Source organism: Bradyrhizobium sp. 22 (genome assembly GCF_000482425.1).
In the GTDB taxonomy this organism is placed as follows: domain Bacteria; phylum Pseudomonadota; class Alphaproteobacteria; order Rhizobiales; family Xanthobacteraceae; genus Bradyrhizobium; species Bradyrhizobium japonicum_B.
The window spans coordinates 130,419-314,525 of sequence record NZ_KI519401.1; the positions used below are offsets into that span (position 1 = coordinate 130,419).

Genomic DNA, 184,107 nt, shown 5'->3' on the forward strand with positions numbered 1-184,107 from the left:
TTCGACGGACGCAGCTATCGGCTCAAAGAGGCCGCTGAAGCTCTTGCCCGCGAAACAATGTCAAACTAACAATCCACTTCTGTCCTGCCTTGGGGTGGAGGAGTTTGACTGACCGCACCCGGAGGAATTTGAAGTGACCCGCGGGGGTCTATCGATGTGTAAGCGTCGGGGCAGGGGCAGCGTCTGCCTTGGTGGCCTTACGCGAGAGTTTCTTGAGTGCGCCTGATACTTTAGACGCCGGGGCCCCGGGAGACCGCAGCCAGTCCTCGAACTGCGTAGCGGCCTCGGCCTGGCGGACACGCTTCATCAATAGCTCTCGCTCGAAGCCGGGGGGCAGTTGCTCTGCGGCGTCCCGAAATTTTGCAGCTTCTTCAAGGAGGCGCTCTTTGAAGGACTTGCTATGTTTGATGCGTCGCCGCTTCCCGACCATGCAAACTCCTTGCTGCAACGCATAATGGGGCATAGCCCGGCCTTCACTCCAGAACAGATATCATCGTGAATAGTTCCCCAAGCGGAACGAAGTAAGATGACGCTGTCCGACCGAGTAAAGTCGAACATCGAAGTTATTCTTGAGAAAGTTTGCCGGCAGCTGCCTAACGCGGCGACCACGAACTACGCAATCGGGTAGCTCAACAACTTCTTGACGCCGCCGAAGCGGGCAAGCACACCCTGACCGAATTACGGTCCGAAGGTCTGAAGGCCTTCGCAGCCAGCGTGAAATGGAAGGGCTCATAGACATCCGGCCAACGTTAGGCCAAAAGCTTAGCGCTAATAGGTTGCGGTAATCCGACCGGATGATCCTTCGGGGGATCCGGATGGCATCGGTACCGCTTGTAGAAGACGAATCCCTTATCCGGATGATGATCGCGGATATGTTGAGCGAACTCGGTCACCGTGGCCGGCGAAGCCAGCAATCTGGCGACCGGCCTGGAGCTCGCTTGCGCAGCCGGCATCGTGCTGCCATTCTAGATGTGAAACTCGGCAACGACAGTTCTGAAGCCATTGCTCAGGTACTAAGCGAGCATGGAGTGCCTTTTGCATTCGCTAGCGGGTACGGCGCGGAGGGTGTTCCGGAGGCCTTCAAGGATCACCTCTCCCTCCAAAAGCCGTCTCCGATCGATCAACTTGCTCATTGTTTATCGCGCCTTTTGGGCTAGCAAACACCTGTGGTCTTTTGCATTACCTGAGCAAGGTCATCTTGCGAAAAAGGTTTTCGCAGCAAAGGAAAGCCATCACGCCGTTTCTCACGTCCCGATAGCTGCAAGACCTTGAGAGCCGGACGCAGCCGCGTGGCCCCTTCTGCAAGCTCGTGTCCGTCCATTTCCGGCATGTTGATGTCGGTGATCGAAATTCGCTGAGTTCTGCGAAGCACATCCAGAGCTTCAGCGCCACTATGCGCACAAATGACTTCGCAGCCCAAGTCTTCCAACATGTCCGCCATTACGTCGAGGACAATTTGCATCATCATCTACAACTAAGACAGTATGTTGGGGCATTGGAGGACCTCTTTCAACAACCCACACAGTGATCGGCCGTTCCGATTCGACCATGGGCATCGCAGGGTGGAACTAGCGCAAGGCTTGGAGGTTGCCACACATCGCTGCTCTGCCGTTGGCTACTCTCGGCGGTAGGACGATGATCGCGCTCGGCCTATCCAGGAACGGAGCAGAGATGTCCGACTCCCGCAAAGAACGCCTGCTTGAAAGAAGCACGTCAACTCAGGGACAAGGCAAAGCTCCTGCCGTTTGGGCGCTTCGCCAGGCGGTACTAAAGCGCGCGCGCCAGGCAGAGATTGAAGCTCACATGAATGATGGTTGAGCTCCCCTGGATTGCAGCCGGATAGACGATATGCCGGCCCTAAACCGGGAATCCCCGATTCAGGTCGACTCCAACTAGATGCCGTAATGGGCCCGGCTCCGAGCAAGGGGTCATGATGGTGGCTGTCCCCCGATAGATGATGAAACGGGGTCAGGACTTGAGTCGGCCCCAAGCATCTGGAGACGGAGGACAGCCGTGGAAAATTATGCCGGAATCGACGTGTCATTGGAACTGTCGAGCGTGTGCGTTGTGGACGCCCAGGGCAAGGTCTTGAAGGAAGCGAAGGTCGCAAGCGAACCCGACGCCTTGGTTGAGTTTTTTGAGACGCTCGGCTTTGCAATGAAGCGTATTGGGCTCGAGGCTGGACCGCTGTCACAATGGCTGCATGCGGGCCTGAAAGGCGCAGGATTTGAGACGGTTCTGCTGGAAACGCGGCACGTGAAGGCCGCATTGTCTGCAATGACGGTCAAGACGGACCGCAAGGATGCGCGCGGGATCGCCCAGTTGATCCGGATGGGATGGTTTCGGCCGGTGCACGCAAAGTCGGTCGATGCGCAAGAAATCCGGGCACTCCTGATCGCACGCAAACAGCTTCTCGGGCGGCTGATCGATGTAGAATTAAGTATCCGAGGGATTTTGCGCGGCTTCGGTCTGAAGACTGGCCCGGTGACGAGAAGGAATTTCGAAGCGCGGATTCGAGAGTTGGTTGCGGGTCAGGCGACATTGGAGCGCATTGCCGGTGCGATGCTTTCGGCGCGGTCAGCCCTGAAGGCAGAATACGGAAGGCTACACAAGGCTGTGCTGGCAATTGTGCGCGACGATGCGGTCTGCCGCCGGCTTATGACAGTCCCAGGCGTTGGTCCCCTAGTTGCCATCACCTACAAATCGGCGATTGATGATCCTCATCGTATCGTAAAATCAAAGGCAGCAGGCGCGCTGTTCGGGCTCACGCCAAAGAAGTATCAATCGGGAGAAAAGGACGTCACGGGCGGAATCACGCTTGCTGGCGATGAGACGGTGCGGACGGTGTTGTATGAAGCCGCGAACGTTCTGCTATCGCGCATCACGCGGTTCTCAAAACTCAAGCGCTGGGGGATGGATGTCGCCAAGCGAAGAGGCTCGAAGCGCGCAAAAGTCGCCCTGGCGCGCAAGCTCGCTGTCGCGCGCCATGGAAAACTGCCCCCTCAGCGTCACAAGGGATTGCCCCCTCCTTGGATAGCTGAGGAGAGAGTGAATGAAGCGGGAACGAATCACTGAAGGCTCGCCGTGGAATGATCCACGGGGGCAGATGATGAAGACGCCGGATGACGTGGCGGAGATGATGCGCCTGAGGGCGTGCGGGTGGGGTGTGAAGCGGATTGCGCGGCAGCTGGGCTGCAGCCACCACACGGTGAAGGACTACTTGGCGGCGGGCGGGGTGAAGCCGTTCAAGTCGCCTGAGCGGCCGAAGCGTCTCGACGGCCTTGAGGGTTGGCTGCGCGAGAGGCTCATTCGGCATCGCGGCAATGCCGACGTGGTGCGACAGGACCTGCTGGCCGAGAAAGGCGTGGCCGTCAGCCGGCGGACACTGCAACGCGCCGTGCAGCCCTATCGCCAGGCGCTGAAAGCGGAGGCGCTGGCGACGACGCGGTTTGAGACGCCCCCGGGCCGGCAGCTGCAGATCGACTTCGGGGAGCGCCTGGTCGAGATCGGAGGGGCGAAAGTCAAGGCATTCGTGTTCGTGGCAACGCTTGGACACTCGCGAAGGCTCCATGTGCGTGCGTTCCGGGCCGAGAGGCAGGAGCATTGGTTCGCCGGGCTCGAGAGCACATTCACGACCTTCAGCGGTGTGCCGGAGGAAGTGCTGATGGACAATCCACGCGCGCTTGTCGTGCGGCACGACGCAGTGAGCCGGTCGGTTCAGTTCAACGACAAGCTGATAGCCTTCGCAAAACATTGGGGCTTTCGCCCTCGCGCCTGCGCGCCATATCGGGCGCGCACGAAGGGCAAGACGGAGAACGGCGTCGGCTACGTGAAGAAGAACGCGATCGCCGGTCATTCCTTCCCAAGTTGGGAAGCATTCGAGGCGCATCTCGACAGATGGGAGCGAGAGGTTGCGAACGTTCGGATCCACGGCACGACCGGCGAGACGCCGATCATCCGCTTCGCGCGTGACGAGATACATCGGTTGAAGCCGCTCGGCGGGCAGCCCTCGTTTGGATCCTTGCGTGAACTGTCCCGCGTCGTCGGCAATGATTGCGCCGTCGAGATCGACACGAACAGCTACTCGGTACCGTGGCGCCTGATTGGCGAGCGCGTGGCGGTAACGATCGCGGCCGGCGAAGTGCGGATCCGCCATGGATTGCACCAGGTCGCGGTCCACAAGCAATCGGAGGGTCGCCGGCTGCGGATTGTCGACTCCGCCCATCTCGATGGTGTTGCTGGTCGCAATGGCGCGGTCCGCCGGGCGGAGATCGCTGTGCCGGCGCCGTCCTCACCGCCGTCGTTGTTACGTCCTCTTGCCGAATACGAAGCCATGGTCGGAGGAAGCTTCTGATGGCGAGGGCAAAAAAGGCAATGGAAGCAACGAACGATCCGCTAGATGCCATGCTGGCGCGATTGCAGCTCTCCGGCATCCGCGATCAGCTCGACAGCCTGCTCGACGAAGCCGCGCGCGCGAACCTGTCGGCGCGTGAGACGCTGATCTTGCTGTGCGAGCGCGAGATCGCACGCAAGGATCATCGCCGCGTCGAGATGGCGCTGAAGCTCGCGCACTTCCCGGCTGTGAAGGAGCTTGCTGGCTTCGACTTCGAGGCGCAGCCGTCGATCGATCCAAAGCAGATCCGTGACCTTGCCGCGTCACGTTGGATCGCCAACGGCGAGAATGTGCTGTTGCTCGGGCCGCCGGGCGTCGGCAAGACGCACTTGTCGATCGCGCTGGGACGAGAGGCGATCCTGGCCGGATACACGGTGCAGTTCACCACGGCGACGACACTGGTCGCGGGCCTTGCCAAGGCGCACGGCGAGCGACGGCTGGACGAGAAACTGCTCGCCCTGTCGAAGCCAAAGCTGCTGATCGTCGACGAGCTCGGTTACCTGCCGCTGGAACCTGACGCGGCGCATCTGTTCTTCCAGTTGGTCAGCCGCCGCTACGAAACTGGCGCCATGCTGATCACCTCAAACCGCAGCGTTGCCGAATGGGGCACCGTGTTCGCGGATCCCGTGGTCGCCACCGCGATCCTCGATCGGCTCCTCCACCACAGTCACGTGCTGACGATCCGCGGCGACAGCTACCGGCTCCGCGCCAAGCGCAAGAGCGGCCTTATAAAGACGCCGACCGCCGGTGACGGCCCTCCAGTCGGCTCCGCCTCCCTCCGGCCCGTCACCGGCGGAAACAACCTTCAACCGAGATCATAATCCCGATGGTGGGGGCAGTTCTTCATGACGCAAAGGGGGCAGTTCCGGATGGCGTTTGACAAGCTCGCAGTGATCCTGCATCGGATCTGGGTCGATGGCACGACTTACCGATGGACCGAAGCGGGCCCGATCACAGCATAGAACACGTCGAGGAGATCAAGAACGCGACCGGGCTGAACTGAAGCCCGATGCCCGAAGTCCCGTCGCCGGGACGGTGGATCCGGTGAAGCCGTTACACGGCCCTCAGGTTCATGCGGTCGACGAGACCGGCAGGGTCGTCGCCCGTAAAAAGCTTCGCCGCTCCGAGGTGATCGAGTTCTTCGAGGCGTTGTCGCCCTGCTTGATCGGCATGGAGGCCTGCGGTAGCGCTCATCATTGGGGCCGGGAGCTGACCGCGCTCGGCCACGACGTTCGGCTGATGCCGGCAGGATATGTCAAACCCTACATCAAGCGGGGCAAGAACGACGCAGTCGACGCGGAGGCGATCTGCGAAGCGGTCGCTCGACCAATGGACTGAACGATCGTATGACCAGTTAAAGATCAGTGCGGAGATGTAATGCGATGGAGCGACATGCAGCGGGGCGTTCTTCGTTAAAAAAAGAAGAATGGATGGCGCAGTCAGAGTCTCCGTCCATCAGTCCCCAAGTTCGCAAATCGGCCGAAGAATCTCTTCCCGAAAAACCACCTTCCCAGGAGACGAAGCGTCCCCCTGCCCAAAAATCACGACTTCGCTCCCTGATGTTTGCTTTGCTCCCGCTCGCGCTTGTGATCGGGACGTATTACTACGTGACCGGCGGAGCGACCATGTCGACCGAGAACGCGTATGTGCAGGCCGACAAGGTGGGATTGTCGACCGATGTCGGCGGAATCGTCAGTGAAATTCTGGTGCATGACAACCAGACAGTCGCCAAGGGCGCCATTCTGTTCAAGCTCGATCCCCAGCAATTCCAGTTTGCTCTTGATCGGGCAGAAGCCCAAATTGGCAACACGAGAAACGATTTACTCGCGTTGCAGGCGAGTTACCGGAATATGCAGGCTCAAGTCGAGCAGGCCAAAAAGGATGTCGAATTCAACACGGTCAATTTCCAACGCCAGCAACAGCTCCTCGCCAGTCACTTCACGCCACAAGCGACCTTCGACGCGGCGCGCAATACATTGGAAGGGGCACAGCAAAAGCTGGCTTCATTGCAGGCGCAATTGGCTGGACTTGCCGCCAACCTGAATGGGAATCCCGATGCGCCAATCGAAGACCATCCGCGGTACAAAGATGCGATAGCCGCTCGCAACGAAGCCGCCCGCGAGCTGGCGCATGCGGTTGTAAGGGCGCCTTTCAACGGCATTGTCACCAATGTGCCATCGCTGCAGCCGGGACAATATCTCGCGGCTGCTGCAACTGGTTTCAACATCGTCTCAACCGATGATGTCTGGATTCAATCAGACCCGAAAGAGACCGAGCTTACGTACGTCAAGCCGGGCCAACACGCGGTTATCGAGGTCGACACATATCCTGGGGTCAAATGGTCGGTACGGTCGACAGTATTAGCCCCGCGTCGGCTTCGAGTTTTTCGCTTTTGCCGGCAGAAAACACCAGCGGCAACTGGGTGAAGGTCGTGCAACGCATTCCGATGCGCGTCTGGGTTAAAAACGATCCCGCAAAGCCGGCGCTCCGGGTGGGGATGAGCGTCGTGCTTAGCATTGATACAGGCCATCCGCGCGGATTTCCGAGCTTCCTGGTCGACTTGTTTGGATCATCGAGGACATCGAATGGCTAGCCCACAGTCGGGTGCACGTCCTGTCAATCGCCCAGCGATTACTGCCTGCGTCATTCTCTCGGTCATCATGCAGGCATTGGATACCACCATTGCGAACGTGGCGCTTCCGTACATCCAGGGCAGTGTGTCAGCCAGCGCGGACCAGATAAATTGGGTTCTCACCTCTTACATCGTCGCAGCGGCGATCATGACGCCTCCCTCGGGTTTCCTCGCCAGCAAGTTCGGGCGCCAACGCGTGCTGCTGGTGGCGATCGCCGGCTTCGTCGTCGCTTCGGTCCTGTGCGGCATCGCGCAATCCCTGTCTCAGATCGTTGCCTTTCGTCTGCTTCAGGGATTCTTCGGTGCCGCGCTGGTGCCGATCGCGCAGTCCATTCTCCTCGATGTTTACACGGCGAAGGAGCGGGGTTCCGCAATGGCGCTGTTCGGGGTCTCCGTCATGGTAGGGCCCGTTTTGGGACCCATCATCGGAGGCTATCTCACCGATCATTTTAGCTGGCGCTGGGTCTTCTACATCAATATTCCCATTGGGGCGCTGGCATTTGGCGGAATCTCTGCGTTTTTGCGGGAGAAGAAGGAACTGGGCAACACCAAGCTCGACTGGCTCGGCTTCGGGAGCTTAAGCGTTGCAATCGCTGCAATGCAGGTCTTCCTCGATCGGGGCGCGCAACTTGACTGGTTTTCCTCGCTGGAGATCCTGATCGAAGCGACCGTAGCAGTTTCGGCCTTCTACGTTTTTCTCGTCCACACCTTCACGGCGGCAGCAGGCAATTCGTTCGTCGATCCGCGGCTCTTCCTCGACCGCAATTTTGCGGTAGGCATGCTTTTCATCTTTATCGTTGGCATCACATATCTTGCCTCGCTCGCGTTGCTGACGCCGTTTCTGCAAACCTTGATGGGGTATCCGGTCGTGACGGCCGGAATCGTCATGGGGCCGCGCGGTATGGGAACGATGGTTTGCATGTTTCTGGTCGGTCGCCTGATCGGGCGTGTCGATACCCGATGGCTGCTGATGATCGGTCTGTTGCTGACTGCCTGGGCAATGTACGACATGACCGGCTGGAATCAAAACGTCTCGGAAGCAACTATTGCGCTGACCGGATTCATCCAAGGTGCAGGTCTGGGATTTCTCTTTGTACCTCTGACGACGGTGACCTTCTCAACCCTTCCTGAAAAGAAGCGCGGAGATGCGACGGGGCTGTACAACTTGTCGCGCAACGTGGGCTCGAGCGTTGGAATATCGATCGTATGCTATCTTTTGATCCGAAACGGACAGATCAATCATGCCACCATTTCGGCTCACGTCACGGCGACCAATCGCGCATTCGATAACTCCGCTGTCTTGCATGCATTGAGCCCATGGAGCCCGACGGGGCGAGCCGCACTCGATCAGCTTGTTCAAATGCAGGCTTCGATCATCAGCTATATTGATGATTTCAAACTGATGATGGTCCTATCCTTGGCGGCGATTCCGTTGGTTCTGCTTTTGCGGCGAGGTGGCAGCTCTTCGCCGAGTGATCATGCGATGGTCATGGAATAGTTTAGAAGCCACAGTCGCCTCAAAGGAGGTGAAACAGCGGAGGCAGCCTCCTTCCTCAACATGGGGCCTCTCCCGGAACTTACTTCGAAAGCAAGTGTTCATCATGTGGTGCAGAGGAGATTTGAATGACATGGGCTATGTTCGCTTCCGCCGCGCTTGGACAAGAGGGGAGTGCTGCGCAACGCGAGGCTTGCACACCAGACGCGCTACGTTTGTGTGGACAATACATTCCGGATGCGAACGCCATTGCCACCTGTTTGCGTCATTCCGGGCCTCGTCTCAGCCCGGAATGCCACGCCGTATTTTATCCCTCCCGAGCCGAACTTAGGAATGCACGGCGCGGTGACCTGCCGCCGGCCTCTGGTAGCGAGGACAGCGATAAGTAGGGCATATCCCACCCTCACGCAGCACATACCCCCGCCGCTTCAAGATACAAGCTTGCGATTGCCGGGGGTGCACGCTTTGTCGTCGGGCTCCTGCCGTGTGCCTTTGCGCGCTCTGCTTCATTATGGTTGGGGCTTTCTGCCGGGAAGGGATGTTCAATATGCTTCCCTCCGCAGACTGTGGCTGTAACGCCACGTATGTCCCGTAACGCGCGAGCATTGGCTGGATGGGTAGCGATGCCGGCCAACCGCGGGCACCGATTTGGCGAGCACCTGCGGGTGATCGACAGGCGTCTTTTGACGTCGCTTTTGGTGAGAAGTCGCAAAGAGGCTATTCCAAGAGAAGTGAGAACGAGTAGTATCCGCTGGAACGGTTTCGCTCGATAAAGACGAGAACATGATGGCAGGTATCGAACCTATCTCGTCGTCCGTGAAGTTCGGCTAAGCGACTGAGCCAGAATCGCATTTGTCTTTGTGGATGGTTTTGGGATTGCAGGGTTTTGATGGGTCGGGCATCGGAACCTTGCAATTTCATTTTCAGGATTCCGTCGAATCGCCAGTCATGATTCCTTCGTCGTATCGGAGGTGGCGATGCGACCGAAGAAGCACAGGACGACGGGATCGGGCGATCTGTTCCGGGCCAGGCTGGACCAGATCATCAACATGAAGCACGAGCTGGTTCAGCTCGCCGGCAAGATCGATTGGGACTGGCTCGACGGCGAGATCGCGCCGCTCTACAGCGAGAACGGTCGGCCGGGCATCGCGACCCGCTTCGTGATCGGGCTGCTGCTGCTCAAGCACATTTACGGCCTGTCCGATGAGGGGTGTGCGAGCGTTGGGTCCACGACCCGTATTTCCAGTACTTCACCGGCGAAGAGTTCTTCCAGCACGCGTTCCCGCACGAGCGCTCGGACCTGAGCCATTGGCGCAAGCGGCTCGGCGACAAGCTGGAGCTGTTGCTGGCCGAGAGCTTGCGGGTGGCGCACGAGGCCGGCGCGTTACGCAGCCAGGACCTCAAGCGTGTCACGGTCGATACCACCGTGCAGCCGAAGGCGATCACCTTCCCGACCGACGCCAAGCGTACGCATACGACGAAGGCCGCCAGATTGACGCACGCGCGTGGGCAAAGTGAGCTCTATGATCGGTTGGGTGAAGGTCAGGCGGCCTGCTGACCGGCAGGCTTATCGGCTTGGCGCAGGAGCTTCCATTCCCAGGGCAGCAGTTCGTGCAGCCGCGATGCAGGAAGATCGGCGATACGGGCCAGGACGTCGGCGAGCCAAGCCTTGGGATCGACGTCGTTGAGACGACAAGTAGTGATCATCGTCAGCATGATGGCGGCACGGTCGGCGCCACGTTGGCTGCCAGCGAAGGTCCAGTTGCGCCGCCCCAAGGCGATGCCTCTCAAAGCGCGTTCAGCGCAATTGTTGGTCAAGCAGATCCTGCCGTCGTCGAGGAAGCGGGCGAAGTCGTCCCAGCGTCTGAGCATGTAGTTCATGGGCTTCAGAACCTCGGCGGAGCGCGAGAGGGTTTCTCGCTCGCGCAGAAGCCAGGCGTGCATGTCTTCGAGCAGCGGCTTGCTCCGCTCCTGGCGCACGGCGCGCCGCTCGTCGGCACTGCAGCCGTTGATGGTGCGCTCGATCTCAAACAGGGCGTCAAGACGCCTGAGCGCCTCCAGCGCGATCGGGGAGACCGGTTTGCCCTTGCGGCCTTCCCTGGCCGTTTTCTCGATGTCGGCCAGTTCGAAGAATCCCCGCCGCGCATGGGCCAGGCAAAATGCCGGCGTGATCGGCATCGCTTTCCTTTTTGGGTCGAACAACGGCTCGAAGCCGCCATAGCAATCCGCCTGCAGGATGCCGGCGAAGGCGGCCAGATGCTTCTGGGGATGTTCGCCCCGTCGGTCGCCCGAGGCATAATAGACCGCCGCCGGCGGCGCAGGCCCGGCGAACGGCCGGTCATCCCGCACATAAGTCCAGATCCGGCCGGTCGTGCACTTGCCCTTCGCCAGGATGCGGATGGTGGTGTCGTCGCCATGAAGGCGCTCGGCCACGAGCACATGACGCTCGATCAGCTGGAACAGCGGCATGACGGCGAAGGTTCCGTGGCCGACCTGGTCGGCCAGCGTCGACAGCGGCAAATCGATCCGCTCGGCCTTGAAGCGCACGCTCTGACGGTTGAGCGGGATATGCATGCCGAACTTGTCGAACAGGATTGTCGCCAGCAATTGCGGACCGATGAAGCCGCGCGGTGTGGCATGGAACGGCGCGGGCGGCTGGCTGATCTTCTCGCAATCGCGGCAGGTGAACTTCTCACGTACTGTCTCGATCACCTTGAAGCGACGCGGAATCTCCTCCAGCGTCTTGGTCACATCCTCCCCGATCTTCGCCAGCCGAGATCCACCGCAGCAGGAGCAGCTCGTTGGAGCCTCAATGACGACACGCTCGTGTTCGATGCCGTCCGGCCATGGCTGACGAACTGGCCGCTTGCGCATGAAGGGGCGAACGCTCTGGGTTTTTGCCGCGGCAGCCTGCGCAACCAGCTTATCCTCGCTCGCCGTGGTGGCGAGTTCTTCGAGCTCCAATTCCAACTGTTCGATCAGCCGTGCCGTGCGCTCGGAGCGCTGCCCGTGCAGTTCACGTTTGAGCTTCTCAATCCGTAGCTCAAGATGAGCGATCAGCACCTCGCTGTCCGACAGCTCCGCCCGCGCGTTGGCGGCATCCGCGACTGCTACATCGCGTTCAGCCCGCAACTCCTCGCGCTCGGCCAGCAGCGCGAGGTAGGCGCTCGCAAGGTCCGATGGAAGATCGTCCGGCTTCGATGTCATGAAGCCATTGAATCAGATCAGGCCGCAAACTCAAACCCAAAACACCTATCCGACCCGCGTCGGCCGCTGGGTTTCTTGCGGATTGCGCCAATCGATCCCGGACAGCAGATAGCTCAACTGCGCCGGCGAGATCGTTACCGCTTCACCGGCAACCGATGGCCAGATAAACTTTCCTCTCTCGAGTTTTTTTGTGAACAAGCAGGCTCCCTGGCCATCGTGCCAGATCGCCTTCACGAGATCGCTGCGGCGACCCCGGAAGACGAACAGATGACCGCTGAGCGGATCCTTGCGCAGCACCTCCTGTACCTGGAGTGCCAAAGACGGAAAGCCTCGGCGCATATCCGTGTAGCCTGTCGCGAGCCACACCCGCACATTCCCCGGTATAGCAATCATCGGCGTCCAAGCACATCGAGAACCCGCGCCAACGCCTCCGGATCGACGTGCGCATCCACCCGGATGCACCGACGGTTGCCGAGATCGATCTCTATCAATCCAGTACGCGCGGCTGCCGCCGAGCGAACTCGGCCATCCACCGTAGGCAAAAGCTTCGCAGTTTCTTCAGCCGAGGCCGCTACGGCGGCGATCTGCACCGGCGTAAAAGATGGTACAACTTGTTCCGATGTCCGCGCTTGTCGACGCCAGGTAAACACCAGGCTGGTCGCTACTCCGTTGCGCCGCGCAACCTCCGTTACCTTCGCGCCCGGTGCCAGCGTCTCCTCGACAATGCGTGCCTTGTCGTCCTGCGACCAACGCCGCCGCCGCTCCAGCCCGCCCATAACCTCGACCCGCATCGCCTGATGACCTTAAAGTTAGACTTAAGGTCACACGCTTCGCGAATTGCCACCCCTCACGCAAGACGGCCCCCGTCGGAGGCGTACTGCCAAGCTGCTGCACGCAGCGATCAAGGGGCTCAACCGCCTGGCGAGGAAGCACGGGGTCAGGCTGCGGCAGTCCTATCTTCGCATTGCCAGGACCGCGGCCATGATGGCGGGGCGCTACGCCCATGCCAAGCAATTCAAGCGGCATCACCGGCAGTTGCGCATTCTGCGCAGCCGGCTGGGCCGGATCATCCGCGATATCCGCCGCAAAATCGAAGGTCAGGCTGCGCTCGAGAACGCGCTCGCCCTCCCGCTCAGCCGGGCTTCGCAGATCCGCTCGCAGCAGCAGCGCCAGCGCGGCTGGAAGCTCTATTCCTTTCACGCCCCGGAGGTGGAGTGCATCGGCAAGGGCAAAGCAGCCGCGCCTTACGAGTTCGGTGTCAAAGCCTCCATCGTCACCAACAACCGCCGTGCTCCCGGTGGCCTCTTCGTGCTGCACGCCAGGGCTCTGCCCGATAACCCGTACGACGGTCACACCTTGCGCGACGTCATCGACCGCACCGAGACGCTCACCGGCTGCGCGATCGAGCGGGCCTATGTCGACAAGGGATACCGCGGCCACGACGCGCAAAATCCCCGTCGCGTCTTCATTTCGGGTCAAAAACGCGGCGTCTTCGGTATCATCAAGCGCGAGCTGCGCCGCCGCTCCGCTATCGAACCCATCATCGGACACCTGAACACCGATGGTCACCTCGGCCGCTGCTACCTCAAAGGCCGCGCCGGCGATGCCGCCAACGTCATCCTCTCCGCCGTCGGCCACAACTTCCGCCGCATCCTCGCCTGGCTCAGGGCTCTTTGGTGCCTAATCCTGCGCGCCCTCATCGCTGCAATCAGCGACCGCTCATCGCTGCAATCGGCTTCTTAACGGACGACTATCTCGCACGGGACTTCCGCCGGCAATAAGAGAGCTAACCGCTGGAGATTGTCGCTACTTCTCGCGTTTGCCTTATTGCTGCTCTACTCGCAAAGAGCATTTTCTCATGCAATCGTCATACAGTCCTCCCCGGCGGTCGATGCCAGTGTCGCCGCTGGCGACGTGGCAATCCGCCTTCGTTTCAACAGCCGCATCGATCATGCTCGTTCGAAGCTGCGGCTCTATACAGCCGATGGCAAAGAGATCATCTTGAAAACTGATCCAGATTTACCACACAGCCTCGAAGCGGACGCCAGAATTCTTGCGATTGGCGCCTGGCACCTGCGTTGGCAAGTCTTGAGCGTGGACGGTCACATCACCCGCGGCGATATTCCCTTCAGCGTCCGCTAAAGCTCGCTGTGTCATCCTTCCCTGAGATCTTTGGCTTTCTTTCGGTGATTCTGCGCGGCTTATTTCTCATCGCGCAATCTCTCACGCTTGGCGGCATCGGTTTTACAGTTTTGCTTTGGCAGCCCTTGAGCTTACGACTTTCGACTGAAAGCTCCGAAATAGGAAGGCGATGCCGTATCATCCTTGCCAATAGTAGCATCGCTTTCGCCATCTTCACGCTCAGCACTCTGATAGTCAACGCGGCGGTGCTTGCCGGTACCTTGGATCTCCCCTGGCGAGATACGCTCGATGCTGATTTCGCTCGGGCCGATATCGCCATCGCTGGCCGCGCTTTGCATCGGCCTCTTAAGCTGTGGACGAGAAAGCGGGTGGCGAACGGCAGCGCTGATCAGCTTCGCGGTCGCGGCTTTGGCCGGACAGCTTTCCTTGACCCATGCGGTGAGCCGCCCAGGTTTGCGCTGGCCCTATCTACTCGCAGATGCGTTGCATATGACCGGCGCAGCCATCTGGATCGGCGGCCTCCCCTATTTTCTTCTCGCGTTGGGTCTCTCTCGGGACGGCACCGATTGCAGAGTTGTTGGGCGACGTTATTCGGCTATATCGCTTACCTCTGTCACAGTCATCATTGGCAGTGGGATGCTGATGGCCTTCGGTTACATCGGCGTGCCTGAGGCGATCTATGGCACGGCTTGCGGTGTCATGGTGACGACCAAGATTGCACTTCTCCTCATGTTGCTCGGGCTCGGCGGAGCGAATTACCTCATCGTGGAAAAGCTACAGCGCGATCCGTCCACCTCCATTCTTCGTTTGAAGCGTTTCGCGGAGGCCGAGATCGGCATTGGCCTAACTGTCTTGCTGGCTGCAGCCTCGCTTACGTCCTTGCCTCCGGCAATCGGCCTTGTGCAGGACAGGGTTACCTGGCCGGAAATTGTCGAGCGCTTCTCGCCGCAATGGCCGCGCCTCACCAGCCCCAGCTCGGACCAACTGACGATTAACCAGTTGCAGGCCCAAATCGCTGAAGCGGATGCGCGGCGAATCCCAGGGCCCCGGGCTTATGTGCCTGGAGAAGGCATTATATTGCCCCGCAATGCGGAAGACGTGGCCTGGTCCGAATACAACCACCATTGGGCTGGCATTTTCGTCATGCTGATCGGCGTTCTCGCGTTGATTCAGCACTCCAGATGGGGCAGATGGGCTCGGCACTGGCCGCTGCTCTTCATGGCTCTGGCAGCCTTTTTGTTTTTCCGCGCAGATGAAGAAGCGTGGCCAATCGGTCAGATCGGCTTTTTCGAATCGATGCGCGATGTGGAGGTGGCGCAGCATCGAATATTTGAGCTGCTTATCGTACTTTTTCGAATGGAGAGTGCAAACGAGTCCCAAAAAAGACCAAAGGGCGACCCTGGCCTTTCCGCTGCTGGTTGCCATCGGAGGCGCGATGCTGCTTGCACATTCCCATGCTTAGTCATATCCACCGCCACGATTGCGAGCGACGACCGAGATCGTGGGATGAGCCGCCAGCCAGGCTTGGGCGGTCGCGGGCTCACGATCCGGCAGCAAGGTAACTACCCGGCGCCTTTCCGGGTTGCAGATGATGCTGGCGTATCGGTGATTGCGCCGCCAAGCCCAATCATCATCGCAGTGGACGCCGTGATACGCCTTGCTCCAAGCATTCCGCTCGCTGATTGCCGACCTTTACGGGCAACTGCTCCTCGACCAGATAGGGGTTCTCCGGCAGCGGCAGCAGTTGCCGCTATTCCTGAGCCAGGGCCTGCCGAATGGTCATGGTCCGATCCTCGGGACAGGGCCGGTCGGCCGCCTGGCCGCGACACCAGTGCTCGGCCTGGGCGTTCAGGTCGGCCAGATCGGTAAAGCTGCGCGCGGCGAAGAAGGCGTCGCGAACGTGACGAATCGCGCGTTCAACCCGGCCCTTCTCGTTGCCGCGGGCAACCGCCACGGGCCGGGGTTCGAAGCGATAGTGGCCCGCGAATGCCAGGAGCGTCGGATGAAAACGGATTGCCTCCCCCTGGCGCTCGAGCACCGCGCTCTTCAAATTATCGTAGAGCAGGACTCTCGGCACGCCGCACCAGGTATTGAAGGCGCCGACGTGGCCGCGCAAAAAGTTCTCCATTCGCGCATCGAGGAAGAAGCGCAGGTGGATGTCGCGCGAGTACGAAAGCACCATCACAAAGGCCATCAGCGGCCGGCGGGCGCGACTGATCTGTATATGGCCAAAGTGAGCCCAGTCGACCTGGCCCTGCTCGCCAGACAGCGTGCGCAGCCGCAGGTAGGCCTCGGCTGCTGGCCTTGGCCGATACAAGCTGATCAGTGTGATCAGGGCCGCCTGGTATCCGCGTTCGCGCACCATGGCATGCAGCCGGCTGGCGGTGATGTCGGGAAATTTGGTCAAGGTCTGCCGGATGAACGGCAGATAAGGGTCGATCATGGCGGAGCGCAACTGCGGCCCATGCCGGGGCGGTCCAGCCTGCGCAGCACGCGACGCACGGTCGTGTGATGCAAGTGGAGCTGGCGCGCGATGGTGCCGCAGCGCCACTTCTCGACGTGATGCAGGCGCAGAATCCGGGCCTCCAGTTCACCGGGATAGTCACGAACACGCTCCGTGGTCAGTCGGGTGGATCGAGGGAGGGCCTGCGACGTCGCACGAAGTCGAGCCGCACGAACGGTGGCAGCCGGCTGCAGCAGCGACAGCATCGTGATGAACGCGAATCGCTGTCGCCGCTGGGCCTTCGAGACATGCCGGTTGTCCGCCGGCGACAGCGATCGAGGCCGGCGGCACTACATCATCCATGGCCGGACAGGGTGAACCCTGATGCGTCACGATTTTATTGCGGGCCCGGTAACGTCGGGCGCGAGCCGCATGCAGATGGCGGCCGCGACGGGTGCGTTGATAGCGCCGGCCGGCGTCGCGCACGCTCGCCCGTCGCATCGTCCTGGAGCACTCGGCAGTGCAATAGCGCTGGCCGCGATCGCAACGGCCACAGATCAGCACCTGGGCCCGGCAACGGGCACACAAGAACAAGCGGCCTGCGGCCTGCATCGGCGATCCCCGGCAAATGCCGAAGACGAGGCCGACGTGAGGCTCGACGGATGCGCGATGGCCGCTATACTGCGCGCCACGCAATCCGCGGTCTGCCGATCACGCAGACTGTTGGTGGATTGGGTACAGGCGCGGCTCCGCTTCACTTTGCAGGGTTACGACGGCGCCGCGCCTGTTGGTCTGTTCAGGGACCCGTTCCCTATCCGCCGAGGCGGGGCGCTGCGCAACCCGGGGACAGCTCCCCGCCTCGGCTACCAGCCCGTCGTGGGGAAACAACGTCTTCCGCCATCCGCAAGGAAATAGCTTCCCGCCCAATCTCGCCGCGCGCACGATGTCGCCAGATTTACGCGGTTCTCGAAAGCCATTGATAGTGCGTCGATGCCGCGCCGCTCGATCGCGCCGAAAATCTTGGCGTAGACATAGCCAGCATCGGCGGTGACCGTTTTGATGTCGATGCTCGCGAAATGTCCGTGGCGCTCAGCTCGAGCCTGGTTCTCTGTACCCGAGGGATCCGGAAAGTCGTCGGGCTGCATCGGCGACCACCTTGCCCAAGACTCCATCTGGGCTTGCGTCCACCCGATTTGCTCGGCCGAAGACTGTCAAGGCCATGCAAAGGCTGCCGGTCACATCGAACACCGGAGCGCTCACCGCCCCATACCCGTCGCCGCCTCCATCAGACATGCAGGCAAATCCACGCGCCCGGGTTTCCTGGATCGCTCGAGCCAAGATGGCGCCATCGTGCGGGACGTTCAGCCTTCCCGATCGCCGATTCTGTTCGAGTTCGCGCTCGATCACTGTATCGGTTCTGGCGGCATCTTCGAACGAACAGAACAGTAGCCCAGTTGCGGAATAGGTCATCGGGCAATGATGGGTGAGCGCAATCGTCGTAGCGAACTCGTGGCGGGCCTCGATGATGCGGATCATCGTAGGTCCTTTCTCCCCCCAAACTGCCAGCGCGGCAGTTTCGCCGACTTGGTCGACGATTTCGCGTAAGGTCGCCTCCGCGAACCGGAGCGGCTCGAATCTCGAGAACCCCTTTAGGCCCAACTGTAGTGCGATTGGGCCAAGGTCATAGCGCGCCGATACTCCGTCGCGGGTAGCAAGACCGATCCGGATCAGACTCACCAGGTAGCGATGTGCTTTGGCGGACGGCATCCCAGCGCGCTGCGCCAGTTCCGCCAGCTTCAAAGGTCCGTCGGCTTGGATCAAGGCGTTCAGGATGTCGCCGGCGACTTCAACCGACTGGATCCCGAGTTGAGGCGACTCCGAGGCGCTTCTCCTTGTTTGCGCGCGATTCTCTCTCAGCATGCGACCGGCCTGCCCAAACCGAAGGTAATTGTCAAAACCAAAAAAGCCTCTTGACGCGTTTCGAGAAGGAAATAAGAATTACAATATAAGAATTATGTTACACAATATAAAATCTAGCTTTCGAAATGGATCGCACTTTGGGAGGAACGTCATGGTTGGAGGAGCGGTCTCCAGGCTCTTGGAAGGAGACGTCGCTTTCGTCACAGGCGCAGCCCAAGGTAATGGAGCTGCGATAGCGCGAGGAATGGCCGCCAGCGGTGCAAGCGTGATCGTTTCCGATCTGAATGCAGCAGGAGTTGGGGCGGTGGCCGAGGCTATAGTGAGCGCTGGCGGGAGAGCTGTCGGCATCGGATTGAACGTGGCAGACCGAGAGGCCTGTCAGGCGGCGGCGGCTCGCGCGGCAGAATTTTTCGGCGACATTTCGATCCTTGTGAACAATGCCGGCATCACTAGACGGACACCTCCCGACGATCCTGCTTTTCTCGACCACTTGGACGAACAGATAGCCATAAACGTCCGGGGCTGCGCCACCATGGCGATCTCGCTGCTTCCCCAACTCTTTCGCACGAAGGGCCGGATCCTCAATATCGGCTCGATCGCATCATTCGTTGCCTACCAGAATTCAGCGGCCTACGCGGCTTCGAAGGGCGCGGTGAAGCAATTGACGACGGCCCTGGCGGTCGATCTCGCAGAGCACGGCATCAGGGTCAACGGGATCGCGCCGGGCGTCATCGCCACGCCGATGACCGAAACGACGCGCGCCAATCCCGATGCCATCAATCGCTTCCTCCGTCACACGCCCATGGGGCGAGTGGGCGAACCCGACGAGTTGGTAGGCCCGGCCATCTTTCTGACCTCGCGGCTCTCCTCCTACGTCACCGGCGTCATGCTCCCGGTCGACGGTGGATATCTGGCGAACTGAGCGCAGCGTCCCGATCAAGAGCACAACGTCGACAGCAGGGAAGTTCGATGCCCGAAAGTCTTCTGGAATACGATCTCCTCGTCGCCGGATCGGGCGCAAGCGGACTCACGGCGGCCGTAGTCGCGGCCAAACACGGACTGAAGGTCATCGTCGTCGAGAAAGAGGCAGTCTTCGGCGGAACGACAGCCCTCTCCGGTGGCTACCTGTGGATACCCAATAATCATCTGGATGCGGCCGAAGGCATCAAGGATTCCATGGATGCCGCGCGGGCATACATGCGTCACGAAGCTGGCAATCACTACGACGCGGAGCGGGTCGAAGCCTTCCTCGAAGCCGGGCCGAAAATGGTCTCCTTCATGCAAGACAAGACGGCCGTCCGTTTCGAGGCTTCCCCTCTTTTTTCGGACTATCACCCCGATGCCCCAGGCGGAACACCTGGTGGCCGGTCGATACTCACGAAACCGGTGGATGCTAAAATTCTGGGCGAAGACATCGAGCGATTGCGGCCTCCGCGCCCCGAACTCACTCTGTTTGGTCTCGCCATTGGATCCGGTAAAGAGCTTTGGCACTTCTACCGAGCTACCCAGCGTCTGGAATCCTTTGTCTATGTGGCGCGCCGCCTTACGAAGTACGGTTTCGATCGGCTCCTAAAGGGACGAAGCCAGCTTCTGACGAATGGTAATGCTCTGGCCGCCAGGCTTTTCCGCTCCGCGCGAGATCTCGGAGTCGAGTTGTGGCTGGACAGTCCGGTTAAGGCCCTTCTTCAGGACGAGAATGGGGCCGTGACGGGTGCCGAGGTTCAGACGCCGAAAGGCTCTCGTCATATCGTCGCTCGTCACGGTGTAGTCTTGGCTTGCGGCGGATTTCCTCTGGATATTGCTCGTCGGCAAACGCTCTACGGCCACCGCGCGGATCTCGACGAGCATTGGTCTGCAGCCAGCCCGGGCAATACGGGCGATGGCATTCGTCTCGGGGAGACCGTCGGCGGAAACGCGGTGAAAGGCTATCCGAATGCGGCGGCTTGGGCTCCGACGAGCTTGGTGCCGCGCGAAGACGGCACCAAAGGACCGTTCCCTCACTTCATTGATCGCGGCAAACCTGGAGTGATCGCCGTCACGCGCGCGGGACATCGTTTCGTTAACGAGTCGAACAGCTATCATGACTTCGTCCAAGGCATGAAACACGCATGTTCGTCGGACAAGCCCGTCGAGGCATTTCTGATCGCCGATCACAAGACCATCCGAAAATACGGGTTGGGCCATGTGAAGCCGGCGCCCCTGCCGCTTGGTCCGTCAATCCGTTCGGGATATCTCATCGTCGGCGAAACGCTTGCCGACCTCGCTAACAATGCCGGCATCGAGGTTGGCGAGTTCGAAAGGACCATCGCCAAATGGAACGCCGACGTTCCCACCGGAACGGATTCGGTCTTCGGAAAAGGATCGACAGCGTACAATCGCTTTCATGGAGATCCAAAAGTCAAGCCGAACCCGTGTATGGCGCCGATCGCGAACGGCCCCTTTTACGCGGTTCGCGTCGTTCCCGGTGACATCGGTACCTTCGCAGGCCTACGCACCGACGCTCACGCACGAGTCATCGACGCGAACGGACGTCCGATTCCCCGGCTCTACGCAGTCGGCAACGATATGGCGAGCGTGCTGGGAGGCAACTATTCCGGTGGTGGCATCACGCTGGGTCCCGGAATGACTTTCGGGTACATCGCGGCCCTGCATGCTGCGGGCGCAAGATCTTGAACCGGGATCAATCGATAAACAAGGGGGAAATACCATGGTGATACGCAGAGCGCTTCTTGCGGCAGGTCTCATCGCGACAGTGATCCTCCCGGCTAACGCCGAGGACAAGGAGATCCGGATCGGTGCCTTGATGGCGGCAAGCGGTCCTGCAGCGTTCCTCGGCGCTTCGCAGAAAAACGTGTTTGAGCTGCTCGTCGAACAGATCAATGCCCGCGGTGGTATGTCAGGTTATAAGGTCAAGCCCTTCTTCTATGACACTGAGGGCAACGGAACCCTCGCGGCACAGCAGTTCAGGCGCCTCGCAGATTCCGACAACGTCTCGGTCGTAATCGGTCCGTCGACCACGGGCGAAAGTCTCGCCATCCGGTCGGTTGCGAACGAGATGAAGGTGCCGCTGATTTCGATGGCCGGCGCCGAAACCGTTGTCGTGCCGCCTACACCGTTTGTGTTCAAGACGCCGCCCACCGATCGCATCGTCGCCGAGCATCTTCTGGATTTTATGAAGAGCAAGGGCATCCATTCCATCGGTCTGCTGTCTTCGAACGACGGATATGGTCAGGCGGGTGCCAGCGTGGTGAAGGAAGTCGCCAGCAAGACCGGAATGAAGATAGTCGCAGCCGAGGAATTCGGACCGCGCGATACGGACATGACACCGCAAGTTCTCAAGATTCGATCGAGCGGCGCCGACGCGCTTCTTATCTGGAGCGTGAACCCCGGCCCGACGATCATCCTCAAGAACGCCGCCGCCGTCGGCTTCAACAAACCAATCTATAATTCTTATGGAGCTGCAAGCCCTCAGTTGATCGAGCAGGCCGGTGCGGCCGCGGAGAACTCGTTCGTATCTTCCATGCGTCTCCTTGCACCGGAGAGCCTTCCCGCGGACGATCCCATGCGTGCCGTGGTCAGCAAGCTCGCGGAGGACTACAAAACCAAATACAAGTCGGACGCCACGACGTTCATCGGTCATCCAGCCGACGCGCTCAGGCTTGTAGAGGAGGCGGTGAAAAAGACCGGCAGCATTGATCGCGCGAAACTCGCCGAAGCGATGGCCGACGGCATTAGCTTCCCGGGGGCGAACGGCATATTTAAGTTCACGGCTGACAACCACAACGGCCTCGATGCGTCGTCTCAGTCAATGGTCATGCTCAAGATTCAGAACGGGAAGTTCGTCGTGGTGAAGTGATCGGCGCGGCCGACCGCACACGCGTCACCCGGCTACCCTCCGAAGGATTCGATGGATATGTTTCTCCAAGTGGTGGTCTCCGGCATCGTCGTAGGCTGCGTCTACGGCATGGCTGCGTTGGGCTTCACCATCGTCTACAATGCGACTAAAATCATCAATTTTGCCAACGGCGAATTTATGATGCTTGGTGGAGTGCTTCTGGCGGGACTCGTCGCCGCCGCGAAAGTGCCGATCCCGGTCGGAATCCTTGCCGCGATTGCCGGATGCGCGCTCGTCGGGTGGGTCCTGCAGCGCGGCGTGCTCGATGGGGCGCGAAACTCAGATCCCCTCACGCTCGTCATGTTGACGATCGGGTCGGCATTGGCATTGCGGGGCGCCGCTGCTCTCGCCTTCGGCAGGGATGTCAGCTTCGTGCCGGAATTCGGCGTGCTCCCGCTCGTGCTGCTCGGCAATGTCTACATCCCTAGCCAAGGGCTTTGGATCATTATGGTTCTCGTCGTCGTCAGCGCGGCGCTCTGGTACGTTTTTTCCCGGACGATGCTGGGAAAGGCCATGCGTGCCGCGAGCCAGGAACCTCGGGCGGCCGCGCTTTGCGGAATAGAACCCAGGCGGACGGCGGCTCTGGCCATGATCATGGCCGGCTCCATCGGGGGTCTCGCGGGGGCGATGCTCGCTCCGATGTCCGCGGCATTCTACGAAAACGGCATTTTTCTCGGACTGAAAGGCTTTGCGGCCGCTGTCGCCGGGGGATTAGGCAATCCGCTGGGCGCCGTCGTAGGTGGCCTGTTGATAGGCCTCGTCGAGAGCCTCACCTCGGGATTCGTGGCATCTGGCTTCAAGGATGCGGTAAGCTTTATGCTTCTCATACTCGTGTTGATCCTGCGGCCTCAGGGGCTCGTCGGAAAAGCCGTCGTGCGCAGGGTCTGACGATGACACTGCACAAGACTTCGAGGCTGCGTCGCGACTGGCAGATTTTGGCGTTGGTAGCCGCTTTACTCGCACTCGTCGAATTCTGCGTATCGAGCCAATTTCACCGTTCGGTCATCATCTTGTCGATGATTCATTCGGTTGCGGCCGTCGGGCTGACTTTGCTTGTCGGCTACGCCGGCCAAGTATCGCTCGGACACGGAGCCTTCGTTGGGATCGGTGCCTACACCGTAGCGTTCTGTCTACAGCGGCTGGGATTGCCTGTCGTGTTCGCGCTGGCCGCAGCGGTCGTACTACCCGGCATCCTCGGATTTTTGATCGCTCGTCCAATCCTGAGATTGTCGGGACATAACCTCGCTCTCGGTACGTTAGCGCTGGGTGCGGTCTTCTACGTGGTAGCAGCACAGGTGCGCGATGTGACCGGCGGGCTCGATCCGGGGATCGTCGATCTGCCGAGCATGGCCTTCGCGGGTCTCGCCCACGAGCGCGTGGTCTTCTGGCTGTCGATTTTCGCGCTCTGCCTTGCCGCAGCGATAGCAGCCAGTATCGTCGACGGTCGGTTCGGACGGGGATTGATGATCCTGCGATCGTCGGAGCTCGTCGCCGAATGCATAGGCATGAACACGGCGCGGGCGAAGTCCATGATTTTCGCCGTTTCCGCCTCGCTCGCTGGCTTGTCTGGAGGGCTCCTGGCGCTCTATCTCCGCTCGTTCAATGCTTCCGCCTTCGGCGTCGGTCTTTCCATTGAGCTTCTAATGATGGTGATCGTCGGCTCATTGTCCACGATCTGGGGAGCCATGTTCGGCTCCTTCGCTATCATAGTCCTGCCGAACCTCCTCGAAGGATTTGATCAAGCCAAGCAAGTGGTCTATGGGGTCGCGATGATCTTGATCATGTTGTTCGCGCCGAACGGCTTGGGCGAGACCTTATTCCGCGTTTTCACGTTCCGGCGGAAGTCGGCATGACGCTCCAAGCGACCCTTGAAATCGCTGGCGTTTCCAAAAGCTTCGGCGGTGTCCACGCCGTTGCAGACGTGTCGTTTTTCATGGCGCGCGGCGAGGTGACTGCCTTGATCGGTCCGAACGGGGCCGGAAAAACGACATTGATCAACCTCCTCACGGGTGTTCTCCCGGCCGACCGAGGAACGATACGCCTCGATGGACGCGATCTTGCGGGAACGCCCGCATATATGCGTGCTAGGGCCGGAATCGCCCGCACCTACCAAACGCCGCAGATGGCCCAGGGCATGAGCGTTCTGATGAACGTCATGGCGGGCGCCTATCGCTTCGGAAAGCATGGCCTGCTGGGTTCTCTACTCCGCCCATGGCTTGTCATGGCCGACAACGAAGAACTTGCCGAACGCGCCGGCACATGCCTCGCGCGGGTAGGGGTCTCCGAGGAATGGTGGGGGCGGCCTGCGGCCGATCTGCCGTACGGCCATCAGCGCCGGGTCGAAATCGCGCGCGCACTCGCGCAAGACCCGAAACTTCTGCTGCTCGACGAACCGGCAGCAGGGCTCAACCGGAGCGAGGCGGATGAACTCGCTTCACTCCTCGTGAGCATCGCCGCCGATGGCCGTGCCGTCCTGCTAGTGGAACACGATATGGGAATGGTGATGTCGATTTCGTCCCACATCGTCGTGCTGAACTTCGGGCGAAAGCTGGCCGAAGGAGCGCCAGAAACCATCAAGGCCGATAAGGATGTAATCGCGGCATATCTCGGGATAGTCGAGGAAGTCGCATGACGGCCCTCATGGAGGTCGACGGCCTGCGGGCGGGATATGGATCGGTCGAAGTATTGCACGGCGTTTCGCTCTCGGTGCGAGAAGGCGAAATCCTGGCGCTCGTCGGAGCGAACGGCGCAGGGAAATCGACGCTACTGAACACTATCTCCGGTTTCATCCGCCCCAGCGACGGCGACATTCTCTGCCGCGGACACTCTATTCTCGGTAGGGCGCCGGCAGTCATCGCTCGTGCCGGGATAAGACACGTGCCGGAGGGGAGAAGGATCTTCGCCGAACTCGCCGTCGAGGAAAACCTGATGCTCGGCGGGTACGGCCTAGACCGAGAGCGAGTGCTGGAGCGGATGAAATGGGTCTACGAGCTCTTTCCGAGGTTGATCGAACGACGCTCGCAGGCTGCGGGCACGATGTCGGGCGGTGAGCAGCAGATGCTCGCGATCGGTAGAGCCTTGATCGCAGATCCGAAGCTATTGATGCTGGACGAGCCCTCGATGGGCCTGGCTCCCATCGTCGTCGCGGAGATATTCAAGCTCATCGTTAAGCTGCGCGACGCCCACGGGCTAGGCATTCTTCTGGTTGAGCAGAATGCGCACGCGGCGTTACGCATTGCCGACCAGGCATGCGTTCTTTCCCTGGGTTGTGTCGTCAAGCAAGGCACGGGCGCGGCGCTGCTTTCGGATCAGACCTTCATCGAAGCGTTTCTGGGAGGACGATCGAGCGTCTGAATGTGCGTAGATTTCATAGTCGACGATGATCTGGTTTTCGGCTTCTTGCAGCTTGATCATCTTGCCGAACTCGTTGGGCTTGCCGGCCTTGCCCTTGCGGATGACCTCGGTCGACGGCTCGAACACGTTCAGAATCTTGCCCTCGACATGGGTGTCGCCATGGAAGAGGCGCGCCCGGGTCTGACGCATCACCTGCCGCACCAGCGGCACCATCTCCTCAAGCTCCGCGCGCAGGCCCTCCAGCGCGATTGCTGCAGAACATCCGCCGATCGCTTTACGCCTTGCGATATCTCCGCCGAGAACCGCTTCGCCTGTCCTGCGACCCGGCTCGTCGTATCGAGCAAGCGACGATACCGCCGCTGCAGCCGGTCCCGGTTGAGCGGGACCTTGGCGCGCGCTATTCGCGCGATCTCGAACAGACTGCAGCTTCACGCTCCGGCTGCGGTCATGCAGCTTGGTTCCGGCCGCGCCGACGATCCCCGTGATCTTCTTCATGGTCCGGGTTAACACCCCACACTCCGTCCCCCAGCAGCGTGCTGTCGGTCGGATAGTGGATGTTGGTCTCCACGACGATCGTGTCCACGCGCATCCGCCGTCTCGCGATGACGCCGTTCTCATGGGCAAGCTTCACGACCCGATCATGAACCTGCCTGAGCACTTGAGGGCCGACCGCCAGGCCCCATCGGCGCATGGTTGCGGATTCCAACGCAGCCGGCCATGCGTTCCAATTCGAAGCCGGCCAGGTATTCCGATCTGAAGCCGGCCACCCGTGGCGTCTTTTGCGCGGCGGCGATCAAGGTGAGACTTCGTATTGCCTCACCCAAGTTTGTTCCCGAGCCTATTTTCGTTTATTCCTGTCAAGTGAGGCGATGCCGCGCATCGCGCAATTGTCCTTTCCGGCATGGCAGCCCGATGGCGGCGCGCGCAGGCGCCGTCAAGGTTGGCCGTCGGATCGACCTGGAGGCTGGGGCCGAAGTCGACAGGCCACACCTTGACGGTGACGAGCACGACGCCACGCTCGGTCCATCCGGATGGACTTTAGGTTTGCAAACCTGCGGCTGATGTTGGCTCCGGACGCTGTGCGTCTGCGAGAGTAGCTTCGGAGGCTCCCAGATCTCGCCCGAACACGAGTTCATGTGCCATGGCGCTACGCCAGATCTTTAGGCGCCGTTGCACTGTGCGTACAAGCCCGTCCGGATATTCTCCGGGGTACTCGGCCTGCAATCGGTCGAGCAACTGACGACCGGACAAGGACGGATCGGCGTCGAACCAGGAATGCAGATCATTGGTCACCGCGACGAGAGGGTCGAGACGGCGCCGGCCGCGCTTTGCTTTCAGCTTCGGCTGAGATGTCGGACGAATCTCCCCACCTTGCCAGGCGGTGCGCAGCCCGGCGACGAAGCTGTCGAGCGGCACCGTCGGCTCCGACCTCGAGGCCGCGATCGACGCGTTGTCCGCCGCGTCCGCGAGCGGAGAAGTGCTCGTTGTGCGCTGCGTATCTCGGCCAATAGCCGGACCGGATCGAGATCGGCACGAAGCTCGGCGATGCGCTGGCGCGATACGGCGTCCACACGACCATCAGTCAGCAGTCGGTCGCACGGCGTCAGCGGCTTGTGATAGCGCTTCTTCACCTGGGCACCGTTGCGCGTCTTCTCAGCGAGCTTGAAGCACGGCTGGAAGGCATTCACGAACAGTCGAGCCGGCGCGTAGAGCTTCGCCAGTTGCTCGGCTGCCGCGACCCCTTCGTATCGGCGATATCCGACCATTCGCCGAACGATGTCGCCGTTCTTCTGCTCAACGTGCGCCTGATCGTTCTTACGATACGGCCGACATCGCGTGAACTCGATCTTCTCCGTCGCGCAGTAGTCACGTACTGTCTCGTTGATGAACACTGTATCGTTGTCGGTGTCGAAGCCCAGCAACGGGAATGGAAGCCTACGGCGGACCTCGCGAAGTACATCCACCAGCACGGTCTGCTCGCGAACCACGAGCGGCGCCAGCTCAGTCCAGCCCGATGCGATATCCGTGATCACCAGCGTCTGCACGAAAGACCCACGCGTCACCGGACCAGAATGTGCGAAAAGATCCGCTTCCACGTATCCAGGAGGTGGATCGCGCCAGTCCGAGAATGTGCGCACAGGGATCGAGCGGCGAATCGTTGAGATGGCACCCGCTCGCCTACGCTTTGGGCTGCACTGCTCGCGCTGGGGCCGCAGCCCTCGATCAATCGTGGCCGCGCTCATCCACAAGAGAGATGTACGTACTTCGGCGGTGAGCGCCAGATGGCCGTGGCGCTCCATCGCCTCGATCAGTGTCGGTATGATCGCCTTCAAGCGCTTGCCGCATACTCGGTCCGACGCCTCCCAAAGCACAATCAGCGCCCCGCGCTCGGCTTCTCCGTAGATACGCCGTGACGGCCGTGATGCCTACGCTTGCTTTGGGCCGGACCAGCACGCAATACGCGCATCGCGTGCTTCCGGTGATAACCTGCCGCAGCGGCAAACTCGTCGATGATCCTCTTCTTGTCAGGCCGACTGCTTCCTCTGTAGCGCTCGCTCACTGTCAGCAACTCGTCCACGGCCAAGGCGGGGTTCCCGAAAGCGAGTGCCTATCGGATCGAGGGCGACTCGCGCCTGCCATCGCAGAAGAAGACGCCGCGGGGCCGGCGCCGGTCCGATCCGCTCGCGCCTTATTGGGAGACCGAGATCGTCCCGATCCTGAAGGCTGCGCCCGGCATCCGCGTGATCGGCGTGCTGGACGAGCTGCGCCGACGGCATCCCGACCTAGCCCCCAACATCCGACGCACGCTGGAGCGGCGCATCAATGCCTGGCGGGGCTCAACGGCCCCGAACAGGACGTGATCTTCCGCCAGGAGCACGAGCCCGGCCGCCTGGGTTTGTCCGACTTCACCGGCACGAGCGCGCTCGGCATCACCATCGCGAGTGAGGCTTGGCTCTATCACTTCCGGCTGGCGTTGTCCGGCTTCGAGCATGCCCATGTCGTACTCGGCGGCGAAAGCTTCGTCGCCCTGGCCGAGGGCCTGCAGAACGCCCTGTGGGCGCTCGGCGGCGTGCCGCGGGAGCATCGCATCGACAGCCTGTCGGCGGCGTTCCGCAATCTGGCGGCCGATGCGCGGGAGGATCTGACACAGCGCTACGCCGGACTGATGGGCCATTACGGCGTGGCGCCAACGCGCAACAATGCAGGCATCTCATTTCAAGCTAGCCCTGGAGGATGCGCTGCTGCTGCGGGGCACGCGCGACTTCGCCAGTCTCGATGACTACCGGGCTTTTGTCGACGAGATTGTCGGCCGGCGCAACGCCAACCTCGCCACGCTCGTGGAGAAGACCCCTGATGCCGATCTCTTGCGCGAAATGATCGGCTTTGCCGCCCAGCGGCTGATGGAGCTGGAAGTCGAAGGCCAGGCCGGTGCAGCCTACGGCGAGAAGAACCCCGAGCGTCTGGCCCAGCGCAACGGCTACCCCGCGACCGGATCTGGGAAACCCGGGCCGGCACCGTCGAGCTTCGCATCCCCAAGCTGGGCAAGGGCTCCTACTTCCCGGGTTTCCTGGAGCCGCGCCGGATGGCAGAGAAGGCGCTCACCGCCGTGGTCCAGGAAGCCTATGTGCAAGGCGTTTCGACCCGCTCGGTCGACGATCTGGTGCAGGCGATGGGGATGAGTGGCATCTCCAAGAGCCAGGTAAGCCCGCTCTGTGCGAAGATCGACCACAAGGTGAAGGCGTTCCTCGCCCGTCCGATCGAGGGTGACTGGCCGTATCTGTGGATCGATGCTACCTACGTGAAGGTGCGCCAGAATGGCCGCATCGTGTCGGTCGCAGTCATCGTCGCGGTCGGCGTCAACAGCGACGGCCGGCGCGAAGTTCTCGGCATGGACATTGGCCCGTCCGAGGCCGAGACGTTCTGGACGGCGTTCCTGCGCAAGCTCGCCGCCGCGGCTTGAGTGGTGTCAAGTTGGTTGTCTCCGAAGCCCATGAGGGTATCAAGGCCACCGTCGCCAAGGTGCTCAATGCCAGTTGGCCAGCGGTGCCACGTCCACTTCATGCGCAACGCACTGGCCCATGCCGGCAAGAGCGGCCGGCGCGTCGTCTCCGCCTTCATCGCCACCGCGTTCGCCCAGGACGATGCCGAGGCCCGCTCGCATGCAGTGGCGCAAGGTCGCTGACCAGCTCCGTCCCAAGCTGCCCAAGCTTGCCGGCTTCCTGGACGAGGCCGAGACCGATGTGCTAGCCTACATGACCTTCCCGCTCGACCAATCCGATCGAACGCCTGAACGGCGAGATTAAGCGCCGGACCGAGGTCGTCGGCATCTTCCCCAATGAAGATGCCATCGTTCGCCTCATCGCGATCCTGCTCGAGCAAAACGATGAATGGGCCGTCCAGCGCGCCCGCTACATGACGCTGGAAACCATCGCGCCATTGAGCGATGATCCCACCGTCAGCCTTCCGGCGATCGCCAGCTGACCTGCCCCGGCTCTTGCCGGTGAACGCGGTCTCCCGCCGCCAGCTACACCACGCAACGGGGCACGATCTGTTGGAGCGGGTTGGAACCTAAAGACGTCTACCTGCGGGATTCAAGTCCCAGTGCGGGCAGATCGTTCGGGCGACTAATAATGGCCAACAAAGAAGAGCCAAAGCGAGGACATCGAGGAGCAGCGCAGACTGATCGAAAAGCTTCGACGCAAGAAAAGTTAAGGTGGCCCAAGTTGGCTGCGACCTGTTTCGGCCAGCCTCACCTTGCCGAGCAAGTCGCGAGGGTGTCCAGAAGGATGTATAAGTATGTGAGTTTACCTTTGAGGGGAGACTCACATGAGGACTGATTCGACGATCACTCCTGAACTGCTTGACCAGCTTCTGGCGAACTACAGCAAGCCAGAGGACCTGACTGGCGAGAACGGGCTGTTCAAACAGCTCAAGAAGGCCTTGATTGAGCGTGCGCTCGGCGCGGAGCTGACCGAGCAGGCAGCTTCGAGCCGCAGTTCGTCACCAAGGGGCAGACCCGGTTTGATGGCTTCGACGACAAGATCCTAAGCCTCTACGCCCGCGGCATGACGGTGCGGGAGATCCAAGGCCACCTGGCCGAGCTCTACGGCACCGAGGTCTCGCCCGATATGATCAGCCGGGTGACCGACGCCGTCCTCGATGAGGTTCGGGAATGGCAGAGCCGGCCGCTCGACGCGTCTACGCGATCGTGTTCTTCGATGCGATGCGGGTCAAAATTCGTGACTAGGGCCTGGTCAAGAACAAGGCAGTTACGCCGCGCTGGCCTACAACAGCGACGGCGAGAAGGACGTGCTCGGGCTCTGGATCGAGCAGACCGAAGGCGCCAAGTTCTGGTTGCGGGTCGTCAACGAACTCAAGACACGTGGCGTCAACGACATCCTGATCGCCGTGGTCGACGGGCTGAAGGGCTTTCCGGAAGCGATCACCTCGGTCTACCCGCAGACCCTGGTGCAGACTGCATCGTGCACCTGATCCGCAACAGCCTTGCCTTCGTCTCCTGGAAGGACCGTAAGGCGATCCTGCCCTCGATCAAGACGATCTATCGGGCCGAGAGCGCCGACGCGGCGGCGCTCAGGCTTGCGGAGTTCGAGGCCGAATGGGGCAAGCGCTATCCCGCAATCGGCCAGATCTGGCGCAATGCGTGGAGCATGTGGTGCCATTCTTCGCCTTCGCTCCAAGCATCCGCAAGATGATCTACACGACCAATGCGGTCGAGGCGCTGCATCGTTCGCTGCGCAAGATCATCAAGACCCCCGCCAGCTTCCCGACCCGACGAGGCGGCGCTCAAACTGATGTTCCTCGCCATCAGGAACGCCGGCGTTCATTGGCGGCGGCCGGTCGAGTGGACCGCCGCAATGGGCCAGTTCGCCATCCACTTTGGCGCTCGGTTTCCAGGAACCGCCCGCTGATGAGCACAATCGACATCACGGCGCCGACGATGATCGCTTGGTCCGAACCTTGGCCGTCAAGCTCCTGCGGCGCGCCGCTGCGCGGCTTGACCGCTCGGTCCGGCCAAGCAGAATTGTCCGCCATGCGGTTGATGCCAATCTTCAATGCCTTAAACACCAACTTCAACCTTCACAGAAATCGCTTACACAGAATTTCGGACATTCCCGGAGGACTTGCGCCGGCAACAATAGAGCCAACCGCTGGAGCTAGACTTGCCGGGATCGCAAGTTGTGCGAACCTGGCTCTTTCGATCCATATCCTGAGCGTGAGAGGGCTTACCGCACGCATTGGTGGGGCAACCCCGCGATATTTCCTCACCCGGCCGACAGTCTCTGAGTGTTGTCTTAGAAGACATTTGTCCTTCGCGCGGTCACTTTTCGTTAGGCTGGCCACCCCGCGACTTCAAAATCTTGGGCCTCCCGGCGCTGGCATTCTCTTTGCTAAAGGTAGGGTGGAATATCGAGCTAGAATGAGGATGGAATGAATAGACGTCGCATCTGTGTCCTGGTGACCAGTCTAGTCCTCTGTTTGGCATCGCCGGCGCACGCTCAGATTTCCGACGGTGTCGTCAAGATCGGCGTGATGGACGATATGTCGGGCCCGTACGCGGACATTCAGGGACCGGGCGACGTCGTGGCGGTCAAGATGGCGGTCGAAGACTTCGGTGGTCAGGTGAACGGAAAGCCGATTGATGTCGTGTCCGCCGACCTTCAGAACAAGGCGGATGTGGGCCTTGCGATCGCCAGACGTTGGTACGACGTGGAGAATGTAGACGTGATCATGGGGCTGGGCAATTCGGCGGTTGCCCTCGCGGTCCAAGGCATCACGCAAGAGAAAAAGAAGATTTCGATTACCACGTCGGCAGGGTCGACCGCTCTCACGGGGAAATCGTGCTCCCCGCTCGGAATGCATTGGGTTTATGACACCTATGCTTTGGCGAACGGCACGGCCAACGCGGTCATAGCGAACGGAGGCGGGGATAGCTGGTTTTTCCTCACGGCAGATTATGCCTTCGGACATGCGTTGGAGGCCGATACGGCGGCGGTCGTCAAGAAGAAAGGAGGCAAGGTGCTCGGCGCGGTGCGCGTTCCGTTGAACTCATCTGATTTTTCTTCATTTCTCCTGCAAGCTCAGTCCTCGAAGGCCCAGGTGATCGGCCTAGCCAATGCGGGATCCGATACGATCAACGCGATCAAGGGCGCGGCGGATTTCGGGATCATCGCTGGCGGGCAGAAGATGGCCGGCATGCTGGTTCTGTTGACCGACATCCACTCGCTAGGGTTGGAAGCGGCCCAGGGTCTGTTGTTCACCGAAGCTTTCTATTGGGACCAAAACGAAGAGACGCGAGCGTTCTCCAAGCGGTTCGCGGAACGTCACGGCAAGCCTCCGACATCCTTTCAGGCTGGAATTTACAGCGCTGCGCTCCATTATCTTAAGGGAGTGAGGGAGGCCGGCACTGATGACGCCAAGGCGGTTGTGGCCGCGATGAAAAAGCTCCCGGTGGAAGATTTCATGACCAAGCACGGCAGCATCCGCGACGATGGGCGGATGATGCGCGACATGTACCTGCTTCAGGCTAAGAAACCATCCGAATCCAAGAGCGAGTGGGATCTCATGAAGGTCGTAGCGACCATCCCGGCAGACGAGGCCTATCGACCGCTGTCCGAAAGCGAATGCCCGCTCATCAAGAAATAGACCGAGGAAGCGGCTGCCGACGGCTGTGTGTGCGGGCAGCATTCCGATGTGTCTTCGCCGAGGACAACGTGGATACGACGAGGACGGTTGCGGGAGTCGCAGGCCTGCGCTGGGGGTATCGCCTGAAGATCATTCCCAAGACAATCGAGAAAACATGCCCTTCGCCATCCCGGCACTAGAGGTGTCGGGATGGCACAGGTGTTGCTGATGAATTGGTCAGCCACCTCCAAATTCGTTCAACGAACGCCGCTTAGCGAGATTGGGATGAAACCGTACCTGACCCTCCATCGCCCTGCAGACGCAAAGTGCTTCTACGGCTCCGGCGCATGGCGCCAGGACACCTTTTACGACCTGCTGAGCCATCATGCAGCCGAGCGACCCAATTCTGCCGCGTTGCAGGACGCGCGCCGAACGCTGACGTGGAGCGAACTCAAGAATTGGACCGATGGGGTCGCCGTCAACCTGCGCGAATATGGCCTGGTCGGAGGCGACCGGGTGATGATCTGGCTCTCGAACCGCGCCGAGGCCATCGTCACGTTCCTGGCTTGCGCTCGCGAAGGCATTGCCTGCAATCCGTCTGTTCACAAGACCTACACTTGTGCGGAAGTAGGTGAATTGATCAGGACGCTTTCGGCGAGAGCGCTTCTGACTGAAGATGGTTGGGGGACCGATCGCGCTACGGCGGATTTCGATTCCGTTCTCGTCCGAATTAGCAGCCTGAAGGTCGTCTACACGCCCGAAACCTTTCCCGCGCCGGCGAGCAACAATACTCCGCCGTGCACCGATCCCGACAAAGTGTCGTACCTTGCGTTCACGTCCGGGACGACCGGCGCACCGAAATGCGTCATGCACTCGGACAATACCCTGCTCGCGAACGCGCGGGACCTGGTCGAGGATTGGAAACGAGGCCCCGGTACGGTGCTGCTTTCCCTCTCGCCTCTGTCGCACCACATCGCGTGGGTAGGGGTGGCGCAGTGGCTGTTGGCTGGCGGACGGTTCGTGACCGCCGATCCGCCGCCCGGCATGAGCCGCCTCGATTGGATCGAGACGACACGCGCCGATTATATCCTCGGCGTGCCCACGCACGCGATGGACATTCTCGCCGAACAGCGGGAGGCCGGCCTCGAGAGACTCGGCTCCGTCAAAACCTTCTACATGGCCGGCGCTCCCATTCCGCCGAGTGTGGCAGCCGCATTCGTTAGCCAGGGCATCACACCGCAGAATGTTTACGGCATGACCGAAAGCTCCTCGCATCAGTACACCCATCCCGGCGACTCCGCGGAGATCATCGTGAATACCTGTGGGCGTGGCGGCAAATCGTACGAGGTGAAGTTGTTCGATCCGGCCGACCCCGATAAGGAAGTGCGACCTGGCGAGCTAGGGCACATCGGCGGCCGAGGTGCCGCGCTCATGCTGGGTTATCTTGGCAACCAGACCGTGACGGAAGGTAGTTTCAACAGCAGCGGCTGGTTCTTGTCCGGCGATCTTGGCGTCATGGACGCCAGCGGCAACCTCCGGATCGAAGGGAGACTGAAGGACCTGATCATCCGGGGCGGCCACAACATCTATCCGTCGCACATAGAGGCGATTGCTCTCCGCCATCCGGCCGTGGGTCGCGTTGCCGCCTTCCCTGTTCCGGACGATCGTTTGGGCGAGCGCGTTTGCATCGCAGTATCAGGTCTGGTTGAACCGAAGGATCTGATGGATCACTTCCGTCGTGAAGGTCTCTCGAAATACGACATGCCGGAATACTTCCTGCGGGTCGAAGAGTTTCCGTTGACCGCGAGCGGAAAGATTATGAAGCGCGAGCTAATTCTCCAAGTACAGCGCAATCAACTGCAGCCCCAGCCCATCCGGGCCACGGTCGCTGCGCGCACGGCGTGATCGGTTTCAAGCAGGGAACCTTAACAACATGCGTCCCCTCGAAGGTATCCGAGTTGTCGATTTCAGCACGTTGCTTCCGGGTCCGTTCGCGAGCCTGATCTTGGCCGAGGCGGGTGCGCATGTCGTAAAGATCGAACGACCCGGTCGCGGAGACGAGATGCGGAGCTACCTGCCGAAGTTCGGCGACGACAGCGTCAACTTCGCATTGCTCAACGCGGGTAAGCGCAGCGTCGCTATCGATCTCAAGGCCCCCGACGCGCTCGAACGCTTGCGTCCGCTCGTCGCCGAGGCTGACGTCTTGATCGAGCAGTTTCGCCCCGGGGTGATGGACCGCCTGGGCTTGGGGTACGAAGCGCTCAAGACCATCAATCCGCATCTGATCTATTGCGCGATCAGCGGATGGGGGCAAACCGGTCCGAAGGCGATGATGGCGGCACACGACCTCAATTATCTCGCCGAGTCGGGTATCCTCGGCCTGAGCGCGGGCGCGAACGGCGCGCCGGTGATCCCGCCGGTGCTGATCGCCGATCTCGCCGGCGGCGCCTACCCGGCAGTAACGAACATCCTGCTGGCGCTGCACAGGCGCGAGAAGACGGGCGAGGGCGCGTATCTTGACGTTTCGATGGGAGAAAATCTGCTGAGCTTGGCGTACTGGGGCTTGGGCAATGGCTTTGCGGCCGACCAATGGCCCGCCGGTGGCGACGCGTTGGTGACCGGTGGCAGTCCTCGGTACCAAATCTATCGAACTTCGGACGATCGTTTTCTTGCGGCTGCTCCCATCGAAGACAAGTTCTGGGAAAACTTCTGTTCGGCGATCGGCCTCCCGCCCGAGATGCGCGCGTCGGATGCCAACCCACGTGAGGCGATCGACGCGGTCGGCCGCATCGTCGCGACGAAAACCGCGGCCGATTGGAGGGCCATCTTCGAGGGCAAGGACGTATGCTGCTCCATCGTCGCCAGTTTGAAGGATGCGGTGGCTGACCCTCATGTCGAAGCCCGCGGCTTGCTCGCACGAGAGATTTCGGCCGGCGGTCGATCGATTCCGGCGCTTCCGGTGCCGATAAGCCCGCAATTTCGCGGGTCGAACGTAGTGCCTTCACCGCGTCTGGGCGCGGACAATGACGAACAATTGGCTGGGTAGGCAAGCCTTATGCGAGCTTTTCAGGTATTAGAGCATGGTCCACCGTCCAGTTTACGGTGCAGCGACGTCGCGGATCTCATTCCTGGAGACGGACAGATCCGCGTGGGTATCCGCGCCGCGGGAATCAATTTTCCGGACACGCTGGTGATTGCCGGCAAATATCAGGTGCTGCCCAAGCGGCCTTTCTCGCCCGGCAAGGACTTCGCCGGCGTCGTTCTAGATGTCGGCGAAGGTGTAACTCGCTATGCTCGTGGCGATCGCGTGCTCTGTCACGTGGAGTATGGTGGCTTCGCCGAGCAGGCGCTGGCGGCCGAACAACAGGCATTCGGGCTCCCCGACGGAATGTCCTTCGTTGCGGCGGCGGCGATGGGGTTGGTCTATCAGACGGCCTATCTCGCTCTTGTCGATCGAGCTCAACTGAAGCCAGGGGAACATGTGCTCGTCGGTGGCGCGGCTGGCGGCATAGGCCTGGCGGCCGTACAACTTGCAAAGGCCATGGGAGCGACGACGGTCGCTGCGGTCCGCAGCGCGGACGAAGCGGCGCTGGTGAAGGAAAATGGCGCCGATCACGTCGTCGATCTGTCGTTGCCGAGCCAGAGGGAGCAGCTGCGCGCTCAGGTTCTCGCGGCGACCGAGAACAGAGGCGTCGACGTGGTGATCGATCCGCTCGGAGGCGATTTTCTGGGCGCGGCGCTGCGCACGATGGCCTGGTGCGGACGGCTTGTCGTCGTCGGCTTCGCCGCTGGAGACATTCCGACGGTCAAGGTCAACTACCTGCTGGTCAAGAACATCTCGATAGCTGGTCTGCAGTGGAGCGATTATCGCGATCGGGCCCCGGACCGAATAGCGGCGGTGCAACACGAGATCTTCAGATTGTGGAGGCTTGGCGCCGTGAAGCCGTACATCATGAAGGAGTTTTCGTTCGCGGAGCTGCCGAGGGCGCTCGAACTGATCGAAAAGGGCGAGATCCGCGGCAAAGCGGTCGTCGTGATGGACGGATGAAGGCAATGCACACGGTCCAAAACAATCCTTCATCGCTCGTGGGCTCATTCGCCTGACGACGGACGATTCGAATGCCGGCTCGCAATAGCCGACGCTGATCAACCCAAGAACAAACGGAAAGGAACGCAATGTCTTTCAGCACTATCCTTTACGAAGAAGACGGCCCGATCGGCACGATCACGCTCAATCGACCTCAGGACGGCAACATGTTCACGGTCGACATGTGCCACGAAATTCGCGATTGCATCAACGCGATCCGCCGCGAAACACGAACTCGGGTCATCGTCCTGACGGGAGCCGGCGACAAGTTCTTCTGCATCGGCGGTCGCAAGGAAGGCATGGAGAAGACCATGCTGTATGCCGGGGTGCTACCGACCCTGGAAATGTACGAGTCCATCGATCGGTTGCAGAAGCCGGTGGTCGCGAGCGTCAACGGCTTCGCCGTCGGCGGCGGAAACGTCCTCCAGGTCGTCTGCGATCTCACGATCGCCAAGGAAAGCGCTGTTTTCCGCCAGGTCGGCCCCATGATGGGTTCGTTCGATGCTGGTTACGGTACCTGGTATCTCGAGGATCTCGTCGGGAAAAAGAAGGCGAAGGAGATGTGGTTCCGCAATCCGAAGATCTCGGCGGCGGAGGCGCTCGAGATCGGACTGATAAACAAGGTCGTTCCGGATGACAAGCTCAAGGAAGAAACACGCAAATTCGCGATGGAGATCGCCGAGCGTGGCCCCTTTGCTCTGGCGTCGATCAAGGGCGCGTTCAACGCCCGGCACGGCGGAGTATCCGGCCTGGCACGCATCTCTCACGATCTCCTGTTGCGGCCGTACCTGGAGACCGACGAAAGCCACGAGCTGTCGGCGTCGTTTGCCGAAAAGCGAAAGCCGGATACCCGCAAGTTCGGGAATTAGCTCATGGCGGTCGAACTCGCGAAATTGGACGATTGTGCGTTGCTGCGTCTGAACCGCCCGGAGGCGCTGAACGCGCTCTCGTTCGGTGTGCTGCAGGAGATATCGGACGCTCTGAAAGAGGTGGGCACCTGGAAGGTGCGCACACTGATCGTCACCGGTGCCGGCGAAAAGGCGTTCTGCGCCGGCGCCGACATCAAGGAACTGGGCGACCGGTCGCTGATCGAGTGCAAGCGTGGGGCGGAGCTCGGCCAGGCGGCCTTCGCGAAACTTGACAGGCTGCCTTTTGCGTCCGTGGCCGCAATCAATGGCTTCGCGTTTGGCGGTGGCTTGGAGCTCGCGTTGGCCTGCACGTTCCGGATCGGGACGCCGAGTGTGAAACTGGGACTTCCGGAGATCAAACTCGGTCTCATTCCGGGATATGGAGGGACGCAGCGGCTTCCGAGACTGATCGGCGAAGCGCGAGCGATGGAGATGATCATGCTCGGTCGGACGGTCGGAGCAGAGGAGGCGTTGCGCGTCGGACTATTGCACAGGATCGTCGAGGGCGACGTGGTCGACGCCGCGCTGTCGTTCGCTCACGAATTCTCATCCTTCAGTCTATTGGCGCAGGGGTTTGCGCGAGAAGCGGTTTCCCGCGCGCTGGATGTTCCTGTCCACGAAGGACTGAAGATCGAGGCTGACCTCTCGACGCTGGCATATGCCACGGCTGATGCCAACGAGGGCATGTCTGCGTTCATCGAGAAGCGGAGGCCGGAGTTTAAGGATGCGTAAGGGGCAGATTATCGTTACCGGCGCGAGCCGAGGCATAGGCAGATCCATCGCGCTCGAACTTGATCGCAGGGGCTTTGCGGTCGCCGGTCTTTCCCGGAGTGGAGCTACCGCCGCCGGCACTGGCTATGCCTGCGACATGACGAGCGAAAGCGCGATCTCGGGAGCGATCGCGAAGATCGCGTTGGAGGGACCGGTCATCGGCCTAGTCAACAACGCCGGCGCCCATGAGGCAAAGCGGACCGTCGAGCTCTCGCTGTCGGATTTCGAAGCCACGATGCGGCTGAACGCATCGGCCGTCATGGTCGCCTGCCGAGAAAGCTATCCGCATCTGAAGCTTGCGGGCGATTCCCTGATCGTTAACATAGGTTCCTTCTTCGACAAGCTCGCGGTGATCGATAACCTCGCCTATTGCGCGTCCAAGGCCGCGGTCGGCGCCATCACCCGCTGTCTGGCTGCGGAGTGGGCGCGCGACGGCATTCGCGTGCTTGACGTCGCGCCCGGCTACATCGAGACCGATCTGAACCGTGATTTTCTCGCGAGCGACAAGGTCCGGGCGTGGCTGAAACGCCGCGTGCCGGTCGGTCGGGCCGGATCTCCCGACGAAGTCGCGCGCCTCGTCGGCGCGCTCTATGCGGAGAACATCGCGTTCCTGACGGGCGAGACAATCTACATCGACGGCTGCCAGGGAGCGAACCATTAGATGTCCATCTTCGACGAACTGGAGCGCAGCCGCAACTGGAGCGACGATGACAAGCTCATCCTGTCGCAAGTCGACCGGCTTTGTGATGAGGTGATAGCACCGAACGCGGAACATGTCGACGCGAGCGGCGAATTTCCGTGGACCAACGTCAAGGCAATCAACGGGCTCGGCCTGAACGGAGTATTCGTGCCGGAGGAATTCGGCGGAGCGCCCACCTCATTCCGTTTGTACCTTGCGATCGTCAGGCGCATCTCCGCAGCCTGTGCCGCGACCGGCATCATCTATGCTACGAACTTCCATGCGATGAAGCCGCTGATCGAGTTCGGAACGACCGAGCAGAAGGCCCGTCTGCTGCCGCGTATCGCCGAAGGCGGATTGGCGTCTCTGGCCATCACGGAAGAATCCGCCGGATCCGATGCGACGGGTATGAAGACGAGATTTACTCCAGACGGCGACCAAATCGTGATCGATGGCTCGAAGCTCTTCATCACCAACGGCGATGTCGCAGACCGCATTCTTCTGTTCGGCAAATTCGCAGGGATCGACGAACCGAAGAAAGCCATCTCGGTGTTGGTGCTCGAGAAGGGGGCTCCCGGTTTCGAAGTCCTCCGCCTGGAAGACAAGATGGGCCACCGCGGGTCGTCGACTGCCGCGCTGCGCTTCGATGACGTCCGTGTGCCGCGCGCGAACCTGATCGGAGAACCGGGCGACGGTCTTCGGATCTTGCTGGCGTCATTGAACCGCTCCCGCCCGAGCATCGCCGCGCACGCGATGGGAATCGCGATGGCTGCCTTCAACGATATGACGGCCTACATGAACGAGCGCAAGCAATCGGGTCGCCGCATCGTGGACTTCCAGGCCAACCAGTTCATGCTGGCGGATCTCGCGACCGATCTCGCGATGTCCGATTGTTGGCTGGATCATCTGGCGGGCCTCATCGATTCGGGCGCGAAGGACTTCCGCGTCCAGGCATCCATGGCCAAGATGCGCGCGTCGGACCTCGCGATGCGTGCTTCGACCGAGGCCGTGCAGATGTTCGGTGGGTACGGCTATTGCCGCGACTACCGCGTCGAACGACTGATGCGCGACGCCAAGATCACGCAGATTTGGGAGGGTACCAATCAGGTGCACCGACAGCTTATCGGCAGGAGTTTCGCAGGGAAATGACGAGAACAATAAAGACGGTGGGTGTCTGCGGCGCTGCGGGGACCATGGGGGCCGGCATCGCGCTGGTCGCGGCGCGCGCGGGCTTTCGAACCATTTCCTATGACATGAAGGAGGACGCTCTCGAAAGGAGCGCAAAGCAGTCGGCCGCGTTTCTCGATAAGTCGGTCGAACGCGGCAAGCTGGAGGCGTCGAAACGCGACGCCATAGTCGGCGCGATGTCACGGACTACAGATATTTCCGCTCTGGAAGATTGTGATCTCGTCATAGAGGCGGTGTTCGAGGACCTCGCGACGAAACAAAAGTTGCTTGATCGCCTCGACGCGGTATGCTCCGAAGACACGATATTCGCTTCCAACACCTCGACACTCTCGATCACGGAGATCGCGTCAGGATCGAAGGTGCCGACACGCGTGGTCGGGATGCATTTCTGCCTTCCTGCGCAACTGATGAAGTTGATCGAGATGTCGCCGGGCATTCTGACGTCGGAAGAGACGTTCGAATCGGCTTGGGCGTGGACGAAAGCCTGCAGCCAAATACCGGTCAGAACACAGGACAAGCCGGGCTTCATTCTGAATGCGCTCCTGGTGCCCTTCAACAACGACGCGATCCGGGCGCTGGAGGCGGGGGTGGCGAGCGCAGCGGACATCGACAAGGCGATAAAGGCCGGGCTCGGATACAAGATGGGGCCCCTCGAACTCATCGATCTCATCGGACTCGATACGCAGGTGAGGCTTTGCGAGGCTTTCTATCCGATCACGCTGGATCCGCGAGCTGCGACTCCGCCCTTGCTGCGGCGCATGGTGGCCGCGGGCCTGCTCGGGCGCAAGTCCGGAAAGGGCTTTTTCGACTACGAAGGCAACGCGATGTATGGAGCCTGAGCCCATGACCTATGCGATTATCCAGGACGGGCCGAGCAGATCTTTTGCCGAAGGCGACAAGTTCCTCGCCGGAGCGACTGATCGGGATGCCGACGTCATCGTCCACTGTGGCACGCCCTTCGTCGCCGATCCCGGAAAGGCCGCAATCCTGGTCGAACTCGGCGACGAGAGCCTCGCGGAGCACATCGGAGAGGATCCCGCCGTCACGAATGCGTTAGGTTTTGCCCGCTATCGGAACGGCGACGACGCGCCCTCGAAACTCGTCGAACTGGTGCGGCCGGCGTCCGCCTCGGATGCTGCCGTCGCCGCCGCTGCCAAAGTCTTCAAAGAGGCCGGACTGGAAGTGGTGGTGTCGTCGGATCAGATCGGGCGTATCGTCAACAGGCTGGTGATCCCGAAGTACAACGCGGCGCTGCGTTTCCTCGATGAAGGTCTCGCGACGCAGGCCGACATGGATCTGACGTGCAAGCTCGGCCTGGGTTATCCGGACGGCCCGTTGGAGCGCATCATACGCGGGGGCTTGGAGAACCACTACGACACGACGCAGGCGTTGTTTGAGACCTACGGCACGCCGGCTTATGCGCCGCCGCGGCGCGCCGTCGTCTCGAAGAACATGAGCAGGAGGCGCGATCGATGATGCCGCTCGCGCCCCCGAAAGAGCTGGACGCTAGTATGGTTCCGTCCAGGCTAAAGGACGCGATCGGCGAGATCTTCCCGGAAGGCTTCGATTTCGGAGACGTGCTCGGGATGCACCGAACGCGAACGAGCGCCGGCGAGGCATCGTTCGAAATCCAGATCGGCCCCGAGCACCTCAACCGGCACGGCGGAATTCATGGCGGCGTGCTCATGGCGATGCTCGACACCGCCGGACTCTGGGCCATTGCGGCTCCGGACGAAGACGCTCCTCCGAAAGCGGTCACCCTTTCATTGACGTGCAGCTTCGTCGGGCGTTCGGAGGCCGGTGACACCGTGATCCGCGCAACAGGCCGGATCTCGAAGCAGGGCGCAGAACGTACTTCTCATCGATCGTCGCGGAGAGCTTTCCGAGCGGGCAATTGGTCGCGACCGGGCAGGGCATCTACAACAGGATCACGTGACGCTCAACCAGCTCCACGTCGGCGCGGCGGCTCAGACCTCCGAGTCGTTCATTTCGGACAATTTTCGGTACAGGTAGGATCTCGAAATGCCGAGACTTTCGGCGGCCTTCTTCTTATTGCCCTTGTAACGGACCAGAGCGTCGCGGATTCCCTGAGTTTCCACCTTGTCCAACATCGCCCGGAGTCCGTCGGCCGCAATAGGTGGAGCGGTCTCGGCCATCATGGTCGGCCGCGATGCGGCCTGAGGCTCAATCTTCGGCTCGGTAAGATCCTCGACTTTGATGGCGGTGCCATCGCAGAACGCAAAGGCGCGTTCGATTTCGTGCTGAAGCTGCCGAATATTGCCGGGCCAAGGTCTTTCCATCAACGCAGTCAGGGCCTCGTCGTCGATCGACGGCACTGGGCGAGCATGGCGGTAGGCGATGCTCTCGAGGAACTTCGAGGAGAGCAGCGGGATATCCTCGATGCGTTCCCTAAGCGGAGGCAATTGGATCACGATGGGTGATATCCGGTAGAACAGGTCCAGCCGGAACTTGCCGGCTTCAACCAAGGACTGAAGGTCCCGGTTTGTCGCGGAGATCAATCTGAAATCGAGCTGGCGTGGCTTGTCGCCTCCGACACGCTCGACGATCCTATCCTGCAGCACGCGCAGCAGCTTCGCCTGCACCTCGAGCGGCATGTCCCCGATCTCGTCGAGAAACATGATGCCTTCGGTCGCCTGCTCGAATTTTCCTTTCCGGCCCTTCTTGTCGGCTCCTGTAAAGGCTCCCGGTTCGTATCCGAACAGCTCGGACTCGACCAGAGTTTGAGGCATCGCCGCGGCGTTGACGGCGATCATGGGTCCGTCCCTTCGCGGGCTCAGCCGATGCAGCGCGTGAGCGACCAATTCCTTGCCGGTCCCGCTCTCGCCGCGTATCAGAACGGGAATCTCCAGAGGTGCGATCTTCACGATTTCCGCGCGGAGGCGCTGGACGGCGGGACTGTTGCCGACGATGCTATCGAGCCCGTATTTCTGGGACTTCAGCGTCTCCGATTCCCGTTTGTAGAATTCGACCTGCCCCTCCAGCGCGCGTATCCTGGCGTTCAGGATGGCCAGCTGCTCGGGTCCTTTGAACATCACCCGCCCATACGCGCCGAGGATCCTGTCCTTCCGACGAATCGGGATCCTGGACACGATCCTGTCCGAGCCGCGCATGTGCTGCATCGTGCCGACCTCGGCCTTGCCGGACTGCACGACCTTATGCAGCCTGGTCCCCTCGACGACGTCCTCTATCAGACGGTCCCGCGCCTCGCACGGCTTCAATCCGAAGAACCGTTCGTGAATGGGTGACATGTAGGAAATGCGAGCCTTGTCGTCGACGATGATCATGCCTTCGAAAGGATCCGTGAGAAGCTGCTCCATCATTTCCCAGGCGAAGTCGACACTCGACAGGAAGTTGATGACGGCGTCGCCGGGTGGCTCGCCGAATATCAGGAGATCGTCTCTCGCGACAGTCATCACCAGAACGATATAGGATTGGCGATCGAGAGTGAGCCGATTGATGCGACGTATCCGAGCCTCGGCGATCCAATCCGGATCGAGCGCGAGACTTTTAAGGCGGGGGTCTTCCGCAACGCCAGTCGAAAGAACGATCTTCGTCCTGTCCGACAGCAGAAGGCCGCGATAGCCTGAAATGCTGTCAAGCGGTATCATTATCCCGCCTTGGCTCCCTGACGTGTAGTCCTTTAGGACAATTAATCACATAAAGAGAGGGCGCTACAATGATTCAGCGCGCGGTAGTGTATGCACGGAGAACATGACGCATTGCGATTTTGCCTTCTACTTTAGTCGTACCATGATCCGTTTTTCTTGAAAATCTCTATCGTCCTCGGATCGAGCCAGTCGGCTAATGCTTCGTCGGCCGTGTTAGGCGCATTCGGAGACCGCGGAGTATCCGTAACGCTGCGACTGAAACGCGGGGCGGGAGCGGGTTGAAGCACCCCTTCGATCTCTATGAACGATTTTCGTTCGACGAGATGGGGATCGGCGAAAGCCTCTTCGACGGAGTTGACGACCGTCGCGCAACAATCAGTACCGTCGAACGCGACACGCCATTCATCGGCTGTCTTTTCCGAGAACGCCGCCTCGAGGTCGAGCCGCAATGATGTCCAATCCTCGCGCTTGCGACGAAGCGCGTCCTTGGCATCGAGACCAGCCTTGGCGGCCAACTGTGAGAAGAACTTATCTTCAATGGTGCCGACGGCGAGCCAGCGGCCGTCGGCGCAGCGGTACACGTCATAGAACGGACCGCCGCTGTCGAGCATGTTGGTCCCTCGCTCTTCTTTTGCGAGCCCGGAGGCCAACATGCCAATGTGTCCGCCGAGCAGTGAAAGGACGCCGTCGACGATGGCCGCATCGACGACCTGGCCTTGGCCGGAGCGTTGCCGCTCCCATAGAGCGCTGAGTATCCCGAGGGCTAGGTAGAGCGAGCCACCTCCAAAGTCTCCCAAAAGGTTCAGGGGCGGCGTCGGCGGCTGGCCCTTCCGACCGATCGCGTTGAGAGCGCCCGTCAGCGCGATATAGTTGATGTCGTGTCCGGCGTACGGCGAAAGCGGGCCCGTCTGACCCCAGCCGGTCATCCGACCATAGATCAGGCGCGGATTGAGCCGCTGACAGACTTCCCAACCGAGCCCCAATCTCTCCATGACGCCCGGGCGAAAGCCCTCGATCAGCACGTCGCTGCGCTCGACCAAAACCTTCACCAACTCGAGCGATTGCGGTCGTTTCAGATCGAGTTTCAAGGATTTTCTGCCACGATGCGAGATCTGGAAACGTCGTGGGCGCTCAATCCCCAGACCCGCGTCTTCCGGCCGTTCTATTCGTAGAACGGTGGCGCCGAGGTCGGCGAGCAGCATCGCACAGAAGGGAACGGGCCCGATCGCGGGAAACTCCAGGACTGTCAGACCGTTCAGCGGACCCATATGACCTCGCAGGCGAAAGTATTTACGGAAACGATCAAGCCAGGACGCGCGCGGAATAGAGCGCTTGGATTTCGGTCTGGCTCTTTCCGAGCGCAGCAAGGATCTCGCGCGAATGTTCGCCAAGCCCCGGAATCGACCCGTTCTTCCCGATTTCGGGACCGGGGCAGCCGGGTATCGCGGCGACTGGGAGCGATCCCAGGCCGTCAAGGCGACGGTCTGGTAGGCCCCGACGGCGTTCACGTGTTCGTCGGCGAGCCAATCGGCGTAGGTATTGACCGGGCTTGCCATGACGCCGCGGGCGAGCAGGACCTCGACCCAGTCGGCCGTGGTACGCGTACGGAGCATCTCCTGAAGGACCTTGTTCATCGCTGCGCGGTTGGCGTTTCTGTTGTCCACGGAACCGAAACGCGGATCGCCCGAAAGTTGCGGACATCCGAGCGCATCGCACAGAGCTTCGAAATTCCGCGATCGCATCGCGCTCAAGAGAACATGGCCGTCCGCCGTTTCGTAGATGCCTGATGGGGAATATAGCGGTCCTGGAGTAGGGCCTTCCGCCTGAGCCTCCATCAGCTTGGCGGCCTGGAAGGCGGCGGCGCTTTGCATCAGGCTCATGTCGATGAACGAACCGGTACCGAACCGCACCTTGCGCATCAAAGCCGCGCTGACAGCCTGGAAACCGTAGAGACCCGTGACCGTGTCGATGACGACCATCGCCTGCCGATGCGGCTTTTCGACGGATCCGTTCATCACCATCATGCCGGAAAAGGCCTGGATGACGCCGTCGACGGTTGGACGTTCTCGGTTGGGGCCGCTTTGACCGTAACCGGACACGGACATGTAGATGATTTCGGGATTGACCTTCTTCGCTTCCGGATAGCCAAGGCCGAGGCGGGAAGCGACCCCGGCCCGAAGGCTCTCGATCACTACGTCGGCCGTAGCGACCAGATCGCCGGCGATGCGACGTCCTTCCTCTTTCGCGAGATCGATGGCTATCGATCGTTTTCCCCGATTAAACGCGGTGAAATGAATGGTGTTGTTCTCGATCGTCCTCCCCAGGATCCGCCCCCAATCGCCTTCCGGCGGTTCGATCTTGACGACGTCCGCCCCGTGCAGGGCCAAAAGCATCGCCGCGTGCGGTCCCGCGACGCCCTGACTAGCGTCGACGACCCTGAATCCTTCGAAAGCCCTTCGCATGCGCAACAATCCTTCCCGCGCTCTTCTTATGGAGAAGAAAGTTGCATTTCCCGTGCCGCGACCGAAAGACCCATCCGCGACGGACCTTCTTTCCGTTCAGATAGTTCTGGATTGCTGCGTTGGTCGCCGTTCCCAACGTGTCGAAGATGAGAAGCACATCGTCCTGCTCGATCAGCTTGCGCGTTTGCTCGACAGTCTTTGGCGGGCTGTATGCGTCGTCGAGGCTGATCAGCGTGATCTTTCGTCCGTTCACGCCTCCCTGGTCGTTTACCATCTGGAAGTAAGCTTGGTTGGCCTTCGCTATCGTGGAGTAGTGAGAACCCGGTCCGCTATAGCGCCGCGCATGTGTTCGCGTCAAAAACAGTCGGATGGGAAGTGTAGCAATCGGCGACAGGAATTCTGTTCGGCTCCCGGAATTACGAGCGCGATAAACGGTATCAGAACGACGATTTGGGCCGCGACTACATCAAAGGACTGCGCGCCAAACTGGGCGCGGAGGCTGATACTATGATTGTGAAGGAGTTGAGCTACGACATCACCGAACCGACCATCGGCTCCCAATTGATCACATTAAAAGCGAGCGGCGCCGACGTCTTTGTCAATCTTTCGACGACCAAGTTCGCGGCTCAGGCGATCCGCAAGGCTTACGAGCTGGGGTGGAAACCGACGCAACTTCTCGCCACCGTGTCGGCCTCAACCTCCGTCCTCAAGCAGATCGGCGCGGAAGCGAGCACCGGCGTGATGGCCCTGCACTACATGAAGGACCCGGCTGACCCGCGCCTGGCGGACGACCCCGGTTTCAAGGAGTGGCTGGCGTGGATGAAGAAGTACTATCCGTCCGGAGACATCACGGACGAGTTCAATGTTCTCGGCTACTCCAACGCTCAGACGCTGGTTCAGGTGCTCAAGCAGTGCGGAAACGATCTCTCGCGCGAGAACGTCATGAAGCAGGCTCAGAACCTCGACATGCAGCTACCGATGGTCCTGCCGGGTATTCGACTCAAGACGAGTGTGACCGACTTCGCCCCGATGAAGGATCTGCACATGGAGCGCTTCAACGGCGAGGGATGGGATCCGATCGGTTCGCTCATCTCGGGCGAGTGAACTTCGGAAGGGCCGCTTTCGGGGGTAAGCCCTTCCGATCTTACATAGCGTGAAGCTATTTCTGACTGGTGGGAGCCGCGAAGTTCGCGGGCCGCTTCTCGACGGCGGCCCGCAAACCCTCCTTGAACTCGCTGCTGGACATCGCAAGCGCCTGGCCGAGGCCCTCGAATGCGAACATGTCGTGCATTCCGGTTTCAAAGGTGCGTGCCATGAGCTGTTTCGCCAACCCCATGACTTCCGATGGTCCATCCGCGAGCCGACGCGCCTCGCCCAGCGCCTCCTCCTTGAGCTTGTCACTGGAGCACACCCGTGTGACAAGCCCGTTCGCGAACGCTTCCTGGGCCGTCCAGGTCTGATTTCCGAACAGGAACGTCTTGGCGCGCGCCAGGCCGATCAGTCTGGGCAGATGGTACATCATGCCGATATCGGGTACTGCGCCGAGACGGAAGAAAGCCGCCATGAACTTGGCGTCCTCGGACGCGAAGACGACGTCGCCGCATAGAGAAAGTCCCATTCCACCGCCGGCCGCATGCCCGTTCACCGCCACGACCATGGGCTTGTTGAGCGAAATGAGCGGGAAGAGCCAATCCTTCAGACCTGCGAAACGGCGGTGGACGGCCCATGGATCGGAAGCGACTTCGAGCATCTTGAAATCCCCGCCCGCGCAGAAAGAGGGACCTGCGGCCGCGAGGAGAACGGAGCGAACGGAGCGGTCGGTGGACGCCTCCCTGACCGCATGTCCGAGTTCGTCCCTGAGCTCCGACGTGAGCGAGTTTCGTGAACTCGGATTGTTGAGAGTGAGGATCATAACCGCGCCGTCGCGCTCGACCATAACCTGCTTCGGATCCACTGGCGTTTTCCCTTCGTTGAAAGACATCTGCGGTGCAAACGATGTGCCGCCGGAGCCGTGCCCCAATCCGGACCGGGCCCGCATGCGGTGTGTACGTGGCGCGGACAGGGGGTCGCGCGATGTGTCACCCGCGAACACCCTGTGCCGGCCATCGCGAGAAAAATCGTCAAACTTGCGAGCGATACGCGCATGGCATGGCTCTTGCTGACCTAGCTGTACAAGGCGGCGCGTATCTCGCACTCAAGCCGCAATTAGGAAACGCTATTGTCGTCGTCATCAGACATCGTGCAGCTTCATCGTCGCGGTCGCGTCGCCGTGATCACGCTGAATCGACCCCAGCAGCGAAACGCTCTCTCGGTAGAGATGAGGGCACAATTGGCGAGTCGATTCGACGAGATCAATGACGACGACCGGATTGTGGTCCTGCGGGGAGAGGGGGCGGCCTTTTGCGCGGGCGCAGACCTCGGCGATGTGCCCGATACGCCGATGGCCTGGCGGGATCGCATTCTCACCGCTCAGACTCAGCATCTGCGCATCATCAATATGAAGCAGGCCGTCATCGCGGCAGTCCAAGGCGCAGCCTTCGGCGGCGGTGCGTCGCTTGCGCTCGCTGCTGACATTCTCGTCATGGATGAGAACGCAAGCTTGGGCTTCCCATTCGTAAAGCTTGGTGTCGTTCCAGATGGGGGCGCCAGCTTTCTGCTGCAAGCGAAGGCCACTCCGGCGGTCGCGCTCGACGTGTTGCTTACAGGCGGTGTCATTCGGGCAGAAGAGGCGCGCGCCCTCGGGCTCACCCGTCGCGTTGCGCCAGTGGGAGAACTCGAGGGGCAGACCATGAAGCTCGCCGACGAACTCGCGGCGCTACCGGCGGAAGCTCTCCAGCTAACCAAATCCCTTTGCGCTCAAGGGTGGGCCGTTCATCTAGCCGGAGCGCTGCGGCACGAAGCGGACGCGTTCGGGCTCGCCACGGCGTCAGAATGCCACCGGTCGGCCATGGCTACCGCGAAAGCCAGAGTTGCGAAGGTGAAATGACATGTATTCTTCCGACCTTCTGAAAGGGCGCGTGGCACTCATCACCGGTGGCGGTAGCGGAATCGGGCTGAGTATAGCGGAGCAATACCTGGCGCTCGGCGCCAAGGTGGCAATCGTCAGCCGGAATGCCGAACGGCTCAAAGACGCTGTGGCCACTCTGCAGGCGCGGGACATGAAGGAAATCGCATCCTTCCAGGCGGACGTTAGAAACTACGAGCAGGTATCGGCCGCGGTCAACGCCGTCGTGAATCGCTTTGGATCGCTCGACATCCTCGTCAACAACGCGGCGGGCAACTTCTTCTGCCCGACCGCTGAGATGTCCTCGAACGCGTGGCGGACGGTGATCGACATCGATTTGAATGGGACCTTCCATGGATGCCGAGCCGCTTACGCGCATCTCCGGGAATCCAAAGGCGATGGTTGCATCATCAACATCATCACCATGCAGGCGCTGTCTGGCTGGCCGGGAGCAGCACATGCAGCTGCAGCCAAGGCCGGGATTCTGTCGCTCACCCGGACGCTCGCTGTCGAATGGGGACGGGAAGGAATCAGGGTCAACGCGATCTCGCCCGGGCCAATCGGCGACACCGAGGGCGCAAAGCGTATTTATGAAGATCGCGGTCGCGCAGATCTGGAGCGGAGCCGCGTGGCGCTTGGCCGCTTCGGAAATAAGCAGGAAGTCGCCAACGCGGCAGTCTTCCTGGCCTCGGATCTGGCGAGCTTCGTCACGGGCGAGAACCTCATCGTCGATGGGGGCCGTTGGCTGAAATACGTCTCTGAAAAATAGAAGAGGAGGGAATAAGTGGAAAAACAACTCCCGCTGCCGGTCGCTAACGCGGATTCCGCCGTCTACTGGAAGTCCGCGAATGAGGAGAAGCTCGTGATCCGGCGCTGCAATTCCTGCGGCGAAAAGCACTTCATGCCGCGATACCTGTGCCCCGTCTGCTGGTCCGACGATCTCGTATGGATCGAAGCGTCGGGTAAGGGAACGGTTCACAGCTTCACGGTCGTCCGGCGCGCGTCCTCGCCCGCGTTCGCTGGGCGCACTCCCTACGTTGTCGCGTTGATCGATCTGGCGGAGGGCCCTCGGATGATGACCAACATCGTCGGCAACGGTGCGCTGGAGGTCCGGGTCGGAGATGGCGTCAGACTCGAGTTTGAAGAGCGCGACGGCGCGAAGCTCCCGCAGTTTTCGTTGGAGAAGGTGCGGTCGTGAATTTCGAAGACAGTGACGAACAGAAACTGGTGCGCGAGACGACCGCGTCGTTCGTGAAACGCCATTGCAAACCGGCCGACGTCCGTCAATGGGACCGAACCGGACAGTTGCCCGAGCACGTCTACGCCGCCATGGCGGAAGCGGGTCTTCTGGCGATGATGGTGCCGTCGGCCTACGGCGGCGTCGGCTCCCCGATCGCCGATTGCGCCATCGCACTGGAGGAAATCGCCAGGCCGAGCGTGGATTTCGCGACGCGTCTCGCGTTGATCGGGTGGGGCGCGATGATCCTCGCCGATTTCGCGAGCGAGGAGATCAAGGCCGAAATCCTTCCGAAAGTCGTCAAAGGCGACACGAAGCTTTCCTTCAGCCTGACCGAGCCGGGTTCCGGATCGGATGCGGCGTCGCTCCAGACGCGGGCGCGCCGCGATGGCGATGATTACGTGATTACTGGCCAGAAGCTCTATTCGTCCGGAGCGCATGCGCCAAACAACATGATCGTTCTGGCCGCGCGGACGAACCCGGACGTCAAGAAGCATGCCGGCATCTCGCTTTTTCTCGTCCCTAACGATCTTCCGGGCATCACCATCAACCGGCTGGACGTCGTGGGCAGAAGGATTCTCGGGCTCTGCGAGATCTTTCTCGACGAGGTGCGACTTCCGAAACGGATGTTGATCGGCGAGGAAAACAGCGGCTGGTCCTACATCAACAAGCATCTGGAACGCGAACGCATTCTGCTCGCCGCGAACTATCTCGGCAACGCCCGGGCCGCAGTGGACGATGCGATCCGCTACGCCGGCGAGAGGAAGCAGTTTGGTAAGCCTATCGCCGAGTTTCAGGCGATCGCTCACATGCTATCCGATATGTCGACGGACGTGGAAGCGGCCAGATGGATCACGGCATCGACGGCCTGGCGGTACGACCAAGGGATGCCGTGCGTGAAGCAGGCTTGCATGGCCAAGCTGTTCGTCTCGGAGATGTTCGTGCGGGTGACCACGCAGGGCATGCAGATACTCGGCGGTGCCGGCTACACGCATGACCACGATATGCAGCGGTACTGGCGGGACGCGCGCAACGCGACGATCGGCGGAGGTACATCGCAAATCCAACGTAGCTTGATCGCTCGGGAGCTCGGACTGTGACGGAGATCAAGGGATACATCGAGAACAGGACGAAGCTCTTCGGTCGTAAGGAGCTCGAGCGCTTGATCAACCCCGCGAGCATCGCGGTCATCGGCGCTTCGGAATCGCCGGGCTCCTTCGGGGCGCGGACGATGGAGAATCTCGCGACTTTCGGCGGCAAGCTTCTTCCGATCAACCCGAAACGGGACGTGATCTTCGGCCACAAGGCCTACCCCACGATCGAGGATCTTCCGGAGGTACCGGATGCTGTCGTCATTTCGGTGCCGCAGGATCAGGTGACCGATCTTGTCAGACGGTGCGCAGCCAAGAGAATCAGCGGCGCGATCGTCTACTCGTCTGGTTTTGCGGAATTGGGCATCGCGGAGCGGACGGCTGCTCAACGCGAACTTGCGGAGATCGCGCAATCGACGGGCATCCGGATCATCGGCCCGAACTGCGTTGGCATCATCAACTTCGCCTCCAAAATCGGCATGCACTTCATGCCGAAATTCAACGAAATGCCGATCATCGCCGGCGGAATTGGTCTCGTCAGCCAGAGCGGGGGCCTCGGATACACCATTATCCAGGCCCTGCAGCGGGGTATCGGCTTCTCGCAATTTCTGTCGGCCGGAAATTCGAGCGATGTCGATATCTGCGACCTCATCAACTACCTGGTCGACGATCCGAGCACCGCAGTGATCGCATGTTTGTTCGAGGGAATTCGGGACGGTGGTCGCCTCATCGAAGCCGGCCGCCGAGCCTTCGCAGCGAGGAAACCACTCGTCATCTACAAGATGGGACATAGCGCAATCAGCAAGAAGGCGGCACTTTCCCACACCGGCACTTTGGCTGGCTCCAATGCGGCTTACGATGCGGCATTCCGCGAGATGGGGGCGATCGTCGTCGACAACTGGGAGGAGGTGCTCGAGACCGCCTGCTTCTTCGAGCGCGCAGGCGTTCCAAAGGGCCCCGGGGCGGGGGTCATGGCGAGCTCCGGAGGGGCCGCCGTCATCTCCGGAGACAAGGCCGAGGAGTTTGGTGTCGCGATGCCTGCGCCTCAGTACCATACCGTGGCGCGGCTGTCGAAGCTGGTGCCGGATTTCGGTTCGGTATCGAACCCGACGGACATGACCGCTGAGACACTCAAGAGCTTCGATCTGTACAGCGCCTGCATCAAGGCGTTCGCCGATGATCCGAGTTACGGCGTTGTGGTCGTGCCTATGCTTTCGGCGCAGAAGCCGATCACGACCGAGAGAGCTATTCATCTTGATCGGCTCGCAGCCGAACTCTCCAAACCGATCTGCCTCGTCTGGTTCAACGAATGGCTGGAGGGGCCGGGCAGCGAAATCTACGACAAGAGCCGGAAGATCTCGATGTTCAGGTCGATGGGCCGCTGCATGAAGGCAATAAGGTCGTGGTTCGATTATTACGACAAGGCGGACCGGAAGGCCAGGGCGGAGAAGAGTCTGTCCGACTCCAAAGCACGTGATGCGGCCCTTGCCGAGCTCGCGACGATCCGCGCGGGTGGCGTTCTCAGCGAAGCACAATCGAAAAGGCTGCTCACATCCTACGGTGTTTCGGTCAACCGCGAGGCCTTGTCCATGACCGCCGATGAAGCCGTCGCACATGCAGAGGCCATCGGATACCCCGTCGTCCTCAAGGCGGACTCGGCGGACATTCCGCACAAGACCGAGGCTGGCGTCGTCCGGTTGAACGTCAGCGACGCAGATGGGGTGCGGAAGGCATATCGGGAAATCGAACAGGCGGCCGGGCGGCTGGACGGTCCGGTCACCGTCAACGGCATTGTCGTTCAGGAAATGGTTGCGGGCGGCACCGAGATGATGGTCGGCGCTTCGGTCGACCCTCAGTTCGGGCCGCTGATCACGTGTGGCTTCGGCGGAACGGCCATCGAACTGCTCGCGGACGTGCAGACCCGGCGTGCTCCCGTCAACGTCTCGGAAGCGACCGACATGCTGCGTTCACTGCGAGGCAGCCGCCTGTTATTCGGCTACCGCAACCAGGCGGCCGCTGACATCAAGGGGCTCGCCGAGATCGTGAGCCGAATCTCCGTGTTGGTCAGCGATCTGCGCCAGGAGATCGTTGAATTGGACGTCAATCCCGTCAAGATTTCGGCCAATCGTGCCGTAGCCGTCGACGCTCTGATCGGGCTAGGCAGCAAGAGGAATTGAAATGAATAAATTGGCTTCTGGAAAGATCGCGATCGTCGGCGTTGGCGAATCCGACATTGGCAAGGTGCCCGGGATGACCGGGCTGGGCCTGAACGCCCAGGCGGCGAAGCGTGCGCTCGACGAAACAGGTCTCAAGGTGTCGGACATCGATGGTGTCCTGACGGCGTATTCCTTCACCGAACCCTACTTCATGTTGGGATCGGTGCTGTGCGAATATCTTGGCATCAAGCCCCGCTACAATGCGTCCATCGTCGTTGGCGGCGGATCCCCCGCCGTGATGCTGAAGCACGCGGCTGAGGCGATCCTTGCGGGCAGCGCGGAGACCATCCTGGTGTGCGCTGGCGAGAACCGCGCGACCGGTCAATCGCGCGACTCGGCGGTCTCGGCGCTCCTGGCGGTCGGACATCCCTATTTCGAGCAGCCCTACGGCGGATCGATTCCTGGATTCTACGCCATGATCGCGCAGCGCCACATGCACGTCTACGGCACGACGCGCGAACATCTCGCCAACATCGCGGTGAACACGCGCCGCCATGCCTTGCTTCACCCCAACGCGCACATGAAGAGCGCGATCACGGTCGAGGACGTGTTGTCGGCAAAGCCGATCGCCGATCCGCTCGGCATGCTCGACTGCTGCCTGATCTCCGATGCCGGCGGCGCGTTCATCGTGACCTCGGCCGAACGTGCGAAGGACCTCAAGTCGAAGCCGGCCTATCTCCTCGGCATCGGCGAGCACCACACTCATGAACATCTGATGTGCGCTCCGAGCCTTACGGAGTTTGGCGCAAAGCAGTCGGGTGAACGTGCTTACGCAATGGCCGGCGTAACACCGTCAGACATCGACGTTGCCCAACTCTACGACTGCTTCAGCATCGTGCCGCTGATCGAGCTGGAAGAGCTTGGCTTCTGCGAACCGGGAGAGGGCGGCTCCTTTTTCTCCGACGGCAGAGCATCGATCGGAGGCAAGCTGCCTATCAATACGCATGGCGGCATGTTGTCCCATGCCCACGCGGGAGCCGCTGGTGGACTTTTCGGCATCATTGAGGGTGTACGCCAGCTGCGCGGCGGACTCGGTGCCCGCCAGGTGAAAGACGCCGAACTCGCGCTGGTTCACAACGAGGGCGGCATCCTGTCCTCGCACTGCACACTCATTCTCGCGAACAAGCCGAACTAAAAAAGGAACACCCATGAGCATCCCCCGCCCGCGTGGACGCTACTTCGAGGACTTCGAGGTTGGCCAGGAATTCGAAAGCCCGGCGCGCACCGTGACGCAGACGGACATCATCAATTTCGCTTGCCTTTCGGGCGACTTCAATGAAGTTCATACGAATTTCGAATATTGCAAAACGACGCAATTCGGAGAGCCGATTGCGCATGGCCCGCTGGTCTACGCGATCATGGGCGGCCTGCAATACGCGAGCGGAATCAACGATGGTACGCTGCTGGCGTTGCTGCAAATCGACAAGTGGCGCCTTCTTGATGCCGTCAAGCACGGCGATACGATCCGTCTGCGCTCCAAGGTCGTCGACAAGAAGGAGAGTAGCAAGTCGGACCGCGGCGTCATCACCTTCAAGCGAGAATGCGTGCGGCATGACGGACGTGTCGTCCAGGAGATGCAAGCCACGCTGCTCTATCGGCGCCGGCCGAAATGACCGGTGGCAGGTCGCTCAATTCCCGCACGAAAGCATGCAGGTAGCGCAGATGCATCTGTTCGATAACAACGAAGAGTTCGACCTCACCGACGATCAGCTGCAGGTGCGCGCGAGCGTGCTCCAGCTTTTGCGGGAAAAGCTGCCGCCATGGAAGGTCGCGGAACTCGACGACAAGAGCGAATTCCCATTCGACGCTTACGCCGCTCTTGCTGAGGCCGGGTGGCTTGGGTTGCCTCATGACGAGCAGTACGGGGGGGCAGGCGGCAGTTATATGGATCTGGCCGTCCTGATCGAAGCGATCGCCTATCACAATGCCCAGATGGCTTCGGCTTACCTGACTACAGTCGTCTATGGCGGAATGCATCTGAAGTTCGGAGCCAGCGAGCAGTTGCGGGCGTCCATGTTACCGCAGCTCATCGCCGGGAAGCTGAAGTTGGCGTTCTGCCTGACGGAGCCGGACACAGGATCCGACGCCAGCAGTATCCGGACGAAGGCGGTTGCGAAGGGGGACGACTGGATCATCGATGGCCAGAAAGTCTACATCACTTGCGCTCACGTCGCCGGCTATCTGGTCGTTGCAACAAAGACGGACCCGGAGGCAAGGCACAAGGGCATGACGCTCTTTCTCGTCGACGCCAAGGCGAAAGGTGTGACCATCCGCCCGCTGCGGGGGCTCGGCAGGCGCATGATCCACACCAACGAGGTGTTCTTCGACGGCGTCAAGGTTCCCGCAACCCACGTTCTGGGCGGGGTCAATGGCGGATGGAAGAACATCATGCGCGGTTTGAATGTCGAGCGGCTGCTCCTGTCGGCCGCGGCAAGCGGGAATTGCTACAGGATACTGGAATCTGCGATCGATTTCGCCCGACGGCGCAAGCAGTTCGGCAAACCGATCACTGAATATCAGGCCATCAGCCACAAGATCTCGGACATACGCAGCATGGCCGAGATATCGCGTGTCATGACCTATCGGCTCGCTTCTCTCATGGACAGAGGCGTTGCACCGAGCACCGCGGCGGCCGTCACGAAGATTTTCGCCACGGAGAGCAATTCCAAATGCGCTGACACCGGCATCCAGATCATGGGCGGCGCGGGATTGATGATGAACTCGGAGATGCAGATGTATTTTCGGGATTCCAGGGTCGGCACAATCGGCGGAGGAACGAGCGAGATCCTTCGAAACGTCATCGCCAAATCGATGCTCTCTTAAGAGGACCGGAACAATGCGTGGATTCTCTCGACGAACCTTCTTGGCCGGGACGGGGGTACTTGCCGTCGGAGTACGCTCCGCACGTGCGCAAAGCGACCGTGTTGTTCGTGTGGGAATGATCCTTCCGATCAGCGGCAATCTGGCCCAATATGCTGCGAACATGTTCCCGCCATTCCGCTACGTGATCGACAAGGTCAACGCGGAGGGGGGCATCAAAAGCATGGGGGGGGCCAAGATCGAGCTTGTCGTCGCCGACAACGCGAGCGGCAGCGCCGGCACTGCGAGCGAGGCCCGACGTTTGATCGAGCAGGAGAAGGTGTCTTTCATTGCCGGACCGCTGGTGACGAGCGAAATGCTCGCATTGGTTCCGGTTCTCGACGAACTGAAGGTTCCTGCGCTTTCCTTCACCAGCGGCGATAGCCGATCTAAATATTTGTTCTCGATCGGGTTTACCTACGAAAAGGGATACGCCGCTCCGCCAATCGAGTTCTTGAACTATCTCATTAAAGAAAAGCGACGAAGTATCCGGTCGGTGGCCCTCGTTTACTCGAATTACGAAGCTGGCCAGCAGATCGCCAATTTCCAGGAAAAGATGGTGACAGCCGCGGGCCTCACCGTGGCGGCGCGCATCCCGGTCGACCGTACGGCTCAAGACCAGACATCCACGATACTTCGTATCAAGTCAGCGAAACCCGATGCCGTAGTTGGCCTGGTGCTGACACGGGAAGGCGTCTTGCTGCATCAGGCGCGGGCCAACTTGCGATACAACGAAGCGACGTTCGTCGGCTGCGGCGCCGGATATGCGGACGTCACGCTTTGGAACGAGCTTGGTGCAAAATTGGCCGAGCAGGTCCTCACGCGTAACCTCTTCGCCACGACGGGGTTTGTCGTGGGTATCGACCAGCCAGGGGCGAAACAGATCGTTTCCGAATTACAGCGGCAGATCAACGAAAAGAAGATGCAGGGCCCCATCGGGCACTACCAGGTCTGGGCGGCGCAAGCGGCCAGATTGGTGCAGGCAGCGTTCGAGCTTGCTGGAAATAACGACCGCGAAGCGCTCAGAGGCGCGTTCGAGAAGGTCCGGATCGGGCGCAGCGATCCTTTCTTGTATTTGCCGCGGCCTGAGCTTGCCTTCGGCGAGGACAACTGCCTTACAGACCAGACTGCGCTTGCGCTGCAGTGGCAGCCGGACGGCAGCCAACAGGCGTTGTGGCCTGCGGAGTTTTCGCGCGGGGAGCCGAGGTCGTATCAATGAGGCTGGGTCCCGGGCCTGCGGCGCCGATTGATGCTAAAAGACCGGGCGCTTTGCTGGAGGTCAGACATCTTACGAAGCGTTTCGGAGGCGTTATCGCCGTCAATGACGTCTCGTTCGTTCTGCCCCGCAACGAAATACTGGCCGTCGTTGGACCGAACGGTGCGGGAAAGACGACGTTGTTCGGACTGATCTGCGGTTTTCTGCGCAACGACCAGGGAAAGGTGCAGTTCGATGGGCGTGACGTCACTGGTCTTCCGCCGCACGTGATCGCGAAGCTTGGAATGGTTCGTAGTTTCCAGATCGTCCAAATGTTTCCGGACCTGACGGTGCACGAAACGGTCGTCGCGGCGGCGATGCTCCATCACGCTTTGCCCGCCGCGCGCCGCCTTGCCGACGAGATTCTCGAAGAGCTGGACCTGGCGGAAAAGCGAAAGGAACTCGCTTCGTCTTTACCTATTCAGAGCCGAAAGCGCCTCGAACTGGCGAAGTGCGTGGCTACCGACCCAAAGCTTATCATCCTGGACGAAGTAATGGCGGGCCTGACGCTTGTGGAGGCGGAAGTGCCGATCGCGGCCATTCGCAAGCTGCGCGACCGCGGCATCACCTTCCTCATGGTCGAGCACGTGATGCCCGTCGTGATGCGGCTTGCAGATAGAATGCTCGTCCTTAACTTCGGCGAGCTGATAATGCAAGGGACGCCGGAGGAGGTCATGTCGCATCCCGACGTGCAGGATGCTTATTTGGGAGCGGCGTTGGATGCTTGAAATCGAAGGCGCGAGTGCCGGATACGGCGACCTCGATATCTTGCGCGGGGTGTCGCTGAAGATTGCCAAGGGCGAGATCGTGGGTCTTCTCGGCGCGAACAATGCCGGAAAGTCGACCCTCGTCAATTGCATCAGCAGGATCGTTCCGTGGAGGGGCGGAAAGTGCGTTTTTGAGGGAAGCGACATCTCGCGACTGCATGCGCACGAAGTCACCGAGCGCGGCATCAGCCAGGTTCCCGAGGGTCGACAATTGTTTCCGGAAATGACCGTCTGGGAGAATCTCGCTCTCGGTGCTTACACCCGCAAGGCGCGCCTCGAACGTTCACGCAAGCTAGAATTTGTCCTCGACCTCTTTCCCAGGCTATCCGAACGGCGCGTGCAAGCCGCTGGAACTCTCTCGGGCGGCGAGCAGCAGATGCTTGCGATCGGAAGGGCGCTCATGTCCGGACCGAAGCTGCTCATCTTGGATGAGCCGTCGCTCGGTCTTTCTCCAAAGTTTGTGCTTACGATCTTCGAGGCGTTGACGGCTATGCACCGCGAAGGACTGACGATCCTGCTGGTGGAGCAAAATCTGAACCTGACGCTACAGAACGTGCAGCGCTGCTACGTCCTCGAACGCGGCGAAATCGTCATCTCCGGACGAAGCGAGGATATGCAGGATGATCCCGCCGTCAAGCGGGCTTATTTGGGGACTTGAAATGGAGATATTATACCAGGGGGTGATCCAAGGCGTGCTCATCGGTAGCACGTACGGACTGATCGCCCTCAGCATGGGGCTGATCTACGGCGTGAGCGGCATCACGAATTTCGCGCAGGGCGACCTGATGGTCCTCTGCATGTTCATGACGCTGACGCTGTCAACCCTTCTGAACTTAGACCCGTACGTCTCGATTCTGATTACGATGCCGGTCATCATCGCCGTAACGGCCGTCGTATATCGATACCTGATCCAGCCGATCAGTTCCCAGCAATTGATGGTCATCCAACTCACGCTCGGCTTGATGTTTGTCATCCAAAACGGGATCTTGATGGTCTACGGCGGTAACTTCCAAAGAGTTCCGTCCGTACTTGATGGTGACGTCTTGGTGATCGGCGATTTCGCTGTTGTACAGACGTCGCTGCTCATTTCCTTCGTTGCGACATGGGGGCTCGCCGGCGTCCTCTTCTGGACGCTCGGGTATACCGACTTCGGCCGAAGCGTACGGGCGGTGCACCAGAACGCGAAAGCCGCGGCATTGGTCGGCGTCGACGTGCGACGGACGCAACTCATCGTGGTATCGCTAAGTGCGGCGATCCTTGCTGTGTCCGCATCGCTCCTCGTCGCCGGAAGGCCGATTCATCCGGGCGAGGGTCTTCACTATACCGTGGTCGCGTTGATGCCGTTCGTGCTCGGCGGCATGAACAATCTCCTTAGCATCCTCGTCAGCGGCATCATCATCGGCGTGGCCGAGACGCTCGGGAACGTCTACTTGAACGGGCCACTGGGATTCGCCGTACCTTACGCGGTATTCATCGCCATTCTCATCTTCCGGCCCCAAGGGCTTTTCGGATCGCGATCATGAAGTTCGCCAAGGTCACGAAGGCCGCGATCACTGCGTCTACCATCGTCATCGTGGGAGCGGCAATCATGGCGCTCCCCGGCTACTACGGCGGAATCGCCACCAAAACGTTGATCTATATCGGGCTCGCTTCTGCCTGGAACATCGTTGGTGGCATTGGGGGGCAACTATCGCTGGGCCACAGCGTTTTCATTGGTCTTGGCGCGCTCCTTCCGGCCGCGATGTTGCTTAAACTGTCCGTTCCGTGGTGGATAGGTGTGCTATGCGCGGCTGCAATGTCTGGTGCGATAGGCGCGGCGATTTCCTGGATCACGTTCAGATTTCGGCTTGGGCATCTGTATTTTGCTCTGGTGACGCTTGCGATCGGCGAGTTGGGACGCATCATCGTGATTGGCACGGAGTTTCTCGGAGGCGCCTCGGGACTGCTCGTTCAATACAGGCCGATGTCCGCATCCGGACTGCAGCTTTCAGTCGCAAACCAAAATGTCCTCCTTGCGCTTTGCTTCATGGCCTTAGCTCTCGCGACAAGTTACGCGATCCTCCACTCCAAGCTAGGCTATCGCCTGCGAGCGCTAAAAGGGAACGAAAACGCTGCGCAAGCCATCGGAATAGACCTTTTCCGATCGAAGGCGACCGCGATGGTGATCAGCGCAGTTCTCAGTTCATTGGGCGGTTCGGTCCTCGCTCGCTACGACGGATTCGTTGATCCCGAAGTCGTAGCGTCACCTATATTGATTATATCCATAGCGCTATTCACGGTGGTCGGCGGCGCGGGCAGGCTGTGGGGGCCCGTACTTGGGGTCGGATTGTTGTTTCCGCTAGGAGAGATCCTCCGCGGGAACTTGGCCAACAATCTCCCTGGTTTGCATCTTGTTTTGTTCGGCGTCATTCTCGTCGCCGTCATTCGCCTCATGCCCTCAGGCATAACTGGGTGGTTCGCGAGTCGGTTCCGATCCGCGTGGGCCGTCAAATAACTTAAACAAGTTTCTGCGACCTGAATTGGTATGTCTTAGTTAGGCGAGGTCCGTTGAAAGGGTGGCTTGGCGCCTCGCGCCCCAGCCCCGTTGGATCGTGAGTGAACTAGTGGGCTTTTGTCGTGGCAATGGTGCCGTAGCAGGAGTGGTTGGAAAATGAAGGCGGCGTAATCTCCAGCTTGATCCAACAGGCGATTTCGGCGTTTCAGCGTCGGAGGAGATCACGCCATGACGAAGATTATCACGATCGCCGGCCTCCCGAAGTCCGAAATCGATAGCTACGAACAGGTAGGTGAAATTTGTATTCATCTATTGCACTGCTTAAGCGCTTCGCCAGTTTTGCTGAAGAAGTATTTCTGACGCACATCGTGTAGACCGAACTTAGAATTTAACATTCGAGGATCCGCATGACTGGACAGATCAAACCTCGTTCTGCTGCAACGCTGATGCTTGCTCGTGATAGCGCTGAAGGCATTGAGCTATTTATGGTCGTTCGGCATCATGAGATTGAATTCGCATCTGGCGCCTTAGTCTTTCCCGGTGGTTCCGTAAGTCAGTTGGACTTTGATCCGCGGTGGCGCAAGCTGGCCGAAGGTGTGACCGGGGTTGACGACGAGATGCTTGGTCTCATGGCGGCAGCGGCTCGTGAAGCTTTTGAAGAATGTGGCGTTCTTTTCGCTCGCGAGTACCGCGGTGGTCCCTTGGTTGATGGTGCGCGAGCAGAAACGTTGGGTATCGCTTATCGTCAGGCCATCGAGGCCGGGACACTTGGCTTTGCTGACATGATCGAGCGGGAATATTTGATCGCGGCCTTCGATCAGCTTGTGCACTTTGCCCACTGGATTACGCCGCCGCATATGCCAAAGCGTTTCGACACCTATTTTTTTCTCGCTCAAGCTCCGATTGATCATGTTTTACGGCACGACGGTCACGAAGCCGTCGACTCTACATGGATCACCCCAGCTCAAGCACGCAACGACGCCGACGCACAAAGGCGAACGGTACTTTTCCCGACACTATTGAATCTCGAGAAGTTGGGACGTCATGACTCGGTGATGCAGGCACTTGCAGCTGCCCGGGATGAAACCGTCGTGACAGTCAGGCCTGAAGTGCAAACATCTCCAGGAGGTAGGATACTTCGAATTCCAATTGAGGCAGGCTATGGCGCGGAAGAATTTTTGGTTGTTGGTGAGCCAGGTCAGAACGCGCGTGTCGTCAAGCTAGATGTCGCAAGTGATGCCGGAGGCGCTGGAAAACAGTCTTCTTAGCACGGCCGTTACGTCAAAAAGTGATCTTCTCACGAATTGATGACCAACAGAGGCCCAAGTGACATTCGTTGCATCTTCGAACAAGACATCTGGAATTGGGGGATGTCCCGGGTTCTGTTGAGTTTCTGAAGAGGTCGGCGTTGCCCACCTTGAGCCGGTAGGCTCGGGGCGCTGATTCGGGCAACGCCATGACAAGGGATATCACCCCGGCTGGTTCGCCGGCGCCGGGGCTGTGGACGAAGCGTTTGGGGAAGTGCGGGCGAGCGTCGATCGGTTCTGTCTTGCGGCAGGGATCGAGTGTTCGGCACGATGATGGAGGCGGAAGTGACGGCGGCCTGCAGGCCGTCGCCGCGGGCGCGATGCGGCGCGGCGGGCGCACCGTTGGGGCCGAACGTGGGACCGGATCGGTTTCCACGGCGGCAAGATCGAGGTCGAGCGCCCGCGGGTCCGGAGCATGGAGGGCCGCGAGGTCACGATCCCGAGTTGGGAAACGGCGGCGCAGGAGGACTGAGTCGGTCGCTGGGCGATGAACCTGATGCTGATCAATGTGTCGACGCGCCGGACTAGGCCGCGGAAATCCCACCGTTCACGCTCACTGCTTGTCCGGTGATTTTCGAAGCATACGGGCTCGAAAGGAGTACCGCGAGCGGAGCGACGTCTTTTGGCGTTGGGAGACCTGACAGCGAGGATGATGGTCTCCGGGCAATGCTGCTGCAACTCCACCATCAAGCCGCGAACTACGGTCCCGAACTTTCGGGTCGACAAAATGCTGGTGGCTAGGGCGAAGCTCTCGTTGCCGAGCGTGTAGCGGCCATTGGTATGGGTCAGGAAGTTGTCGGCCACCATCGGACGCAACAACGTCAACAAAATGCTCTTGGGCGAACCGAGACGGCTTGAAAGCTCGGCGAGCGACAATCCGTCGTGGGAATGTGCGACCGCGTCAAAAATCGCGAGCATGCACTTCAGCGATCTCGGTCCGGCGCTCGCCGCTTTATCACGCACAACGGTACCCCGCATTTCTGTGGCTTCCGTCGGACGTTTCAGCACCAGTGATCCTCGACTGCAGCTCGACCACTTCAATTTCTCCGAGCCGCCTGTGCGGGTGCTCGCACATAGGATGCACGCAATGGACGAAGATCGGACGGCGTGCAAGTAAAATCGCCGAAGCCGCGCGTGTCTGAGCAGTTGGTCTTGATGTCGCGCTGATATTGCGGGCCCCTGATCAAAGCAGATGTGCTCCTCAGGAGATAAGGAGCGATTACGCTCCGGTCTGCGTCGTTAATTCGTTGAGAATTTCCTCGGTGTGTTCTCCGAGGCGGGGTGGCTTGCGATGAAGCGACGCCGCGGTTCGAGAGAAGCTTGCCAGCGGAGCCATCGATACCGTTCGTCCCGCGGCCGGATGATCCAGCCGCCGGAAGAAGTGTCCCTCCGCGAGATCTCCGTTTGTGAAGATGGACTGGAAATCGTTCACCGGCCCGTTTGGAATGTCGGCGATATTTAGCTGCTCCTGCCATTCAGCCGTGGTTCGAGTCTTTATCGGCTCGACAACAATACCGTACAATTCGTCGATGTTTCGCACACGATCTTCCAGGTGAAGGAAGCGAGGATCCTTTGCGAGTTCCGGCCGCTCTATGGCCGCAAACAACCGTGACCATTGGTCGTCGGTGACAGCGAGAAGCGATATATAGCCGTCCGACGTCTTGTAGGGTCGACGGTGAGGCGTCAGCATGCGACTGTAGCCGAGGCCGAGGTCGGGCCGGTCGATCACGCCGCCCCAAAGATGTTCGATCATGTTAAAGCCGACCATGGCGTCCATCACGGCAACATGGACTTCCTGGCCGACGCCTGTGCGCTCGCGTGCAAACAACGCCACGCCGATGCTGGAGGCGAGAATGTAGCCGCAGAGCTTGTCGCAGATGATCGTCGGGAAATAGCGCGGCATGCCATCCACGACGTTCATCGCGGCGATTCCGGAGGCAGCCTGGATCACGTCGTCGAACGCCGGCCAATCTCGCCGCGAGCTGTCGTTGCGATAACCCCCGGCGGACGCATAGACCAGCCGCGGATTTTCCTTGCCAAGCTCTTGATAGCTGATGCCTAGCCGTTCCGCGGCGCTCGGACGCATCGAGTGAACGAACACGTCCGCCGTCATGACTAGGCTCATCAGGGTTGCGCGATCCGCCGACTTCTTCAGATCGAGCACGATGGACCGCTTGTTACAGTTCATGTTCAGGAAGAACCCGCCCATTCCTTCGCTCGGTACCGGGCCGACCTTCCTCATGTTCCTAGTCCGCACCAGGCCGCGGTTCGGCCGGTTCTTGCTGCGCCGAGCCTCGATCACCTCGCATTCGACGTGGATCGTGTCGCCTGCGATCACCGGACCCTTGACGTTGAATTCCATTTGCAGGAACGCAAGCCGGTGTGCTGCATCGAGGGCGACGGCGGCGCTGCGATCGTCGTCAGCGCTCCTCAATGGTGATAGGTTTCGTCATCATCGCGTTGGCATTCAGGACTGCGTTGTGGCGGTCGAGACGGCGATCTCCCCAAGTTGGCGGCTTGTCATAGAGTTCCATGTGCCGCCGAGCCATCGAGGCATAGAGCTGCGCCGGCGCGATCCCCGTGGGTCGGTCAAAATCCCCCGGGTATGGTCACTTGAAACTCCCCCACCTGATGATCGCCGGCAGCGCCGCTGAACAGCGGTAGCCGGTCCGGCAGGACGTTTATTTTCGTCCCCTTTTATCCAGCAAGGGGACTGGGAGTTGAACGTCTTGAAGCCACACCTGCAAAGCACTGTATTTACATTACTCGATCGCAACGCCAGCCAGCGCGAGATCCACAGGCTGACGGGGATCGATCGCAAGACGATCCGGCGTTACCGAGCGCTGCGGGCTGGTGCGGAGGCAAATTCCCCCGGGGAGGTGACCACCGGCTCGGCGAGCGTGGACAGCCAAATTCCCCCACCCCGACCACCGGCTTTTGGGGCATCGGAAGCGACGGTCACCAGCAGCCTGGCCCGTTCGGCTTGCGAAGCGCATCGGACATGGATCGAAGAACAGGTCCGCCTGAAGCGGAACGCGCAGGCGATTTACCAGGACCTGGTCGATCAATTTGGCTTTCTGTCCAGCTACCAGAGCGTCAAGCGGTTTGTGCGCACGTTACGGCACGCCGATCCCGAGCAGTTTGATCGGCTTGAGTTCCTCCCCGGCGAGGAAGCTCAGGTCGACTATGGCGAGGGGGCGCCGACGGTTGATCCGAAGAGCGGGCGGTACCGTCGTCCGCGCCTGTTCGTGATGACGCTGCGCTACTCGCGGCGTAGCTTCCGGCGGGTGGTCTGGAAGTCGAGCCAGCAAATCTGGGCGCAGCTCCACGAAGAGGCGTTCCGGTATTTTGGCGGGGTGCCGAGCTATGTCGTGCTCGACAATCTGAAGGAAGGCGTCCTCAAGCCGGATTTGTACGAGCCCGAGCTCAACCCGATTTACAGCGCGATGCTGGCTCATTACGCCGTGGTCGCCGATCCCGCGCGGGTAGCCGATCCCAATCGGAAAGGATGCGTCGAGAGTGCGATTCAACATACCCAGGGCACCGCGCTGGCCGGACGGCGCTTCGAGACACTGGAAGCCCAGAACGAGTTCTTGAGGCACTGGGAGGAGAATTGGGCCTCCAAGCGCATCCACGGCAGCACGCGTCGTCAGGTCGAGGCGATGTTCCAGGAGGAGAAGCCACACCTGCGGCCGTTGCCAGTGGCTGCCTTCCGCATCTTCACCGAGGTCGTTCGGACCGTCTGCGACGATACCACCGTGCGTGTTGATAGCAGCTATTACGCCGCGCGGCCTGCACCCATCGGCAGTCAAGTCGTGGTGCGGATCTACGCCTCCACGATAGAGATCCGTGATCGCCACACCCATGCGCTGCTGCGTGTTCATTCCCGGACGACGCACCCCGGTTCTGTCGTCCTGCCGACCAGCGAACGGCCGTTCAATCCGTCGCGGCAAACCGCCGTGCTGCTGGCGAGCGCCGAGCGCATCGGGCCGCAGACCAGGGCGCTGTGCCAGCAAGTGTTCGACACCGAGGGGCGCCCCGGACAACGCGCGATGTGGGGCATTGTCGGGCTGAGCCGGAAATATCCGGCATGGCTGGTCGAGCAAGCCTGCGCGCACGCCATCGGCAACCGCATCTACCGTTACAAGCATGTGCGTGCGACCGTCGAACGGTTGTTCGAACAGGCGATCGCGCAGGTTGGAGCGACGCCACAGCCGGCATCGCCGCTCACCCAGGATCATCCGCTGATCCGCGCCGCCGCCGAATACGGCGACCTCTTCAGCCACGCTGTGCGGCACGATGCCGGCAACAATGGCCGGCAGGCCGAGGCCCACGACAGCCGCGCTCGTGTCGCCTGCGCAACCCCGGCCAGCTCCGGCGCCACGAGCGCTCCCGCTGCGCCTTCTCACCTCAAACTGGAGACCCAGCCACATGATGACCATGCCGGAAATTGAGCGTTGCCTGCGACAGCTGCGCCTGTCAGGCGTCCGAGACACGCTGCAGACGCGCGTGCTGCAGGCGCAGGGCGCCAACCAGCCATTCCTCGAGACCTTCTCCCTGATCCTGCAGGACGAACTGGACCGTCGTCAGTCCCGCCTTATCGAGCGACGATACCGGCAATCCGGACTCGACGAAAAACTGACGCTCGCCGAGTTCGACTGGTCCTTCAATCCCAAATTGCCGCGCCAAACCTGCTTCCAGCTCCACACCCTGGCGTTCATTGCCGCCGGCGAGAACGCGCTGCTCGTCGGCAAACCTGGCACCGGGAAGTCCCACATCGCCAAGGCGATTGCCTATCAGGCGATCCTGCAAAGCCACAAGGTCCAGTATCTTGAGACCGACGACTTCTTCCACCGCTACGCCCTGAACTCCCCGGCGCAGCGCGAGGCCCGCCTGCGAACCATCATCGACTGCGATCTCCTCGTGCTGGACGATCTGTTCCTCGCACGCGCCATCCCTGACGACGCCGGCGCCTTGCTGCAGACCCTGATCCATCAGCGCTACAAACTGCACCGCAGCGTCATCGTCACCTCCAATCGCGTCGTGCAGGATTGGGGGACATACCTGGGGGACAACACCATGAGCACGACGATCCTCGATCGCCTGATGCATCATTGCCATCTGCTTGAGTTCGACGGACGCAGCTATCGGCTCAAAGAGGCCGCTGAAGCTCTTGCCCGCGAAACAATGTCAAACTAACAATCCACTTCTGTCCTGCCTTGGGGGTGGAGGAGTTTGACTGACCGCACCCGGAGGAATTTGAAGTGACCCGCGGGGACGCGATTGCCGTAGCGGAGCTCGACGGCAATAGGGTCAGTGGCCGTTTGACCGGAGTACTCGACGCGGGAGCGCATCTCACGTCATCGTGTTTCTACCCGACGGTCGGGCAGCTCTTGTTGATGCTGGAGAGACGGGAGTGACCGTTGATGTACGCGCAAGCCTCGATCGCACCCGGCCCATTACGAATTACGCACTCAATGAGGCCAGAGTGATCATTCTGGATGCCGCTGCCGACGCCTGCCGAGCAATGTCTGGCGTGATTGATGCGGGAAGAGTTTTCCTCGCGGCAGATTCGCTGGGAGCAGCGCAGTCCATGTTAGATCGAGCGCTCGAGTACTCGAAAGCGAGGGTTCAGTTTAATCGCGCCATCGGTTTTTTTCAGGCTGTCAAGCATACGTTCGCGGATCTGGCGACACTATGGAGCCCTGTCGAGCATTGGTTTGGTACGCGGCACATGCGCAAGATGCACAGCCCGAGGAAGCACGGATTATGGCCTTGCAGGCGAAAGCCCATGTGGGCGAGGTCTTCAGAGAGGTCGCACGCCTGACAACAGAAGTGCATGGAGGAATGGGCTTCGCTGACCTGCTTGGCTTGCATTATTGGTTCAAGCGCATAGCGTTTAACCGTCAGATACTGGGATCGCCCGAGTATTGTCGGCAGGAGGCTGCGGCCGTGCAGGGTTGGCTGATCGCGTGAATGGGAATGCGGCGACTGCTCCGGCGTCGCTCGCTAGGCCGCAAGTCATCTTTGAACGCTTGTTGGGGGGCAGAATTGAGTATCCGTCCGCCTGTCGAGGATTGGGCAACAGACTTCGATCACCTCGATCAACGATGGATCGAAGACCCCTTTCCGATCTGGGCCGAGTTGCGCAGCTCTTGTCCCGTTGCGCATACCAATCGGTTTCAGGGGGTATACTTGCCTACGCGCTACAAGGACATTCGGGAGGTCGCACATGACACGCAAGCTTTCTCCTCGCGCCGTCTGCAAGTACGCGCGACCCCGCCGCCCATAAAATCGCCGGCACCGCCCATCACCTCCGATCCCCCACACTATCGCCTGGCGCGGATTGTATTGCTGCCGCCTTTCGCTCCGGCAGCCATCGTGGTGCAACGGCGGCGATGCGCGCCATCCGAAGATCTCATCAGCTATCTTGTTGCTGCTCGTGTCGACGGGCAACCTCTTACGGACAATCACATTCTAGGAACGCTACGCCTGCTCCTCATTGCTGGCATTGACACTACAGGAGTGGGATCGGGGCTTGCTTATGGCATCTTGCCAAGACACCTGAAGACAGGCGCCGGCTGGCCGTCCCGGCAATGAGCCCACGCTCCAGTAGGGCGATCGCTTTGGTTCAGCTTTCCAGCAGTGGACCAGGGAGTGGTGCGATGAGATTTCATCGCAACACCGCATTTTCTTGGGACTATCTTGGCTTACTTGACTGCGTCCGACTTCGCGTAGTCAGCCGACTGAGTCTTCACCACGTTCCAAACGTCGTCAGTATAGGCTGCAATCCAGTCTGTCTGCGGCACCCACTTGCTGCCGTTCCACATCTCTATGCGGGTCTTGCCGCCGCCGCCATGATCCTTGGCGGTCACGGTCACCGGCGCGATCATGCCGTTCGCGTCGTAATCCTTGATACTTTCAAGGCCGTCCTTTATCTTCTCCGGCGTCAGCGGCCAGCCGTGCTTCTTAATAGCAAGACGCGCGCCTTCAACCGCGATCGACCAGAGCGCCAGGCCGGTGTTGTAGTAGACGTCGTCGAGATTTTTGCGGTCGCCGTTGCCTTTGCCCCTATCGTAGACTTCCTTAATGATCTTCTGCACCAAGGGATGGTTGGAGCCGCCGGCGACGTTGGTGCCGCGCTTAATTCCCTTAGCGGCCTCTGCGCCGATATTGTTGATGTCGACCTCGTTCATCCAGTTGACGGCGACGTACTTGTCGAGCGCAATGCCGTTACGCTTCATTTCACGCGAGGCGATCACGTGCATGTTTGACAGGCTCCAACTGACGATCCAGTCGGGTGCAAACCGGCGCATTTGGGTCCATGCTGAGGCTTGGTCATTGCCTGGCAAAGGATAGGGGAACAGTTGCAGATCGAAGCCTTCCTTAGCCGCCAGCGTCTTGATGATACCGATTGGTTCTTGTCCGAACGGATAATCGACGTAGAGGAACGCGATTTTGACTCCCTTCAGGTTGCCGCCGGATTTCTGCTTGATGTACTCGATGTCGTTGGCGGCTTGGCCCCAATAGGTCGGGCCGATCGGGAATACCCACTTGAAGACGTCGCCGTCGACGGCGTCGCCGCGCCCAACGAGCGATTGAATTAGAATGTTCCCATCCTTCATGCCGCGAGGGAGCACGGCGCGGGAGACCGGTGTCGACAGCGTATCGAACACCATCACGTCATCGCGCTTCAGCTTTTCGTAGCATTCGATGCCGCGCTGCGGCTCGTTGCCGTGGTCCTGTACCACCATCTCCACCGGGTGACCCTCGATGCCGCCTTGTGCGTTGAGGATATCCGCATAATCCTTGGCGGCCTGCGCCACCTGCGGCGTCACGAAGGTGTATGCCTTGGTAAGGTCGTAACAGAGCCCAAAACGCACGGCGTCGGCGGCTTTCGCCGATAGGATCGAGATCGCGCTCAAGGCGACACCGGCCGCAATCGATAGATATTTCATCTGGGTTCTCCCTTTGGTCGTTTGTTGTCTTATTCGCTGGTCGTAATCAGGTCAGCCAGCGTTTCCGCCGGCTGTAGTGCTTGATGGCGTGGAAACTCTTTCCCTTTGCGCCGCCGAGATAGAACTCCTGAATCCGGATTGCTCTTCAGCGCTTCCGCCGTGTCGTGCATGACGACACGACCGCTCTCGATCAAGTAGCCGTGCGAGACGATTTCGAGGGCTGCCACCGCATTCTGTTCGACCAGCAGCACCGAGAGACCTTCCTCGCGGTTGATGCGGCTGATGATTTGGAAGATTTCCGCAACCAAAAACGGCGCCAACCCGAGGCTGGGTTCGTCCAGCATCAGCAGTTTCGGCTGCGTCATCAGCGCTCGCCCGATCGCCAGCATCTGCTGCTCGCCACCCGATAGGTAACCGGCGGCGCTGGATCGCCGCTCGTGAAGCCGCGGGAAATAGCTGTAGACCATCTCCTTGTTGCGGGCCATGTCGGCCCGGCTCCGGATCGCGGAAGCCGCGATCAGGTTTTCCTCGGGTGTCAGATGCTCGAACACCCGCCGTCCCTCGAGCACGTGGGCGATGCCGAGTTGGACGCGTTGCTGCGGCGACAGCGTGCCGATATTGCGGTCGTGAAACTGGACTTCGCCGCGGCGGACCTCGCCGCGCTCGGCGACCAACAATCCGCTGATGGCCTTCAGCGTAGTGCTTTTGCCGGCGCCGTTGGCGCCGAGGAGCGCCACCATGCCGCCCTGGGGCACGTCGAGCGACACGCCCTTGATCGCCAGCGACACGTAGTCGTAGACAACCTCGATATTGTTGAGCGAAAGCACCTTCGAAGCAGTTGGGGTTGGGCTCGATGCGCTCATGGTGGCCCTATTTCTTCACGTAGCCGAACGGCCAGACCAGCAGATAGTCGCGCACGTTCTTGTAGATCTTGCCGAGGCCCAGCGGTTCGACCAGCAAGAAGCCGATGATCAGCGCGCCGTAGAGAGCCTGCGGCAGATGCGCCAGCGTCTCGATGCTGAGCGAAAAGCCGAAACGGATCGCCGCCCACGAGATCAGGCTGTTCATAGCGCCCGGCATCAGCAGAATGAAGGCAGCGCCGAAATAGCTGCCGATGATGCTGCCGAGCCCGCCGACGATCACCATGGCCAGCGCCTGGATCGAGACGTCGACAGAGAACTGTTCGGGCGTAACGGCGTGATAGAATGTGCCGATCAAGATCGCGCCGGTGACGCCGCCGATGAATGAGGACGTTGCAAAGGCGACCAGCTTGAAATAGAAGCTGTTGACGCCGATGACAGCCGCCGCGAAGTCCTTCTCCCGAACCGCGACCAACGCGCGGCCGAGCGCGGTGCGTCGCAGGTTCAGCATGAACGACGTCACCAGGATGCACCAGACGAACGCGACGTAATAGAGCCCGGCGTCCGAGGTTATGGGTTGGCCGAGCAGGCGGATGTCCGGCGCTTGCAGCGTCGCCTGCGTGCCGCCGCTGATGGCCGGAACATGCGAAATGGTCCAGTCCATCACGAACTGGAGGGCGAGGGTGCTGAGCGCCAGATACAGTCCCTTGACGCGCAGCGCGGCAAACGCAAAGCCGATGCCGATGATAGAGGCGGTCGCGCCGCCGATCAGGATCGCGATCTCCCAGGGGATGCCGGCCTTGTTGGCGTGAACCGTCGCATAGGCGCCGATGCCCATCACGGCGGCGTATCCGAGATGAAACTGCCCGGCCCAGCCGAGGATGAGATTGAGGCCGAGCGCGCCGGCAGTCCACACCAGCAAGGGCAGCAGATAGCTGCTGAGATAGAGCGAGTTCACGACGAACGGGGCGGCAAGGCCGATAATCAGCAGGATGCCGATCATCCAGCGGTCGGCCGCAATCGGAAACAGCGCGCGGTCGGCGGCATAATTGGTGTGGAAGACGCCGGCTTGCCTGAACAACATCGATTCAGATCCTCTCGATGTCGTGGCGGCCGTAGAGGCCGTGCGGGCGCAGCATGATGGTGAGGATCAGCATCGCGGCGTCGACGAGGTCGCGACTAGCGCCGCCCAGTATCGGATCGAGGAAACTGCTGGTCACGCCCTCGACGATGCCGAACAGCAGGCCTGCGAGCATCGCGCCGCCGATGCTGTCTAGTCCGCCGAGCACGCGACCGTCACGCCTTTCAGCAGCAGTTGCGCCAGCGACTGGTCGACGCCTTGCACCGAGGCCCACAGCACGCCGGCGATCGTGGCCACCACGGCGGACATCGCCCATGACAGCGCCACGCCGCGTTCGACGGAGATGCCGACCGACCAGGCAGCCGTGTAGTCGTCCGAGATCGCGCGGAGCACCACGCCCATCCGGGTCCGGAAGAACAAGGCGAACGCGCCAAACATCACGACGGCAACAGCGGCGCCGACGGCATAGGCGCGGTTGATCAGCATTGGCCCAAGGAACAGCGGATCGTCGCTGATGCCGATCGGCATCGGCCGCCCGGTGCCCCCCCAGATCGTCATCGAGCCGGCTCGGAGCAAAATCTCGAGCCCGAGCGTCATCATCAGGATCATCACGATCGGCCGGCCGGCGAGGCGCCGCAACGCGACCCGCTCGATGGCGATGCCGACGCCGAACATGGTGACGATGGCGAAAATGATCGAAAGCCAGATGGGCGCGCCGAACCGGCTCGCATAGGCGAGCACGATATAGGCGCCGAGCATCGTCATCGATCCCTGCGCCAGGTTCGGCACCGACGACGATTTGTAGATCAGCACGATGCCCATTGCGACCAGCGAATACATCAGGCCGACCAAGCTTCCGTTGACGGCCGACTCGGCCAGTAGCGCCCAATCCATCGTCAGGCCTCCTGCACCGAAAGCGTGCGCTCGATGACGCCGACTTCGCCGGACTCGTAGCTGACCTGCGCCTTCATCAGGACGCTCGTCTTTCGATCGTAGATCGCATCGATGATCGGTTTGTAACGCTCCTCGACGACGTTGCGGCGGATCTTGCGGGTGCGGGTCACTTCGCCATCATCCGGGTCGAATTCCTTATGCAGGCAGACGAACTGCTTGAGCTGCAATCCCTCCGGCAGGGTGCCGTTGACGTGCTTGACGGCAGAGCCGATCAGCTTGATCACCTCCGGCTTCTGCGAGAGATCAGCGCAAGACATATAGGAGATGCCGCGCAGTTCGGCCCACAGGCCGACCGCGTCCTTGTCGATACACACCAGCGTTGCCAGCGTATCGCGGTCGCGGCCGAGTACCGCTGCATCCTTGATGTAAGGGCTGAACTTCAGGCGGTTCTCGATGTAATTCGGAATGTATCGCTCGCCCTTGGCGGTATGCACGACATCAGACAGGCGGCCGAGCACGACGAGGTGACCGTCCGGCTCGACATAGCCGGCGTCGCCGGTATGCAGCCAGCCATCCTCGAGGCTCTCGCGTGTCGCCTGTTCCTGCTTGAAGTAGCCGCTGAACACGCTGCCGGAGCGGATCATGATCTCGCCGGACTCGCTGATCTTGACGTCGACACCGGGTAGCGGCCGCCCGACCGTGTGGAGCCGGACTTCGTCCAGTCCCTGGATCGCGTTGTACGCGCTGCTCTCGGTCTGGCCGTAGAGCTGGCGCAGCTTAATGCCGAGCGCGCGGTAGAAGATGAACGTGTCTTCGCCCATCGCTTCGCCGCCGGTGAAGGCGCCACGCAGCCGGGTGAGGCCGAACTGGTCCTTGATTGGGCCGGACACCAGCAACTCGCACAACGGGGCGAGCAGTTTCTGCTTCAGTGTCGGCTCCTTGCCCCCGAGCTTGCGTTTCTCGGCATTGATGGCGGACGTGATCAGCGCGTCGTAGATGCGACGCTTGAGCCAAGAGGAATCCTCGACGCGCACCTGAATGGTCGTTAGCAGGTTGTCCCAGCTGCGGGGAGCGGCGAGATAGAATGTCGGCGCGATCTCTCGCAGGTTCTGCAGCACGGTTTCCTGCCGCTCGGGAATATTGATGGTGAAGTGCAGCGGAATGCCGCCGCCCATCGTCATTGCGAAGTCGCCGATCCAGGCCATCGGTAGATAGGCGAGGATATCTTCACCAAAATCGAACGCCTTGCCCTGATAGGCGTTGCGGACGCCGGACAGCAGATTGCGATGCGAGAGTACCACGCCCTTCGGCTTGCCGGTGCTCCCCGACGAATGCACGAACACAGCGGGGCCATTAGGGCCCGCGCGCGCGATCAGCTCTGCCCGTGCGTCATTCGAGGCTGCAAGACGCTCTGCGCCCTTGGCCTGAACCCCATCCCATGAGATCAGCCCCGGGTTGGAATAGGAGGCGAGGCCGCGTGGGTCGTCATAGACGATGTGGTCGATCGCGGAGCCTTGCTCGCGCAGCTCCAGCGTCTTGTCGACCTGCTCCTGGTCTTCGGCGAGCACGAACCGCGCGCCGCCTTCATGGACGAAATGTTTGATCTCCTCGAGCGTGGCATCGGGATAGGCCGGCATCGCGTAGCCGCCGAGCGCGCCCGCGGCCAGCATGCCGGCGTAGAGGCGAGGGCGGTTATCGCCGAGCACCAGCATGACTTCGCCGGCCTTGAAGCCGAGTGCTTCCAGTCCCGCGGCACAGCGCAGCACGATGTCGCAAAACTCGCACCACGTCATCTCCTGCCAGATACCCCTACGTTTTTCTCGAACCGCTACGCGATCCGGAAAAACTTCGGCATTGCGAGCTAGCACGCGGATTAGCGTGGTATTTGTCTCGAAATTCCAGGCCGCGGTCTGGTCAGTGCGCGCCATGGGCGCCCCCGATATAGGCCTCGACCACCCGCGGGTCGGCGATGACGTCGGCAGGAATACCGCTGCCGATCATCGCTCCGTAATTCAGCGCCAGCATCCGGTCGCAGATGCCGGTGATGACGTCCATATGATGTTCGATCAACAGCACGGTGACGCCGCGCTCGTCGCGGGCATCGAGGATAAACCGCGCCATGTATTCCTTTTCTTCTTGGTTCATGCCGGCCATCGGCTCGTCCAGCACCAGGAAACTCGGCTCCGCGGCCAGCGCGCGCGCCAGTTCGACGCGCTTCTTGAGGCCGATCGGGATGACGTCGACGAGTTCGTCGCGCACGCCTTCAAGCTGCAGGAATTCGATGACTTCTTCCACTGCGGCGCGGTTCGCGGTCTCGTCACGGCGGCCGAGCCACCAGTACAGCGCGGTGCGCGCCACGCTCGGCTTCATGTGGATGTGACGGCCGAGCAGGATATTGTCGAGTACGCTCATGCCGTTGAACAGCGCGAGATTCTGGAAGGTGCGGGCGACACCGAGCGTTGCGATGTAATGCGGCGCAAGACCGGTGATGTCGCGGCCGTTGAGCAGGATGCGGCCGCGCTGCGGCGGATAGAAGCCCGTGATCGGCGTTGGTGAGGGTGGTCTTGCCGCACCCGTTCGGGCCGACCAGGCCGAAGATCTCGCCGCGTTCGATATGCATGTCGATACCGTTGAGCGCGACGATCCCGCCAAACCGTCGCTCGACGGATTGGCATTGCAATACCGGACCGGATGTCCCGCCAGCAAACGACAAACTGTCTCTCCAACGCGTTGTTATTTTTGGCTTAGTGGGTTCGAGACCCCGCCGATTTCTTGTCTGGCGAAGCTAACGAACGTTCGATTTCAAGGCAAGGCGGCGAGGGTACGGCAGCTTGTCGATTCCGCCCGCAAAAGCCGTCTACTACTTTTCTCTAAATCTGGGCTGACGCTTTTCCCGGAATGCGGCGATTCCTTCGCGCGCATCCTCGTGCATGAACAGGAACGGGAAACCGTCGATGACATGACGCATGTCGTCGCCGCCCAACCCGCGATTGTAGAACGACTTCGCCATCCGCACTGCGAGCCGCGGCTTGGCGGCGATCTGTTCGGCAAAGGCGAGAGCATTGGCGAGCAGTTCGGCATGCGGCGCCACGCGGAGCGCAATGCCGAGCCGGCAGGCTTCTTCGGCCGAGATCGGATCGCCGAGAACGCTCAGCTCCTTGGCCTTGGCGCGGCCGACGATCCCTTGCAGGCGAACGATCGCAAAGCCCGGCAGCAGGCCCAGCTTGATCTCTGGAACGGCGAATTTGGCGCGGTCGGAGGCGATGATGAAATCGGAGGCAATCGCGAGTTCGAAGCCGCCGCCATAGGCGATGCCGTTGACGGCAGAAATCACGATCTTGCGGGTGTTCTCCGGCGCTGCCAGCACTTCCATCGCGTCGATCAGGAAGCTGCGCGCCCTTTCCGGATCGAAGTCGAATTCGCCGATATTGGCTCCGGCGCAGAACGCCTTGTCGCCGTTGCCGGTGATGACGGCGACACGGATATTGTCATCCGCATCCGCCTGCTTCAGCCCTTCGAGGATGCCTTGGCGAATGCCTGGGCTCAGCGCGTTGAGCTTCTGCGGTTCGTCGAGCGTCAGGAGCGCGACCTTGCCTCTGGTTTCGTAATTGACCGATCCAAATCGCATGTCCCACTCCCTCGTCTTGTTGCTGGTATGTCAGGCCTGCCCGGCGGCTTCGACGACGACGACAATCGCATTGCGTTCGATGATCTCGTTGGCGCAGCAATTCACCGCTGATACCGTGCCGTCGATCTGGCTGCTGATACGCAATTCCATCTTCATCGATTCAAGGATCGCGACGACATCGCCAACCCTGACCTTGTCGCCGATGGCGACGTTGACCTTGCGGATCATGCCCATCATCGGGGCGCGCAGCTCTCCGCTCGCTTCCGTCGTTGCACTTATATAGGTCAGGTAGGGAATGGCGGTCAGCGTATGCACGCCGCGGCGATCATGCACGAACAGGGTTCGATCGTGCTGAAGAATGCGAACGGATTCGCGACGGCCGGCAATAATAGCGACGAAGGCGCCATCATCAGCGGGCAGAAGATTGACAGAAACCTTGTCGTTATTGACGCCGACGATCATGTGGCCGTCGGCTTGCTGCGGCGCAAACCGGATCTCCGCGCTGGCGCCTGCGGCTTCCAGATGCAGCACCGGAATCGGCGATAATCCGTCGCCGCCGGCCGCCATCTGCCACGCGGAGTTTCGCGCGTTTGCCACGGGTTGCTCGCCGCAAGCGGACGTTGCTGCATCAGCCAGAAGTACGCGCCGATCGCCGATGCCTTGACGTCCGGTCCGTCGGTCTTTTCGACGAGCTGATCGATCTGCTCGTCGATCAGGCGGGTATGGAAGGTGGCGTTGCGCGTTTCCGGCAGGGCGATCAGGCGCGCCAGAAAGCCCTGGTTAGTGGTGATGCCGAAGATCGAGGTGTCGCCGAGCGCATGGCTGAGCTGGTCGAGTGCCTCGTTGCGGGTCTTCGCATTCGAGATCAGCTTGGCCAGCATCGAGTCGTAATAGGGAGAGACGGACGATCCGCTTTCGACGCCGGTTTCGACCCGCACATCGGCTGAAGGGAAGCTGACATAGGCCAGGTCGCCCGTGCAGGGCATGAAATTGTCGGCAGCGTCTTCAGCACAAATCCGCGCTTCGACCGCGTGGCCGGCACAGGCGATATCGTCCTGTTCGAACGGCAGTCCTTCGCCGGCGGCGATACGGAGCATCAGTTCGACGATATCGATGCCGGTCACCATTTCGGTGACGGGATGCTCGACCTGAAGCCGCGGATTGACCTCGAGGAAGTAATAATTGTCGCCGCTGACGATGAATTCAACAGTGCCGACGCCGCGGTAGTTCAGGCGCTTGCCGAGCCGTGTCGCATCATCAGTCATGCGTTCCCGCAAGGGGACGGGGAGATTGGCGGCCGGTGCTTCCTCGATCAGCTTTTGGTGCCGCCGTTGCAGCGAACACTCGCGCTCGAACAGGTGAATGACGTTACCCTTGCCGTCGCCCGCAATCTGCACCTCGATATGGCGTCCACACTCGACCAGCTTCTCGACGATCAAGCCGGCGCTTCCGAACGAATTCTTCGCTTCGCGCATCGCGGCTTCGATTTCGCCCTCCAGGCCATCGGTTTTGGATACCGCGCGCATGCCCTTGCCGCCGCCGCCGGCCGCCGCCTTCAGCATCGCGGGCAGGCCGAGCTGCTTCACGATGCCAGCCACGGCCGCGACGTCCTCGCTCGGCATCTGGCTGCCGGGGACGGTCGGCACCCCGGCGGTCTCGGCCTCGCGCTTGGCGGAAGCCTTGTCACCGAGACGTTCGATCACTTCGGGAGTCGGTCCGATAAAGACAAGGCCCGCGGCTTCGACGGCGCGCGCGAATTCAGCGTTCTCGGCGAGGAAGCCGAAGCCGGGGTGGATGGCTTCCGCGCCAGCGGTCTTGGCCGCGGCAATGACGACGTCGATCTTGAGGTAACTGTCCGAAGCAGCGCCGCCGCCGATCAGGTAGGACTCACCGATGGTCCTGACGTGCAATGAGTCCGCATCGACCGACGAGTGAACGCCGGCCACCGCGACGCCGAGCTTGCGGCAGGTCCGCGCGATACGGCAGGCGATCTCGCCACGGTTCGCAATCAGGATTTTTTTGAACACCGGCAATCCTCCGTCGTCACATCCGGAACACGCCGAAATCGGTACGCTGTTGCGGCAGGCGGCCGGCGAGGTCGAGCAGCAGCGCCATCACGTTGCGGGTCTCGAGCGGGTCGATCACCATGTCGCACCAGATATTGCGGGCGAAGTTGTAGGCGTTGGCGAAATCCTCGAACTCCTTGCGCACCGGCGCGCGATAGGCCTCGCGTTCCTCGTCGGTCCAGCTCGTGCCCTCGCGCTTGTGGGCTTCGTCTCGGACCATCGCCAGCGTATTGGCGGCCTGGTCCGGGCCCATGATGGCGGAGCGGCCGTTCGGCCACATCATCATCGCGTTCGGACGGAAGGCGCGGCCGCACATCGACAGGTAGCCAGCGCCGTAGGCGTTGCCGATGATCAGCGTGTATTTCGGCACGTTGGCGCTCGCCATTGCCGTGATCATCTTGGCGCCGTGCTTGGAAATACCGCCTTCCTCGGCCTGGCGGCCGACCATGAAGCCGGTGACGTCGGCCATGAACAGCAGCGGAATGTTGCGCTTGCAGCAGAGGTCGATGAAGTGGGTCGCCTTCAGCGCACTCTCGGAGAACAGCACGCCGTTGTTGCAGAGGATGCCGATCTCGAAACCCATGATGCGGGCGAAACCTGTGATCAGTGTGTCGCCGTAGAGCGGCTTAAATTCGTGGAACTCGCTGTCGTCGACAAGGCGCGCGATGACGTCGCGGTTGTTGGTCGGCACCCGCGGGTCGGCGCTGATCAAGCCGTAGATGTCGGCCGGGTCCGCCAGCGGCGGGCGCGGCGGCGTCACACTCCAGCGCTGCTCTGGTATGTCGCCGAGACGAGCAACGATGTCGCGGGTGATCGCAATGGCGTGGCCGTCGCTTTCGGCCAGGTGATCGGTGACGCCACTGATGCGGCTATGCATCTCACCGCCGCCGAGTGCTTCGACGCCGACTTCTTCGTTGGTCGCGGCAAAAACGAGCTGCGGGCCGCCGAGGAACATGGCGCCCTGATTGCGCACGATCACGGTCTCATCGCACAGCGCCGGCATATAGGCGCCACCGGCCGTTGACGGACCGTGCACGACCGCGATCTGCGGAATGCCTTCGGCCGACATCCGGATCTGGTTGTAGAAGATCGAACCGAACTGGCCTTCATCCGGAAAAATATTCGGTTGGTCCGGCAGGTTGGCCCCGCCGGACTGCACGAGGGTGATGCAGGGCAGGCGATGCTGCCAGGCGAAGCGCTGCGCGCGAACATGCTTTTTGCAGGTGATGCCGTAATAAGTGCCGCCTTTCACGGTGGCATCGTTGGCGATGACCATGCAGGAGCGGCCGGACACCATGCCGACGCCGGTGATGATGCTGCCGCCGGGCGGCACGCCTTCATACATACCTTCGCCGGCCAACTGACAGAATTCCAGGAACGGCGAGCCGGGATCGAGCAAAGCCGTGATCCGCTCGCGCGGCAACAGTTGCTTGCGTTCCTTGTGCAGCTTGCGCGCCCGGTCGGGGCCGCCGACCGCGGCGGCGGCGCGACGAGCCTGGAGGTCCGCGACCCGCGCCTGATAGGCGTCGCGGTTGCGGACGAATTCCTCGCTCTCGGTCGAAACCTCTGAATTCATCGTGGCCATGGGCGTTCGACCTAATAGCTGCGCGGCAAGCCCATCACGTGCTCACCAATGTAATTGAGGATCATTTCGCGATTGAGCGGGGCGGTCTTCAGCAGCCGCACCATCGGAAAGATGTCGAAGATGCCGTATTCCTTGGTAAAACCGTTGCCGCCGTGGCACTGGATCGCCGTATCCACCGCCTTGATCGCAGCGTCGGCCGCGGCAAGTTTGGCCATGTTGGCGAACTCGCCGGCCTCGCGGCCCTGATCGAAGGCCCATGCGGCCTTCAGGGTCATCAGCGAGGCCATTTCGATATCGGTCTGCGAGCTCGCCAGCGGATGTTGCAGGCCTTGATAGGCGCCGATCGGCGTGTTGTTGAACACCTTGCGCTCGCGGACGTACTCGACGGCGCGGTTGAGCGCATAACGGCCGAGGCCGCAGCAGATCGACCCGACCAGAATCCGTTCGGGATTGAGGCTCTTGAAAAGAATGCTGAAACCCCTGTCGATCTCGCCGACGACATCTTCGGGGCCGAGATCGACGTCGAAGAACAATTGCCACTGCGTTTCCGGCGCGGTGATGCTGACCGGGATATATTGCTTTTGTAGCCCCTTGGCCTTGAGGTCCACGATGAACAGCGTGAAGCCCTCGGTCTTCTTGCCGACGTCGGTGTGCGGCTTGGTGCGGGCCACGACGAGGACGTAGTCGGCGCCGTCGGCATCGGTGATGAAGGTCTTCTGCCCGTTCAGCGCAAACCGGTTGCCGCGCCGGGTCGCCAGAGTCGTGGTGCGGATGGTGTTGGTGCCGGCATCGGGCTCGGTGATCGCGAAACAAAAGCGGGTCTTGCCGGAGCAGGCATCCGGCAGATAACGCGACTTCTGGGCGGTGGTGCCGTATTTGGCAATGAAGCCGAGGCTCATCGCCGCGCCGACGACGAGGTTGAGCAGAGGTATGCCGTTGTTCGACAGGCCTTCCAGGAACAGGTGCATCTCGGTCATGCCCTGGCCGGCGCCGCCGAATTCTTCGGGCACCATGGTGCCGACAAAACCGTCCTCGGCAATCTTTTGGTACAGCGCCTCGAGAAACACGCGCTTCTCCGCGCACTCCATCCAGTAGCGGCGGTCGAACTTCTTGGCGACGGTATTTCCATAGTCGAGGATCTGTCGCTGCTCGTGCGTGAGATCAAAGTCCATGGATCGGGCTCCGGTTGAAGAGGTCCGTCATGTTTAGGCAGAAAGAGCGCGGGATTTCAATCTAACAATTGTTAGAAATCGAACATTTGTTAGAAAATAATCGGAGAGGCAGCCGCGGGTTAACCCCGGTGTGGGGTGGGGCGAGATGGCGCAGGCGTAGTTAGATCAGGCGCGGCGGAATCGGGGCAGTGCGGTCTCGTCGTCGATGGCCTCGCAGACCAAAACGACATCCATGTCGAAGCTGACGTCCTCGGGGTTGCCGCCGGTGTAGGTGCTGATCATGCGCGGACCTTCTGCGAGGTCGACCAGCAACACCGCATAGGGCACGTCGTCCTTGAAGGCGGGACCGGGTGCGCGATGGACCACGCTGAAGGAATGCACCTTGCCGCGGCCGGATGCCGCGCGATGCGTCAGGCTCTCGCTGCCGCAGTTTCGGCACATGCCTTGCTGGTAATACTGGACGTTGCGGCAGTCATCGCAATGCTGCAACAGCAGCACGCCGTCGCGCAGGCCGCGCCACAATGCCGCGGAGTCCGCATCGGGCGAGGGCACCGGTTTCTGCTTGGCGTCTTCGCTCGAAATCACAGCGTGTTCTCCGTACCGAGGATCGTGGTCGCATTGGTCGCAAAGCCCGCGCCGAGGCTATGCACCAGGCCAAGTTCGGCGCCGACGACCTGCCGCTCGCCACACTGGCCGCGAAGTTGCGCGATCACTTCGTGGAAATGGAAGAACGAGCCGGGCATCCCCGGATGCGCAAAGGACAACAGCCCGCCATGGGTGTTGGACGGGATCTGTCCGCCATAGGTCATCTGCCCGTCAGCGACAAAGCGTCCGCCTTCGCCCTTGGGGCAGAAGCCGAGGTCTTCCAGCATCATGATCACGGTGCCGGTGAAGCAATCGTAGACCCCTGCGACGTGCATGTCCTTCGGGCCATATGCCGCCATCTCGTAGGCTTTGCGACTCGAGGTGATCGCACCGGTCGAAGTCAGCGATGGCATCAGGAAAATGTGCTCATGCGTGTAGCACTCGCCGCCGCCCAGGATGTAGATCGGTTTGGCGATGCCAAGTTCTTTGGCGTGTTCGGCAGAGGTCAGGATGAAGGCGGCGCCGCCATCCGAGATCAGCGAACAGTCGAGCTTGTGGTAGGGCGTCGTCACCCAGCCTGAATTGAGTACGTCGTCGACGGTGATCGGTTTGGTCTGCTGGGCGCCTGGCGTGCGTGACGCGTGACGCCGCGACACCACGGCGACTTCGGCCAATTGCTCGGCGGTCGTGCCGAACTCTTTCATGTGCCGGTGCGCGGTCATCGCAAAGGTGTTGGCGACGGGGATGCCGAACGGCATTTCGTATTGCTGGTCGCGGCTCTCGGTCAGCGAGCGCAGCGCCATGTCCGGCGTCAGGCCCGTCATCAGGCTGTCGCCAGCGGTGACCAGCACCACCTTGGCCAGCCCGCCCTGGATCGCGGCAGCGCCGATATTGAACATCGTCGCCGCCGTCGCGCCGGACACCTGCAGCGTGTTCGAGAAGGTCGGCTGGATGCCGAAATATTCGCTGAGGGCCACGCTGAAGCGGTGGAACGGCGAGGCAAAGGCGTGGCACGACAGCACGCCGTCGACGGCGCTCTTGTCGAGACCGGCGTCGGCCAGCGCTTTCTTGGAGGCATCCGCCGCGAGCCACAGTGGGCTTCGTCCGGGCACCTTGCCGACCGGGGACATGCCAATGCCGATGACGGCGACCTTGCCGCGCAGGGTGCTGTCGCTCATGTCGCGGTTCTCGAGTTGGTAGCCTTCAACCGGGCTTCGAGTTCGTGGCGCTGGACCTTGCCGCTGGTCGAGCGGGGAAATTCCGTGAAATCGATGAAGTTGAACTGCCGAGGCCGCTTGTAGGAAGCGAGGTCGCGGCGGCACAGTTCCAGCAGATCGTATTCGGTGATGCTGTCGTCGCGGCGGGCGATGAAGGCGATCGGAACCTCGCCCCATTTCTGGTCGGTCGCCCGGACGACCGCGGCTTCGGTGATGCGGCTGTCGCTCATCAGCACGCGCTCGATCTCGGCGGGATAGACGTTCTCGCCGCCCGACTTGATCAGGTATTTCACGCGGTCGACGAAATCGAGCGAGCCGTCTTCGTTGCGGCGGAATACGTCGCCCATGTGAAACCAGCCGCCGCGGAAATCACGGGCGTTGGTTTCGTGGGCCTGCCAGTATCCGGAGAACAACGTTGGCCCGCGCATCGCAAGCTCGCCCGGCATGCCTTGCTCGACTTCGCGGTCAGAGGGATCGACCAGCTTGATCTGGCAGAACGCGCTTTGTTGTTTTGACAGCCGTTCGGGAATTTCGCCGGGCGCGATCAGCGCACGGGTGGCCGGCGGCAGGCCGGTCTCGGTCGCGCCAAAACTGTTGAGGTAGGGCGCCTGCAACAGCTCAGTTACCTCCGCGATCGCATGCGGCGGCACCAGATCGGCCATCGCGCCGCAGACGCGCACGCCCTTCACCTTTGTCTTTTGCTGCTTCAGTCCGGCGGCAAAGGCCTCGACCATGCCGGGGATCAACACCAGCCAGCCGATCTCGTGACGTGACACGGCATCCAGTAACGGATCGACTTGAAAACCGTCGATCATCACAACTGTGGCGCCGCGCAGCAAAGTCGAGAGCGCGTGGTCTGTGGATGCCATGTGAAACATCGGCGCCCATGCAACGAAGGCATCGCGATGCGAGATGCCGAGTTCGGAACTGAACACCAGCGACCGCGCGATCATCGCGCGGTGCGAGACCACGGCGCCTTTCGGGAGCCCCGTGGTGCCGCTGGTATAGAGGATCACCAAGCCGTCTTCGGTTTGTGCAGCGGTCGGCGCCTCGTGATCCGACTGCTGTTGCATCAGACGTTCATAGGCCGGTCCGAGCTCTAGCGTCTTCCATGGTCCTGCGGCGAGATTGGCGCGCAGGTCCGGCTCGACAATCACGAGTTTCGGCGACACCAGTTCGAGGCAGTAAGTGAGTTCACGCGGCGACACTCGCCAGTTCTGACAGGCGGTGATGACGCCGAGATGGGCGGCTGCAAGTTCGATCTCGATATATTCAGGCCGATTGCGCGACAGCAGCGCGAGGCGGTCGCCGCGTTGCAGGCCGTGCGCCGAAAGCATCGCAGCCGCGCGCTCGACGCGGCCGCGCAACTCGCCGTAGCTGATGTTCCGACCCTGATACTCGATCGCGATGGCCGCCGGCTGAACCCTCGCGCGGCTGCGGAACAATTCGCCGACCGTCGGACCTGAGCCGGCTATCGCTGCACCATCGATTTCGGCAGTCATCTTCCGTTCACTCCCGGGGTATCTTCTTGCTTTATTAGCCCCTTTGTCGGATCGAAACTATACGCTTGCAGCGATATCCGATCAAACCTAAATTCTAACATCTGTTCGAAATCACCAAGACCGGTCGCACGCAGCGATCGGGGCGGCCGGGGACGGCTTGCCAGCAAAAGGAAGAGCCCATGTCGGACCGTTACGCCGCCTATACCAGCCTGAAGATCGATTATCCCTCGAAGCGGATCCTGCGGATCACGTTCGACCGCCCCGAAACCTACAACTCGGTCGATGCCGCGACCCACACGCAGCTCACCCACATCTGGCGCGACATCAACGACGATCCCGATATCAATGCCGTGATCGTCACCGGCGCTGGCAAGGCCTTCTCGGCCGGCGGCGACTTCGAGCTGATCAAGAGCATCCTCGACGATCCCAAGGCCCGCATGTCGACGTGGAAGGAGGCCAAGGACCTCGTCTACAATGTCATCAACTGCAACAAGCCGATCATTTCGGCCATCAACGGCGTCGCTGTCGGCGCCGGCCTCGTCGTCGGTATTCTCGCCGACGTCTCGATCTGCGGTAAATCCGCGCGTATCGTTGACGGCCATACCCGGCTCGGCGTGGCCGCTGGTGACGTCGCCTGTATCATCTGGCCGCTGCTGTGCGGGCTTGCGAAAGCGGAATACTACCTGCTGACCTGCAAGCCGCTGTCGGGCACCGAAGCCGAGCGCATCGGGCTGGTGTCGCTGTGCGTGGAAGACGCCGAATTGCAGAAGATCGCGCTGGAAACCGCGGAAGATCTCGCCACCGGCGCGCAAAGCGCGATCCGCTGGACCAAATACGCGCTCAACAACTGGCTCCGCGTCAACGGCCCGCTGTTCGACACCTCGACAGCACTGGAAATGCTGGGCTTCACCGGCCACGAGGCCCGCGAGGGTCTCGCGTCTCACCTCGAAAAGCGCAAGCCGGTATTCTCGCCGGATTGCCCGATCTGATCGGTGGCGAAGGGAAGGGCCGGTCTCCGGCTTTTCCCTCACATCGCCGCTAGCTTTTCGCGTAGCCGCTCGACTGCCTCGGGATTGGCCAGCGCGGAGAGATCGCCGGGGTCCTTGTTCTCGAACACCGCGCGCAGCACCCGGCGCATGATCTTCAGGTTACGCGTGCGCGGCAGGTCTTCGACGAACAGCACGGTTTCCGGCCGGTACGACGTGCCCATGCCGGTCACGATCGCCGACGACAGCAGCGTCGCGAGTTTCGAATCTCCCTTGACACCCGGCATCGGCACGCAGGCGCAGACGATCGCCGATCCCTTGACCGGATGCGAGATGCCGAACGCCGCGGCGTCGGCGAGCTTGCCGGTCGCGATCAGGATGCCCTCGAGTTCGGCAGGTCCCGTGCGCTTGCCCGAGATCTTGATGGTGTCGTCGGAACGGCCGAGAATGTAATAGAGCCCGTCGGTGCCGCGCATCGCGAAATCGCCGTGCACCCAGATTCCCGGAATCGTATTCCAGTAACTGTCGAGGTAGCGCGCGTCGGCCTTCCACAGGCTCTTGGTCAGGCCGATCGAGGAATGCCGCAGCACCAGTTCGCCGACGGTGCCGTCGGGAACCGGCGCTCCGGAGAGATCGACGATATCCGCGCCGACGCCCAGCGCAGGCCGCGAGAACGAGCCGGGGTTCATCGGGTGGTTGGGCGTGCCGGTAAAGATGCAGCCGCCGACTTCGGTCCCGCCGGAAATATTGATGATCGGAATCTTCTTCTTGCAGACGTGCTCGAAGAACCACCTCCACGGCGCCGTGGTCCAGGCTTCGCCGCCGGACGCCGTCATCCGCAGGCTGGAAAGATCGTAGTTCTCGACCTCTTCGCCATAGCGCATCAAGCTGCGCACGATCGTCGGCGATACGCCGAGATAAGTGACCTTGTGATCGGCGATCAGCCGCCAGAACCGCCCGGTATCGGGAAAGTCCGGCGTGCCTTCCGCGATCAACAAGCTGCCGCCGGTGATGCTCGGAATGCAGGCGCACATCGCGCCGACCATCCAGCCCATGTCGCTGAAGAAGAAGAACCGATCGGACGGCTTGAAGTCGCCACAGATGATCATGTCGCGGGTCACCATCGAGCCGATGAAGCCGATATGGGTCCAGACGCATCCCTTCGGCTCGCCGGTCGTGCCCGACGTGTAGAGCAGGATCGCAGGGTCTTCCGCCTGCATCTGTTCGGTCGCGAGCGTCGTCTCAGGACCGGCATCGGCATCGTCCCACCACCGGTCGCGGCCGTCGCGCATCGGCGTGTCGATCTCGAGTCCAGCGCGGCGGGCAACGATCACATGCTTGACCGACGGTGCGCCTTCGAGCGCGGTGTCCAGCACGGACTTGAGTGCACCCGGCGCGCCGCGGCGCCAGGTGCCGTTGGCGGTGATGACAGCCTTGGCTTCGCCGTGGTTGAGGCGGGACTGGATCGGAGCTGGGCCGAAGCCGGAGAACAGCGGCATCACGATCGCGCCGAGTTTCAGGATCGCGAAGAACGCCACGAATGTTTCCGGCAGGTTCGGCATGTAGATCGCAACGACGTCGCCGCGCCCGATGCCGAGATTGCGCAGGCCTTGTGCCAGCCGGGTCACTTCGGCGTCGAATTCGCGATAGCTCAGCGAGCGCCGTTCGTTCCTGTCTTCGCCCTCCCACACCAGGAAGGTCTGGTTCCAAACTGTCATGTCGCGGTGCTTATCGATGCAGTTCAGCACGATGTTGGTAGTGCCGCCAACGCACCAGCGCGCCCACGCTTCGCCCTTGGAGACGTCGAGCATCTGCTCGTAGTTCTTGTAGAACCTGACGTCGCAGAATTTGAAGACCTCCTGCATCAGCCAGGCTGGATCGGCCTCGGCCCGCGCGGCGAGGGCATCGTAATCCTTGTCGCCCGTCGCACGCAGGAAAGCGGTGAGGTTGCTCTGCGCCACGAGTTCCGCTGGCGGCGTCCAGATATAGGGCGTGGTGTCGCTCATGACGTTGTTACTTCGTGTTGTCGCGCCTGCCGGATGGCGCGGAAGCTAGCGCCTCGGCCGAGATTGCGTCAATGGCCCGCTATCTTTTGTTTCGAACATTTGTTAGAAATTCTGAAAAGACGGGAGAATGGAATGTACTCCGCTTCGGAATTGCTGGCATCGACGCCGTATGTCGATAGCGGATCGGACGAGATTCGCGCGTTCGTCGCGCGCAACCTATCCGACGCGGCCGAGCTCTCGCCGACGCAAAGGGCAATCCGCCTGTTCGACGCGGTGCGTGACCAGGTCCGCTACAACCCTTTCAACATCGGCACCACGGCCGACGAGTACCGCGCCAGCTTCATCGCGACCCAGCCGACGAATTATTGCGTGCCGAAGGCGATCATGCTGACGGCGGGCTTGCGCGCCGCCGGCGTTCCTGCCGCGGTCGGTTTCGCCGACGTCCGCAATCACCTCAATTCGCCGAAGCTTGCCGAACTGATGGAGACCGACCTTTTCATCTATCACGGATATGTCGCGCTCTGGCTTGACGGGCGGCAGATCAAGGTAACGCCGGCCTTCAACACCGAGATGTGCGGGCGCTTCGGCGTCAAGCAGCTTGTGTTCGATGGCCAGAACGATGCGCTGTTCCACGAATTCGACGTCAACAGCCAGCGCCACATGGAATATGTCAACGATCGCGGCTGGTTCATCGATCCGCCGATCAAGCAGCTATTGCAGGATTTCCACGCCACCTATCCGAAGCTGTGGCAGTCCAGCATCGACCGGGTCCAGATTCGCGACGCGAATTTCCACGGCGAGCGCTGATCTCACTTCCGCTCGGGTTGCTTGGCGTATTGAACGGCGACCCGGCCGACCTTCTCGCGCGCGATGACAAGTTTCTGGATCTGCGCAGTGCCGTCGCCGATCTGAAGGCCCATGACGTCGACATAGCGCTGATGGAACGGTAGGTCGGTTGTGTAGCCATAATGGCCGTGCGTCAGCAGGCATTGGTGGATGATCTCGCACGTCACTTTCGGCACATACCATTTGCACATCGCAGCTTCCGCCGTGTGGGGCAGGCCGCGGTCGCGCAGCGATAGCGTGTAAAAACAGAGCTGACGCATCATGGTGAGTTGCGTCTCTGCTTCGGCGAGTGGAAAACTGACGCCTTGATACTGGGCGATCGGCCGCTCGAAGGCGATGCGGCCGGTCGAGTATTGCCAGGCTTCGTCCACCGACGCCTGCGCCGGCCCGATGCATTCGAGCCCGATCAGGGCGCGGCTGTAGTCGAAGCCGGCCATGATCTTGGAAAATCCCTTGTTCTCCTCGGCCATCAGGCATTCGGCCGGAACGAACACATCGTCGAAGAAAACCGAGCCGCGGCCCACTGGTCTGGTGCCGATGTCGTCGAAATGGGTGCGGGTAATGCCGGGCTGATTGAGGTCGACGAAGAAGGCGCTGACGCCGCGCGCACCCTCATTGCCGGTGCGGGCAAAGATCACGGCTGCATCGCATTGGTCGGAAAAGCTCATCGAGGTCTTTTCGCCCTTGAGGCGGTATCCGCGTCCGGATTTCTCGGCGCGCAAGATGAGATTGGCAGCATCCGATCCGCCGCGTGGCTCGGTGAGGCCGAGCCCGATGATGGCTTCGCCTTTGACCACACGCGGGAGCCATTGCTGTGAAATACCGGGCGAGGCATGCTGCGCGATCATTCCGCCCATCAGCGACGCCAGCAATTGAACGTAGCTGGCGTTGAAGTCGCCGTAGGCGATCTGTTCGATGATAACGCCGGCGGTCGCGCTGCTTTCGCCAAGGCCGCCATAAGCTTCCGGAATATCGACGCCGATCAGGCCGAGATCGCCCATTTCCTTCAGCATCGCGGGGTCAATGCGGTCCTGTTTGGCTCGCTTCTGGTAGTGCGGCGCGAGCTTTTCTCTTGAAAACCGCTCGGCAACTTCGCGAAATGCCTGCTGCTCGGCGTTGAGCGTAGTGTCCATGACGTTTCCTTTGCCGGTCAGCCGGCTGTTGCATTCGGCCCGATTTTTATTCAGTCTAACAATCGTTAGAAAATGCGCAATCGTGCCCGGAGCCGCTCGATGACCGGAATGTATCCGAACCTGATGTCGCCGCTGAAGGTGGGCCGCACCACGTTGCGGAACCGCATCATCATGGGTTCGATGCACACTCGCCTCGACATGGAGGAGAACGGATTGCATAAGATGGCGATGTTTCTCGCCGAGCGCGCCAAGGGCGAGGTCGGCCTGATCATTACCGGTGGTTACGCACCGAATACCGCCGGCCTGATCGAGCCTGGCGGTCCAATATTGACCGAGCGTTCGCAAGCGCTGGAACTGCGGCGCCTCACGGATGAGGTGCATCGGCATGGCGGCCAGATGTGCATGCAGATCCTGCATTCCGGCCGGTACGCGAAACAGCCGGAGTGCCTCGGGGCGTCCGATATCCGCTCGCGCATCAACAAGTTCCCGCCGCGCGCGATGACCGTCGCCGAGATCGAGCAGACCATCGAAGACTACGTGCGTTGTGCGATGCTGGCGAAGGTAGCCGGTTTCGACGGTGTCGAGATCATGGGCTCCGAAGGGTACCTGATCAACGAGTTCACCGTGCTGCGCACCAACGACCGCAACGACGAGTGGGGCGGGGCCGAAGAAAATCGCCACCGGCTACCGGTCGAACTGGTCAAGCGTGTGCGCGCGGCGACAGGTCCGGAATTCCTGATCGTCTATCGCATTTCCGCCGCCGACCTGGTCGAACGCGGCGCAACCGGCGACGAAATCGACCGGCTGGCGCAGCGCGTTGAGAAAGCCGGCGCCGACATCCTCAACACGGGCATCGGCTGGCATGAGGCGCGCGTTCCCACCATCGCCTATCCGATCCCGCGCGCCGCTTGGCGTTTCGCCGCGGCGCGGCTCAAGAAAGTCGTCGGCATTCCCGTGGTCGCCTCCAATCGCGTCAACACGCCCGATGTGGCCGAGGAAATTCTCGCGGCCGGCGACAGCGACCTGATCTCGATGGCGCGTCCGATGCTGGCGGACCCGCATTTCGCCCGAAAGGTGCGCGAAGGCAACGCCGACAAGATCAACATCTGCATTGCCTGCAACCAGGCCTGCCTTGATCTGATCTTTTCAAACCGCACCGCGACGTGCCTGGTCAATCCGCGCGCATGCCGTGAGACCGAATTCGACGACGAGCCGGCGGCGAAGCCTCGCAAAGTGGCGGTGATCGGCGGCGGCGCGGCAGGGCTGGCCGCCGCAGCGGAAGCCAGCGGCCGCGGGCACAAGGTCACGCTGTTCGAGGCCAGCGATCGCGTGGGCGGCCAGATCAACCTGGCACGTGCCGTGCCGGGCAAGGTCGAGTTCGAAATGTTGCGTTACTACAGCGGCAAGATATCCGACGGCGGCGTCGATCTGCGTCTCAACACCGCACCCGATGCCGATCAGCTCAAGAAGGAATCGTTCGACGCGGTCGTGGTTGCGTCCGGCGTTCATCCGCGCAGGCCTGACATTGCTGGCATCGACCATCCAAAGGTCGTCTCGTACAGCGATCTCCTGAGCGGCAAGAAGAAGGCCGGGCGTCGGGTGGTCATCATCGGCGCCGGTGGCATTGGCTTCGATGTTGCGGAGTATCTCTGCCATTCGCAGCCCGGCGAAGCGCCGAAGGCGCGGCGGCTGGATTTGGTAGAGTTCCAGGTCGAGTGGAATATCGACGCCAGCCTCGTCGAGGCCGGTGGTTTGAAAGGCGATCCGCTGGCGCCGCGGCAGAGCCCGCGCGAGATCACCATGCTGCAGCGAAAGACCACGCGTCCGGGCGTCAATCTCGGGGTTTCCACCGGCTGGATCTTGCGCAGCAGCCTCGCCAAGCGCGACGTCAAGATCATGGCCGGCGTCACCTATGAGAAGATCGATGATCGCGGACTGCACGTCCTTGTCGATGGCAAGCCGCAACTGATCGAGGCCGACACCATCGTGCTTTGCGCCGGGCAGGAAGCCAATCGCGGGCCGTTCGATGCGTTGCAGTCGGCGGGCGTTGAGGTCCACATCATCGGCGGCGCGAAGGAGGCCGCCGAACTCGACGCCATGCGGGCGGTCGACGAGGGCGTGCGGGTCGGTTACGCGCTCTAGCAGTCTGCTGAAGAACCCCCTCGCCACGGCGAAGGCTTGATGATTCACTTATCATCCCGAATCGGCGGAGACGATCATGCGGGGCAGGTTCACGGATCAGGGCGGCCTGTTTCCGTACATTGCGCCGGATAAGCGTGTGCGAGCGAACCATCCGCTGCGGAAGGTGCGGGAACTTGTCCGGGATGTTTTGAGTGATTTGAACCGCAGCCTTGGGAAGCTCTACGCCAGCGAGGGACGCCCTTCGATCCCTCCGGAGCAATTGCTGAGTGCCCTGCTGCTGCAGGTGTTCTACGGCATCCGCTCGGAACGCCAGTTGATGGAGCAACTGGACAACAATCTTTTGTACCGCTGGTTCGTGGGCCTGTCGCCGGACGATCCAGTCTGGGACCCGACCACCTTCACCAAGAACCGGGAACGGCTTCAGAACGGCGATGTGTTCACGAAGTTCATGTGCCGGCTTCTGAACCATCCGCGGGTCAAGCCGCTGCTGTCGAGTGAGCACTTCTCGGTAGATGGAACGCTGATCGAAGCCTGGGCTTCACAGAAGAGCTTTCGTCCCAAGGACGGCAGCGGCGACGACGACGGCGCCAACTTCCATGGCCAGAAGCGCAAGAACGACACCCATGCCAGTACCAGCGACCCGGACAGCAGGCTTTATCGCAAAGCGGCCGGACGAGAGGCCAGGCTTTGCTATATGGGCCACGCCACCATGGAAAACCGTCATGGGCTGGCGGTGGCCGGCAAGGTCACGCATGCCGATGGCACCGCCGAACGCGGGGCTTCGGAGGCTATGCTGAAGGCGAGACGCAGGGCGGCAGGTCGCCGCATCACGGCCGGTGAGGACAAGGCGTACGATACCGCCGATCATGTCGCCAATCTTCGCGCCATCGGCGTGACGCCGCGTGTGACGCAGAACCAAGCCGTTACCAAAACCGGCAAGACCCGCATCAGCGCCATCGACGAACGTACCACGCGGCATCCGGGGTACGGCATGTCGCAATCACGCCGGGCGATGGTCGAGTGCATCTTCGGATGGGGCAAACAGCATGGCACGATGCGTAAGACCAAGCATCGTGGCATCGCTCGCGTCGCCGCCGACTTCCTGCTAAATCTGATCGCTTACAACCTGATCCGCATCCCCAAACTACTTGCCGCTTAGCCGTCCGTGCCGGGCAGCCCAACGCCTGGCTAAAAAATCACATCCAACTCTGCCGCGTCGTCCCAACAAAGACCGGCGAGAATATAAAATCCCGCTATCTCAAGGTTTTTCAGCAGACTGCTAGGCTACTTCAGCGGTTACTTCGATTTGGGAACCGCCGACTCGCGTTTCGAGAACTTCACCATGTCGATCATCTGGCGTGCGTCATGGGCCAGATGCAGCGTCTCGCCGCCGTCGATGTACCATTCCTCGCCGGTGACGAATTTGCCGAGCGACGAACTCAGAAAGATGATCGCAGCCGAAATGTCGCTGACGTCGCCCATGTGACCCATGATGTTGCGGTTCAGTTTCAGCCACTGCTCGGGTTCGATCGGGTAGTGGTCCATTCCCTCGGTCCGGACGGTGCCGGGCGCGACGCAATTGAGACGGATACCGAATTCCGCCCATTCGAAGGCCAGCGTCTTCATCATCGCCAGCACGCCGCCGCGGGCGGCCGCCGTATGCACGAAGCCGCTGAGGCCGGAGCGAACGCAGGCGGTCACGAATACGACCGAGCCGCCATGCTCGAACATGAAATGATCGGCGACCGCCTTGGTCATCTGCCAGGAACCGACCAGGTTGTTGCGAATGATGGTCTCGAACCCCTTGTTGTTGAGTTCGCGCGCCGGCGTGACAAATTGTCCGCCGGCGTTGTTGACGAGCATGTCGAGCCGGCCGAACTCGCTCTTGATGAGCTGCATCGCGTCCTCGATCTGCTCGGGAACGCGGATGTCGGCCGAGATCGCCACGGCCTTGCGGCCGAGCCCGCGGATCACTTCGGCGCAGTCCTCGATCGGGCCGGTACGGCGGCCGAGCAGGGCGATATCTGCGCCGCAGCGCGCCATTTCGATGGCGGTGGCGCGGCCCATGCCGGTGCCGCCTCCGGTTACCAGCGCGACCCGGCCGCTCAGAAGATCCGACGCAAAACGCATGGCGAGCATTGGCTGCATGACGACCCGATGGCTGAATATCTGTTGTGTTCGAACGCGTGATCGGTATTCTAACAGATGTTAGAAATTTGCGGAAGCGGAACACGATGTCCAAAGAGCCTGTTCTCTATTCGCGCGAAGATGGCATCGCGACCATCACTATCGACCGGCCCGAGCGCAAAAACGCGCTTTCGGTCGAGGCGATGAACGGTTTGACCGATGCGTGGGAGCGGGTTGAGCAGGACCAGCAAGCGAATGTCGTGATTCTGACCTCGACCGATTGCGGTGTGTTTTCCGCCGGCTTGGATCTCAAGCAGGCGGCCGAGATCAGGGCGCGCGACGACGTCGATGTCCTGGCCCTGATGCGCGACCCGATGCAAACAGCGATGCGCGAGGTTTCAAAGCCGATCATCGCGGCGATGACGGGGTCGCTGATGGCAGGCGGCATGCTGCTGGCGCTCAAGTCTGATCTGCGGGTCGGGCTGCGCGGGACGCGCGCCGGGATTACCGAGGTCAAGATGGGGCGTGGCTCGCCCTGGGCGGTCCCGTTGTTATGGATGCTGCCGCAGCCGCTGCTGATGGAACTGGTGATCACGGGCGAGACAATGCCGATCGAGCGGCTCGCCGCGCACGGCTTCCTCAATTATCTCGAAGACACGCCCGATGCAGTGCGCGCCCGTGCGCTGCTATTGGCGCGCGCGATCGTCGAAGGCGCGCCGCTGTCGGTGAAGGCCGCCAAGGCCAGCATTCTTGCCGCGATGGATCTTGGCTGCGCCGCGGGCTTGGTCGAGGCCAACCGGCTGCATGTCGAGGCTTATGCGAGCCAGGATGCGATCGAAGGGCCGAGGGCGTTTGCGGAAAAACGAAAGCCGGTCTGGCAAGGAAAGTAGATGTCAGGACTTCTTCACGCCGTCAAAGATCAGGAGTTCGGTGCGTCGCGCCAGCTTCAGCACGGCATCCTTGCTGTCGAGGCTGAACCATTCGATGGTCCAGTTCAGTGCGCCCAGCACGAAGATGCGCAGCGGGACGATCTCGATGTCGGCGCGGATTTCGCCGGCGCGGCGGGCGTCGAGGAAAAGTTTGTCCCAGTATTTGGCGTAGGCCCGACGCAGGGGCCGGTGCGGCTTCTTCAGCGTCTCCGGCAACTGGCCGTAAATCCGGATATTGGCCGAGGTGAAGTCGCCCGCCTCGAGCAGCGCCACCAGATGCGCCTCGATCGCGAGTCCGATCTTGCGCCGATGCGAGACTTTGCCGGCGTCACGATGCGCTTTTTTGACCGTTTCGAACACGCTCGACAATCCGATGTAGAGGACTTCGTCGAGAATCTGCTCCTTGGAGTCGAAATAGTAGTAGACGCTGCCGGCCTTGATGTCGGCGATATCGGCGATCTGGCGCAGCGTTGTAGCTGCGTATCCCTGGCGGCGGAACAGCCTTGCCGCCGCAACCAGGATCGAATCGCGTGACTTCTCCGATTTGGAAATGCGCGAGGCGGGAGGCTGTTTCAGCGAGGCAAACGACTTTGACTTTAGAATGGTTGAGGAAGCCAAGATTCGCTTGGAGATACGCTTGTGGGATTTGGAAACCAACGGAGACGGTCGCACCGGGTTCATGTCAAAGCGACTGATAAACGCGATTATTGGCGCAGGCAAGAGATTTCGTCAACCGCCGGACCGATTGTCGCCCTTTGGCAGTTGTTCTGGCCGCTAGACTCGATGAGAGACAACCGCCGGAGCTAAAGATGAACTTGACGACGCCGACGAGGAGTTTCCTCTGCGACATCGTGGACGGGCTCGCTCGCATCGTTTTCAACCGGCCGGATCGGGGCAATCCCGTTAATCGCGTTTTGCCGCGAATTCAGCCTTGCGATGGACGAACTGAGGAGTGCGAAGATGTGCGCGCTGTGCTGATCTCGGCGCGTGGCAAGATGTTCAGCGTCGGCGGCGATATCGCTGCCTTCGAACGGCAGTCCGATTCGCTGCCGTCGCTGGTCAAGCACTGGACCGAGGATCTCCGTACCGTGATCGTCCGGATGAAGCAGATGCGCGCGCCGGTCGTGGTCGCCGTGCACAGCCACGTCGCCGGCGGCAGCGTGTCGCTGGCGGCCGCGGCCGATATCGTCGTGATGGCGAAGTCGGCGCGTATCACGGCCGCGTTCACCAAGATCGGCTTCAGTCCGGATACGGCTCAAACATGACGTTGACGGCACGCATGGGCTCCGCGCGCCCAGCGCTTCTTTCTGCTGGCCGAGACGCTGAATGCCGATGCCGTCTTGTCGGCAGGGTTCGTCGATGTCGTGGTCGATGACGACAAGGTGCTTGCGGAAGTAGAGGCATCGGGTCCGGCCGAGGTCTATGGCGATATAAAGCGACTGTTCCTGGCGGCGCCAAGCGGGACTTTCGAAAGCAGTTGGAGGACGAGGCGCAGACCCTTGCGTCAATCGCGAAAACCGCGGATGCGAAGGAGGCATCAAGGCGTTTCGCGAAAAGCGCAGTCCGCGCTTTCAGGGACGATAACGATACCAACAAGAACGAAAACGGGAGGATCATATGCGTGGACTTGATGGACGAAGGGTCATTCTGACCGGCGGCGCCAGCGGCATCGGCCGGGCGACGACGCTGCGGCTCGCCGACGAGGGATGCGTCGTCGGAATATTCGACCAGAATTTGACCGGTGCCGAAGACACGGCGCGGCTCGCCGCCGGCAAGCCCGGCCGCGTGCTGGCCTATCAGGTCGACATCACCGATCGCGACGCGGTCGCAGCCGCCACCGACAAGTTTGAGGCAGCGGCAGGCCCGACCGAGCTGCTGGCCAACGTCGCCGGCTGGGATATCCCGGTGCCGTTCCTCGATACCGACCGCGCGTTCTGGGACAAGGTGATCGGCATCAACCTCTACGGCCCGCTCAACCTGCATCACGTCGTGGTCAAGCGGATGGTCGAGCGCGGCTTCGGGCGCGTGGTCAACGTTGCCTCCGACGCGGGCCGGGTCGGCTCCTCCGGCGAAGCCGTTTATTCGGCCTGCAAGGGCGGCTTGATCTCGTTCACCAAGACGGTGGCGCGCGAACTGGCGCGCAAGAACATCATCCTCAACGTGGTGTGCCCGGGTCCGACCGATACGCCGCTGTTCGACGCCTTCACCAAGAGCTCGCCGACCGGCGGCAAGATCGCCGAAGGACTCGCGCGCGCGATTCCGCTGCGGCGGCTCGGCCAGCCGGACGATTATCCCGGCATGATCGCCTTCCTGCTGAGCGACGATGCCGGTTTCATCACCGGACAAACCATCAGCGTGTCCGGCGGCTTGACGATGCATGGTTGATCCTCGTTCGGGAATGGTGCGATGAGCCTGAGAAGCGTGACGTTTGGCGATGTCTATCGCCGCAATGCCGAATGTTATCCCGGTCGAACCGCCTTCATCGTCGATGGCAGGCGGGTGACGCATGCGGAATATCTCCGCAGTATCGAGCGGTTGGCGGGGCGGTCTCGCCAGCCTTGGCGTGAAGCCGGGCGATCGCATCGGCATCCTCTCGCAGAACTGCATGGAGATGGTCGAACTGATTGGGGCGGTGGCGCTGCTCGGAGCCATCCTGCTGCCGGTCAACTTTCGCTTGCAACCGGATGAGATCGCCTATGTCCTCGCCGACGGTGCGCCTGTGGTCGTCATTGCGGGCGCCGACTATCACGAGGCGATCGTGGCCCAGCAGGGGTCGTTGCCCTCAGCACGATATTATTTCGGTATCGGTGCCGCACATCCCGCGCTGACGCCGTTCTCGCAACTCTCGGCGAGCGATACGCCGCTGCCGTCCACGTCGGTAGTCGGCGATGCGGGCTTCATGATCATTCATACGGCAGCCGTCGGTGGCCGTCCCCGCGGCGCGCTGCTGTCGCAGATGGGCATGCTGACGGCGCAGTCTTCGCTGGTCGGCGCTTGGCAACTTAATGAGCGTGACGTCAGCCTCGGCGTATTGCCGCTGTTTCACGTCGCGGGCCTTGGCTTGATGTTGACGACGCAACAGGCGGGTGGCGCCAGCGTGATCTCGGCGAAGTTCGATGCCGCGCAGGCGGCGCGCGACATCGAAGCCGAAAAGATCACCGTAATGTCCGAGTTCGCGCCGATGTTGGGCAGCATCCTGGATCAGGCAAAGCCGGGCCAACTGTCGTCGCTGCGCGCGGTGACCGGACTCGACTCACCCGAAACCATCGAACGGTTCGAACGCGAGTGTCCCCAAGCAGCGTTCTGGGTCACCTTCGGCCAGTCGGAGACCTCGGGTCTGGCGACGCTGTCGCGCTACCGCGACCGACCGAAGTCCGCGGGGCGTCCGCTGTTCTGGCGCAGCATCGCTGTCGTGGATGGCGACGATCGTCCGAAGCCGACCGGCGAAACCGGTGAGATCGTTGTGCGCGGGCCGACGGTCTTCAAGGGATACTGGAATCTCGAAGCCGATACCGCACACACGTTTCGCAACAGCTTGCACCACACCGGCGACATAGGCTATTTCGACGCCGACGGCTATCTCTGGTATGCGGGCCGCGCGCCGGAAAAGGAACTGATTAAGACCGGTGGTGAGAATGTCTATCCGGCCGAGGTCGAGAACGCGATCCGTCAGCATGCTTCCATTGCCGAAGTCGTCGTCATCGGCGTCCCCGATCCGCAATGGGGCGAAGCGGTGAAGGCGGTGTGCGTGTTGCAACCTTCGAAGACAACGACCGCGGACGAGATCGTGGATTTCGCGGGCAGTCTCATCGCGCGCTACAAGCGGCCGAAGATCGTAGTGTTCGTCGATAATCTTCTGAAGAACGACGCGGGTGAAATCGATAGAGCTGCCATCAAGACCGCGCACGCGCAGTCATAGGTCCAACTTCCGTGCGCCTGACGCGCGCTTCTTTCGGAGCCCACATTTGCTCCCCTGAAAGCGGTTGACTGATCTGTCTCGACGGCCACTATGGACTGATCGTTGTACCACGTTCCAAAGCGCTGATAGTGCCCTGCGACGTTGACTCGACAAAGGTTGAAATGAGATCTCGCGGAACCTTGTCCGGCCATGGATCGCTAAATACAAAGCAGCCGAGCTCGCCGAGGAACGCCAGCGTGTCGTCATTCCACCACTGCGTGCTCTGGCCCTGCCGTCTGCTTGCGCAGAGCGGCCTTCGTAGATCCAATCATGATGGCGAGCGGGATCGAGACGAGGATGAACAGCATGACGAGTTGATAGTCTTGTGAGAATGCGATGATCTGAGCCTGAACAGCGACCATCTTGTCCGCCATGGCGCGCCCAGCATCGGTGGACAGGTTGATGATGCCCCTGACATCAGGCATCTGCAGGGCGTGGTTGAACGGGTTGATGTGTTCGGACAGGATCGCATAAGTGCGGCGCGTTCCCTGAGTGAGTTGGGCGATCACGATCGAGATCCCGATCGAGCTTGCGACATTGCGCAACAGCGTCAGCATCGAGGTGCCGTCGGTGCGCAGGTGGTTTGGAAGCGTTAGAAACGAAACGGTCGATAGCGGCACGAAAACAAGGCCAAAACCGAAACCCTGGAAGACGCTGACGGTGACAATCTCCGGAACTTGAGTCATTTCGGTCCAGCCGGTCATCTGGAACAGCGAGCCCGCCGTCAGCGCGAGTCCCGAGATGATCAACGTACGGGCCTCGAAATAGCGCATGAGGCGACCGACCATCATCATGGCCAGGAACGTGCCGAGGCCGCGGCTCGCTAGCAACATGCCGGCGGTAATGATGGGATAGCCGATGACGTTCTGCAGGTAGGGCGAGGCCAGCGCCATGGTGGAGTACAGCACCAACCCCATCACCGTCATGAAGATGCAGCCCGTCACGAAATTGCGATCCTTGAACAGCGCGAACTGGATGAACGGCCGCGCGGTCGTGAAGGAGTGGGCGAAAAAGTAGTAGAAGCCCACGGCCGAGACGATGAACTCGCCAACGATTTCGTTGGATTCGAGCCACCCCAGCTGCTCACCGCGGTCAAGGGCTAGCTGTAAGGACCCGATGGCGACTGCAAGTGCCGCGAAGCCGAAGAAGTCGAACCGAAGCGTGAGATCCTTCTTGGTCTCGTCCATGAAAGCTATCAGACCGAGCACCGTCAGTGCGCCAAAAGGAAGATTGACGAAAAACACCCAGTGCCAGGAATAGGTCTCGGTGAGCCAGGCGCCCAGTGACGGGCCCATGATCGGGCCCATCATCACGCCCATGCCCCAGATCGCCATCGCCTTCGCCCGTTCCTGGAGCGTGTAGGAATCGAGCATCACGGTCTGCGAAAGCGGCACCAGGGCCGCGCCGAACACGCCCTGCAGCAGGCGGAACAGCACCATCTGGTTGATGTCCTGCGCGAGCCCGCACAGCACTGATGCAATGGTGAAGCCGGCCGAGCATATGATGAAGATTCGCTTGCGCCCGTAGCGGTTGGCGATCCACCCCACAGGCGCCGTCATGATGGCGGCAGCGACGATATAGGAGGTCAGCACCCAGTTGATCTGATCCTGCGACGCCGACAGCGTGCCCTGCATGTAGGGCAGGGCCACATTGGCAATCGTGGTATCCAGCGCCTGCATGATCGTTGCGGTCATGGCGCAGATGGTCACCATGTTCCGGCGTAGACCCGGAGGAAGTGGGCCCGACATCAGGTCAGTCCTTGTCCTGATTGGCGGTTGCCGACAGACCGAGCAGGCCCGCGAGCGTGCGCTTATGCCCGGTATCGATGGTGGCGTAGACGCTCATGCCGGCCTTCAGCTTGGCGACGTATTTGTCGTGCTCGTCGAAATAGATCCGCACCGGAACGCGCTGCACCACCTTAACGAAATTGCCGGTGGCGTTCTGCGGCGGGAGGATCGCGAATTGCGCGCCGGTGCCTGGCGAGAGCGAGCCGATCGTGCCCTTGAACACGTGGTTCGGGAAGGCGTCGACCTCGAGCGTGACGGACTGCCCTTCGGTGACGTGGGTGAGGTCGCTCTCCTTCGGATTGGCATCGACCCAGGGGTGCGCGACATCGATGATGGAGAAGACGGGCGTGCCGGCGGTGACATAGCGGCCGAGCTGAATCTGCTCGACCTGGGTCGCGACGCCATCCATCGGCGCGCGCAGGACCGTGTGATCGAGGTTGCGCTCGGCATCCTCCAGCTTCGCCTTAGCCTGGGCATAGGGCGGAAACTGCTCTAGTGGCAGTTCGGGGTTACCAAGCAATTGCGTCCTGGCATTGGAGAGCTGCTGCTTGATGAACTGCACCTGTGCGCTCGCGGTCACCATCGCATTGGCCGCATTGTCGAGGTCGAGCTGGGACCCGAAATTGCTTTTGACCAGTTGCTGTTTGCGTTCGACATCCCGCTGTTTCAGGTCGACGCCCTGCTGGGCAAGATCAAGCATCTGGCCATAGATCTTCACGTTCTCGACCAGATTGTCGTAGTTCGTCTTCGCCTGAGCGAGCTGCGCCTTAGCCTCGTCTACTGCGAGGCGAAACGGCACGGCGTCGATCTCGAACAGCTCGTCACCCTGCTTCACGGTCTGGCCTTCCTTAACCAGCACCTTGATGATCTTGCCGGAGATGTCGGGTGTAATCAGCACCTTCTGGGCGCCGACATAGGCATCGTCGGTGCCGACATAACGTCCGCCGTGCAGGTAAAACGCCAGTCCGCCGAGTGCGGCAGCAATGGGCAGCACCACCAACAGAAGGGGACGGCGATAACGGCGCAGACCCGCTATCATACGGCGGCGCGGTTCGGCAGCGACCTTCCTATTCGCGCCTACTTTGTTGATGGTCGTCCCATCAAGGCGATCTGCCGAGAACTTGGCGTATCGCGGAAGGTGGTTCGCAAGGTCATTCGTTCTCAAGCGACGGAGTTCCGCTACGAGCGAGACGCAGCCGCTCCCGAAGATGGATGCCTGGAGTGCCGAGCTTGATCGGTTACTGGCAAGGAATGAGAGCAAGGCGGCGCGGGAACGGCTGACGCTGATCCAGCTATTCGAGGAGCTCCGCGGCCTGGGTTATGCCGGCGGCTATGATGCGGTTCGTCGATACGCCCGACGGTGGAGCAAGGAACGCGGCACCTCGACAGCGTCGGCTTATGTGCCGCTGAGCTTTGCACCAGGCGAAGCCTACCGGTTCGACTGGAGCCACGAGGTCGTCCTGCTGAGCGGCACCACGGTGATGGTGAAGGCTGCTCATGTCCGGCTCTGTCACAGCCGCATGCTGTTCGTGCGGGCCTATCCGCGCGAGACGCAGGAGATGGTGTTCGACGCCCACGACCGGGCGTTCGCCCTGTTCAAAGGCACCTGCACCCGCGGCATCTATGACAACATGAAGACCGCCGTGGAGACGATCTTCGTCGGTAAAGGGCGTCTCTAGAATCGCCGCTTCCTGCAGATGTGCAGCCACTATCTGGTCGATCCGGTCGCCTGCACGCCAGCGTCGGGCTGGGAGAAGGGGCAGGTCGAGAACCAGGTCGGGCTGGTGCGAGAACGCTTCTTCACGCCGCGGCTGCGGTTCAAAAACCTTGCGCATTTCGCAAAAACGGGACAGTGGTTTCGCTAACTGCCGGACAGTAGTTTCGCTAAATCGCGGACAGCGTGGCGGCGCTGGTTTTTGGTTGCCTGGTTGTTGAGTCAATTGGTATTCGTTTCGCTGTTTTCAGCGTCGGTCAAGGGGCGCGTGGCTTTTTTCCTTCGCATGCTGTCGCCTTCAAGGGCGATGCGGTGGGCATTGTGGATGATGCGGTCGAGGATGGCGTCGGCGACGGTGGGCTCACCGAACACGTCAGAGTACCCCTATTCTCGAGCGGGTCGTGTCTCACGTCACGATCACTGACCCGCATCATTTTCTGTTCGGGCACCGGCTTGAGGTGCTGAAGGAGCGGTCGGGGCGCGGTCCCGCCTATGTCGTTGTCGCGCTGCCGGACGGCCGGCCGCGGGCGGTTCGCATCGCGTCGACGGATCTTGCCGAGACGATAGATTCTGGCCCGAACGCCGCCGATCTGCCGCGCATCAGCGCACGTACGCTGATCCCATTGATGCAACATTTGAGCGCGAGTCTGAGCCTTCTTGACGAGAAGGTGATTCGCGATGACCCACCCACCGCTTCCAGGTCGCGTTGCGTATCGACCCATGCCGACGTTGGCAAATCCACCCGGCCGTCCGACGGACGATATTCCTCCCCTGTGGCCGAATCTGTCGACCGCGACGCAAACCCAGATCGCTCAAATCCTCGCCACGCTGCTGCGGCGGATGCAAGCGGCTCCCGGCACGCCCGGAAGGGAACTGGGTCGTGCTGATCAACTTAAACGTCGCTGACGAGCGGCTCACGACTGCGCACAGAGCGAAGTTGGCCTATGTCTACGTGCGGCAGTCATCCGTGAACCAGGTGCGCCAGCATCAGGAGAGCACGGAGCTGCAGTACCGCCTCGTCGATCGCGCCATCGGTCTGGGCTGGCCGCCGGAGCGCGTCCAGGTCATTGACGAGGATCTGGGCAAATCCGGTGCTGGCGGTGTGGATCGTCATGGCTTCCAGAAGCTCTTTGCCGAGATCGGTCTTGGCAACGCCGGTCTTGTGGTGAGCCTCGACGCTTCTCGCTTGGCCCGCAACAACCGGGACTGGCATCAGTTGCTCGAACTGTGCTCGGTGTTTGGTGTGCTCATTGCGGGTGGCGAGCGGCTTTACGATCCGCGCGCCTACCACGACCGCCTGCTGTTGGGCTTGTCCGGCATAATGAGCGAGGCGGAGTTGCATCAGCTTCGGATGCGCCTTCACCAAGGGGAACGCCAGAAGGCGGCGCGGGGCGAACTGCGGCTGCCCCTGCCAGCCGGGCTCGCCTATGATCGCGCCGGAACGATTATTCTCAATCCTGATGAGGAGGTGCAGGCCCGCCTTCATCTCGTTTTTGCCAAATTCCAGGAACTGCAAAGCGCCCGCCGTGTGATGCGGTACTTGGACCGGAACGGATTGTCGTTGCCGGTTCGGCCGCTGCTTGGACCAGCTCCACACGAGACCGTCTGGCGTATGCCAGATAGTGCACGCGTCCTTAGTATCCTTCAAAATCCAGCTTATGCTGGGGGGTATGTTTATGGCCGCCGGCAAAAGGATCCGAGCCGATGCCAGCCGGGATCGCTGACGGGAACGGTCAAGGTGGCGATCGCCGACTCGGCGGTTTGCCTCCGCGCTGCTCACCCGGGTTATATCAACTGGGAGGAGTTCATGGCCAACCAGCGGCGACTGGCAGATAACGTCGCGCATTTTGAGGCAGGACACGCTGGCGTGCCGCGCAAGGGGGCAGCCCTGTTACAAGGAATTGCGATCTGCGGCCGTTGCGGACGGCGCATGAGCATGCGCTACACTGGCCTGAATGCCGACTATCCGGTCTATTGCTGCCGGTCGGATCGGGATCAGGAAGGCAGTGCACTGTGCCAGGAAGTCCGGGCCTTAGCGGTTGACGCCTTGGTCCAGCGGGTGGTCCTCGACGCCCTGGTGCCGGATCAGATTGAGATCGCACTCGCGGCGGCGAGCCAACTGGAGCAGGACAGCCGCCAGCTCGAGCGCCAATGGGCGCTTCGCGTAGAGCGCGCCCGCTACGAGGCCGAGCGCGCTCGACGTCAGTATGACGCCGTAGAGCCCGAGAACCGTCTCGTGGCGCGCTCACTTGAGCGGGCTTGGGAAGAGAAGCTGCGTGCCGTCGAGGCGGTCGAGCAGGAACATGCGCGTTGGCGTGGGCAAGAGCCGCTTCTGATTGGCCCGGTGGAACGCGCAGGGCTACAAGCACTCGGCGAGAACCTGCCGCAGATTTGGAACGCGGCCACCACGTCGGCAGCCGATCGCAAGCGCATTCTGCGATTTGTCATCCGCGAAGTCGTTCTTGATCAGAAGCGGATCCGAGGTCAGGTGTGGCTCAAAATCGTCTGGCAGACCGGCGCAACCAGCGAGCATCACGTGCAACGGCGCGTTCACACCTACCGCAATTACATCGACATTGATGGGTTGCGGCAGCGGATCGTCGAGTTGAATGCTGAACACAAAATGGACGCCGAGATCGCGATAATACTCAATCAAGAAGGCTTCGTCGCGGCCCGAGGCTGCGCCTTCAAAGGCGATAACGTCTGGCTGTTGCGCACCCGCTGGGGCATCCCCACCGTCAAGATCAACTGCGTGGACCAGAATCCCATGCGCTGGCCCGACGGCAGCTTCTCGATTCAGGGGGCAGCGGCTGAGCTTGGATTAACCCCGCAAACAGTGTTCGATTATCTTGCGCGCGGATTGCTGGTAGGTCGTCAGTTAGTCAAAGGTCAGCCATGGCAGATCGAGCTCTCAGACGAACAAATCAGTCAGCTGCGCAATCGGGTACGACGCACCAAGCATTCGAAGAAGGAGGCATCATGAAGTCATCGGCTCGGCAATGACGTCGTGCCATTGCGACACGGGGACCTGACTTGTGATCAACAAGGATCCCTTGTCGTAGCGATCATCGACAATCTCGAGCAGATCGCGGTGCTGGTCGGCGGTGAGCGGTTCGGGTCCCCAGTCATCAAGGATGAGGAGATTGACGCGTTCCAGGGCGGCGATCAGGCGCGCCAGACGGCCTTCGCCGCGCGCCTGGGCGAGATCGGCGAACAGGCGGGATGTTCGCTTGTAAAGGACGGAGAAGCCGTCGCGGCAGGCCTTGTTGCCGAGCGCACAGGCAAGCCAGGACTTGCCGGTGCCGGTTGGGCCGACGATGACCAGGTGGTTGGCCTCACGGACCCATTGGCAGGTGGCGAGGGTTTGGAAGAGCGAACGGTCAAGGCCGCGAGCGGTGCGATAGTCGACGTTCTCGATGGCGGCGACTTGACGGAGCTTGGCACTGGTCAAGCGGCGCGTGAGGCGGCGGTTGTCGCGGGCGGTGACCTCGCGATCGACGAGGAGGCCGAGCCAATGGGCGTGCGGCATCCCGGCCGCCTCTGGGTTGTTCTGCAGTTCGGCGAGGGTATCGGCCATGGCGGCGAGGCCGAGGGAGCGCAAGCGATCGACGGTGGGATGAATAAGCATGCTGATCTCTCCTGATCAATTGTAGTAACTGCGGCCACGGATGTTGGCGTGGAAGAGGATGGGCGCCTCCTCGGCGGGAGGCGCGGTTCTGTCGGTGCCGTTCTTGAGGATGGCGGCGACCGATTTGTACGAACGGGCGTTGAGCAGGAGGGCCCGGGCGCAGGCGGCGTCGACGCGTTCCTGGCCGTAGCGCTTGACCAGCCCGAGAATGCCGATAGCCGAGCGGAAGCCCTGTTCCGGATGCGGCCGCGACCGCAGGATGACATCGATCAGGGTGTCGGCGTCGGGGCCGACCTTGGCGGCTTCGGAACGAATACGCTCATGGGTCCAGTCGCGATAGCGGCGATGCGAGCTCGGCATATGCTCGGAAATCGTGGTCGGGCGATGCGGTAAGGTGCTGCGCAGATGCGAGGCCACGCGCTTGCCATGGAGGAATATCTCGACGGTCTTTTGGGTGATCCGAGCCTCGACCTCCTGATGTACGAGGCTGTGAGGGACGCTGTAGTAATGTTTGGCGATCTCAACGTGATAATCGAGGTTGACCCGGCAGCGCTTCCACTCGGCATACTCGTACGGTTCATCTGGCAAGGGGGTAAGCGCCGGGCGATCGAGCTCTTCGAACAGGTCGCGCCGGCTTCGTCCCCAGCTCCGGAGCGGTCGATTGTTGAGATCGACGAGCAGCGCGTGGATCGCCTCGTTGAGGGCGGCAAGCGAGAAGAAGCGGCGGTTGCGCAGGCGCGCCAGAATCCATCGCCCGACGATTTGGACCCCGACTTCGACCTTGGCTTTGTCGCGCCGCCGATACGGCCGTGCCGGTACGATAGCGGTGCGGTAATGGCGGGCGAGATCGGCATAGGTCCGGTTGACCATCGGCTCGTGAAAGCAGGCCCGGGTGACGCCGGCCTTGAGATTGTCGCTCACCGTCTGCCGGGCCACGCCGCCGAAATAGGCAAATACCCGAACGTGCGAGGCGATCCAGCCCGGCAGGCCCTGGCTGAGACTGGCCTCGGCGTAGGTGTAGTTCGAGGCGCCGAGCACGGCGACGAAGATCTGCGCGCTGCGCACCTCACCGGTGAGCCCGTCAACCACCTCCATGGTGTGGCCGGAATAGTCGACGAACAGCTTCTCGCCGGCGACATGAACCTGGCGCAGGGTTGGCTTGAGACGGCCGGCCCATTCCCTGTAGCGTTCGCAACCACGCATAGCTGAAGCTGTCGGAGTTTGCGTCGCAATACTCCTCTCACAAGAGCATCAGCGTGACGTTCGGGCGCCGCAGCTCGCGATGCACAAGCGCCCAGTCCGGATGCGGACGCTCGTCGCTGGGCCGATCGGACGGCGGCGGAAACAGGCGATTCTCGAGCCGGACGTCGTCATCGAGCTCCGGCGGCAACGGCCAGGTCAGGTCAGCGCGGCGGGCTTGGTTCACGTATTTGCTGACCGTGCCCTGGGCCAGGCCGAGGCTGCGGGCAACGGCGCGTTGCGACATGCCGACGCTGTAGTGCAGGCGTAGAACTTCGCGAATGTGGCGCATGGACAGTCTCTCGGTCGGCATCTCGATCCTCTGCGGTTAGGCAAAAGACCCAAGCTACCCGGGTTGCAGACTGTCAGCGGTGCGCGCCTCCTGATTGCCCCTGATCGCGATCGCTGGAAATAGCGATCACGATCGCCTGGAATCGGTGATCACGATCGGCTGGAACACGCACCACGGCATCGTCGCGACTGTGTGGGCGAGTTGATTCAGATCGACGGCTCTGAACACTGGTGGTTCGAGGATCGCGGCCCACATTGCACCCTGCTCGTCTTCATCGATGATGCGACCAGTCGTTTGATGCACTTGCGCTTTGCAGAGCCCCTTGCTCGCGCCCTTGGCCCGATCAATCGGGCCCCTCACATCCGATCACTGACTCGCCGACGCGCGGCGACCACAGGCGCGCCTTCTCGGCAGCCGCACTGGCTGCACTATCCCCATAGCGCCCACAACTCCGCGGCTTCGTTCAATCCGGCTTCTATGAGGTCGCAGGCTACGACAGAGCGCGCGGCTGGCCTTTGCCCGGCGACCTCACAGAACCCTCAAGAGTCCTAGCGCGTCCAATCTGTGATTCACTGCGTCGCATGGATGCCGATCGCGACGCTGCTCCGGGCGACGTTACCGCCCCGAAGGCGGCGCTGGCAGCCGAGCGCGCGAGGGGTTTGGAAGTAGCTGCCGAGCTCGCTGTCGCTCGTGCGAAAGCGTCGGAAGACGAGGCGCTGATCGCACAGCAGAAGCTGCAGATCGCCAAGCTAAAGCATCAGATCTATGGGCAACGGGCGGAGCGTTCTTCGCGCCTGATCGAGCAGTTGGCGCTGACGTTCGAAGAGCTGGAAGCAAACGCCACCGAGGACGAGCTTGCGGCCGAGCGGGCCGTGGCCAAGATGACGACGGTGCGCGGATTTACACGTAAGCGCCCCGAGCGTCAGACCTTCCCTGAGCATCTGCCACGGGAACGGGTGGTGATTGATCCGCCGACAGCTTGTGATGCTGCGGCAGCAACCGTCTGCGCAAGCTCGGGGAAGACGTCACGCGGACGCTGGAAGTGGTGCCGCGCCAGTGGAAGGTAATCGAGACGGTCTGGGAGAACTGCCGCGCCAGGCGAGCTTCCAGCTCCACACGTTGGCATTCGCCGCCGCCGGAGTTCCTTCCAGGCAAAGGCATCGTCGATGTTGTCGTGCGCAGCCAAGGGCCGGTGAAGATCCTTGTCGTTGAACGGCTCCTTGGCAAAACGGCGATTATAGTCCGCCATGAACGCCGGCAGGAACGCGTTGCCGGCCTCGATGGTCGAGATTCCGGCCAGCCGCATCTCCTTGACCAGGCGGTCCTGCAGTGTGCCGTTGGCTCGTTCCACGCGCCCCTTGGCCTGTGGGACATTGGCACAAATGATATCGATGTTGAGCTCGTGCAGCGCGCGGCCGAACTGCGTCATCCCGTCGCCGCCGGTGGCGCCGACCTTGTTGACCCGGAACGTTGCGTGCTTGTCTGAGTAGAACGCAATGGGCTGCCGTAGCGCTTCAGATAGGCGGTCGTCGCCGTAAGTAGTCAAAGGTCGACTCCGTCTCGACAAATTGCAGATGCATCAATCGGCTGGTGGCGTCGTCGATGAAGACGAGCAGGGTGCATTGCGGGCCGCGGTTCTCAAACCACCAGTGTTCGGAGCCGTCGATCTGGACCAACTCGCCAACGCAATCGCGGCGATGCCGCGGCTGGTGCACCGGCTTCAACCGCTGCCGGCGGTCCTTCTAAATCCCGTCCACCAGCATCCAGCGCCGCACCGTCTCAACGCCGAAATGCAAGCCATGCCGCTCCGCCCGCTTCTCTGCAGCAAGCGTCAGCCGGAGTGCCTGCCGCGATGTGAGCCGAAGCAGTTGCGCTGCCTCTCGCAATGTATCCGTTCCGCCACAACATCCCGCAACACATGCACCCGGTCGATCTCAGCCCGGCTCATCGACAGCACCGTCATCACTCAAAACCCCCAGGCCCATGCCTTAGACAAGTCCGATCGTGACATCTCTAGCACTACTTTGGCAGAATGTTGATTTTGTCGCGTTTTATAGGATTCCCGAATCGATTTTTCAATGATCATGGGTGGTCAGCTCTTGAAGGGCTGACCATGGCGGGATGGGAAGACGAACTCGAACGCTGGCTGATGCCGTTTCTTGGACCGGCTGGGTCATAAGACCCGGCAGCGGATGTGTCCTCTGTATGTCGCGGGATTGATTGGTCCTGGCGATCGCAAGAGCGTTCAGCCAATGGCAGAGCGCCTTGCCACGGGCAACTACGATTAGTTGCACCATTTCATTGCGGAGGTGTCTGGGAGGCGACGCCGCTGGAGACAGAGCTGCTCAATCAGGCGGACCGACTTGTCGGCGGCAGGGATGCGGTGCGGGTTATTGATGACACCTCACTGCCGAAGAAGGGTGAACGCTCGGTTGGTGTTGCTGCTCAATACGCGTCGGCTCTCGGCAAAACGGCAAATTGCCAAACGCTGGTGTCTTTGACGCTTGCGCGCGGCGAAGTGCCAGTGATGGTCGCGTTACGTCTGTTTCTGCCTGACAGTTGGACAAACGACGTGTCTCGTTTGAAACGCGCTCGCGTGCCAGTCGAACACCGAACGCCAGGAGATTGCTTTGGCCGAGATTGACCGCGCGATGGCAGCCAACGTGCGCTTTGGATGTGTGCTGGCGGATGCAGGATACGGGCTCAGCGCACCGTTTCGACAAGGGCTAACAGAGCGCGGGCTCGCGTGGGCTGTCGGTATCCCCCGGCACCTGAAAGTGTATCCGGTCGATGTGAAGCTCATTTGGCCGCTTACCAAAGTCCGCGGGAAACCACGAAAGCACCACGTACCCGATATCTTATCGATTGCGGCAGAACAAATGCTGGCCAGCGCCAAATGGAAAACCGTGAGTTGGCGCAGCGGAACGAGCTCGATTTGCAGCTCTCCGTGTCCGCGCCGCCGACGGCCCTCCTCAGCGGATTTGGGATAAGGGTCAGCAGCATCTCCCGGGCGACGAAGCCTGGCTCATTGGCGAGCAACGTGCCTCAGGGGAGAAGAAATACTATCTTGCCAATCTTCCTGCGGCGACGGATATGCGCACACTGGCCGCCACCATCAAAGGCAAGATGGATTTGTGAGCAGGCCCATCAGCAGTTGAAGGAGGAGCTTGGACTTGATCACTTCGAAGGGCGATCTTGGCAGGGTCTTCATCGCCACGCGCTGATGACAATGATTGCCTACGCCTTCCTGCAACATTGTCGCCTCGCACACGCGGAGCGGAAAAAAAGAATCAACGGTCCTCCGCCTCAACCAACCAGCCCGCCATACGTCACGCCATCGTCGATCTCATCCTATCCTTGAAAAACACTGGCGAAAACACATTCTGCCAAAGTAGTGCTAATGGGGAGGATGGTGACCTTTCTAATGAGCGTCTACATCCGTGATTCGCATAATATTGATTATGGAATACTTTTGCAACTCTTGGAATGTGGCCGCAGAGGACTTAGGATTACTTTGATATACTTGCACTAGCATTTTGTCCAGATCGGGCAGCTTGCAGCGTGTCGCATGCTGGCTCCAGGCACGGAAAGTGCCGCTGGACGTAACCACGGCGGGTTTTGCGCCTGAGCCAGGACTCAAGAGCCTCGACGGCCTGCACCTGACCATCGAATAGATCGAGCCGCCGTCGACCGCGCCCACCGAGACGGCCCCATTCACGCACCAATGCGGTATCGCCAAAGAGCGTCGGCTCGATCGTGAGCACATAGAACCGCGCCATGTTACGGGCCGGATCGCGACGCTCGAGCACGAGATATTGCACGGTGAGTTCGGACATGCGCCAGAATCGCAATTACCGAATCGAGCGTCCAATTAAATAAATGAATCGATCCGCGCCAACGATTCAGAAAATTTATGCAGGCAACGAGACAGTCGAGGTCAGGCTAGGGATAGGCGGCTGAGCTAAAGCCCGCAAGCTGGCGCACTCCCTGGAGATGTCGTCTGAACAAGTCGGCCCGCGCGCGCTCGACGGAGATCCCCTCGTCCGACCTCAGGCATTGCGCAAGACTTCCTCGAGTTGCGCGACGAGCTTCGCCCGTTGCGCGGAAGGAAGTTTGTCCAGATTGATCTGCTTCCAGCGCACCGCCGGCAGGTCCGCCGCGCCAGGGACGCCCAGCAGGCTCCAATCCGGCTCGCCGCGCTTGAATCTCATGAGGAAATCCTTGTGCGCTTGTGGCATTTTTCCGGCGATTTCGGCGATTAGCGTCTCCCGAGCTTCGAGCAACTCGTCCAAGGTTACTTCGTCGGCGGTCATGCCCTCGAAGCCGTGCGTGAATTCGTGCTGGATGTCCTTGCGACGAGGAACCACGACCTCGGAAATCGGCCTGTCATGGCTGATGAGGTAGACGATGAACGCCTTGCGGAGATCGTCTGTGATGCCTTCGTTGGCGAGCAGATCGCGGACATCGAAGAGGTCACGCGGATGCTGCCGGTCGAGCGCCGCGACGAGCTTGCCGGCGTATAGATCGGCGAACGAACGACTTTCATCTGTACGAAGCCGAACGTTTCTTCGACGCTCGGCGAGACGTCGCGCAGCTCTGGCTCGAAGACGCTGCCCCTGATCACCGGCGTGACCTCAATCTTGATCTGCGCATCACCTTTCTGGACGGTAAGCTTGGTGACGATCTTTTCACGGGCGTTGACGACTTCCGTCACCCGTGAGCCCGGCAATCCTTTCCTGATGGCCGCTGCCATGCGCTTCATCGCCGCATCGATCGCAGCAAGAGATTCGGGGCGCGGAGCCACCGGCAGATAGGTCAGGTCGATATCGACTGATAAGCGTGGCATATCGCGGTGGAAGAGATTGATGGCGGTGCCGCCCTTGAGCGCAAAATCGGGCTCCGACGCGACGAACGGGATCGTCTCGATCAACAAGACCACTTGATGCCGGTACTTTTCAGACAGGGGCATTGAGGTCGTCTGGGATGGTTATGAGGTATTTGGTGTCGAGTTTGCCGCCCTTGACGAGCATGCGCTTTCCCGTGCCGAGATTGACTTTCGACGTGTCGATCTGTTTGAGCCAGGCGTGTTGATGTCGCTCTGCGAACCAGAAGAACAGTCGTTTGACCTTGATGCTTTTGCAGTCGTTCAGAAGCGTTTGCAGCCGCCGGGGACTTAGGCTCCTCAATCCTTCCGCCAATGCATCGACTTGGTGGAAGCTTTCGTGGCGGGGCAATTCGTCGAGCAGTTCGAGGAACGCACGTTCGGGAGTCGATACCATGAGAGGCCAGTCGGATGGTCCCGGTATTTCCCGTGTCGTCCCCGACTTTGATCCGGGCGTGCTCCCGTGCGTTTTGAATAGACTTTGCGTGCGGTGAACACGGAATTTCTGTTTGAGCGGAAGTTTGCCGAGCCAGCCGGGAGCAGGCAGCGTTCCGTATAGATGTACGGTCGAAGGACCGGTTTGGCTCAGGTAGTGACTGAAGCCTTGCGCTTCGATGGCGGTACGTCCGCCGACGACGAGGTCGGAGCCGAGCAGCCGCTGGAGTGACACGACGACGCCCTGCCAGGAGAGTTCGCCGAGCGGACGCTTGAAGGTTCCCCGCGCCGGCTGAACCAGCCAGCCGGCCGATACGTATTGGCTGCGCAGGCTGGTGGAATATCCATGTCGTTCCATCCAGGCGGCATCGACCAGAAGTCCCTTGCGAGGCATGTCATTCGGCCCTTTAATTGCGGATTGTTGTCAATCACCTTTTGAACTTTCCGACGGCACGACGGTAGCGCTCGCGCTGTCGGAGCTGGTCAGGGTTGCGGAGACGGCGCGAGCGCGGCTGATGCGTACTTTGCCGGCCAAGCATTGGATCGCCCTGGCTGGTTATGTCTTCACTGGGGTCACGGTCCTTTCCGAGGTCGCGCAGCGCCTCATGATGATGTCCGGGTCGGACGCCTCAACGTTTGCAGCGGAGTACGGTCGAGCCGCCACCAGCCGAATGAACGAGGTCGCCTCAACACCGTCCCAGCGGGACATCGCCAGTCCGGCAGACCGGACCAGGAACTTGCGAGCAAATATCAGACTGGCTGCGGCTGCCCCCAGTCGAAGGATGTGCCATCGACCCAGATGCAGTGAAGGATGACTGCGATCTTTCGGGCGACGGCGACCTTTGCCTTCCTCATGCCGATCCGCTTGGCGAGCTTCATGCCCCAGGCCTTAAGGGAAGACCACTTCTTTGTCCGATAGAGAAGTACGGTGGCGGCCTCAAACAAGTAGGTTCGGAGAAGCCGGTCGCCCCATCGAGATATCTTGCCGTTGATGTCAGTTTCGCCAGATTGGTTGCGCCGAGGTGTAAGGCCGAGGTAGGCACCGACTGTCAACGCCGATCGGAAGCGCAATGGGTCATCGATTGTATGGCGGAAAGTCAAGGCGGTCACCACGCCGACACCGGGAACGGTCATTAGGCGGCGCGTCGTCTCGTCCGCCTTCGCCAACTGGCGAACTTCGTCGTCGAACTTGTTCTGCTGATGACAGATATGCTCATGGATCAACAGGAGCGGCGAGATCACGCTAAGGAGTGGATGATTATCGCCCAATAGCTCGCTGACCAGGTTGCGGAACTGCTGGCCGATTGCGCGCGGGAACAGCAAGCCGTATTCTTTGATCAAGCTCCGGACCTGGTTCTCGATGTCTCGGCGCATGGACACAAGCCGGGATCTCGCGACGAGTATCGCGCGGATCTTCTGACTTTCCTTGCTCTTGACCTTGACTTCTCGATACCAACCAACCCGCACCAGTTCGGCCAGACCTCGAGCATCATTCTGATCGCTCTTGTTCATGCGTACGGACAAAGCCGCGTGGGCATGCCGCGCGTCGATGCAAACCACTGGGAGATCGACCCTACGAAGTTCATGCCATAGCCAGCTCGCCATCGCCCCGGTCTCAAATCCGATGCGCTCCGCTTGTGGCGCCCGCTTGCGAAGCAATGCCGCGAGCGCCCCGGGGTCGGACTTTGCCTTTCCTTCGAACAAGATCTGACCCACTTCGTCGACTACACATACTGATGTTTCTTTTTGCGAGACATCCAGCCCAACATATTGCTTCATGGCCCCCTCCGATTCGTGAGATTGCGGGAAGGCTTGAAGATAGCGGACCTTTTGAGCCGCGGGCGCCGACCGCAATTACGACATCGTCTGCAATATTGACCCCCCGTATTGCCGCATCTACGAATGTTACCCTGATGGTGCCATTGCCGATGGCGATCCGATGTCGATTGATTGACCGCGCCAAATGGGCTTTCCGGCTTGCTCGACGAGAGGGGCTGTGGGCGGGTCGGGCCCTTCATAGCCCGAGCCGTCCACAACCCCGGGCAATGGGGCAGCGGTCGTGGCGTCGTCGAGCGGGCCCTGGGCGACCAACCGTTCGGCAGCCCTCCGTCTGAGCGCCCTCAGCAGACGTTGCACAATCGAATGCTGTCTCTTTCCGAACTCCTCGGGATATTTCTCGCGCAGCCGACCGACAATTGCGAGCGCCGTCAGCTGCGGCTGCTCTGCGAGCCAGGCTTCAATCGCAGCAATATGCGGATCGAGCTTGGACGGCATGCGAACTCTGGTCTTATAGGGCCGACGAGTTCGCCGGTGCGTGGCACGCGGCTCGCCGACCGTCGCGGTCTTGCCGAGCGTCTTCGCGAACGACGCCGCGGTCGCTGGCAGGGTGCTAGTGTGAGCGGGTTGCAGGCCGCGCGCCTGTCCGGCACGACGATCGACGCGATTGCCTAGTTCCTCTTGGGTTGCGCGAATCTCCGCCAACAGCGCGACCGGATCGAGCGAGCGATACTGATCGCGCAGCCGTTTCTTCACGGCCGCGGTCACCTTGGGATGCGCCAAGGCACGCTCATAGGGCGTCGATGGGAGATGATAGCGCTTGATCACTTTAGCCCCTTCGCGACGCTTCTCCTTCAGCTTGAACGACGGCTGGAAGAAGTTGACGTAGAGCCGTGCCGCCGCGTAGAGGCGGCCCATCATACGCGCCGTCTCGACGCCATCGAAGCGGCCATAGCCCATGAGGCGGCGGACGACAGCACCATTCTTCTGCTCGACGAACGCTTGATCGTTCTTCTTGTACGCGCGCGAGCGTGTGACTTCGAGTTTCTGTTCGCGACACCATGGCACGACGACATCGTTCATGAAGGCGCTGTCGTTGTCGAAGTCCACGCCGCGCAACAGCCAGGGGAACAGGCTCTGTGCGCGGTTGATCGCCTCGACGACCAGCGAACCTTCCCGCGTCAGCAATGGCAGGCACTCCGTCCAGCCGGTGGCAACATCGACCATGGTCAAGGTCTGGATGAACGAGCCAGCCACCGACGTGCCGCCATGGGCGACCATGTCGACCTCGCAGAAGCCGGGCACCGGGCTGTTCCAGTCATTGAACGTGCGGATGGGGACCTCGCGCCGGATTGCCGAATAGAATCCGGCACGGCGCCGCCTGCCGCCGCTCGCCGCGATCTTCACATCGACGAGCAGGCGATCGATGGTGGCGGCGCTGATAGCCAGGACACGATCACGGTCCGACTGGCTAAGCTGCAATCGGCCATGTTGCTCAAGGGCAGGTAGCAAGGTCGGGATCATCACCTTGAGCCGCTTGCCGCACACCCGATCCGACGCCTCCCACAGCGCCGTCAGCGCGTCCTTGATCGTCGCGCCATATCTGCGTCTTCGCTTTCTTTTTGCCTCGACCTCGCCCGGTCCAACCGTCTCGCGTCGCCGGAGCGCGCGCACCGCATGCTTGCGATGCCAGCCCGTCGTCGCGCACAGCTCGTCGAGAATCCGCCCCTTCTCCGCTCGTTTGGCCGACCGGTAGCGCTCCGTTACCGCCGATACCACCTCGCGCCGCGCGCCCATGCTGATCTTTCCCGCCATAGACGCCACCGAACCAATTCGATGGCACCGACCCAATCATCGGCGAGAAGTTGTCCAGTAACATTCTGGATGAGGCAATGCGCTCTGACGCAATTTTGGTGCAGCTCCGATTATTCTGCGCCGATTAGTCTCGCTTGAAGCAGATCGATCTTGCCGCGGCCGTACATCTGGCGTTTGACGAGCTTGAGGCGCGTGATCTGACCTTCAGTCTGGCCGTTAGACCAGGGCAAAGTGATTGCTGCTCGGACTGCCGCTTCGTCCCTGGCGACGCCGCTGGCGAACGAGGCGACGAGACTAGCGCGGGCGCGCTCGATCCACGTCATGAGACCCACCTCGATCTTGCGGCGGATCATCATGTGGAATTCGGCAATGATCTCGCGTGCCTCGACCAAGGTTGGCACGCCCGCTTCGATCGCCACGACCGTGACGGTCTCCGCTTTCGTGAGGGAGTCCCGCCCGATTGTCATGAGGCGCGCGATCGTCCTGGCCGACGGGATCCTCTGCAAGTTTTGTGTGTCGGCCCTCTCCGCTCGTCGTCTGCGGGTGGCCCACTCGCTGATGACGCGGAGCGAGCCTCGGAAGCCACGCCCTGTTAAGCGGCGCCACAGTTCAGCTCCATTGCGGCAGCCGGACGCCCACTGCTCGTCCAGCCAAGGCAAGTGCAGATCCAACGAACTTTGCCGGGTTCGGAAGACGTCGTGACGTTCGCCGCGGACCACCTGTCGTACCAGCTTCCTGCTGTGGCCGGTCTGACGCACAATCTGCTTGATAGGTATGCCGTTCTTCGACAATGCTAAGATGGCCGCGTTAGTCTCCTCGCGGCGCAGATAGCCCTCATACTGAAGGCGTTCGGCGGCCGTGAGCAGCTTGGGGTTGATTGTGGTGGCGCCGATGACGGTGCGTATCTGGCGCATCGATTTGCGTACGGCGTCGAGGAAAGCCCGACTGGCGTTCTCCATCAGATGCCAACGATCGGCGACCTGTACTGCATGCGGTAGAGCCTTGGCTGCCGCTTCGCCATATCCGCCGCCACGATCACGGGCGACGATTGCGATCGTGGGATGAGCAGAGAGCCACGCTTGGGCAGTTGCCGGTTCACGATCCGGCAGCAGGGTGACCACCCGGCGCCTTTCCAGGTTGCAGATGATGCTGGCGTATCGGTGATTGCGCCGCCAGGCCCAATCATCAATGCCGATAACCTTGAGCGGGTCAGTTGGAGGACGGCTACGGCGCCGAACTACCCGAAGAAGCGTATCTTTGCTCACCGGCAGCATCAGCCGCTTTGCAAAGCCTGCTGCCGGTCGACCGCCAAGCGCCAGGCCGAGGTGATGGACGATGGAGTCCAGCCTTGCCGTACGTCGCGCCGATGGCGCCAGTACGCCTTCAGCGAAGCGTTCGGTGAAGATTTGGCGCCCGCATAGAACCGCGTCACAGCGAAAGCGGCGGGCGATTACCAAGAGCTGGACGATCCGCCCCGAGAGCGGCAGATCGGTCACGCGGCGTCGATAGCGGCTATGGACACGTCGGGAAACCGTTCCGCAAGATGGACACAGGCCGACGCTTCCGGACGCCCCAACCACAACAATGGCCTTATCACCCTCGTAGTAAGCACTCTCTACAACAAATCCACGCGGCACCAAACTGGAGCGGTGGAGTGCCTGCTGCATGGCGCGATTCTCCTCCTATCAAAGCGCCAGTCGTCCCTCAAACTGCATCAAAAGTGAGTCAGAGCCCAAAAATTGACCCCCTACAGGTTGGTCTGTTGCGCTGCCTGCTTCGTAACAAAGCAGGTGGTGGAGGATGCTGGTCGTGGAGACGATTGCGCGGATTCGGCGCGAGCACTTCATCAAGGGCAAGACGATCAAGGAGATCGCCCGTGACCTGAAGGTGTCACGGAACACGGTCCCGAAGGTTCTGAGGTCGGGAGAGACCTCCTTCGAGTACGAGCGGCAGGTGCAGCCGCGGCCAAAGCTCGGACGATGGGCTTGACGGATTGCTCGCGGCGAACGCGGCTAAATCGGCTCGTGAACAGCTGACGTTGATCCGGATCTTCGAAGAGCTGCGCGGCCGCGGCTACGACGGCGGTTACGATGCGGTGCGGCGTTACGCCAGGCGGTGGAGCAAAGAACGCGGGCAATCGACGGCGGCCGCTTATCTCCCGCTAAGCTTTGCCCCAGGCGAAGCCTACCAGTTCGACTGGAGCCACGAGGTCGTCCTGCTGAGCGGCACCACGGTGATGGTGAAGGCCGTCCATGTCCGGCTCTGTCACAGCCGCATGCTGTTCGTGCGGGCCTATCCGCGGGAGACGCAGGAGATGGTGTTCGACGCCCACGACCGGGCGTTCGCCCTGTTCAAAGGCACCTGCACCCGCGGCATCTACGACAACATGAAGACCGCCGTAGAGACGATCTTCGTCGGTAAAGGGCGTCTCTACAATCGCCGCCTCCTGCAGATGTGCAGCCACTATCTGGTCGATCCGGTCGCCTGCACGCCAGCGTCGGGCTGGGAGAAGGGGCAGGTCGAGAACCAGGTCGGGCTGGTCAGGGAACGCTTCTTCACGCCCCGGCTGCGGTTCAAAAACCTCGACGAGTTAAACGCCTGGCTGCTCGACAAGTGCATCGCTTACGCCAAGGCTCATCGCCATCCGGAGCTGGTCGATCAGACGATCTGGGAAGTGTTCGAAGCCGAACGCCCCAAACTCGTTCCCTATGCCGGCCGCTTCGACGGCTTCCATGCGGTAACGGCATCGGTCTCGAAGACCTGCCTGGTGCGCTTCGACAACAACAAGTACTCGCGTGCCTTTCCGAGGCCCAGCCCAACAGCTCCGGCTCCGATCACAAACGAACGACGCGATACAGTTCCCATGACCCTCCTCCCCCTTTCAGATCATTGATTTGGCAATAACGTTGCGAAGAATTTCGCTGGTGCCGCCGCCGATGATGCCGATTCGCGAATCGCGGAAATACATCTGCATCTCCGAACTCATCATCAGGCCAGCGCCGCCCATCACCTGAATACCCATATCGGCACAGCGTGAATTGCCCTCGGTCGCATAGATCTTGGTGATTGCCGCGGCCGTACCGGGAGCGATGCCCTTGTCCATCAGCGACGCCAGCCGATACGTCATCACACGAGAAATCTCGGCGCCGATACGCATGTCGGCGAGCTTGTGACTGATCGCCTGATATTCGGTGATCGGCTTGCCGAACTGGACGCGCTGCCGCGCAAATTCCAGCGCCGTGTCGATAATACGGTGCGAGTTACCGCTGGCCGCCGCCGAGAGGCAGAGCCGCTCGACGTTGAGGCCGCGCATGATGTTCTGCCAGCCGTTATTCAATCCGCCGAGAATGCGCGCCGCCGGCACTGTCACCTGATCGAAGAACACCTCATTGGTATGGATCATCTTTCGGCCGAGGCCACGCAGCGGGCGAATGGTCACCCCTTTTGCCTTGGCATCGACGAGAAAACTCGTGATGCCACGGTGCCGTTGGTCGGGCGCGGTCTTGGTTGCGACCACGAGGTGGTCCGCGACGTGTGCGCACGTGATGTAAACCTTCTGACCATCGATCACATAGTCATCACCGTCGGCAACGGCACGCGTTCGAATGGCGCTTGCATCGGAGCCGGTGTCCGGTTCCGTCAAACAGAAGGCGAGCCGCAAATCTCCTGAAATCAATTTCGGCAGCAACGCGGCCTTCAGGCTCTCACTGGCGCCGAACCTGAGCTGCATTCCGCCATAGACAACCGTGGTTAGATAGGCGGAGGCCATCTGGGCGTTGTGTTAGGCAATCGCTTCGATCAGAACAGCCAGATCCATGTAGCTGCCATTGGCGCCGCCATAAGCCTCGTCATGCGGCAATCCGAGCCAGCCGGCTTTGGCGAGCGCCGCATAGGCATCGAACGGAAATTCGCTCGCATCATCCAACTCGGCTACTTTAGTCGCGGGTAAGGTCTCGCGAAGCAGGTGCAACACGCTGTCACGCATCCGCACCTGATCCTCGCTGAGATCGAACTCAGCGTTGTTCTGAAAAGAGGTCATCAACAAATCCCTGAGTTGCGTTTACAGACGCATGGAACGCCTTATCGATGATGGACGCCTACGCCGGCCTACGGCGATAGAGCAGCGTGGCCTGCATCTCCTGAACCACCTTGCCATCGTGACGCACGCACTCACGTTTGAAAGTGACGACGCCACGATCCGGCTTGCTGCTTTCCTTTTTATCGACGACCTTGGAGCGCAAGCGAATGGTGTCGCCGTGCTTGACGGCGTCGAGCAAACGCCACTTGTCGATTTGCAACAACGCCAGCAGCGTGCCGTCGTTGATACCACTCGCGTATTGCAAGCCGCCCATGATCGCGTAGACCAGCGGACCGTGCGCGATCGACTCGCCGAACTGCGTCGTCTTGCAGTATTCGAAATTGGTGTGGACCTCGTTGAAATCGCCGGACAGACAGGCAAAATTGATGATGTCGGCCTGCGTGACGGTACGCGCCGGGCTTTCGAACTCTTGGCCCACTTCGAAATCGTCGAAATAGCGGCCGCGCGGTTTTTGATTGCTCATTGTCTTCTCTCGTCAGTTGGGTTGGTTGCCAAGAATGAGTGTGCAGTGGGATGACAGAATGCCACCCTCGTTGTGGACCAGAGCGAGTTCGGCACCCTCGACCTGGCGCGGGCCAAGCCCGCCACGAAGTTGCCGGACGCCTTCCACGATGCCGAACAAGCCGCCCGCAGCGCCTGCATGAGCGTGCGACAGCATTCCGCCATGGGTGTTGATCGGCAGCTTTCCGCCGATCGAGGCTCGGCCGTCGGCAAAGAAGCGCCGCCCTCGCCCGGCTCGCAGAACCCGCGCTCTTCCAGCTCGATCAGCGGGACGATGGAGAAGCAGTCGTAGAGTTGCGCGACGTCGATGTCGGACGGCTTGACGCCAGCCATCTCGTAGGCGCGCTTGCCGGATTCCTTTGCGCCAATTCCGTCAGGCTTGGCGCGCACATGATGTGTTCGTGCGTGTGATGTTCTCCGATGCCCAGCAGATAGGCCGGCTTGGATTTGAGATCCTTGGCGCGCTCGGCCGACGTCACGATGAACGCGCCGCCTGCATCCGAGATCAGGCAGCAATCCAGCATCCCAAACGGATCGGCGATCGGCTTCGCCGACAGCACATCCTGCAAGGTGATCGGCGTCTTCATATGCGCATTGGGATGCAGCAGCGCGTGCCGACGGGTATTCACAGCGATATGCGCGAGGTGCTCGCGGGTCGTGCCATACACATGCATATGCCGTTGCGCGATCATGGCGTAGAAGCCGGGGATCGATCCGCCATAGGGCTGCTCGAAGTACGGATGGCCCACCGCCAGCAACGCCGACACGGCGGAATCACGCGATTGACCCGTCGCCCTGTTCTCCCCGGCGCAGACCAGGATGGTGTCCGCGCTGCCGGCCAGGATCGCTTCCGTAGCGTGCTTCAGCATCACAGCGGGTGATCCGCCGCCGACGATGACCGACGCATTGTACCGCGGCTTGAGGCCAAGATATTCACACAACACCGATCCGAGCATGAAGTACGGTTCGGTGAAGGAGTACGCGGTCAGAACCCCGTCGATGTCCGACACCTTGAGACCGGCATCGTCGAGCGCGCGCTTGGCGGCCTGCGCGTTCAATCCGAGACCGGTCATGTTGGGGACCTTGCCGATGTCGGATTCGCCGACACCGACGATCGCGACCCTGCCTGAAGCTGACTTGTTCATTGCTTATCCTCTTTCTCGCGCAGCACGATCAGCGCATCGACAGCGGTTGCGCTGACGGCCGACAGTTTCACGGGGTTGATATCCAGCTCGGCGACGTGGTCTTGCAGATCGAAGCCGAAGCGCTGGAGATGATCCAGTCGCTGCGCGGCGGCAGGCTGCTGTCCGGCTATCGCAACGCGGCTCTCGCGAATGTGGATGCCCTCGCGCAGGCCGTGTGCCGTGCGTCCGAACAGCGTTCGCGTCAGCGACAGGATGCCGGCCTTGGCAGCGGCGGCATGCGCCGCGCCCGGCTATCCCGACAGCGCCTGCATGGTAATGTTGTTGATGATGCAGCCGCCGCCACTCGACGCATCGAGATGTTCATAGGCGGCGCGGCAACCGTGGAACGTGCCATTGAGATCGATATCAACGACCGTCTTCCATGCGTTCGAAGACATCGCGGCCGTTGGGCAGAAAAAATTTCCCGCCGCATTGTTCACCAGAATGTCCAGCGATCCGAACCGATGGACCACCGCGCGCACCGCCTCGGAAACCTGTTCGTAGTTTCGAACGTCGGCCTGGACGCCCATGACATTGTCAAACCCGCGCTCCTTCAGCGCGGAGGCCGCTTCGGCCGGTATGCGATGCGTGCCATTCTTTCGAAACCCGGTGGGTCGAAGCATCGGGGCAAGGTACAATTCACAGCTGGACGATCACGCATCATCCGTTTCACGACGGTTACAGGTCCGATCTGCCCTACACGCTGGTGACGGTCGATCTGGAGGAAGGTGTACGCATGCTGGCGCGGCTACATGCCCCTGCGGACACACGGCTCGATATCGGCATGTCCGTCCGCCTCGTCTTTGAGAAAGCGAAACCTGGCCTCACTCTGCCTGGATTCGTTCTGGCAGCCCCCGCGACCGACATGTCCGTACCCAGCTCGGGATAACGATGATGGCTGCCGAAATCGACATTGACGGCTTGCGCAAACACATAGGCACCAAGATCGTGGAAGAAGACGAAGCTACGCGAGCGCCCCTCTTCGGTCTAGTCGCGGCATTCGATCGAGACGATGCGGTACCTACCAAGGGTGAAGCGATTCCGCCCGGATGGCACCTCGCCTATTTCAATTCATTCGCGCGCAGGGCGACGCTGGGCGAGGATGGCCTGCCAACTTCGGGAGGCGTCATTCCCGATGTGCCGTTTCCGCGACGCATGTACGCGGGGACAAGTCTGACGTTTCATCATCCGCTCCTCGTGGGAGACGCCCTCAAACGTGAGACGGAGCTGACGGACATGACGTTGCGTTCCGGCAGTACGGCCCACTCATCTTTGCCACACAAACGCGACGCATATTCTCGCCATGCGGCCTCGCGATCGTGGAGGAGAGTTTCACCGTGTTTCGCGACGCCGTAAAGCCGGGTGAGAAAAGCGGGATACCGAAACGAGACACGCCGCCCGCCGATCTACCTTGGACGCGGCAGATCACAACGGATCCGGTATCGCTCTTCCGCTATTCTGCTGTGACCTTCAATCCGCATCGTATTCACTACGATCGGACTTACGCGATGACCGTGGAGGGCTACCCCGGGCTGGTGGTGCACGGCCCTTATTCGCAGCAATGTCTCATTGATCTCGTCCGGGACAACAATGCGAGCAGGACTATCGCCTCGTTTACGCAACGCGCACGCGCACCCTTGTTCGATACTGCGCCGTTCAACGTCGCCGGACGTCCGGTCAACGGCGGCGCCGGCGCCGAGCTGTGGGCAATGACGTCGGGCGGGACCATCGCCATGGAGGTGCAACTTCGGTTCACCTGACCGTTTGGCCGCGGGAAGCGACGGCAGACACATCGTCAACTTCCGCCCGGGCTTAGAGATCGACGTCACCTGACAGTAATCGCTGGGCAATCATTCGCGTCGGGATTTCATTCGTGCCGTCGGCAATGTTGACGATTCTCAGGTCTTGCCAGGCGTGAACAAGACCGATTTCGTTCGTCAATCCCATGCCGCCGTGTGTCTGAATTGCACGATCCACGGCGCGAAATCCGGCTTGTACCGAATAGGCCTTTGCCATCGAAAGCTCCTTCGGCGCTTTATCGCCGCGGTCGAGGAGCATCGCTGCATTCAATCCCATCAGGTGCGCAGCGTGCAATTCCGTAGCTGCTTCGGCTATCGGAAACGAGACGGCTTGATACTCCGCGATCTTTGAACCGAAGGCCTCACGTTGCTTCGAATAGTCGATGGCCATTTCCAGCGCCCATCTTCCCTGTCCGACAGCTCGGGCGGCGTTGTAGACCCGACCCAGCGAGACTCCATATAGTGCGATCTTGAATCCCTGGTCGAGCTCGCCGACCAATTGCCAAGGGTGTACCTCTACCTCCTCAAGCACAAGAGCGCCCTCGTGCCCGCCAACGTGACCAAACAAGCGCACGACGCTCTCAACATGAAATCCTCGTGCATCGGTTGGAACGAGAAATGCGCTGATGCCTCCAGCCTTTCGCACAGCTTTCTCGACGTCGGTGACGGCGAAAACAATGCACCATTCCGCAGTGGGAGCGTTGGTTGTCCAGAGCTTGCGGCCAGAGATTTTCCAGCCTGTTCCGGTCTTGTCAGCCCGCGTCTTGATCATGCTGGCGTCTGAGCCGGCCCCCGGCTCGGAAAGACCAAAGCACATCGATGTCTTCCCGGCCATCATGCCCGCCAAGCATCTCTCGCGGGCTACCTCTGTGACCTGGGTGAGCAGTCGGCTGGGCCCGAAAGCCCAGTGTGCAATGACCCAGGGAATAATGACGCCCTGCCCCCCGAGCCGGCGATATATCGCCTCCCAGGCCACGTAGTAGACAAGGTGCCCCAGCCCACCTCCCCCGATTTCCGCCGGTGCGCACATCGCATAGAAGCCGGCTTCGGCCGAAAGCATCCTAACTTGTTGGATCAACGTGCGTACTTCGGCGCTGTATCGACCATATTCGTCGTACAGCCGTCGCTGATCTTCGAGAAGCGTGCGATTCCCATCGATCAGCGGCACGACCTGCGAATCGACAAAACGCAGAACGCCATCGCGCACTTCAACGACGTACTCGGGAAGTTCAAACGCAACACTGCCCACTGCGATCGCCCCGCTAGTTTCTAAATAGGCAACGCTCGTCACGGAACCTTGCGTTCTGATCTCCCGACAGAGCCGCTAGATCACGCGCACCCTTACCTGCCCTGCCAGACCGGTTTGCGCTTTTCGGCAAACGCTCTGGGACCTTCGATTGCGTCTTGGCTGGCATAGACAACTTCGTGAAGGCGTTTACCCTCTACCAGTCCCTCGCGGCATCCGAGGTCCATCGTCGAGCGAACACTGGCTTTGGCAGCAATGACAGACAATGGCGCACCGTTGGCAATGCGCATAGCCAAATCCTTGGCACGAGAGCGCACAGCGTGTGGTGTATCTTCAAGATAATTAGTGAAACCGTAATCGTGCAGCCGTTCAATTGGCATGAGATCGCCCGTCAGAACGATCTCCATAAGGATTGCCTGAGGTAGCATATAGAGGGCCGGAGCGGCCCAGGGCGAGCCACGACCGATCTTTACCTCCGTGATGCCGGCCTTAGTCCCTTTGAGACCGACGCGCAGATCGCACATCAGCGACAGCATCATTCCGCCCGCCATCAGCGAGCCGGTCATCGCGGCAATGATTGGCTTGGAGCACGTGCGCATGCGCTCGTGGAAAGGATCGCGCATTTTGGACAGGATATCGATCTGTTCGTTGCGAGCGATCTCGGCCGCCTCCTTGAGGTCAAGCCCCGCGCTGAAGACGCCACAGTCGGCAGAGGTTAGAATTACCGCCCGGATCTTGCTGTCCGCTTCGATCCGGTCCCAGGCATCGGCCAGTCCATTAGCCGCCGCCACAGATAGCGCGTTCTTGCGGTCAGGACGATTGATAAGAACGGTAGCAATATCTTCTTCGACGCTGACTTCGATTGGACTATCGATCATGGAGTTCACTGGCTTTCGCGCTGAAGGTTGGCAGTCGGCGGCGGATGCATTATCCACCGCCCCCGGGCGGTTGCACCCGCCGACACGTAGGATTTGAGCCAACGGGATCGCCGGAACTATTCGGCCTTAAATCCGGATGAACTCGTTTTCACGATCTGCCAGATGAGGTCCTGATAGTCCGCCAGCCAGCCGGTCTGCGGCACCCACTTCTGACCGTCCCACATTTCGATTCTTGTCTTGCCTCCGCCACCATGATCTTGAGCAGTGACGGTCAAAGGGGCAAGAAGGCCATTGGCATCGAAATCCTTGAGGCTCTCATAGCCAACTTTCATCGATGCGGCGGTCACTGGCCAACCGGCTTGTTTCACCGCATTTCGTGCGGCTTGAAAGGCAACCGAGTAGTTGGCGAGACCCAAGTTGTAATACACATCTTTCAGGTTTTTTTCGGGGCCACTTCCCTTACCCTTTGCGTAAAGCTCAGCCATTATTTCCTTAATGATGGGAATATCCTGGCCGCCGACCACGTTTGTGCCACGCTTGATGCCCTTGGCAACATCGGGACCAATATTGGCAATATCCACCTCGTTAAGCCAGTTGACCGAAATGTACTTTTCGATCGGATAGCCGTTGCGCTTCATTTCTTTGGCCGCGACGACATGTCCTCCGGCCAGGAGCCAGCTGATCATGAAATCAGGCCGGTCGCGCCTTACCTGCGTCCAAGCGCTCGTCTGATCGCTGCCGGGCAACGGCACCGGGTAGAGCTTCAACTCGAAGCCTTCGCGTTCAGCGAGTGTCTTCAAGACACCGATCGGCTCCTGACCGAAGGGATAGTCGAGATAGATAAATCCGATCTTGGCCCCCTTCAAATCGCCGCTGCGCTGTTGTTTGATGTAGGCGATATCGTTGGCGGCTTGCCCCCAATAAGTCGCACCCACGGGGAAGATTTGCGTGAACACCGAGCCGTCAACGGCATCACCGCGTCCGACCGATGACTGCATCAAAATGTTCTTATCCTTCATGATCCGCGGTAGGACAGCTATCGACACCGGTGTCGACAGCATGTCGAATACGAACACGCCGTCACGTTTAAGCCTTTCGTAGCATTCAATGCCGCGTTGGGGCTCGTTGCCGTGGTCCTGAACCACGATCTCTACCTTGTGCCCTTCGATACCACCCTTAATATTCGTCAGGGCGGCAAGGTCTTGCGCAGCTTGCGCCACCTGTGGCGAGACGAACGTGTAGGATTTGCTTAGATCGAAGCACAAGCCGAACTTCAGGGTTCCTTCCTGAGCCAAAGCGTCTGTCCAGCCTGCGGCACTGAGAGCGGCAGCGACCGCCAAGCCCTTTGTCACCTTCCCGATTAACATTCTACCTCCCAATCTGTTGGTCGAATTTCAGTACGCCTTCTGCTGTCCTCGGCCTTTAAGAGCGCTGCTGAACGGAGTTGGCGTTCGTCATGTCTTCAAGTGCTAGTTGTGATAGTTGGAAGAACTTTTCCTTACCACTTCCCAGATGATATCTGTGTAGGCGGCGATCCATTCTGTTTGGGGTATCCATTTTTCTCCATCCCACATCTCGATGCGGGTCTTCCCACCACCGCCGTGATCGCTTGATGTCACAGTTACCGGCGCCATAAGTCCACCGGCATCGTAACTTGCGATATTTTGGAGACCCTCGCGCATTGTGGCGGAGGAAATTGGAGTGCCATGCAACTTGGCAGCTTGGCGAGCGCCTTCAAGGACCATCGAGTACATCGCTAGTCCGGTGTTGTAGTATACATCTTTGAGATTCTTCTCTGGCCCGCTGCCCTTACCCTTCTTGTAAAGCTCAGCAATAATCTCTTGAATCACTGGAATATCCTGACCGCCCGCGACGTTGGTGCCACGCTTCAATCCTTTTGCAGCCTCAGCGCCGATATTGGCAATGTCAACTTCGTTCAACCAATTAACCGAGATGTACTTATCCATTGGGATACCATTGCGCTTCATCTCCTTGGATGCCACGACATGCGCTCCCGCTAGCAGCCAGCTAATGATGTGATCTGGCTGGTCACGGCGCACTTGGGTCCAGACACTCGTCTGATCTTTGCCAGGGAGCGGCACCGGATAGAGCTTCAATTCAAATCCTTCCACCTTGGCGAGCGTCTGTAAAATTGGAATCGGCTCCTGTCCGAACGGATAGTCGAGATAGACAAAGCCGATTTTTACCCCGCGCAGGTTGCCAGCGTGCACCTGCTTTAAGTAGGCAACATTATTGGCAACCTGTCCCCAATAAGTAGGACCCAGCGGAAAAACCCACCCGAATACGCCGCCATCGACAGCGTCTCCGCGGCCAACTAGTGCTTGGATGAGGATGTTCTTGTCCTGCATAACTCGCGGCAACATGGCGATTGAAACGGGAGTCGACAGCGTGTCAAAGATGAACACGCCTTCCCGCTTAAGTTTCTCGTAGCATTCGATGCCGCGTTGCGGCTCATTGCCGTGGTCTTGCACGATGACTTCGATCGGAGCGCCCCCGATCCCACCCTTGAGATTGGTTAGCGCGACCAGATCCTGTGCCGCCTGCGATACCTGAGGCGTGGCGAACGTGTAGGCCTTGCTTAGGTCGTAGCAGACGCCGAGCTTCAGCGGTTGTGCGGCGCCGGCAGGCGGAGCTACCGAAAGCGCCACAATGCCAGCGATTGCCGCAGCCACTGAGTATTTGAAAAATCCCATCATGAGTCTCCTCCGTTCACAACTGACACATTGGGGCGTTCTGATCAGCTGAGCCAGCGCTTGCGTCTGCGATAGTGCTTGATGTCGTGGAAACTCTTGGCTTGACTGCCCCCGAGGTAAAACTCCTGAATATCGGAGTTTGCTTTCAGCCTCTCTGCCGTGTCGTGCATGACGACACGTCCATTCTCGATCAGATAGCCACGCGAGACGATATCGAGAGCTGCGAGCGCATTTTGCTCGACAAGCAGGACGGATAGGCCATGATCGCGATTGATCCGTTTGATGATCTCGAAAATCTCGGCGACCAGAAACGGAGCCAGACCCAGACTTGGCTCGTCCAGCATGAGCAAGCGCGGCTGCGTCATTAAGGCCCGTCCGATTGCGAGCATCTGCTGTTCACCGCCCGAAAGATATCCGGCAAGCGAAGATTTTCGCTCAGCTAGACGCGGAAAGTAGTCGTAAATGCGCGCCTTCTCCGATGCGACCCGCGTTCTCGACAATGACATCGGAGCGGCAGCCTCGAGGTTCTCATCTGGCGTAAGATGCTCGAAAACTCGGCGCCCCTCGATCACGTGGCAAATCCCCAGTCCGACACGCTGCTGAGGCGGATTGTCGCCGATCACTCTACCGTCAAAGCGGATCTCGCCCCGGCTTACCTTTCCGCGTTCTGCGCTCAGAAGGCCGCTTATGGCTTTCAATGTGGTACTCTTCCCAGCTCCATTGGATCCGAGGAGCGCGACCATTCCGCCGTAGGGCACCTCAATCGACACGCCCTTGATGGCGAGCATGACCGAATTGTAAAGCACCTCCACGCTGTTCATCGACAGGATTGGGCCATCTTGTTGAATGTCGTTTGGTTTCATGCCGATTTCTATTTCTTGAACTGGTCGAAGGGCCAGACCAGGAAATAGTCCCTGATATTCGCATAAAGCTTCCCGAGTCCCAAAGGCTCAACCAGCAGGAAAATGATGATCAAAGCGCCGTAGACGGTGGTAGGGATATGAGCAAGGGTTTCATTTCCGAGTGGAAGCCCAAGGAAAGACGTCAAATTCGCAATTATCTCATTGGCGATTCCCGGCATGAGGAGGATCAATGCCACTCCAAAATACGTACCGATGATGCTGCCGAGCCCGCCGACGATGATCATGGCAAGCACCTGAATTGAAACATTGACCGAGAATTGCTCGGGCGCAGCAAGGAAAAAGAACGTAGCAACAAGCAGGGCGCCACCAATCCCACCGATGAACGAGCACATCGAAAACGCGATTAGCTTGTAGTAGAAGCTGTTCACGCCGAGAATTGCAGCCGCATAATCCTTCTCGCGCACGGCAACCAGGGCACGTCCCAAGGCGGTTCGCTGCAGGTTCATCATGAAAACGGTCACCAACGCGCACCATCCCAGCGCCACGTAGTATAACCCTCTGCCTGAAGCGATTTCCTGCCCAAGAAGCGCAAAACGAGGGGATTGAAGCGAGGCATGTGAGCCGCCAGATATCGCTGGTGAGTGATTCAGTACCCAATCCATGACGAACTGCATCGCAAGTGTCACGATCGCGAGATAAAGCCCTTTCACCCGCAGGGCCGCGAACGCAAACAGGCTTCCTATCAGGGATGCGGCGAGGCCGCCGATCAGAAGAGCAAATTCCCAGGGTATGCCGAACCTGGCTGCGTGGACGGCCGCATAGGCGCCCACCGCCATCGTCGCAGCGTATCCCAGATGCAGCTGCCCCGCCCAGCCTGTCGCCAAATTGAGACCGAGCGCCAGCGCCGTCCAGATCAGCCAAGGCTGAACGTAGCTGTTTAGATACAACGAACTCAACAGGAACGGCGCAGCGATAGCAGCGACGGTAAGGACGATAAGCAGGTTCCGGTCCGTTGGCACCGGAAATAGCTTGCTGTCCGATACATAGCTCTGATGACGAACGCCCGCGAGAGGATAAAACATGCGTCATACTCTTTCGATGTCATGGCGTCCGAAGAGTCCGTGTGGACGCAACATGACGGTGAAGATCAGCACGGCAGCGACGATTAGGTCACGACTACCTCCTCCAACCACCAAATCGAGGTAGGAGGCGCCCACGTTCTCGATGACCCCAAGGACAATTCCGGCGAGGATCGCACCAACTATGCTGTCAAGCCCACCCAGGACGGCGACAGTCAGTCCTTTTAACAGGAGTTGCGAAAGCGATTGGTCGACGCCCTGGATCTCTCCCCAAATCACGGCTGACGCAACGGCGACCACCGAAGCCATACCCCATGACAACGCTACGCCGTGTTCAACGGAGATTCCGATCGACCAAGAAGCGACGTAGTCGTCCGAGATTGCGCGTAACCGGATTCCACGGCGCGTTCGGAAGAACAGGAGGAATGCTACAAAAAGTGCGATCGCGACGCAGGCCCCGGCCAGATTGATGCGGCTCAGCAGCAACGGTCCAAGAAACAAAGGATCGTAGCTGACGCCGAGCTCCATCGAACGGGAGGTACCGCCCCACACTGCCAAAGTCGAACCTCGTATGAAGATGTCGAGGCCGAGCGTCATCATCAGGATCATGACAATCGGACGCCCCGCCATTCGCCGCAACGTCACCTTCTCCACACCAAAGCCGGCCAAAAACATGATGATCGTTGTCACAGCGATTCCCAGCCACAATGGGAAACCCAACTGCCGGGACAAGGCCAGCACCACGTATGCGGCCAGCATCGTCAATGCGCCTTGGGCAAGATTGGGAACGGACGATGATTTGTAGATCAACACTAGTCCAAGTGCGAAAAGCGAATAGAGCAGTCCGGTCAATGCGCCATTTACAGCTAACTCGCTGACATATGCGATGTCCATTAGACCTCCCGAATTACCAGCGTGCGCTCAACCAACCCGACCTCACCGCTCTCGTACGTCACCGCAGCTTTGACGTGGATTTCTTTCGATCCATCATAAAGTGCGTCGATAGCCGATGCGTATCGTTCTTCAACAACAGAGCGGCGAAGCTTGCGGGTGCGTGTTATCTCTCCATCGTCCGGGTCGAATTCCTTGTGAAGGCTGACGAACCGATGCAGCTTCAGTGATTCTGGAAGCGCTTTATTGACCCGATGAAACGCGTCGCCAAGTAGTCCGGCAATTTCGTTCCGTTGCGACAGGTCAGCGTAGGAGACATAGGGCACCGCGTTGGTCTCTGCCCAATGCCCGGCGGCCTCCAGATCGATACAAACAATAGCCGTTAGTTCGTCCCGACCGGCTCCGAAAACGGCTGCGTCTTTTATGTATGGGCTGAACTTCAGCCGATTCTCGATGTAGTTGGGGACGTAACGCTCACCTTCCTTGGTATGGACGACCTCTGACACACGCCCCAGCACGACAAGGTGACCATCGTCTTCCAAATATCCGGCATCGCCGGTGTGCAGCCAACCGTCCTTGAGCGTTTCCGCGGTTGCCAGGGGATTGTTGTAGTACCCCCGAAACACGCTTTCTGCCTTCAGCAGTATTTCACCCCCGTCCGTGACCTTGACCTGAACGCCGGGAAGCGGTCGCCCTACGGTGTGTAGCTTGACCTCATCGGGCATCTGGATAGCGTTGAAGGCCGCATTCTCGGTCTGGCCATAGAGCTGCCGCAACTTGATCCCCAGCGCGCGGTAGAAAACAAAGGTGTCCTCCCCAATGGCCTCGCCGCCCGTGAACGCGCTTTTTAGTCTGCTAAGACCGTAGAGGTCTTTTATCGGTCCGAAGACGATGCGTTCGCCGAGCAACCGGCCCAGCCATTCCAGATGGCTACCCTCTTGACCGTCGAGCTTTCGCCTTTCCGAAGCAATCGCTCTGTCCGTGAAAAAGTGGTAGAGCCATTTCTTTAACGGAGTGGAGTTTTCGATTCCGACCTGAATAGAGGTCAGCAAATTGTCCCAGCTGCGCGGGGCAGCAAGATAAAGGCTGGGCGCAATCTCGCGCATGTCACGCAAGACCGTCTCCTGCCTTTCCGGTACATTGACGGTGAAACGAAAAGCGATTCCGGCAGCCACGGTCAGGGCAAAATCTCCGACCCATGCCATCGGCAAGTAAGCGAGAACCTCTTCACCATAATTGAATGCCCCGCCAGAATATGCATTGCGAACTGCGGCGATGACATTTCTGTGGCTGAGCACGACCCCCTTTGGTTTACCGGTCGTGCCTGACGAATGCAGGAATATTGCCGGATCATCCGGCGCCGCGCGATTGACGATGCGGTCCCGCAGTTGCGGATCGGCCTTAAGGTTCGTCTCGCCTTTATCGTTAAGTTCCTCCCACGACAGGAGCCCCGACGCGTCATAGGTATTAAGGCCTCTCTTATCCTCGTAGACGATATATTCGATCGTACTGCCGGCCTCCCGCAAATCGAGAAATTTGTCGACCTGCTCCTGGTCTTCGGCGAGCGCCGCCACAACCTTCACTTCACCGACGAAGTGGCGCAATTCGTCCAGCGTCGTCCCAGGGTAGGCTGGCATCGCGTATGCTCCCAGCATCGACGATGCAATCACGCCCGCGTAAAGGCGCGCGCGATTATCGCCAAGAATCATGACTGCATTGCCCGGTCGAACTCCGAGAGCGTCAAGGCCCGCAGCGCAAACCAGCACCTCATTGAAATATTCTGACCACGTCATCTCCTTCCAGATGCCGCGATCTTTTTCCCGCATCGCGATTTTGTTGCCATGCTGGGCGGCATTGTGGACTAGTAGGCGCGGCAGGGTATCGTCTGCAGCGCATGTAGGCATGCTCATCACTTTTTCATGCCGCATGACCGACACCAATATAGGCTTCAATGACCCGCTGATCCTTGACAACCTCCCTGGGCTTGCCCGTTGCGATCATTTCTCCGTAGTTCAATGCCAGCACGCGATCACATATGCCGGTAATCACATCCATACTGTGTTCGATCAACAAAACGCTCACGCCGCGTTCCGCGCGCGCATCGAGAATGAACCTTGCCATATACTCCTTCTCCTCCTGGTTCATTCCAGCCATCGGTTCATCGAGGATCAGAAGGCGCGGTTCCGCCACCAACGCGCGTGCAAGCTCGACACGCTTCTTCATTCCGATCGGAATGCCGTCGACGAGTTCGTGACGGACACTTTCGAGTTGCAAGAACTCGATCACTTCCTCCACGATTTCGCGGCTTCGCATTTCGTCGCGACGCGCCAACCACCAGTATAGCGCCGTACGAATGACGCCCGGGCGCATGTGAATATGTCGTCCAAGCAGAATATTGTCGAGCACACTCATGCCATTGAAGAGCGCCAGATTCTGAAACGTGCGGGCAACGCCTAAACTCGCCACCTTGTGAGGTGCTGTGCCAGTAATGTCCTTGCCGTCGAGTTTGATTGTTCCCTTGTTAGGCGGATAAAAGCCGGTTATGGCGTTTGTCAGCGTAGTTTTGCCGCTACCATTTGGGCCGACGAGCCCAAAGATTTCGCCGCGGTACACACTCAGATCGACACCGGTCACGGCAACAAGGCCGCCGAAGCGTCGTTCAATGCCAGTGCATTGCAGTACCGGTTCCGCTTGGTGAAACGATTTCGGCACACAATCTTCTGTCATACCAGCTCGCTTCGCATTCGCGGCCCGTTGAACCTGGTTAGCCTAATTTAAAATAGCCTGGACGCCCCGTCGGCCACGGATCACCCCACAGCTGCTGACCACCGTCGACCGTCAAGACTTCTCCAGTAATGAACTTGCCCGACGGCGCAGCCAGGTAAATTACAGCTTCGGCAATATCCCACTCGTCTCCAGACCGGCGCATGGGATTTGATTCCTCGAAGGTGGCCGCGCCTTCCGGCGAATAGTTGCCGAATCCGCTGCTTTCACAGCATCCGGGCGCGACGCAATTGACCCTGATTTTGTACGGCGCCCATTCCACGGCCACCGATTTGGACAGATAGATCACGCCGGCGCGCGCCGCGCAGGAATGCGCGATGCCTGGCAGGCCGCGCCAGATGTCGGCGACGATGTTTACGATGGTTCCGGGCTGTCCTGTCGCAACCCATCTCTTCGCTGTCGTCTGCATCATCCACCATGTGCCATTGAGGTTGGTGTCGACCACTGCGTTCCAGCCCTTAACTGAGTAGTCGAGTGCCGGCTGTGGGAACTGCCCTCCAGCATTGTTAACGAGAACATCCAGCCGGCCAAATCGCTCGCCTACTGCGCTGATAAAATTTGCTACCTGCTCTGGATCGCGGATGCTCAATTGACCGCTGAGGACATCGCCGCCGAATCCGCGCAAATAATCCGCAGCGCTATTCAGTTTTTCTTCATTGCGGCCGCAAATCGCCAATGATGCACCAAGCCGCGCGAAGAGCGAAGCGATTGCCCGACCCAAGCCGCTGCCAGCACCGGAAACGACGACGGCTTTTCCTTTGAAAAGATCAGGCCTGAAAACCGTCGCGCAATTGCGCAACTTGGATTCCGATAACCCGAACTGCGCTCGCGGTGAACTGTCCATTTCCTCCCTCCCCCCGATCTGTTGTTGTCGGGCTCGATCACATCTAACATGTGTTAGAAAACACCGCAAGGTGCTTCAGGGGAGGCGCTTTCGCTCTTAGCCAAAAAAAGGAACGAGCCTTTCGGGTTCAACACGCAGTCTATTGTGTCCGGCCGTGATCCGATGACCTTCACTGACGCTGCATGCCGCGCCCGGTCGCGCCGAAGGAACGACGATCGCTCCATCGGCATGTCGTTGGTCCGCATCTCGGCTGCAACGACCGCTTTCCTGAATCTGTTCAATTGGCACAATCGCCGCAATCTATACAGCCGCCAAATACTTCACGCGAGCATTCTCAGATGTCGCAGGTGTAGGCCAAACGACTACATTCGTTTGGCGACCTCTTCTAGCATGACCTCGCTGGCGCCGCCGCCAATGGCCTGAACTCGGGCATCGCGCGACATCCGCTCCACCGCCATCTCACGCATGTACCCCATGCCTCCGTGAAACTGAACACAGTCGTAGAGAACCCGGTTCACCAACTCACCGGAGTAGGCCTTGACCATCGAGACTTCACGCACACAGTCGCGGCCCTCGCAGTCGAGACGAGCAGCGTGATAAACGAGTTGACGCCCCGCTTCGACCCGGGTCTGGCAAACCGCCAGGCGTTGGCGCACAGTCTGCTTGTCCCACAATGCGCCGCCGAATGCTTTGCGTTGCTTGACGTAAGCAACGGTCAGGTTCAGTGCGGTCTGCGCTTCGGCCACTGCTAGTGCACCCAGCACAATCCGCTCATTCTGGAAATTCTTCATCACCGAGTAGAAGCCGCGATTGATTTCGCCCAGCACGTTTTCGGCAGGCACGCGAACATTCTCGAAAATCAGCTCGGCGGTGTCCGAACACAGCCATCCCGTTTTCTTCAACGCTCGGCTTACCGAAAAGCCGGGCGCACCTTTCTCGACGGCGAACATCGTGATCCCGCGGGAGCCCTTCGCTCCCGGATCGGTCTTGGCGGCGACAAAATACAAGTCGGCGTGCACGCCGTTGGTAATGAACATCTTGGTGCCGTTCAGCACCCAATCAGAACCGCTTTTCACAGCGCGCGTACGCATACCGGCGACGTCCGATCCCGCGCCCGGCTCAGTGACGGCCACTGCCGTGATCTTCTCACCGCTGGTGATGGCGGGCATCCAACGCGCCTTCTGCTCCGGCGTCCCGGCGTTTTCCAGATGCGGCGATGCCATATCGGTATGGACCAAAACCGTCGCCGAGAATCCGCCAAAGGTGGAGCGGCCCAGCTCCTCGGCCAGCATCACACTCGCCATCGTGTCGAGCCCGGCACCGGCATATTCGGGATCATAGCGCATTCCCAGGACGCCGAGCCCGCCCATTCTGCGTAGGACGTCGCGAGGTACTAAGCCTTGCTCCTCCCACGCGTGTGCCACCGGAATAACTTCGGTGTCGATGAACCGCCGCAATTGAGCGCGGATCATCTCCAACTCTTCGTTGAAGGGGAACGCGGTCGCCTCGGTTAGGACTTGACGGGTATTCATGTGTCTTCCTTTCGCTCCATTCGGACGAGCGGGGCGCCACCAGCAACGGTGTCGCCGGTCACGCAATAGATCTCCTTCACGTTGCCGCTCAAGGGGGCGACCAGGCTTTGCAGTAACTTCATTGCCTCCAGCACCACCAATGTCTGACCTCGTTCGACAAAGTCGCCCTGCCTGACGCTGAGCTCGACGATCGTGCCGGGCATCGGCGCATTCAGAGTATCCTCGTCAGCTGAACCCGCACCAGCGCCGTGGCCATGAAGATCCTCGAGCGTGAGGAAATGGACCTGCATCATGCCATCACGGCCCGAAAGATGGACACGCCAGCTCCCGTCGGTACGTTCCAAGTGCGCGATGCGGGCAAATGGCCGCCCGGCAACGCGCCCCATCAATCGTCCATCGCGGAGTGAGATGTCTTCAACCGAGACCGGTGTCATCTTTGCTCCGCGAACCTCCAGCCGCAAATCCTGCCCGACCGCCAAAAGCTCTTCCAGCTCGTCCCCTGCTTGCCAATAGCGCGCCGCACCAGGCCGTCCCGCCCGGTCGGTCACACGCCAGGCACCCAGCGTATGCCACGGGTCGGCATTCACGCTCTTGGAAAGATGCTGATGCAGCGCCAACGCAGCTAGCGCTCGACTTTCATTGTCTGCCTCTGGCGCCTTCCAGCCGCCGGGAAAAAGCTGTTCGAGCGCTGCGGTGTGGTGGCGCAGCGAGGCGAAATCTGGATGAGTGAGCAGCGCGCGCTGATAGGCGATATTCATGCCGACGCCCCCGACGGCGAATTTGTCGAGCGCAGCAACGGCCTGGCGGATTGCACCTTCACGATCGCCTGCCTTCGCAATCAGCTTAGCGAGCATCGAATCGTAGTGATGGCTCACAACGCTGCCCATCTCGACCCCTGAGTCGAGCCGAAGGTCTGGACCCTTGGGGGGTGCCCAGAGGGTGATCGTGCCAGTTTCGGGGCGAAAGCGTTCGGCGGGATTCTCAGCTGCAAGGCGAATCTCGATGGCATGACCCGCGCAGCCAATGTCCTTCTGGGTGAAGGCCAATTCCTCGCCGCGCGCGACTCGCAGTTGCCATTCCACGAGATCGATGCCGGTGATCGCCTCGGTTACGGGATGTTCAACCTGAAGGCGCGTATTCATTTCGAGGAAATAGAATTCCCGACGTTCAGAGTCGTAGAGATATTCCACCGTGCCAGCCGAGCTGTAGCCGATGGTGCGGGCGAGGCTGACGGCGGCCCCGAGCATTTTCTCGCGCAGCGGCGCCGGCAGGCCGGGAGCTGGCGCCTCTTCGATCAGCTTCTGGTGGTTGCGTTGGAGCGAGCAATCGCGGTCCCACAGGTGCACAATATGACCATAGCTGTCGCCCAAGATCTGCACTTCGACATGGCGTGCGCGTGGAGCGTAGCGTTCAAGAAACACGGTTGCATCGCCAAAGCCGGCAAGCGCTTCGGCTTTGGCGGCGCGGATCGCCTCACTTGCCGTCTTGAGTTCCATAACAAGCCGCATCCCCCGCCCACCGCCGCCGGCGCTGGCTTTGACGAGGAATGGCACGCCGAGGCTCTCGGCTTCCGCGAGCAGCCGCGCTTCGGACTGATCCGCCCCGCGATAGCCGGGCAGAACGGGCACCCCCGCCGCCTCAGCGGCCGCCTTGGCCTCGATCTTCGAACCCATCCGCGCGATCGCCTCGACAGAGGGGCCGATGAAGACGAGCCCCGCCTCCGCCACGCGGCGAGCGAATTGGGCGCTTTCCGACAAGAAGCCATAGCCAGGATGCACCGCGCCCGCGCCCGCAGCGCGCGCGGCCTCCAAGATCGCATCGATGTTCAGGTAGCTCCGCGAAGGTGCCGGCGGGCCGACGCAGATAGCGTGATTGGCCTCGGTTACGAAGGGGGCGTCGCGGTCAGACTCGGAATAAGTGGCGACACTTTCAAGCCCGAGTTTCGCGCAGGCGCGCTGAATGCGCCGTGCGATCTCGCCTCGATTGGCGATGAGGACGCGCGTGAAGCTCATTTCACGCGCCATGAGGGCGTGCCCTTGCTCAAGAAGCAGTTGATGCCTTCAACTCCCTCTTCGGTCTCCCAGGCGTCGGCCAACCGGTCGGCGGTATAGATCATGTTGGCGTGGAGATCGTGCCGGGCGACATAGGCGATGAGCCGCTTGGTTTCGGCCACTGCCCCCGGAGCGGCCTGTAGATGGGCATTGACGACGCGCTCGACTGCCTTGTCTAGCGCCTCGGCTGCCACGACCTCGGTCAAAAGCCCGAGCCGCTCGGCACGCGCACTATCGAATAACGCTCCCGACAGCATGGTCTCGCGTGCGGCAGCCGCTCCGATCTTCGCCACCACATAGGGGGAGATATTGGAGGGCAGCAGGCCCATTCGTACCTCCGTAAGACCGAACTTCGAGCCTTCGATGCCGATCGTGTAGTCGCACACCGAGATCAGGCCAACGCCGCCACCGTAGGCCGGGCCGTTGACGCGCCCGATCAACGGCTTGCGCAGGGTGTCGAGGCTGCGTAGCAGATGAGCCAGCGATGCGCTCTGTGCCACCCGCTCAATGCGCGTCTTTTCCACGTTCGAGGCAAACCAGTTGAAGTCGCCTCCCGCGCAAAAGCTCTTGCCTGCACCGGTCAGCACCACGATGCGCACGGCTGGGTCGTCCGCCAGTATCTGAGCTGCCGCACCCAGGTCAGCAATCAGTTCGCCATTGATCGCATTGTGCTTCTCCGCACGACTGAGCGTCAGCGTCGCAACCCCGCGGGCATCCACGTCGACGATGACGGTGTTGTGTACGCCGAGCTTCATGGTTGCATTGTCTCACATTCTAAAGACGGGCGTATGGCGCCCGGCCTCGGGCACCGAGGTCACGATGGCCAGGCACAGCCCGAGGACGTCGCGCGTTTGACCCGGCTCAATCAGACCGTCGTCCCACAGCCGCGAGGTTGCATAGTAAGGATCGGATTGTTCCGCATATTGCGCGCGCACTGCGAGCTCGATCTTCTCCAGCTCCGCCTGCATCTGCCTCTCGTCGCCCCCCTTTTGACGACGCAACTCCATCATCACGCTTGCTGCGATGTCCGCTGACATGGTGGCAACTTCTGCCGTCGGCCATGCAAACAGGAAGCGCGGCGCAAATCCGCGGCCGCACATTCCATAGTTACCCGCCCCATAGGAGCCGCCAACGATCATCGAAAGTTTGGGCACTTTGGCCACCGACATGGCATAAACCAGCTTGGCGCTATTCTTGGCGATGCCGCCGCGCTCGGCCTCCGTGCCGACCATGAAGCCTGTGACATTGTGCAGGAAGATAAGGGGCAGATTTCTCTGATCGCACATTGAGACGAACTGTGCACCCTTGAGCGAAGAGTCCGACAGAAGCGCGCCGTTGTTACCCAAGATGCCGACCTGATAGCCGTGAATACGTGCAGTGCCACAGACCAGCGTTGCCCCCCAATCGGGTTTGAATTCGTGGAACTCACCGGCATCGATGATACGCAACAGGAGCTCGCGCACGTCATAGGGCTCCTTACGGTCGCCGCTCACGACACCCAGAAGCTCCTCGGGATCATAAAGCGGACGGCGCGGTGGAGCTGTGGGCGCGGTTGGGCGTGTCAGCCCCAGACTAGCGACGATATCGCGCATGAGTGCGAGCGCGTGATGCTCGTTTTCGGCTAGATGATCGCTCACGCCCGAGACGCGGGTATGCATCTCGGCCCCCCCGAGGGTCTCGCCATCGACTTCCTCGCCGATCGCCACCTTGACAATCGAAGGGCCACCCAGATGAATGCGGGCATTGCCGCGCACCATGATGACCTCGTCAGAGAGCGCGGGAATATAAGCTCCACCAGCGGTGCAGCCGCCAAACACTGCCGATATCTGCGGCAGCCCCGAAGCCGACATGTTGCATTGCCGATAGAAGGCGTTGCCGAAATCGCGCCCCCCAGGAAACACTCGGTCCTGCTCGGGCAAATAGGCACCGCCGCAGTCAACGAGATAGAGACAAGGCAGCCGATTTTGGTCAGCGATCTCCTGTGCGCGAATGTGTTTCTGCACCGTCTCGTGATAGAATGATCCGCCTTTGACCGTAGCGTCGTTGGCGATCAGCATGCAGTGCAGGCCGTGGATGATTCCAATGCCAGTGACGATGCCCGCACCCGGTACCTCGCCGCCATACTGCCCCCATGCCGCCAAGCTCGAAAGCTCCAGAAATGCCGAGCCGGGATCGACCAGGACGTCGATGCGCTCGCGCACCAGCAACTTGCCACGAGCGCGGTGCCGCTCAACAATTTCAACCCGTCCACCACCTGTGGCCTCGGCCATTCGGTCGCGCAGAAGCGCTACGCGCGCCTTTTGTGTAGCGCGGTTGCGAATAAATCGTTCAGAGGCGATGTTGAGTGATGAAGAAAGGCTCCTCATTCGTTCTTCTCAGACTGTTTACCGGTGCTACTGTAGCGGATGCGTCCAGAGCAATTGCCGTTTTCTAACATCCGTTTGATTTTTGTCAACGTCTTCGGTAAGCTGCATCTGGGGAGAGTGCACGTGTGCAAGAAATGGCAATCTGACCATCATCGGCGAGTCGTTCTGGGAATAATATTGGAAAGCGGAGATGAAGAGAGAAATCGGAAGTCGCTTCGCCCCTAGTTTAATGCTCGGTCAGGTTGCACTTGTCACCGGAAGCGGCTCTGGCATGGGCCGCGCTACCGCGCTTGAAATGGCATTCTGCGGTGCAAAGCTCGTGCTTTTCGCCCGCCGCGAGGATCCGCTGCAGCAAACCGCCGAGATGATTCGTGCCCAGGGCGGCGAAGCATTGGTAATCTCAGGCGACATCCGAGATGAAGCAAGTGTTACTGCTGCGATGCGCCGGATTAAAGAGAATTACGGGCAGCTGGATGTCCTGGTCAACAACGCTGGTGGGCAATATGTTGCCGCCGCACGCGATATCACCAACAAGGGTTTTGAGGCCGTAGTGCGTAACAATCTAGTTGGATCATGGCAGATGACGCGCGCTGTCGCCGATCATTTCATGTTCGAACATGGCGGCTCCATCGTATTCGTGACGGCGGTCAGCCGCACCGCGTTGACCGGCTTTGCTCATACCGCCGCTGCACGCGCCGGCGTGACCGGACTGATGAAGACCCTCGCCGCCGAGTGGGCAAAATACGGCATTCGGCTAAATTGCGTAGCACCCGGCACTGTAAAGACGGAGGCGCTCGGTCGCTATCCGATCCCACCACAGAAATGGAATGAGTTTAACCGCTCGCCCGAGGATGTCGCTGGCGCGATTGTCTTTCTTGCGTCGAAGTTAGGTAACTTCATCACCGGCGAAGATTGGTACGTAGACGGCGGCGAAACCCTTCACCTAGCACACGATGCCCGTGACATGATCAACACCGAAATGTTTGCCAACCGTCAACGCGGAGATCGCCGACATGGCTGATTTCGTAACCGTTCCGCATCCGGAGTATTGCTTGCGCACCCTCGCATTTTGACGGCGCTCGAGCGGCCTACAGAGGAAAGCACTGAAATGGGTTGCTGTTGTCAAGACAACGCCGCTTCCCCTCGAAGAGTCAAAATCTCCATGAACTGAAAGAAACCGCGCTTATTTTTTTCAATAGTCATCAGCTAAGGTCGCACCGATGCTCCTCAAAGAACAGCAACGCTTTGAGCAAATCAGCACTCTCTGGATCACGAGAGCCAAGGGTTTCATTACCCACATGAACTTGCGGATTGAGGGGCACGGGCCTGACGGCGTAACCGTCCGGATGCCGTTCAATCCCGCTTTTTGTATCGACGAGCCACCAACTCTTCTCCATGGCGGAGTGCTGACTGCGCTGCTGGACAGTGTATTCGGGCTGGTCAATTTCATCGCGATCGACGACATCAGCACGATGGCCACGCTTGATCTGCGCGTGGATTATCTTCGACCGGCACAATCCCGCGCCGACGTGTTGGTCCGCGCCAAATGCTATCACCAGACCCGCCATATTGCCTTCAATTCCGGCGTTATCTGGTTCGATGATGACAAGGGCGACGAAGTCGCACGTGGCTGTGCTACCTTCGCTCTCACACGAGGCGAGAGAAATCTTTTCGATATCCAAACAACACCGCGGAAACCAGAATGACGCCCGAGGAAACGAACACGCTACTGATGAAGAGGCCCTTCTTCAGGTTCCTCGGCTTTACCATCGTGAACATTGAGGAGGGACACGTCGCTGCCCAAATGCCCTTTTCCGAAAGCTATATAGGTAATCCTGTCATGAACTACTATCATGGCGGCATCATTGCCAGTGTTATGGAGGCGGTGGCATCCGTCGCAGTTTGGCAAGATCTCAGGAATCGAAGTCTGAAGCCAATCAACCTTACGGTTGACTACCTGCGGCCCGCCATCGCAGAGCCGTTGAATGTGCGGGCGACGGTCTTACGAAAAGGGCGTCGGATGGCAAGCGTCGAAGCCGTGAGTTGGCAGGCGGAGCCGGAGATTTCTGTCGCCAAAGGGCTATTTCATTTTCTGCTCGCTTGAGAGCGCGATCGCTTATCGCCCGACAATAACGCAGGTGACAGACCTTGGCACTAACCGGCCTGCAAAGAACAAATACATTATCAAGTACGATACAAAGGCCTCGTAGTTCCGCCGAAAGCCTAGATCGTCATAGCAGTTCCGATCAGTCAGCGTTACGTGTTCGGCTGCCAGAAGCTTGATCCTTCAGCCGATCTTCGAGAACGTGACGCTGGACTTTGCCGCTGGTCGAACGCGGAAAATCATCGAACGCAATGAACCGGATCTCCCTTGGCCGTTTGTATCCGGCGAGGCGTTCGCTGCAGAGCCGCAAGATTTCATCGGCGGATATGTTTGCCTCGTCACAAGCGACGAACGCTACGGGCCTTTCTCCCCATTTTGGATCACTAGCCTTGACTACCGCCGCTTCCAAAACTGCTGGATGAGCCAGTAACACTCGCTCGATCTCGGCTGGGTAAACGTTTTCACCTCCGCTCTTGATCATGTATTTTACCCGGTCAACGAAATCCACACGTCCATCAGGAAGCCGCCGAAATGTATCGCCCATATGGAACATACCGCCTCTGAAATCTACAGCATTGGTTTCCGGCGCATTCCAATAGCCCGAAAAAAGCGTGGGTCCTCGGACCACCATTTCACCCGGCTCGCCATCAGGTACGTCGTTGTCAAGCGGATCGACCAGCCTGATCTCGCAGAATGAAGAAATGCGTTTGGCGAGATCGGTCGGCGTCACTCCGACCTCTATTACAGAACCGCTTGCTGGCGGAAGACCGGTCTCCGTTGCGCCGAAGGAATTCAGATAGGGAGCGTCAAGCAGGCGGGTCAATTCCGAAATTTGATGCCGCGGTACGAGATCCGCCATGGCGCCACAGATTTTGATGCCTTTGATGGGTGTTGGTCGCGCTTTTCGCTCTTCGATGAATGCGTCGACCACACCCGGCATCATCACCAGCCAACCAATCTTGTGCTGAGACAACGCCATATTGATCGCTTCCGGCTGGAAGCCGTTTATGATGACGACCGTACCACCCCGCATGAGTGTCGCCAGCATATGGTCGGTCGATGCCATATGAAACATGGGCGCCCAAGCAACGAACGCGTCACGTGGGTCCAGCATTAATTCAGCCGAAAAAGCCATCGCACGCGCCACATGTGCGCGATGGCTGACAAGTGCGCCCTTGGGCAGCCCCGTGGTTCCTGAGGTGAAAAGAATGGTCAGCCCCTCCTCATCACTTTCAAGCAACGTGCCGAGCCGAGAATCGAGGGCGGCCGACGAGCTCATTCGGCTCAACTCAGGGCCGACTTGGATTGTCGGCAGTTCCGACACGGCTGCAAACGTCGCATGTAATTCCGGCTCGACGACAGCCATCACCGGTTCCACCAGTTCGATGCAATGCTTGAGTTCAGCCGGCGAAAGTCGCCAGTTCAAGCAAGCAACGATGGCCCCGATTGCAGCTGCAGCCAGCTGCAGTTCGACGTAATCAGGACGGTTATGCGAAAGGATCGCGATACGGTCGCCAGGATTGACACCTCGGCCGAGCAGCGCGGAAGCAATCGCGTCGACCCTCTTCAGAAGGTCACCGTATGAAACGGTTAGCCCCTCATACTCGATCGCGGCACTGGATGGCTGTTTTCGTGCACAGGTTCTGAACAGGCCATAGACGTTGGCCTGACCCGCAGCCAGGAGTATTTCCGGCATCAATTCCTCCCTCGGTCACTCTAACCAAGTCGCATTCCTGCCGTTGTGATAGATCGCTCTGCGATTTGGCCGCCCTTTTCGAATTCGAACGCTAACACCGCCGTCGACGTACGGTTTGCAGCATATCTAAAATTGAGTTGCCGCAGCACCAGTTCCGTCGAGCAACTTAGCCATCTCGGTTTTTCCTCAACTAAACTTTACGGTACTTATCGAGTCCGCCGGAATGCATCACACGGCCCATTAGTGGTGAACCAATTATCTTTTCGGCATAAACGGAAGCGGCAATGAGCTTATCGAGATCGACGCCAGTCGCAATGCCCAGTTCATGGCACAAAAAAACTGCATCTTCGGTGCAGACATTCCCGGCCGCGCGCGCATGGCCGTGACCAGCAAACGGGCATCCGCCCAGTCCTGCGACGGAGCTCTCAAACATGTCAACGCCCATAGAAAGCGCCGCATAGATGTTGGCTATGCCGAGGCCCCTGGTGTCGTGCAGGTGCATGCCGATGCGCGCATCCGGCTTGATTTCCCTTATCGCCCCGATCATGCGCTTAACTGCCTCAGGATTGCCCCACCCCATCGTGTCGGCGACAACAAGGATCGGTAGCGGAATATTTTCTTCTGCGCAGAGATCCAGCACGAAACGGAAATCGTCTAAGACCCGGTCCTGCGGGATCGGTCCTTCGAAGTTGCATCCGAATGCGGTCATCACATATGCCGTGTCGACAGTGTAGCCCTCCTGCTTGTAGAGGTTGACCCATTCGCGCTGCTTCTCGCGCATCTCCATCGAGGAAGCATCGTTGTTCTTTCGCGAGAATGTGTCGGATGGATAGAACAATAGCCGCGGATCGATATCGACTTGAGGCGCTGCGAGCGCCTTGCGAAAGCCCTTGTCGTTCAGCCAGAGCGACGTGTATCTTACGCCATGCACCCGCCTAATGCGCTTGAACAGCTCGGCTGTATCGGCCATTTGGGGCACCTTTTGGGTGTTGACGAAGCTACCTACCTGAATCCGCTTCAGCCCGGTTTCGCTGAGCATATCGATCAGTTCGACCCGTTCTTCGATCGGGTAGATCTTTTTTTCGATCTGAAACCCCTCGCGGGGTCCCTCTTCTCTAAACTCGACGAATTTTGGAAAATCGCTCATGAACTCTCACTTTCTAAGGGAGTTATCTCGACGATTGGCTGCCCTCGGTCCACCATTGCGCCTCGCGAGATGGATATATTTTTCGCCACTCCCGAAACCATCGCCTTTATCGAGATCTCAAGCTTCATGGACTCCAGGATCGCCACAACCTCGCCGGCCGCTACTGAGGCCCCCTCGTCGATCAATACCTTCACAATTGTGCCGGTTAGAGGAGACACGAGAATGCGGTCCGCAGTGCTATCTACTTCAGCGAAAGCCAGCGATGTCGACGCTTGGTACAGCAGACGGCCGCCAGGCGTGTCGATTTCGATCGAATTGCCTCGGACGCGCGCTTCGATGGTAATCGTTTCGTCCTCATGCGTGATCTGCAAGCGGCCGGATCGAAGCTCAGTTGCGTTCAGCGCCAAGGGCATGCTGTCGTCGCTGTAGACAACAAAGAGGTTGTCATTTCCCACCGGGCTGACGCGCAGCTCTTTGCCGGATGTTCCCGGATGCGCGAGGATCACACGCTGGCCTGCCTCCTCCAGAGCGCCGCCAAGGCCGAGCCGCCAACCGGTAAACCTATCACGGTTGCGCCAAGGGTTGGCATCGCTGTCGGCGCGGCCACGGGTGACGAACAGAACGGCGGCCACCGCCTGCCACAGCCGCCCATCCGAGCGCTGCGGAGCGGCGGTTAGTGCATCGATGCAACTGTCGATCCAGCGGGTATGCACCTGCATTCGCGCAAAATCGGCGTCTCGGGTGAGTGCAGCAAGAAAGGTACGGTTCGTCTCGACCCCGTCCACAACCACGTGATCCAACGCTTGAGCCAGGCGCGCCAGCGCCGCATCCCGATCGGAATGATGCACGATGAGCTTTGCAATCATCGGATCATAGAAAGGGCTAACACTGTCGCCTGCCTCAACGCCACTATCAATCCTAAGACCGTCGGGCAGCGAAATCGCCGTGATCCGCCCTGTTGAAGGAGAAAACTGCATCCGCGGATCCTCGGCGTAGAGCCGAGCCTCCACAGCATGCCCCGTGCAGGTGATCTGATCTTGGGTCAGGCCCAAGCCTGCGCCCTCTGCGATGCGCAGCTGCAGCGCCACGAGGTCCAATCCGGTGACCGCTTCGGTTACCGGATGCTCGACCTGGATTCGGGGATTGACCTCCAGAAAAAAGTACTCTTCGCCTAGCACAAGAAACTCGACAGTGCCTAGCCCACGATAGTTCAGCGCCTCCGCAAGCCGGACCGCATCCTGGGCGATATGATCGAGAAGTGGCCGCGGGAGACCCCAGGCGGGAGCTTCCTCGATCACCTTCTGATGGCGGCGCTGTAGCGTGCAGTCGCGTTCGAAGAGGTGCACCACGTGGCCTGTGCCATCACCGGCGATTTGTATTTCGACATGGCGCGCCGCAGGCAGGAAGCGCTCGAGCAAAAGTCCCTCGGAGCCGAAAGCGGATTTCGCCTCGCGCTGCGCGCTCTCGATGTCGGCCTTCAGCGTAGCCTCATTGTCGATCAGCCTCTGACCGCGCCCACCGCCGCCCCCAACGGCCTTCAAAAGAGCCGGAAGCCCAACTTCTCGTACCGCCCGTGCGATTTGATCGGGGTCGGACATGACACCATGGCCTCCGGGAATGACCGGCACGCCGGCGGCTGTCGCGGCCTTTTTAGCACTGGCCTTGTCGCCGAACCGCTGTAGTGTCTCGGCGGTAGGGCCGACGAAGATCATACCGGCGGCCTCCACCGCACGAGCGAAGTCCGGATTTTCCGCGAGGAAGCCATAGCCGGGATGGATTGCGTCCGCTCCGGCTTGCCGAGCGGCCGCTATCACCGCGTCGATCCGCAGATAACTTTCGACAGCGGGTCCGCCTCCGATCCTGAGCGACCGACCGACTTCGCGCACATGCAACGCCTCGGCGTCAGCGTCAGAATGGACGCCGATCGGAACGATTCCGAGCGAGCGAGCCGTGCGTGCGATCCGGCATGCGATTTCGCCGCGGTTGGCAATGAGAAGAGACTTAATACGCATGGTGTCGCACACCTAAAACCGAAAAACGCCGAAGTGACTGTCGACCTTCGGACGTCGGGAAGCTACATCCAGAAGCAGCGCCAGCACATCGCGCGTTTCAGCGGGTTCGATAACGCCGTCGATCCAAAGATTCGAAGCGAAATTGTACGCGTCTTGAAATGACTCGTACTCCCGGCGAATTGGAGCTTTAAAGACCTCTTCCTCTTCGGCCGTCCAAATTTTACCTTCGCGGTCATTGATCTGGGCACGCACTTGGGCCAGCACGCTCGCTGCCTGCTCTGGCCCCATGATAGCCGCGCGTCCGTTCGGCCAGGCAAACATGGCGTCCGGCTGAAACGGTCGGCCCAACATCGCGAGGTAGCCCGCGCCGTAGGAGCCGCCGGTAATCACCGTAAACTTCGGCACGCGGGCCGACGACATAGCAGTGATCATCTTGGCGCCAGCCTTAGCGATGCCCGCCTGTTCCACTTCGCGACCGACCATGAACCCATTAACGTCGACGAGAAAGACCAGCGGAATGTCGCGTTGCACGCATAGATTTATAAAATGAGCCGCTTTCAGAGCTGCATCGACGAAAAGCACTCCGTTGTTGGCCAGGATGCCGACCTCATGGCCGTGAATGCGAGCCCAACCAGTTATTAATGTGTCGCCATACAGCGGCTTGAACTCGTGCAATTCGCTGCCATCGACCAGCCGCGCGACGATTTCGCGATTATCCGTCGGTACCTTGGCGTCACGACTGACGATGCCGTAAATTTCATCAACCGGATAAACGGGAGGCTTCGGAACGATGGGGATTTTCCGAGGACTGGTCTTTTCGCCCAGATGTGCCACGATTTGCCGAGTAATCGCCAGCGCATGGGCGTCATTCTCGGCCAAGTGGTCGGTCACGCCGGAGATCGCGCAATGCATCTTCCCGCCGCCCAAAGTCTCGGCGTCGACCTTCTCGCCAGTCGCGGCAAACGTTAATTCGGGCCCGCCAAGATACATAAATCCTTGCCCGCGCACGATCACGACCTCATCGCATAATGCCGGGATATAGGCACCACCCGCGGTACATGGTCCCATCACAACAGCAATCTGCGGTATGCCATCGCCCGACATGCCCACTTGGTTGTGGAAGATGGAGCCGAACTGGCCTTCGTCGGGAAAAATATTTGCTTGTTCGGGCAGAAAAGCCCCACCACTGTCGACCAGTGTGATCACTGGCAGCCGGTTGGTCCAAGCGACGCGCTGGGCGCGAACGTGTTTCTTGCTCGTCATCCCGAAATAAGTGCCGCCCTTTACGGTGGCGTCGTTTGCAATAATCATGCAATGCCGGCCCTCGATCATGCCGATGCCGGTAATGATGCCAGCGCCAGGGGGCACGCCTTCATATTTATTCAAGCCCGCAAGTTCACCCAGTTCCAAAAAGGGGGTGCCTGAATCAATCAGCCGTTCGACGCGATCACGCGGCAGGACCTTGCCCTTCTCCTCGTGTCGCTCCCGTGCCTTCAGCGGGCCGCCGGCACGTTGCTCCAGCCGCAGTTCGTGCAGCCTTTTGATTCTCGCGCGATAGTGCGTCTCATTGGCCCGGAAATTCTCCGAACCCTTATCGAGAAGTGATTTAAGGATTGTCATGACAGATCGGGGTATTTGCGAAGAGTGAGCGCAACCTTCGCCGCGCCGGGTTTCTCGAATGTGTCGGGCTTCACAATGCGGACGTCGGCCTTGAATACCAGCGCATCGCGAAGACGCGTCTCGATCTTGTTTCTTAGTTCGTCGTCCCTGTTGGGCGGACGGTGGGGTCCGCGTTCGACAATGATTTTGAGTGCCGACTGCGTCGTATGCCCCTCGAAATCGGCAACAACGCGGACAACCCCGTTGGTCTCGGGCATCATTTCGTTGATGATGCTGTGGATGGCTGAGGGGAAGACGTTGGCACCGCGGACAATCAGCATATCGTCGGCGCGACCGATACAACGGATCTTTGGCCCTGTTCGCCCGCACGAGCAGCTGGTGGCCAGGACGTCAATGTAGTCGCCGGAGCGGAAGCGCAGCAGCGGGCTCGCCTGACGGCCTATCGCCGTATAGACCATCTCACCCCGGGCCCCGTCCTGGAACGGGATAATCTTGCCAGTTTCGGGGTCGAGCAGCTCGGTAATAATGTAGTCCATACTGACCATGTGCATGCCCGACTGTTCGTCGCACTCGGCCCAATAGGTCACACCGAGGTCCGTGCCACCAAGTAACTCGGTGCATTTTGCGCCCCACAGCTCCTCAATGCGGCGGCGGACGGTGGGGATGCCACCGCCCGGCTCGCCACCCACGATGACCCGCTCGACGCCAAGCTGCGATGCGGGAATGCCAAGGATCTCAGGCGCTTTCTCACCCAAGTGCAGAACAAAGTTTGGCGCACCGACCACGCAGCGCGGGCGGATGTCGGCACAAGCTCGGATGAGACGGTCGGCACCGCCATCGGCACCAATCGGGATGTCGATGGCGCCCAAGTATTGCAAACCTTGCATGACCGGGATGCCGCCAACAAAGCCTTTGGCCAGCGAGAAGGCATGCAGCACCATGTCGCCGGGCCGCACCCCGGTTGCGAAAAAACAGCGTGCCGACATTTCATGCCACATTGCGGCGTCGGATTCGGTCAGAGCCACGTAAGATGGGCTGCCTGTAGTGCCGGAGGACGCCTGCATCTGAATTATATCTTCGGGCTTGGCCGCGAGGTGGAGGCCGAAAGGCTTGCGAGCGGCAAGACTGTCGCGGATCTCCGCTTTGAACGTGTAGGGCAGCTTCTGCAGATCATCGATAGTGCGCACGTCGTCGAACCTCGCACCGGCCGCGCCCAGCTTCTTCTGATAGAATTCCGAGTTGGCCTGCAAGTAGGCCATCTGCGCGATCAGCTTCTCTTCTTGAATGCGTCGGACTTCGCTGAGCGGCGTTGTTTCGATCGCATGCCAGCAGCGCGCGCTTGACTTTTCGTGAGCGTCCGCTCTTCGGAAACGCATCCCGAGATTCATTGCTTAACCTCCTTGCCGATCCGCAGCTCTCAGTAAGAGCGTGGCAGGCCCATGATCTTTTCGCCGATGAAACTCAGACAAAGCTCGCGGTTCACTGGGGCCGTGCGCAGCAAGCGCATCAGTGGATATAGCTCGTAAATGCCGGTATCTTCGGTAAACCCCGATCCGCCATGAGCCTGGAGCGCCGCATCCACCGCCTCGATGCCAGCCTCCGCCGCAGCATATTTGGCCATATTGGACGAGGCGCCAGCGGGTAGGCTGTTGTCGAATTCCCAAGCGGCGCGGCGGGTCATGAGGCTCGCCATTTCGACTGCGGTGTGGGCCTTGGCCATCGGATGTTGGACACCCTGATGCGCACCGATCGGCTGGCCGAAAACGTTGCGCTGCGACGCATAGGCGACGCCTTTATTTAGCGCGAATCGGCCAATTCCGCAGCATAGAGCAGCCAGGATGATGCGCTCGGGGTTAAGCGAGTCGAAAAGAATCGAAAAGCCTTCGTCCACTTGGCCTACAACATCTTCGGGACCAAGATCAACCTCGTCGAAAAATAGCGTCCATTGTTCTTCGGGTAGTGGAATCGAAATCTTCACCCGTTGTTTGTCGACGCCTTTCTTTTTCAGATCGACCGCAAAAAGCGTGAAGCCATCGGTCTTGCGCTTGACCTCTTCGTGCGGCTTGGTACGGGCTACTACCAAGCAGTAGTCCGCGACATCAGCGCCGGTAATAAAGGTCTTTTCGCCCGATAATGAAAAGCGGTTACCTCTTTGCCTTGCCAATGTTCGAGCCTTGATCGTGTTCGAACCAGCTCCGGGCTCTGTGATCGCAAAACAGAACTGGATTTCGCCACGACAAGCCCGCGGCAGGAGCTCCTTTTTCTGGAACTCGCTTCCATGGTTCGCAATATGCGCCAAGGACATGGTCGGCCCGACGACCATCATCAGAAGCGGAATACCGTGATTGGCCGTCCCCTCCATGAACAAAGCCATCTCAGTCATGCCGAGGCCGGCCCCGCCAAACTCTTGAGGCACCATAAGCCCCAGAAATCCATCATCGGCGATCTTAGAGAACATCTCTCGCGGAAAAACATGCCGACGCGCATGATCGAGCCAATAGGCGTTGTCGAAACGCTGTGCCAACTGGGCGCCGTATTCGTAGATCTGGCGCTGCTCATCGTTCAAGTTGAAATCCATATTGAACTCCGACGCGATGTTATTGTTCAAATCTCGGCTCGCGGCGATTGGCGAAGGCATCCAGCCCTTCGGCCACCTCCGCTCCCGGCAGGTGGCGCAATGCAGCGTCGCGCTCAAGACGCATGCTTTGGTCGAGCGTCAGTTCCAGACCCTCGCGACCCAGCCGTTTCATCTCAGCCATGCCCTGCCGCGAGCGCGTGCCGATCTTCTGGCAGTAAGCCAAGGCCGCGCTGTGGAGTTGATCATCGGCCACGACATAGTTTACGAGTCCAGCCTCCTTGGCCTCGTCCGCCTTCAACCAACGCGCAGAGAACATCAGATCGAGCGCTCGGCGCAGTCCCATAAGACGGACCAACCGCTGACTGCCGCCCCAACCCGGAATGAGACCGAACTGCGCATGCTGATCACCAAATTGCGCGGTCTCCGCCGCGAAGCAGACGTCGCACGACAGCATCAATTCGATGCCCCCCGCCAGGCACAGCCCCTGGACCGCCACGACCACCGGCAGGGGACTCTGCTCGAGCCGGCGCAGCACGCTCATGCCGAAGCCAATGAAGTGGTCGAGCGCCGCCGGATCGTCCATCTTGCCCTTGACTTCGACGAGGTCAGCACCGGTGCAGAAGTGTTTGCCCTGTGAGCAGATCAGAATGGCCCGAACAGAACGGTCAGCCTCGAATTTCACGCGAGCCGCGTCTATGAGTTCGTGCACCTCGAGCGAGAGACAGTTGAACTTCTCCGGCCGGCTCAGCTCGATGATCCCGGTGCTGCCTTCACTTCGGATATTGACCGGGACGCTCATTTCGCCGCCCCCTTCGCTCTCTTGTCATATTGGAGCGCCACACGCCCAACCCTCTCGCGCGCGATGACGAGCTTCTGGATTTGCGCCGTACCGTCGCCGATTTGGAGCCCGAGCACGTCGTTGTAACGCTGGTGGTGTGGTAGATCCGTCGTGTAGCCGTAATGTCCGTGCAAAATCAGGCACTGCTGCATAATCTCGCAAGCCGTCTTAGGCACATACCATTTACACATGGCCGCCTCGGCCGTATGCGGCATGTTGCGATCGCGGAGATCGAGGGTGTAATAACAAAGCTGGCGCATCATCGTTAGTTGCGTCTCGGCCTCCGCGAGCGGGAAGGTGACGCCCTGATATTGGGCCAAGGGCGCGCCGAACGCCTCGCGTTCCTGGACATAGGCCCAGGTCTCGTCGACAGAGGCCTGCGCCGGACCGAGGCACTCCAGCCCGATCAGCGCGCGGCTATAGTCGAAGCCCGCCATGATGGTCCCGAAGGCTCGGTCCTGTTCGCCCATCAAGCATTCAGCCGGCACATGGACATCATCGAAGAAAACCGAGCCACGGCCGACCGGCTTGGTGCCTATATCGTCGAAGTGAGTCCGCTTGATCCCCCTTTCCGTCAAGTTGACAAAGAAAGCGCTGACGCCACGCGACCCGCCTTTTGGATCGCCGGTGCGGGCGAAGACAACTGCAGCGTCTGCCTGCGCAGCAAAGCTCATGGAGGTCTTTTCGCCATTCAGCCGCCAGCCATTACCTGACTTCTCGGCGCGCAGCTGAAGATTTGCCGCGTCCGAACCGCCGCGCGGCTCGGTGAGGCCAAGTCCGATCACCGCGTCCCCTGCAATCACTCGCGGCACCCAATCGCGGGCGATGTCCTCCGAGGCGTGTTTTGCGACCATGCCGCCCATGAGCGATCCCAGGAGTTGCACGTAGCTGACGTTGAAATCGGCATAGGCGATCTGTTCGGTGATCAACCCGGCCGTGACGGAGCTTTCACCCATTCCGCCAAACTTCTCAGGAAGATCCGACGCAATCAAACCGAGCGAGCCCATTTCACGGATCAGTCCCCGATCGAGGACATGGCCTTTGGCGCGCTTTTGATAGCCATCTGCCAATCTTTCGCGTGCAAAGCGCCGTGCGACCTCCCGAAAGGCGAGCTGATCTTCGGTCGGCTGAAAGGGCATTGAATGATCCTCCCGCGGAGCGTCTTAAATCGACTTTCCAAGAAACCTAACAAACGTTAGAATAACCGGCAAGTGCCAAAGGGAGGATAATTATGAACACGACGGCTTCGTCGACCTACGCCAGACTGCTTTCGCCACTCAAGGTCGGGCGCCATGAAATGCGCAACCGGATCATCATGGGTTCCATGCACACCAAGCTCGAGTGCAAGCCCGACCCGATCGCCGCGCAACTTGCCTTCTATGTCGAACGTGCGCGCGGCGGCGTTGCGCTCATCGTCACTGGCGGGTTTTCGCCTAACGCCGAAGGCGTGCTTGACGCTCAAGGACCGCGGCTCGACGATCCCGAAGAGGCCCAGGCGCTTCGCCCGATCTGCGATGCAGTACATCACGAGGGCGCTCTCATCTGCGCGCAGCTCCTTCATGCAGGGCGCTACGCGAAGATTGCGTGCTGCGTGGCGCCTTCCCCAATTCGGGCACCAATCAACCGCCATATCCCGCGCGAGATGCTCGATAGCGACATCCGGCGCACAATCAGCCAATTCGCCGAGGCGGCAGCGAACGCGCAGGCTGCAGGCTTTGACGGTGTGGAGATCATGGGATCCGAGGGCTATCTCATTAACGAGTTCACGGTGACCCACACCAACAAGCGCGAAGATGCTTGGGGCGGCAGCGCGGAGAACCGCCATCGTTTTCCTGTCGAGGTCGTGCGCGCGGTGCGCCAGCGCTGCGGTCCGGATCTACTGATCATCTATCGCATTTCGGCTGCCGATCTCATCGAAGACGGCGCACCGGCAGACGAAATCGCCGCCCTTGCCCGCAAGGTCGAGGCCGCCGGCGCCGACATCATCAACACTGGCATTGGCTGGCACGAGGCCCGCGTGCCTACTATCGCCTACCCCGTGCCACGAGGAGCTTGGCGCAAGGCCGCCGCACGGGTCCGCGCTGCCGTCTCCATCCCCGTGGTCGCGTCCAACCGCATCAGCACCGCGGAGATGGCCGAGGACATCCTCGCGAGCGGCGATGCAGATCTCATCTCTATGGCGCGGCCAATGCTGGCCGATCCGTTCTTCGCCAACAAGGTCCGCGATGGACGAGTGGACGAGATCAATACCTGCATCGCCTGCAACCAGGCTTGTCTGGACTACATCTTCTCTGGCCGCGCGGTGAGTTGCCTTGTAAATCCTCGCGCTGGCCGCGAGTCCGAGCTGCGCGATACGCCCGCGGAGGTCCGGAAAAAGATCGCCGTGGTCGGCGGCGGCGCGGCGGGGATGGCTACGGCAACGGAAGCGGCGCGACGCGGTCACTTTGTTTCATTGTTCGAAGTTTCTCAAACGCTCGGAGGACAGCTTACGCTGGCGCGCGCAGTTCCTGGCAAGAATGAGTTCGACGACACTCTGCGTTACTTCCGACGCCAGGTAGACAAGCACGGGGTCAACCTGCATCTTGGCCGCCGCGCCTCCCCCGAGGATCTGAGCGGGTACGATCATGTGGTGATTGCTACCGGCGTCAGCCCCCGCATCCCCGATCTGCCGGGCGTTGACCATCCCAAGGTGGCAACCTATGCGGAAATCCTATCGGGCACACGGGTCGCGGGAAAGACCGTCGCCATCGTGGGCGCTGGCGGGATCGGCTTCGACGTGGCCGAGTTTCTCGTCACTCCCACCGCCGAGGCTAACGGCAGCGAGGCTTTTTTCGACACTTGGGGCGTGGATGGAAATTTCTCCGCGCCCGGCGCGCTCAAGGCTGATCCGCAGGCACCGGTGGACGGCACCCGCAAAGTCGTCATGCTGCAGCGTAAGACCACTAAGCCCGGTGACGGACTCGGCGTTTCCACAGGCTGGATCCTTCGCAACGCGCTACGCAAATACGGCGTCGAGATGTTGGGCGGCGTCAGCTATGAACGAATCAACGATGAGGGCCTACACATCAAGATCGCCGGCCGACGTCAGGTCATCGCAGCTGACACGATCGTGCTTTGCACCGGGCAGGAATCTGAGCGCGCGCTTCACGCCGCACTGATTGAGCGCGGCATCCCGGCCACAGTAGTCGGCGGGGCCAAGGAAGCCACCGAACTCGACGCCTTACGCGCGATTGACGAGGGCATCCGGCTGGCACAATCGCTTTAAGGGTGGATGATATCGTTTGTTGACATTGGTCTATGTAGGGCCTCAAGAGGTTGTTCCTGGCTAAACCGAGTCGGCTGATGGGAGTGTTGGCCTTCAGACTACCATGCGGCCGATGCCAATTGTAGCGATGAGCCAATGCACCAGCTCGGCTGATCGTTGATTTGAGTTCTGGTAGGCGCGGGCATATGCCCATTCGCGAAGGGAAGTTTGGATGAAGCGCTCGGCCTGGCCGTTGGTCTTCGGTGTATATGGCCTGGTGAAGATTTGGTGAAAGACCAAGGCGCCTGCAAGCTGCTCGGAACATCCTTGAGCGGTAGCACGAGCCATTATCAGTCATCACGCGCTCGACGCGGACTCCGAGCCTGGCAAAGTAAGTGACAGCGGCCTCAAGAAAAGCCACTGCACTTTCCTTGCGCTGATCGGCCATCACCTGCACGAAGGCGATGCGTGAAGCATCGTCGATGCAGACATGGACGAACTCCCAGCCGATGCCATGGTGGCGATTGATCGCGCCGGGATACCGCCCGGTGATGCGATGTCCCACAGAGCCGATCCGGCCGAGCTTCTTGATGTCGAGGTGGATAAGCTCGCCGGAGTGCTCGCGCTCATAGCGGCGGATCGGCTCGGCCGGCTCCAGCGCGGCCACCTGTTCAGGCCGAGCCGGCGCAGGATGCGGCTAACGGTTGCGGGCGATATTCCGATTTCGGCAGCGATCTGCCTGCCCGTGTGGCGCTGCCGACGCAACGCCTCGACAGTGGCACATGTAGCTGCCGGGGTTTGGCCTGGCAATGAATGGGGCCGTGAGGAACGATCCCGCAGCCCATCGACGCCTTCTGTGCGGAAGCGGGTGACCCACTTGGCGACAATCGTTGGTGATGTTGAATTGGCGCGTGGCTGCGGCCTTGCTGAGCCCTCCTTCAACAACACTGCGCACCATGGCCTCTCGACCTTTGGGCGTCAGAGGCGCATTCTTGTGAGTGTCCATTCGATCCCCCGCGAATCACTGTGTGTTTGGCGACATCAGCGTTCACGGTTGCGGTCGAATGGACAACCTCCTGAAAGCTCACAGCTAGCCCGCTCGCAGCGGGCCGTCGGCATTGCGGCCAAGCTATCGAAAAGAAACCTGTTGGGGCACCGCGCCTCGAAGGACCGACAATACCATACCAAAGCGGCGGATCCCCCTTGGCGGGGCGGTCGATGAGTTGCAGCCTGTCGCTCCCTTCCAAGACGGCGTTCAGCGGCCTTTGTTCCTCAATGCAGCGATGGGAGCAATGACCTCGGGATTCTGCAACGGCGACAGGTCGCCCGGCTTCTCGCCCAGAAACGCCGCGCGGACGACGCGGCGCATGGTCTTCATACTGCGAGTCTTTGGCAGCGCCTCGACAAAGTGTATCTCGCGCGGGCGGAAAGGTTGGGAGACCGCGGCGGCTACATTGTCCTTCAGTTGCTCCACCAAGGTGTCGTCGGTTTTCACGCCGGCGGAGGGTACGCACACGCACACCACAGCGAAGCCTTTCAGATCATCCGGCGCTGCGATTGCCGCAGCATCGATCACCTTACCAGTGCAAGTCAGCGCGGCCTCGATCTCGGTCGGGCCGATACGTTTGCCGGCGATGTTGAGCGTGTCGTCCGAACGGCCGAGAATGAACCATGTTCCGTCGGAATCGCGGCGCGCCCAATCGCCATGCCGCCAAATGCCGGGATAATCCGACCAATAGGTCTCGAGATATCGCGAGTGATCCTGCCAAATCGTGGGCGTCAGGCCTAGCGGCGGTTTGGTGACCACCAGTTCGCCCACTTCGCCATCCCTCGCCTCGGACCCGTCCGGTCGTAGCACTTTGGCCCCGACGCCCAACGCCTCGCTGGAAAAACCGCAGGGCCGCAACGTGTGAAGCACGGTCGACGTCAGGATTGCGCCAAAGAGCTCAGTACCGCCGGAGATGTTGAGTGGCGCAGCCCTGCGGCGGCAGATGTGTTCTAGATGCCAAAGCCAGGCATCCTCGGTCCAGGGCTCGCCAGTGGAAGCGACGATGCGCAGCGCGGAGAGGTTGTACCGCGTCAGCAGACCGCGATCGCTTCTCATGAACTGTCGCACCAAGGTGGGCGCGACGCCAAGATGGGTAACGCCATGTTCGCTTGCGAGGCGCAGCAGGCGGAACGGGTCGTCCGGCGTGGAGGGCGCCCCTTCGGCCAGCACCAGTGTCGCGCCCGCCAGAAGCGTCGAGATCAGGGTCAGCGGGCCCATAACCCAGCCCATATCGGTCATCCACAGGTGCCGGTCCTCGCGCTTCAAGTCGAGGCACAACAAGAAATTGGTCGTTGCCGCCGCCTGCACACCGAGATGCGTGTGAACCACCCCCTTGGGCCGGCCGGTTGTCCCAGAAGTGTAGGCAATCATCAGCGGCGCATCTGATGCAACCGGAACAGGTGCAAAATCCGCCTTTGCGGCCCCGACTGTGGCAGCCCAGTCCAGATCCCGCCGTGGGTCGGCGGCGCTGCCGCCGAAGCGGCGCAGGCTGATCACCGTGTGCACGCTGGATACGTCGGCCAGAGCCTCAACCAGCACGGATTCCATGGGAACAGGCCTGCCGCGACGCCTACTCGCATCGGCCGTCAAAACCGCTTTGGCCGTGCAGTCGTTCAAGCGTGCCGCCACGGCCGGCGCCGGGTATCCGGAGAACAGGGGGACGGCGATAGCGCCGAGCCTCGCAACGCCCAGGAGGGCCGCTTCGATCTCGGGCACCATCGGCATGTAGATGCCAACCGCATCACCCGCGCCTACGCCGCGGGCGGCCAGGGCGCTGGCAACCCGGGCGCTTTCGCAGGCGAGATCGCGGTAGGTCCAGACGCGCCGTTCCCCGTCTTCGCCGATCCAGTCGATGGCGGCTTTTTCCCCGAGCCCAACTTCGATACGAGCGTCAAGGCAAGTCTCGGTGAGGTTGAGAGTGGCGTCCGCGGCCCAACGGATTCCGGCTAGCCCACCGCTCACGTCCCGCAACGTTCGGTAACGACGCGAAAAGCGCACGTTCGCAAGATCGAGAATTTGTGACCAGAACCAATCGGGTTCAGCGTCGGCCCACTCGACGAGACTTTCGTAATCTGTCAGGCCGCAGCGCGTGAGAAAAGCTCGGATCGCGCTGCAGTCCTGGATGTCTTTAGATGGCGTAAACATACCATTTCATCCGATACGGTATCTCGGCACGGTCCGGCCGTATCAATCCACAAGTTGAGGGCGCCGCCGTCGCGCGCGTCATCCATGCATCGTCAGCCCGCCGGAGACCGAAATCACTTGGCCGGTGATGAAACCAGCGTCGTCGGAGGCAAGGAAGCAGATGATCCCCGGGTAGTCGGTCGGTTGCGCGAGCCGTCGCATCGGAATGGAACGCTTGAGACCTTCCGCGATTTTCTCGCCACCTTCGCCCTTCGAGAATTCGGCGAAAAGCGGTGTGTCGGTCGGCCCTGGGGCCACGGCATTGAGCTGTATTCCCTTGCGCGCCAATTCCCGCGCCACTGTCTTGGTGAAGGCGATAATGCCGCCCTTGCAGGCCGAGTAAACAGCTTCGCCTGAGGAGCCAACGCGGCCCGCGTCGGAACTGATATTGACCACGCGCCCGCCTCCGTTTCTAACCATGCCCGGAAGTACCGCGTGATGCATGTTCAGGGGACCGTAGAGGTTAATGTCAATAACCTTTTTCCAGAGCGTTGCGTCGGATTCCAGGAAAAGTCGAGGGACGTCCCAGCCGGCATTGTTGACCAGAACATTGATGGGCCCGCCTTTCTCCACCTCGGCCACAGCCGCATCGACTGCCGCACGTTCGGTGATGTCAACGGCGTGGGCAGTCGCTTTGCCACCTGCGTCCCCTATGATCTTCACAGTTTCAGCCGCACCCGCGGCATTTGTGTCGAATACGGCGACCTCGCTGCCTTCTTCGGCGAATCGCTTGCATACTTCGCGTCCGATCCCGCTGCCGCCGCCGGTTACGATTGTCCGCTTCCCTTTTAGCCCGCGCATGGTTATCACCCCTCCCTTCCGCGGATACGCCATCGGTGTTCTACCTTAGGCGACCAAATTCTAACGTATGTTAGATTATCGCACTTGCTATTTCGATGTCTAGAGGCAAATTACACAATATGAATTCGCCCTCACCGCAGCTTGGAACTACTGGAAAAAATCATGGCAAGTCGGAGCAGACGCGCGCCCTCATCCTGAGCGCCGCCGCGAAGCTATTTCGAGATGAAGGATACGATGCCACGACGCTCCGCAAGATCGCGAAGGCTGCGCGTATGGAGGCGGGTAGCCTATATTATCACTTTGCGTCGAAGGAGGCGATCTTCGACGAAATCCTTCGATTGGGCGTACGGCACGTTTTCGACGCCGTGCAGAAGGTCCGAGAGGATTGCCGGCTCTCCGGCAGGGATTTCCGACAGACATTCGCCTTGATGATCGACGCGCACCTGACGTACTTCCTGAAAGAAAGTGATTTCACTTCGGCAAATATCCGAAATTACTCGAGGCTTCCCCAGGACATGCGTGTGGCCCATCGGCCACTGCGCCAAGCCTACACCTCCGTGTGGGACAATTTCTTGGCAGAAGCTCAAGCGGCCGGGGACATTAGGAGCGACATCAAAGTCGTACCGCTGCGGCAGTTCGTGCTGGGAGCGATGAATTGGACAGTCGAATGGTATGATGCGACGCGCTATCCCGTAAGCATGCTGTCTGAGCGCCTTTGTAAACTTCTCTTGGACGGAATGTCCACCGCACGCGGCATGCCATTGAAACAGCCAGCTCCAATCGAACTGGAAACCCTGGACCTGATTGATTCCGACGACAGCAAATCATCCCGCACCCGCGTCCAAGTGCTCTCCGCTGCAGCGCGGATTTTTCGCGACAGAGGGTACAAGGCCGCAACAATGCGAGATATCGCGCAAGAAGCCGGCATGGAAGCAGGCAGCATCTATTATCATTTTAGTTCAAAGGATGAGATACTCGACGAAGTGCTCGATATTGGATTGCGAGCGGTCCTGCGCGGAATGTCGTTGACCATTTCGAAGACACATCAGTTTCCCGATCACCGCAGCCGGATCGCCGCAGCGATCCGTACCCATATGGAGTACCTCTTTCGTTTGAGCGAATTTACGTCTGCGAATATCCGCATCTACGGGCAGCTACCCAAGAAGGTGCGAGCACGTCATCAGCCAATACGACACAAATACGCGAACCTTTGGGATGACTGCTTACGCAAAGCGCAGGAAGCGGGTGAGCTGCGCTCCGATATCAAGGTTGTGCCTTTGCGGCAGGCCATGCTGGGAGCGCTCAACTGGACTGTAGAGTGGTTCAATCCTGAAAAGGGCCAACGCGATGGATACTATTCGCTGTCTGAATTGATTGTGATGTTGCAGAGCCTGCTGTTGGATGGCCTTCAGTACGATGCCGGTCCTTCGTTTCATCATCGCGACTTGCCCTCTACGAGCAAACGAACGAGGCGGCGCGCCTTGCGCGCTGGATCTCACGCCGGCTAAGCGTCTTTCTTGTTTACAATCAGCGACGCGTTCTCCTCCAGGAGATCGATGAATTCCACGCCATCGGCCCGGATTCGTGCACTGGTGGCAAAAGCTTCGATGGCACGTGTTTGGGCCATAATACGATCGGCGCCGGGCTCGGCGACGAGCAAGAGGCGCACAGTATCACGATCGTTCTCGCATGTCACAACCGCCTGGGCGGCGCGCACGCCCGGGGTCGCGATAACCACCTCTTCGATGGCGCGGGGGTAGACGAAAATCTCACGGACTTTTACGGCCGCGCCGACTCGTCCCTGCAAGGCCGAAAGACGCGTAACGCGACCATCTCCGTCACTCTCAAGAGCGAAGCCGCTATCTCCGGTGCCGAAGCGGATCATCGGCCAGTTGGCGTCGCGTGCGGTCACCACGATCTCACCGGTTTCGCCGGCGGCCAAGGGTTCCCCACTGATGGGATCGCAGATCTGCACCACGTGATTGGGATGCGCAACATACCCTTCGCCGTCATCCTCATAAGCCACAAGACCCAGATCGGCCGTCGCATAGGCGGCCCAGGTTGTAACGCCATAGTCCGCTTCGATACGACGCCGTTTCGCCATCCAGTTGCCCATCTCGCCGCCGAGGAATGCTGATCTGACCTTCCAAGCGTTCCGCCCATACGCCTCGATTACCGTATCCGCCAATGTAAGGAAGAATGCCGTGCTGGCGCAGACCGCGGTCACGCCGGTTTCAACGATGATCTGCGCCTGCAGCTCACGGTTTCCCGTACCACCGGGAATGACCGTCGCGCCGACTGCACGCGCTGCTTCGTCGAACAAAAGACCTGCCGGGACCAGATGATAGGACCATGTGTTCAGGAGGAGATCGCCCACCGTGATCCCCGCAGCCTTGAACAGCTCCTCGAGGCCGTGCCCGCCACCTCCCGCCAATGAGGGCTCGAAGATCGGCCCGGGCGACACATAGATCCGCGACAGGCTTTCGAGATCGGCTGCGAGAAAGCCTCCAAAGGGCGGATTTTCCCTTTGGAGTGCCAGGAGCTGTTCTTTCTTCAGAACCGGCAGGCGAGAGAGATCCCTCAATGATCTGATGCTTGCCGGGTCGAAACCCGCCGCATCGAAGCGTGCCTTTAGGCCGGGCGCCTTACGTGCCGCCTGGCCATAGGCTGCAGCGATCTTCCGGTAAATCGCGTCGGGCATATGCTCTACCTCTCTCCCGCGCAAACTAAATAGGGCAGTCCTTGCGAAAATTCGGAGCGCGCTTCTCCCGATGTGACAGCACGCCTTCCTTGACGTCAGGGCCCATGAAACCCAGCATCTCGAACGCAGTGGAAGCGTCGAAGATTGGCCCGGCCTGGCGCAACCAATTATTCAGTGAATATTTCGTCCAGCGGATCGCGCTTTGCGCGCCGTTTGCCAACTCAACTGCAGTGTCGAGAGCGACTTGCTGCAGTTGATCATCGTCGACACACATGGATACCAAGCCAATGCGCTCGGCCTCTTCGCCGGAGATTGCCTTGCACGTCAGAAGATAATACTTTGCCTTGGCCATGCCGCAGAGCAGCGGCCAAATGATCGCCGCTACGTCACCTGCGGCAACCCCCAGGCGGGGGTGCCCGTCAACAATCTTGGCTCGCTTGCCTGCGATCGACACGTCAGCCAGAATTCCGACAACGAGCCCCGCACCCGCGGCTGGGCCATTGATCGCCGAGATGATAGGCTTGTTGCAATTGATGATGTTGTAAACGAGATCCTTGGCTTCCTTCCAGGTTCTCATCATCTCGTCGAAGTTGCCCGCTATCCTTTCGATCAGGCTGAAATCTCCCCCCGCCGAAAACGCCTTGCCAGCCCCCGTCACGATAACCGCGTTGATGTTGGGGTCGCGGTCGACATCAATCCACATGTCGGTCATTTGCGTGTGCGTTTCCGCATCCACGGAGTTGAAGGTTTCGGGACGATCGAACGTGATCCGAAGAACACGGTCCGCCGGATAGTCGAATTTCAGTTTGTTGTATTTGGCATAGCTGTCAGACATGGGTGCTCTTCCTCCTTCAATGTAGGGCAATTATCTATCAGCCAGGCAAGCCGAGAACAGCTTTCGACAAGATATTGCGCTGGATCTCATTCGTCCCGCCGTAGATCGTGGTCGGTCGCGCCTTGTAGAAGTTCGCCAGCACGTCAACACCGACATTGCCGAGCTGTAAGGGACCGATCAGGCCACCGTCAGGTCCGGCGGATTCGATCATGAGTTCGGTAATCTCTTGGAACGTCTCAGTGACCCAGATCTTCAGCATCGACACGTCGGGACCGAGCATTTCGCCGCGCTTGAGTTGGTCGGCGAAGCGGCTATAGAGCGCCGCGTGATCCTCAACATCCAGAGCGACTTTCGCAAAGCGATCGCGGAACACCGGATCGCTGAACATGCAGCGCCCTTGCGCAATCGTCCGTAACTGAACAAGTGCGTTTTGCGCCAGGTTGGGCGCACCGATGAAGATTCGCTCGAAGCCGAGCAGGGCCTTGGCCATCGTCCAACCCTTGTTCAGTTCGCCAACCAGGTTTTCGCGGGGCGCGCGAGCATTGTCGAAGAATACCTCGCAGAACTCGTCTTCACCCGCGAGCGTCGTGATCGTGCGAACTTCGATGCCCGGCTGGTTCATTTCGGCGAGCAAGAAGCTGATGCCCTCCTGTTTTGTTCGCGCATGAGAATCGGTGCGCACCAGCATAAAGATGTGCGTGGCGTCATGAGCCATCGTGGTCCAGATCTTCTGCCCATTGATCACGAAATAATCGCCGTCGATCACGGCACTCGTGCGCAGACTGGCGAGATCGGACCCCGAGCCCGGCTCGGAGTAGCCCTGACACCAGATGTGCTCACAAGTAAGGATACGCGGCAGCCAGTAGTGTTTCTGCGCCTGGGTGCCAAACTTGATGATAAGGGGGCCGACCATCTGTACACCCATGTCGCGGCCCCGCGTCACGCCCCAGCGCTGCTGCTCTTCATAAAAGATGAGGAGCTTCGAAGCTTCCAGACCCATGCCGCCATATTCGACCGGCCAAGCAGGCGCGACCATGCCCTTGGCGTAGAGCTTCTCGTGCCATTGGCGGATCTCGGCGAACTTCGCCCGATGCGGCAGATGGCGTAGCTCTTCGGGATACTCGGTCTCGAAGAAGGTGCGAACCTGGCGGCGGAACGCTTCGTCACTCAGTGCATTCCAGTCGGTCATCGACCTGCCTCATTTGCCTCAAGAGCGTCCATCCAACGAGCCCGGTGGTAGGCGGCATCCCCGAGCCAGGCCGAAAGCACAAGCGCACGGTTCAGAAACAAGCCGATGTCGAACTCGTCCGTATAGCCGACTGCACCGTGGAGTTGAATCGATTCCCGGGTGATCCTCTTGGCCGTGCTGCAGGCGCGAGCTTTGGCGCGGCTCGCCTCACGTATGCGCGCACCCTGATCGGCGCTCACATCCATCCGTGCCAGCGCCTCGCTCACCCCCGCCTCGGCCACCTGCTGAGCGACATACAGGTCTACGGCGCGGTGCTGGATGACCTGAAACGACCCGATTGGCTTGCCGAACTGCTCGCGCGTCTTCACATAATCGAGGGTCAGTTCGAGTGCTTTAGCGCTGACGCCGACCAGCTCGGCGGCGGCGAGCGCCGTGGCGTCGGCGACGACGGTGGACAACGCTTCCGATACCACCGAGCCTTCGGCCAGCAATTTACCTGGGGCGTCGACAAAGCCGATGTCGCAGAGCTGGCTTCCGTCGGACTGTCGCCGCAGCTCCGAGTAGATCCCCTTGCCATCAGCGTCGAGGGCAACGAGAACGGGCTTCGAATCATTTTGCGCAACCACGAGCAATTGATCCGCGCCGACGGCCCCGGCAATCCAGGCCTTTGAGCCGTTCAGCACTTTACCGTCGAAACGGCATGCCATTTGGTCAGAGTAACCTCGAAGACCACGTTCCTGCCACGCGAGGGCGCAGGCGATTTTGCCACTGATAGCCGTAGCGAGCATCGCATCGCCAGGACATACCCGTTGAATCATTCCGATCGCAAGTGCGATGGCTGACACCACCGGTTCGGGCGTGAGCGCGCGACCAACTTCTTCCACGATCACACCGGCCGCTGTAAGTCCCATGCCAAGTCCGCCGACCGCTTCTGGGGCGGCGACACCGAGCACGCCAGCATGGGCCAGTTCGTTCATCACCTGTCGGTCCCAGCCCTTGTCGCGAGCGTTACGGGCGCGTGCGATGCCGCCCGCGCGCTCAAAGAGTGTGCGCACGCTTCCGCGCAGCATCCGCAAATCGTCCTGTGAATGCGCCCTCACATTGCTCATGACGGCGGCCCTGCCTTTCGCTTAACCATCGCGGCGGTATCGACGGTCAGCACGGGCTCTCCTGCCATGTTGCGCGCTTCGACACGGTAGCTGACGACACCCCGATCGGGCTTGGTTTGGGAGGGCCTCACTGCCTGCATCTTCAATGTAACATCAAGCGGCTCATTCGCCCGCACAGGCGCGTTCCAAGATAGTCTCTCGAAACCCAAACCACCGATGTTTGCGACCCCCGTCATGAAGTCCCGCATAATCGGCCTGAATACGAGGAGGAGTGTCTGGAACCCCGATGCGATCAGACCGCCATGGATTTGCTTGGCATAGTATTCATCCGTATGCAGCCGCTGCGGATCCCATTCCCTGGCGAACGAAATTATCTCGTCCTTGCTTAAGGGAGGGGTGCGGAACGCAAAAATTTGTCCGACCTTGAAATCCTCCAAGTACTTCACGGCCGATGCCCTTCCTCCGTCGGCGCAAAACCATCGTCAAAGCCGCTCTGCCCCGCGATCCGGCAACGGTTGAATTCCTCCAACTTGGGATAGGTTGCTTTGAACGCCGCCAGGAATTCGTCGATTGGCGCATCCACGTACAAGCCCCGGTCATGAACATATTCCATGTGCCTCTGATTCTTTTCGTCGAACTCGTGAAACAGAGCGTCAGACGTCCCGTCGAAGAGAAGAGGCTTTACTCCGAAGCGCTTGCATAGCTCCATGTTGAAGGCCGGCGTAACCTTGTAGGGCCTCCCGTCGAGCCACAGCTGCACGTATCCGTGGTAAATGAAGAGATCCGTTTGCATCAGCTCGGTTAGCTTTGGCGTATTCAAATGGTTACGAACGTCGGCGAAGCCCAATGCAGCGGGAATGCCAACAGCACGTAGGCAGGCGGTCAGCAAGATCGCCTTGGGCACACAAAAAGCAGACTCCGCCCCTGCCACCACGCTAGCGCGATAAGCATCGGGGCTCAGTTCAAACGTGTAGGGATCATATCGGATGCCATCGCGCACCGCTTCGAACAGTCGGATTGCCTTTTCGGTATCGGAAGCGCTGGAGTTCAGGTTGCGCAAAGCAGACTCTACGAAAGCCCTCACCTCGGCGCTATCGCTATCGACAAAGTTTGTCGGGGAAGTGAACCACGCCGGATCTGCCGGCGGTTGATGATCCGCGCTAGACATTATCCACCCCTTGAAGCAACTTTTCTAACATACGTTAGATTTACTCCATCGTATGCAGGCCTGTCAACGGTGCACGAAATCTTGATTTCCGCTTAATGAGATGGACGTTCGATCCGCCTCGGCCGCTCCCTCAATTGTGGAGATCTATTCGCAGCGGCCCCACTGGCAGTTCCGCGTCGACCCTATTGAAATGCCGGCCCTCCGTACCGATCGACAACCTCGGCGAAGCGGTCCGGATACCTTCACCGGCATGTTTCTCGATCGAGGTAAGTGCGCGAAGCCAGGCTACCGTCCTGCTAGTTTTAGGCTTGACTGGCTGTGGCGGCGCGCCGCATCCGATCGATGAGACGGTCAGCGAGATCCTCGACCACGAGCCGGTACGGTCTAGGGTGACCAAGACAAACGCTGTGCTTATCAAATTCCGCGATGATCATCCGCTGCGCTGTGGCGGCTGCTGAGGTCTGCTCGAGCTCTGTTTTTCGGGCAACACAGCGTAGTGACGTCTTCCGAATTTTCCCCGTCGCCGTCATCCGCATCTCTTCAATGAACACGACATCATCCGGCATCCACCAACTGGCGATTCTCGGCCTTAGATAGTCGAGCAAGCCCTCCTTCGTCGGCGAAGTCCCGGGCACGGGAACAATGATCAGCAGGGGCCGCTCCTCCCATTTTGGATGGTGCACGCCGATGACAGCGGCCTGACGGACTTCGGGATGCCCGCACACCATGTTCTCGATATCGGTCGACAAAATCCACTCTCCTCCAGATTTTATGACGTCTTTTGTGCGATCCAGAATCTGAAGAAAACCGTACTCGTCCAGCGCAGCCACGTCCCCAGTGGGAAACCAGCCCTCCTTGTCCATTATTGGCAGATCTTCCTGCTTGAAATACGCCTTCGCCGTCCAAGGACCACGTACCCACAATGCACCTTGCCGGCTTCGTTCTGGAGACGCGGTCACGCTTTCATCGCTTACGAGCTTGACCTCCACTCCGAATAACACGCGCCCGGCCTTCAACATTATTTCTCGTCGAATCGCTTCCGGCAGGGCCGCCGCAGCCGGCGTTTCCGTGCAAAGCGCCCCAACGGGGCTCGTCTCCGTCATTCCCCAGAGTTGCATGATTTTGCAGCCGTACTGGGTACGCATGCGATCGATCATCGCTGCGGGCACGGAGGACCCGCCAATCACAGCACGCTTCAGACTATCAATACGCTTGCCGCTGCGATCTAGATACTCCATCAGCATCGTGACCATTGTCGGTACGCCCGTGGTGAAACTCACCCCTTTCCGACTCAATAAGAGACTGCATGATCTCACCATCAATTTTAGGCCCAACGAGAACCAAAGCCGCACCGCAAAGCGGAGCAATATAGGGAAGGCCTCCGGCGTTGACGTGAAACATCGGCGTCAACGGCATCGCGACGTCATGAACGGAAATCCCATACGCGTTGGTGTGGGCGGCATTCATGGCGTGCAGCACCGTCGGCCCGCTGTTTACGCTCTATGGCACCTCCTTTCCGATCTATCGCGGTTTAATGATGCTCGTTGCGTCGCTCATGTGCTGTCAATTTATCTCGCTCTGACAAGGACACGTGTGGGCCTCGTCGTTCAGGCCGCCTTAACACACCCTTCCATGGTCGAGGCACTGGGCCACAACGTTCCCCGCGTGTTTACGCTGGTGTTTGCAGGAGGCTGTGGTCTCGCCGCGCTCGCGGGTGTGATCGGGGGCAATGCCTTTGTCACCGAGCCCGGCATGGCCGCCACTGTCGGCAGCATCATCTTCGTTGTTGTGGTCGTTGGTGGGCTAGGCTCGCTCGCCGGCGCCCTGATTGCATCCCTCTTGATCGGAATGGTGCAGACCTTTGCGGTATCGCTGGACTATTCTGTTCTCACCCTGCTGACGGCGCTCGGAATCCAAGAGACCGCGCTGCGCGGCACCGTTCTCCGCATTACCGTTGCACAGATGGCACCGATGCTGCCATATATCCTGCTGGTCCTGGTTCTCATTCTCCGTCCCAAGGGCACCGAAATTCCTCTATTTCTCAGCTCAACCAAATACTCGCCGACAAGGTGAACAATGCGGGGGCCGAGTCCTTCCGTGGGCTCATCGATTATGATCATGTCTGGATTTCCCATAAGCGTCCTGCACAGCGTGAGCATCTGCTGCTCGCCACCTGAAAGCACCCCCGCGGGGATATATCGGCGTTCTTTCAGATGCGGGAAAAAGCGATACATGTCGTCCAAGGACCACTGGGCTTTCGATGAGGCACCTCTAGGCTTCTTCTCGCCCAAGATAAGATTCTGTTCCACGGTAAGGGCCGGAAATATGTCGCGGCCTTCTGGCTGCGTGATGGTCATCGTTGACACCCTAACAAGAACGTTCGGTCCGGGCGACCAGCATCAATCACGCGACATGGGACGATACGTACAGTCGATAGATGTTCTTAGCCGCGCGACTGGTGCTCACGTTGTCATAATTCATCATTCGCCTTGGTCTGATGATCGCGGCAAAGGGGCAATCGATTTGGACGGCGCGATAGACGTTTCGTTCGGCATAAAGGCGACGGGTAGCGGGGCTGCAAAGCAATACACGTTTGAATGCACCGGCGCTAATGATGGGCAGGACGGCGTAATCACGCATTTCAAGCTGGAAAGCGTCACGCTCGGTATAGGCCAGGACGGCGACGAAACTTCCGCGCCGATTGTCGTGCAGATCGATGGACAGAAGCCTCCAAAGGTGGCCGAAGCAGCGCTTTCTTCATTGAGCCGAGCTATCGAGGCGCGAGGTGAACCGTCCTCTGAAGCCCCGACCATGGTCGTGCATCCGAACGTCTGGCGTGAGCAGTACTACGCCGATTGCAGAACAACAGAACCGGACGCTAAGGAAGACACTCTCAGCAAGCGTTTTCGGCGTGCTGAAGCCGAACTAAAGCGCGACGGCAAGATTGTGCTATATCGCGACCTCTACGGCTTGCCGGACGCCGTTCTTCTTCACTAGCCGAGCCGGACATGTCCCATTACATAAAAATTATGTCCGACTGAACCCGAAAGCGGCTGGACGGACATGGGATATATTACATATCCCTTGTCCTGTCCGGCTGCGGTTGCCGGGCTGGGTCAGTCGCCAAGGATGCGTCGTGAAATATCGAGTCCTGATCGACGACAATTATAAATTTATGGATGAATCCGAACGCCTCAACCATGGCACGTTCGAGACCGCTGAAGAGGCGTTGGCGGCCTGCCGAGCCATCGTCGATGAATGGCTTGCCGAAGCATTTAAGCCAGGTATGTCCGCAGACGACTTGTGGCAGTCCTACGTGGCCCATGGCGATGATCCCTTCGTAATGCCGGTCAATCCTAAAGACGCACCAGCGGTCAGTTTTGACGCCTGGGAGCATGCCTGCCAGCGCTGCCAAGCGATGGGTAGGGGGGACGTTAATCCCTAGCCGAAGAACCTACCGTACCGGCCCATAGGAAACAATTCATATCCGCATAATGGGGAGTCGCGGAACGGCTGAAGCGCCTGCGTCACCGCCCATTGCTCTGGTTGCGCCTGCCCGCGCCTATCGTGAAAATACGGGGATCGTCACCAGGTTAGCAATTCCTTTACGAGGTCGGCACATCCTTACTCGATTGCTGAGTGGAAGGATTTGCCATGTTTCGCCGGAACAATAGTCCATCGAAGATGCCTTGGCTACCGCCCAAGCAGTTGATCGGTCCCAAGCCATCATCGAATTCAAGCTTGATGGGACGATCATCAAGGCGAACGACAACTTCCTCAAGGCGGTCGGCTATTCGCTTGCAGAGATTCAAGGCAAGTGACCTGCCCCTGAGTTTTCATCCAGAGGCAATTAGAGTCTCGGGGGTTTGTACGCCGATTGGCGCAGGTGGAGCAACGGGCGATCGGCGGAGCTGGTCGGGGTTGCGCAGCCGATCGCCCGTTGCGGTGAATGTGGCAGCATAGGCCGCCGGGGTGAGGTATTTCAGCGATGAGTGCGGGCGGTCGCCGTTGTAGTCGGCAACCCACGCCGCGATCTTTGCCCTGGCGTCGTCGAGGTCGAAGAACAGGGTCTCGTTGAGTAGTTCATCACGCATACGCCCGTTGAAGCTCTCGACGAAGGCATTCTGGATCGGCTTGCCCGGCGCGATGAAGTGCCAGTCGATGCCGGTGTCCTTGCACCAGGCCAGCATGGCGTTGCACGTGAACTCGGTGCCGTTGTCGGAGACGATCGAGCCAGGCTTGCCGCGCCGTTCAACGATCGCCGTCAGTTCCCGAGCCACCCGCCGTCCGGAGATCGACGTGTCCGGGACCGCGCCCAGGCATTCCTTGGTGACGTCATCGACGATATTGAGAACGCGGAAGCGCCGTCCGTTGGCGAACTGATCGTAGACGAAGTCGAGGGACCAACGTGCGTTCGGCTTCGCCTCGACCAGGATAGCCCGGGTGCCTGTCGCCTTGCGGCGAGCCCGCCGCTTGCGGACAGTGAGCCCTTCCTCGCGATAAAGCCGGTGGATCCGGTTGATCCCGGATGGCTCGCCCTCCCGCCGCAGCAGGACGAACAGCCGGCGATAGCCGAACCGGCGGCGTTCATTGGCCAGCTCGCGCAGCCGGGCGCGCAGCTCGATGTCCGGTGGCCGGCGAGAGCGGTAGCGGATCATCTTCCGATCCGCACCGACGATCGAACAGGCCCGCCGCTCCGACAGGCCCATCGCGGCCTCCAGATGCGCCACCGCGGCGCGTTTGGCGGCGGGCCCTACCATTTTTTTGAAAGAAGCTCGCGTAGCGCGGCCGCATCGAGCATCTGCTCGGCCAACAGCTTCTTCAGCTTCGCGTTCTCCTCCTCGAGCGCTTTCAACCGCCTGGCCTCGGAGACATCCATGCCGCCGAATTTGGCCTTCCAGTTGTAGATCGTCGCCTCGGAAATCCCGTGCTTGCGAGCCAGGTCGGCCGTCTTCGCCCCGGCCTCATGCTCCTTCAACACGGCGATAATCTGCTCTTCCGTGAACCTTGCTCGCTTCATCTGTCCGTCCTTTTCAGGCCGGACTCTAACTCCATCTGGAGGAAATACTCAGGGGCAGGTCACCAAGCGTAAAACGTTCAAGATGAGCTCTCAGCAGCGGCTTGGCGGGCGGAACCGCTTGCAGTCTTCAGTTTTGTAACGTCATGACCATACCCGCAGCTATACAAGTGATAACGGAGCTGGCCTTCTTGCGCGATCAGAGAGTCAGAGGGACGTCCAGTCTCCGTGACGGGTAATGGCGGCGATAGAGTCTCGCGGTGCCCGTCATGGAGATACACTATGTCGCAACCGAATGTCTTGCATAGCACTCACGGCTAACACGCCGGATCACTAAGCCCATTGTGATCTTTTGCGGTACGGCCTCGTCCATCGCACTCTGGTGCGGCAACGCATAGCCGAAGATTTGTTTCATCCGATGCGACCTGACGCAGCGCCGGCATCGAATTCGTGGAGATTGCCCACGCCGATTTCTATCACCTTGGCATCGGCAGCCCTCCCCACCTGGCAGACTTCATAGGAAACAGGCGGCCGATTGGGCCGCCTGTTTCGATTCAGGGAAAAACGGGTCGATCGTGCCCAGCGCCTCAGTACTTGGCGACAACCGTTTGGGGAGCGAAGCGATAGTTGAGGCCTACCTTGACCTGGCTGATGTTGTCCGCCTTGACTGACATGTTCGTCGTGCCGTCGGAGGCGAGCGCACGATCGCGGCCAAACGACAGGTAGTCGTACTCCGCCTTCGCCGACCAATTCCTGCCCAGATCGAACTCGGTGCCGTAGCCAACCGTCCAGCCCATGCGGGTGTTAGAGATACTGAAGCCGGTGCCGCTCGCGATGAAGGCGCCGGCGCCATTGTTACAGACGCTCGCCACTGCTACGCCCTGCGGATTGTAGCAGGTCGCGTTCGTGCGGCCATCTTCGAAGGCGCCGCCGCCCTTTACGTACCAAAGCGTGCGTCCCCAAGTGTAACCAACGCGGCCTGTCAGGCTCGCCACCCAGTTTGTCTTGTCCTCGGCAACGAAATATGCGGAGGTCATCCCGGCCCCAAAGGCCTGCGTGCCTACGGTCCGTGCGCCGTGGATGTTGGCTGCGCCGATGTCACCTTCGACACCGACGACCCAGCTGTTACCGAACTGGTAGTTGTAGCCGAGCTGACCGCCGCCGAAGACGCCGCTGCTCCAGGGCCGGGTGCTGTCCGTCGTCGGATCGCCGAACCTCACGTCGGTGCGACCGGCAGACCCGCCGAAGAAACCGCCGACGTAGAAACCTGTCCAATTGGTCGCGGTGACCGCAATTGGCCGCGCCTTGACCATGCGTACGGCTTTCGTCGGCATAATCGCGGCAGCGATCGTCTCAGGCGTAAACTGATAGCGGATGCCGGCATTGCCAGTCCAGCCATCGATGTTGGAGCCGTTGCGATAGTCGAGGCGGACAAAACCGAGCCAGCCCGTGTTGACTACCTGGCCCGCGACGCCGACAGAATACTGGCCATAGGTGCCGACACGCGAAGTCGTCGTCGATTGGTTATATGTAAATGGAGCGCCGCCGACAGGGAATACGCCGTTCAGCGACGTGTAGTTTGAGGTGACGTTGCCGGCGAATTCATGGAAAACGCTGGCGGATGCGAACGGCTGCCAGATGACGTTGGGCGTCGCGATTGTCTTGCCACCGCGCAAGCTGAGGCGACCCATCTCGCTCTCGACATCGTTGGTCTGGATGATGCCGGCAATGCCGGTGAAATTCGGGCCAGAGACGCCGGGGGCCGTGAAGTTATCGACGGACGTCCTGGAGTAGATGAATCCCGCCGACGGTTCGATGAACCAGTCATTGCCCAGATCGAAGTTGTACCCAGTCGACGCCGAGATCGAATAGCCGTGTGCGCCGACCGGCTGGTTGGCGAAGGCGAAGCCCGCATTGTCCATCTTGATGTTGTAGAACTCTTGGCGGACCATTAGGTCGGCGAAGAAACGTCCCTTGGTTGCGACAACATAGGCGCCGGAAGATCAGCAGGATTTCGAGACGATGACGCTAACATCCGATCGGCTCGGCGTCTGCTGCCGTCGCGGTCATCCCCTGACCCGTCGGCGGCGGGTCAACATGCGCGATCTCCTGCAGTATCCCTGGATCAAGCCGCCGCATTCGACGCGGGCGCACCGCAGGCTCGACTCCCTCTTTGTCTCGAACGACCTGCCGCCGCCTTCGAGTGTGCTCGAAAGCGGATCGGTCGCGCTCCAGTTCAACGTGCTCAGGCAATCGGACGCGCTGGCGACCACCGTGTCGAAGACGCTCCAGACGCCTGAAGGTGACGGCCTCGTCATGCTAAACGTTCCAGAACTCGCTTTGTCGCGCGATGCCGGCGTTATCACCCGCAAGGGCGGCTGGGTCTCGCCGGCAGCAGCCGAAATCATCGGCGAGCTCAAGATCATCTGCGCCGAAGAGGTTCGTGGTCGCAGGAGCACGGCATAGCTTTTAGCTATACCTACGGCACAATAATCTCTTTGTAAGAATACCTAAATCCTGTTTTGCTTCACCTCCGAGAGAGCCGGAATCGGCCGAACGCGGGCGGGAGGATTGGGATGCCGGGACAGAGCGGGAAGCGTGGCCTGACGCGCCGTCAGGTCGTGGGTGCAGGTGGCGCGGCCGCCCTGGGGCTCGCTGCCCCGTGGCGATACGCGGCGGCGGCCAAGGTCGCGCCGATGACCATCGTCGTCAACCAGTCGCCCTGGTTCGACAGCTTCCGCAAGACGGTGGAGCTCTACGAGAAGGAAACCGGCAACCGGGTCGAGCTCGACGTCAACCCGTTCGCGGGATCGCTGGAGAAGCAGCGTAACTCGGTGCGTGCCGCGAACGGCCAATACGACCTGCTGATCATGAACTCCGGCTGGATCGCCGAAATGTATTTCGGCGGTTTCGTCGAGCCGATCGCGGCGATCGATCCGTCCTTCAAGCTCGACCCTGATGTCTACACGCTCGATAACACGGTTTATTTCGATGCCGACAAGAAGACGATGTCAGCCTCCGGCAAGCTGATGTCGGTGCCGATCTCGCCGCTCATCCCACTGCTCTACTATCGCGGCGATCTCTACAAGGACGCGGGCCTGAAGACGCCGGAGACGTTTGCCGAGCTCGAAGCGAACGCAAGGAAGCTGCACAAGCCGCCGAGCCGCTACGGCATCGTCCAGCGCGGCGCCCGCGGGCCGGCGACCGTCAGCTACGATTTCTATCCCTATCTCTACGGCTTCGGTGGCGGCATCTTCAAGAACCAGGCCGTCGGCGATTACACGGTGACGCTCAACAACGAGGCCGGGCGCACGGCGCTCGACTATTATTTGCGGCTCGCCAAGGAAGCCGGCCATCCGCAGACCGCCTCGCTCGAACAGGCGGAGGTGATCCAGAACATGCTGACCGGCAAGGCCGCCCATATCATGGTGGTGGTCTCGGCGTGGTCGCAGATGGATGATCCCGACAAGTCCGCCGTGGTCGACAAGGTCGAGTTCGCGGTCACACCGCACGCGGAGGGCTTCTCGACCGGTCCCGGCCTCGGCCACTGGCTCGGCGGCATCGCGCGCAACGTGCCTGACGATCGCAAGCGCAGCGCGCTCGAATTCCTCCGCTGGTACCAGACCAAGGAGGCCCAGCTTGCGCACGCCAAGTTCGGCGGCATTCCCGTCAGCGCGGCGACCTATCGCGATCCCATCGCGCAGGAACGCCGCTATCGCTGGATGAAACCGCTCGGCGAAGCCTTGCCGCACGCGGTCAACATCTACCAGTTCCCGGAGGCGAGCGAGGTGATCTCGATCCTCGAGCTCGGCCTCAATCAGGCGGTCGCCGGCAACACGACATCGGTACAGGCTCTCAACAGCATGGCCGAGCAGGTCTTTGGCGTCATGACCAAGCGCAACTACAACACCGGCAAACTGCCGGCACTGCCCTGAGGCCGACCATTAAGCCGACCGCGAGCGCCACCGCGCACATCGCCGCGGTGGTAGCAGAGCCATCCGCGCTGGCGAGCCAGCCGAGCGCGTCCGATTTCCAGCGAGGCCTCGACGAGCGGCTGTGGCGCTGGCTGACGCTGTCGCCGGCATTGCTGCTGCTGCTGGCGCTCAGCGTGCTGCCGCTGGCCAATCTGTTCGCGACCAGCTTCTTCACCGTGAGCTGGAGTGGCGGCCATTCGAGCTTCGCCGCCGCAGGCCTGAACAATTACCGCGCGCTTGCCGGCGATACGCTGTTCCGCGCCGGCATTCTCAACACCATCCTGTTCGCGCTGTTTGCGGTCGGCGGTCAGATGCTGTGCGGCTTCGCGCTCGCACTGCTCTGCACCGGCGTCACCCGCGGCCGCCTGCTTTATCGCACCATCTTCATCCTGCCGATCCTGGTTCCCGGCATCGTCGTCGGCGCGATCTGGAAGCTGCTGCTCAACTTCGATTTCGGCCTGGTCAACCAGGCCATCGCGCTGGTCGGCATCGATCCCCTCAACTGGCTCGGCTCGGCCACCACGGCCCTCGCTTCAGTGATCTTCGTCGACATCTGGCACTGGACGCCGTTCTGCTTCCTGCTGTTCCTGGCCGGTCTGCAATCGCTGCCGCAGGATGTCTACGAGGCCGCGAAGATCGACGGGGCCTCTGGTTGGCAGGAGCTCACCTATGTGACGTTGCCGATGATGCTGCCCACCATCATGGTGACCTTCGCCTTCCGCCTCGTGCTGGCGTTCAAGGTCTTCGACGAGGTCTATCTGCTGACCGGCGGCGGCCCCGGGACATCGACCCAGGTCATGAGCTTCACGCTGTACCAGCGCTTCTTCCGCGAGGATCAGACCGGATATGGCTCGGCAATGTCTGTCGCGATCATCTTCATGACCTGCATTCTGCTCGCAGCCGCCTTCGCGGCGCGCGGACGGATGGGAGCCACGAAATGATGGCGTCTCCGAGGGTGCGCGCCCTGTCCATTCATGCCCTGTTGATGGCGGCGGCGCTGCTCGTGCTCATCCCAATCGTCTGGGTCGTCGCTGCGGGATTCCGCACCCAGATCTCGCTGCTATCAGGGGCGTTCTGGTTCACGCCGGTCCTGAAGAACTTAAACGAAGTGCTGTTCTCCAAGACCTCTGATTTCCTCGTCAATTATCGCAACTCGCTCGTCGTCGGCACGCTGAGCACGCTGATCTGCCTCGTCACTGCCACACTGGCCGCGTGGTCGCTCAACCGGATGTCATGGCCGCGCTGGTTCGTGCACATCTTTCTCGGCTGGGCATTGGTGTTTCACATGTTTCCGCCGCTGGCGCTCGCCAGCGCCTGGTTCACGATCATGCGCACGGTCGGCCTCGACAACACGCTGACCGCCGTGGTGCTCGCGCATACCGTACTCAACTTGCCGATGGCATTGTGGCTGATGGGCGTGTTCGTGCGCGACGTTCCGGTCGAGCTCGAGGAGGCCGCCCGGCTCGACGGCGCCACGACGCCAGTTCTGTTGTGGCGGATCGTGCTGCCGATCACTGCGCCGGGCCTTGCCGCAACCGCCATCCTGACCTTCGTGTTCAGCTGGAATGATTTCGGTGTCGCCCTGACGCTGACCATGAAGCAGACCGCAACCGTGCCGGTCGCGATCGCCAAATTCGCTCAGGAATACGAGATTCTCTACACGCAGATGGCGGCCGCCGCCGCGCTGTCGATCCTGCCAGCCCTGGTGCTGCTCATCATCGGCCAGCGCTACATCGTGGCGGGTCTCACCCAAGGCGCTGTGAAATAAGACGGCGCCGTGAAAGAAGACGCGACCAGCGAAGGAAATGCCATGAAGACGGTCTTCGTTCTCTTCGATTCCCTCAACCGCCATCTGCTCGGCGCCTATGGCGGCATCAGGATTCCGACGCCTAACTTCGACCGTCTCGCCGCCAGGACGCTGACTTTCGACCGGCATTACGTCGGCAGCCTGCCGTGCATGCCGGCACGGCGCGATCTGCTCACCGGCCGGCTCAGCTTCCTGCATCGCAGCTGGGGCCCGCTCGAGCCGTTCGACAATGCGATGCCGGAGCTGTTGCATCACACCGGTGTCTACAGCCATCTCATCACCGATCATTTTCACTATTGGGAGGACGGCGGCGCCACCTATCACAACCGCTACGACAGCTATGAGTTCGTGCGCGGCCAGGAAGGCGATCCCTGGAAGGCGATGGTGCAGCCGCATTGGGAGCGTCTGCGCGAGATGTATCACGCGCGCCAGTTCACCACCGACCGGCGCAAATATCACTCGCAGAACATCATCAACCGCGAGTTCATCAAGGAGGAGAAGGATTTCCCCTCGGTGCAGTGCTTCGCGCACGCCTTCGACTTCCTTGACCGCAACCGCGACGCCGACAACTGGCTGCTCCAGCTCGAGACCTTCGATCCGCACGAGCCATTCCACGCGCCGGCCCGTTTCAAGGCGCCGTTCGACAGCGGCTGGAACGGGCCGATCCGCGACTGGCCGCGCTATGGCCGGGTCGACGAGCTGCCGGCCGAATGCGAAGAATTGCGCTCAAACTATTATGCCGTTGTGTCGATGTGCGACTTCCTGCTCGGACAGCTGCTCGACGATTTCGACCGCCACGACATGTGGAAGGACACCGCCCTTGTCGTCACGACTGATCACGGCTTCCTGCTCGGCGAGCACGATTTCTGGGCCAAGAACCGCATGAACCTCTATGAGGAGATCGTGCACATTCCGTTGTTCGTGCACGATCCGCGGCGCCCGCAACCCGGCGCGCGAAGCACGGTTCTGACCCAGTCCATCGACCTCGCGCCGACGTTCCTCGATCTGTTCGACGTGACGCCGCCGCGTGAGATGGAGGGCCACTCGATCCTGAAGGCCGCGCGATCCCCCCAGCCGTTACGCGAAGCGGCGCTGTTCGGCTATTTCGGCGGCGCGGTGAACATCACCGACGGGCACTACACCTATCATCGCTTTCCCGCCGACCTGAAGACGCAGGAGATCTTCCAGTACACGGTGATGCCGACGCATATTCGCTCGCCGTTCCTGCCCGAGGAGCTCGCCGGCGCATCGCTGTCGGAGGGCTTCCCCTTCACCAAGGGCGCAAAGCTGCTCAAGGTCCCCGTGATCGAACGCTCGCCGATGTATCTCAATTATGGCCCGGGCGCGCTGCTTGAGAATGATACGCGGCTCTATGACCTCGCGAAGGATCCAGGCCAACAGCAGCCGGTGAAGAACGAGGAGCAGGAGGCGCGCCTGGTGGCGCTGATGGCGCGGCTGATGGCTGCCAACGAGGCGCCGCCCGAAGCGTTTGGCAGGCTCGACCTGCACGAGTCGACAGCCCAACGCGAGATTTCGTCGTGACCTACAACAATCTGCGCGCCAAGGTCGGCGATCCCAAGCAGTTTGCGAGCGTGCGGCGCATCGTGCTCGACGAGGGTGTGGAGCGCGGCGTTGCCGCGCTTGCCTTCTCCAATGGAAATGGGCTCGATTTCTGGGCACTCGGGGACCGATCGCTCGACATCGGGCCGTTGTGGTGGAAAGGCATGCCGGTCGCCTGGCAGAGCATGGCCGGTTTCCGCAGCCCGCATTTGCACCATCCGGAGGAGGACGACGGGCGCGGCTACAGCCGCACCAATTCCGGATTCCTCGTCACCTGCGGGCTGGATCATTTTCGCCAACCCGTGCCTGGCCATCCCATGCACGGCCGACTGCCGTTCACGCCGGCACGCGTGACGGCGCACGGCGAAGACTGGAATCGGAGCGACCCCGTGCTGTTCTGCGAGGGCGAGGTCATGCAGTTCCGCTTCGGCGGCGAGGCGCTGCGTCTCAGGCGCCGGCTCGAGGCGCCCATCGGCGGTAACCTGCCGTGAATCCGCGACGAGGTGACCAACCTTTCAAACGAACCCACACCGCAGGCAAGTCTTTATCACTTCAATTTCGGCTACCCGGCTCTCGCGCCGGGATCGTCCGTGACCCTTGGCTCTCGCCGGTTGCTTGATGTCAAGGGGCTGCCTGATGTTTCGCTGTTGTCTGAATCCGTCAGCTTTCCTGCCGACGGTGATGGCGCTTCCGCCGTTTGCAGGCTCGCGACACCGATGGAGCACGGCGCGACGCTGGAGATTGCCGTCAGATTCGACGTCAGCACGCTTCCGCATCTTCAGCTCTGGCACGATCTGCGTCCGCAGGCCTGCGTGCTCGCGATCGAGCCCTGCACAAGCGCAAAGATCAACGGCGTCGAGCCGGTCGCCCTGTCGGGCGAGACCCGCAGCTATTCGGTGGATATTGCTTTTACCCAAAAGCAGTCAACGCCTGCTCACCTGGCTTAGTGTTCGACTATCCAACTACGGCGCCACCGACAGTTCCTGTCGAGCTTGAGAATCACGTGGAAGGGGTGGCGCTCCGTGTTCAGGCGTTCACCGATCTTGGCATCGAAAACCTGATCGAGCTCGTCAGGTTCTACAAAGAAACCCCAAGCTGGTCACGCGCTGGCAACGGGAATGATCTAACCAGCCTGCGGTCTACGCCGGATGCGTATCAAGATGTTGGACCCTCGAGGCCCGAAAGCTTGCAATCGCAAGACTCGATCCGCTAGAGAATACGATGCCCGCTCAATGGCTTGGCAGACCCCTCCTCACAGACCGCCAATTGGATCTTCGCCGACGCCATAGACCCAGAAGGCCTCGAATTTTGCCTCGCGCATGGCGGCGGTCGCGACCGCCGCGTTTGCGCTCGGCCTGGCGTTGGGTAAGAAGTCTCCTGGCGGTACCGACGCCGATAATCGCGCGTTGCGGTTGCGCCTTCGCCTGGCGGCGCTGCGCTTCCAGCTGATTGGTACTCATGCGTGCGAGCACCTGGCACCGTGACGAAATCGCCTTCGTTGACTAAGGATTTCTTTGATGCGACCGGGTATCTAGGTAGAAATGTCGATCTCCATCGCGTCGATGCGGCCGTTACCAGCAGCGATGCCTGCGGGCAGGTCGTGATTTGCGAGCTTCTGCCAGCAGTAATAGCCGCCGCCGGCTACTATGATGGCCAGAAGAACAGAGGCCCCAGCGTTCACGGTGCTTGTCACCCCCCTTCTTCTTCGCCTGTCCACGAGACACCGTGCGGTTGGGCGGGCTCTGCAACCCTGCTCGCGGGATCGCTTATGCTCGCGGTCGTCGAACAACCCGGAAGGAGAGCGACCTATTCGTCCCAACGCCTCCTTTCATAACGTGCCGTAGAGGCTCTTCGGCACTCCATTGAGCGATTGTGCCCAATCACGAGTGGCGAACGAAAATGTCGATGCTGTGCGTCCATCTTCATAGAAGATACTTCCTCATTCATGAGTGCCAACACCTTATGGCCCCGTGGACGGTCGGAGTTAAATTTAGGTGAACAGGTATTGACGAGATCAAATGCTATGGATTCGCTCGAACGAGGATAATATCGAGGCTCCCATGCCCCCCAAGGCGAGATCGCAACCTATGGTCCGTTCGCGCGATCGTATCCTGAAAGCCGCAATCGAGCGATTTTCAAAAGATCGTACGAACAGGCCAGCTTGCGCGACATCGCAGCCGATGTGGGGTTGATGTCGCCTATGTACACCGTTGCTTCGGCTCCAAAGAGCGTCTGTCTGTCGAGACCCTTAAGGCCTCGGCGCAGATCGATGAGCAGTTCACAGGCTGGCGCACAGTCTTGCGGGCGCACTCGCAAGGCAGGTGGTTTCGGAGCGTGCCCGCGGGGGGGCATGCGCTCGATATTGTCATTCGCTCGCTTGCCAGCCGGGAAGCCGCACCGCTGCTTCGGAAATTTGTTTGGGCGCTTGTCGATCCCTCGCTCAAAAACTCGATCAATCGAATATTGTGCCAATCGCAGTGCTCGCGGCCCTGTTGGCTGGCGTGTCCATATTCAGGAACGTGCTTCGGATGGGGTCACTCCTGGACGCGCCGAGCACCGAACTTGAAGCCCTGATCGCAAATGCCTTCCAGAGCATGATGGATGCCGCCGATCCGGCGACGGCAACTTTGAAACTGGAAAGAACTTCCTGATGATCGCCACCACCTCGCTCATTGCTGTCAACGCCGGTCAGATCGGTACTGGTCAAGCCGAGTGGGGCCTCCATGAAGCTGCGATCAAAGCCTTCGTTTCGCAAGAAGCCGCATTCGTCCACCCGCTGTCGCGTTGCCAGTTCTGGGACCTGAGCGATCGTCTGCGCGCGCGAAGGGCCGGAAGGAGCGTGGTAGTCGCCACGGCCTACATGTCCGAGGGTTTCGTCTGGCTGATCGCGATGAACGACGGAAAAATCTTCGCGACCAGCGCGCCGTCGGATCTGAAAGGTCGAACCAGCACGCGGTCGATCGAAGATGCATTCATAACCCTGCTCCGGCACGATAGCATTCTCTTCAGCCGGAGAAGCCGGTCGGTCCGTCGCACGTACCCGAAGGCGAGCCCGTCATCGTCGCCAGGGACCTGACCCGGGTTCCCCGTGGGTCGGTCAAAATCCCCCGGGTATGGTCACTTGAAACTCCCCCACCTGATGATCGCCGGCAGCGCCGCTGAACAGCGGTAGCCGGTCCGGCAGGACGTTTATTTTCGTCCCCTTTTATCGAGCAGGGGACTGGGAGTTGAACGTCTTGAAGCCACACCTGCAAAGCACTGTATTTACATTACTCGATCGCAACGCCAGCCAGCGCGAGATCCACAGGCTGACGGGGATCGA

Annotated in this window: 156 protein-coding genes and 33 pseudogenes; 96 read left to right on the plus strand and 93 right to left on the minus strand. The window is 60.4% G+C overall.

Translation table 11 applies throughout. From position 1 onward, the window contains the following. Positions 1 to 1,153: 1,153 nt before the first annotated feature. The gene (locus tag K410_RS0135020; protein WP_245269626.1) at positions 1,154 to 1,468 is read right to left on the minus strand and encodes a response regulator; all 315 of its coding nucleotides are present in this window, start codon (positions 1,466 to 1,468) and stop codon (positions 1,154 to 1,156) included. Positions 1,469 to 2,013: 545 nt separating this feature from the next. Here K410_RS0135020 and K410_RS37775 point away from each other — a divergent pair. The 7 genes and pseudogenes from K410_RS37775 to K410_RS0135060 all read left to right on the plus strand — a co-directional run. Continuing rightward, positions 2,014 to 3,075 (plus strand): IS110 family RNA-guided transposase, encoded by a 1,062-nt coding sequence (locus tag K410_RS37775; RefSeq protein WP_349509815.1) that lies wholly within the window; start codon positions 2,014 to 2,016, stop codon positions 3,073 to 3,075. Further along, positions 3,053 to 4,354 carry an IS21 family transposase gene (gene istA / locus K410_RS0135030; RefSeq protein ID WP_049820478.1) on the plus strand — a complete coding sequence of 434 codons (1,302 nt, stop codon included), beginning with the start codon at positions 3,053 to 3,055 and terminating at the stop codon, positions 4,352 to 4,354. The genes K410_RS37775 and istA (K410_RS0135030) overlap by 23 nt, the downstream gene beginning before the upstream one ends. Then, positions 4,354 to 5,214, plus strand: a complete 861-nt coding sequence (istB, locus tag K410_RS0135035) for an IS21-like element helper ATPase IstB (RefSeq protein ID WP_028139087.1) — start codon at positions 4,354 to 4,356, stop codon at positions 5,212 to 5,214. Before istA (K410_RS0135030) ends, istB (K410_RS0135035) begins: the two co-directional genes overlap by 1 nt. Positions 5,215 to 5,428: 214 nt before the next feature. Further along, positions 5,429 to 5,722, plus strand: a pseudogene (locus tag K410_RS0135045) (IS110 family transposase); the annotation flags it as partial. A gap of 53 nt (positions 5,723 to 5,775) precedes the next feature. Then, a pseudogene (locus tag K410_RS0135050) lies at positions 5,776 to 6,986 on the plus strand (HlyD family secretion protein). Continuing rightward, the gene (locus tag K410_RS0135055) at positions 6,979 to 8,523 is read left to right on the plus strand and encodes a DHA2 family efflux MFS transporter permease subunit (RefSeq protein WP_024343493.1); all 1,545 of its coding nucleotides are present in this window, start codon (positions 6,979 to 6,981) and stop codon (positions 8,521 to 8,523) included. Before K410_RS0135050 ends, K410_RS0135055 begins: the two are co-directional and overlap by 8 nt. 974 nt (positions 8,524 to 9,497) lie before the next feature. Further along, positions 9,498 to 9,994, plus strand: a pseudogene (locus K410_RS0135060) (transposase); the annotation flags it as partial. Between the two features lie 68 nt (positions 9,995 to 10,062). Here K410_RS0135060 and tnpC read toward each other — a convergent pair. From tnpC to tnpA, 3 genes are read right to left on the minus strand one after another with little or no spacing between them, the layout of a single operon-like run. After that, positions 10,063 to 11,727 (minus strand): IS66 family transposase, encoded by a 1,665-nt coding sequence (gene tnpC, locus K410_RS0135070; protein ID WP_028133140.1) that lies wholly within the window; start codon positions 11,725 to 11,727, stop codon positions 10,063 to 10,065. A gap of 45 nt (positions 11,728 to 11,772) precedes the next feature. Next, entirely contained in the window at positions 11,773 to 12,093 is a 321-nt protein-coding gene (gene tnpB, locus K410_RS0135075; protein WP_433994191.1) for an IS66 family insertion sequence element accessory protein TnpB, read from the minus strand. A gap of 23 nt (positions 12,094 to 12,116) precedes the next feature. Then, complete coding sequence (gene tnpA / locus K410_RS0135080) at positions 12,117 to 12,518, minus strand: IS66-like element accessory protein TnpA (RefSeq protein ID WP_028133142.1); 402 nt, start codon at positions 12,516 to 12,518, stop codon at positions 12,117 to 12,119. 88 nt (positions 12,519 to 12,606) lie between these two features. On the opposite strand from tnpA, the pseudogene K410_RS37780 reads away from it, so the two are divergent. The 3 genes and pseudogenes from K410_RS37780 to K410_RS41160 all read left to right on the plus strand — a co-directional run. Further along, a pseudogene (locus K410_RS37780) lies at positions 12,607 to 13,470 on the plus strand (IS5 family transposase); the annotation flags it as partial. 57 nt (positions 13,471 to 13,527) lie between these two features. After that, on the plus strand, positions 13,528 to 13,869 hold the full coding sequence (locus tag K410_RS0135090; RefSeq protein WP_028139113.1) for a copper resistance CopC family protein: 342 nt from the start codon (positions 13,528 to 13,530) through the stop codon (positions 13,867 to 13,869). 636 nt (positions 13,870 to 14,505) lie between these two features. Continuing rightward, positions 14,506 to 14,682, plus strand: a pseudogene (locus K410_RS41160) (copper resistance D family protein); the annotation flags it as partial. Positions 14,683 to 15,333: 651 nt separating this feature from the next. On the opposite strand, the pseudogene K410_RS41165 reads toward K410_RS41160, so the two are convergent. The 5 genes and pseudogenes from K410_RS41165 to K410_RS0135100 form a co-directional block, all read right to left on the minus strand. Continuing rightward, positions 15,334 to 15,501, minus strand: a pseudogene (locus K410_RS41165) (ISL3 family transposase); the annotation flags it as partial. 118 nt (positions 15,502 to 15,619) lie between these two features. Beyond that, positions 15,620 to 16,312, minus strand: a complete 693-nt coding sequence (gene istA / locus K410_RS0135095) for an IS21 family transposase (protein ID WP_245265958.1) — start codon at positions 16,310 to 16,312, stop codon at positions 15,620 to 15,622. Beyond that, complete coding sequence (locus tag K410_RS40860; protein WP_210163721.1) at positions 16,309 to 16,578, minus strand: helix-turn-helix domain-containing protein; 270 nt, start codon at positions 16,576 to 16,578, stop codon at positions 16,309 to 16,311. The genes istA (K410_RS0135095) and K410_RS40860 overlap by 4 nt, the downstream gene beginning before the upstream one ends. Before the next feature lie 597 nt (positions 16,579 to 17,175). Next, positions 17,176 to 17,457, minus strand: a complete 282-nt coding sequence (locus tag K410_RS40135; protein ID WP_155248752.1) for a hypothetical protein — start codon at positions 17,455 to 17,457, stop codon at positions 17,176 to 17,178. After that, on the minus strand, positions 17,402 to 18,232 hold the full coding sequence (locus K410_RS0135100) for an IclR family transcriptional regulator (RefSeq protein WP_024342764.1): 831 nt from the start codon (positions 18,230 to 18,232) through the stop codon (positions 17,402 to 17,404). The genes K410_RS40135 and K410_RS0135100 overlap by 56 nt, the downstream gene beginning before the upstream one ends. Positions 18,233 to 18,383: 151 nt before the next feature. On the opposite strand from K410_RS0135100, the gene K410_RS0135105 reads away from it, so the two are divergent. From K410_RS0135105 to K410_RS0135135, 7 genes are read left to right on the plus strand one after another with little or no spacing between them, the layout of a single operon-like run. Next, positions 18,384 to 19,154: an SDR family NAD(P)-dependent oxidoreductase gene (locus K410_RS0135105; protein ID WP_024342765.1), complete on the plus strand. Its 771-nt coding sequence runs from the start codon at positions 18,384 to 18,386 to the stop codon at positions 19,152 to 19,154. A 47-nt stretch (positions 19,155 to 19,201) separates the two neighbouring features. Then, complete coding sequence (locus K410_RS0135110; RefSeq protein WP_024342766.1) at positions 19,202 to 20,905, plus strand: FAD-dependent oxidoreductase; 1,704 nt, start codon at positions 19,202 to 19,204, stop codon at positions 20,903 to 20,905. 34 nt (positions 20,906 to 20,939) lie between these two features. After that, positions 20,940 to 22,088: an ABC transporter substrate-binding protein gene (locus K410_RS37785; RefSeq protein WP_024342767.1), complete on the plus strand. Its 1,149-nt coding sequence runs from the start codon at positions 20,940 to 20,942 to the stop codon at positions 22,086 to 22,088. 51 nt (positions 22,089 to 22,139) lie between these two features. Next, entirely contained in the window at positions 22,140 to 23,015 is an 876-nt protein-coding gene (locus tag K410_RS0135120; RefSeq protein WP_024342768.1) for a branched-chain amino acid ABC transporter permease, read from the plus strand. Positions 23,016 to 23,017: 2 nt separating this feature from the next. After that, positions 23,018 to 23,980: a branched-chain amino acid ABC transporter permease gene (locus K410_RS0135125; RefSeq protein WP_024342769.1), complete on the plus strand. Its 963-nt coding sequence runs from the start codon at positions 23,018 to 23,020 to the stop codon at positions 23,978 to 23,980. Further along, positions 23,977 to 24,759, plus strand: coding sequence for an ABC transporter ATP-binding protein (locus tag K410_RS0135130; RefSeq protein ID WP_024342770.1), 783 nt, complete (start codon positions 23,977 to 23,979; stop codon positions 24,757 to 24,759). The genes K410_RS0135125 and K410_RS0135130 overlap by 4 nt, the downstream gene beginning before the upstream one ends. Continuing rightward, positions 24,756 to 25,481, plus strand: a complete 726-nt coding sequence (locus K410_RS0135135; RefSeq protein WP_028139116.1) for an ABC transporter ATP-binding protein — start codon at positions 24,756 to 24,758, stop codon at positions 25,479 to 25,481. Before K410_RS0135130 ends, K410_RS0135135 begins: the two co-directional genes overlap by 4 nt. A 6-nt stretch (positions 25,482 to 25,487) precedes the next feature. Here the strand turns inward: K410_RS0135135 and K410_RS41170 are convergent. After that, a pseudogene (locus tag K410_RS41170) lies at positions 25,488 to 26,184 on the minus strand (ISNCY-like element ISBva1 family transposase); the annotation flags it as partial. A 335-nt stretch (positions 26,185 to 26,519) separates the two neighbouring features. Continuing rightward, a pseudogene (locus K410_RS39025) lies at positions 26,520 to 28,065 on the minus strand (integrase catalytic domain-containing protein). On the opposite strand from K410_RS39025, the pseudogene K410_RS40745 reads away from it, so the two are divergent. The 7 genes and pseudogenes from K410_RS40745 to K410_RS41365 form a co-directional block, all read left to right on the plus strand. Next, positions 28,055 to 28,804 (plus strand): annotated as a pseudogene (locus K410_RS40745) (IS21 family transposase); the annotation flags it as partial. The pseudogenes K410_RS39025 and K410_RS40745 overlap by 11 nt on opposite strands. A gap of 215 nt (positions 28,805 to 29,019) precedes the next feature. Beyond that, positions 29,020 to 29,664, plus strand: a pseudogene (locus tag K410_RS38115) (transposase). Further along, positions 29,642 to 29,785: a hypothetical protein gene (locus K410_RS41345; RefSeq protein ID WP_283805292.1), complete on the plus strand. Its 144-nt coding sequence runs from the start codon at positions 29,642 to 29,644 to the stop codon at positions 29,783 to 29,785. The pseudogene K410_RS38115 and the gene K410_RS41345 overlap by 23 nt, the downstream one beginning before the upstream one ends. 22 nt (positions 29,786 to 29,807) lie before the next feature. Further along, on the plus strand, positions 29,808 to 29,963 hold the full coding sequence (locus K410_RS41350) for a hypothetical protein (protein ID WP_433994223.1): 156 nt from the start codon (positions 29,808 to 29,810) through the stop codon (positions 29,961 to 29,963). Between the two features lie 345 nt (positions 29,964 to 30,308). After that, positions 30,309 to 30,530 (plus strand): hypothetical protein, encoded by a 222-nt coding sequence (locus K410_RS41355; RefSeq protein ID WP_024342774.1) that lies wholly within the window; start codon positions 30,309 to 30,311, stop codon positions 30,528 to 30,530. After that, a pseudogene (locus tag K410_RS41360) lies at positions 30,512 to 30,619 on the plus strand (transposase); the annotation flags it as partial. The gene K410_RS41355 and the pseudogene K410_RS41360, both read left to right, overlap by 19 nt. A 172-nt stretch (positions 30,620 to 30,791) precedes the next feature. After that, positions 30,792 to 31,215: pseudogene (locus K410_RS41365) on the plus strand (transposase); the annotation flags it as partial. Positions 31,216 to 31,307: 92 nt separating this feature from the next. Here the strand turns inward: K410_RS41365 and K410_RS40750 are convergent. Further along, complete coding sequence (locus K410_RS40750; RefSeq protein WP_196232426.1) at positions 31,308 to 31,571, minus strand: hypothetical protein; 264 nt, start codon at positions 31,569 to 31,571, stop codon at positions 31,308 to 31,310. Positions 31,572 to 31,931: 360 nt separating this feature from the next. Here K410_RS40750 and K410_RS0135180 point away from each other — a divergent pair, with 360 nt between their 5' ends. The 10 genes from K410_RS0135180 (at position 31,932) to K410_RS0135225 (ending at position 42,234) form a co-directional block, all read left to right on the plus strand. Further along, positions 31,932 to 33,146: an ABC transporter substrate-binding protein gene (locus K410_RS0135180; RefSeq protein ID WP_024342778.1), complete on the plus strand. Its 1,215-nt coding sequence runs from the start codon at positions 31,932 to 31,934 to the stop codon at positions 33,144 to 33,146. Positions 33,147 to 33,410: 264 nt separating this feature from the next. Next, on the plus strand, positions 33,411 to 35,030 hold the full coding sequence (locus tag K410_RS0135185) for a class I adenylate-forming enzyme family protein (protein ID WP_024342779.1): 1,620 nt from the start codon (positions 33,411 to 33,413) through the stop codon (positions 35,028 to 35,030). A 28-nt stretch (positions 35,031 to 35,058) separates the two neighbouring features. Continuing rightward, on the plus strand, positions 35,059 to 36,171 hold the full coding sequence (locus K410_RS0135190; RefSeq protein WP_024342780.1) for a CaiB/BaiF CoA transferase family protein: 1,113 nt from the start codon (positions 35,059 to 35,061) through the stop codon (positions 36,169 to 36,171). 9 nt (positions 36,172 to 36,180) lie between these two features. After that, positions 36,181 to 37,173, plus strand: coding sequence for an NADPH:quinone oxidoreductase family protein (locus K410_RS0135195; RefSeq protein ID WP_024342781.1), 993 nt, complete (start codon positions 36,181 to 36,183; stop codon positions 37,171 to 37,173). 128 nt (positions 37,174 to 37,301) lie between these two features. Further along, positions 37,302 to 38,081, plus strand: coding sequence for an enoyl-CoA hydratase-related protein (locus K410_RS0135200; RefSeq protein ID WP_024342782.1), 780 nt, complete (start codon positions 37,302 to 37,304; stop codon positions 38,079 to 38,081). 3 nt (positions 38,082 to 38,084) lie between these two features. Further along, complete coding sequence (locus K410_RS0135205; protein ID WP_024342783.1) at positions 38,085 to 38,852, plus strand: enoyl-CoA hydratase/isomerase family protein; 768 nt, start codon at positions 38,085 to 38,087, stop codon at positions 38,850 to 38,852. Beyond that, entirely contained in the window at positions 38,845 to 39,552 is a 708-nt protein-coding gene (locus K410_RS0135210; protein WP_024342784.1) for an SDR family NAD(P)-dependent oxidoreductase, read from the plus strand. The genes K410_RS0135205 and K410_RS0135210 overlap by 8 nt, the downstream gene beginning before the upstream one ends. Next, positions 39,553 to 40,719 (plus strand): acyl-CoA dehydrogenase family protein, encoded by a 1,167-nt coding sequence (locus K410_RS0135215; protein ID WP_024342785.1) that lies wholly within the window; start codon positions 39,553 to 39,555, stop codon positions 40,717 to 40,719. Further along, a complete protein-coding gene (locus K410_RS0135220) occupies positions 40,716 to 41,597 on the plus strand; it encodes a 3-hydroxyacyl-CoA dehydrogenase family protein (RefSeq protein ID WP_024342786.1) in 882 nt (293 codons plus the stop codon). Before K410_RS0135215 ends, K410_RS0135220 begins: the two co-directional genes overlap by 4 nt. 4 nt (positions 41,598 to 41,601) lie before the next feature. Next, on the plus strand, positions 41,602 to 42,234 hold the full coding sequence (locus tag K410_RS0135225) for a 3-hydroxyacyl-CoA dehydrogenase family protein (protein WP_024342787.1): 633 nt from the start codon (positions 41,602 to 41,604) through the stop codon (positions 42,232 to 42,234). A 50-nt stretch (positions 42,235 to 42,284) separates the two neighbouring features. Here K410_RS0135225 and K410_RS41175 read toward each other — a convergent pair whose 3' ends face one another. Next, positions 42,285 to 42,431: a hypothetical protein gene (locus K410_RS41175; protein WP_245265961.1), complete on the minus strand. Its 147-nt coding sequence runs from the start codon at positions 42,429 to 42,431 to the stop codon at positions 42,285 to 42,287. Between K410_RS41175 and K410_RS41605 the strand changes: the two are divergent. After that, positions 42,393 to 42,548 (plus strand): annotated as a pseudogene (locus tag K410_RS41605) (PaaI family thioesterase); the annotation flags it as partial. The gene K410_RS41175 and the pseudogene K410_RS41605 overlap by 39 nt on opposite strands. Positions 42,549 to 42,725: 177 nt before the next feature. Here the strand turns inward: K410_RS41605 and K410_RS37800 are convergent. After that, positions 42,726 to 44,063 carry a sigma-54 interaction domain-containing protein gene (locus K410_RS37800; protein WP_245269628.1) on the minus strand — a complete coding sequence of 446 codons (1,338 nt, stop codon included), beginning with the start codon at positions 44,061 to 44,063 and terminating at the stop codon, positions 42,726 to 42,728. A 147-nt stretch (positions 44,064 to 44,210) separates the two neighbouring features. On the opposite strand from K410_RS37800, the gene K410_RS41180 reads away from it, so the two are divergent. After that, positions 44,211 to 44,366, plus strand: a complete 156-nt coding sequence (locus K410_RS41180) for a hypothetical protein (protein ID WP_245269629.1) — start codon at positions 44,211 to 44,213, stop codon at positions 44,364 to 44,366. A 152-nt stretch (positions 44,367 to 44,518) separates the two neighbouring features. On the opposite strand, the gene K410_RS39035 is transcribed toward K410_RS41180, so the two are convergent. Both K410_RS39035 and K410_RS41185 read right to left on the minus strand, forming a co-directional pair. Then, positions 44,519 to 46,849: a CaiB/BaiF CoA transferase family protein gene (locus tag K410_RS39035; protein WP_080654979.1), complete on the minus strand. Its 2,331-nt coding sequence runs from the start codon at positions 46,847 to 46,849 to the stop codon at positions 44,519 to 44,521. Between the two features lie 82 nt (positions 46,850 to 46,931). Then, positions 46,932 to 47,183 (minus strand): annotated as a pseudogene (locus K410_RS41185) (ABC transporter substrate-binding protein); the annotation flags it as partial. A gap of 65 nt (positions 47,184 to 47,248) precedes the next feature. Between K410_RS41185 and K410_RS37805 the strand changes: the two are divergent. Further along, a complete protein-coding gene (locus tag K410_RS37805; protein WP_283805296.1) occupies positions 47,249 to 47,953 on the plus strand; it encodes an ABC transporter substrate-binding protein in 705 nt (234 codons plus the stop codon). Between the two features lie 55 nt (positions 47,954 to 48,008). Here K410_RS37805 and K410_RS0135255 read toward each other — a convergent pair whose 3' ends face one another. Then, positions 48,009 to 48,803, minus strand: coding sequence for an enoyl-CoA hydratase/isomerase family protein (locus K410_RS0135255; protein ID WP_028139121.1), 795 nt, complete (start codon positions 48,801 to 48,803; stop codon positions 48,009 to 48,011). Positions 48,804 to 49,067: 264 nt separating this feature from the next. On the opposite strand from K410_RS0135255, the gene K410_RS0135260 reads away from it, so the two are divergent. The 17 genes and pseudogenes from K410_RS0135260 (at position 49,068) to K410_RS40150 (ending at position 64,196) form a co-directional block, all read left to right on the plus strand. After that, positions 49,068 to 49,835: an enoyl-CoA hydratase/isomerase family protein gene (locus K410_RS0135260; protein ID WP_028139122.1), complete on the plus strand. Its 768-nt coding sequence runs from the start codon at positions 49,068 to 49,070 to the stop codon at positions 49,833 to 49,835. A gap of 1 nt (position 49,836) precedes the next feature. Next, positions 49,837 to 50,622 (plus strand): SDR family oxidoreductase, encoded by a 786-nt coding sequence (locus tag K410_RS0135265; RefSeq protein WP_024342792.1) that lies wholly within the window; start codon positions 49,837 to 49,839, stop codon positions 50,620 to 50,622. 15 nt (positions 50,623 to 50,637) lie between these two features. After that, positions 50,638 to 51,051, plus strand: coding sequence for a Zn-ribbon domain-containing OB-fold protein (locus tag K410_RS0135270; RefSeq protein WP_024342793.1), 414 nt, complete (start codon positions 50,638 to 50,640; stop codon positions 51,049 to 51,051). Continuing rightward, the gene (locus K410_RS0135275; RefSeq protein WP_024342794.1) at positions 51,048 to 52,190 is read left to right on the plus strand and encodes an acyl-CoA dehydrogenase family protein; all 1,143 of its coding nucleotides are present in this window, start codon (positions 51,048 to 51,050) and stop codon (positions 52,188 to 52,190) included. Before K410_RS0135270 ends, K410_RS0135275 begins: the two co-directional genes overlap by 4 nt. Further along, positions 52,187 to 54,358, plus strand: coding sequence for an acetate--CoA ligase family protein (locus tag K410_RS0135280; protein WP_024342795.1), 2,172 nt, complete (start codon positions 52,187 to 52,189; stop codon positions 54,356 to 54,358). Before K410_RS0135275 ends, K410_RS0135280 begins: the two co-directional genes overlap by 4 nt. Position 54,359: 1 nt before the next feature. After that, positions 54,360 to 55,532, plus strand: coding sequence for a thiolase C-terminal domain-containing protein (locus tag K410_RS0135285; RefSeq protein ID WP_024342796.1), 1,173 nt, complete (start codon positions 54,360 to 54,362; stop codon positions 55,530 to 55,532). A 13-nt stretch (positions 55,533 to 55,545) separates the two neighbouring features. Further along, entirely contained in the window at positions 55,546 to 56,010 is a 465-nt protein-coding gene (locus K410_RS0135290; protein ID WP_024342797.1) for a MaoC/PaaZ C-terminal domain-containing protein, read from the plus strand. A 49-nt stretch (positions 56,011 to 56,059) separates the two neighbouring features. Further along, positions 56,060 to 57,220, plus strand: a complete 1,161-nt coding sequence (locus K410_RS0135295) for an acyl-CoA dehydrogenase family protein (RefSeq protein WP_028139125.1) — start codon at positions 56,060 to 56,062, stop codon at positions 57,218 to 57,220. A gap of 115 nt (positions 57,221 to 57,335) precedes the next feature. Beyond that, complete coding sequence (locus K410_RS0135300) at positions 57,336 to 58,475, plus strand: ABC transporter substrate-binding protein (protein WP_049820494.1); 1,140 nt, start codon at positions 57,336 to 57,338, stop codon at positions 58,473 to 58,475. After that, on the plus strand, positions 58,472 to 59,239 hold the full coding sequence (locus tag K410_RS0135305) for an ABC transporter ATP-binding protein (protein ID WP_049820495.1): 768 nt from the start codon (positions 58,472 to 58,474) through the stop codon (positions 59,237 to 59,239). The genes K410_RS0135300 and K410_RS0135305 overlap by 4 nt, the downstream gene beginning before the upstream one ends. Beyond that, the gene (locus K410_RS0135310; protein ID WP_024342801.1) at positions 59,232 to 59,936 is read left to right on the plus strand and encodes an ABC transporter ATP-binding protein; all 705 of its coding nucleotides are present in this window, start codon (positions 59,232 to 59,234) and stop codon (positions 59,934 to 59,936) included. Before K410_RS0135305 ends, K410_RS0135310 begins: the two co-directional genes overlap by 8 nt. After that, complete coding sequence (locus K410_RS0135315) at positions 59,899 to 60,801, plus strand: branched-chain amino acid ABC transporter permease (protein WP_245265962.1); 903 nt, start codon at positions 59,899 to 59,901, stop codon at positions 60,799 to 60,801. Before K410_RS0135310 ends, K410_RS0135315 begins: the two co-directional genes overlap by 38 nt. After that, positions 60,798 to 61,772 (plus strand): branched-chain amino acid ABC transporter permease, encoded by a 975-nt coding sequence (locus tag K410_RS37810; RefSeq protein WP_049820496.1) that lies wholly within the window; start codon positions 60,798 to 60,800, stop codon positions 61,770 to 61,772. Before K410_RS0135315 ends, K410_RS37810 begins: the two co-directional genes overlap by 4 nt. 228 nt (positions 61,773 to 62,000) lie before the next feature. Further along, positions 62,001 to 62,132 carry a hypothetical protein gene (locus tag K410_RS41370; RefSeq protein WP_283805293.1) on the plus strand — a complete coding sequence of 44 codons (132 nt, stop codon included), beginning with the start codon at positions 62,001 to 62,003 and terminating at the stop codon, positions 62,130 to 62,132. Between the two features lie 47 nt (positions 62,133 to 62,179). Continuing rightward, on the plus strand, positions 62,180 to 63,040 hold the full coding sequence (locus K410_RS39040; RefSeq protein WP_245265963.1) for an NUDIX hydrolase: 861 nt from the start codon (positions 62,180 to 62,182) through the stop codon (positions 63,038 to 63,040). 188 nt (positions 63,041 to 63,228) lie between these two features. Continuing rightward, positions 63,229 to 63,548, plus strand: a pseudogene (locus tag K410_RS39045) (IS256 family transposase); the annotation flags it as partial. Between the two features lie 324 nt (positions 63,549 to 63,872). After that, positions 63,873 to 64,196 (plus strand): hypothetical protein, encoded by a 324-nt coding sequence (locus K410_RS40150; RefSeq protein ID WP_155253861.1) that lies wholly within the window; start codon positions 63,873 to 63,875, stop codon positions 64,194 to 64,196. Positions 64,197 to 64,298: 102 nt separating this feature from the next. On the opposite strand, the gene K410_RS37820 is transcribed toward K410_RS40150, so the two are convergent. Next, the gene (locus K410_RS37820) at positions 64,299 to 65,513 is read right to left on the minus strand and encodes a CoA transferase (protein ID WP_024342806.1); all 1,215 of its coding nucleotides are present in this window, start codon (positions 65,511 to 65,513) and stop codon (positions 64,299 to 64,301) included. A 286-nt stretch (positions 65,514 to 65,799) separates the two neighbouring features. On the opposite strand from K410_RS37820, the gene istA (K410_RS37825) reads away from it, so the two are divergent. From istA (K410_RS37825) to K410_RS41610, 5 genes and pseudogenes are all read left to right on the plus strand, one after another. Next, the gene (gene istA / locus K410_RS37825) at positions 65,800 to 67,533 is read left to right on the plus strand and encodes an IS21 family transposase (protein WP_155253862.1); all 1,734 of its coding nucleotides are present in this window, start codon (positions 65,800 to 65,802) and stop codon (positions 67,531 to 67,533) included. Then, positions 67,511 to 68,278 (plus strand): IS21-like element IS1631 family helper ATPase IstB, encoded by a 768-nt coding sequence (gene istB, locus K410_RS0135350; protein ID WP_028133017.1) that lies wholly within the window; start codon positions 67,511 to 67,513, stop codon positions 68,276 to 68,278. The genes istA (K410_RS37825) and istB (K410_RS0135350) overlap by 23 nt, the downstream gene beginning before the upstream one ends. Positions 68,279 to 68,606: 328 nt before the next feature. Then, entirely contained in the window at positions 68,607 to 68,906 is a 300-nt protein-coding gene (locus K410_RS39050) for an acyl-CoA dehydrogenase family protein (protein WP_283805298.1), read from the plus strand. Beyond that, the gene (locus K410_RS41375; protein WP_283805294.1) at positions 68,795 to 69,055 is read left to right on the plus strand and encodes an acyl-CoA dehydrogenase family protein; all 261 of its coding nucleotides are present in this window, start codon (positions 68,795 to 68,797) and stop codon (positions 69,053 to 69,055) included. The genes K410_RS39050 and K410_RS41375 overlap by 112 nt, the downstream gene beginning before the upstream one ends. Positions 69,056 to 69,130: 75 nt before the next feature. Beyond that, positions 69,131 to 69,684, plus strand: a pseudogene (locus tag K410_RS41610) (cytochrome P450); the annotation flags it as partial. Positions 69,685 to 69,789: 105 nt separating this feature from the next. Here the strand turns inward: K410_RS41610 and K410_RS0135365 are convergent. The 15 genes and pseudogenes from K410_RS0135365 to K410_RS0135425 form a co-directional block, all read right to left on the minus strand. Further along, positions 69,790 to 71,037 (minus strand): ABC transporter substrate-binding protein, encoded by a 1,248-nt coding sequence (locus tag K410_RS0135365; RefSeq protein ID WP_028139127.1) that lies wholly within the window; start codon positions 71,035 to 71,037, stop codon positions 69,790 to 69,792. A gap of 46 nt (positions 71,038 to 71,083) precedes the next feature. Beyond that, positions 71,084 to 71,900, minus strand: a pseudogene (locus K410_RS0135370) (ABC transporter ATP-binding protein). A gap of 7 nt (positions 71,901 to 71,907) precedes the next feature. Further along, positions 71,908 to 72,981 (minus strand): branched-chain amino acid ABC transporter permease, encoded by a 1,074-nt coding sequence (locus tag K410_RS0135375; RefSeq protein WP_024342808.1) that lies wholly within the window; start codon positions 72,979 to 72,981, stop codon positions 71,908 to 71,910. 4 nt (positions 72,982 to 72,985) lie between these two features. Continuing rightward, on the minus strand, positions 72,986 to 73,186 hold the full coding sequence (locus tag K410_RS41190) for an ABC transporter permease (protein ID WP_245265964.1): 201 nt from the start codon (positions 73,184 to 73,186) through the stop codon (positions 72,986 to 72,988). Then, on the minus strand, positions 73,171 to 73,872 hold the full coding sequence (locus K410_RS0135380) for a branched-chain amino acid ABC transporter permease (RefSeq protein WP_245265965.1): 702 nt from the start codon (positions 73,870 to 73,872) through the stop codon (positions 73,171 to 73,173). The genes K410_RS41190 and K410_RS0135380 overlap by 16 nt, the downstream gene beginning before the upstream one ends. Before the next feature lie 2 nt (positions 73,873 to 73,874). After that, positions 73,875 to 75,800, minus strand: coding sequence for an AMP-dependent synthetase/ligase (locus K410_RS0135385; RefSeq protein WP_028139128.1), 1,926 nt, complete (start codon positions 75,798 to 75,800; stop codon positions 73,875 to 73,877). Beyond that, the gene (locus K410_RS0135390) at positions 75,787 to 76,416 is read right to left on the minus strand and encodes an ABC transporter ATP-binding protein (RefSeq protein WP_349509817.1); all 630 of its coding nucleotides are present in this window, start codon (positions 76,414 to 76,416) and stop codon (positions 75,787 to 75,789) included. Before K410_RS0135390 ends, K410_RS0135385 begins: the two co-directional genes overlap by 14 nt. Positions 76,417 to 76,732: 316 nt before the next feature. After that, positions 76,733 to 77,500, minus strand: coding sequence for an enoyl-CoA hydratase/isomerase family protein (locus K410_RS0135395; RefSeq protein ID WP_024342810.1), 768 nt, complete (start codon positions 77,498 to 77,500; stop codon positions 76,733 to 76,735). 30 nt (positions 77,501 to 77,530) lie between these two features. Further along, complete coding sequence (locus K410_RS41195; protein WP_245269631.1) at positions 77,531 to 77,962, minus strand: acyl-CoA carboxylase biotin carboxyl carrier protein subunit; 432 nt, start codon at positions 77,960 to 77,962, stop codon at positions 77,531 to 77,533. Next, complete coding sequence (locus tag K410_RS0135400; RefSeq protein WP_245269633.1) at positions 77,959 to 79,527, minus strand: acetyl-CoA carboxylase biotin carboxylase subunit; 1,569 nt, start codon at positions 79,525 to 79,527, stop codon at positions 77,959 to 77,961. Before K410_RS0135400 ends, K410_RS41195 begins: the two co-directional genes overlap by 4 nt. Positions 79,528 to 79,543: 16 nt before the next feature. Continuing rightward, positions 79,544 to 81,151, minus strand: a complete 1,608-nt coding sequence (locus K410_RS0135405; protein WP_028139129.1) for an acyl-CoA carboxylase subunit beta — start codon at positions 81,149 to 81,151, stop codon at positions 79,544 to 79,546. A gap of 11 nt (positions 81,152 to 81,162) precedes the next feature. Next, positions 81,163 to 82,323 carry an acyl-CoA dehydrogenase family protein gene (locus K410_RS0135410; RefSeq protein ID WP_028139130.1) on the minus strand — a complete coding sequence of 387 codons (1,161 nt, stop codon included), beginning with the start codon at positions 82,321 to 82,323 and terminating at the stop codon, positions 81,163 to 81,165. A 165-nt stretch (positions 82,324 to 82,488) separates the two neighbouring features. Beyond that, the gene (locus K410_RS0135415; protein WP_028139131.1) at positions 82,489 to 82,908 is read right to left on the minus strand and encodes a Zn-ribbon domain-containing OB-fold protein; all 420 of its coding nucleotides are present in this window, start codon (positions 82,906 to 82,908) and stop codon (positions 82,489 to 82,491) included. Then, positions 82,905 to 84,086 (minus strand): thiolase C-terminal domain-containing protein, encoded by a 1,182-nt coding sequence (locus K410_RS0135420; RefSeq protein WP_028139132.1) that lies wholly within the window; start codon positions 84,084 to 84,086, stop codon positions 82,905 to 82,907. The genes K410_RS0135415 and K410_RS0135420 overlap by 4 nt, the downstream gene beginning before the upstream one ends. Continuing rightward, a complete protein-coding gene (locus K410_RS0135425) occupies positions 84,083 to 85,627 on the minus strand; it encodes a class I adenylate-forming enzyme family protein (protein WP_049820498.1) in 1,545 nt (514 codons plus the stop codon). The genes K410_RS0135420 and K410_RS0135425 overlap by 4 nt, the downstream gene beginning before the upstream one ends. Before the next feature lie 179 nt (positions 85,628 to 85,806). Here K410_RS0135425 and K410_RS0135430 point away from each other — a divergent pair, with 179 nt between their 5' ends. Next, a complete protein-coding gene (locus K410_RS0135430; RefSeq protein WP_028139134.1) occupies positions 85,807 to 86,616 on the plus strand; it encodes an enoyl-CoA hydratase/isomerase family protein in 810 nt (269 codons plus the stop codon). Positions 86,617 to 86,654: 38 nt separating this feature from the next. On the opposite strand, the gene K410_RS0135435 is transcribed toward K410_RS0135430, so the two are convergent. After that, positions 86,655 to 88,619 (minus strand): AMP-binding protein, encoded by a 1,965-nt coding sequence (locus K410_RS0135435; protein ID WP_028139135.1) that lies wholly within the window; start codon positions 88,617 to 88,619, stop codon positions 86,655 to 86,657. 132 nt (positions 88,620 to 88,751) lie between these two features. Here K410_RS0135435 and K410_RS37830 point away from each other — a divergent pair, with 132 nt between their 5' ends. Beyond that, positions 88,752 to 89,426, plus strand: coding sequence for a transglutaminase-like domain-containing protein (locus K410_RS37830; protein WP_049820499.1), 675 nt, complete (start codon positions 88,752 to 88,754; stop codon positions 89,424 to 89,426). Positions 89,427 to 89,428: 2 nt separating this feature from the next. On the opposite strand, the gene K410_RS0135445 is transcribed toward K410_RS37830, so the two are convergent. Then, on the minus strand, positions 89,429 to 90,817 hold the full coding sequence (locus tag K410_RS0135445; protein ID WP_349509818.1) for an acyl-CoA dehydrogenase family protein: 1,389 nt from the start codon (positions 90,815 to 90,817) through the stop codon (positions 89,429 to 89,431). Here K410_RS0135445 and K410_RS0135450 point away from each other — a divergent pair. Further along, entirely contained in the window at positions 90,722 to 92,740 is a 2,019-nt protein-coding gene (locus tag K410_RS0135450) for an NADPH-dependent 2,4-dienoyl-CoA reductase (protein ID WP_283805946.1), read from the plus strand. The two genes, K410_RS0135445 and K410_RS0135450, sit on opposite strands and share 96 nt — an antisense overlap. A 76-nt stretch (positions 92,741 to 92,816) precedes the next feature. Continuing rightward, the gene (locus K410_RS0135455) at positions 92,817 to 93,899 is read left to right on the plus strand and encodes an IS5 family transposase (RefSeq protein ID WP_024342821.1); all 1,083 of its coding nucleotides are present in this window, start codon (positions 92,817 to 92,819) and stop codon (positions 93,897 to 93,899) included. A gap of 137 nt (positions 93,900 to 94,036) precedes the next feature. Here the strand turns inward: K410_RS0135455 and K410_RS0135460 are convergent, their stop codons facing one another. After that, positions 94,037 to 94,870, minus strand: coding sequence for an SDR family oxidoreductase (locus K410_RS0135460; protein WP_245269634.1), 834 nt, complete (start codon positions 94,868 to 94,870; stop codon positions 94,037 to 94,039). Positions 94,871 to 94,914: 44 nt separating this feature from the next. Here K410_RS0135460 and K410_RS0135465 point away from each other — a divergent pair, with 44 nt between their 5' ends. Further along, positions 94,915 to 95,757, plus strand: a complete 843-nt coding sequence (locus tag K410_RS0135465; protein WP_245269636.1) for an enoyl-CoA hydratase/isomerase family protein — start codon at positions 94,915 to 94,917, stop codon at positions 95,755 to 95,757. Between the two features lie 3 nt (positions 95,758 to 95,760). Here the strand turns inward: K410_RS0135465 and K410_RS0135470 are convergent, their stop codons facing one another. Further along, the gene (locus K410_RS0135470) at positions 95,761 to 96,414 is read right to left on the minus strand and encodes a TetR/AcrR family transcriptional regulator (protein ID WP_049820500.1); all 654 of its coding nucleotides are present in this window, start codon (positions 96,412 to 96,414) and stop codon (positions 95,761 to 95,763) included. 197 nt (positions 96,415 to 96,611) lie between these two features. On the opposite strand from K410_RS0135470, the gene K410_RS39055 reads away from it, so the two are divergent. From K410_RS39055 to K410_RS0135485, 3 genes and pseudogenes are all read left to right on the plus strand, one after another. After that, positions 96,612 to 97,061 carry an enoyl-CoA hydratase-related protein gene (locus tag K410_RS39055; protein ID WP_196236099.1) on the plus strand — a complete coding sequence of 150 codons (450 nt, stop codon included), beginning with the start codon at positions 96,612 to 96,614 and terminating at the stop codon, positions 97,059 to 97,061. A gap of 352 nt (positions 97,062 to 97,413) precedes the next feature. Next, positions 97,414 to 98,181 carry an SDR family oxidoreductase gene (locus K410_RS0135480; RefSeq protein WP_028139142.1) on the plus strand — a complete coding sequence of 256 codons (768 nt, stop codon included), beginning with the start codon at positions 97,414 to 97,416 and terminating at the stop codon, positions 98,179 to 98,181. A gap of 21 nt (positions 98,182 to 98,202) precedes the next feature. Further along, a pseudogene (locus K410_RS0135485) lies at positions 98,203 to 99,715 on the plus strand (AMP-binding protein). Between the two features lie 242 nt (positions 99,716 to 99,957). On the opposite strand, the gene K410_RS0135490 reads toward K410_RS0135485, so the two are convergent. Beyond that, on the minus strand, positions 99,958 to 101,502 hold the full coding sequence (locus tag K410_RS0135490; protein WP_024343490.1) for an MDR family MFS transporter: 1,545 nt from the start codon (positions 101,500 to 101,502) through the stop codon (positions 99,958 to 99,960). A gap of 4 nt (positions 101,503 to 101,506) precedes the next feature. Further along, positions 101,507 to 102,631, minus strand: coding sequence for an HlyD family secretion protein (locus tag K410_RS37835; protein ID WP_049820515.1), 1,125 nt, complete (start codon positions 102,629 to 102,631; stop codon positions 101,507 to 101,509). Between K410_RS37835 and istA (K410_RS37840) the strand changes: the two are divergent. After that, positions 102,611 to 103,367: pseudogene (gene istA, locus K410_RS37840) on the plus strand (IS21 family transposase); the annotation flags it as partial. The gene K410_RS37835 and the pseudogene istA (K410_RS37840) overlap by 21 nt on opposite strands. 110 nt (positions 103,368 to 103,477) lie before the next feature. On the opposite strand, the gene K410_RS0135510 reads toward istA (K410_RS37840), so the two are convergent. Continuing rightward, complete coding sequence (locus tag K410_RS0135510; protein WP_024343431.1) at positions 103,478 to 103,627, minus strand: ATP-binding protein; 150 nt, start codon at positions 103,625 to 103,627, stop codon at positions 103,478 to 103,480. Between the two features lie 29 nt (positions 103,628 to 103,656). On the opposite strand from K410_RS0135510, the gene K410_RS40755 reads away from it, so the two are divergent. Next, a complete protein-coding gene (locus K410_RS40755; protein WP_196232451.1) occupies positions 103,657 to 104,142 on the plus strand; it encodes a hypothetical protein in 486 nt (161 codons plus the stop codon). Beyond that, positions 104,136 to 106,238, plus strand: coding sequence for a recombinase family protein (locus K410_RS37845; RefSeq protein ID WP_049820501.1), 2,103 nt, complete (start codon positions 104,136 to 104,138; stop codon positions 106,236 to 106,238). The genes K410_RS40755 and K410_RS37845 overlap by 7 nt, the downstream gene beginning before the upstream one ends. Here K410_RS37845 and istB (K410_RS0135520) read toward each other — a convergent pair. Then, positions 106,233 to 106,883: an IS21-like element helper ATPase IstB gene (gene istB / locus K410_RS0135520; RefSeq protein WP_080655024.1), complete on the minus strand. Its 651-nt coding sequence runs from the start codon at positions 106,881 to 106,883 to the stop codon at positions 106,233 to 106,235. The two genes, K410_RS37845 and istB (K410_RS0135520), sit on opposite strands and share 6 nt — an antisense overlap. A gap of 15 nt (positions 106,884 to 106,898) precedes the next feature. Beyond that, positions 106,899 to 108,435 (minus strand): annotated as a pseudogene (gene istA, locus K410_RS0135525) (IS21 family transposase). Positions 108,436 to 108,579: 144 nt separating this feature from the next. Here istA (K410_RS0135525) and K410_RS40155 point away from each other — a divergent pair. Beyond that, a pseudogene (locus K410_RS40155) lies at positions 108,580 to 108,729 on the plus strand (ISNCY family transposase); the annotation flags it as partial. Between the two features lie 266 nt (positions 108,730 to 108,995). Next, a pseudogene (locus tag K410_RS39070) lies at positions 108,996 to 109,546 on the plus strand (IS66 family transposase); the annotation flags it as partial. Positions 109,547 to 109,549: 3 nt separating this feature from the next. On the opposite strand, the pseudogene K410_RS41200 reads toward K410_RS39070, so the two are convergent. Next, a pseudogene (locus K410_RS41200) lies at positions 109,550 to 110,377 on the minus strand (ISNCY family transposase); the annotation flags it as partial. Positions 110,378 to 110,527: 150 nt separating this feature from the next. Here K410_RS41200 and K410_RS38120 point away from each other — a divergent pair. Next, positions 110,528 to 111,703 (plus strand): annotated as a pseudogene (locus tag K410_RS38120) (IS701 family transposase); the annotation flags it as partial. 220 nt (positions 111,704 to 111,923) lie between these two features. On the opposite strand, the gene K410_RS39075 reads toward K410_RS38120, so the two are convergent. From K410_RS39075 to K410_RS0135570, 6 genes and pseudogenes are all read right to left on the minus strand, one after another. Next, the gene (locus K410_RS39075; protein WP_024343427.1) at positions 111,924 to 112,250 is read right to left on the minus strand and encodes a WGR domain-containing protein; all 327 of its coding nucleotides are present in this window, start codon (positions 112,248 to 112,250) and stop codon (positions 111,924 to 111,926) included. Between the two features lie 213 nt (positions 112,251 to 112,463). Beyond that, positions 112,464 to 113,383: pseudogene (locus K410_RS0135545) on the minus strand (nucleotidyl transferase AbiEii/AbiGii toxin family protein). After that, entirely contained in the window at positions 113,370 to 114,125 is a 756-nt protein-coding gene (locus tag K410_RS0135550; RefSeq protein WP_024343426.1) for a type IV toxin-antitoxin system AbiEi family antitoxin, read from the minus strand. Before K410_RS0135550 ends, K410_RS0135545 begins: the two are co-directional and overlap by 14 nt. Positions 114,126 to 114,481: 356 nt before the next feature. Next, entirely contained in the window at positions 114,482 to 115,510 is a 1,029-nt protein-coding gene (locus K410_RS0135560; RefSeq protein WP_024343425.1) for an IS110 family RNA-guided transposase, read from the minus strand. A gap of 126 nt (positions 115,511 to 115,636) precedes the next feature. Further along, a complete protein-coding gene (locus K410_RS40765; RefSeq protein WP_028139145.1) occupies positions 115,637 to 117,322 on the minus strand; it encodes an integrase catalytic domain-containing protein in 1,686 nt (561 codons plus the stop codon). A 110-nt stretch (positions 117,323 to 117,432) separates the two neighbouring features. After that, entirely contained in the window at positions 117,433 to 118,989 is a 1,557-nt protein-coding gene (locus K410_RS0135570; RefSeq protein ID WP_024343510.1) for an ISL3 family transposase, read from the minus strand. Positions 118,990 to 119,122: 133 nt separating this feature from the next. Here K410_RS0135570 and istA (K410_RS0135575) point away from each other — a divergent pair. Further along, positions 119,123 to 120,122 (plus strand): annotated as a pseudogene (gene istA / locus K410_RS0135575) (IS21 family transposase); the annotation flags it as partial. A gap of 81 nt (positions 120,123 to 120,203) precedes the next feature. Here istA (K410_RS0135575) and K410_RS0135580 read toward each other — a convergent pair. The 5 genes and pseudogenes from K410_RS0135580 to K410_RS0135590 all read right to left on the minus strand — a co-directional run bounded on the left by K410_RS0135580 (position 120,204) and on the right by K410_RS0135590 (position 122,995). Continuing rightward, positions 120,204 to 121,091, minus strand: a complete 888-nt coding sequence (locus K410_RS0135580; RefSeq protein WP_210163731.1) for an acyl-CoA dehydrogenase family protein — start codon at positions 121,089 to 121,091, stop codon at positions 120,204 to 120,206. Between the two features lie 12 nt (positions 121,092 to 121,103). Beyond that, complete coding sequence (locus K410_RS40865; protein WP_210163730.1) at positions 121,104 to 121,361, minus strand: acyl-CoA dehydrogenase family protein; 258 nt, start codon at positions 121,359 to 121,361, stop codon at positions 121,104 to 121,106. 58 nt (positions 121,362 to 121,419) lie between these two features. Then, positions 121,420 to 121,884, minus strand: a complete 465-nt coding sequence (locus K410_RS0135585) for a MaoC/PaaZ C-terminal domain-containing protein (RefSeq protein ID WP_024343108.1) — start codon at positions 121,882 to 121,884, stop codon at positions 121,420 to 121,422. Between the two features lie 12 nt (positions 121,885 to 121,896). Further along, positions 121,897 to 122,255 (minus strand): annotated as a pseudogene (locus tag K410_RS41615) (thiolase family protein). Further along, on the minus strand, positions 122,186 to 122,995 hold the full coding sequence (locus K410_RS0135590; RefSeq protein ID WP_210164253.1) for a thiolase family protein: 810 nt from the start codon (positions 122,993 to 122,995) through the stop codon (positions 122,186 to 122,188). Before K410_RS0135590 ends, K410_RS41615 begins: the two are co-directional and overlap by 70 nt. 71 nt (positions 122,996 to 123,066) lie before the next feature. On the opposite strand from K410_RS0135590, the gene K410_RS41620 reads away from it, so the two are divergent. The 4 genes from K410_RS41620 to K410_RS40165 are packed head-to-tail and all read left to right on the plus strand — an operon-like array spanning position 123,067 to position 124,866. Next, entirely contained in the window at positions 123,067 to 123,816 is a 750-nt protein-coding gene (locus K410_RS41620) for a hypothetical protein (protein WP_433994164.1), read from the plus strand. Continuing rightward, positions 123,759 to 123,995 (plus strand): Zn-ribbon domain-containing OB-fold protein, encoded by a 237-nt coding sequence (locus tag K410_RS41625; protein WP_433994224.1) that lies wholly within the window; start codon positions 123,759 to 123,761, stop codon positions 123,993 to 123,995. The genes K410_RS41620 and K410_RS41625 overlap by 58 nt, the downstream gene beginning before the upstream one ends. 5 nt (positions 123,996 to 124,000) lie before the next feature. Next, a complete protein-coding gene (locus K410_RS39085; RefSeq protein WP_155248782.1) occupies positions 124,001 to 124,462 on the plus strand; it encodes an FAS1-like dehydratase domain-containing protein in 462 nt (153 codons plus the stop codon). Further along, positions 124,426 to 124,866, plus strand: a complete 441-nt coding sequence (locus tag K410_RS40165; RefSeq protein ID WP_491018466.1) for an HTD2 family dehydratase — start codon at positions 124,426 to 124,428, stop codon at positions 124,864 to 124,866. The genes K410_RS39085 and K410_RS40165 overlap by 37 nt, the downstream gene beginning before the upstream one ends. A 52-nt stretch (positions 124,867 to 124,918) precedes the next feature. On the opposite strand, the gene K410_RS0135605 is transcribed toward K410_RS40165, so the two are convergent. The 14 genes from K410_RS0135605 to K410_RS0135670 all read right to left on the minus strand — a co-directional run bounded on the left by K410_RS0135605 (position 124,919) and on the right by K410_RS0135670 (position 142,153). Beyond that, positions 124,919 to 126,196, minus strand: coding sequence for an acyl-CoA dehydrogenase family protein (locus tag K410_RS0135605; RefSeq protein WP_049820504.1), 1,278 nt, complete (start codon positions 126,194 to 126,196; stop codon positions 124,919 to 124,921). 50 nt (positions 126,197 to 126,246) lie between these two features. Beyond that, positions 126,247 to 127,029, minus strand: a complete 783-nt coding sequence (locus tag K410_RS0135610; protein WP_028139149.1) for an enoyl-CoA hydratase/isomerase family protein — start codon at positions 127,027 to 127,029, stop codon at positions 126,247 to 126,249. Between the two features lie 116 nt (positions 127,030 to 127,145). Then, a complete protein-coding gene (locus tag K410_RS0135615) occupies positions 127,146 to 128,396 on the minus strand; it encodes an ABC transporter substrate-binding protein (protein WP_024343105.1) in 1,251 nt (416 codons plus the stop codon). Between the two features lie 102 nt (positions 128,397 to 128,498). Continuing rightward, a complete protein-coding gene (locus K410_RS0135620; RefSeq protein ID WP_245265978.1) occupies positions 128,499 to 129,746 on the minus strand; it encodes an ABC transporter substrate-binding protein in 1,248 nt (415 codons plus the stop codon). Between the two features lie 41 nt (positions 129,747 to 129,787). After that, positions 129,788 to 130,606 carry an ABC transporter ATP-binding protein gene (locus K410_RS0135625; RefSeq protein ID WP_029674699.1) on the minus strand — a complete coding sequence of 273 codons (819 nt, stop codon included), beginning with the start codon at positions 130,604 to 130,606 and terminating at the stop codon, positions 129,788 to 129,790. Between the two features lie 8 nt (positions 130,607 to 130,614). After that, a complete protein-coding gene (locus tag K410_RS0135630) occupies positions 130,615 to 131,688 on the minus strand; it encodes a branched-chain amino acid ABC transporter permease (RefSeq protein WP_024343102.1) in 1,074 nt (357 codons plus the stop codon). 3 nt (positions 131,689 to 131,691) lie between these two features. After that, positions 131,692 to 132,579 (minus strand): branched-chain amino acid ABC transporter permease, encoded by an 888-nt coding sequence (locus K410_RS0135635; protein ID WP_024343101.1) that lies wholly within the window; start codon positions 132,577 to 132,579, stop codon positions 131,692 to 131,694. Next, a complete protein-coding gene (locus K410_RS0135640; RefSeq protein WP_210164254.1) occupies positions 132,579 to 134,504 on the minus strand; it encodes an AMP-dependent synthetase/ligase in 1,926 nt (641 codons plus the stop codon). Before K410_RS0135640 ends, K410_RS0135635 begins: the two co-directional genes overlap by 1 nt. Further along, complete coding sequence (locus K410_RS0135645; protein WP_028139151.1) at positions 134,494 to 135,288, minus strand: ABC transporter ATP-binding protein; 795 nt, start codon at positions 135,286 to 135,288, stop codon at positions 134,494 to 134,496. Before K410_RS0135645 ends, K410_RS0135640 begins: the two co-directional genes overlap by 11 nt. 52 nt (positions 135,289 to 135,340) lie before the next feature. Then, on the minus strand, positions 135,341 to 136,204 hold the full coding sequence (locus K410_RS0135650) for an SDR family oxidoreductase (protein ID WP_024343098.1): 864 nt from the start codon (positions 136,202 to 136,204) through the stop codon (positions 135,341 to 135,343). A gap of 362 nt (positions 136,205 to 136,566) precedes the next feature. Then, positions 136,567 to 137,736 (minus strand): acyl-CoA dehydrogenase family protein, encoded by a 1,170-nt coding sequence (locus K410_RS0135655; RefSeq protein ID WP_024343097.1) that lies wholly within the window; start codon positions 137,734 to 137,736, stop codon positions 136,567 to 136,569. Further along, the gene (locus K410_RS0135660) at positions 137,733 to 139,760 is read right to left on the minus strand and encodes an acetyl/propionyl/methylcrotonyl-CoA carboxylase subunit alpha (protein WP_028139152.1); all 2,028 of its coding nucleotides are present in this window, start codon (positions 139,758 to 139,760) and stop codon (positions 137,733 to 137,735) included. The genes K410_RS0135655 and K410_RS0135660 overlap by 4 nt, the downstream gene beginning before the upstream one ends. Next, positions 139,745 to 140,542, minus strand: a complete 798-nt coding sequence (locus K410_RS0135665; protein WP_024343095.1) for a crotonase/enoyl-CoA hydratase family protein — start codon at positions 140,540 to 140,542, stop codon at positions 139,745 to 139,747. The genes K410_RS0135660 and K410_RS0135665 overlap by 16 nt, the downstream gene beginning before the upstream one ends. 12 nt (positions 140,543 to 140,554) lie before the next feature. After that, complete coding sequence (locus tag K410_RS0135670; RefSeq protein WP_024343094.1) at positions 140,555 to 142,153, minus strand: acyl-CoA carboxylase subunit beta; 1,599 nt, start codon at positions 142,151 to 142,153, stop codon at positions 140,555 to 140,557. 190 nt (positions 142,154 to 142,343) lie between these two features. Here K410_RS0135670 and K410_RS0135675 point away from each other — a divergent pair, with 190 nt between their 5' ends. The 3 genes from K410_RS0135675 to K410_RS0135685 all read left to right on the plus strand — a co-directional run bounded on the left by K410_RS0135675 (position 142,344) and on the right by K410_RS0135685 (position 144,257). After that, positions 142,344 to 143,174 (plus strand): SDR family NAD(P)-dependent oxidoreductase, encoded by an 831-nt coding sequence (locus tag K410_RS0135675; RefSeq protein ID WP_024343093.1) that lies wholly within the window; start codon positions 142,344 to 142,346, stop codon positions 143,172 to 143,174. A gap of 199 nt (positions 143,175 to 143,373) precedes the next feature. Next, positions 143,374 to 143,859 (plus strand): PaaI family thioesterase, encoded by a 486-nt coding sequence (locus K410_RS0135680; protein ID WP_024343092.1) that lies wholly within the window; start codon positions 143,374 to 143,376, stop codon positions 143,857 to 143,859. Then, positions 143,856 to 144,257: a PaaI family thioesterase gene (locus K410_RS0135685; protein WP_024343091.1), complete on the plus strand. Its 402-nt coding sequence runs from the start codon at positions 143,856 to 143,858 to the stop codon at positions 144,255 to 144,257. The genes K410_RS0135680 and K410_RS0135685 overlap by 4 nt, the downstream gene beginning before the upstream one ends. Positions 144,258 to 144,399: 142 nt before the next feature. Here K410_RS0135685 and K410_RS37865 read toward each other — a convergent pair whose 3' ends face one another. The 8 genes from K410_RS37865 to K410_RS0135725 form a co-directional block, all read right to left on the minus strand. Beyond that, positions 144,400 to 145,953: a class I adenylate-forming enzyme family protein gene (locus tag K410_RS37865; RefSeq protein WP_024343090.1), complete on the minus strand. Its 1,554-nt coding sequence runs from the start codon at positions 145,951 to 145,953 to the stop codon at positions 144,400 to 144,402. Between the two features lie 190 nt (positions 145,954 to 146,143). After that, positions 146,144 to 147,100, minus strand: a complete 957-nt coding sequence (locus K410_RS0135695; protein WP_024343089.1) for a hydroxymethylglutaryl-CoA lyase — start codon at positions 147,098 to 147,100, stop codon at positions 146,144 to 146,146. Continuing rightward, entirely contained in the window at positions 147,097 to 149,112 is a 2,016-nt protein-coding gene (locus K410_RS0135700) for an acetyl/propionyl/methylcrotonyl-CoA carboxylase subunit alpha (RefSeq protein WP_024343088.1), read from the minus strand. Before K410_RS0135700 ends, K410_RS0135695 begins: the two co-directional genes overlap by 4 nt. A gap of 12 nt (positions 149,113 to 149,124) precedes the next feature. Beyond that, positions 149,125 to 150,732, minus strand: coding sequence for an acyl-CoA carboxylase subunit beta (locus K410_RS0135705; protein WP_024343087.1), 1,608 nt, complete (start codon positions 150,730 to 150,732; stop codon positions 149,125 to 149,127). Further along, entirely contained in the window at positions 150,729 to 152,120 is a 1,392-nt protein-coding gene (locus K410_RS0135710; RefSeq protein ID WP_024343086.1) for a phenylacetate--CoA ligase family protein, read from the minus strand. Before K410_RS0135710 ends, K410_RS0135705 begins: the two co-directional genes overlap by 4 nt. Positions 152,121 to 152,149: 29 nt before the next feature. Then, positions 152,150 to 153,340, minus strand: coding sequence for an acyl-CoA dehydrogenase family protein (locus tag K410_RS0135715; RefSeq protein ID WP_245265977.1), 1,191 nt, complete (start codon positions 153,338 to 153,340; stop codon positions 152,150 to 152,152). After that, positions 153,330 to 154,109, minus strand: a complete 780-nt coding sequence (locus K410_RS0135720; protein WP_024343084.1) for an enoyl-CoA hydratase/isomerase family protein — start codon at positions 154,107 to 154,109, stop codon at positions 153,330 to 153,332. The genes K410_RS0135715 and K410_RS0135720 overlap by 11 nt, the downstream gene beginning before the upstream one ends. Continuing rightward, positions 154,106 to 155,287 carry an acyl-CoA dehydrogenase family protein gene (locus K410_RS0135725; protein WP_024343083.1) on the minus strand — a complete coding sequence of 394 codons (1,182 nt, stop codon included), beginning with the start codon at positions 155,285 to 155,287 and terminating at the stop codon, positions 154,106 to 154,108. The genes K410_RS0135720 and K410_RS0135725 overlap by 4 nt, the downstream gene beginning before the upstream one ends. A gap of 92 nt (positions 155,288 to 155,379) precedes the next feature. On the opposite strand from K410_RS0135725, the gene K410_RS0135730 reads away from it, so the two are divergent. Next, complete coding sequence (locus K410_RS0135730) at positions 155,380 to 157,413, plus strand: NADPH-dependent 2,4-dienoyl-CoA reductase (RefSeq protein ID WP_028139153.1); 2,034 nt, start codon at positions 155,380 to 155,382, stop codon at positions 157,411 to 157,413. Between the two features lie 93 nt (positions 157,414 to 157,506). Here the strand turns inward: K410_RS0135730 and K410_RS41630 are convergent, their stop codons facing one another. The 5 genes and pseudogenes from K410_RS41630 to K410_RS0135740 all read right to left on the minus strand — a co-directional run bounded on the left by K410_RS41630 (position 157,507) and on the right by K410_RS0135740 (position 161,425). Then, positions 157,507 to 157,740: an integrase core domain-containing protein gene (locus tag K410_RS41630; protein WP_366863932.1), complete on the minus strand. Its 234-nt coding sequence runs from the start codon at positions 157,738 to 157,740 to the stop codon at positions 157,507 to 157,509. Further along, positions 157,679 to 157,957: pseudogene (locus K410_RS41635) on the minus strand (DDE-type integrase/transposase/recombinase); the annotation flags it as partial. The pseudogene K410_RS41635 and the gene K410_RS41630, both read right to left, overlap by 62 nt. Further along, positions 157,840 to 158,340 (minus strand): helix-turn-helix domain-containing protein, encoded by a 501-nt coding sequence (locus K410_RS41640; RefSeq protein WP_366863931.1) that lies wholly within the window; start codon positions 158,338 to 158,340, stop codon positions 157,840 to 157,842. The gene K410_RS41640 and the pseudogene K410_RS41635, both read right to left, overlap by 118 nt. A 307-nt stretch (positions 158,341 to 158,647) precedes the next feature. After that, positions 158,648 to 160,585 carry an AMP-binding protein gene (locus K410_RS0135735; RefSeq protein ID WP_028139154.1) on the minus strand — a complete coding sequence of 646 codons (1,938 nt, stop codon included), beginning with the start codon at positions 160,583 to 160,585 and terminating at the stop codon, positions 158,648 to 158,650. 78 nt (positions 160,586 to 160,663) lie between these two features. Further along, positions 160,664 to 161,425 (minus strand): glucose 1-dehydrogenase, encoded by a 762-nt coding sequence (locus K410_RS0135740; protein ID WP_024343080.1) that lies wholly within the window; start codon positions 161,423 to 161,425, stop codon positions 160,664 to 160,666. Positions 161,426 to 161,544: 119 nt separating this feature from the next. On the opposite strand from K410_RS0135740, the gene K410_RS37870 reads away from it, so the two are divergent. Beyond that, positions 161,545 to 162,933, plus strand: a complete 1,389-nt coding sequence (locus K410_RS37870; RefSeq protein ID WP_024343079.1) for a TetR/AcrR family transcriptional regulator — start codon at positions 161,545 to 161,547, stop codon at positions 162,931 to 162,933. Here the strand turns inward: K410_RS37870 and K410_RS0135750 are convergent. The 7 genes from K410_RS0135750 to K410_RS0135780 all read right to left on the minus strand — a co-directional run bounded on the left by K410_RS0135750 (position 162,930) and on the right by K410_RS0135780 (position 169,680). Continuing rightward, positions 162,930 to 164,126, minus strand: coding sequence for a phenylacetate--CoA ligase family protein (locus K410_RS0135750; RefSeq protein WP_049820517.1), 1,197 nt, complete (start codon positions 164,124 to 164,126; stop codon positions 162,930 to 162,932). The two genes, K410_RS37870 and K410_RS0135750, sit on opposite strands and share 4 nt — an antisense overlap. 25 nt (positions 164,127 to 164,151) lie before the next feature. Continuing rightward, the gene (locus K410_RS0135755) at positions 164,152 to 164,961 is read right to left on the minus strand and encodes an enoyl-CoA hydratase/isomerase family protein (protein ID WP_024343077.1); all 810 of its coding nucleotides are present in this window, start codon (positions 164,959 to 164,961) and stop codon (positions 164,152 to 164,154) included. Positions 164,962 to 164,998: 37 nt separating this feature from the next. Beyond that, positions 164,999 to 166,150 (minus strand): acyl-CoA dehydrogenase family protein, encoded by a 1,152-nt coding sequence (locus K410_RS0135760; RefSeq protein WP_024343076.1) that lies wholly within the window; start codon positions 166,148 to 166,150, stop codon positions 164,999 to 165,001. Continuing rightward, positions 166,147 to 167,259 carry an acyl-CoA dehydrogenase family protein gene (locus K410_RS0135765; protein WP_024343075.1) on the minus strand — a complete coding sequence of 371 codons (1,113 nt, stop codon included), beginning with the start codon at positions 167,257 to 167,259 and terminating at the stop codon, positions 166,147 to 166,149. Before K410_RS0135765 ends, K410_RS0135760 begins: the two co-directional genes overlap by 4 nt. After that, positions 167,256 to 167,705, minus strand: a complete 450-nt coding sequence (locus tag K410_RS0135770) for a MaoC/PaaZ C-terminal domain-containing protein (protein WP_024343074.1) — start codon at positions 167,703 to 167,705, stop codon at positions 167,256 to 167,258. The genes K410_RS0135765 and K410_RS0135770 overlap by 4 nt, the downstream gene beginning before the upstream one ends. Continuing rightward, on the minus strand, positions 167,702 to 168,427 hold the full coding sequence (locus tag K410_RS0135775; protein WP_024343073.1) for a transglutaminase-like domain-containing protein: 726 nt from the start codon (positions 168,425 to 168,427) through the stop codon (positions 167,702 to 167,704). The genes K410_RS0135770 and K410_RS0135775 overlap by 4 nt, the downstream gene beginning before the upstream one ends. A 302-nt stretch (positions 168,428 to 168,729) precedes the next feature. Further along, positions 168,730 to 169,680: an AMP-binding enzyme gene (locus K410_RS0135780; RefSeq protein ID WP_049820505.1), complete on the minus strand. Its 951-nt coding sequence runs from the start codon at positions 169,678 to 169,680 to the stop codon at positions 168,730 to 168,732. Between K410_RS0135780 and K410_RS41205 the strand changes: the two genes are divergently transcribed. Continuing rightward, a complete protein-coding gene (locus tag K410_RS41205; RefSeq protein WP_245265976.1) occupies positions 169,673 to 170,500 on the plus strand; it encodes an ABC transporter permease subunit in 828 nt (275 codons plus the stop codon). The genes K410_RS0135780 and K410_RS41205 overlap by 8 nt on opposite strands. Before the next feature lie 83 nt (positions 170,501 to 170,583). Here the strand turns inward: K410_RS41205 and K410_RS41645 are convergent. Further along, positions 170,584 to 170,718, minus strand: a pseudogene (locus K410_RS41645) (ABC transporter ATP-binding protein); the annotation flags it as partial. On the opposite strand from K410_RS41645, the gene K410_RS37875 reads away from it, so the two are divergent. The 3 genes and pseudogenes from K410_RS37875 to K410_RS39105 form a co-directional block, all read left to right on the plus strand. Beyond that, a complete protein-coding gene (locus tag K410_RS37875; protein ID WP_245265975.1) occupies positions 170,660 to 171,424 on the plus strand; it encodes an AAA family ATPase in 765 nt (254 codons plus the stop codon). The pseudogene K410_RS41645 and the gene K410_RS37875 sit on opposite strands and share 59 nt — an antisense overlap. 139 nt (positions 171,425 to 171,563) lie before the next feature. Next, positions 171,564 to 171,872 carry a hypothetical protein gene (locus K410_RS40170; RefSeq protein ID WP_155248780.1) on the plus strand — a complete coding sequence of 103 codons (309 nt, stop codon included), beginning with the start codon at positions 171,564 to 171,566 and terminating at the stop codon, positions 171,870 to 171,872. Between the two features lie 232 nt (positions 171,873 to 172,104). Then, positions 172,105 to 172,245, plus strand: a pseudogene (locus tag K410_RS39105) (PAS domain S-box protein); the annotation flags it as partial. A gap of 18 nt (positions 172,246 to 172,263) precedes the next feature. Here K410_RS39105 and K410_RS0135805 read toward each other — a convergent pair. The 3 genes and pseudogenes from K410_RS0135805 to K410_RS41385 all read right to left on the minus strand — a co-directional run. After that, a protein-coding gene (locus tag K410_RS0135805; protein ID WP_155253484.1) for an IS3 family transposase occupies positions 172,264 to 173,447 on the minus strand; the annotation gives its coding sequence in 2 pieces (ribosomal slippage) (positions 172,264 to 173,195 and positions 173,195 to 173,447; 1,185 coding nt in all). Positions 173,448 to 174,031: 584 nt separating this feature from the next. Next, positions 174,032 to 174,778: an outer membrane protein gene (locus tag K410_RS41380; protein ID WP_349509819.1), complete on the minus strand. Its 747-nt coding sequence runs from the start codon at positions 174,776 to 174,778 to the stop codon at positions 174,032 to 174,034. 132 nt (positions 174,779 to 174,910) lie between these two features. Further along, positions 174,911 to 175,429: pseudogene (locus K410_RS41385) on the minus strand (autotransporter outer membrane beta-barrel domain-containing protein); the annotation flags it as partial. Positions 175,430 to 175,451: 22 nt separating this feature from the next. On the opposite strand from K410_RS41385, the pseudogene K410_RS0135820 reads away from it, so the two are divergent. From K410_RS0135820 to K410_RS41460, 7 genes and pseudogenes are all read left to right on the plus strand, one after another. Beyond that, positions 175,452 to 175,910: pseudogene (locus K410_RS0135820) on the plus strand (LysR substrate-binding domain-containing protein); the annotation flags it as partial. 110 nt (positions 175,911 to 176,020) lie between these two features. After that, positions 176,021 to 177,379 (plus strand): extracellular solute-binding protein, encoded by a 1,359-nt coding sequence (locus K410_RS0135825; protein WP_028139158.1) that lies wholly within the window; start codon positions 176,021 to 176,023, stop codon positions 177,377 to 177,379. Positions 177,380 to 177,426: 47 nt separating this feature from the next. Continuing rightward, positions 177,427 to 178,359: a carbohydrate ABC transporter permease gene (locus K410_RS37885; protein ID WP_155253864.1), complete on the plus strand. Its 933-nt coding sequence runs from the start codon at positions 177,427 to 177,429 to the stop codon at positions 178,357 to 178,359. Then, positions 178,356 to 179,186, plus strand: a complete 831-nt coding sequence (locus K410_RS0135835) for a carbohydrate ABC transporter permease (RefSeq protein WP_028139159.1) — start codon at positions 178,356 to 178,358, stop codon at positions 179,184 to 179,186. Before K410_RS37885 ends, K410_RS0135835 begins: the two co-directional genes overlap by 4 nt. Before the next feature lie 42 nt (positions 179,187 to 179,228). After that, positions 179,229 to 180,767: a sulfatase gene (locus K410_RS37890; RefSeq protein ID WP_024343443.1), complete on the plus strand. Its 1,539-nt coding sequence runs from the start codon at positions 179,229 to 179,231 to the stop codon at positions 180,765 to 180,767. Positions 180,768 to 180,844: 77 nt separating this feature from the next. Continuing rightward, a pseudogene (locus tag K410_RS41210) lies at positions 180,845 to 181,732 on the plus strand (DUF4432 family protein). A 372-nt stretch (positions 181,733 to 182,104) separates the two neighbouring features. Continuing rightward, positions 182,105 to 182,269: a hypothetical protein gene (locus K410_RS41460; protein WP_155248812.1), complete on the plus strand. Its 165-nt coding sequence runs from the start codon at positions 182,105 to 182,107 to the stop codon at positions 182,267 to 182,269. 47 nt (positions 182,270 to 182,316) lie between these two features. Here the strand turns inward: K410_RS41460 and K410_RS41465 are convergent, their stop codons facing one another. Further along, a complete protein-coding gene (locus K410_RS41465) occupies positions 182,317 to 182,478 on the minus strand; it encodes a hypothetical protein (RefSeq protein WP_155248813.1) in 162 nt (53 codons plus the stop codon). A gap of 835 nt (positions 182,479 to 183,313) precedes the next feature. Here K410_RS41465 and K410_RS41390 point away from each other — a divergent pair. Then, entirely contained in the window at positions 183,314 to 183,436 is a 123-nt protein-coding gene (locus K410_RS41390) for a hypothetical protein (protein ID WP_283805943.1), read from the plus strand. Next, positions 183,436 to 183,861, plus strand: coding sequence for a P-loop NTPase family protein (locus K410_RS41650; protein ID WP_024343445.1), 426 nt, complete (start codon positions 183,436 to 183,438; stop codon positions 183,859 to 183,861). Before K410_RS41390 ends, K410_RS41650 begins: the two co-directional genes overlap by 1 nt. Positions 183,862 to 184,107 lie beyond the last annotated feature (246 nt).

Excerpts from the sequence above, each read along its gene's own strand:
- K410_RS0135765 (WP_024343075.1), bottom strand. The coding sequence starts at position 167,259 with ATGAGCAATGTGAGGGCGCATTCACAGGACGATTTGCGGATGCTGCGC.
- K410_RS0135730 (WP_028139153.1), top strand. The coding sequence starts at position 155,380 with ATGAACACGACGGCTTCGTCGACCTACGCCAGACTGCTTTCGCCACTC.
- K410_RS0135490 (WP_024343490.1), bottom strand. The coding sequence starts at position 101,502 with ATGTCGGGCCCACTTCCTCCGGGTCTACGCCGGAACATGGTGACCATC.
- istA (WP_049820478.1), top strand. The coding sequence starts at position 3,053 with ATGAAGCGGGAACGAATCACTGAAGGCTCGCCGTGGAATGATCCACGG.
- K410_RS0135590 (WP_210164253.1), bottom strand. The coding sequence starts at position 122,995 with ATGACCGGTCTCGGATTGAACGCGCAGGCCGCCAAGCGCGCGCTCGAC.
- K410_RS0135695 (WP_024343089.1), bottom strand. The coding sequence starts at position 147,100 with ATGAGCGATTTTCCAAAATTCGTCGAGTTTAGAGAAGAGGGACCCCGC.
- K410_RS41630 (WP_366863932.1), bottom strand. The coding sequence starts at position 157,740 with ATGGCTCGTGCTACCGCTCAAGGATGTTCCGAGCAGCTTGCAGGCGCC.
- K410_RS0135435 (WP_028139135.1), bottom strand. The coding sequence starts at position 88,619 with ATGAGCGACACCACGCCCTATATCTGGACGCCGCCAGCGGAACTCGTG.
- K410_RS0135375 (WP_024342808.1), bottom strand. The coding sequence starts at position 72,981 with ATGTTGTTCAGGCAAGCCGGCGTCTTCCACACCAATTATGCCGCCGAC.
- K410_RS0135120 (WP_024342768.1), top strand. The coding sequence starts at position 22,140 with ATGGATATGTTTCTCCAAGTGGTGGTCTCCGGCATCGTCGTAGGCTGC.
- K410_RS0135560 (WP_024343425.1), bottom strand. The coding sequence starts at position 115,510 with ATGAAGCAATATGTTGGGCTGGATGTCTCGCAAAAAGAAACATCAGTA.
- K410_RS0135705 (WP_024343087.1), bottom strand. The coding sequence starts at position 150,732 with ATGACAATCCTTAAATCACTTCTCGATAAGGGTTCGGAGAATTTCCGG.
- K410_RS0135480 (WP_028139142.1), top strand. The coding sequence starts at position 97,414 with ATGCGTGGACTTGATGGACGAAGGGTCATTCTGACCGGCGGCGCCAGC.
- K410_RS37800 (WP_245269628.1), bottom strand. The coding sequence starts at position 44,063 with ATGATCATCGTCGACGACAAGGCTCGCATTTCCTACATGTCACCCATT.
- K410_RS0135125 (WP_024342769.1), top strand. The coding sequence starts at position 23,018 with ATGACACTGCACAAGACTTCGAGGCTGCGTCGCGACTGGCAGATTTTG.
- K410_RS0135405 (WP_028139129.1), bottom strand. The coding sequence starts at position 81,151 with ATGGCCACGATGAATTCAGAGGTTTCGACCGAGAGCGAGGAATTCGTC.
- K410_RS0135580 (WP_210163731.1), bottom strand. The coding sequence starts at position 121,091 with ATGGCCTCCGCCTATCTAACCACGGTTGTCTATGGCGGAATGCAGCTC.
- K410_RS41380 (WP_349509819.1), bottom strand. The coding sequence starts at position 174,778 with ATGCCGACGAAAGCCGTACGCATGGTCAAGGCGCGGCCAATTGCGGTC.
- K410_RS0135550 (WP_024343426.1), bottom strand. The coding sequence starts at position 114,125 with ATGCCTCGCAAGGGACTTCTGGTCGATGCCGCCTGGATGGAACGACAT.
- K410_RS41650 (WP_024343445.1), top strand. The coding sequence starts at position 183,436 with ATGATCGCCACCACCTCGCTCATTGCTGTCAACGCCGGTCAGATCGGT.
- K410_RS0135775 (WP_024343073.1), bottom strand. The coding sequence starts at position 168,427 with ATGTCTAGCGCGGATCATCAACCGCCGGCAGATCCGGCGTGGTTCACT.
- K410_RS40135 (WP_155248752.1), bottom strand. The coding sequence starts at position 17,457 with ATGCAGCCCGACGACTTTCCGGATCCCTCGGGTACAGAGAACCAGGCT.
- K410_RS39040 (WP_245265963.1), top strand. The coding sequence starts at position 62,180 with ATGACTGGACAGATCAAACCTCGTTCTGCTGCAACGCTGATGCTTGCT.
- K410_RS0135420 (WP_028139132.1), bottom strand. The coding sequence starts at position 84,086 with ATGAGCGACAGCACCCTGCGCGGCAAGGTCGCCGTCATCGGCATTGGC.
- K410_RS0135180 (WP_024342778.1), top strand. The coding sequence starts at position 31,932 with ATGAATAGACGTCGCATCTGTGTCCTGGTGACCAGTCTAGTCCTCTGT.
- K410_RS40860 (WP_210163721.1), bottom strand. The coding sequence starts at position 16,578 with ATGCTGTCGCTGCTGCAGCCGGCTGCCACCGTTCGTGCGGCTCGACTT.
- K410_RS0135200 (WP_024342782.1), top strand. The coding sequence starts at position 37,302 with ATGTCTTTCAGCACTATCCTTTACGAAGAAGACGGCCCGATCGGCACG.
- K410_RS0135570 (WP_024343510.1), bottom strand. The coding sequence starts at position 118,989 with ATGCAGCAGGCACTCCACCGCTCCAGTTTGGTGCCGCGTGGATTTGTT.
- K410_RS39035 (WP_080654979.1), bottom strand. The coding sequence starts at position 46,849 with ATGCGAAGGGCTTTCGAAGGATTCAGGGTCGTCGACGCTAGTCAGGGC.
- K410_RS0135380 (WP_245265965.1), bottom strand. The coding sequence starts at position 73,872 with ATGGATTGGGCGCTACTGGCCGAGTCGGCCGTCAACGGAAGCTTGGTC.
- K410_RS41345 (WP_283805292.1), top strand. The coding sequence starts at position 29,642 with ATGCAGTGGCGCAAGGTCGCTGACCAGCTCCGTCCCAAGCTGCCCAAG.
- K410_RS41370 (WP_283805293.1), top strand. The coding sequence starts at position 62,001 with ATGACGAAGATTATCACGATCGCCGGCCTCCCGAAGTCCGAAATCGAT.
- K410_RS0135740 (WP_024343080.1), bottom strand. The coding sequence starts at position 161,425 with ATGCGCGGGCTAAAAGGGAAGCGGACAATCGTAACCGGCGGCGGCAGC.
- K410_RS0135460 (WP_245269634.1), bottom strand. The coding sequence starts at position 94,870 with ATGCGTTTTGCGTCGGATCTTCTGAGCGGCCGGGTCGCGCTGGTAACC.
- K410_RS41175 (WP_245265961.1), bottom strand. The coding sequence starts at position 42,431 with ATGAATTCCGCCGTGCCGGTTGAGGTGCTCGGGGCCGATCTGGATTTC.
- K410_RS37785 (WP_024342767.1), top strand. The coding sequence starts at position 20,940 with ATGGTGATACGCAGAGCGCTTCTTGCGGCAGGTCTCATCGCGACAGTG.
- K410_RS0135430 (WP_028139134.1), top strand. The coding sequence starts at position 85,807 with ATGTCGGACCGTTACGCCGCCTATACCAGCCTGAAGATCGATTATCCC.
- K410_RS37870 (WP_024343079.1), top strand. The coding sequence starts at position 161,545 with ATGAATTCGCCCTCACCGCAGCTTGGAACTACTGGAAAAAATCATGGC.
- K410_RS0135395 (WP_024342810.1), bottom strand. The coding sequence starts at position 77,500 with ATGCGATTTGGATCGGTCAATTACGAAACCAGAGGCAAGGTCGCGCTC.
- K410_RS0135685 (WP_024343091.1), top strand. The coding sequence starts at position 143,856 with ATGACGCCCGAGGAAACGAACACGCTACTGATGAAGAGGCCCTTCTTC.
- K410_RS0135835 (WP_028139159.1), top strand. The coding sequence starts at position 178,356 with ATGATGGCGTCTCCGAGGGTGCGCGCCCTGTCCATTCATGCCCTGTTG.
- tnpC (WP_028133140.1), bottom strand. The coding sequence starts at position 11,727 with ATGACATCGAAGCCGGACGATCTTCCATCGGACCTTGCGAGCGCCTAC.
- K410_RS0135710 (WP_024343086.1), bottom strand. The coding sequence starts at position 152,120 with ATGAATCTCGGGATGCGTTTCCGAAGAGCGGACGCTCACGAAAAGTCA.
- K410_RS0135135 (WP_028139116.1), top strand. The coding sequence starts at position 24,756 with ATGACGGCCCTCATGGAGGTCGACGGCCTGCGGGCGGGATATGGATCG.
- K410_RS0135760 (WP_024343076.1), bottom strand. The coding sequence starts at position 166,150 with ATGACCGACTGGAATGCACTGAGTGACGAAGCGTTCCGCCGCCAGGTT.
- K410_RS0135285 (WP_024342796.1), top strand. The coding sequence starts at position 54,360 with ATGAATAAATTGGCTTCTGGAAAGATCGCGATCGTCGGCGTTGGCGAA.
- K410_RS0135635 (WP_024343101.1), bottom strand. The coding sequence starts at position 132,579 with ATGGACATCGCATATGTCAGCGAGTTAGCTGTAAATGGCGCATTGACC.
- K410_RS39075 (WP_024343427.1), bottom strand. The coding sequence starts at position 112,250 with ATGTCCGAACTCACCGTGCAATATCTCGTGCTCGAGCGTCGCGATCCG.
- K410_RS0135655 (WP_024343097.1), bottom strand. The coding sequence starts at position 137,736 with ATGAATACCCGTCAAGTCCTAACCGAGGCGACCGCGTTCCCCTTCAAC.
- K410_RS0135105 (WP_024342765.1), top strand. The coding sequence starts at position 18,384 with ATGGTTGGAGGAGCGGTCTCCAGGCTCTTGGAAGGAGACGTCGCTTTC.
- K410_RS0135220 (WP_024342786.1), top strand. The coding sequence starts at position 40,716 with ATGACGAGAACAATAAAGACGGTGGGTGTCTGCGGCGCTGCGGGGACC.
- K410_RS39050 (WP_283805298.1), top strand. The coding sequence starts at position 68,607 with ATGTCTGGCGTGATTGATGCGGGAAGAGTTTTCCTCGCGGCAGATTCG.
- K410_RS0135630 (WP_024343102.1), bottom strand. The coding sequence starts at position 131,688 with ATGTTTTATCCTCTCGCGGGCGTTCGTCATCAGAGCTATGTATCGGAC.
- K410_RS0135640 (WP_210164254.1), bottom strand. The coding sequence starts at position 134,504 with ATGCGGCATGAAAAAGTGATGAGCATGCCTACATGCGCTGCAGACGAT.
- K410_RS0135735 (WP_028139154.1), bottom strand. The coding sequence starts at position 160,585 with ATGTTTACGCCATCTAAAGACATCCAGGACTGCAGCGCGATCCGAGCT.
- K410_RS0135315 (WP_245265962.1), top strand. The coding sequence starts at position 59,899 with ATGATCCCGCCGTCAAGCGGGCTTATTTGGGGACTTGAAATGGAGATA.
- K410_RS0135780 (WP_049820505.1), bottom strand. The coding sequence starts at position 169,680 with ATGGTCACGATGCTGATGGAGTATCTAGATCGCAGCGGCAAGCGTATT.
- tnpA (WP_028133142.1), bottom strand. The coding sequence starts at position 12,518 with ATGCGGGTCGAGGTTATGGGCGGGCTGGAGCGGCGGCGGCGTTGGTCG.
- K410_RS37810 (WP_049820496.1), top strand. The coding sequence starts at position 60,798 with ATGAAGTTCGCCAAGGTCACGAAGGCCGCGATCACTGCGTCTACCATC.
- K410_RS0135450 (WP_283805946.1), top strand. The coding sequence starts at position 90,722 with ATGTCGCCGCTGAAGGTGGGCCGCACCACGTTGCGGAACCGCATCATC.
- K410_RS0135660 (WP_028139152.1), bottom strand. The coding sequence starts at position 139,760 with ATGGCGCGTGAAATGAGCTTCACGCGCGTCCTCATCGCCAATCGAGGC.
- K410_RS0135310 (WP_024342801.1), top strand. The coding sequence starts at position 59,232 with ATGCTTGAAATCGAAGGCGCGAGTGCCGGATACGGCGACCTCGATATC.
- K410_RS0135625 (WP_029674699.1), bottom strand. The coding sequence starts at position 130,606 with ATGAAACCAAACGACATTCAACAAGATGGCCCAATCCTGTCGATGAAC.
- K410_RS41195 (WP_245269631.1), bottom strand. The coding sequence starts at position 77,962 with ATGATCGTCGGCGTCAATAACGACAAGGTTTCTGTCAATCTTCTGCCC.
- K410_RS0135210 (WP_024342784.1), top strand. The coding sequence starts at position 38,845 with ATGCGTAAGGGGCAGATTATCGTTACCGGCGCGAGCCGAGGCATAGGC.
- K410_RS40865 (WP_210163730.1), bottom strand. The coding sequence starts at position 121,361 with ATGACCTCTTTTCAGAACAACGCTGAGTTCGATCTCAGCGAGGATCAG.
- K410_RS0135020 (WP_245269626.1), bottom strand. The coding sequence starts at position 1,468 with ATGATGATGCAAATTGTCCTCGACGTAATGGCGGACATGTTGGAAGAC.
- K410_RS0135305 (WP_049820495.1), top strand. The coding sequence starts at position 58,472 with ATGAGGCTGGGTCCCGGGCCTGCGGCGCCGATTGATGCTAAAAGACCG.
- K410_RS0135300 (WP_049820494.1), top strand. The coding sequence starts at position 57,336 with ATGATCCTTCCGATCAGCGGCAATCTGGCCCAATATGCTGCGAACATG.
- K410_RS37890 (WP_024343443.1), top strand. The coding sequence starts at position 179,229 with ATGAAGACGGTCTTCGTTCTCTTCGATTCCCTCAACCGCCATCTGCTC.
- K410_RS0135410 (WP_028139130.1), bottom strand. The coding sequence starts at position 82,323 with ATGGACTTTGATCTCACGCACGAGCAGCGACAGATCCTCGACTATGGA.
- K410_RS0135585 (WP_024343108.1), bottom strand. The coding sequence starts at position 121,884 with ATGAGCAATCAAAAACCGCGCGGCCGCTATTTCGACGATTTCGAAGTG.
- K410_RS41390 (WP_283805943.1), top strand. The coding sequence starts at position 183,314 with ATGGGGTCACTCCTGGACGCGCCGAGCACCGAACTTGAAGCCCTGATC.
- K410_RS0135610 (WP_028139149.1), bottom strand. The coding sequence starts at position 127,029 with ATGATCGATAGTCCAATCGAAGTCAGCGTCGAAGAAGATATTGCTACC.
- K410_RS37865 (WP_024343090.1), bottom strand. The coding sequence starts at position 145,953 with ATGCCGGAAATACTCCTGGCTGCGGGTCAGGCCAACGTCTATGGCCTG.
- K410_RS37875 (WP_245265975.1), top strand. The coding sequence starts at position 170,660 with ATGTCGTCCAAGGACCACTGGGCTTTCGATGAGGCACCTCTAGGCTTC.
- K410_RS0135700 (WP_024343088.1), bottom strand. The coding sequence starts at position 149,112 with ATGCGTATTAAGTCTCTTCTCATTGCCAACCGCGGCGAAATCGCATGC.
- K410_RS0135130 (WP_024342770.1), top strand. The coding sequence starts at position 23,977 with ATGACGCTCCAAGCGACCCTTGAAATCGCTGGCGTTTCCAAAAGCTTC.
- K410_RS0135195 (WP_024342781.1), top strand. The coding sequence starts at position 36,181 with ATGCGAGCTTTTCAGGTATTAGAGCATGGTCCACCGTCCAGTTTACGG.
- K410_RS40765 (WP_028139145.1), bottom strand. The coding sequence starts at position 117,322 with ATGGCGGGAAAGATCAGCATGGGCGCGCGGCGCGAGGTGGTATCGGCG.
- K410_RS0135680 (WP_024343092.1), top strand. The coding sequence starts at position 143,374 with ATGCTCCTCAAAGAACAGCAACGCTTTGAGCAAATCAGCACTCTCTGG.
- K410_RS0135100 (WP_024342764.1), bottom strand. The coding sequence starts at position 18,232 with ATGCTGAGAGAGAATCGCGCGCAAACAAGGAGAAGCGCCTCGGAGTCG.
- K410_RS0135365 (WP_028139127.1), bottom strand. The coding sequence starts at position 71,037 with ATGAAATATCTATCGATTGCGGCCGGTGTCGCCTTGAGCGCGATCTCG.
- K410_RS0135425 (WP_049820498.1), bottom strand. The coding sequence starts at position 85,627 with ATGACTGCCGAAATCGATGGTGCAGCGATAGCCGGCTCAGGTCCGACG.
- K410_RS0135750 (WP_049820517.1), bottom strand. The coding sequence starts at position 164,126 with ATGCCCGACGCGATTTACCGGAAGATCGCTGCAGCCTATGGCCAGGCG.
- K410_RS0135755 (WP_024343077.1), bottom strand. The coding sequence starts at position 164,961 with ATGTCTGACAGCTATGCCAAATACAACAAACTGAAATTCGACTATCCG.
- K410_RS0135670 (WP_024343094.1), bottom strand. The coding sequence starts at position 142,153 with ATGAGGAGCCTTTCTTCATCACTCAACATCGCCTCTGAACGATTTATT.
- K410_RS0135385 (WP_028139128.1), bottom strand. The coding sequence starts at position 75,800 with ATGGCGCGCACTGACCAGACCGCGGCCTGGAATTTCGAGACAAATACC.
- K410_RS41460 (WP_155248812.1), top strand. The coding sequence starts at position 182,105 with ATGGCGGCGGTCGCGACCGCCGCGTTTGCGCTCGGCCTGGCGTTGGGT.
- K410_RS0135290 (WP_024342797.1), top strand. The coding sequence starts at position 55,546 with ATGAGCATCCCCCGCCCGCGTGGACGCTACTTCGAGGACTTCGAGGTT.
- K410_RS39085 (WP_155248782.1), top strand. The coding sequence starts at position 124,001 with ATGGCTGCCGAAATCGACATTGACGGCTTGCGCAAACACATAGGCACC.
- K410_RS0135725 (WP_024343083.1), bottom strand. The coding sequence starts at position 155,287 with ATGCCCTTTCAGCCGACCGAAGATCAGCTCGCCTTTCGGGAGGTCGCA.
- K410_RS0135675 (WP_024343093.1), top strand. The coding sequence starts at position 142,344 with ATGAAGAGAGAAATCGGAAGTCGCTTCGCCCCTAGTTTAATGCTCGGT.
- K410_RS0135215 (WP_024342785.1), top strand. The coding sequence starts at position 39,553 with ATGTCCATCTTCGACGAACTGGAGCGCAGCCGCAACTGGAGCGACGAT.
- K410_RS0135265 (WP_024342792.1), top strand. The coding sequence starts at position 49,837 with ATGTATTCTTCCGACCTTCTGAAAGGGCGCGTGGCACTCATCACCGGT.
- K410_RS0135825 (WP_028139158.1), top strand. The coding sequence starts at position 176,021 with ATGCCGGGACAGAGCGGGAAGCGTGGCCTGACGCGCCGTCAGGTCGTG.
- istB (WP_028133017.1), top strand. The coding sequence starts at position 67,511 with ATGATGACCATGCCGGAAATTGAGCGTTGCCTGCGACAGCTGCGCCTG.
- K410_RS0135110 (WP_024342766.1), top strand. The coding sequence starts at position 19,202 with ATGCCCGAAAGTCTTCTGGAATACGATCTCCTCGTCGCCGGATCGGGC.
- K410_RS0135295 (WP_028139125.1), top strand. The coding sequence starts at position 56,060 with ATGCATCTGTTCGATAACAACGAAGAGTTCGACCTCACCGACGATCAG.
- K410_RS0135185 (WP_024342779.1), top strand. The coding sequence starts at position 33,411 with ATGAAACCGTACCTGACCCTCCATCGCCCTGCAGACGCAAAGTGCTTC.
- K410_RS0135190 (WP_024342780.1), top strand. The coding sequence starts at position 35,059 with ATGCGTCCCCTCGAAGGTATCCGAGTTGTCGATTTCAGCACGTTGCTT.
- istB (WP_080655024.1), bottom strand. The coding sequence starts at position 106,883 with ATGCTTATTCATCCCACCGTCGATCGCTTGCGCTCCCTCGGCCTCGCC.
- K410_RS0135620 (WP_245265978.1), bottom strand. The coding sequence starts at position 129,746 with ATGATGGGATTTTTCAAATACTCAGTGGCTGCGGCAATCGCTGGCATT.
- K410_RS41355 (WP_024342774.1), top strand. The coding sequence starts at position 30,309 with ATGAGGACTGATTCGACGATCACTCCTGAACTGCTTGACCAGCTTCTG.
- istB (WP_028139087.1), top strand. The coding sequence starts at position 4,354 with ATGGCGAGGGCAAAAAAGGCAATGGAAGCAACGAACGATCCGCTAGAT.
- K410_RS0135205 (WP_024342783.1), top strand. The coding sequence starts at position 38,085 with ATGGCGGTCGAACTCGCGAAATTGGACGATTGTGCGTTGCTGCGTCTG.
- K410_RS0135615 (WP_024343105.1), bottom strand. The coding sequence starts at position 128,396 with ATGTTAATCGGGAAGGTGACAAAGGGCTTGGCGGTCGCTGCCGCTCTC.
- K410_RS0135055 (WP_024343493.1), top strand. The coding sequence starts at position 6,979 with ATGGCTAGCCCACAGTCGGGTGCACGTCCTGTCAATCGCCCAGCGATT.
- K410_RS0135455 (WP_024342821.1), top strand. The coding sequence starts at position 92,817 with ATGCGGGGCAGGTTCACGGATCAGGGCGGCCTGTTTCCGTACATTGCG.
- K410_RS0135650 (WP_024343098.1), bottom strand. The coding sequence starts at position 136,204 with ATGGACAGTTCACCGCGAGCGCAGTTCGGGTTATCGGAATCCAAGTTG.
- K410_RS37830 (WP_049820499.1), top strand. The coding sequence starts at position 88,752 with ATGTACTCCGCTTCGGAATTGCTGGCATCGACGCCGTATGTCGATAGC.
- K410_RS0135225 (WP_024342787.1), top strand. The coding sequence starts at position 41,602 with ATGACCTATGCGATTATCCAGGACGGGCCGAGCAGATCTTTTGCCGAA.
- K410_RS0135665 (WP_024343095.1), bottom strand. The coding sequence starts at position 140,542 with ATGAAGCTCGGCGTACACAACACCGTCATCGTCGACGTGGATGCCCGC.
- K410_RS0135720 (WP_024343084.1), bottom strand. The coding sequence starts at position 154,109 with ATGAGCGTCCCGGTCAATATCCGAAGTGAAGGCAGCACCGGGATCATC.
- K410_RS0135445 (WP_349509818.1), bottom strand. The coding sequence starts at position 90,817 with ATGCAATCCGTTCTCCTCCATGTCGAGGCGAGTGTGCATCGAACCCAT.
- istA (WP_245265958.1), bottom strand. The coding sequence starts at position 16,312 with ATGATCGACCCTTATCTGCCGTTCATCCGGCAGACCTTGACCAAATTT.